The sequence below is a fragment of the Streptomyces sp. NPDC037013 genome, assembly GCF_055607265.1.
In genome coordinates this window covers 448,498-676,724 of sequence record NZ_JBVJRV010000004.1, presented here as the reverse complement: position 1 = coordinate 676,724, position 228,227 = coordinate 448,498, and the positions used below count along the sequence as shown (strand labels likewise).

General features: G+C 70.8%; 192 protein-coding genes, 1 tRNA gene, 4 pseudogenes and 1 riboswitch (2 of these 198 only partly in view). Of the genes and pseudogenes, 100 read left to right on the top strand and 97 right to left on the bottom strand.

Annotated features, from left to right (window positions below):
- Together ACZ7DY_RS17565 and ACZ7DY_RS17560 are read left to right on the top strand one after the other, a co-directional pair.
- Positions 1–2,018 carry the 3' portion of an ABC transporter transmembrane domain-containing protein gene (locus ACZ7DY_RS17565; RefSeq protein ID WP_471136024.1) on the top strand. Its footprint begins 10 nt before the window's first position, so 2,018 of the gene's 2,028 nt are visible here — the last part of the coding sequence; its start codon lies off the left edge, out of view; its stop codon occupies positions 2,016–2,018.
- Positions 2,015–4,048 (top strand): ABC transporter ATP-binding protein, encoded by a 2,034-nt coding sequence (locus ACZ7DY_RS17560; RefSeq protein ID WP_471136022.1) that lies wholly within the window; start codon positions 2,015–2,017, stop codon positions 4,046–4,048. Before ACZ7DY_RS17565 ends, ACZ7DY_RS17560 begins: the two co-directional genes overlap by 4 nt.
- 119 nt (positions 4,049–4,167) lie before the next feature.
- Here ACZ7DY_RS17560 and ACZ7DY_RS17555 read toward each other — a convergent pair whose 3' ends face one another.
- Positions 4,168–4,962, bottom strand: a complete 795-nt coding sequence (locus tag ACZ7DY_RS17555; RefSeq protein ID WP_471136020.1) for a metal-dependent hydrolase — start codon at positions 4,960–4,962, stop codon at positions 4,168–4,170.
- Between the two features lie 88 nt (positions 4,963–5,050).
- Between ACZ7DY_RS17555 and ACZ7DY_RS17550 the strand changes: the two genes are divergently transcribed.
- The 4 genes from ACZ7DY_RS17550 (at position 5,051) to ACZ7DY_RS17535 (ending at position 10,410) form a co-directional block, all read left to right on the top strand.
- Positions 5,051–7,597 (top strand): DEAD/DEAH box helicase, encoded by a 2,547-nt coding sequence (locus tag ACZ7DY_RS17550; RefSeq protein WP_471136692.1) that lies wholly within the window; start codon positions 5,051–5,053, stop codon positions 7,595–7,597.
- Positions 7,598–7,643: 46 nt separating this feature from the next.
- Positions 7,644–8,546: an acyl-CoA thioesterase gene (locus ACZ7DY_RS17545; RefSeq protein ID WP_471136018.1), complete on the top strand. Its 903-nt coding sequence runs from the start codon at positions 7,644–7,646 to the stop codon at positions 8,544–8,546.
- Positions 8,547–8,583: 37 nt separating this feature from the next.
- Complete coding sequence (locus ACZ7DY_RS17540; protein ID WP_471136015.1) at positions 8,584–9,774, top strand: winged helix DNA-binding domain-containing protein; 1,191 nt, start codon at positions 8,584–8,586, stop codon at positions 9,772–9,774.
- Positions 9,775–9,891: 117 nt separating this feature from the next.
- Positions 9,892–10,410 (top strand): tetratricopeptide repeat protein, encoded by a 519-nt coding sequence (locus ACZ7DY_RS17535; protein WP_471136013.1) that lies wholly within the window; start codon positions 9,892–9,894, stop codon positions 10,408–10,410.
- Between the two features lie 33 nt (positions 10,411–10,443).
- Here ACZ7DY_RS17535 and ACZ7DY_RS17530 read toward each other — a convergent pair whose 3' ends face one another.
- Both ACZ7DY_RS17530 and ACZ7DY_RS17525 read right to left on the bottom strand, forming a co-directional pair.
- Positions 10,444–11,367, bottom strand: a complete 924-nt coding sequence (locus ACZ7DY_RS17530; protein ID WP_471136011.1) for a DUF6397 family protein — start codon at positions 11,365–11,367, stop codon at positions 10,444–10,446.
- Positions 11,368–11,477: 110 nt separating this feature from the next.
- Complete coding sequence (locus tag ACZ7DY_RS17525; RefSeq protein ID WP_471136008.1) at positions 11,478–11,891, bottom strand: roadblock/LC7 domain-containing protein; 414 nt, start codon at positions 11,889–11,891, stop codon at positions 11,478–11,480.
- Positions 11,892–11,983: 92 nt separating this feature from the next.
- Here ACZ7DY_RS17525 and ACZ7DY_RS17520 point away from each other — a divergent pair, with 92 nt between their 5' ends.
- Positions 11,984–12,412 carry a PPOX class F420-dependent oxidoreductase gene (locus ACZ7DY_RS17520; RefSeq protein ID WP_471136006.1) on the top strand — a complete coding sequence of 143 codons (429 nt, stop codon included), beginning with the start codon at positions 11,984–11,986 and terminating at the stop codon, positions 12,410–12,412.
- A gap of 91 nt (positions 12,413–12,503) precedes the next feature.
- On the opposite strand, the gene ACZ7DY_RS17515 is transcribed toward ACZ7DY_RS17520, so the two are convergent.
- The 5 genes from ACZ7DY_RS17515 to ACZ7DY_RS17495 are packed head-to-tail and all read right to left on the bottom strand — an operon-like array spanning position 12,504 to position 17,452.
- Positions 12,504–13,109, bottom strand: coding sequence for a GTP-binding protein (locus tag ACZ7DY_RS17515; protein WP_471136004.1), 606 nt, complete (start codon positions 13,107–13,109; stop codon positions 12,504–12,506).
- Entirely contained in the window at positions 13,090–13,491 is a 402-nt protein-coding gene (locus tag ACZ7DY_RS17510) for a DUF742 domain-containing protein (RefSeq protein WP_471136002.1), read from the bottom strand. The genes ACZ7DY_RS17515 and ACZ7DY_RS17510 overlap by 20 nt, the downstream gene beginning before the upstream one ends.
- Before the next feature lie 54 nt (positions 13,492–13,545).
- Positions 13,546–13,980: a roadblock/LC7 domain-containing protein gene (locus ACZ7DY_RS17505; protein WP_471136000.1), complete on the bottom strand. Its 435-nt coding sequence runs from the start codon at positions 13,978–13,980 to the stop codon at positions 13,546–13,548.
- Positions 13,977–16,625 carry a sensor histidine kinase gene (locus tag ACZ7DY_RS17500; RefSeq protein WP_471135998.1) on the bottom strand — a complete coding sequence of 883 codons (2,649 nt, stop codon included), beginning with the start codon at positions 16,623–16,625 and terminating at the stop codon, positions 13,977–13,979. The genes ACZ7DY_RS17505 and ACZ7DY_RS17500 overlap by 4 nt, the downstream gene beginning before the upstream one ends.
- 50 nt (positions 16,626–16,675) lie before the next feature.
- A complete protein-coding gene (locus tag ACZ7DY_RS17495; RefSeq protein ID WP_471135995.1) occupies positions 16,676–17,452 on the bottom strand; it encodes an MHYT domain-containing protein in 777 nt (258 codons plus the stop codon).
- 151 nt (positions 17,453–17,603) lie between these two features.
- On the opposite strand from ACZ7DY_RS17495, the gene ACZ7DY_RS17490 reads away from it, so the two are divergent.
- Entirely contained in the window at positions 17,604–18,203 is a 600-nt protein-coding gene (locus ACZ7DY_RS17490; protein WP_471135992.1) for a class I SAM-dependent methyltransferase, read from the top strand.
- Positions 18,204–18,228: 25 nt separating this feature from the next.
- Here ACZ7DY_RS17490 and ACZ7DY_RS17485 read toward each other — a convergent pair whose 3' ends face one another.
- Entirely contained in the window at positions 18,229–18,987 is a 759-nt protein-coding gene (locus ACZ7DY_RS17485; RefSeq protein ID WP_471136690.1) for an alpha/beta fold hydrolase, read from the bottom strand.
- A gap of 145 nt (positions 18,988–19,132) precedes the next feature.
- Between ACZ7DY_RS17485 and ACZ7DY_RS17480 the strand changes: the two genes are divergently transcribed.
- Positions 19,133–19,675: a PadR family transcriptional regulator gene (locus tag ACZ7DY_RS17480; RefSeq protein WP_471135990.1), complete on the top strand. Its 543-nt coding sequence runs from the start codon at positions 19,133–19,135 to the stop codon at positions 19,673–19,675.
- Here ACZ7DY_RS17480 and ACZ7DY_RS17475 read toward each other — a convergent pair.
- Entirely contained in the window at positions 19,652–20,557 is a 906-nt protein-coding gene (locus tag ACZ7DY_RS17475; protein ID WP_471135988.1) for an oxygenase MpaB family protein, read from the bottom strand. The two genes, ACZ7DY_RS17480 and ACZ7DY_RS17475, sit on opposite strands and share 24 nt — an antisense overlap.
- Before the next feature lie 97 nt (positions 20,558–20,654).
- Between ACZ7DY_RS17475 and ACZ7DY_RS17470 the strand changes: the two genes are divergently transcribed.
- Both ACZ7DY_RS17470 and ACZ7DY_RS17465 read left to right on the top strand, forming a co-directional pair.
- The gene (locus tag ACZ7DY_RS17470) at positions 20,655–20,960 is read left to right on the top strand and encodes a hypothetical protein (RefSeq protein WP_471135985.1); all 306 of its coding nucleotides are present in this window, start codon (positions 20,655–20,657) and stop codon (positions 20,958–20,960) included.
- Positions 20,961–21,087: 127 nt separating this feature from the next.
- Entirely contained in the window at positions 21,088–21,975 is an 888-nt protein-coding gene (locus ACZ7DY_RS17465; protein ID WP_471135982.1) for a hypothetical protein, read from the top strand.
- A 115-nt stretch (positions 21,976–22,090) separates the two neighbouring features.
- Here ACZ7DY_RS17465 and ACZ7DY_RS17460 read toward each other — a convergent pair whose 3' ends face one another.
- Both ACZ7DY_RS17460 and ACZ7DY_RS17455 read right to left on the bottom strand, forming a co-directional pair.
- Positions 22,091–22,273 carry a hypothetical protein gene (locus tag ACZ7DY_RS17460; RefSeq protein ID WP_471135979.1) on the bottom strand — a complete coding sequence of 61 codons (183 nt, stop codon included), beginning with the start codon at positions 22,271–22,273 and terminating at the stop codon, positions 22,091–22,093.
- Positions 22,274–22,439: 166 nt separating this feature from the next.
- Positions 22,440–23,492 (bottom strand): fatty acid desaturase family protein, encoded by a 1,053-nt coding sequence (locus tag ACZ7DY_RS17455; protein ID WP_471135976.1) that lies wholly within the window; start codon positions 23,490–23,492, stop codon positions 22,440–22,442.
- A gap of 268 nt (positions 23,493–23,760) precedes the next feature.
- Here ACZ7DY_RS17455 and ACZ7DY_RS17450 point away from each other — a divergent pair, with 268 nt between their 5' ends.
- The 3 genes from ACZ7DY_RS17450 (at position 23,761) to ACZ7DY_RS17440 (ending at position 29,745) form a co-directional block, all read left to right on the top strand.
- The gene (locus ACZ7DY_RS17450; RefSeq protein ID WP_471135974.1) at positions 23,761–26,625 is read left to right on the top strand and encodes a DEAD/DEAH box helicase; all 2,865 of its coding nucleotides are present in this window, start codon (positions 23,761–23,763) and stop codon (positions 26,623–26,625) included.
- Positions 26,622–27,941 (top strand): SWIM zinc finger family protein, encoded by a 1,320-nt coding sequence (locus ACZ7DY_RS17445; protein WP_471135972.1) that lies wholly within the window; start codon positions 26,622–26,624, stop codon positions 27,939–27,941. Before ACZ7DY_RS17450 ends, ACZ7DY_RS17445 begins: the two co-directional genes overlap by 4 nt.
- A gap of 451 nt (positions 27,942–28,392) precedes the next feature.
- A complete protein-coding gene (locus tag ACZ7DY_RS17440; protein ID WP_471135970.1) occupies positions 28,393–29,745 on the top strand; it encodes an esterase-like activity of phytase family protein in 1,353 nt (450 codons plus the stop codon).
- Between the two features lie 85 nt (positions 29,746–29,830).
- Here the strand turns inward: ACZ7DY_RS17440 and ACZ7DY_RS17435 are convergent.
- Together ACZ7DY_RS17435 and xylA are read right to left on the bottom strand one after the other, a co-directional pair.
- Positions 29,831–30,930, bottom strand: a pseudogene (locus ACZ7DY_RS17435) (hypothetical protein).
- 138 nt (positions 30,931–31,068) lie between these two features.
- A complete protein-coding gene (xylA, locus tag ACZ7DY_RS17430) occupies positions 31,069–32,235 on the bottom strand; it encodes a xylose isomerase (RefSeq protein ID WP_471135968.1) in 1,167 nt (388 codons plus the stop codon).
- A gap of 119 nt (positions 32,236–32,354) precedes the next feature.
- Between xylA and xylB the strand changes: the two genes are divergently transcribed.
- The 6 genes from xylB (at position 32,355) to exaC (ending at position 40,460) form a co-directional block, all read left to right on the top strand.
- On the top strand, positions 32,355–33,809 hold the full coding sequence (gene xylB, locus ACZ7DY_RS17425) for a xylulokinase (protein WP_471135966.1): 1,455 nt from the start codon (positions 32,355–32,357) through the stop codon (positions 33,807–33,809).
- Between the two features lie 14 nt (positions 33,810–33,823).
- Entirely contained in the window at positions 33,824–35,134 is a 1,311-nt protein-coding gene (locus ACZ7DY_RS17420; protein ID WP_471135963.1) for an ROK family protein, read from the top strand.
- A gap of 285 nt (positions 35,135–35,419) precedes the next feature.
- On the top strand, positions 35,420–36,457 hold the full coding sequence (locus ACZ7DY_RS17415) for an acetamidase/formamidase family protein (RefSeq protein ID WP_471135960.1): 1,038 nt from the start codon (positions 35,420–35,422) through the stop codon (positions 36,455–36,457).
- Positions 36,458–36,616: 159 nt separating this feature from the next.
- The gene (locus ACZ7DY_RS17410) at positions 36,617–37,216 is read left to right on the top strand and encodes an N-acetylmuramoyl-L-alanine amidase (protein ID WP_471135957.1); all 600 of its coding nucleotides are present in this window, start codon (positions 36,617–36,619) and stop codon (positions 37,214–37,216) included.
- Between the two features lie 130 nt (positions 37,217–37,346).
- A complete protein-coding gene (locus ACZ7DY_RS17405) occupies positions 37,347–38,612 on the top strand; it encodes a GAF domain-containing protein (protein ID WP_471135954.1) in 1,266 nt (421 codons plus the stop codon).
- A 324-nt stretch (positions 38,613–38,936) separates the two neighbouring features.
- Positions 38,937–40,460, top strand: coding sequence for an acetaldehyde dehydrogenase ExaC (gene exaC / locus ACZ7DY_RS17400; protein ID WP_471135951.1), 1,524 nt, complete (start codon positions 38,937–38,939; stop codon positions 40,458–40,460).
- 324 nt (positions 40,461–40,784) lie between these two features.
- On the opposite strand, the gene ACZ7DY_RS17395 is transcribed toward exaC, so the two are convergent.
- On the bottom strand, positions 40,785–41,324 hold the full coding sequence (locus tag ACZ7DY_RS17395; RefSeq protein WP_471135948.1) for a hypothetical protein: 540 nt from the start codon (positions 41,322–41,324) through the stop codon (positions 40,785–40,787).
- Between the two features lie 965 nt (positions 41,325–42,289).
- Between ACZ7DY_RS17395 and thpR the strand changes: the two genes are divergently transcribed.
- Complete coding sequence (thpR, locus tag ACZ7DY_RS17390) at positions 42,290–42,946, top strand: RNA 2',3'-cyclic phosphodiesterase (protein ID WP_471135945.1); 657 nt, start codon at positions 42,290–42,292, stop codon at positions 42,944–42,946.
- Between the two features lie 205 nt (positions 42,947–43,151).
- Positions 43,152–44,558 carry an erythromycin esterase family protein gene (locus tag ACZ7DY_RS17385; RefSeq protein ID WP_471135943.1) on the top strand — a complete coding sequence of 469 codons (1,407 nt, stop codon included), beginning with the start codon at positions 43,152–43,154 and terminating at the stop codon, positions 44,556–44,558.
- Here the strand turns inward: ACZ7DY_RS17385 and ACZ7DY_RS17380 are convergent.
- The 3 genes from ACZ7DY_RS17380 to ACZ7DY_RS17370 form a co-directional block, all read right to left on the bottom strand.
- Positions 44,551–45,096 (bottom strand): isoprenylcysteine carboxyl methyltransferase family protein, encoded by a 546-nt coding sequence (locus tag ACZ7DY_RS17380; protein ID WP_471135940.1) that lies wholly within the window; start codon positions 45,094–45,096, stop codon positions 44,551–44,553. The genes ACZ7DY_RS17385 and ACZ7DY_RS17380 overlap by 8 nt on opposite strands.
- A gap of 320 nt (positions 45,097–45,416) precedes the next feature.
- Entirely contained in the window at positions 45,417–45,983 is a 567-nt protein-coding gene (locus ACZ7DY_RS17375) for a DoxX family protein (protein ID WP_471135937.1), read from the bottom strand.
- Between the two features lie 114 nt (positions 45,984–46,097).
- Positions 46,098–46,523 carry a hypothetical protein gene (locus ACZ7DY_RS17370; RefSeq protein ID WP_471135934.1) on the bottom strand — a complete coding sequence of 142 codons (426 nt, stop codon included), beginning with the start codon at positions 46,521–46,523 and terminating at the stop codon, positions 46,098–46,100.
- A 76-nt stretch (positions 46,524–46,599) separates the two neighbouring features.
- Between ACZ7DY_RS17370 and ACZ7DY_RS17365 the strand changes: the two genes are divergently transcribed.
- Positions 46,600–47,214 carry a class I SAM-dependent methyltransferase gene (locus ACZ7DY_RS17365; protein WP_471135931.1) on the top strand — a complete coding sequence of 205 codons (615 nt, stop codon included), beginning with the start codon at positions 46,600–46,602 and terminating at the stop codon, positions 47,212–47,214.
- Positions 47,215–47,445: 231 nt separating this feature from the next.
- On the opposite strand, the gene ACZ7DY_RS17360 is transcribed toward ACZ7DY_RS17365, so the two are convergent.
- From ACZ7DY_RS17360 to ACZ7DY_RS17350, 3 genes are all read right to left on the bottom strand, one after another.
- A complete protein-coding gene (locus ACZ7DY_RS17360) occupies positions 47,446–47,658 on the bottom strand; it encodes a DUF6243 family protein (protein WP_468084274.1) in 213 nt (70 codons plus the stop codon).
- Between the two features lie 215 nt (positions 47,659–47,873).
- A complete protein-coding gene (locus ACZ7DY_RS17355; RefSeq protein WP_471135927.1) occupies positions 47,874–49,784 on the bottom strand; it encodes a flavin monoamine oxidase family protein in 1,911 nt (636 codons plus the stop codon).
- A gap of 213 nt (positions 49,785–49,997) precedes the next feature.
- Complete coding sequence (locus tag ACZ7DY_RS17350) at positions 49,998–51,887, bottom strand: CASTOR/POLLUX-related putative ion channel (protein ID WP_471135924.1); 1,890 nt, start codon at positions 51,885–51,887, stop codon at positions 49,998–50,000.
- A gap of 1,601 nt (positions 51,888–53,488) precedes the next feature.
- Between ACZ7DY_RS17350 and ACZ7DY_RS17345 the strand changes: the two genes are divergently transcribed.
- From ACZ7DY_RS17345 to ACZ7DY_RS17330, 4 genes and pseudogenes are all read left to right on the top strand, one after another.
- Positions 53,489–53,644 carry a hypothetical protein gene (locus ACZ7DY_RS17345; protein ID WP_398303853.1) on the top strand — a complete coding sequence of 52 codons (156 nt, stop codon included), beginning with the start codon at positions 53,489–53,491 and terminating at the stop codon, positions 53,642–53,644.
- Between the two features lie 45 nt (positions 53,645–53,689).
- A complete protein-coding gene (locus ACZ7DY_RS17340; RefSeq protein ID WP_471135921.1) occupies positions 53,690–54,436 on the top strand; it encodes a bestrophin-like domain in 747 nt (248 codons plus the stop codon).
- A 15-nt stretch (positions 54,437–54,451) separates the two neighbouring features.
- Positions 54,452–54,643: pseudogene (locus ACZ7DY_RS17335) on the top strand (DNA cytosine methyltransferase); the annotation flags it as partial.
- Between the two features lie 268 nt (positions 54,644–54,911).
- A complete protein-coding gene (locus ACZ7DY_RS17330; RefSeq protein WP_471135918.1) occupies positions 54,912–55,043 on the top strand; it encodes a hypothetical protein in 132 nt (43 codons plus the stop codon).
- A 7-nt stretch (positions 55,044–55,050) separates the two neighbouring features.
- Here the strand turns inward: ACZ7DY_RS17330 and ACZ7DY_RS17325 are convergent, their stop codons facing one another.
- Both ACZ7DY_RS17325 and ACZ7DY_RS17320 read right to left on the bottom strand, forming a co-directional pair.
- Complete coding sequence (locus ACZ7DY_RS17325) at positions 55,051–55,491, bottom strand: OsmC family protein (protein ID WP_471135916.1); 441 nt, start codon at positions 55,489–55,491, stop codon at positions 55,051–55,053.
- A 49-nt stretch (positions 55,492–55,540) separates the two neighbouring features.
- Positions 55,541–56,830, bottom strand: coding sequence for a DUF6777 domain-containing protein (locus ACZ7DY_RS17320; protein WP_471135914.1), 1,290 nt, complete (start codon positions 56,828–56,830; stop codon positions 55,541–55,543).
- Between the two features lie 171 nt (positions 56,831–57,001).
- Between ACZ7DY_RS17320 and ACZ7DY_RS17315 the strand changes: the two genes are divergently transcribed.
- On the top strand, positions 57,002–58,300 hold the full coding sequence (locus tag ACZ7DY_RS17315) for a streptophobe family protein (RefSeq protein ID WP_471135912.1): 1,299 nt from the start codon (positions 57,002–57,004) through the stop codon (positions 58,298–58,300).
- Between the two features lie 53 nt (positions 58,301–58,353).
- Here ACZ7DY_RS17315 and ACZ7DY_RS17310 read toward each other — a convergent pair whose 3' ends face one another.
- From ACZ7DY_RS17310 to ACZ7DY_RS17300, 3 genes are read right to left on the bottom strand one after another with little or no spacing between them, the layout of a single operon-like run.
- On the bottom strand, positions 58,354–59,370 hold the full coding sequence (locus ACZ7DY_RS17310; RefSeq protein WP_471135910.1) for a serine/threonine-protein kinase: 1,017 nt from the start codon (positions 59,368–59,370) through the stop codon (positions 58,354–58,356).
- Positions 59,370–60,200 (bottom strand): hypothetical protein, encoded by an 831-nt coding sequence (locus ACZ7DY_RS17305; protein ID WP_471135908.1) that lies wholly within the window; start codon positions 60,198–60,200, stop codon positions 59,370–59,372. The genes ACZ7DY_RS17310 and ACZ7DY_RS17305 overlap by 1 nt, the downstream gene beginning before the upstream one ends.
- 11 nt (positions 60,201–60,211) lie before the next feature.
- The gene (locus ACZ7DY_RS17300; RefSeq protein ID WP_471135906.1) at positions 60,212–62,578 is read right to left on the bottom strand and encodes an ABC transporter ATP-binding protein/permease; all 2,367 of its coding nucleotides are present in this window, start codon (positions 62,576–62,578) and stop codon (positions 60,212–60,214) included.
- Positions 62,579–62,822: 244 nt separating this feature from the next.
- Between ACZ7DY_RS17300 and ACZ7DY_RS17295 the strand changes: the two genes are divergently transcribed.
- Complete coding sequence (locus tag ACZ7DY_RS17295) at positions 62,823–63,071, top strand: alpha/beta fold hydrolase (RefSeq protein ID WP_471135903.1); 249 nt, start codon at positions 62,823–62,825, stop codon at positions 63,069–63,071.
- Positions 63,064–63,525, top strand: a pseudogene (locus tag ACZ7DY_RS17290) (integrase core domain-containing protein); the annotation flags it as partial. The gene ACZ7DY_RS17295 and the pseudogene ACZ7DY_RS17290, both read left to right, overlap by 8 nt.
- Positions 63,526–63,753: 228 nt before the next feature.
- Here the strand turns inward: ACZ7DY_RS17290 and ACZ7DY_RS17285 are convergent.
- The gene (locus ACZ7DY_RS17285; RefSeq protein WP_471135901.1) at positions 63,754–64,335 is read right to left on the bottom strand and encodes a snapalysin family zinc-dependent metalloprotease; all 582 of its coding nucleotides are present in this window, start codon (positions 64,333–64,335) and stop codon (positions 63,754–63,756) included.
- A 321-nt stretch (positions 64,336–64,656) separates the two neighbouring features.
- Between ACZ7DY_RS17285 and ACZ7DY_RS17280 the strand changes: the two genes are divergently transcribed.
- Positions 64,657–64,872, top strand: a complete 216-nt coding sequence (locus tag ACZ7DY_RS17280; RefSeq protein WP_471135898.1) for a hypothetical protein — start codon at positions 64,657–64,659, stop codon at positions 64,870–64,872.
- Positions 64,873–64,957: 85 nt separating this feature from the next.
- Here ACZ7DY_RS17280 and ACZ7DY_RS17275 read toward each other — a convergent pair whose 3' ends face one another.
- Positions 64,958–65,662 carry a TetR/AcrR family transcriptional regulator C-terminal domain-containing protein gene (locus ACZ7DY_RS17275; RefSeq protein ID WP_471135896.1) on the bottom strand — a complete coding sequence of 235 codons (705 nt, stop codon included), beginning with the start codon at positions 65,660–65,662 and terminating at the stop codon, positions 64,958–64,960.
- Positions 65,663–65,786: 124 nt separating this feature from the next.
- On the opposite strand from ACZ7DY_RS17275, the gene ACZ7DY_RS17270 reads away from it, so the two are divergent.
- The gene (locus ACZ7DY_RS17270; protein WP_471135893.1) at positions 65,787–67,022 is read left to right on the top strand and encodes an FAD-dependent monooxygenase; all 1,236 of its coding nucleotides are present in this window, start codon (positions 65,787–65,789) and stop codon (positions 67,020–67,022) included.
- A gap of 527 nt (positions 67,023–67,549) precedes the next feature.
- Here the strand turns inward: ACZ7DY_RS17270 and ACZ7DY_RS17265 are convergent.
- Complete coding sequence (locus tag ACZ7DY_RS17265) at positions 67,550–67,990, bottom strand: hypothetical protein (protein ID WP_471135891.1); 441 nt, start codon at positions 67,988–67,990, stop codon at positions 67,550–67,552.
- 233 nt (positions 67,991–68,223) lie between these two features.
- On the opposite strand from ACZ7DY_RS17265, the gene ACZ7DY_RS17260 reads away from it, so the two are divergent.
- Genes ACZ7DY_RS17260 through ACZ7DY_RS17250 form a run of 3 tightly spaced genes read left to right on the top strand, consistent with a single transcriptional unit; the run spans position 68,224 to position 71,074 of the window.
- Entirely contained in the window at positions 68,224–69,276 is a 1,053-nt protein-coding gene (locus tag ACZ7DY_RS17260) for a type III polyketide synthase (protein WP_471135888.1), read from the top strand.
- A gap of 20 nt (positions 69,277–69,296) precedes the next feature.
- Positions 69,297–69,869 (top strand): cupin domain-containing protein, encoded by a 573-nt coding sequence (locus ACZ7DY_RS17255; protein WP_471135886.1) that lies wholly within the window; start codon positions 69,297–69,299, stop codon positions 69,867–69,869.
- Positions 69,866–71,074: a cytochrome P450 gene (locus ACZ7DY_RS17250; protein WP_471135883.1), complete on the top strand. Its 1,209-nt coding sequence runs from the start codon at positions 69,866–69,868 to the stop codon at positions 71,072–71,074. Before ACZ7DY_RS17255 ends, ACZ7DY_RS17250 begins: the two co-directional genes overlap by 4 nt.
- A gap of 66 nt (positions 71,075–71,140) precedes the next feature.
- Here the strand turns inward: ACZ7DY_RS17250 and ACZ7DY_RS17245 are convergent, their stop codons facing one another.
- Positions 71,141–71,917: a hypothetical protein gene (locus ACZ7DY_RS17245; protein ID WP_471135881.1), complete on the bottom strand. Its 777-nt coding sequence runs from the start codon at positions 71,915–71,917 to the stop codon at positions 71,141–71,143.
- Between the two features lie 61 nt (positions 71,918–71,978).
- Between ACZ7DY_RS17245 and ACZ7DY_RS17240 the strand changes: the two genes are divergently transcribed.
- Together ACZ7DY_RS17240 and ACZ7DY_RS17235 are read left to right on the top strand one after the other, a co-directional pair.
- Positions 71,979–72,395: a hypothetical protein gene (locus ACZ7DY_RS17240; protein WP_471135878.1), complete on the top strand. Its 417-nt coding sequence runs from the start codon at positions 71,979–71,981 to the stop codon at positions 72,393–72,395.
- Positions 72,373–72,774: a hypothetical protein gene (locus ACZ7DY_RS17235; RefSeq protein WP_471135876.1), complete on the top strand. Its 402-nt coding sequence runs from the start codon at positions 72,373–72,375 to the stop codon at positions 72,772–72,774. The genes ACZ7DY_RS17240 and ACZ7DY_RS17235 overlap by 23 nt, the downstream gene beginning before the upstream one ends.
- On the opposite strand, the gene ACZ7DY_RS17230 is transcribed toward ACZ7DY_RS17235, so the two are convergent.
- The 3 genes from ACZ7DY_RS17230 to ACZ7DY_RS17220 all read right to left on the bottom strand — a co-directional run bounded on the left by ACZ7DY_RS17230 (position 72,758) and on the right by ACZ7DY_RS17220 (position 74,951).
- A complete protein-coding gene (locus ACZ7DY_RS17230) occupies positions 72,758–73,207 on the bottom strand; it encodes an ATP-dependent DNA ligase (RefSeq protein ID WP_471135874.1) in 450 nt (149 codons plus the stop codon). The two genes, ACZ7DY_RS17235 and ACZ7DY_RS17230, sit on opposite strands and share 17 nt — an antisense overlap.
- A complete protein-coding gene (locus ACZ7DY_RS17225; RefSeq protein ID WP_471135872.1) occupies positions 73,179–74,054 on the bottom strand; it encodes a LysR family transcriptional regulator in 876 nt (291 codons plus the stop codon). The genes ACZ7DY_RS17230 and ACZ7DY_RS17225 overlap by 29 nt, the downstream gene beginning before the upstream one ends.
- Before the next feature lie 147 nt (positions 74,055–74,201).
- Positions 74,202–74,951 (bottom strand): SDR family oxidoreductase, encoded by a 750-nt coding sequence (locus ACZ7DY_RS17220; protein WP_471135869.1) that lies wholly within the window; start codon positions 74,949–74,951, stop codon positions 74,202–74,204.
- A 1,565-nt stretch (positions 74,952–76,516) separates the two neighbouring features.
- Here ACZ7DY_RS17220 and ACZ7DY_RS17215 point away from each other — a divergent pair.
- The 3 genes from ACZ7DY_RS17215 (at position 76,517) to ACZ7DY_RS17205 (ending at position 80,729) form a co-directional block, all read left to right on the top strand.
- Positions 76,517–77,056 carry a GNAT family N-acetyltransferase gene (locus ACZ7DY_RS17215; protein WP_471136688.1) on the top strand — a complete coding sequence of 180 codons (540 nt, stop codon included), beginning with the start codon at positions 76,517–76,519 and terminating at the stop codon, positions 77,054–77,056.
- Positions 77,057–78,559: 1,503 nt separating this feature from the next.
- Positions 78,560–79,018, top strand: a complete 459-nt coding sequence (locus tag ACZ7DY_RS17210; protein WP_471135866.1) for an SRPBCC family protein — start codon at positions 78,560–78,562, stop codon at positions 79,016–79,018.
- Positions 79,019–79,097: 79 nt separating this feature from the next.
- Positions 79,098–80,729: a phytoene desaturase family protein gene (locus ACZ7DY_RS17205; RefSeq protein ID WP_471135864.1), complete on the top strand. Its 1,632-nt coding sequence runs from the start codon at positions 79,098–79,100 to the stop codon at positions 80,727–80,729.
- 39 nt (positions 80,730–80,768) lie between these two features.
- Here ACZ7DY_RS17205 and ACZ7DY_RS17200 read toward each other — a convergent pair.
- Positions 80,769–80,999, bottom strand: a pseudogene (locus tag ACZ7DY_RS17200) (hypothetical protein); the annotation flags it as partial.
- A 96-nt stretch (positions 81,000–81,095) separates the two neighbouring features.
- Here ACZ7DY_RS17200 and ACZ7DY_RS17195 point away from each other — a divergent pair.
- The 5 genes from ACZ7DY_RS17195 (at position 81,096) to ACZ7DY_RS17175 (ending at position 86,997) form a co-directional block, all read left to right on the top strand.
- Positions 81,096–82,625, top strand: coding sequence for a GMC family oxidoreductase (locus ACZ7DY_RS17195; protein ID WP_471135861.1), 1,530 nt, complete (start codon positions 81,096–81,098; stop codon positions 82,623–82,625).
- Positions 82,626–83,017: 392 nt separating this feature from the next.
- Positions 83,018–84,352 (top strand): PucR family transcriptional regulator, encoded by a 1,335-nt coding sequence (locus ACZ7DY_RS17190; RefSeq protein ID WP_471135858.1) that lies wholly within the window; start codon positions 83,018–83,020, stop codon positions 84,350–84,352.
- 175 nt (positions 84,353–84,527) lie between these two features.
- A complete protein-coding gene (locus ACZ7DY_RS17185; RefSeq protein ID WP_471135856.1) occupies positions 84,528–85,715 on the top strand; it encodes an acyl-CoA dehydrogenase family protein in 1,188 nt (395 codons plus the stop codon).
- Between the two features lie 52 nt (positions 85,716–85,767).
- Positions 85,768–86,265 (top strand): flavin reductase, encoded by a 498-nt coding sequence (locus ACZ7DY_RS17180; protein ID WP_471135854.1) that lies wholly within the window; start codon positions 85,768–85,770, stop codon positions 86,263–86,265.
- A gap of 183 nt (positions 86,266–86,448) precedes the next feature.
- Positions 86,449–86,997, top strand: a complete 549-nt coding sequence (locus tag ACZ7DY_RS17175) for a hypothetical protein (RefSeq protein ID WP_471135851.1) — start codon at positions 86,449–86,451, stop codon at positions 86,995–86,997.
- A gap of 60 nt (positions 86,998–87,057) precedes the next feature.
- Here ACZ7DY_RS17175 and ACZ7DY_RS17170 read toward each other — a convergent pair whose 3' ends face one another.
- Both ACZ7DY_RS17170 and ACZ7DY_RS17165 read right to left on the bottom strand, forming a co-directional pair.
- Entirely contained in the window at positions 87,058–87,444 is a 387-nt protein-coding gene (locus ACZ7DY_RS17170) for a hypothetical protein (protein WP_471135849.1), read from the bottom strand.
- A 246-nt stretch (positions 87,445–87,690) separates the two neighbouring features.
- Positions 87,691–88,755 carry a cobalamin-independent methionine synthase II family protein gene (locus tag ACZ7DY_RS17165; protein WP_471135846.1) on the bottom strand — a complete coding sequence of 355 codons (1,065 nt, stop codon included), beginning with the start codon at positions 88,753–88,755 and terminating at the stop codon, positions 87,691–87,693.
- Positions 88,756–88,949: 194 nt separating this feature from the next.
- Here ACZ7DY_RS17165 and ACZ7DY_RS17160 point away from each other — a divergent pair, with 194 nt between their 5' ends.
- Entirely contained in the window at positions 88,950–90,824 is a 1,875-nt protein-coding gene (locus ACZ7DY_RS17160; protein ID WP_471135843.1) for an alkyl/aryl-sulfatase, read from the top strand.
- 33 nt (positions 90,825–90,857) lie between these two features.
- Here ACZ7DY_RS17160 and ACZ7DY_RS17155 read toward each other — a convergent pair whose 3' ends face one another.
- Positions 90,858–92,066: a PucR family transcriptional regulator gene (locus tag ACZ7DY_RS17155; RefSeq protein ID WP_471135841.1), complete on the bottom strand. Its 1,209-nt coding sequence runs from the start codon at positions 92,064–92,066 to the stop codon at positions 90,858–90,860.
- 133 nt (positions 92,067–92,199) lie between these two features.
- Here ACZ7DY_RS17155 and ACZ7DY_RS17150 point away from each other — a divergent pair, with 133 nt between their 5' ends.
- Positions 92,200–92,448 carry a hypothetical protein gene (locus ACZ7DY_RS17150; protein WP_471135839.1) on the top strand — a complete coding sequence of 83 codons (249 nt, stop codon included), beginning with the start codon at positions 92,200–92,202 and terminating at the stop codon, positions 92,446–92,448.
- On the opposite strand, the gene ACZ7DY_RS17145 is transcribed toward ACZ7DY_RS17150, so the two are convergent.
- On the bottom strand, positions 92,430–93,251 hold the full coding sequence (locus ACZ7DY_RS17145; RefSeq protein WP_471135837.1) for a DUF1963 domain-containing protein: 822 nt from the start codon (positions 93,249–93,251) through the stop codon (positions 92,430–92,432). The two genes, ACZ7DY_RS17150 and ACZ7DY_RS17145, sit on opposite strands and share 19 nt — an antisense overlap.
- A gap of 154 nt (positions 93,252–93,405) precedes the next feature.
- Positions 93,406–94,053, bottom strand: coding sequence for a dihydrofolate reductase family protein (locus tag ACZ7DY_RS17140; RefSeq protein ID WP_471135834.1), 648 nt, complete (start codon positions 94,051–94,053; stop codon positions 93,406–93,408).
- 593 nt (positions 94,054–94,646) lie between these two features.
- On the opposite strand from ACZ7DY_RS17140, the gene ACZ7DY_RS17135 reads away from it, so the two are divergent.
- Positions 94,647–96,278 carry a M4 family metallopeptidase gene (locus ACZ7DY_RS17135; protein ID WP_471135831.1) on the top strand — a complete coding sequence of 544 codons (1,632 nt, stop codon included), beginning with the start codon at positions 94,647–94,649 and terminating at the stop codon, positions 96,276–96,278.
- A gap of 15 nt (positions 96,279–96,293) precedes the next feature.
- Here the strand turns inward: ACZ7DY_RS17135 and ACZ7DY_RS17130 are convergent, their stop codons facing one another.
- The 6 genes from ACZ7DY_RS17130 to ACZ7DY_RS17105 form a co-directional block, all read right to left on the bottom strand.
- Positions 96,294–96,890, bottom strand: coding sequence for an isoprenylcysteine carboxyl methyltransferase family protein (locus ACZ7DY_RS17130; RefSeq protein WP_471135829.1), 597 nt, complete (start codon positions 96,888–96,890; stop codon positions 96,294–96,296).
- 103 nt (positions 96,891–96,993) lie between these two features.
- Entirely contained in the window at positions 96,994–97,926 is a 933-nt protein-coding gene (locus tag ACZ7DY_RS17125) for an acyl-ACP desaturase (protein WP_471135826.1), read from the bottom strand.
- A gap of 60 nt (positions 97,927–97,986) precedes the next feature.
- Positions 97,987–99,045 carry a type III polyketide synthase gene (locus tag ACZ7DY_RS17120; RefSeq protein ID WP_471135823.1) on the bottom strand — a complete coding sequence of 353 codons (1,059 nt, stop codon included), beginning with the start codon at positions 99,043–99,045 and terminating at the stop codon, positions 97,987–97,989.
- A 202-nt stretch (positions 99,046–99,247) separates the two neighbouring features.
- Entirely contained in the window at positions 99,248–100,471 is a 1,224-nt protein-coding gene (locus ACZ7DY_RS17115) for a beta-ketoacyl-[acyl-carrier-protein] synthase family protein (protein WP_471135820.1), read from the bottom strand.
- Complete coding sequence (locus ACZ7DY_RS17110; RefSeq protein WP_471135817.1) at positions 100,461–100,730, bottom strand: acyl carrier protein; 270 nt, start codon at positions 100,728–100,730, stop codon at positions 100,461–100,463. Before ACZ7DY_RS17110 ends, ACZ7DY_RS17115 begins: the two co-directional genes overlap by 11 nt.
- A 277-nt stretch (positions 100,731–101,007) precedes the next feature.
- Positions 101,008–101,811: an esterase/lipase family protein gene (locus tag ACZ7DY_RS17105; RefSeq protein WP_471135814.1), complete on the bottom strand. Its 804-nt coding sequence runs from the start codon at positions 101,809–101,811 to the stop codon at positions 101,008–101,010.
- A gap of 457 nt (positions 101,812–102,268) precedes the next feature.
- On the opposite strand from ACZ7DY_RS17105, the gene ACZ7DY_RS17100 reads away from it, so the two are divergent.
- The 6 genes from ACZ7DY_RS17100 to ACZ7DY_RS17075 all read left to right on the top strand — a co-directional run bounded on the left by ACZ7DY_RS17100 (position 102,269) and on the right by ACZ7DY_RS17075 (position 110,810).
- Complete coding sequence (locus ACZ7DY_RS17100) at positions 102,269–103,177, top strand: 3-hydroxyacyl-CoA dehydrogenase family protein (RefSeq protein ID WP_471135812.1); 909 nt, start codon at positions 102,269–102,271, stop codon at positions 103,175–103,177.
- 146 nt (positions 103,178–103,323) lie between these two features.
- Positions 103,324–105,201 (top strand): helix-turn-helix domain-containing protein, encoded by a 1,878-nt coding sequence (locus ACZ7DY_RS17095; RefSeq protein ID WP_471135809.1) that lies wholly within the window; start codon positions 103,324–103,326, stop codon positions 105,199–105,201.
- Between the two features lie 125 nt (positions 105,202–105,326).
- The gene (locus tag ACZ7DY_RS17090; protein ID WP_471135806.1) at positions 105,327–106,973 is read left to right on the top strand and encodes a tannase/feruloyl esterase family alpha/beta hydrolase; all 1,647 of its coding nucleotides are present in this window, start codon (positions 105,327–105,329) and stop codon (positions 106,971–106,973) included.
- 88 nt (positions 106,974–107,061) lie between these two features.
- Complete coding sequence (locus ACZ7DY_RS17085) at positions 107,062–108,447, top strand: MFS transporter (protein ID WP_471135803.1); 1,386 nt, start codon at positions 107,062–107,064, stop codon at positions 108,445–108,447.
- Positions 108,448–108,562: 115 nt separating this feature from the next.
- Positions 108,563–110,029: a serine hydrolase domain-containing protein gene (locus tag ACZ7DY_RS17080; protein WP_471135800.1), complete on the top strand. Its 1,467-nt coding sequence runs from the start codon at positions 108,563–108,565 to the stop codon at positions 110,027–110,029.
- Positions 110,030–110,186: 157 nt separating this feature from the next.
- Positions 110,187–110,810 (top strand): GNAT family N-acetyltransferase, encoded by a 624-nt coding sequence (locus ACZ7DY_RS17075; protein WP_471135797.1) that lies wholly within the window; start codon positions 110,187–110,189, stop codon positions 110,808–110,810.
- Positions 110,811–110,932: 122 nt separating this feature from the next.
- Here the strand turns inward: ACZ7DY_RS17075 and ACZ7DY_RS17070 are convergent, their stop codons facing one another.
- From ACZ7DY_RS17070 to ACZ7DY_RS17060, 3 genes are all read right to left on the bottom strand, one after another.
- Entirely contained in the window at positions 110,933–111,136 is a 204-nt protein-coding gene (locus ACZ7DY_RS17070) for a hypothetical protein (protein WP_471135795.1), read from the bottom strand.
- A 75-nt stretch (positions 111,137–111,211) separates the two neighbouring features.
- Positions 111,212–111,622 carry a peptidase inhibitor family I36 protein gene (locus ACZ7DY_RS17065; RefSeq protein ID WP_471135793.1) on the bottom strand — a complete coding sequence of 137 codons (411 nt, stop codon included), beginning with the start codon at positions 111,620–111,622 and terminating at the stop codon, positions 111,212–111,214.
- A 511-nt stretch (positions 111,623–112,133) separates the two neighbouring features.
- Complete coding sequence (locus ACZ7DY_RS17060; RefSeq protein ID WP_471135790.1) at positions 112,134–112,994, bottom strand: hypothetical protein; 861 nt, start codon at positions 112,992–112,994, stop codon at positions 112,134–112,136.
- Between the two features lie 157 nt (positions 112,995–113,151).
- Between ACZ7DY_RS17060 and ACZ7DY_RS17055 the strand changes: the two genes are divergently transcribed.
- Positions 113,152–114,408 carry a HEAT repeat domain-containing protein gene (locus ACZ7DY_RS17055; protein WP_471135787.1) on the top strand — a complete coding sequence of 419 codons (1,257 nt, stop codon included), beginning with the start codon at positions 113,152–113,154 and terminating at the stop codon, positions 114,406–114,408.
- 9 nt (positions 114,409–114,417) lie between these two features.
- On the opposite strand, the gene ACZ7DY_RS17050 is transcribed toward ACZ7DY_RS17055, so the two are convergent.
- Both ACZ7DY_RS17050 and sigJ read right to left on the bottom strand, forming a co-directional pair.
- A complete protein-coding gene (locus tag ACZ7DY_RS17050; protein ID WP_471135784.1) occupies positions 114,418–115,473 on the bottom strand; it encodes a DUF5954 family protein in 1,056 nt (351 codons plus the stop codon).
- Positions 115,474–115,631: 158 nt separating this feature from the next.
- On the bottom strand, positions 115,632–116,570 hold the full coding sequence (gene sigJ, locus ACZ7DY_RS17045; protein ID WP_471135781.1) for an RNA polymerase sigma factor SigJ: 939 nt from the start codon (positions 116,568–116,570) through the stop codon (positions 115,632–115,634).
- Positions 116,571–116,729: 159 nt separating this feature from the next.
- Between sigJ and ACZ7DY_RS17040 the strand changes: the two genes are divergently transcribed.
- Positions 116,730–117,362, top strand: coding sequence for an LUD domain-containing protein (locus ACZ7DY_RS17040; RefSeq protein ID WP_471135778.1), 633 nt, complete (start codon positions 116,730–116,732; stop codon positions 117,360–117,362).
- 107 nt (positions 117,363–117,469) lie between these two features.
- Complete coding sequence (locus ACZ7DY_RS17035; protein WP_471135776.1) at positions 117,470–118,261, top strand: phytanoyl-CoA dioxygenase family protein; 792 nt, start codon at positions 117,470–117,472, stop codon at positions 118,259–118,261.
- Positions 118,262–118,332: 71 nt separating this feature from the next.
- On the opposite strand, the gene ACZ7DY_RS17030 is transcribed toward ACZ7DY_RS17035, so the two are convergent.
- On the bottom strand, positions 118,333–119,007 hold the full coding sequence (locus ACZ7DY_RS17030) for a peptidoglycan recognition protein family protein (protein WP_471135773.1): 675 nt from the start codon (positions 119,005–119,007) through the stop codon (positions 118,333–118,335).
- A 366-nt stretch (positions 119,008–119,373) separates the two neighbouring features.
- Between ACZ7DY_RS17030 and ACZ7DY_RS17025 the strand changes: the two genes are divergently transcribed.
- The 7 genes from ACZ7DY_RS17025 (at position 119,374) to ACZ7DY_RS16995 (ending at position 128,177) form a co-directional block, all read left to right on the top strand.
- Positions 119,374–120,354 carry an ABC transporter permease gene (locus ACZ7DY_RS17025; RefSeq protein ID WP_471135770.1) on the top strand — a complete coding sequence of 327 codons (981 nt, stop codon included), beginning with the start codon at positions 119,374–119,376 and terminating at the stop codon, positions 120,352–120,354.
- A 1-nt stretch (position 120,355) separates the two neighbouring features.
- Positions 120,356–121,324, top strand: a complete 969-nt coding sequence (locus ACZ7DY_RS17020; RefSeq protein ID WP_471135767.1) for an ABC transporter permease — start codon at positions 120,356–120,358, stop codon at positions 121,322–121,324.
- Positions 121,321–123,504 (top strand): dipeptide ABC transporter ATP-binding protein, encoded by a 2,184-nt coding sequence (locus ACZ7DY_RS17015; protein WP_471135765.1) that lies wholly within the window; start codon positions 121,321–121,323, stop codon positions 123,502–123,504. The genes ACZ7DY_RS17020 and ACZ7DY_RS17015 overlap by 4 nt, the downstream gene beginning before the upstream one ends.
- Positions 123,505–123,544: 40 nt before the next feature.
- Positions 123,545–125,218, top strand: a complete 1,674-nt coding sequence (locus ACZ7DY_RS17010; protein WP_471135762.1) for an ABC transporter family substrate-binding protein — start codon at positions 123,545–123,547, stop codon at positions 125,216–125,218.
- Between the two features lie 372 nt (positions 125,219–125,590).
- Entirely contained in the window at positions 125,591–126,781 is a 1,191-nt protein-coding gene (locus ACZ7DY_RS17005; RefSeq protein ID WP_471135759.1) for a cytochrome P450, read from the top strand.
- 5 nt (positions 126,782–126,786) lie between these two features.
- Complete coding sequence (locus ACZ7DY_RS17000; RefSeq protein ID WP_471135757.1) at positions 126,787–126,882, top strand: hyalucidin A family RiPP precursor; 96 nt, start codon at positions 126,787–126,789, stop codon at positions 126,880–126,882.
- Positions 126,883–126,950: 68 nt separating this feature from the next.
- Positions 126,951–128,177, top strand: a complete 1,227-nt coding sequence (locus ACZ7DY_RS16995) for a cytochrome P450 (RefSeq protein ID WP_471135755.1) — start codon at positions 126,951–126,953, stop codon at positions 128,175–128,177.
- A 67-nt stretch (positions 128,178–128,244) separates the two neighbouring features.
- Here the strand turns inward: ACZ7DY_RS16995 and ACZ7DY_RS16990 are convergent, their stop codons facing one another.
- Positions 128,245–128,757: a DinB family protein gene (locus tag ACZ7DY_RS16990; RefSeq protein ID WP_471135752.1), complete on the bottom strand. Its 513-nt coding sequence runs from the start codon at positions 128,755–128,757 to the stop codon at positions 128,245–128,247.
- Between the two features lie 119 nt (positions 128,758–128,876).
- On the opposite strand from ACZ7DY_RS16990, the gene ACZ7DY_RS16985 reads away from it, so the two are divergent.
- Together ACZ7DY_RS16985 and ACZ7DY_RS16980 are read left to right on the top strand one after the other, a co-directional pair.
- Complete coding sequence (locus ACZ7DY_RS16985) at positions 128,877–129,461, top strand: suppressor of fused domain protein (RefSeq protein WP_471135750.1); 585 nt, start codon at positions 128,877–128,879, stop codon at positions 129,459–129,461.
- A 289-nt stretch (positions 129,462–129,750) separates the two neighbouring features.
- Entirely contained in the window at positions 129,751–130,779 is a 1,029-nt protein-coding gene (locus ACZ7DY_RS16980; RefSeq protein WP_471136686.1) for an NAD-dependent epimerase/dehydratase family protein, read from the top strand.
- 442 nt (positions 130,780–131,221) lie between these two features.
- Here the strand turns inward: ACZ7DY_RS16980 and ACZ7DY_RS16975 are convergent, their stop codons facing one another.
- Positions 131,222–131,725: a CGNR zinc finger domain-containing protein gene (locus ACZ7DY_RS16975; RefSeq protein ID WP_471135747.1), complete on the bottom strand. Its 504-nt coding sequence runs from the start codon at positions 131,723–131,725 to the stop codon at positions 131,222–131,224.
- A 117-nt stretch (positions 131,726–131,842) separates the two neighbouring features.
- Between ACZ7DY_RS16975 and ACZ7DY_RS16970 the strand changes: the two genes are divergently transcribed.
- Entirely contained in the window at positions 131,843–132,724 is an 882-nt protein-coding gene (locus tag ACZ7DY_RS16970) for an alpha/beta fold hydrolase (protein WP_471135745.1), read from the top strand.
- Positions 132,725–132,747: 23 nt separating this feature from the next.
- Here the strand turns inward: ACZ7DY_RS16970 and ACZ7DY_RS16965 are convergent, their stop codons facing one another.
- Entirely contained in the window at positions 132,748–133,206 is a 459-nt protein-coding gene (locus tag ACZ7DY_RS16965; protein WP_471135742.1) for a hypothetical protein, read from the bottom strand.
- 433 nt (positions 133,207–133,639) lie between these two features.
- On the opposite strand from ACZ7DY_RS16965, the gene proP reads away from it, so the two are divergent.
- Both proP and ACZ7DY_RS16955 read left to right on the top strand, forming a co-directional pair.
- Positions 133,640–135,196, top strand: a complete 1,557-nt coding sequence (gene proP / locus ACZ7DY_RS16960; RefSeq protein ID WP_471135739.1) for a glycine betaine/L-proline transporter ProP — start codon at positions 133,640–133,642, stop codon at positions 135,194–135,196.
- A gap of 63 nt (positions 135,197–135,259) precedes the next feature.
- Positions 135,260–135,763: a metallophosphoesterase family protein gene (locus ACZ7DY_RS16955; protein ID WP_471135736.1), complete on the top strand. Its 504-nt coding sequence runs from the start codon at positions 135,260–135,262 to the stop codon at positions 135,761–135,763.
- A 97-nt stretch (positions 135,764–135,860) separates the two neighbouring features.
- Here the strand turns inward: ACZ7DY_RS16955 and ACZ7DY_RS16950 are convergent, their stop codons facing one another.
- Positions 135,861–137,453 carry a S8 family peptidase gene (locus tag ACZ7DY_RS16950; protein WP_471135733.1) on the bottom strand — a complete coding sequence of 531 codons (1,593 nt, stop codon included), beginning with the start codon at positions 137,451–137,453 and terminating at the stop codon, positions 135,861–135,863.
- A gap of 1,407 nt (positions 137,454–138,860) precedes the next feature.
- Between ACZ7DY_RS16950 and ACZ7DY_RS16945 the strand changes: the two genes are divergently transcribed.
- Positions 138,861–141,626, top strand: a complete 2,766-nt coding sequence (locus ACZ7DY_RS16945) for a LuxR C-terminal-related transcriptional regulator (RefSeq protein WP_471135730.1) — start codon at positions 138,861–138,863, stop codon at positions 141,624–141,626.
- Positions 141,627–141,677: 51 nt separating this feature from the next.
- On the opposite strand, the gene ACZ7DY_RS16940 is transcribed toward ACZ7DY_RS16945, so the two are convergent.
- Positions 141,678–142,175 (bottom strand): PaaI family thioesterase, encoded by a 498-nt coding sequence (locus ACZ7DY_RS16940; protein ID WP_471135727.1) that lies wholly within the window; start codon positions 142,173–142,175, stop codon positions 141,678–141,680.
- 94 nt (positions 142,176–142,269) lie between these two features.
- Entirely contained in the window at positions 142,270–142,887 is a 618-nt protein-coding gene (locus ACZ7DY_RS16935) for a LysE family translocator (protein WP_471135724.1), read from the bottom strand.
- A 110-nt stretch (positions 142,888–142,997) separates the two neighbouring features.
- Between ACZ7DY_RS16935 and ACZ7DY_RS16930 the strand changes: the two genes are divergently transcribed.
- Positions 142,998–143,450, top strand: a complete 453-nt coding sequence (locus ACZ7DY_RS16930; protein ID WP_471135722.1) for an Lrp/AsnC family transcriptional regulator — start codon at positions 142,998–143,000, stop codon at positions 143,448–143,450.
- A 34-nt stretch (positions 143,451–143,484) separates the two neighbouring features.
- Here the strand turns inward: ACZ7DY_RS16930 and ACZ7DY_RS16925 are convergent, their stop codons facing one another.
- The 3 genes from ACZ7DY_RS16925 to ACZ7DY_RS16915 all read right to left on the bottom strand — a co-directional run bounded on the left by ACZ7DY_RS16925 (position 143,485) and on the right by ACZ7DY_RS16915 (position 145,419).
- Positions 143,485–144,147: a DUF6629 family protein gene (locus tag ACZ7DY_RS16925; protein ID WP_471135720.1), complete on the bottom strand. Its 663-nt coding sequence runs from the start codon at positions 144,145–144,147 to the stop codon at positions 143,485–143,487.
- Positions 144,148–144,275: 128 nt separating this feature from the next.
- Positions 144,276–144,539 carry a GlsB/YeaQ/YmgE family stress response membrane protein gene (locus tag ACZ7DY_RS16920; RefSeq protein ID WP_471135717.1) on the bottom strand — a complete coding sequence of 88 codons (264 nt, stop codon included), beginning with the start codon at positions 144,537–144,539 and terminating at the stop codon, positions 144,276–144,278.
- Between the two features lie 88 nt (positions 144,540–144,627).
- Positions 144,628–145,419 (bottom strand): helix-turn-helix domain-containing protein, encoded by a 792-nt coding sequence (locus ACZ7DY_RS16915; RefSeq protein WP_471135715.1) that lies wholly within the window; start codon positions 145,417–145,419, stop codon positions 144,628–144,630.
- Between the two features lie 63 nt (positions 145,420–145,482).
- Between ACZ7DY_RS16915 and ACZ7DY_RS16910 the strand changes: the two genes are divergently transcribed.
- Positions 145,483–146,289 carry an SDR family oxidoreductase gene (locus ACZ7DY_RS16910; RefSeq protein ID WP_471135712.1) on the top strand — a complete coding sequence of 269 codons (807 nt, stop codon included), beginning with the start codon at positions 145,483–145,485 and terminating at the stop codon, positions 146,287–146,289.
- A 51-nt stretch (positions 146,290–146,340) separates the two neighbouring features.
- Here the strand turns inward: ACZ7DY_RS16910 and ACZ7DY_RS16905 are convergent, their stop codons facing one another.
- Positions 146,341–147,189 carry a SigB/SigF/SigG family RNA polymerase sigma factor gene (locus ACZ7DY_RS16905; RefSeq protein ID WP_471135709.1) on the bottom strand — a complete coding sequence of 283 codons (849 nt, stop codon included), beginning with the start codon at positions 147,187–147,189 and terminating at the stop codon, positions 146,341–146,343.
- Between the two features lie 726 nt (positions 147,190–147,915).
- A riboswitch (cyclic di-AMP (ydaO/yuaA leader) is annotated at positions 147,916–148,083 on the top strand.
- Positions 148,084–148,087: 4 nt separating this feature from the next.
- Between ACZ7DY_RS16905 and ACZ7DY_RS16900 the strand changes: the two genes are divergently transcribed.
- On the top strand, positions 148,088–148,825 hold the full coding sequence (locus ACZ7DY_RS16900; protein ID WP_471135707.1) for a LysM peptidoglycan-binding domain-containing protein: 738 nt from the start codon (positions 148,088–148,090) through the stop codon (positions 148,823–148,825).
- A gap of 206 nt (positions 148,826–149,031) precedes the next feature.
- On the top strand, positions 149,032–150,012 hold the full coding sequence (locus tag ACZ7DY_RS16895; RefSeq protein ID WP_471135704.1) for a TIGR03557 family F420-dependent LLM class oxidoreductase: 981 nt from the start codon (positions 149,032–149,034) through the stop codon (positions 150,010–150,012).
- 48 nt (positions 150,013–150,060) lie between these two features.
- Here ACZ7DY_RS16895 and ACZ7DY_RS16890 read toward each other — a convergent pair whose 3' ends face one another.
- Positions 150,061–150,474, bottom strand: coding sequence for an SRPBCC family protein (locus ACZ7DY_RS16890; RefSeq protein WP_471135701.1), 414 nt, complete (start codon positions 150,472–150,474; stop codon positions 150,061–150,063).
- Positions 150,475–150,676: 202 nt separating this feature from the next.
- Positions 150,677–151,129, bottom strand: a complete 453-nt coding sequence (locus ACZ7DY_RS16885) for an SRPBCC family protein (RefSeq protein WP_471135699.1) — start codon at positions 151,127–151,129, stop codon at positions 150,677–150,679.
- Between the two features lie 225 nt (positions 151,130–151,354).
- On the opposite strand from ACZ7DY_RS16885, the gene ACZ7DY_RS16880 reads away from it, so the two are divergent.
- Positions 151,355–152,233 carry a restriction endonuclease gene (locus tag ACZ7DY_RS16880; protein WP_471135696.1) on the top strand — a complete coding sequence of 293 codons (879 nt, stop codon included), beginning with the start codon at positions 151,355–151,357 and terminating at the stop codon, positions 152,231–152,233.
- A gap of 118 nt (positions 152,234–152,351) precedes the next feature.
- On the opposite strand, the gene ACZ7DY_RS16875 is transcribed toward ACZ7DY_RS16880, so the two are convergent.
- Complete coding sequence (locus ACZ7DY_RS16875; protein WP_471135695.1) at positions 152,352–152,813, bottom strand: SPW repeat protein; 462 nt, start codon at positions 152,811–152,813, stop codon at positions 152,352–152,354.
- A 293-nt stretch (positions 152,814–153,106) separates the two neighbouring features.
- The gene (locus ACZ7DY_RS16870) at positions 153,107–153,961 is read right to left on the bottom strand and encodes a helix-turn-helix transcriptional regulator (RefSeq protein ID WP_471135693.1); all 855 of its coding nucleotides are present in this window, start codon (positions 153,959–153,961) and stop codon (positions 153,107–153,109) included.
- A gap of 49 nt (positions 153,962–154,010) precedes the next feature.
- Here ACZ7DY_RS16870 and ACZ7DY_RS16865 point away from each other — a divergent pair, with 49 nt between their 5' ends.
- Entirely contained in the window at positions 154,011–154,451 is a 441-nt protein-coding gene (locus ACZ7DY_RS16865) for a DUF2000 family protein (RefSeq protein WP_471135691.1), read from the top strand.
- Positions 154,452–154,527: 76 nt separating this feature from the next.
- Here ACZ7DY_RS16865 and ACZ7DY_RS16860 read toward each other — a convergent pair.
- Positions 154,528–154,601 (bottom strand) — tRNA-Met (locus ACZ7DY_RS16860).
- A 127-nt stretch (positions 154,602–154,728) separates the two neighbouring features.
- Between ACZ7DY_RS16860 and ACZ7DY_RS16855 the strand changes: the two genes are divergently transcribed.
- Positions 154,729–155,220 (top strand): hypothetical protein, encoded by a 492-nt coding sequence (locus tag ACZ7DY_RS16855; RefSeq protein WP_471135689.1) that lies wholly within the window; start codon positions 154,729–154,731, stop codon positions 155,218–155,220.
- Positions 155,221–155,241: 21 nt separating this feature from the next.
- Here ACZ7DY_RS16855 and ACZ7DY_RS16850 read toward each other — a convergent pair whose 3' ends face one another.
- Together ACZ7DY_RS16850 and ACZ7DY_RS16845 are read right to left on the bottom strand one after the other, a co-directional pair.
- Positions 155,242–156,456, bottom strand: coding sequence for an MFS transporter (locus ACZ7DY_RS16850; protein WP_471135686.1), 1,215 nt, complete (start codon positions 156,454–156,456; stop codon positions 155,242–155,244).
- A gap of 107 nt (positions 156,457–156,563) precedes the next feature.
- Complete coding sequence (locus tag ACZ7DY_RS16845; RefSeq protein ID WP_471135683.1) at positions 156,564–158,402, bottom strand: RiPP maturation radical SAM C-methyltransferase; 1,839 nt, start codon at positions 158,400–158,402, stop codon at positions 156,564–156,566.
- A 597-nt stretch (positions 158,403–158,999) separates the two neighbouring features.
- On the opposite strand from ACZ7DY_RS16845, the gene ACZ7DY_RS16840 reads away from it, so the two are divergent.
- The 5 genes from ACZ7DY_RS16840 (at position 159,000) to fabG (ending at position 168,181) form a co-directional block, all read left to right on the top strand.
- Entirely contained in the window at positions 159,000–159,236 is a 237-nt protein-coding gene (locus ACZ7DY_RS16840) for a phosphopantetheine-binding protein (RefSeq protein WP_471135680.1), read from the top strand.
- A gap of 78 nt (positions 159,237–159,314) precedes the next feature.
- A complete protein-coding gene (locus ACZ7DY_RS16835; protein WP_471135677.1) occupies positions 159,315–166,397 on the top strand; it encodes an amino acid adenylation domain-containing protein in 7,083 nt (2,360 codons plus the stop codon).
- A 16-nt stretch (positions 166,398–166,413) separates the two neighbouring features.
- Positions 166,414–167,238, top strand: a complete 825-nt coding sequence (locus ACZ7DY_RS16830; RefSeq protein WP_471135674.1) for a thioesterase II family protein — start codon at positions 166,414–166,416, stop codon at positions 167,236–167,238.
- On the top strand, positions 167,235–167,429 hold the full coding sequence (locus ACZ7DY_RS16825) for an MbtH family protein (RefSeq protein ID WP_471135671.1): 195 nt from the start codon (positions 167,235–167,237) through the stop codon (positions 167,427–167,429). Before ACZ7DY_RS16830 ends, ACZ7DY_RS16825 begins: the two co-directional genes overlap by 4 nt.
- Entirely contained in the window at positions 167,426–168,181 is a 756-nt protein-coding gene (gene fabG, locus ACZ7DY_RS16820; protein WP_471135668.1) for a 3-oxoacyl-ACP reductase FabG, read from the top strand. Before ACZ7DY_RS16825 ends, fabG begins: the two co-directional genes overlap by 4 nt.
- Here the strand turns inward: fabG and ACZ7DY_RS16815 are convergent.
- A complete protein-coding gene (locus ACZ7DY_RS16815) occupies positions 168,159–171,302 on the bottom strand; it encodes a non-ribosomal peptide synthetase (RefSeq protein WP_471135665.1) in 3,144 nt (1,047 codons plus the stop codon). The two genes, fabG and ACZ7DY_RS16815, sit on opposite strands and share 23 nt — an antisense overlap.
- Before the next feature lie 129 nt (positions 171,303–171,431).
- On the opposite strand from ACZ7DY_RS16815, the gene ACZ7DY_RS16810 reads away from it, so the two are divergent.
- Both ACZ7DY_RS16810 and ACZ7DY_RS16805 read left to right on the top strand, forming a co-directional pair.
- Positions 171,432–172,631 carry an acyl-CoA dehydrogenase family protein gene (locus tag ACZ7DY_RS16810; protein ID WP_471135663.1) on the top strand — a complete coding sequence of 400 codons (1,200 nt, stop codon included), beginning with the start codon at positions 171,432–171,434 and terminating at the stop codon, positions 172,629–172,631.
- A gap of 1 nt (position 172,632) precedes the next feature.
- Positions 172,633–173,712: an acyl-CoA dehydrogenase family protein gene (locus ACZ7DY_RS16805; protein WP_471135661.1), complete on the top strand. Its 1,080-nt coding sequence runs from the start codon at positions 172,633–172,635 to the stop codon at positions 173,710–173,712.
- A gap of 4 nt (positions 173,713–173,716) precedes the next feature.
- Here the strand turns inward: ACZ7DY_RS16805 and ACZ7DY_RS16800 are convergent, their stop codons facing one another.
- The 9 genes from ACZ7DY_RS16800 to ACZ7DY_RS16760 form a co-directional block, all read right to left on the bottom strand.
- Positions 173,717–174,556: a [LysW]-aminoadipate kinase gene (locus ACZ7DY_RS16800; RefSeq protein WP_471135659.1), complete on the bottom strand. Its 840-nt coding sequence runs from the start codon at positions 174,554–174,556 to the stop codon at positions 173,717–173,719.
- A 32-nt stretch (positions 174,557–174,588) separates the two neighbouring features.
- Complete coding sequence (argC, locus tag ACZ7DY_RS16795; protein WP_471136685.1) at positions 174,589–175,614, bottom strand: N-acetyl-gamma-glutamyl-phosphate reductase; 1,026 nt, start codon at positions 175,612–175,614, stop codon at positions 174,589–174,591.
- A gap of 13 nt (positions 175,615–175,627) precedes the next feature.
- Complete coding sequence (locus ACZ7DY_RS16790; RefSeq protein ID WP_471135657.1) at positions 175,628–175,798, bottom strand: lysine biosynthesis protein LysW; 171 nt, start codon at positions 175,796–175,798, stop codon at positions 175,628–175,630.
- Between the two features lies 1 nt (position 175,799).
- Positions 175,800–176,816 (bottom strand): transketolase family protein, encoded by a 1,017-nt coding sequence (locus tag ACZ7DY_RS16785; protein ID WP_471135654.1) that lies wholly within the window; start codon positions 176,814–176,816, stop codon positions 175,800–175,802.
- Entirely contained in the window at positions 176,813–177,655 is an 843-nt protein-coding gene (locus ACZ7DY_RS16780) for a transketolase (protein ID WP_471135651.1), read from the bottom strand. The genes ACZ7DY_RS16785 and ACZ7DY_RS16780 overlap by 4 nt, the downstream gene beginning before the upstream one ends.
- Entirely contained in the window at positions 177,652–178,971 is a 1,320-nt protein-coding gene (locus ACZ7DY_RS16775; RefSeq protein WP_471135650.1) for a DegT/DnrJ/EryC1/StrS family aminotransferase, read from the bottom strand. The genes ACZ7DY_RS16780 and ACZ7DY_RS16775 overlap by 4 nt, the downstream gene beginning before the upstream one ends.
- Positions 178,971–179,852 carry a lysine biosynthesis protein LysX gene (lysX, locus tag ACZ7DY_RS16770; protein WP_471135647.1) on the bottom strand — a complete coding sequence of 294 codons (882 nt, stop codon included), beginning with the start codon at positions 179,850–179,852 and terminating at the stop codon, positions 178,971–178,973. The genes ACZ7DY_RS16775 and lysX overlap by 1 nt, the downstream gene beginning before the upstream one ends.
- On the bottom strand, positions 179,849–180,949 hold the full coding sequence (locus tag ACZ7DY_RS16765; protein WP_471135646.1) for a M20/M25/M40 family metallo-hydrolase: 1,101 nt from the start codon (positions 180,947–180,949) through the stop codon (positions 179,849–179,851). Before ACZ7DY_RS16765 ends, lysX begins: the two co-directional genes overlap by 4 nt.
- A gap of 283 nt (positions 180,950–181,232) precedes the next feature.
- The gene (locus tag ACZ7DY_RS16760; RefSeq protein WP_471135644.1) at positions 181,233–182,354 is read right to left on the bottom strand and encodes a serine hydrolase domain-containing protein; all 1,122 of its coding nucleotides are present in this window, start codon (positions 182,352–182,354) and stop codon (positions 181,233–181,235) included.
- 279 nt (positions 182,355–182,633) lie between these two features.
- Here ACZ7DY_RS16760 and ACZ7DY_RS16755 point away from each other — a divergent pair, with 279 nt between their 5' ends.
- The 3 genes from ACZ7DY_RS16755 (at position 182,634) to ACZ7DY_RS16745 (ending at position 185,555) form a co-directional block, all read left to right on the top strand.
- A complete protein-coding gene (locus tag ACZ7DY_RS16755; protein WP_471135641.1) occupies positions 182,634–183,770 on the top strand; it encodes a PQQ-dependent sugar dehydrogenase in 1,137 nt (378 codons plus the stop codon).
- 314 nt (positions 183,771–184,084) lie between these two features.
- On the top strand, positions 184,085–184,603 hold the full coding sequence (locus tag ACZ7DY_RS16750) for a hypothetical protein (protein ID WP_471135638.1): 519 nt from the start codon (positions 184,085–184,087) through the stop codon (positions 184,601–184,603).
- An 85-nt stretch (positions 184,604–184,688) separates the two neighbouring features.
- The gene (locus tag ACZ7DY_RS16745) at positions 184,689–185,555 is read left to right on the top strand and encodes a GNAT family N-acetyltransferase (RefSeq protein ID WP_471135637.1); all 867 of its coding nucleotides are present in this window, start codon (positions 184,689–184,691) and stop codon (positions 185,553–185,555) included.
- Positions 185,556–185,571: 16 nt separating this feature from the next.
- Here ACZ7DY_RS16745 and ACZ7DY_RS16740 read toward each other — a convergent pair whose 3' ends face one another.
- The 8 genes from ACZ7DY_RS16740 to ACZ7DY_RS16705 all read right to left on the bottom strand — a co-directional run bounded on the left by ACZ7DY_RS16740 (position 185,572) and on the right by ACZ7DY_RS16705 (position 199,273).
- Entirely contained in the window at positions 185,572–187,038 is a 1,467-nt protein-coding gene (locus ACZ7DY_RS16740) for an APC family permease (protein ID WP_471135634.1), read from the bottom strand.
- Positions 187,035–188,603, bottom strand: coding sequence for a GMC family oxidoreductase (locus ACZ7DY_RS16735; protein WP_471135631.1), 1,569 nt, complete (start codon positions 188,601–188,603; stop codon positions 187,035–187,037). The genes ACZ7DY_RS16740 and ACZ7DY_RS16735 overlap by 4 nt, the downstream gene beginning before the upstream one ends.
- A 29-nt stretch (positions 188,604–188,632) precedes the next feature.
- Positions 188,633–190,099 carry an aldehyde dehydrogenase family protein gene (locus tag ACZ7DY_RS16730; protein WP_471135628.1) on the bottom strand — a complete coding sequence of 489 codons (1,467 nt, stop codon included), beginning with the start codon at positions 190,097–190,099 and terminating at the stop codon, positions 188,633–188,635.
- 217 nt (positions 190,100–190,316) lie between these two features.
- The gene (locus ACZ7DY_RS16725) at positions 190,317–191,336 is read right to left on the bottom strand and encodes an SDR family oxidoreductase (RefSeq protein WP_471135625.1); all 1,020 of its coding nucleotides are present in this window, start codon (positions 191,334–191,336) and stop codon (positions 190,317–190,319) included.
- A gap of 38 nt (positions 191,337–191,374) precedes the next feature.
- A complete protein-coding gene (locus ACZ7DY_RS16720) occupies positions 191,375–193,183 on the bottom strand; it encodes a glycoside hydrolase family 15 protein (protein WP_471135622.1) in 1,809 nt (602 codons plus the stop codon).
- Between the two features lie 39 nt (positions 193,184–193,222).
- Positions 193,223–194,350, bottom strand: coding sequence for an enolase C-terminal domain-like protein (locus ACZ7DY_RS16715; RefSeq protein ID WP_471135620.1), 1,128 nt, complete (start codon positions 194,348–194,350; stop codon positions 193,223–193,225).
- Positions 194,347–196,173, bottom strand: a complete 1,827-nt coding sequence (locus ACZ7DY_RS16710) for a thiamine pyrophosphate-requiring protein (protein ID WP_471135617.1) — start codon at positions 196,171–196,173, stop codon at positions 194,347–194,349. Before ACZ7DY_RS16710 ends, ACZ7DY_RS16715 begins: the two co-directional genes overlap by 4 nt.
- A 46-nt stretch (positions 196,174–196,219) precedes the next feature.
- Positions 196,220–199,273: an FAD-binding and (Fe-S)-binding domain-containing protein gene (locus ACZ7DY_RS16705; protein WP_471135614.1), complete on the bottom strand. Its 3,054-nt coding sequence runs from the start codon at positions 199,271–199,273 to the stop codon at positions 196,220–196,222.
- A gap of 294 nt (positions 199,274–199,567) precedes the next feature.
- Between ACZ7DY_RS16705 and ACZ7DY_RS16700 the strand changes: the two genes are divergently transcribed.
- Complete coding sequence (locus tag ACZ7DY_RS16700) at positions 199,568–200,269, top strand: UdgX family uracil-DNA binding protein (protein ID WP_471135612.1); 702 nt, start codon at positions 199,568–199,570, stop codon at positions 200,267–200,269.
- A gap of 1 nt (position 200,270) precedes the next feature.
- Positions 200,271–200,468, top strand: coding sequence for a hypothetical protein (locus ACZ7DY_RS16695; protein WP_471135609.1), 198 nt, complete (start codon positions 200,271–200,273; stop codon positions 200,466–200,468).
- A 20-nt stretch (positions 200,469–200,488) separates the two neighbouring features.
- On the opposite strand, the gene ACZ7DY_RS16690 is transcribed toward ACZ7DY_RS16695, so the two are convergent.
- Both ACZ7DY_RS16690 and ACZ7DY_RS16685 read right to left on the bottom strand, forming a co-directional pair.
- On the bottom strand, positions 200,489–200,761 hold the full coding sequence (locus ACZ7DY_RS16690) for an ANTAR domain-containing protein (protein ID WP_471135607.1): 273 nt from the start codon (positions 200,759–200,761) through the stop codon (positions 200,489–200,491).
- 105 nt (positions 200,762–200,866) lie between these two features.
- Entirely contained in the window at positions 200,867–202,012 is a 1,146-nt protein-coding gene (locus ACZ7DY_RS16685; protein WP_471135604.1) for a baeRF2 domain-containing protein, read from the bottom strand.
- A gap of 218 nt (positions 202,013–202,230) precedes the next feature.
- Between ACZ7DY_RS16685 and ACZ7DY_RS16680 the strand changes: the two genes are divergently transcribed.
- On the top strand, positions 202,231–202,956 hold the full coding sequence (locus ACZ7DY_RS16680) for a DUF4232 domain-containing protein (protein WP_471135601.1): 726 nt from the start codon (positions 202,231–202,233) through the stop codon (positions 202,954–202,956).
- Positions 202,957–202,972: 16 nt separating this feature from the next.
- Here the strand turns inward: ACZ7DY_RS16680 and ACZ7DY_RS16675 are convergent, their stop codons facing one another.
- The 7 genes from ACZ7DY_RS16675 to ACZ7DY_RS16645 form a co-directional block, all read right to left on the bottom strand.
- Positions 202,973–203,506: a GNAT family N-acetyltransferase gene (locus tag ACZ7DY_RS16675; protein WP_471135598.1), complete on the bottom strand. Its 534-nt coding sequence runs from the start codon at positions 203,504–203,506 to the stop codon at positions 202,973–202,975.
- A 175-nt stretch (positions 203,507–203,681) separates the two neighbouring features.
- The gene (locus ACZ7DY_RS16670; protein WP_471135595.1) at positions 203,682–204,008 is read right to left on the bottom strand and encodes a plasmid stabilization protein; all 327 of its coding nucleotides are present in this window, start codon (positions 204,006–204,008) and stop codon (positions 203,682–203,684) included.
- 45 nt (positions 204,009–204,053) lie between these two features.
- Complete coding sequence (gene glgB, locus ACZ7DY_RS16665; protein WP_471135592.1) at positions 204,054–206,570, bottom strand: 1,4-alpha-glucan branching enzyme; 2,517 nt, start codon at positions 206,568–206,570, stop codon at positions 204,054–204,056.
- Entirely contained in the window at positions 206,519–207,859 is a 1,341-nt protein-coding gene (locus ACZ7DY_RS16660; protein WP_471135589.1) for a maltokinase N-terminal cap-like domain-containing protein, read from the bottom strand. Before ACZ7DY_RS16660 ends, glgB begins: the two co-directional genes overlap by 52 nt.
- A 15-nt stretch (positions 207,860–207,874) precedes the next feature.
- Positions 207,875–209,608 carry a maltose alpha-D-glucosyltransferase gene (gene treS, locus ACZ7DY_RS16655; protein ID WP_471135588.1) on the bottom strand — a complete coding sequence of 578 codons (1,734 nt, stop codon included), beginning with the start codon at positions 209,606–209,608 and terminating at the stop codon, positions 207,875–207,877.
- Positions 209,605–211,683 carry an alpha-1,4-glucan--maltose-1-phosphate maltosyltransferase gene (locus ACZ7DY_RS16650; RefSeq protein WP_471135586.1) on the bottom strand — a complete coding sequence of 693 codons (2,079 nt, stop codon included), beginning with the start codon at positions 211,681–211,683 and terminating at the stop codon, positions 209,605–209,607. The genes treS and ACZ7DY_RS16650 overlap by 4 nt, the downstream gene beginning before the upstream one ends.
- Before the next feature lie 57 nt (positions 211,684–211,740).
- Positions 211,741–211,986 (bottom strand): DUF5133 domain-containing protein, encoded by a 246-nt coding sequence (locus ACZ7DY_RS16645; RefSeq protein WP_471135584.1) that lies wholly within the window; start codon positions 211,984–211,986, stop codon positions 211,741–211,743.
- Between the two features lie 302 nt (positions 211,987–212,288).
- Here ACZ7DY_RS16645 and ACZ7DY_RS16640 point away from each other — a divergent pair, with 302 nt between their 5' ends.
- The 5 genes from ACZ7DY_RS16640 to ACZ7DY_RS16620 all read left to right on the top strand — a co-directional run bounded on the left by ACZ7DY_RS16640 (position 212,289) and on the right by ACZ7DY_RS16620 (position 219,149).
- Positions 212,289–212,774 carry a pep a2 gene (locus tag ACZ7DY_RS16640; RefSeq protein ID WP_471135581.1) on the top strand — a complete coding sequence of 162 codons (486 nt, stop codon included), beginning with the start codon at positions 212,289–212,291 and terminating at the stop codon, positions 212,772–212,774.
- 118 nt (positions 212,775–212,892) lie between these two features.
- The gene (gene glgX / locus ACZ7DY_RS16635; protein WP_471135579.1) at positions 212,893–215,013 is read left to right on the top strand and encodes a glycogen debranching protein GlgX; all 2,121 of its coding nucleotides are present in this window, start codon (positions 212,893–212,895) and stop codon (positions 215,011–215,013) included.
- Positions 215,014–215,061: 48 nt separating this feature from the next.
- A complete protein-coding gene (locus tag ACZ7DY_RS16630; RefSeq protein WP_471135576.1) occupies positions 215,062–215,712 on the top strand; it encodes an endonuclease in 651 nt (216 codons plus the stop codon).
- 56 nt (positions 215,713–215,768) lie between these two features.
- Positions 215,769–217,367, top strand: a complete 1,599-nt coding sequence (locus ACZ7DY_RS16625) for an FMN-binding glutamate synthase family protein (RefSeq protein WP_471135573.1) — start codon at positions 215,769–215,771, stop codon at positions 217,365–217,367.
- Positions 217,368–217,625: 258 nt separating this feature from the next.
- Positions 217,626–219,149: a catalase gene (locus ACZ7DY_RS16620; RefSeq protein ID WP_471135570.1), complete on the top strand. Its 1,524-nt coding sequence runs from the start codon at positions 217,626–217,628 to the stop codon at positions 219,147–219,149.
- A gap of 97 nt (positions 219,150–219,246) precedes the next feature.
- Here ACZ7DY_RS16620 and ACZ7DY_RS16615 read toward each other — a convergent pair whose 3' ends face one another.
- The gene (locus tag ACZ7DY_RS16615) at positions 219,247–221,292 is read right to left on the bottom strand and encodes a SpoIIE family protein phosphatase (RefSeq protein ID WP_471135567.1); all 2,046 of its coding nucleotides are present in this window, start codon (positions 221,290–221,292) and stop codon (positions 219,247–219,249) included.
- Between the two features lie 237 nt (positions 221,293–221,529).
- Between ACZ7DY_RS16615 and ACZ7DY_RS16610 the strand changes: the two genes are divergently transcribed.
- Positions 221,530–221,796, top strand: coding sequence for a GlsB/YeaQ/YmgE family stress response membrane protein (locus ACZ7DY_RS16610; RefSeq protein ID WP_471135564.1), 267 nt, complete (start codon positions 221,530–221,532; stop codon positions 221,794–221,796).
- A 170-nt stretch (positions 221,797–221,966) separates the two neighbouring features.
- On the top strand, positions 221,967–222,596 hold the full coding sequence (locus ACZ7DY_RS16605) for an alpha-ketoglutarate-dependent dioxygenase AlkB (protein ID WP_471135562.1): 630 nt from the start codon (positions 221,967–221,969) through the stop codon (positions 222,594–222,596).
- A 9-nt stretch (positions 222,597–222,605) separates the two neighbouring features.
- Here the strand turns inward: ACZ7DY_RS16605 and ACZ7DY_RS16600 are convergent, their stop codons facing one another.
- Positions 222,606–223,979, bottom strand: a complete 1,374-nt coding sequence (locus ACZ7DY_RS16600) for an FAD-dependent oxidoreductase (protein ID WP_471135560.1) — start codon at positions 223,977–223,979, stop codon at positions 222,606–222,608.
- A gap of 432 nt (positions 223,980–224,411) precedes the next feature.
- On the opposite strand from ACZ7DY_RS16600, the gene ACZ7DY_RS16595 reads away from it, so the two are divergent.
- The 3 genes from ACZ7DY_RS16595 to ACZ7DY_RS16585 all read left to right on the top strand — a co-directional run.
- Positions 224,412–225,830, top strand: a complete 1,419-nt coding sequence (locus ACZ7DY_RS16595; protein ID WP_471135557.1) for a family 2B encapsulin nanocompartment shell protein — start codon at positions 224,412–224,414, stop codon at positions 225,828–225,830.
- A 104-nt stretch (positions 225,831–225,934) separates the two neighbouring features.
- On the top strand, positions 225,935–227,329 hold the full coding sequence (locus ACZ7DY_RS16590; RefSeq protein WP_471135555.1) for a family 2 encapsulin nanocompartment cargo protein terpene cyclase: 1,395 nt from the start codon (positions 225,935–225,937) through the stop codon (positions 227,327–227,329).
- A 16-nt stretch (positions 227,330–227,345) separates the two neighbouring features.
- A protein-coding gene (locus ACZ7DY_RS16585; RefSeq protein ID WP_471135552.1) for a geranyl diphosphate 2-C-methyltransferase crosses the window boundary here: on the top strand, positions 227,346–228,227 show its 5' portion. It continues 6 nt past the right edge of the window; only the first 882 of its 888 coding nucleotides appear in the window; it begins with the start codon at positions 227,346–227,348; the stop codon falls past the right edge of the window.

Below are 228,227 nucleotides of genomic sequence, written 5' to 3'. Positions count from 1 at the left end.
CGCCCACGGACCCCGGTATTCCCGACCGTCGCGGGCCTGCCCGCTACCTCTGGTGGGTGACCGTCAGCCAACGCCACCGCGTCGTTCTCGGGGGCCTGTTGGGCAGCGCGTGGATGATCTGTCTGACTCTCCCCCCGTACGTCCTGTCGCGCGTCATCGACGATGGTCTTACGCCAGGCAATCGGACCGCCCTGTGGGGTTGGACCGCTGCCCTGCTCGGCATCGGAATTCTCAACGCCTGGCTCGCGATCATGCGGCACCGCACCATGACTCGAGTCCGGCTCGACGCCTACTTCCGTACGGTGCGAGTCGTGATCGACCACGCGACCCGGCTCGGCGCCACACTGCCCCGTCGCATGTCGGCCGGTGAGGTCATCACGATCGGCCACTCCGACGTGGGCGTGATCAGCCAGACCCTCACCGTCACAGGGCCCGGCGTGGGCGCGGTGATCGCCTATTTCGTGATCGCCGCGCTCCTGCTGTCCGTCTCCGCACTGCTTGCCGTGGTGGTTCTGATCGGCGTGCCGCTGCTCGCCGTACTGATCGGCCCCTTCCTCGGGCGCCTTCAGGGAGCCGAGACCGCTTACCGGGAGCGCCAGGGCATCCTCGCCGCGATACTCGGGGACCTCGCGGGGGGCCTCCGTGTCCTCAACGGGTTCGGCGGGAAAGGTGTGTTCGCCGCCCGGTACCGCGACGCCTCGCGCAGGCTCCGGGACGAGGGGTACCGGGTCGGATCGAGCATGAGTTGGATCCAGGCCTTCGGGCTCGGGCTGCCCACCCTGTTCCTGGCCGCCGTGACGTGGCTCGCCGCCCGCATGGCCGCCCAGGGCACCATCAGTGTGGGCGACTTGGTGGCCGTGTACGGCTACGTCGCCGTGCTCGTGCTGCCCGTGACCTTCTTCATCGAGGCCGGCTACGACATCGGCAGGGGCCTGGTCGCCGCACGCCGAGTGGTGAACTTCCTGAACCTGGAGCCGGAGAGCTTCGAAGAGCCTCGGCCGGAGAAGGCGACGCCTCAGACGCCGGCGACCGCAGGGTCGAACCCCGGAACACCGATTCCCGAGCAGCCGAGCGTCGAGAAGCCGATTCCCGAGGAGTCCAGGCTCAGAGATTCGAAGGGGGTCCAGGAGCCGCAGGACGAGGAGACGAAGGGCGAGCGGTCGACGGGCGAGGAGACGAGGGGCAAGCGGTCGAAGAGCGAGGAGGCGAGGGGCGGGGAGACGAAAGGCGCTGGTCCGGTTCGCGGCCCGCGCGGGCCGTCCGTCCTGCGGGACCCACACTCCGGCGTGGAGGTCGTACCAGGGGCCCTCACCGCGCTCGTCGGTGCACACGGTTCCGACGGCACGGACATCGTCGACCGTCTCGGCCGGTTCGCTCCCTCCGCCGTCATGTGGGGTCCGGTCCGCCTCGATACCGTCGCGCTGGACGAGGTGCGTACCCGGATCCTCGTGGCGGACAACGAGGCCGATCTCTTCGCCGGTACGCTGCGCGCAGCGATCTCGGGACGTCTGGATTTGGACGACGACGCCGTCGCCCGTGCGGTCGACGCGGCCATGGCCCGGGACGTCCTTCTCGGCCTGCCGGACGGGCTCGACGCTCTCCTCGACGCGCACGGCCGCAACCTCTCCGGTGGCCAACGTCAACGGATCCGCCTCGCCCGCGCCCTCCTCGTCGATCCCGAAGTACTCCTGGCGGTCGACCCGACGTCGGCGGTCGACGCCCACACCGCCGCCAAGATGGCCGCACGTCTGCGCGCCGCCCGCGAGGGCCGTACGACGCTCGTCACCAGCACGTCTCCCCTCGTCCTCGCTCAGGCCGACACCGTGTACTTCCTGGTGGGCGGGAAGGTCGCCGCCACCGGGCGTCACACCGATCTGTGGGGCTCGTGCCCGGATTACCGGCGCCTGGTGTCGCCCGGCGACGACGAAGGCGATGAGCCAGAGGAGCAGCACACGCCAGACGGCCACAAGCAACCTCGCCGCCCGTCCACCGAGCCGAGTCACGAGGCACTCCGATGACGCCCACGAAACCGACCACCCGCAGCCGCTCCGGCAACGGCGACGAGGGCAACGGCGACGACGAGCGCCGCGACGACGGCTCGGCGGGCGCGGCCTCCGGGCAGTTGCCCATAGCCGACCGGCGCCAGGTACGTCGGGCCGCCGTCCGCCTCATCCGGCAGGACACCGCAGCCTTCGTCACCATGATCGTCTTCAACGCGCTCGCCGCGGCGGCGGGTCTGGTCGGCCCCTGGCTCCTCGGCCGCATCATCAACACGGTCAAGGCCGGCGGAGGCGTCGCCGCCGTCGACCGCCTCGCACTCGGCATCCTCGCCGGGGCCGTCGCCCAGCTCCTCCTGGCACGTCACGCCCGCTACCTCGCCCACCGCTTCGGCGAGCGAACCCTCGCCCGCATCCGGGAACAGTTCGTCGACCGGGCGCTCGCACTGCCTGCTTCCGTCGTGGAGCGCGCCGGCGCGGGGGACCTGACGGCCCGCGGCACCACGGACGTGGCGACAGCCGGGCAGACACTGCGCGACACCGGTCCGGACGTCTTCGTCGCGGCCGTGCAGGCACTGTTCATCCTCGGCGCGGTCTTCCTGCTCGACCCGCTGCTCGGAATCTGCGGCGTGCTCGGTCTCACCGGCATCTGGTTCGCCACCCGCTGGTACCTGCGCCGGGCCCGCTCCGCCTACCTCGACCAGGGCGCTGCCCACTCCGCGCTGGCGGAGGTTCTGGCCGCCACCGCGTCCGGAGCGCGCACTGTCGAGGCCTTCGGGCTGCGCGAGCGGCGCATCGCGGACAGCGAGGCGGAGATCGAACGGTGCGTCGACGCCCACCACCGCACGCTGTTCCTCCGGAGCGTCCTCTTCCCCTCCGTCGACATCTCCTACGTCGTCCCCGTCGTCGCCGTGCTGCTCATCGGCGGAGCCCTGCACGATCAGGGCTCGGTGAGCCTCGGCACGGTGGTCGCCTCCGCGCTGTATCTGCGGCAGCTTTCCCAGCCACTCGACACGATCCTTCAGCAGGTCGAGCAGTTGCAGAGCAGTGGTGCGTCCTTCGCCCGCGTCGAGGGTCTGGCCGCCGCCCCGACCAGTCCGACGGTGGCGACCGACCCGACTCAAGCCGACGTAACCGGCACAGCCCATGCAGCTGATGTAGTCGATGCAGCACATCGAGTCGAACCGGTCTCGCCAGCCGCTTCCCCTGTGCCGTCGACGCCTCGGCCCCTCTCCACCGCGGCCTCGGGAGGCTCCCGCTCCGGCTCCTCCTCGACCTGCCCCACCCCTCCCCCTACCGGGGCTTCCCAAGACGACCGCATCGAGATCCGCGGAGCGCGGTTCGCCTACGGCGGAGGCGCGGATGTTCTGCGCGACGTCACTCTGTCCGTACGTCCCGGTGAGCGCCTGGCGATCGTCGGGCCCTCGGGTGCGGGCAAGAGCACGCTGAGTCGTCTCCTGGCCGGAATCGACGCGCCGACCGCGGGAACCGTGGCCGTGGGCGGTGTGCCCATCGCCGACCTGCCGCCCGACCGTCTGCGCCGCCAGGTCGTCCTCGTCACCCAGGAACACCACGTCTTTCTCGGCTCGGTCCGGGACAACCTGCGTATCGCGGCCGAGTCCGCCACGGACACCGAGCTGGACGCGGCTCTCGCCGCGGTCGGCGCGGACTGGTTCGACGACCTCCCTCAGGGCCTGGACACCGAGCTGGGTCCCGGAGGTCACCGGCTGCACGGGGCCCAGGCGCAGCAGCTGGCACTGGCCCGCGTCGTGCTCGCCGATCCGCACACGCTGATCCTCGACGAGGCCACCGCGCTCCTGGATCCGACGGCGGCACGGCACACGGAGCGGGCCTTGACCGCCGTCCTGCGCGGCCGGACCGTCATCGCCATCGCCCACCGACTGCAGACGGCCCACGACGCGGACCGGGTGGCTGTCATGGAGGGCGGCCGGGTGACCGAGCTCGGGACCCACGACGAGCTGGTGGCGGCCGAGGGGGCTTACGCCGCCCTCTGGCACTCCTGGCACGGCGAGCACTCGCCCACGCCCTGAGTGCCGGCGGGCCGTGCGATCACCGTCCCGAGCGCGAAGGCACCCGGTCGGGTGAGGTGGAGAGAGATCCGTCGAGTCGGGAGTAGAAAGAGCCTTCAGGTGGAGGGGAGACGGAGCCTTCAGATGTAGTTGAGCGCGGCCGCGCCGCCCACTCCCCCGAGCAACATGAACACCGGCATCAGCACCTTGAGCTCGATCCAGCTCCCCGCCCGGAACCGCATCACCTTCGGTGGCCCCACCGGATACCAGCGCTTGCGGCCGATGGGGATGGGCCAGAGGATCGGGCACCCGGAAACGGTCAGCGCGTCCCCGATGTCGTGCACCAGCGCACCGAGCACGATCGGCAGGCCCAGCCACAGATACTCCTGGCCGGGCTCGGTGAACATCCAGCCCGACCCGTTGCCCGGCTTGTCCAGGACTCCGGCGAGGATCCAGGCGCTCGTCGCGGCGAGCAACCACACCAGCACATCGCTGCTCGACCCGCGGGCGGCCCGCCACAGCAAGCCTTCGATGGCGAGCACCATGTGGACGAAGAGGATGGCGAGGACCGCCCAGCGCCCGCCGAAGATCGCCAGGGCCGAGGTGCCCGCTCCGATCAGCACCGCCCACAGCCAGGTGTGCGTGAGGGTGCGGTGACCGCCCGACCGGCGCGGGTCGCCCTGCTTGCGGGTCGCCTTGTAGACGGCGTACGAGAGTTTGTCGACAATTTCGCACAAACCCCGCGAGAGCGGTCCGAATGCCCGCGAGATGGTCGCCGACTTGTGGTCGAGGTCGGGCGCCAGCGCCGCCCCCGCGCAGATCAGCGCTCCCACGAGGAGGACCGGCCAGGGCATCGTGTGCCCCGCGGCCGCCGCAGCGGCACCGACCCCCAGCCAGGCTGCCGCCCCCGACAGCGAGTGTGCCGGTCCCATCATTGCTGTTGCCCGCCCCATTTCGATTGTTCTGACGCCCCGTCGGCGACACAGCGTAGCGTTCGTGATCTTCGTGTGAACCGCCGGTTCCCTGATCGGGCGGGAAGGAAGGCAAGATGGGGGTGTGACCCTTATCGATCAGCTGCCGCCGGATGCCGACCCCGATGCCCTCTTCGAAGCCTTCTCGTCGTGGGCCGAGGACCAGGGCATCACCCTCTACCCGGCCCAGGAGGAGGCGCTGATCGAGGTGGTCTCCGGGGCGAACGTGATCTTGTCCACGCCGACCGGCTCCGGCAAGAGCCTGGTCGCGGCGGGCGCTCACTTCACGGCCCTCGCCCAGGACAAGGTCACCTTCTACACGGCGCCCATCAAGGCTCTGGTGTCGGAGAAGTTCTTCGACCTGTGCAAACTCTTCGGTACCGAGAACGTCGGCATGCTGACCGGCGACGCGTCCGTCAACGCCGACGCGCCCGTCATCTGCTGCACCGCCGAGGTCCTCGCCTCGATCGCGCTGCGGGACGGCAAGCACGCCGACATCGGCCAGGTCGTGATGGACGAGTTCCACTTCTACGCCGAGCCGGACCGCGGCTGGGCCTGGCAGATTCCGCTGCTCGAACTTCCGCAGGCGCAGTTCATCCTCATGTCGGCGACGCTCGGTGACGTCAGCATGTTCGAGAAGGACCTGACGCGCCGCACCGGCCGCCCCACCTCGGTCGTCCGTTCCGCGACGCGTCCGGTCCCGCTGTCGTACGAGTACCGTCTGACGCCGATCACCGAGACGCTGACCGAGCTCCTGGAGACCAAGCAGGCGCCCGTCTATATCGTGCACTTCACTCAGGCCCAGGCGGTCGAGCGCGCACAGTCGCTGATGAGCATCAACATGTGCACGCGCGAGGAGAAGGACAAGATCGCCGACCTGATCGGCAATTTCCGTTTCACCACCAAGTTCGGCCGCAACCTCTCGCGCTACGTGCGCCACGGGATCGGCGTGCACCACGCCGGCATGCTGCCCAAGTACCGACGTCTGGTGGAGAAGCTCGCCCAAGCGGGCCTCCTGAAGGTCATCTGCGGCACGGACACCCTGGGCGTCGGCGTCAACGTCCCGATCCGCACCGTGCTCTTCACGGCCCTCACCAAGTACGACGGCACCCGCGTCCGCACTCTCCGCGCGCGGGAGTTCCACCAGATCGCCGGGCGCGCCGGCCGTGCCGGCTTCGACACCGCGGGCCTCGTGGTCGCCCAGGCTCCCGAGCACGTCATCGAGAACGAGAAGGCGCTCGCCAAGGCCGGCGACGACGCGAAGAAGCGCCGCAAGGTGGTCCGCAAGAAGGCGCCCGAGGGCTTCGTCGCCTGGTCGGAGACCACCTTCGAGAAGCTCATCGCCTCCGAGCCGGAGCCGCTGACCTCCCGCTTCCGGGTCACCCACACCATGCTGCTGTCCGTGATCGCGCGCCCCGGCAATGCCTTCGAGGCCATGCGTCACCTCCTCGAGGACAACCACGAGCCCCGCAAGCAGCAGCTGCGCCACATCCGCAGGGCCATCGCGATCTACCGCTCGCTGCTCGCCGGCGGCGTGGTGGAGAAGCTCGACGAGCCGGATGCCACCGGGCGCATCGTGCGCCTGACGGTGGACCTGCAGCAGGATTTCGCGCTCAACCAGCCCCTGTCGACGTTCGCTCTCGCTGCCTTCGAGGTCCTCGACCCCGAGTCCCCGTCGTACGCCCTGGACATGGTCTCCGTCGTCGAGTCCACTCTGGACGACCCGCGCCAGATCCTCGCGGCCCAGCAGAACAAGGCTCGCGGCGAGGCCGTGGCGCTGATGAAGGCGGACGGCGTCGAGTACGAGGAGCGGATGGAGCGGCTCCAGGACATCACCTACCCGAAGCCGTTGGAGGAGCTCCTCTTCCACGCGTACAACACGTACCGCACCAGTCACCCGTGGGTCGGCGACCACCCGCTCTCGCCCAAGGCCGTCATCCGTGACATGTACGAACGGGCGCTGTCCTTCACGGAATTCACGTCCTTCTACGAACTCGCCCGTACCGAGGGCATCGTCCTGCGCTACCTCGCGAGCGCGTACAAGGCCCTGGAACACACCATCCCGGACGACCTGAAGTCCGAGGACCTGGAGGACCTGATCGCCTGGCTGGGCGAGATGGTGCGCCAGGTCGACTCCAGCCTCCTCGACGAGTGGGAGCAGCTGGCCAACCCCGAGGTGATGACGGCGGAGGAGGCCCAGGAGAAGGCCGATCAGGTGAAGCCGGTCACGGCCAACGCCCGAGCCTTCCGCGTCCTCGTCCGCAACGCGCTGTTCCGCAGGGTCGAGCTGGCCGCCCTCGACCACATCGAGGAGCTGGGCGAGCTGGACGCCGAGTCGGGCTGGGACGCCGACGCGTGGGGCGAGGCCATGGACAAGTACTGGGACGAGTACGAAGATCTCGGCACCGGCCCCGATGCCCGGGGCCCCAAGCTGTTGCTCATCGAGGAGGATCCCGAGCACGGTCTGTGGCGCGTCCGGCAGACGTTCGCCGACCCGAACGGCGACCATGACTGGGGCATCAGCGCGGAGGTCGATCTCGCGGCCTCCGACGAGGAGGGCCGTGCCATCGTCCGGGTCACGGACGTCGGCCAGCTCTGAAAGCCCCGATGAGCCGCGTGTCCCGGACAGGAGTCGAGGAACTGTCATGAGCAACCCTGCCGACCGGCTGGTCGACCTGCTCGACCTGGAGCGGATCGAGGTCAACATCTTCCGGGGCCGCAGCCCGAACGAGTCCCTCCAGCGGGTCTTCGGCGGGCAGGTCGCCGGACAGGCCCTGGTGGCAGCGGGCCGCACCACCGAAGGCGACCGACCGGTGCACTCGCTGCACGCGTACTTCCTGCGCCCAGGCCGCCCGGGCGTGCCCATCGTGTACCAGGTCGAACGGGTCAGGGACGGGCGCTCCTTCACCACGCGCCGCGTCACCGCCGTCCAGCAGGGCCGCACCATCTTCAACCTCACCGCCTCCTTCCACCAGCCCGAACAGAGCGCTTTCGAACACCAGCTGCCACCACGCCTCACGGCCCCGGACCCGGAGTCGCTGCCCACGGTCAGCGAGGAGATCAGGGAGCACCTCGGCGCACTCCCCGAGCAGCTGGAACGCATGGCCCGGCGCCAGCCCTTCGACATCCGCTACGTCGACCGGTTGCGCTGGAGCGCCGAGGAGATCAAGGACGCCGAGCCGCGCAGCGCGGTGTGGATGCGGGCTGTCGGCCCGCTGGGCGACGACCCTCTCGTACACACCTGCGCGCTGACGTACGCGAGCGACATGACCCTCCTCGACGCCGTCCGTATCCCGGTGGAGCCGCTCTGGGGTCCGCGCGGCTTCGACATGGCCTCGCTCGACCACGCCATGTGGTTCCACCGCCCGTTCCGCGCCGACGAGTGGTTCCTCTACGACCAGGAGTCCCCCATCGCCACGGGGGGTCGCGGCCTCGCCCGGGGCCGCATCTACGACATCGAGGGGCGCCTCCTGGTGTCAGTGGTGCAGGAAGGGCTCTTCCGCCCGTATGGGGAGCGGCACATGGACAGTCCGACAGCCGAGTCCTGAGGGCGGCCGGCGGAGATCCCGGGCAGGAGGCGACGGAGTGCGACGGATCGACGTGGTGGAGCGGCGGGCGCGGCTGGCCCTGCGCCACCGGCTGACCGCGAATTCCAGGTCGGACGATCCGGTCGAGGCGGCACGCTCGCTCCTGGCCCTGCACGGCACCGACCCCTCGTCGGTGTATGTCGGCGCCTGGGCCCGCATGCGGGACGGCGGGGTGGCGGACGTGGAGCGCGCCTTGTACGAGGACCGGTCGCTGATCCGGTTCATGGGGATGCGACGCACGGTTTTCGTCACCTCTCTGGACGTCGCTCCGGTACTGCAAGCCGCCTGTTCGCGGACGGTCGCCGCGCGCGAGCGCCGTCTGCTGCTGAGGATGCTGGCCGAGTCCGGTGTCGCCGACAGCGCGGCAGGGGTGAAGGCGTGGCTGGCGCAGGCGGAGAAGGCGGCGTTGCGCGCCCTCAAGGAGCGAGGTGAGGCGACCGCGGCCGAGTTGGCCGGCGACGACCCACGTCTGGGCACCGAACTGGTCATGTCGCGCGGCAAGAGCTACGAGGGCCGGCAGAAGTTGGCCAGTCGGCTTCTGCTGTTGCTCGCCGCCGAGGGCCAGGTGGTCCGCGGCAGACCGCGCGGGACGTGGACCTCGCACCAGTACCGTTGGGCGCCGCTGACGGACTGGTTTCCCGGCGGGTTCACCGACTGGGACACCCAGGACGCCGAAACGGAGCTCGCCCGGCGGTGGCTGCGCACGTTCGGTCCCGCCACTGCGGATGATCTGCGCTGGTGGGCAGGGTGGACCAAGACCCAGACGAAGCGCGCTCTGACCGAAGTGCGCCCCGTCGAGGTCGATTTGGACGGGACCCTCGGGCTGCTGCTCCCCGACGACATGGAGGAGACCTCCCGCCCCGAGCCGTGGGCCGCCCTGCTTCCTGCGCTCGACTCGACCCCGATGGGGTGGCAGCACCGCCAGTGGTTCCTCGGAGAACACGGCCCGCGTCTCTTCGACAGAAACGGCAACATCGGTCCGTCCGTCTGGTGGAACGGCCGCATTGTCGGCGGTTGGGCGCAGGACGGCAGCGGCGAGATCGTGTACCGGTTCCTCGAGGACGTGGGCGCCGACGCGCGAGACGCGGTGCGGGGTGAGGCCGAGCGTCTGGCAGCGCGGCTGGGTGGCGTGCGGCTCACCGCGCGCACTCGGGGACGTACCTGGCTCGAGGAAGAATTGGCCGGGTGACCGCGCCGGGACGGACCAAGGGCGGAAATCGACAAGCATTCACGGCTCCGTTCGACATAGGTTTCGATTCTTGGCACGGATGACATCGCGTGCGTCACGAGCAGGGGTGCGAAGGGGATGGGGATCTTGAGCGGGAACCCGGCTGAGGACAGGGATCAGCTGTTGTCGGAGGCCGTACGACTCCGCAAGTCAGGTCAGCCCGAGGAGGCCAGAGAGCGACTCGTCGCGCTCTCTGACCGATTCCCTCAGGACGCCGAAGTGGCGTATCAGACGGCGTGGGTCCATGACGCTCTCGGCCTCGAGGCCGAGGCGGTGCCGCATTACGAGCGCGCGCTCAGCGGATCAGGTCTCTCGGAGGCCGATCGCCGGGGAGCTCTGCTGGGTTTGGGCAGCACGTACCGGATTCTGGGGCGGTACGAAGAGGCCGTTGCCACGCTCGGTGGTGCGGCGGCGGAGTTTCCCGACGACGCAGGGCTCAAGACATTCCTGGCCATGGCTCTCTACAACACCGGCCGGACCCATGACGCCATGGAGATGCTGCTGACGCTGCTGGCCGCCACGAGCAGCGACCCGGGGATCGCCGGCTACCGGCCCGCCATCGAGGAGTACGCGAAGGACCTGGACGCGACGGTGTAGTGGCGGCTGCGTCGGGAGCGCGGTGCCCGCGCTCTATGTCCGCCTGCGGCGCAGCCACTTCATCATGCCTCGCGACTCCCGGACCAAGGGATCGATAGCGACCTCGTTCCTCGGTTTGGGTTCGCTGACGGGCATGTCTTGTTCAGGCACGATGCGCTGGTCGGGTCGGGGTGCCGGATGTTGTGCGCGGGCCTGGACGAGGCCGATCAGCAGGCTGGAGCGCAGCCATCGGATCTCGTCGGGGTCGTCCGCAGTCGTGATCTTCTCCACGATCCGTGCCGCGGGCGAGTCTGGTGCTCCGTGGGTGCGTGGTACCGGCTTGAGGCGGTTCAGGTAGGCGCGCTCATACGGGTCCTTGATGATTTCCGCGATCTGCACCGGATCGAGCAGCGACGCCACGGCTGCGGCCCATTCCCATTCGTCATCGGACTGGCGCAGCAGGAATCCCGCGTACCGCCCGCGCCAGTTGCGTGCTCGCAGATCCTGGCCTTCTTCGAGCCTGTCCCGCATCGCCTCCGGCATGCGTCCCGTGAGCAGCATGGCGTTGGTCTCTGATGCGGCGAAATGCCGCAGCTCTTCGGCGAGGTAGAGCCAGACAACAGCTCGATACCGGTTCAGGTAGAACTTGACCGGCGTCAGGACGCCTGCGCGGGCGAGACGTGTGAAGCGCGCCGTGCTGATGTGCATGAGTTCCGCGCCCTCTGTGGTGCCCACTGCTCTGACGCTCTCGCGCAACGTCTCGGGGAAACCTTCGCACCCGCGCACACGGTCGATTTCCTCGCGCGTGACGCGGCGTTGGCCGCCGACCGTATCCCCGACAGTGCGGATACGGCCGAGCATCACCGCCAGGTCGAATTCGCCGCGTTTGAGCTCCAGTTCCTTGGCCGCCCGGCTCGGCGTGACCGTCGGCGGGATGGTCGTCGCGCGACTCTGCTGAGTGATGGTGTCACCGGTCATGGTGGATCTCCCCCGTGAGATGTGATTGCTCTCGGGAAAAACCGTAGCCCGATCACCACGATCCTCGCTGAGCCTGTGGATAACTCCTGACGTGGCGCCGTCAGCGCAGGTCAGAGGTCCACGATGGGCGTGCGGTCCGGTTGGCGGGCGTCCACGCCGAGGTGCTCTCCGACGCGGTTCACGAGCAGCGTCATTTCGTAGGCGACCTGGCCTATGTCGGCCTCCGCCGAGCTCAGGACGCACAGACAACTGCCGTCTCCCGCCGCCGTGACGAACAGGACCGCGTCGTCGAACTCGACCATCGTCTGGCGAACGTTACCGGCGCGGAAATGGCGCCCCGACCCCTTGGCCAGACTGTGCAATCCCGAGGAGACCGCTGCCAGGTGTTCCGCGTCCTCCCGCTTCAGGTCCGCGCTCGCGGCGGTCACCAGTCCATCGTTGGACAGCACCAGCGCATGCCGTACGTGCTCCATCCGGTGGGTCAGGTCGTCCAGCAGCCACCCGAGCCCCATGCTCTGCCCCATGTTCCTGTCTCCCCGTCTCCGTTCCCCCTGGCCGGAGGATCTGACCTGCCAGCCTTCACCACGACCGGCCCCCCGGCAAGCATGATGGGGACATGGCACAGAAGATGACCGATGAGGAATGGCGGGCCTTCGTCTCGCACGGCACTCGAACCGGCAAGCTCTCGACCGTCAGGAAGGACGGCAGCCCGCACATCGCGCCCATCTGGTTCCTGCTCGACGGGGACGAGCTGGTCTTCAACACGGGCAAGGAAACCGTCAAGGGCCGCAACCTCGCACGGGACGGTCGCGTGTCCCTGTGCGTCGACGACGACCGGCCGCCGTTCGCCTTCGTGGTCCTGCAGGGCCGCGCGGAATTGAGCGAGGACCTCGATCAGGTTCAGCACTGGGCCGCGAGGATCGGCGCACGCTACATGGGCGAGAGTCGGGCCGAGGAGTTCGGCAAGCGAAATGGCGTGCCCGGGGAACTCCTGGTCCGCGTGCGGATCGACAAGGTTCTGGCACAGGCAGCGGTCGCGGACTGACGCATTCGCGGGGAACGCCCATGGCCGCGGCCAGTCCGCGAAAAGGTGCCTGGTGGCGTTGAAAGACTCCCTAAGCCTTTCCGTAGAGTTCTCAGCCCACTGAATCGAGCATCCGGGCGGTGTGGACCCGCCCGGCATACTCGACCAGCCGTATCAGCACCTCCTTTCCCGAGTCGCGGTCCCTGGCATCGCACAGCACCACCGGTGTCCCCCGGTCGAGATCCAGGGCCCGTGACACGTCATGTGCGCCGTACGTACGCGTGTGGGCGAAGCAGTTGACCGCCACCACGAACGGAATGTGGCGGTGCTCGAAGTAGTCCACGGCGGGGAAGCAGTCCTCGAGCCGCCGGGTGTCCGCGAGCACCACGGCTCCGAGAGCGCCCTGTGACAGCTCGTCCCAGAGGAACCAGAAGCGGTCCTGGCCGGGGGTGCCGAACAAGTACAGCGACAGCCCCGCACGGATGGTGATGCGACCGAAGTCCATGGCGACGGTCGTGGTGGTCTTCCGGTCGACGCCCTCTGTGTCGTCGACCGACTGCCCCGCCTCGCTCAACAACTCCTCGGTACGCAGGGGGCGGATCTCGCTGACGGCGCCCACCAAGGTGGTCTTGCCCACCCCGAAGCCGCCCGCGACCAGAATCTTCAGCGCCATGGGAGCGTTCTCGGCGGCCACGGCTTCAGAGTGCTCGGAGACCATCGATCACCTCTCGGAGGATCTTTTCGTCGGGAAGCTGTGCGGGCGGCACGGGTCGGCTGACCTTGACGCGGCCCATCTCAAGGAGGTCGCCGAGGAGCACCCTGACCACGCCCACGGGCAGATCGGCGCCGGCGGCGAGTTCGGCGACGGACTGTGTCTCGGCACGGCACAGTTCGATGAGTGTCCGGTGTTCGGGTCCGAGTGCGGCGGGATCATCGGGCGCGGACGTGGTGGTGTCCAGCGTCACGAGCGCGATGAGGTCGAAGCGGACACCGCGCGGTCCCGGCCTGGTCCGGCCGCCCGTCATCGCGTAGGGCCGGACCAGGGGCCCGGCTTCGTTGTCGTACCACTGACTGCCCGGTCGTCCCGGCATGTCGTTCATGTCCGGGGTCCATGGGTACCGGCCGTCCTCGGTCATGGCTTCGACCGCCCTCGGTCATCCGGCAGTCGGTGGTCGCTCGGCGATGCGGGCGGGGGTGTACAGGTGCTCGCCCACCCGCTTGACCATGCGCGCCATCTCGTACGCCACGAGACCGATGTCGGCCGTCACGGAGGTGAGCACGGCAAGGCAGGAGCCGTCACCGGCTGCCGCGACGAACAGGAAGGCGTCGTCCATTTCGACCATGGTCTGACGTACCCCGCCCGCCCCGAAGTGCCGGCCCGCCCCCTTGGCGAGGCTGTGAAAGCCCGATGCCACGGCGGCCAGGTGCTCGGCGTCCTCGCGAGCCAGACCGGTCGAGGCTCCGACGGGCAGTCCGTCGTTGGACAGCACCACCGCGTGCCGTACCTCTCCCACTCGTAACACCAAGTCGTCCAGCAGCCAGTCGAGTTCTCCGGTGCGTCCTGTGGGGATGCTCTGTTCCTGGATCATGCGGGGTCTCCTTCGCTGCTGGCTGTGCCCGGTACGGGCCCCGGGCGGGCCGGAGCGGAGCCGCCGGTTCCGGGGAGCGGGCCGCCCCCGCGTGCCCAACCGTCGCGGTAGGCGGTCATGCGGTCGCGCACCTGCTCGGGGGTGCGCTCTTCGCCGCCCCTGGTTCGTGCCGCCGTGCCGGTCGCGGCCGTGGGGGTTCGTTCGCGCAATTGGGGAGCAAGACTCGCTTGGCGTACGCGGCGCGGCAAGTCGTCCACCGTGTCCTCGACATCGGCGCCGGCGACGTCGAGAGGGGGCGTGTCGGCGGGAGAGCCAATGTCGGCCGGGGCGGAAGATGAGGGCTCCGGAGTGCCGGCGGTGGCATGGCCCCGGTGCAGACGCAGCGTGGTCACGCCTGGCGGGGTCGGCGCGCCGGCGGCTGCGGCCAGGGCCGGCCGGGATGCGGGAGCCGCAACGGAGTCCGGGGCGGTGTGGTGATGTGATGCGCCCGGCACGCGCGCGTGCTCCTCGGCAGGGACGGCTCCGGGCGGTACCCGGCGGACCTTTTCAGGGCGTGCCCCCGCGTCCCCTACCGCGTCACTGTGCAGAAGCGCGGTGGGCAGCAGTACGACCGCCGTCGTTCCACCGTAAGGGGACGTGCGCAGATGCACCTTGATCCTGTGGTGGGCGGCGAGTCTGCTGACCACGAAGAGACCCAGCTGATCACTGTCGAAGAGATCCAGCGCCTCGGACTGCTCGATGCGGCGGTTGGCCTCGGCCAGCGTCTCCGGGCCCATGCCGAGCCCGCGGTCCTCGATCTCCAGGGCGTAGCCGTTGCCCACTGGCTCCCCGCTGACCCGCACCTTTGTGTGGGGCGGCGAGAACTGGGCCGCGTTCTCGACGAGTTCGGCCAGGAGATGGGTGAGGTCGGCCACCGCTGTGCCGAGGACCGATGCGGGGGGGAGTTGTCGTACCTCCACGCGCGCGTAGTCCTCCACTTCCGACACTGCCGCACGCACCACGTTCGTCAGAGAGACGGGCATGCGCCAGGCTCGTCCCGGCGCGGCACCGGAGAGGATGATCAGGCTCTCCGCGTGGCGCCTCATCCGGGTGGTCAAGTGGTCCAGGCGGAAGAGGTCGCTGAGCTCGTTCGGATCGTCCGCCCTGCGCTCCATGGTGTCGAGCAGGTTGAGCTGCCTGTGGACGAGGACCTGGGTTCTGCGCGCGAGATTGACGAAGACTCCGGAGATGCCGCTGGCGAGCTCCGCGCGTTCGATCGCCGCGCGCAGAGCGGCCCGATGCACGGTGCCGAGCGCCTCGGAGACCTGTCCGGTCTCGTCCTCCGCAGGTGGGCCCGGAGGCGCTTCGGCCCGGATGTCGATCTCCTCTCCGGCACGCAGTCTCCGCATGGCATTGGGGAGTTTGCGGCGGGCGATCTCCAAGGCTCCGTTGCGCAGGCTCACGAGCTCGACGACGAGTCCACGGCCGATGCGTACGGAGATGACGAGTGACGCGGCGACGGCGACCAGCCCGAACAGGACCGCGGCGCCCGCGGGGGTGAGCACGCCGTGAGCGAGCGGATCGGCGCGGTTCGCGGCACGACGGCCCGCCCCTTCCTCGATCGCCCGGAGCTCGTCCCGCACGTCTGCGTAGCCCTCGTTCCAGGCACCCTCCGGGGCGGCGGTGAGTGCCTTGCGGCCTGGCTCGGCCAGCAGCACCTTGTCCTCGGCCGCGCGCACGACTCGGTAGGCACTGCTCTTCACGAGTCCGTACCAGGCGGCCCGTTCGGGGCCTTTCAGGTCCGCGACGGCCGCTTCCGTCAGTGTGCGACGGGTTTCGACAGCTCCGGTAAACAGCCGGAGCCGCTCACCGCCCAGCGAACGGTCCACTCGGGCAGCAGCCAGTACGGCGTCCTCGCGGGCCAGCATTTCGCCTGCCCTGGAGAATTCGAGCAGCACGCGCGCGTGGGCACCTTGCACCGCGTCCTGCATGCCGGTGAGCGCGCCGCCGACGGCGAAGGCCTGACCGATGGTCTTCGTATACCGGCCGTACGTCGCGTCCCACCCCGTGCGTCGAGCCAACACTCCGGTGCGCAGGGTGTGCAGGTCCTCGACTCCGGCCACGAATGTCGCCAGCCGGTAGGCCACGCCCTTGGGAAGCCCCGCCCCATCGGCGACGGTCCGGTCATCGCCCAGGCGCAGCCTTGCCACAGCGCGGTCGGTCCGCCCCGCCTGCCTGCGCAGCGCGTCACCGCGGTCGGCGTCGGGGTCGGCCGCGTAGCGTACGGCGGCGACCCGTTCGGCCTGGAGCGCGGCGACGGCCGCCTCGACCGGTGTGCGCACGACCGCGTCGACGTGCTGTACCTGGCGCAGACGCGCGACGTCTTGCGCGGTGCTGACGGTCGCGTACCCCCACAGCGCGAGCAGCGAGACGACGGGCACCATCAGGAGGCAGACGATCTTGGCGCGCACGGTGCGCGGCCGTATCCGCCACCACCCCACGCGCGCGGGTGCCCTGGCCGGCGACCGAACGGTGAACCGATTCTCTGGGTCGGCGTGTTCGTCCGCGGGCGGGCCCGCGTGAGCGCGTCGACCGCGCGCCTGCGGACCCGAAGGCGGTGGGGCCGCGCCTGTGGAGGGCTCGGGGGTGCTTCGGGGGATGTCCATGGCCTCCTCGCTCGGGTGGGTACTTGTGTGCGGCCAGGTCGGCTCGGCCGTCACCCGTGGGCCGCGTCCGTGACCGGTCGCTGAGCGGACGCGGAGGCCTCGTGCTCGCTCGTGGTCGGGGAGAGCGCGACGAACGCCGAGGTCAGGAAGAGGTAGGACCCGAGGCCCACGGCGAGGGGGAAGATGGACTGCATCGTCGTGGCCCCGGGCAGTGCCGCTTCGGAGGGGGCGACGCCCACGCTCACCGCGAACATTCCGGTGTAGTGCATGCTGCTCACCGCCCCGCCCATGACAAGTGACGCCCCGGCGACCGCGAGCGGGGACTTGATGTTGAGACCGGCCCACAGGGCGGCGGTGGCGGCGACGACGGCGATCACTACGGAGAGCCCGACCAGCACCGGGTCGTACCGCACGTCGCCGTGTAGACGGAGCGCGGCCATGCCCAGGTAGTGCATGCTCGCGACGCCCAGCCCTGTGGTGAGTCCGCCGAGTGCGAGGGCGCGGCCGCGGTCACGCCCGTATCCGACGGCGAAGACGCCGGCACCCACGACCGCCACCGCCACCAGGAGGCTGAGGATGGTGAGAGGCACGTTGTAGTGGATCTCCGTGCCGGTGACTCCGAAGCCGAGCATGGCGACGAAGTGCATGGTCCAGATGCCGGTGCCGAGAGCGGATGCGGCGGTGAGGAGCCAGTTCCTGCGCGAGCGGCCCGACGTGCCCAGCGCGCGGACGGTGCAACGCAGGCCGAGAGCGGCGCCGATGCAGGCCATCGCATACGACAGCACGGGTGTCAGCCAGCCGAAGGTGGCGTGGTCCAGGTGTCCCATGGCCCCGGGACGCTAGTCCGAGGAGGGGCGCACAAGAGGGGCGCATTTCGAAAGCTGGTGGAATATGACAGAGAGAGGGCCTGGAACGACCGCGTCACGCTCGAACGAGTGCGCCCAACGCGCGTGCGGCTCTTGCGGGATCATGGGATCCATGAGCGACGACCACACGAAGGTGCAAGAGTTCTTCACCGCCCGCGCGGCCGACTGGGACGCCCGTTTCCCCGATGACGGGCCCGCCTACGCGGCCGCTGTCGCCGAACTCGCACTCCGTCCCGGCTCCACCGTGCTCGACGCCGGCTGCGGCACGGGCCGGGCGCTGCCGGCCCTCAGAGCCGCCGTCGGGCCTTCGGGCGTGGTGCTCGGCGCCGATCTGACACCGGCCATGCTGCAGGCCGCGAGAACCGCGGGAAGGCACCACGAAGGGCAGCTGCTCCTCGCCGACGTGGCCCATTTGCCGCTGCGCACGCAGGTCCTGGACGCCGTGTTCGGCGCCGGCCTGATCGCCCATCTGCCCGACCCGGCGGAGAATCTGCGGGAGTTGAGGCGTGTGGTGCGCCCCGGAGGACTGCTCGCCCTGTTCCATCCCATTGGCAGGGCCGCGCTCGCGGCGAGGCAAGGACGGCAGATCACTCCGGATGACCTGCGGGCCGAGGCCAATCTCGGCCCGCTGCTCGCGGATTCCGGCTGGCGCATGACGTCCTACGTCGACGAGGACGCCCGCTTCCTCGCTCTGGCGGTGCGCGAGGACTGAGGAGACGGCGTCCTCGCCGACCACGTCAGGAGCGTCCGGCGACCGCGGCGACGAATGCGTCCGGGTTGTCGAACATGACGTTGTGTCCCGCTCCCGGCACGGTCACCACCTGCACTCCGGACGCCTCCAGATCCTCCTGGCCTGCTAGTTCACCGCTGGCGGCACCCTGTAGCCAGACGCGGTCGACGGTGAGCTCCGTGAGCATCCTTCGCATCGTCGGCCGGGTACCGGAGACAAGCCCCGTGGCGCTCCGATGAAGGGCGAGGGGGTCCGTGAGGCGCATGGTGGCCGCCCACGCGGGGCCGACTCGGTCGAGCACGCACGCATAGCCGCCCCCTTCGACGAAGTCCTCTTCGGTGTATGAGGCGATCTCGCTGCTGGCCGCCGTCGCGGGCGGGTTCGGGTCGAGGTTGGCCTCGGTGAGAACCAGTCTCGACACCAGGTCGGGACGACGGTGGGCGAGCACGATCGCGATGGAGCCGCCCATGCTGTGCGCGACGATCTCCGCCTTGACCGAACAGGCTTCGTCCAGAACCGCGGCCAAAGCGTCCGCGTGGTCCGCCAGCGTGTAACCGAAGTCGGCGGGACGGTCGCTGAGGCCGTGCCCGGGGAGGTCCACGAAGAGTGAACGCCGACCCGCCAGTTCGGGTCTGGCGGCTATGTGCGCGTGGTAGGCCGCGGATGCCGCGCCGAGGCCGTGGACGTACACCCGCGCCGGTTCGACGCCCTCGACCTCGGTCCACCGCACGCGGCTGCCCTGCTCATCGAACCGCACCTCGCGCATCGCCGTCCCCGCTTCCATCGCCGTCTCGTCCGTCCCGCCCGCGCCTCTCAAGGAGCAAGACTCGCGGAACTATACATCGTGACCGATGTATTACGGCGCGGAGGTACTGACGGAACGAAGGGGCGCGTGGGGCAGAATGCGGCTCATGCTCGAACTGGCCATCCTCGGATTCCTCTACGACGCCGCCCTGCACGGCTACGAGCTGCGCAAACGCATCACCGCGCTGACCGGGCACGTGCGTCCCGTCGCGGAGAGCACGCTGTACCCGGCCATCAAGCGTCTGGAGAAGGCCGGGCTTCTCGCCCGTGAGACTCAGCCCGGCGCGGTGGCGGCACCGCGCCATGTCTTGAGTCTCACGCCCGAAGGCAGGCAGGAACTGCGCAAGCGGCTGGCGGAACCGGCGCGGGCCGACATCACCGACGAGAATCGCTGGTTCACGATCCTCGCCTTCCTTCGTCATCTGGAGGACGAGACCGCGCAGGCAGCAGTGCTGCGACGACGGCTGACGTTCCTCGAGGAACCCGCCAGCTTCTTCTACGAGGGCGAACGGCCCTTGTCCGCCGAGGAGCTCGACGACCCCTTCCGGCGCGGCATCCTCACGATCGCCCGCGCGACGAGCCGGGCCGAACTCACCTGGCTCCGCGAGACCTTGGAATCCTTGGAATCACTCGTCGGGAACGAGGGCTGACTCGCCGCCGTGCACGACCGGACACCCGCGGACGCCGGGCACGGGGAACGAACCGAGTTCGGCGACTTCGTAGCCGTCGGGGTAGCCCTTGATCTCCCTGTTCTGCCGTGCGTAGTGCGGTGTGGAACGGGGTGGCATGAGTCGCACCGTGCGCCCCCGGAGCCGCACGGCACCCCGGACCAGCGAGCGAGTGAGCGTGCCCGGCGGGTCGTACCGGAACGCCCGCAGCAGCGGCTCATCGAGCAGTGCGAGCGTCGCACCGCGCAGCAAGGGCGCCAGCGGGCGCGGATACCACGAGGCCATCAGATCCAGCGTCGCGTCGGACACCGCGCGAGCCCCTTGATCCCAGCCGAAGTGGGCCTCTTCGTAGTCATCGAGGCAGTTCTCGAACTCCTCGTACGAGCCCGGGATCTCCTTGATGCCCAGGTGCCGACCGAGGGTGCGGTAGTAGGCAGCAGCGGCCGCCGCCTCGTGCCGGGAGAGCCTGCGCCAGCCGTAGGCGTCGATCCACCGCTTGGGCACCACCACGAACGTGCACAGCACGTAGCGCATGTCGTCGTTGCTGATGTCGTAGCTGCGGTGCATCTGGTTGATGCGACGGATGGCGGTGCGGCCCGTTTCGCTCGTGAAGCCGTGCTCCACGACAGCGTCGAGAAGCAGCGCCGTGTCGTCGTACCGCTTCTGCGTACGGTCTGTCAGCTCAGCCGTCTGCGCGAGGAGTCGGCCAATGCTGGGGACCGCGTACGTGCGGTACAGCGCGAGTTCAAGTGCACGTGTGTAGTCCCAGGGAAATTCGAGCGTCGTGGTGAGTCGGTAGATCTCGAGGAAGTCCCGCTCAGGGTCGAGGCGCCGAATCTGCTGGAGCCGCTCGAAGCGCTTCACCGCCGGATTTCCCTTTCTGCCGCCGAAGCACTAACTCTACGTTGGGAAACGGCAGATGGAGCCGACGGCGGCTGCATCCGGGGGGAAGGTGGGGCACATGTTTGATGCACTCCGTAAGTTCTGGCGCGGCAAGAAGCCGGCCGGGGACGAAACCGGGCGGGCCCGAACCCCCGGCAGCCCCAAGCGCACGCACAATCTCTTCGAGGCGGCCGCCGTCTATGTGGCGGCGTGTGCCGAGGACGACCAGGAGGCGATGGACGAGGCCACGGGGTGGGTCTCACCGGAGGCACTGTCGTTCGGCGTCAGCGAGCTCGCGTGCCGCGCCATCATTGCCCTCGCGCGTGAGCGTGACGAGTCGCCGGGAGAGGTGGCCCGGTCACTCATGGGGCTGCCCGCTGCGTGAGCCCGCGGTGCGCCCCGTCGGCCGAACAAGGTGACCTGTCGATGAATTTCCTGGTCATCCACCCCTCGACGATCTCTGGGACAAGTGGTTAGGGTGCGCCGACAGGTGAAGCGATGGGGAGGCTGGCATGGCCGGGACGGACGACGCTGTCGCCGCCGATGACGACGCGCTGTACGTACTGACGGCGGTGCTGCTGACACCCGCGAAGTTCCCCAGCGTGCTGGGCAACGACTATCCGGAGGCATGCGCGGCGCTCGGCCTGGCACCGCTGGCGGCGGGGTACGGCCTGGTGCTCGGCCAGGACAGCGACGGCGCCCGCTGGACGAGCGACGGCGCCCGCTGGACGGTGGTCGTCGACGACGTGTCCCTCGTGGCCGTGGCCATCGCTTCGTGGGACTGCGGCATGGAGTACGACCTGTCCCCCGACGAGCGCACGGTGGTGACAGCGCTCCCCGGCTGGCCTCTCGCGGTGGCCGTGGCGGCTCCCGGCGTGCCCGCTCCGCATGACCCCGAGCCGGGCCCCGACGATGTCGACGTGACACCGCTCGCGCCGCCGGCGTCGGACACCTGGGGCCCGGCGCAGCGCAGGCTCGGCGCCGACGAGATAGCACTGCAGTGGGCGGCTTGGCGGGCACAGATCGACGACGCCGACTTCGCGACGGACGGCACGCCGGAGGATGCTCCGACGGACGGGCTCCGAGAGAGCTCTGAGGGCGCCCCCAGAGCTGAGGGTCTCGACGCGGCGCCTCTGACCGGCGTACGACGTGTCCTGGCGGAAGCCCGTGCGTACGTGGAGGCACCACCCCCGCTGGGACGGGTGCGGTCGTCCTTCGCATCGGGGGACGCACGGACTCTGCGGGCCGACGGCCCCGGCTGGTCCATGGTCGCCAGGACCGACGACATTGCGTTCGTACTGCTGGACGAGGAGCCGGGAGAGGTGCTTCCGGTGGGGCGGGGGCAAGAGCTTCCGGCGCTACTTGAGGCCCTCGACAAGATGGCGGTCCGCCCCGCCTAAGCACCTCCCGAGTACCGCCGACGGTTCGGCCCTCTACTGGACAGGCGCGCACCACCCCAGCGCTCACGGAGGCCGCGGCCTCAGATGGACGTCGAAGGCGCGCTCCGCTGAAGCCTCAGCGGCCTATCTCCTTGCGGGTGACGCGTCGCAGCCTGCGCCGCTGACCTGAGTCGAGCGTCAGATAGGCCGCCACGGGGACTCCCAGCACGATCAGGAATGCGGCCCACCAGGGCAGCCAGATCAGCAGGATGAGTCCGGCCGCCACACCTCCTGCGGCGATCTTCGCGTTCTTCGACATGTGCGTCGCCTCCTCCGCGGCTTCTGCCGCTCTCTGTCCTGGAAAACGGGTTCTGGCCTCCCACGGTTCCTCCCGGCGACCCTGAGAGAGCCCTGAACCGCGACCCCTAATGGTCGCGGCCCGCCGGGCCACCGCCCACCGGACGACTCACGCCGGATCTCCTCGCCTACTCGACGCGGAGAGGCTCACCGACTTCGTACATGTGCCGCAGTACCTGGCGGTAGGAGTCGACGAAGCCGGCTTCCGTGTAGGACATGCCCACGGCGGCACAGTGGGCGCGCACGGCAGGCTGGACGAGCCGGAGGTTCGGGCGGGGCATGCTGGGAAAGAGATGGTGCTCGATCTGGTAGTTGAGCCCGCCGAGGAACCAGTCGGTCACCACACCGCCGCGGATGTTACGCGAGGTCAGCACCTGACGCTGCAGATGCCCCCAGCGCTCACCGTCCGGGTCCGGCATTTCCATGCCCTTGTGGTTCGGGGCGAACGCCAGGCCGAGGTGCAGGCCGAACAGCGCCTGGTGGATCGCGGCGAACGCGATCGCGTGGCCTACGGGCATGGCGGCAAGCAGCAGCGTCACATAGCCGACGAGGTGAGCGACCAGCAGCAGGCCTTCCACCACGCGCTCGCGCCGATCCTGCCGGCGCAGGTCCTGGAAGCCGTAGATCTTCATGGCGATCCCCTGGAGGAGCGTCAGGGGGAAGAAGAGCCAAGCCTGGTTGCGGGTGAGCCAACGGCGGAACCCCACACGGACCCTGGCCTGCTTGCTGGTCCACACCAGGACGTCGGCGGCGACGTCGGGGTCCTTCTCGATGTGGTTCGGGTTGGCGTGGTGCCTGTTGTGCTTGTCGTTCCACCAGGCGGAGCTCATGCCGAGCAGGAGATTGCCGTGCACGAGGCCGATGGCGCGGCTGAGGCGTCGATTCCCGGATATCTGTGAATGTCCGGCGTCGTGGCCTATGAACGCCGTCCGCGCGCACAGGACGGACAGCACGGGGGCGAGCAGCAGCACCCACCATGACGTTCCGAGGAGGAACATGCCGACGCCCACGGCTGCGAGAGCCATCGCGTTGATCGCGATGGTGCGTGCGTACCAACCAAGGCGACGGCTCAGGAGGCCCTGCTCCTTGACCGTGCGCAGCAGCGGCGCGAAATCACTTCCGGCAGGGGGCCTGCCGGTCCTGTCCGGTGAACGTTCCGCGACTGCGGCGGCCTGGGGCATGGTGGGACTCCGAGTTTCGACGGCAACGGGCTGACCTCGTAAAACGTACGGATCGGTGGCCCTGTGCAGCCATGAAGGCACCACCCGTGTACGCCCGGGGGCCAGCACCGCCCCACAGGGGGGTTGGCTACACCCCCCTCGACCCGAAGTGACCTGAATCACCAACAAATGACCCCACTCGGACCCACGAAGTGCTGTACTCTCGGCCGCTCCGGTCGCAGTAGTCAAATTTGAGGAATGCGCTATCGCCGTGCACAGGCCCCGTGTTGTGTCCGACTCCGAGATCTCCGAACTGTCCCGCTGTTCCGTGCTCTTCGTACCTGCCGACCCTCCGCGCGACGGATGCGTCGCCTTTTGGCATGACGACGAGGCCGCCCTGCCCGATATCGCCGACGGCTCCTGCGAAGAGCTGACGCTCGCGGTCAAGGGTGACGCCGACGTCGAGCTCACCACCGTGCCTGCGGTGCTGCTTTCCGTACGCTCCGCGCTGCCGGTCCTGACGCGGGCGCGTGCCACGACAGGGACGCACCCCACCGGTGCCTTCTGGGGGGCCGCAGGAGTGCTGGCCCTGCAACTGACCGCTCGCGGGCTGCTGTTGCCGGGCCTGACGTCTAGTGCTCACGACGCGTGGCGTGCCGGGCCGCTCGGCGCCGAGGATCTGCAACGGCTGCGCGAGCTGTCCGCGGCGATGCCACCGGCGGCCCATGCGCTGCCCTTGGCCGATGGTGCGCCGTTGCGGCTGCCCGAACCGGAGCGCCTGCTGCGCCAGTTCCTCGATGCCGTGGCCGACACGCTCCCCCGCTCCCCCGCCGCGTCGGCGGCGGCCGGTGGCCCCGTCTTCGCCGCGCGGGAACCTCAGCATGTCCCGGAACAGCGTGCCTGGGCCCTGGATGTGGCGGCCGGCCATGACGCCGGGGTCCGGATCTCGTTGCGTGTGGAGATTCCCGGTCTCACCTTGGTCGCCGACGACGGCACCCGTCTGCCGTTCCGCGCGGTCCTGCAACTGCACAGTGTCAGCGATCCCACGCTCGTGGCGGACGCGGCAGAGGTGTGGACCGGCGCGGGCACCCCGGAGGAGGCCTTCGGGCCACGCGCCCGCATGGATGCCCTCCTTGCGTTGCGTCGCGCCACGCGCGCGTGGCCGCCGCTCTCTCCCCTGCTCTCGGCCGGCGTGCCCGACGCCATCGAGCTGGCCGACGAGGAGGTCACCGCCCTTCTGGGCGAGGGGGCCCGGATGCTGGCCGCCGCGGGCGTCGACGTGCACTGGCCCAGGGAGCTGGCCCGCAATTTCACCGCGCGTGCGGTGATCGGTCCGCCGGACGACGAAACGGGCGGAGACCGGAGCGGCGACTCCAGCAAGCTCTCCTCCGATACGCCGTCCTTCCTCTCCGCCGACGCGTTGCTCGCCTTCAACTGGCGTTTCGCCCTGGGTGACGAGCAGTTGACGCGCGCGGAACTGGACCAGCTCGCCGAGGCCAACCGCCCGGTCGTGCGCCTTCGCGATCAGTGGGTACTGATCGATCCGGCCGAGGCGCGCCGTGCACGTGATCGCCATGACCACAAGGTCACCCCCATCGATGCGCTCAGTGCGGCGCTGACCGGCACCGCCGAGATCCAGGGCGAGCGGGTCGACGTACAGCCGACCGGATGGCTCGCGACCCTGCGTGAGCGCCTCGCCGATCCCGAGGGCATGGAGCCGGTCGGACAACCCCCGGCGCTCGCGGCCGAGTTGCGCGACTACCAGCTGCGCGGCCTGAACTGGCTGGCGCGGATGACCTCGCTCGGACTTGGCGCCTGCCTCGCCGACGACATGGGACTCGGCAAGACGATCACGCTGATCGCGCTGCACCTGCACCGACAGGCGCAGGAAGACTCGGCCGGGCCGACGCTGGTGGTCTGTCCGACGTCGTTGATGGGCAACTGGCAACGCGAGATCGAGAAGTTCGCGCCCGGCACCCCCGTCCGCCGCTTCCACGGCGCGCAGCGCAATCTGGACGGCCTGGCGGACGGCGAGTTCGTCCTGACCACCTACGGCACGATGCGACTCGACACGGACAAGCTGGGCCAGGCCACCTGGGGCATGGTCGTCGCCGACGAGGCACAGCACGTCAAGAATCCGTACTCGGCCACGGCCAAGCAGTTGCGCGCCCTCGGGGCACGCGCGCGCGTGGCGCTGACCGGTACTCCGGTGGAGAACAACCTTTCCGAGCTCTGGGCGATCCTCGACTGGACGACCCCCGGGCTGCTGGGCAGACTCGGCACCTTCCGTACCCGCTATGCCAAGGCGGTGGAGGGCGGCTCGGACCCCGCCGCCGCCGAACGGCTCGGGCAGCTCGTGCGCCCGTTCCTCCTGCGCCGTCGCAAGTCGGATCCGGGGATCGCTCCCGAACTGCCCCCGAAGACGGAGACCGACAGGGCCGTCTCCCTCAGCGCGGAACAAGCGGGCCTCTACGAAGCCGTGGTGCGGGAGACGCTTGCGGAGATCTCCGGTGCCGACGGCATGGCCCGCAGGGGCATGATCGTCAAGCTCCTCACCGGGCTCAAGCAGATCTGCAATCACCCCGCGCAGTACCTCAAGGAGGACCAGCCCAGGATCCCGGGCCGCTCCGGAAAGCTGGAGCTCCTGGACGAGTTGCTCGACACGATCCTCGCCGAGGGCGCGAGCGTGCTCGTCTTCACCCAGTACGTGCAGATGGCGCGGCTCATCGAGCAGCATCTGGCCGCGCGCGGTGTCGCCACGCAGTTCCTGCACGGTGGCACGCCCGTAGCGGCGCGCGAGGCCATGGTGCAGCGCTTCCAGGACGGCGAGGTCCCCGTCTTCCTGCTGTCCCTGAAGGCGGCGGGTACGGGATTGAACCTGACGCGCGCCGAGCACGTCGTGCACTACGACCGCTGGTGGAACCCCGCCGTCGAGGCGCAGGCCACCGACCGCGCGTACCGGATCGGGCAGACCCAGCCGGTGCAGGTGCACCGGCTGATCGCGGAAGGAACGATCGAGGACCGCATCGCCGCCATGCTCCTGCAGAAGCGGGAGCTGGCGGACGCCGTCCTCGGATCCGGCGAGTCCGCTCTCACCGAGCTGACCGACGCCGAACTGTCGGATCTGGTCGAGCTGCGAGGGGGCACCCGATGAGTGACATCCATGACGAGACGTTCGGTGCGGACGGCGACCCGCGCGCGGGCATGCACGCGCAGGAGCGCACGTTCGCGCCGCTACCGCCCGCACACGGCCGCGGGTTCGCGCAGAGCTGGTGGGGACTTGCCTGGCTGAAGGCGCTCGAGGACACGGCGCTCGACCTGCAGCAGCTCAAGACGGGGCGCCGGCTCGCGCGCGCGGGTGCCGTGGGCGCGGTCTCTGTACGCCCCGGGCGGATCACCGCGGTCGTCAAGGACCGGGACGGCACACCGCACCGTTCCGACGTCCTGCTCCAGGAACTGACTTCGGAGGAGTGGGACCGCTTCCTGGGGATGGCCGTCGAGCGGGCCGGGCACATCGCGGCTCTCCTCGACCGTGAAATGCCCCCGCATCTCGTGGAGGACTCCGCGGCTGCGGGCGTCGAACTCCTGCCGGGCATCGGCGACCTGGAGCCGGAGTGCGACTGCGACGCGTGGGACCACTGCGGGCACACGGCCGCACTCTGCTACCAGGTGGCGCGCCTGCTCGACGAGGACCCTTTCGTGCTGCTCCTGATGCGCGGACGCGGTGAGCGGATACTCCTGGACGAGCTACAGGTCCGGAGCGTCGCGACGAGCGACGCCCCCGAGCCACTGGAGGAGGCCCAGGAGCCCGCAGAAGAGGGCGTCAGCGCCGCGGAGGCCTACGCGGTCGGGGCGATCCTCCCGCCGCTGCCCGCGCCCCCTCCGCTGCCCGCGGAGCCCGGCCTGCCACCGACACTCGACACGGAGGCGGAACCTGCCTCGGGCCTCGATGTGCGCGCGATCGAGTTCGTCGCCGCGCAGGCCGCCGCCGAGGCGCACAGGCTGCTGGCCGACGCGCTCTCACCCTCGCACGGAAGCCTGCCTGTAGAGGCCGAGTTGACCAGGGGTGAGGACGCGGTGCGGTTGGCGGCCGGTCAACCCGACTCCACGGTCGAGACGCGCCTCGCGGCGGTATCCGAACGCGGCCCGGAGGGCCTTGCTCTCGCCGTGCGGGCCTGGGAGTACGGGGGCCGGGCGGCGCTCCACGTACTGGAAGAGGCGTGGACGCCGCACGAGGAGGCCCTGGCACGCGCGCGTGCCGCACTGGACGCGGCGTGGGACGAGGACGAGCGTCCTCGCCTGCGTGCGACCGACAACCGGTGGACCGTGATCGGTGCCGACGCGCAGCTGCGCTACGGGCAGGACGGCCGCTGGTGGCCCTTCCGCAAGGAACATGGCCGATGGGCTCCTGCGGGGCCGGCCGCCCACGAGCCGGCGACAGCGCTGGCAATGGCCACCGGAAGCGAGTGACAGGGCTCCGCAGCTATTGGAGAGGGACAAGGCGGGCCAGGGGCGGCGTGTGGCCGAAAGCGCACGGCGCCCCCGGCGCGTTTCCGTCAGGAGCTCGTGCGCCGGGAACACCGGCGCACGCACTCACCCTGGCCAGCGATTGAGCACGGCTATGTCATCGGCGAGCGTGGATCTGGTCGGATCAGGGAGGTCTGACCGCAAGAGCCTTACGGGGCTCATCAGCGGGGCATCGGATTCGTCAGTCCAGTCCGCGCGACCTATCTGAAGGGGGATGGCTTGGGCACCGCGCCCCTCGGGTGCTGATCGGACCGATGGTTGGCGGCGGCGCCTCCTGCCCCTCGCAGGAGGCGCCGTCGATGCGTCTCCCCCAGTTCACCTGACAGCCCCCTCGTGTTCGTGCCGACGGCCAAGTCTGGCCGCTGTCAACCGAACCCGTGCCCCAGGAGGCCCGATGTCCCCGCACACCGCCCGCAAGGGCCGCGTACGCCGCTCCATGGCGTTCGGCGTGCCCCTCGTGATCGCCGCCACCCTCACAGTGGCGGCCACCGCGAACGGCCGACAGGTGAGTGGCGGCCACGGCGAGGCGCGCGTCACCGGGACAGCGACTCTCGGGAACATCCCCCTCGGTCACTTCAGCAACGCGCTGCTCCCGGGCACTGTGAAGAACGACCGTGGAGTGGACCTCGGCGGCATCGGCAGCGACCTCTACCCGGCAGGGCGCAAGGGTGAGTTCTGGACGGTGACCGACCGGGGGCCCAACGGCCAGATCAAGGTGGACGGCAAGAAGCGGCGCACGTTCCCCGTCCCCGGTTTCGACCCGGCCATCGTGAAGATCCGGGTGCGAGGAGGGAAGGTCGGGGTCGTCTCCGCGCTGCCCCTGACGACCTCGTCCGGAAGGCCCGTCTCAGGCCTGCCCAACCAGGAGGGCCGCGACGAGGTCCCGTACACCTACGACGCGCGGGAGCGCATCTCGTACGACCCGAACGGTCTCGACACCGAAGGAATCGTGCGGGCGTCGGACGGCAGCTTCTGGCTGGTCGACGAGTACGGCCCCTCGCTCGTCCACGTCTCCGCGCGCGGGAAGGTCATCAAGCGCTACGTCCCCCGGGGGCTGAAGCTGCGGGGCGCCGACTACCCGGTGGTCGAGGCCCTCCCGGGCATCCTGCTGCATCGCAAGGCGAACCGCGGCTTCGAAGGGCTCGCCCAGCTGCCTGGCGGCGACCTCGTGATGGCCGTGCAGAGCCCTCTCTCCGTGCCGGACGAGAACGCGGGCGACGGCTCGCGCACCACCCGGTTGCTGCGCTTCTCACCGAAGAAGCAGGCTGTCACGGCCGAGTATGCCTATCGTTTCGACCCCGTCGGTGTCGTCGACCCCGGTGAGGACGACACCTCAGAGCTGAAGATCTCCTCCCTTGTCGCCATCGGGCGCGACCGGCTGCTCGTACAGGAGCGCACCGACAGAGCCGCACGGGCGCAGACGGTGACGCTCAACCGTCGCGCGGACATCCTCGGCGGCCCCTGGGACAAGGCCACGACGCGGCCCTCTCTGGAGCAGCTGGACGACCCGGCAGCCTCTGGAGTGCCCGTCCTCGCCAAGCGTCTGGTGGTGGACCTGAATTCCGTCGAGGACGTGCCCGACAAGATCGAGGGTGTGGCACGAGTCGACAACCGCACCCTTGCCCTCATCAATGACAACGACTTCGGGATGAGTGACGGGCCTGAAGCCTTCGACAAGCAGGGTCGCCTTGTCGACAGTGACATCGAGACTACGGTGACCTACGTCCGACTGCCCCGGAAGTACTGACTCGGCGGACCGACCCGGAAGCTCTGATCTGTTCGAACTGGGCTGCCGCGCGGGGCGTAGGCGGACTGCCCTTGACGCTGCCCGGCTACGACTGCGTGGCTTTCGCGCATCCGTCCCCGGAGGGCGCGCCCTCTCCGACCGGCGCACTGCGGTCGTACGGGTCGACCTCCCTGTCGGGATCGTCCGCCCGGCGGTGCGTGTCGAAGGGCGGGGTGAAGTAGCCCGTGTGGGCACCGCAACCGCCGTTGGTCATGTCGTACTTGTACGAGACGATCGAGAACGTGCCCGGCTCGGTGACCACCTTGTCGGGGTCGTCCCAGCTCAGGACCATTTCACGCCGGACGATCGTGCGTACGATCTCGTCGCCGCCCGCGCCCGCGCGGGTGACCGGGTAGACGAAGGTGACGTCGGCGGTCACCTGGAGCCCGCCTCGCTTGCCCTCCCCGTAGGTGAGCCGGCCCCGGGTCTTCACAACGTCGCCGACCAGGTGCGTACGAGAGGGCTTGAAGCGGCTGAAGAGGAGGAGGGGGTCGCTCTTCTCGCTCGGGGCCCGGAAAGCGGTTCCCAGGAAGGCTTGGACGTCCTTCTGGTGCGGGTTGATCAGTGCGATCGCCTTCTCGGGGCGCTCGCCCCGCAGCACCCCGCGGTCCAGTCCCGACGCGACGAGGAAGTCCCGGCTGCGGGCGAGGGCCCGGTCCACCTCGGCCTTGCTCATCCAGCCCACGGCCTTGGCCTTCGGCACGGTGATGCCCGCCGCGCCATTCGCCCAGGCCGCCGCCGGTGACCCGCGGAACGGCTTGTCCCTCGTGGGACGTTGGGCCGGCTCTACCGGGGGTGCCTGAGTCGGGCGGCCGCTCTCGGCCGCCAGCGGCGAGGAGTCGGAGTCGTCGCCGGAGAACAGGTCCAGCACGCGCCCCGCGGTGCGAGAGCCACCGCCAGGATCACCAGCGCGGCCAACAGCCCGGCCACGTACCGGCCCGTGCGCCGCTTGGGATGCGCGGGCGTGTAGGTGCGCCAGCCCTCCTGGCCTCGGCCGGGCTCCGCACGCAGTCGCCCGGCCACGTCGCGGGCGCGCGCAGAGGGCTCCTTGGGCGCGTCGGCGGTACCCGCCACCGACTCGCGCAGAAACCGCTCCCACTCCTCGTCGGACATGGACGAGCCACCCGGCTCCGTACCCGTACCCATCCCCAAACCCCCTGGCGATCAACAGCCCACGCCCCCACTCCCCCGGGAAGCGTCCGCATCATGACACAGAGCGCTGACACCGAGACCGGCCGGGCGCACGGTAGGCCGCCGGGGGGCAGGCCGGCGAAAGCGTGGAGGTCAGCCTCGGACGCCCAGCAGGTGCTCCATGGCCAACTGGTCGAGGTGTTCGAACGCCATTCCACGCTCTGCGGCCGCCGCCACGTCGAACGCCTCATAGGCGCTCCTGTCGGCGAGCAACCCGGAGAGCCCGTCGTCGGCGGTGGGGACGGCCAGTTCGTCCAGGCGCGCGGCGCGCAACGCCTCGCGCACTTCGGGGTCGGCACGGAAGGCGGCCGCACGCTCCCGAAGGATCAGGTAGTTGCGCATGCATCCCGCTGCCGACGCCCACACCCCTTCGTGGTCCTCCGTACGCGGCGGCTTGAAGTCGAAGTGGCGTGGCCCGTCGTAGCCTCCGCGCTCCAGGACGTCCACCAGCCAGAAGGCGCTGCGCAGGTCGCCCGCGCCGAACCGCAGGTCCTGGTCGTACTTGATGCCGGTCTGGCCGTTCAGGTCGATGTGGAAGAGCTTGCCCGCCCAGAGTGCCTGGGCGATGGAGTGCGGGAAGTTCAGGCCCGCCATCTGCTCGTGGCCCACTTCAGGGTTGACACCGAACAATTCGGGGTGCTCCAGGCGGTCGATGAAGGCGAGGGCGTGTCCGACGGTGGGCAGCAGGATGTCACCGCGCGGCTCGTTCGGCTTCGGCTCGATGGCGAACCGCAGGTCGTAACCCTGGGCGGTCACGTACTCGCCGAGCAGATCGAACGCCTCCTTCAAGCGGTCGAGGGCGGGGCCGACGTCCTTCGCGGCACCGGACTCGGCCCCTTCCCTGCCTCCCCAGGCCACGTAGGTACGCGCGCCCAGTTCCACCGCGAGGTCGATGTTGCGGATCGTCTTGCGCAGCGCGTACCGCCGGACGTCGCGGTCGTTGGCGGTGAACGCGCCGTCCTTGAAGACGGGGTGGGTGAAGAGGTTCGTGGTGGCCATCGGGACCACGAGTCCAGTGGCGTCCAGCGCCTGCCGGAATCGCTTGATGTGCCCCTCGCGCTCCGACTCGGATGCCCCGAACGGAATCAGGTCGTCGTCGTGGAACGTCACTCCGTAGGCGCCCAGTTCGGCGAGGTGCCGCACTGAGTCTGCCGGGTCGAGCGCGGCCCTGGTGGCGTCTCCGAACGGGTCCCTGCCCTGCCAACCGACGGTCCACAGGCCGAAGCTGAACTTGTCCTCCGGAGTGGGCTGGTAGTTCATGTGCGGCTCCCTCACCTATTTCGTCATGGCCGTTTACAAATTAGTATCCGAAGGCGCCGCTGGGAAGAGGAGGGACCTCCGGGGCATACCCGGAGAGAGCCGCAGGAACGGAGACCGTCATGTCATCAGCGCCCACAGCCCAGGGCCCGCTCGTCGTCGGCGTGGACACGTCCACGCAATCCACGAAAGTCCTGGTCGTCGACGCTGCCACCGGCCGGGTCGTCGCGAGCGGCCAGGCTCCCCACCGCGTCAGTACGGGCGACGGCCGCGAGAGCGACCCCCAGGACTGGTGGGACGCCCTGTGCGCGGCCCTCCGACAGTGCGGGGACGCCGCCCGGGAAGCCTCCACGGTGTCGATCGCCGGCCAGCAGCACGGGCTCGTCACGCTCGACAAGGACGGCAAGCCCGTACGGAGGGCTCTGCTCTGGAACGACGTACGGTCCGCCCCGCAGGCACGCAGCCTCGTCGAGCGTCTCGGCGGTCCCAAGGTGTGGGCCGACCGTGTCGGCAGCGTCCCCGGGCCTTCTTTCACCGTGACGAAGTGGGCCTGGCTCACGGAGAACGAACCGGCGGCCGCCCGTGCCACGGCCGCGGTGCGCCTTCCCCACGACTACCTCACGGAACGCCTCACCGGGCTGGGCACGACCGACCGAGGTGACGTCTCCGGAACGGGATGGTGGGCGTCGGGGACGGAACAGTACGACGAAGGCATCCTCGAGATGGTGGGCCTGGACCCGTCACTGCTGCCCCGTGTCGCACGGCCCGGCGAGGTCGTCGGAACCGTCCGGGACTGCGGCGAACTGCCCTTCTCCAGAGGCACACTGATCGCCCCGGGCACCGGTGACAACGCGGCGGCCGCCCTGGGGCTCGGCCTGCGCCCCGGCACACCGGTCCTGAGCCTCGGCACTTCGGGCACCGTGTACGCGGTGTCGGAGCGCCGGCCCGCGGATCCGACCGGGACCGTCGCGGGCTTCGCCGACGCACACGGCGCGTGGCTACCGCTGGCCTGCACCCTCAACTGCACCCTGGCCGTCGACCGCGTGGCAGCACTGCTCAACCTGGAACGCGAAGCGGTCGAGCCGGGCGGATCGGTCACGCTGCTGCCCTACCTGGACGGCGAGCGCACACCGAACCTCCCCCACTCCTCCGGGCTCCTGCACGGCCTGCGGCACGACACGACCGCCGGGCAGTTGCTGCAGGCCGCCTACGACGGAGCGGTGCATTCGCTGCTCAACGCACTCGATCTCGTCCTGGACCCGGACGCCGACCGCTCCTCCCCGCTGCTGCTCATCGGGGGCGGAGCGCGCGGCACGGCCTGGCAGGACACCGTGCGACGCCTCTCCGGACGCCCGGTGCAGGTCCCGCAGGCGAAGGAACTGGTGGCGCTCGGCGCCGCGGCACAGGCGGCGGGCCTGCTCACCGGCGAGGACCCGAGCGCCGTCGCGCGGCGCTGGGACACAGCTCGGGGTCCCGTGCTCGACCCCGTAACCCGTGATGAAGCGACCCTGTCCCGGATCTCCGAGGTACTCTCCGACGCGGCGCCGCTCCTGGACAGGGCGCCCCACGGGGAGTGAGGACTGACCGAGGCATGACCGCACCGCTGCACGACGAGCGCCGGGCCGCGTCCGGCCGACTGCCCGACACCCAGCAGGGGATGCGCCGCCGCAATCTCTCCCGGGTAATGCACGCGGTGGCCGCGCACGGGCCGCTGTCCAGGGCCTCGGTGGCTTCCAGAATCGGACTCACGCGTGCCGCCGTCTCCACCCTGGTGGACGAGTTGATCCGCTCGGAATTGCTGGACGAGCTCGGTCCGGGGCGGGCGGGGCGAGTCGGGCGCCCTGGGTCCGCCCTCGCGGTCAGTGCGCGAGGCCCCGCCGGCATCGGCGCCGAGGTGGGTGTCGACCACCTCGCCGCCTGTGCGGTCGATCTGCGAGGTGAGGTCCGCGCGCGTGCCGTACGGCAGGCCGGGAACCGCGGGCGCTCGCCCGTACCGGTGCTGGAGGAGCTCGCCCTCCTGGTGGAACAGGTGAGCGCCGAGGCACGGCAGACGGGCCTCTCCCCCACGGGCCTGGCGGTGGCCGTCCCCGGGCTCGTCGCCCGCGATACGCGGACGGTCGTCCGTGCGCCCAACCTCGGCTGGGCCGACATCGACCTGGGTCGCCTCTTCCCCACCGAACTGCCCCTGACCGTGGACAACGAAGCCAACTTTGGCGCCCTCGCGGAACTGTGGCTCGGCGAGGAATCCCCAGAGGACTTCCTCCACATCTCCGCGGAGATCGGCATCGGCGCCGCGCTCATCGTCGACGGGCGGTTGCTGCGCGGCACGCACGGGTTCGCCGGCGAGTTGGGGCATGTGCCGGTACAGCCGGACGGGAAGGCCTGCCCCTGCGGAGGACGTGGCTGCCTGGAGCAGTACGCGGGCCAGGAGGCCGTGCTCCGCGCCGCTGGCCTGGACCCCGGCGAAGACCGGAACGAACTTCTCGCCGAGCGTGCCGCCGCGGGTGACGAAACGGTACGGCAGGCGCTGCGCGACGCGGGAACCGCGCTGGGGATCGCCCTCACCGGCGCCGTCAACCTGTTGGATCCGCAGGCAGTGGTGCTCGGTGGTGCGCTGTCGCGTCTCGCGCCGTGGCTGCTGCCCGCACTCGAGCATGAACTGACGGGGCGCACGGCCGGCCGAGGCTGCGAAGTGACCGTGTCCGGTCTCGGGCCGGACGGCCCTCTGCTCGGCGCGGCACGCTCTGTGGCGCGGGCCGTGCTGGATGACCCCGCGAGTGTGGGCACGGGTGCCGGTGTGACGGCGGGGGCGGGTGTGACTAAGGGGGCGGGCGTGAGCCCGAGTGGTCATGCTGGTGAGGACCCGGCCTCGGGCTCCGGCGTACGTGGGTCGGGGACGTAGGAAGCCCCCCAACCTCCGCGTCCGCCCGTGATCCGCCCACGGTCCACCCCTCCCGATCCCCCGGTCGGGTGACGTGGATATCCACAATCGCATTGCTGTGCACAGATCCGAGCCACGCCCTTCCGCCTCAACCAGCGGGCGCCGTACCGTAATTCACGTGACGCGCCGCCGCTCGACGAGCGAAAACAAGGCGGTGACGTCACGGATCGGGGGATTCCAATGCGGGGAAATCCAGTCCCGGGCGCCGATCCGTCAGCCCGAACCACCAGACTGGAGCAAAGCGCCATGCGTGATCCCAAGATCCTCACCGTACGACCCGAGCCGGGCGAGTTTGCCTGGACGTTCGGCGGCGCTCCTCCGGTCGCGCGTATCACGCCGGGCACGGTCCTCGACCTCTTCACGGAAGACTGCTTCGCGGGCAACGTGCGTTCGGAGAAGGACCTGGTCTCCGAAGTCTGCGAGTTCCCGTTCCTGAATCCGCAGACAGGGCCCTTTTACGTAGAAGGGGCGGAGCCGGGCGACACCGTCGCCGTTCACTTCGTATCGATCGAACCGGCCCGCGACTGGGCGGCTTCCACGACGGTGCCCTTGTTCGGCGCCCTCACCTCCACGCACTCCACGGCGTCGCTCCAGCCGCCGCTGCCGGAAGCCGTGTGGATATGGCAGCTGGACCGGATCCGCCGTACCGCACGGTTCAGGGCACGGGACAGCGACTTCGAGATCGAACTGCCGATGGACCCCATGCGCGGCACAGTCGGGGTCGCGCCCGCCAATCTCGAGGTGCGCTCGGCACTCGTCCCCGATGCCCACGGCGGCAACATGGACACGCCCGAGATGCGCGCCGGCGTCACGTGCTATCTGGGGGTGAATGTCGAGGGCGCGCTGCTGAGCCTCGGCGACGGACACGCACGGCAGGGCGAGGGTGAGACCTGCGGGGTGGCCGTCGAATGCGCCATGAACACCGTGGTGATCGTCGAGCTCCTCAAGGGCGTGGCCACACCCTGGCCCAGGCTGGAGTCCGACACGCACATCATCTCGACGGGTTCGGCGCGACCGCTCGAGGACGCCTTCCGCATATCCCAGCTCGACCTGGTGCAGTGGCTGGTACGCGATTACGGCTTCAGTGAGCTGGACTCGTATCAGTTCGCGACGCAAACGGTCGAGTCGCCCCTCGCGAACGTCTGCGACACCAACTACACGTGCGCGGCCAAGATCCGCAAGGAATGGCTGCCCGCGCGTGAGACTCACCGTGGGCTGCACGCGCGGCTGCGTGAGACAGCAGCGTTGCTGCCGCACGGGCCAGCCCATCTCCACCTCGCATAGACCCGAGCGCCTCTCGACAGGACGGCCCCTCTCGTCCGGTTCCGGCGCTGCGGCTACTCCAATGCGGTGGTCCCACCCGCCAGGTGGGCGCCGACGCACTGGTCCTCTCCAGTACAGCGCCAGACCAGCCGTTCCCCCCCACCGAGAGGCAGGCACGTCATGGATCGAGCAAGACGCTTCCCCAGCCGGCGCCGGCTGCTGCAGGGCGCGGTCGCCGCCGCCATTCCCGCGGCACTCCTGCCCGCCACCCGCGCGACTGCCGGGGCCCTCGCAGTCGACTACCCGTCGGCCGAATCGGTCCCGGCGAGCAGCTCCAACTACACGGCGTCCAACCGCCCGACCACCTATCCCATCGACTACGTGATCATCCACGTCACGCAGGAGACGTACGCGGACACGCTCGCCATCTTCCAGAACCCGGCGAAGAAGGTGTCGGCCCACTACGTGGTGTGTTCCGCGGACGGCCACATCGCCCAATGCGTCCGCGAACGAAACGTTGCCTGGCACGCGGGGAACTGGACCTACAACACCCGCAGCATCGGCATCGAACACGAAGGGTGGGTCGACAAACCCGAGTACTTCACCAACGCACTGTATGAGCACTCCGCCGCACTGACCGCAGCCATCTGCTCCAAGTACGGCATTCCCAAGGACCGCGAGCACATCATCGGCCATCACGAAGTTCCCGGTTCAGACCACACGGACCCGGGCCCCTACTGGGACTGGTCGCGCTATCTCCGCCTCGTCAACTTCGCCTGACCTCGCGCAAGCAGACCGCGGCCTTCGCTAGGGCCGCCGGTACATACACCTTGAGGAGCCCGATCTCCTTGTCGGCTCCTCGCTCTGGGGCGACGATGGCAGCACCGCATCGCCGTCCCCGGAGGCCGAGTTGACCGATCCATGGGTGGCCCTGGAGCCGGGCGCAGATCCCACCGAGCGGGTCAGGATGCTGCGTCGGGCCCACGAAAGGTTCACCGATGCGGGGACGATTTCCCTGCCGGTGCGCTCGGTGGTGGCCGACTCATGGCGAAGGTCGGCGAGGGCGCGGGTGAGCCCGGAGGGGTTCGGCGCGGCGGTCGAGCTCACCGACGGTGATCTCGGCGCGTACCGGGCGGAGCATCCGTTGGCACGGGTGATGCCGCTGTTCCGTGAGTTGATGGGCACCTTCGCGGCGGACGGCGAGCACCTTCTCGCCGTGTGCGACGCACAGGGCAGGCTGCTGTGGGTCGAGGGCCACACGCTGACCCGGCAGCGGGCGGGACGGATGAACTTCGTGCCGGGTGCGCGGTGGGCGGAGTCCGCCATGGGGACCAACGCGCCGGGGACGGCGGTCGCCGTGGACAGGCCGGTGCAGGTTTTCGCCGCCGAGCACTTCATGCGGCGCGTCCAGCCGTGGACCTGTGCGGCGGCTCCTGTACACGATCCACGGTCGGGGCGGTTGATCGGCGCCGTCGACATCACCGGTGGTGACGGCCTTGCGCACCCGCACAGTCTCGCCTTCGTACAGGCCGTCGCTCGGGCCGCGGAGTCCCACCTGGCGCTGCTCGCCCCTCCGGTGGGAGCCGGCAAAGGGGTCGAGCTCGCCGCCCTCGGCCGGGACGAGGCGCTGCTGATCGCCGGTGGCCGCAAGGTTCGGCTCAGCCGTCGACACAGCGAGATCGTCGTGCTGCTGGCTCGCCACCCGGAGGGGCTGACGGGGGACGAGTTGCTGTACGCGCTCTACGAGGACGAGTCGGTGCCGCAGGTGACGTTGCGGGCCGAGATGGCGCGGTTGCGGCGGATTCTGGGTGCGGAGCTGCTGCGATCGCGACCGTACCGGCTGGCTGCGCCGGTCGAGTGTGACGTCGACACCGTGGAGCGGCGACTGGGGGCGGGTGCGGTGACGGCGGCTGCCGCGGCGTATGCCGGGCCGCTCCTGCCGCAGTCGCAGGCACCGGCCCTGGTCCGGCTCCGCCGCAGACTCGCGGATCAGTTGCGGGCCGCGCTGGTCGACCGCAACGACCCGGACCTGCTCGCGGACTGGGCACACGCGCCGTGGGGTGAGCAGGACTTGGTGGTGTGGAGGGCATTGGCCACGCTGCGTCCGACAGCTCCGGTCCTGGCCCGGCTGCGCGAACTCGACGCGGAGCTGACGGCGGCGGGGCCCGGGACGTGACGGGTAGTTGGGGGCCGGGGGTGGGGCGGCGAGGGGGCGGGGCCTTCGAGTAGCGGGAGGTGAGGGGCGGCGGGGGGTGGGGGCTGGGGGGCCGGGGGGGGAGGGAAGGAACCCTGGTGCAGCCAGAGACCCTGGCAGCGGCCGCGGGATCCTGAACAAGTGGCACGAGGCACGGGGGCACACGTTGGAGGATTGGTGGGGAGGGGGCAAGCGGGCAGGCCCCGTACGGCGGAAGGTTCGCAACGTCGATGCAACCTACGCGCTCCTAGCCTCCGGGCGAGAGCTGCCCGACGGCGGGCAGCCTGCTCCGGGAGGCAAGCCAAGATGACCCGTTACGCAGCGCCCGGCACCGAGGACGCGATCGTCTCCTACCAGTCGCGTTACGACCACTTCATCGGTGGCGAGTATGTGGCGCCGGCCCGTGGCCAGTACTTCGAGAACCCGAGTCCGGTAAACGGCCGGCCGTTCACAGAGATCGCCCGGGGCACCGCCGAGGACGTCGAGCGGGCGCTCGACGCCGCGCACGCGGCCGCGCCGGCGTGGGGGCGTGCGTCCGTCACCGGGCGCGCGGATGTCCTGCGCAAGATCGCGGATCGGATGGAGGCCAATCTCGAACAGCTCGCGGTCGCCGAGAGCTGGGAGAACGGCAAGCCGGTCCGGGAGACGCTCGCCGCCGACATCCCTCTGGCCATCGACCACTTCCGGTACTTCGCGGGCGTCATCCGCGCGCAGGAGGGCTCGCTGAGCGAGGTCGACGAGGACACCATCGCGTACCACTTCCATGAGCCGCTCGGCGTCGTCGCCCAGATCATTCCGTGGAACTTCCCCATTCTGATGGCGACTTGGAAGCTGGCTCCGGCGCTCGCGGCCGGTAACGCCGTCGTCCTCAAGCCCGCCGAACAGACCCCCGCCTCCATCCACTACTGGATGAGCCTCGTCGCCGATCTGTTGCCGCCGGGGGTCGTCAACATCGTCAATGGGTTCGGGGTCGAGGCGGGCAAGCCGCTGGCCTCCAGCCCGCGCATCGCCAAGGTCGCCTTTACGGGGGAGACCACGACGGGGCGGTTGATCATGCAGTACGCCTCCGAGAACATCAAGCCGGTGACGTTGGAGCTGGGCGGCAAATCGCCGAACATCTTCTTCGACGACGTGTGGTCCGCCGACGACGACTTCCGGGACAAGGCGTTGGAGGGCTTCACGATGTTCGCCCTCAACCAGGGCGAGGTGTGCACCTGTCCGTCGCGGGCGCTGGTGCAGCGCGGGCACTACAGCGAGTTCCTCGAGGCGGCGATCGCTCGTACGGAACAGATCAAGGCCGGGCATCCGCTCGACACCGACACCATGATCGGCGCGCAGGCATCCAACGACCAGTTGGAGAAGATCCTCTCCTACCTGGACATCGGCCAGCAGGAGGGCGCCAAGGTGCTGACGGGCGGCCAACGTGTGGAGTACGACGGTGAGTTGGCGGGCGGCTACTACGTCCAACCGACGATCTTCGAGGGCGACAATCGCATGCGGATCTTCCAGGAGGAGATCTTCGGCCCGGTCGTCTCGGTCGCTTCGTTCAACGACTTCGACGACGCCATCAAGACGGCCAACGACACGCTGTACGGCCTCGGGGCCGGGGTGTGGACGCGTGACATCAACACCGCGTACAGGGCGGGGCGGGCCATTCAGGCGGGCCGCGTCTGGACGAACTGCTACCACGCGTATCCGGCGCACGCGGCGTTCGGCGGCTACAAGCAGTCCGGCATCGGACGCGAGACCCACAAGATGATGCTGGAGCACTACCAGCAGACGAAGAACCTGCTCGTCTCGTACTCGCCGAAGAAGCTGGGCTTCTTCTAGAGGCACGAAAAAGGGCGCCTGACCTGGGCTTTTGCCGGTCAGGCGCCTTCTGGTCGACCCGGGTAGAGCAGGGTCCGGTTTACGTTGTAACTTCCAGTTCCTCCCACCGTCATCCCGCTCTGACCAGCTCTTCCGGACCAGTCACTGACCAAAACCCCGACTCACCCCTCTGGCGCCGAGCCCTGACTGACGCGGTCCCACTCCTGCACGGGCTGCTCAATCAGCCGGTTGGCCTGCCCCCGGACGCCATCCAGGAACTTGGCATAGTGCCGGAAGAGGACCTCGATGCTCTGGCCCGAGCGGCGAGCGCATTCGGCCGGGACCTCACCGGAGTACAACCAGAACCGAGATTCCAGCGTGCCGCAGATCGTAAGGCCGCTTGGCCAGCCCGGAGGCGAGTTCCGTGCAGGCCAGGACATGCTTCCGTGCCCACGCCCACGTAATGCCATACGCGGACGCGTCCACGTAGTTGCCGGCCTGGTTCCGGAACACCCACCCGTTCGGCGCCACGCCGAACCGATTGATGTGCGCGCGCAGGATGCGCACGAACTGCGCCGGGATGGGCACCGGCCAGGTCGCGGAAGCCGCACGGCGCTTGAGCGAGTGCACCTCGTACACCACGCCGTCGTCCGTCCACTCCTTGCCCGCGGTGACGACGCCGCCCGACAGGTTGAGCATCCCCCATCCGGTCTCGGGCAGATGGCACTGGTCGAGCCGGACGTGAATGACCTCAGCCGGCCGCATGGCCGCGTAGTACATACAGCCGAAGAACGCCTCCAGGTGAGGGCCGCGCCCGCGCTGCTGAGCAACCGCCGCAAGCAGCCGGGCGACCTGGGCCGGATTGGGGACGGCAGCCGGGTCCACCTCCTCGCTGACCGCCGGAGCGTTCCGCCTCAGCCCGTTGAGAGGATTCCCCGCGAAGACCTGTCTTCACGGCAATGTAGAGCACCTCGCTCAGCGCAGCTCGCTTGCGCCGCGCCGTCTTAGCCGCAGCCGCTTTGCCGTCCAGCTTGCGACCCAGGGCGTCCAACGCCCGCCGCAGCACGTCGGCTTCCGCGAGGGCACTAACGGGCTGGGAGTTTCGCTTCAGCCAGTCCAAGGCCTTCCGCCACTCTTCGGTCGGCTCTTGGGTCCATCCGTTCTTGTTGAACGCCCACGAGTACAAGGCGCGCCGCAGCACCCGCGGCTCCGGATGTGTTGCGCCAGGATGCACCAGGCCAGGCGTAATGGTGGCGAATGCGTCGGCCAGCGCACGACGGGTGTTCCCGGCAGCCCCGTGTGCTCATCGAAAGGCTCGCCCTCGCGCGCCGCCGTCATCAGCTTCGCGTGCCTGCTCTCGGCGAGCCCGACGGTCGTGAATGACTCTGATTTTTCGCGTCCGTTGACCGTCCACCGGACCATAAAAGCCTTGCGCCGGTCAGCGCGCTCGCGAATGTCCCAGAAACGGACGTTGCAACTCATCGCCAAGTGTCAAAATCTCTCTCGCATGCGTCCCGCCAGGCATCCAGATCTGTGCGACGGCACCGTAGTTCGCAAATTGGGCAGCTTGATCATGCGGGGGGGGGGCTTTCCCGCGGGCGCGCATGCGGTAAAGCTTCATGCCGGAAATCCAGGCGTGCATGGACACGCAGCACAGACCACCCTTTCTGAGAGAGCCATCCATCGTGGAGGGCCTATAAAACGCAGGGGGCATCGCGAATCGACACAGCGTGGGTTACGCCTCACGGCGCACAGTCGAGCGCAAAGGTGGACAACTGCAAGGAGAGCTCCCGGCTCGGATGTCCCCTATGGGCAGCACCTCAGGCTTCGGCCGCGCGGACGCATGAGGTATGAAGACGTCCGTGACCGAACCGCACCAGGCCGCCACCCAGCACGCCTTTATCGCCCTTGCGCCGCCCGACGATGCGAAGAACGAGCTGGCGCACGCGCTGAGCCCGGCCTATGCCGCCTATCCCGACCTGCGCTGGAACCGCATCGAGGACTGGCACATCACCCTCGCCTTCCTGGGCGAGCTGCCGGTGCGGGTCGTCCAGCGGCTTCGTTCGCCCCTCGCCGACCTGGCGGCCGCCCACCCCTCTCTCGAACTGGTGCTGATCGGTGGTGGACACTTCGACGAGCGCGTGCTGTGGAGCGGCATCGAGGGCGATCTCGACCAGCTGCACGAGCTGGCCGAAGCGGTACGGGCGTTGGTCAGGAGTTGCGACGTCGACTTCCCCGAACGTCCGCTGCGTCCCCACCTCACGCTGGCCCGCGCTCGCCGCAACGACAACGCGTCCGTGAAGGCAGCGGCCGCCTGCCTCGACGGCTTCACCGGACGCCCTTGGCAGGCCGGACGCCTCCACCTGGTCGGCAGCACGACAAGAGGCCACTCAGGCCCGCGGCGCTATCGCGACATCGACGCGTGGCCCCTGGCCACTGCACGCCTTGGGCAAGCAGCCACGCGCTCCGGGTCAACTGCACAACGGCTCTCGCCGGATGGGGGTTGACTACGCACGCCATATGGAACCCCACGCCTCGTTCCCGTCCAGGACCCGGGACCAGGACCCAGGACCAGGACCAGGACCAGGACCAGGACCAGGACCAGGACCAGGGTCCTGGTTTTCGTTCCTGAATGGGTGGAGCTAACTCCCGGGCGGTTCGGGGGGTGCACTGGATGGTCCGGGACATGCCCGCACGGCGAGAGTTGGGCTCATGAGAACGCACAATGCCCTGCTCGCCGCCCTCCTCGTCCCGCTCGGTGCCACCCTGGCCGTCATCCCGGCCGCCTCCGCTGCCACTCCGCCCGCCTCGGCCGCCGCACCGGTCTCCGCCGATGCCGCCGCGCCCGCCGGTCCGGAGGGGGCCGCGCCCGCCGCATTGCGCTCCCCAGAGGCGGCCCTTGGCCGGGTGGCCCACCCGCTGCGCACCACTGAGCCGCGCGGCGGCCTGGCCGATCTCGGCCCGCTGGGCCAGATGGTCCGCGATGCCCGGGTGGTGGGCCTGGGCGAGGCCACCCACGGCTCGCACGAGTTCTTCACCGTCAAGCACCGAATCTTGCGGTACCTGGTGGAGAAGAAGGGCTTCCGGGCCTTCGCCCTCGAAGCCCCCTGGAGCACCGGACTGCGGCTCGACGCCTACCTCACCCGTGGCGAGGGCGACTTGAAGCAGATCATGGACGAGGAGTTCCAGGGCACCTACCAGTTCTGGAACACCAGCGAGTACCGCGGTCTGCTCCAGTGGATGCGCGCGTACAACGTCAAGCACCCCAAGGACCCCCTCCGCTTCGTCGGCGACGACAACGGGTTCGCCGGTGCCGAGCTGTACGACAAGGTGAGCGCCTACGCGGCCGCGGCCCGGCCCGAACTCGGCCCGCGACTCACCGAGCTGTACCGGGGCCTGCGGCCCACCACCGACGCCGAGACGTACGTCAATGAATACCTGTCGAAGCCGCTGGCCGAACGCAAGGAGCTCGCCGAGCGGACCGGCCGGGCACTGGACCTGCTCGAACAGCGGCCCGGCAAGGACGCCGACGGGCACGCCTGGGCCGTCCAGCACGCCACCGCGATCCACCAGATGACCACCATGTACGCCTTTGACTGGGACGACCCCCAGGTCATCCCTGATGCCATGCGCTACCGCGACCAGGTCATGGCACAGAACGTCGCCTGGTGGCAGCGGCAGACGGGCGACAAGATCCTGCTCTCCGCCCACAACAGCCACATCGCCCTCAAGACGTACGTCCCCAATACGCACCCGAAGGCCCAAGGCGACTTCCTTCGTGAACAGTTGGGCCGCCACTACCTGAGTGTCGGCCTCACCTTCGACCGGGGCTCGTTCAACGCCTTGGGCCAGGACGGCGGCGTCCACCGGTTCACCATCGGCCCGGCCGCACCCGGCACCACCGAGCACACCCTGGACCGGGTACGCCACCGCGACTTCATGGTGGACCTGCGCAGCGCCCCCGCCCCGGCCCGCGCCTGGCTCACCGAGTCACGCACCGTCAAGAACATCGGCGCCACCTACCCCTGGAACGGCAACGCCGCACAGATCCGGCTCGCGAAGACCCACGACGTTCTGATCCACCTTCACCGGGTGAAGGCGGCCGACATGCTCAAGTAGCGTCGGACCCGTACGGCACGGATGCGGCGCGGGAAGTCGGCCGATCCGACGTCCCGCGCCGCCGGGGGTGGGTAGGACACCCGCACCGCGAACAGCAGGCGTCCGTCGGCGAAGCCGGCGAAGTCGGCGAACAGCTCCGCGAACTGGCCCGCGCCACTGGCCCCACCGCAGGCCACAGCACCGCGTCCTCCGTCCGGACGCGGACGGCGAGCCAAGGCGTGTCGGCGATGGTGGAGAGCGTGGCGGTGATCCATGCCGTGTGGACGAGGGGCAGGGCGATGCCTTCGAAGAGGACGATGAGGTAGTTGGGGTGTCGCATCCAGCGGTAGAGGCCGGTGGTGACCAGCGGTAGCCCGGGCACGACGATGACACGGGTGTTCCATCGGGGGCCGAGCGCCCTCATGCACCAGGCGCGGCCGGCCTGCACGAGGACGAGGACGTCCAGCGCCGGCCAGCCGATCAGAGGGACGAAGGCGCGGTCGGCGAGGACCACCTCCGCAGCGGTCCCGACGAGCAGGTAGACATGAAGGGTGATCATGACGGGGTGGCGTCATGTGGGCGGCGATCTCCTCCTGGGCATGCTGTCCGACCGGTGTGAGTCCGGAGGTGTCGAGAGCGCCGACCTTGCGTATCAAGCCACCCCACGTGCCGACCGAGCCGGTCCTACGCCTGCCGCCCGGCCGCACCCAGCTTGTTCTGCGCGCCACTGTGTGAACACCAGCGACGGGTGGAGGGAACGATCTGTCACTCGTTGGGCCCCGTAAGCCCGTTCCAGCCATGGCCATCCAGTACCAGCGCTTGCAGGCGGGGTCTTCCGGTGCCGGTCCGCGCCGGAAGACCCCTTACCCCACAGGGATCTCAGGCGCGGAGGGTCACCAGAACGATGCCGGCCGTCGCGGCGCCGAATGCCACGGCGGCGAGACCGTGGGAAAGCCGGTGTGCGCGCAGTACGGGGAGGAGCCGGTCGGCCGCGAACCTACCGGGTCCGGTCAGTGCCAGGCTCGCGGCGGCAACGAGGAGCAGCAGTTCGAACTCGATGCCGGCGGGACTGAAGAATCCGCCGCCCCACTTGACGGCGACGACGTTGAGCATGACGCCCACGACGCCCGCCGCGGCGAGCGGGGTGAGCAGGCCGATGACGAGCCCGAGGCCGCACAGGGTCTCGGTGAGCCCGGCGATCACGGCCATTGTGTGTGCGGCCTCGTAACCGTTGCCCTCGAAGAACCCCGCGGCGCCGTCCAGGCCACCGCCGTCGAACCAGCCGAAGAGCTTCTGGGCTCCGTGGGCGGCCATGGTCAGGCCGACCGTCCAGCGCAGCAGCAGGAGCCCGAGGTCACTGCCGGACCGGGTAGGCACGGGAAGGGATGTGGCGTCGTTCGGGGACGTGGCGCCGGCAGGTGTGCTGTTACTGGCGAAAACGGACATGGGTGTCTCTCCTGTAGGGAAGGGCGTACGTGAGGCTGCTGCTCCCGGAGGCGCAGCGAAGCGACGCCGAGCAGCGCTGTCGGGCACTGTCGGCTTGCGGGTGGAGAGACCCGTCTACGTTCTGATGATCTGGATTCCGTACAAATCGACCGACGTGACGTCCTGGTGCGAGGGTCCGGCGAGGGCCGGGACGACGTGCGGAGGACTCGGCGGCTTGGACGTCGACTTGGGGATGTGCGACCCCGGCGGGTCCGGACACGGCACCACCCCGCCCCTCGGGTCCGCCGGCTGCCCCTCGTGGCAGCCGCGGTCCTCGGCCGGGGAGTCGGCCCGAGGCGCGGCGGAAACGGCGGTCGCGCGGATTGCGGTCTCGGGCCCGACAGAAGCGGACGCCGTTGCCCCGTCGATGCCGAACAGGGGAGCCAGGAAGACGAAGAGCAGGGCGATCAGCGCCACGCGGACGGCGTGCCCCCCGGGTCGTGCCGTCCGCGTCGTCATGCCCCGGCCGGTGCGGGGACGGCGCGGGCAGCTCTGGCTCATGGCGGACACGCTACTAGCCTTGAACTTTCAAGTAAAGAAGCCTTTCAAGTCTTGCTGCTCGCCTACGCTGTCGATCATGAGTCGTTGGGAAGAGTTGACCGGTGGGACGTCCGGAGAGGACTACGCCGCCCGGTTTGCCGCCCTGGCCGGCAGCGGCAGGGACATGCACGGTGAGGCACGGCTGTGCGCCACGCTGGTGCCCACCGGTGCGAGGGTGCTGGATGCCGGGTGCGGTACCGGCCGGGTCATGATCCGGTTGGCGGAGCTCGGGTATGTCTGTGTCGGAGTCGACCTCGACGCTTCCATGCTGGCCGTGGCGCGCAAACAGGCACCCCACCTGCCCTGGATCCAGGCAGATCTGGCCGCGTTCGACCCGGCTGAACTGCATGGTGGCACGGACTTCGACCTCGTGGTGGCCGCCGGCAACATCTTCCCGCTCCTTGCCGCGGGTACGGAGGCCGCGGTGGTCAGCCGCTTGGCCCGGAGCCTGCGCCCGGGCGGCCTCATGGTCGCCGGATTCGGCCTGGACGAAGCCCACCTGCCGGTATCGCCCACCCTGACCCTGCCGGAGTACGACGCCCACTGCGCCACGGCCGGCCTCACCTTCGTCGACCGCTTCGCCACGTGGGACGCCCACCCCTACCAGGGCGGCGGCTATGCCGTCAGCGTCCATCGGGCGCATCGCGGCTGAAAGGGAACGACCGAGAAACTGTCAGCGCCCGGGCACCGGGCCCGACGAAGCCGTCGCTTCCCCCGGTGGGTGATGCGACTCACCGCACGGTTCCGGGGCTTTCGGGGTGTGCCGGGGCGGGGGCTCCGTCGAGCTGAACGGACCAGCCGGCCCGGTAGGGCAGCAGGGCCCGGACCGCGCGTCGCGATCCGGGCCCTGCCCCATGTGGTGCCGCCCCGCGGCGGCGGTGCGTCAGTTCTGTGCGGTGTCGTCGCTCGCCTGCCCGGCGTCACCCTCGGCCGCGCCGACCTTCTCGCGCATCTTGCGCACCAGCTCCGCCTTCTGGTCGGCGGCACCCTGGCGGTCGAGGTTCCGGTGCGGACCGTTGTTCTGGCGCTCGGCGCGGGACAGCCTCTTGCGCTTGCCGCCGCCCATGCCCACAGGGTTGTTGATGTTCTTGCTCACAAGTTCTCCCAAAATGGTGTGAAGTGCCTAAGTATTCTCGGAGGGGACGGGCGCGGCCCCGTCGCAGGACGTCAGCGGGAGCCCGTCACGCTCTCACTCGTAAATCGGCGTCTGGAAGAACATGGCCAAGACGTTACCTGGTTCCGTCGGCCCCGCACACCAAGTTGTTCGTGCCTAAGCGAGCCGATCCGACCCCCGTCGACACATGGCCCCTGTCATCCGGTGTGGACTTCCAGTGCTGTGCGGATCGCGGATTCGAGGGCCCCTTCGATCCATGCGGGCTTGAGGGAAGTGTGGCAGCCCGCGAAGTGCAAGGGGCCCTCGGAGGCGGGGATGCCGGGGAAGAGTTCGGTGTGCTGACCGGGAAGGAGGACGGATGCTTCCCCGTAGGCGTAGGGGTCACGCATCCATGACTGGGTGCGGCCCTTTCCCGTGTAGAAGATTTCGGTGCGCTGGCCGTATACCTCCTGAACACCGGTGAGTGCCAGGGGGTAGCGCTCCTCGTCGTCGTAGGCGTCCCACTTCAGGGCGTCGTCGGACCAGGTGTAGGAAGCAAGCAGAACACCACCCGGACTTCCGGGAACGGGGTGGGAGGGTTCATAGATGAAGCGATTGGGATTGTCGGTGATCGAGCCGCCGCCGATGACCCGCGCCGCTTCGGGCTGGTTTCGCTGGGGGGAACGGTGCGCTGCGTAGTGGATGCGCTGGCGCTCGGAGACCTGGCCCTCGGGGACGGAGGGATGGGCGCCGAGCAACGAGCCGTCCGTAGGCGCTTTCCCGGCACGGTATGCCTCGTAGAGACCGGGGCGTACGGCGTCGAGTTCGCGTTTCCAGTCCCGTTCGCTGAACTCCCACCAGCGGCGTGAGAACTCCAGGAGCACCTTGGTGGCCGCGTCGTAGTGGAGTTCGGTGATGGCGCGCCGTTTTCGGTAGGAGATGGCGGGTGTGAAGGTGACGTGACGCAGCCCGGAGAAGGGCACGGTGATGATCGCCTCATCGCCGGTGAACACTTCGGTCACGGGCTGGCTCGTGCGGCTCTCGGAGACGGTGTGCACAGTGACGCTGCCGGCCCGGTGGTCGATGCGCACGGCGCGCCGGTCCAGGTGTACGAGATCCCTCACCTGCTCGTAGAGGGCGTCGACGAGAGTGGCGGTGCCTCCGGGCAGCTCGTAGAAGGCGGTGCCCGGGCTGATCAATGCCGCGGAGAGGAAGCTGTGGAGGAAGGAGAGATGCAGGCGCGAGGTGAGGTTCTGGACGGTGCCGATCAGGTCGATGGTGTTCTCGTCGAGTCCGGCTCGTTCTTTGAGGTAGCGGTACATCGACCAGTGCCCGTACGTGTGGAGCACTCTCGCCCAGCCTTCGACGAGTTCGCGGCCGCTCTTGCCGTCGACCAGTGCCCTGGCCGGTGCCAGTGCGGCGCGCAGCAGGTCGGCCGCCGGCGTGTTCTCGTGTCGCGCGGGGACACCGAAGGAGCGGTTGATCCGCCGGGGCTTGTCCTGATAGTCGGAGCGGCGGGCCCGGATGCCGTTGACGTGGATCCATGTGCGGTTCGCGGGCTTCCCCGAGGCGTCGATGTCGATGAGGTGGAAACGGCGACGCTCGAGGCCGAGCGCTTCGATCAGCCCGGTGACCAGAGGGTGGCTGTCGGGGATCCGCATCGCTCCGGCCTCCGCGTACTGAGCGGGGTCGGCGAACGGCTGGTCGGCATTCTCATGGCCACCGGTGCGGAACGTCTTGATGCGCCCGCCGACCCGGTTGGCGTTGGCTTCGAGCACGGTGACGTCGTGCCCGGCCTCGCGCAGGAGGTGGGCGGCCACCATGCCGGCCGGGCCGGCCCCGATGACCAGAACCTTCCTTCTCCCGCCCCCACGGGGCAGGCCCTTGCCGAGCAGGATGTCGGTGTACGCGGGGGTGAGGGGCCTGTTGTCCTCGTCAAGGACGAGGATGGCCCGGGCGAGTGCCAGGCAGGTCCGCCAGTCGGCGCCCCCGGTCGGCGCGGAGGGTGCGGCCAGGGGCGCGAGAGCGGACGCGGCGGCCGCCTGCGGGGCGGAGCCGGTGAGTCCGGCAGTCAGGGTGGTGCTGCCGGCCGCGGCCATGACGGCGCGCCTGGAAGGCTGTGCGTTCATGGTCACAGCCTCGCCCGGCGACCGTGTTGTCCCGGCCGGGACACCGCGCCAGAGAGCGCAGGTCACCCGGTCGGACACACATCCTTCCCCACAGGCCTGACTTCGGGCAGGATCCTGCCCGGCACCCGGGCCGACCCGCAACGCAAGAGGCCGTGTTCCTGGCCTTCTCGCTTCTTGGGAGCCCGAGCGGCGCAGGGCACCCCCCCCCGGCGCTCAGGACTCGTCGCGTGTGCCGGCCGACAGAATGATGATCTGGTCGCCCTCGGTGTAGCTGACGCGTTCCGCCTTGTCAGGGTTGATCAGAACCCCGTAGTCGGGAGGCAGTTGGGCCCGGGCGCGGATGCGGTGACCGAGGGCGATCTCACCACACCGGGCGGCCGCGGCGGTCACCGTGAAGAAGTCGGTGTCCGCCCCGGCCCGTACATAGCAGGCCATGGGACGCAGGCTGATCTGGACGCCCCGCGGTCCGAACAGCTCGTCGAAGATCTGGCTCAGTCGGGGGTTCTCGGAGAGCTGGGCGAGGCACAGGCTCACCAGCTCGCTGCTCACGATGAAGTCGTCCGCCTTCGCCGCCCGGGCCAGGGCGCGGTTGCGGTCGTCGGCGATCTCCGTGGCCAGGGAGAAATCGTGGGAGTCCCGGGCCGCCAGATCGCGTAGCTTCAACAAGGTGGTGAGGGTACGGGCATCGGAGCCGCGGGGGTCCCGCTCGTTCGGGCAGACGACCATGACGTGGTCGTAGGCGCCGAGGCCGGCGGACTCCAGCACCTCCCGACGGGTGGTGTCGGCCTGGCGGAAGGACACTTCGGGGACGCTGTCGCCCGCGCCCGTCAGCGCTTTCTCGGCGCCGGTGAGGTCGGAATCGGCGATCACGTCCACCCGGGATCCGGCAGGCAGCTGCGTCTGAAGCTGGCGGACGATGTCGGGCGCGTGTCGACTCCAGCCCACCATCAGTACCCGCCGCCCCGGCCGCTCGGGGACATCGGGGGGTGAGATCGCCGTCTCGTCGACGACGGGCACCGTTTCGGACAACACCACTGTGCCGTCGTCCTCACTGATGGCGACGATCTGGTCCTGTGCGCGCAGCACTGTGTCGTGGCGGGGGTTGAGCCGTACGCGGCCGGACGCGTCCATCAACCCGATCACGCACGAGGTCCGGTAGGCCGCCAGCGTTTCACCGAAGGTCCGTCCGACCAGTTCGGGCTGCGGCTGCATGTAGATCTCATCGCCTTCGAAGTCCAACAGGTCGGTATAGACCGCGGACAGCCCACACTGAAGGCTCATCTGCACCATCAGCCGGGAGATGAACCCCTGAGCGCTGATGACATGACAGGTGGCACCGCCGGCCAGGCGCGCCACGGACAGGTTCTGTGCCTCCTGGACGCTGGCCACGATCACCGGTGCGGCACTGTCCCCGCCCCGCCCCCGAGGTTCCTGGCTACTCCCCACGGCCAGCAGCGACTTGACGACCGCGATGTCAGGATCGTCACCCTCTGGCGGGATCACGATGATCGAGCGTGCGGTCGAAGGATTGACGATCGCGATGTCGACCGGGTCGGTGGGGTCACCGCTGCGGCACACAACTCTGGTGGTCGCGGTATGTCCCACCCGTTCCCGGATCGCGGCTTCCATCTCCGGGCGGTCCTTCTCCGCGAGGATGGCCACACAGGCACGGCGCCGGCTGCGATTGGCCTCCACCAACTCGCCGAGCACGGTGTAGACATGGGGAGACCAGCCCAGCACGACCGTGTGCCCGTTCTCGACGACGGCCGAACGGCCGCGGCGCAGGCGGGCCAGCTGGTTCTGGAGCCCCGCGCTGATCACCGGGATGAGCGTGCTCATCAGGAAGATCCCGCCGAAAGCCATCAGCGCCGCAACGGCCAGGAACGGAGCCGGACCCCGGTCCCTGGCAATCACCGCTGGGCTGATGACCCGCAGGAAACCGGACCACAGCCACGACTCCCCACCCTGCGAAAACGCCTCCGTCGGAGCCAGCAACAACAGCAGCGCCCCATTGAGCAACACGAGTACACAGCAGGCAGTGGCCAGCACTCCGATGAGTGCCGGCGTTCCGCGCGCCATGACATTGTCGAATCTGTACTGCAACCGCTGAAGCAACGTCGCCCCTCGACCTCGGCCCCGGCCCGCGTCTCTTCCGCCACCCGAGCTCAGCCCAGCTTGCGCCCCACCCCGAGGCTTGATCATTCGGCATGGGCACGATCGCCCGCTCGGACCATGTCGTTCATCCATCCGGGCCCACACCGACGGCCGAGAGGGCCCTTGATGCGCTACCTGACGGCTCTGGAAACGTTCGACCGGCACTTTCCCACGCCGATGAGGTGAGGCCGGCACGAGGCCACAAGGGTGATTGTCACACCGCAACGGAGACAGCAGGCGCGTTCCTTTCCGTGGGAAATGCGGTCCTCGTCGAGCATGGCGGCATGCGTATCCGCTGGAGGAAGGCGTTGGTGTGGCCTTTGCACGCATCCGCACTGCTGTTTCTGGCCTGCGCTGTCGCGGTGCCCGGTGGAGGACGCGCGAAGGCCGACGGCGCGGGGAACGGCGGCCTGGCACTGCAAGTGAACGTCAACACCCGGCCGGGCACCGGGGCACTGCATCCCGGCATCCGGGTCGGTGACCCCGTTCACAAGGTCTACCGCCTGATCAATCGTACGGGGGCCGACCTGTTGAACGTGCGGGTGACCGACCCCGCCCTCCCCCGGGGCGTGGCCGTCAACTGCGGGGGACGGCACTCGGTGGCGATGCTGCGTGGTCTCAGCTCGGCCACGTGCACGGCCGAGACGCGGGCCGCCCCGGGCGTCCAGGCAACGGACGTCACCGCCGTCGGTGCTGTCCGCGCCATGAACACGGAGTCCCGGGCCCGCGCACGGGCGGGATACCGGGGGGTCGGAGGAGTCCTGGCCCTCGTCCAGACGGTCGAGGTGGCCCCGCAGCGGGGCGTCATCCATTACGCGGTGACGAATCGGGGCGACCTCACCGTTCACCAGGTCCGCGTCAGTGACGCGCTGCCGGAGGCGAGGGCCGTCGACTGCGGGGCCGGCCGCCCGGTGGTGCCACAGATCGCTCCCGGGCGCTCCGCTTCATGCCGTTCCATCGCTCATGCGGCACCGGGCATCTACGAGAGCAGGGGCTTCGCCGAGGGCAACGACCTCACCCGGACGCTGGGACGTACCGGCGCGCTGATCCCTCCCCCGCGCCTCACGGCACACTCCTCGGTGCGGTTCACCCTGTGGGCCGCTGCTGTTCGGCCCCCGCCTCCCCCTCCGCCCGAAGCCCGGACCGGGCAGCGGACCGCTCCTGTTCCTCCCGGCGCGCGACCTGTCCCCGCAGTGCCCGAGCCCGGCCCGCTCCCCGTTCCCCCGGAGGCCCGGCTCGCGCCACCGCGTCTCTCCGTCGCGCCCCCGGGGATCCCACTCACCACGCCGGGTCTCTTCCTCGCGCCACCAGCGGTGCCGCCCGCGCCGCCCGCTCCGCCGGGGCCGCCGCTCGCCCCGCCGGCTCTCTTCCCCGCTCCCCCAGGTGCGGTCCCGTTCGCACCGCCGGGTCTCTTCCCCCTGCCTCCGGGCGCGGTCCCGTTCGCGCCACCGGGTCTGACGCGACCTCCAGCGGCTGCGGTCCGGCCACCGCTGCTGCAGCCAGTGGTCCCGCCGCCTCTCCTGGACCCCGATACCTCCAGCGTGACACCGGTGCGCCCCGAACACACCGCCCAAGATGTGGAGCTCCTGGACCGCCTCTATCGTCCAGGACACGGGCCCACCGGGACCGGCCTGGTGGCCCTCCTGTTCCTGATCGTGTTTCCGGCGGTCCTGGCAGCAGTCCTGCTCGGCTCGCGCCTGAAGTGACGTACGGACGCCCCGGTAGCCGCGCCGTACCCAGAAGGAGCGCTCATGACCGAAACGATCGCGCTGGTCCTGGGTGTGTCCATGCTCGCGGCCGCGAGCGTGCTCCTGCGTCACCGCTACTGGCCGAACGACGACGCCGAGCCGCGGGAAGACGTGGCCGAGTACATCGCGATGATGGTCGGCGTCTTGTACGCGTTGCTGCTGGGACTGTCGCTGGTGTCGGTCTGGGAAGGCAGGTCCAGCGCGGAGGAGCACGTCCAGAACGAGGCGAACGCGGCCCACGAGATCTACCAGCTCGCCGAAGGCCTGCCCGGGGCCGACGCGGTGCGCCTGCGCAAGAGCGTGACGCAGTACGTACACCACGCGGTGCGCACCGAGCTCCCGGCCATGGCGGCAGGAGAACCTCCGGGGCAGGAGGGCTGGCGTCTCCTGCAGAATGTGCGCACTGCGAACCGGGCTCCCGCCGACGCGAAGGCGGTGGAGCAGGTCACCGTGCAAGAGGTGGCCAACCAGGTCTGGGTCATGGGTGACGCGCGCCGGGGCCGAGAAGCTGACGCACGTAACGGTCTGTCACCGGTCCTGTGGTTCGGCCTGCTGAGCGGCGGACTGCTCACCGTCGCCTTCATGTTCATGTTCGGGATCCAGCGCAGCGTCTCCCATGTCGTCATGGTGATGGGTCTCACCGGCCTGGTCACCCTGACTGTTCTGCTCGTCTACCAGTTGGACCAGCCTTTCACCGGCCTCATGGCGGTCGACTCCTCATCTTTCAACCGGTACTTCCCAGGGGCGTAGCAGATGCGGTGGCGCGATTCGCTGTTGGGCCCGGGCTGCGCCCGCTGGATCTCCATGGCCGAGGCCCTCGGCCGGGGCGTCACCGACCGCCGCGTACCGACCGTGTGCGCCGGAGGCGGCCCCGGCGGCGAGCCCGAGCCGTCCCCCTCCGGCTCCCGCAAGACCCGAAGCGACCCTCGCGACCATGGCACCTGGAAGCCGCATCCGCCCGCCGACTCGAGTGTCGGTGTGGTGGATGGCCGGGCGGAGAGAACCGTCCACCCCGAACACCCCGCCGCCCAGGCGACGCCCACGCAGGGTGTCCAGCGCCTCGACGAGATCAGCCTGCTGGAGCCGGGCCACTTCTCCAACCACACGCACGGCGAGCTGTTCCGTGCCATGCGCTCGGCATTGGCCCCCGCAGCCGAGCAGCACCGCACGAGCCCCGGCTGGCTGAACACCGTCCTGGCCGAGTCACGCGGCCACGTATGCCCGGATGATCCGCGCCGACCACGCCCGCCGCAGCCTGCGCCTGCGTGCTGAGCGCCTGGCCCAGAGCGGACACACCGGCCTGACCACGTACCTGGCGGCCTTCGTCGCGCACATGGCGAAGGCGCTGCGCGTCTGACGGTGTGTCAGGCGACGCCGGTGCCGTCGGAGACGGTCACGGTGACCGGGGTGCCCGCCTCGACCGTGCGGCTGACCGTGCACAGCCGGTCGTGCGACGTCTTCACGGCCCGGGGCAGGATGGTGCGGGCGCGCTCCCCAGACGGACCGTCCGGGAACGTGACGTGGAAGGCGACCCCGAGGTCCGACATCCGGTTGCCGCCCTCGTCCTCGACCTTGGTGCCGGTCACGGTGACGGTGAACGCGGCCGGTTCCTCATGACGGCTCGTGGCGACCTCCACGTCGGCCGCGCTGCAACCGCCGATCGCCGCGAGGAACAACTCGACCGGCGTGAAGTCGGCGCCCTCGCCGGTGCCGAAGGTCAGCGTGCTCCCCCGGGCGTTGGTCGCGGTGAACCGGCCGGGGCCTGCCCGCTCGATGGTGACGGAACGCAGCGCATTGTCATTCATGCGAGGAGAGTACTGTCCCGCCGTCGCCGGCCCGGCGACATCCGCTCGCTCACGGGCTCCCGTCCGCCTCGGGAGACGACGGCGGCGATGCGGGCCCGGACGCGGGCGATTCTTCCTCGACCGAGGAGGGCGGCTGCGTGGCGGGCGAGGAGGGCGGCGCCGATGAGGAGGGCGGCAGGACCGACGAGGGCGGGCACGAGCTTGCCGGGGGTGCCCCGGGGGACCGCGCGTCGCACGGCGGCGTACTGGCCGTCGAGGTCGACTCGTCTGGGGACGGGGTGTCCGGGTGCCGTGAGGGAGGCCTGGTCGCCGGAGGCTTCGTCTTCTTGTCGCCGGTGCCCGTGTCGCCCTTGCCCCGGGTGAACCAGTCACCGCTGTCCGGGTCGTACACGACGAACCGGTTCACGATCTGGGTGGCGGGCGCCACGACCACGACGTTCGAGGGCCGGTATCCGGGCCACGCGTCGCCCGTCTGCCGCGGTGTGCTCTTCTGCGCGACGGGCGGCAGCAGCGGGTTGCCGCAGGCGCAGCGCACCCGCGGCACGCCGTGGTCGTCGACCAGTACCGCGGTGCCGGTCTGCAGCACGGCCTGGTAGCCGGTGGCACGGCCGTCGCGGTAGCCGTGGTTGGTCACGCGGGTGTCCAGCCGCAGGTGCACGGGCGTGAGCGAGCGCAGGTAGCGGGGGACGCCGGACGGTTCGATGTCGAGGACGGAGGCGAACGCCTTGTTCTTCGCCGGGTCCTTCTGGAGCGCGCCGACCTGCTTCTCCACGTCGCAGCTGCCGACCTTCCGCGTCCCGCCGTAGAGACCGGGCGCCGCGCCGTCGACGCCGCGCGTCACGTTGGCCGAGGCGGACGAGCTGGGCAGCTCGCTCGGGGAGGGTGGCGTGGAGCCCTCGCGGGCCGTCGACCGGGTGAAGGGGTCGGGCCCCGACTTGCCCGCGGGCTGGAGGAGGACCTCGCCGCCCGACTCCGACGAGCCGTCGGGGCGGGTGAGGACGACGGCCAGGATCACCGCGGCCACCACCGCGGCGGAGATCGCCGCGACGCGGGGCGCCGACTTCCACCACGGGTGACCTCCTCCGCGACCGGCACCGGGGCCGCTCCCGCCCGGGCCGTCGGACTCGCCGCCGCGGCCCCCGCCACCGGCCGGACCGCTCGGCGGGCCGCCGCTCGGCGGGCCCGAGGCCCGCGCACCACCCGGAGGCGGCGTCGAACCGGCGGGGCTCGCGCCCGCCTGGGTCTCGCCCGGCCCCGAGGGGCTCGGCTGCGAAGGACCCGAGAGCGGGCCCGAAGGGGGTCCTGTGGGGCGTCCTGACGACGGCGGTTCGACGCTCACGAACACTTCCCTGTGTAGGGGGATCGGCGACGTACCTTTTATCCCGGTACGCGCCTATTGTGTGCCCCGACGTCCGGGGACCCGCAAGCCGACGCCGGTCGGCCTTCCCGTAAGCCCTCCCGAAGGCCCTCTCGAAAGGCGGACCGGTCCCGCGCTGCTTAGCGTGGCACCGTGAGCGAGCAGACACCGCCGCGACGGTCCGGGGCGCAACGTGCGGAGCAGAGCCGAAGAGCCTCTCATGGCTGGCCCCATGCCCTCGCGGCCGTGCTCGCCTCCTTGGCGGCCATGGCCGTCGTCGCCGGGCTCGGCCTGTGGGCCGCGGGAGCCGCCGACCTGCCCGGCGAGGCGTTCCCGAGTGTCGTCGCGGCCGTCGTCGTGATGGCGGTCGGCGGCTCCGTCGGGCTCTCCGGCGACGCCGGGGTGATCGCCGAGACGGACGCGGGGCTCTCCGTGCTCCCGCTCTCCGTCAGCCTCGTCGGCGCTCTGGTGGTCGCCGCCGGGTTCCTCCGGCCGCTGCGGCACCGGGCCGTGGCCGACGTGCGGGAACTCACCGGCTGGGCCGCCCGGATCGCGGTGCTGTGGGTGCTGCTGCTCACCGGCCTCGGCCTGCTGGCCCGGCACCGCTTCGCGATCGCGCTCGGCGACGGGCCCGCCGGGGAGATCGGCGATCTGCTGGACTCCTCGCCCGAGGTCGGATTCACGACGGACGTGCCGCTGACCCTCGTCTTCGGACTGCTGTGGCTCGCGGGCGTCCTCGTCGTGGCACTGTCCGTCTCGCGCGGCGCCCCGCTCCCCGCCCGCCTGCTGCGCTTCCAGGAATCGGTGCGTCCCGCGGCGTACGCCATGGTGTTCCTGCTGCTGTCGTACGCCGCCCTGGGGCTCGCCGCCGGCCTCGTCGTGGCGGCGACCCGCGGCCATGCCGCCGAGACGTTCGCGGTGCTGCTGCTCGGGTTGCCCAACCTCGTCTGGCTCGCCTTCACCCTGGGGCTCGGCGCGTCCTGGGAGGGCCGGGTCGACGGGCCGTTCGGGCTGCCCATGCCGCGGGTCCTCGACGAGGTGCTGCGTCCGCCGGCCGATTCCACGCTCAGCTTGCGGACTCTCGCCGAGCACGACGGGCGGGTGTGGTGGCTGCTGGTCGTCGCGGCGGTCCTGGTGCCGACGGCGGCGTTCCTGATGGCGGCCCGCTCCCCGGCACGGATGCGGGCCTGGCAGCACGCCGTGCACATGGCGGTGGCGCTGGCCCTCACCGTGCTCGCCGTCTGTCTCCTGGCGGGCGTGTCCGCCCACTACGGGCTCTCGCTCCTCGGCATCGGAGATCTCGGCGGGGGCCTGTCCGGCCTCGTGGAGCTGCGGCCGCACCTCTGGAAGGCGCTGCTCCTGGCCGTTGCCTGGGGTCTGGTCTCTGGATTCCTCGGCGGGGTGCCGGCGCGGCGGGTCCATCGGCGGGGCGAGGTGCGGCCCGGGGCCTGACCTGGCGCGGGCTGTGCGGTCGGCCGTCGGGAGACCGGCCGCTCTATTCGGTTCTATTCGGTCAGCCGCCCAAAGACCGGCTGGGCCCAGCGGGGTGGGTCGGGGGGCGCGTCCGGGTGGGCCGGGGCTTGCTCGACGCGGCGGTCCACCCGCGTCGGGGGGTGGCCCTCCGCACCTCTGCCCATGGCCGCGGCCCGCAGCGTGGCGGCGAATTCCAGGCACGACCCGTACCGGTCCTCCGGGCTCTTCGCCAGCGCCTTCGCGAGGACCCCGTCGAGGCCGGGGGCAACACCCGGCCGCTTCTCCGTCAGGCGGGGCGGCTGGTCGTACTGATGGGCCCAGAGGAGGGCGATGTCGTCGTCGCGCTGGAACGGCGGCCCGCCCGCCATGGTCTCGTACACGACGCAGGCGAGACTGTAGACATCGCATCGGCCGTCCACCGGGCGGCCCGATATCTGCTCCGGCGCCACGTAGTCGAGGGTCCCGACGAACTGGCCCACGGTCGTGAATCCGGTCAGCGACAAGGACTTCTTCGTAAGGCCGAAGTCCGTGAGGTAGGCGTGCTCGGGGTGGTCGCTGTCCGTGCCCTTGGCGATGAGAATGTTGCCGGGCTTGACGTCCCGGTGGACCAGACCGTGGTCGTGCGCCGCGTCGAGCGCGGACGCGATCTGGGTGGCGATGCGGAGCGCGGCCGTGACGGAGAGCGGGCCGCCGCGGTCGAGCAGGTGGCGCAGATCGCTGCCGGGGACGTACCGCATGGCGATGTAGAGCACCCCGTCCGTCTCGCCGGCCTCAAAGACGGGCACGATGTGCGGGTGTTCGATCGCGGCGGCGACGCGTGACTCGTGCGTGAAGCGCCGCCGGAAGGTGTCGTTGCGGGCGAGTTCGGGGGCGAGCAGCTTGAGGGCGACGGTCCGGTCGAGGCGCAGGTCCCTGGCGCGGTAGACCACGGCCATGCCGCCGCGGCCGATCTCGCCCTCGACCCGGTAGTCCGCGATCCGCTGCCCGATCAGCTCGGAGGGCCGCCCGGAGTGCGGGCTCGGGCCGTCCTCGCCCGGCGCGGCCGCCATCAGGCGTCACCGGATCGGAGCGGCTGATCGGGTTCGTCCCCCTCGGGCGGGAAAAACGGGGCGGCTTGTCGGCCGTGCGGGGTGTGCAGTTCATCGACCACCTGCGTCTCCCCCGGCCCTACCGCCTCGCCCGCCACCCGCGTCGGCTCAGGCCCTGCCACCTCATTCACCACCTGCGTCTCCCCCGGCCCCATCCCGGCGGTCGAACGGTCGGTTCCGTCGGTCGGTTCCTGCGCGGCGGGGACGAGGCGGGTCGGTTCCTCGTCAGGCGGAGGGGAAGCGCCGAGGTCGGCGGCGGCTGCCCGTTGCGGTTCGGCGGCCTCGTGGTCATCGCCGTGTCCCTCGGTGGCGGGCCCTTCCGTCGCCGCGTACGTACTCAGCCGCCTTCCGTCGCAGTACACCCACCGCTCGTGGTCGGCGTCGTAGAGCCACAACGATTCGCCATCCACTACCACGCCCACCCGCAGCCCGTGCGTCCCGCGCCGGAAGGACTCGCCGTCGCCGCCGCCCGCCAGTTCCTCCGCCGCACTCCGGTAGCGGCCGAGGGCGTCCTCGGTCCTGGTCAACAGCGGACGCGGGTCCGCCGTGCGGGTCAGGGGGCCGCTCGCGCCCGGTGGATCGCGCGGCACGGCGAGCAGGAGCCGGCCGTCGACCCATGCCGACCAGCCGTTGCCGCACACGATCCGGCCCCAGTCGCCGAGCCGGTCGACCAGCTGCACGGGCAGCAGCGCGTCGAGGGGGGTCGTCGGACGCTCCACGTCGGGTGCCTCCCAGGCGGGCAGACCGTCCTGGGGAACCACATGGGTGGGGCGGAAGTCCGCGGGGGTCATCGCCGGCGCTCCTACTTCCGCATCACTGCGGGTTCATGGCGGCGCAGCAGCCTGGCGACCACGTATCCGAAGACTGCCGACAGGACCACCAGCATCCCCATGTCGAGCAGCCAGACACCCGCGGAGTGCCGGAACAGCGGGTCGGTGGTCAGTTCGCCCGGGACGATCCTGCCGAGGCCGATGGTGCCCGCCATGGCGCCCAGCGCCCAGCGCGAGGGCACCAGCCACGCCAGTTGTTCGACGCCGGGCACGCCGTTCAGCTTGAGGAGTGCGCCGCAGAACACCACCTGGACGATGGCGAGGAACACGAGCAGCGGCATCGTCACCTCTTCCTTGCGCACCAGCGCCGATACGAGGAGGCCCAACATCATGGCGGTGAACGCCAGCAGGGCCACCGCGAGGGTGACTTCCACCAGCGGTGGCAGCAACACCCCGTCGCCGCCGGGCGCGTTGAGGTCGACGCCGAGGAGAGCGACGAGGGTCAGCACGACGGACTGGAGCACCGTGACCGTGCCGAGGACGACGACCTTGGACATCAGATACGCCGATCTGGAGAGCCCCACCGCCCGTTCCCGCCGGTAGATGACGCGTTCCTTGACCAGTTCGCGCACCGCGTTGGCGGCACCGGTCAGGACTCCGCCGACGCAGAGGATGAGCAGCGCGTTCATCGCCGTCTCCTGCGTGAGCCTGCTTCCGGCCAGCGCGCGGGCCATGGCGCCCATCACGAACGGCAGGGCGATCATGATGGCGAGGAACGTGCGGTCCGCGCCGAGCGCGGCCGCGTACCGCCGCACCAGCGTGCGCAGTTGGGATCCCCAGCTCTGCGGCTTCGGAGGCGGCGCGAAGGAGCCGGGCGTGGCCGTGCCGTCCTGCGGGAGGGACATCAGGTACGGCTGCGCGGAGGAGTTGACGATGTAGCGCTGGTGCAGCGGCGAGAGGTGGTAGTCCCGTGCCCAGTCCCGGTCGCGGTCGCCTTCGAAGGCCTCGAACGCCTCCGGCCACTGCGGGAAGCCGAAGAACGGGAGCGCGTCCCGCGGCGGCCCGTAATAGGCGATCTTCCCGCCCGCGGCGAGGACGAGGAGCCGGTCGCACACGTCGAGGCTGAGCACGCTGTGCGTGACGACGATGACCGTGCGGCCGTCGTCGGCGAGGCCGCGCAGCATGTGCATCACCGAGCGGTCCATGCCGGGGTCGAGCCCGGACGTGGGCTCGTCGAGGAAGAGCAGCGAGGGCTTGGTGAGCAGTTCGAGTGCGACACTCACGCGTTTGCGCTGGCCGCCGGAGAGGCTGTGGATGGGCTGGTCGGCGCGGTGTTCCAGGCCGAGTTCGCGGATGACCTCGTCGACTCTGGCCCGGCGTTCCGCCCGCTCGGTGTCCTGGGGGAAGCGGAGTTCGGCGGCGTAGCCGAGGGCGCGGCGCACGGTCAGCTGGACGTGCAGGATGTCGTCCTGCGGTACGAGGCCGATGCGCTGGCGCAGCTCCGCGTAGTCGCGGTAGAGGTCGCGGCCGTCGTAGAGGACGGTGCCGCCGTCCGCGGGGCGCAGTCCGGTGAGGGCGTTGAGCAGGGTGGACTTCCCCGCGCCGCTGGGTCCGACAACGGCCAGCAGGCACTTCTCGCCGACGGGGAACGAGACCTGGTCGAGGAGTGTCTTGCGGCCCCGGTCGACGGTGACCGTCAGGCCCTGGACGTCGAGAGACACCTCGCCCGTGTCGACGTACTCCTGCAGCTGGTCGCCGACGAGGCAGTACGCGCGGTGGCCGACGCCGACGATGTCCCCCGGCGCCAGAGGGGCGCGGTCCACCGGCTGGCCGTTGAGGTAGGTGCCGTTGTGGCTGCCGAGGTCGACGATCTCGTACGTACCGTCCGGGAGGACCCTCAGTTCGGCATGCCGGCGGGAGACGACCAGGTCGTCGATGACCACGTCGTTGTCGTCGGCTCGGCCGATGCGGATGGTGCGGGTGGGCAGCGGGCGCACGGTCGTCGGCTGCCGGAAGGTGCCGGTGGCCGAGGGCGTGCTGACGGAGGAGGGGCGTTCGGGAGCGCGGGGTTCGGGCGGAGTGCGGCCGACGACCACCGCGCGCGGGCCGTCGGTGACGCTGCCGAAGCGGATGACGCTGCCCGGCCCGATTTTCCCCTCTTCGACGCGCCGCCCGTCGGCGTACGTTCCGTTGGTGCTGTGCTCGTCCTCGATGGTCCAGTGATCGAGCTGGGCGTGGAGGACGGCGTGATGCCACGAGACGCGGACGTCGTCGATGACGATGTCGCTCAGCGGGTCGCGGCCCACGTGATAGTCCCGGGTCGGACTCATCACCGTGGAGCCGGTGTCGGTCTCCAGCAAGAGTTCGGGCGCAGTCGGCGCCACAGGCCGCTTCCCCATGCCTGAATTCTACCCATTCGCCCGAAACTCCGCCTGAGGTCGCCACCACCGGCCTCCGCCGGGCCGGTGAGCACGAGGGCGATCAGCGCATGGGTGATGAGTTCGGGCAGTGGATCGAGTCTGCCCAGGCATGACGCGAATCCTCGCGGTGGCTGCCGCGCCCGACCTCGACCGCGCGACGCGGCCGTCCTACGACGACGCACTCCCGGAGGTCCGATGACCACTGTGACCACGGTCCACGCCAATGGGGGTCGCCATCGGCATCGCGTCGTTCGGTGACGACGACGCACCCCTCGTCCTGCTCGCGGGCGGGACGACGATGCTTTCCTGGCCCGACGCGCTGTGCGAGCGCCTCGCCGCCGGCGGGCGCCGCGTGGTGCGCTACGACCTGCGCGACAGCGGGGAGTCGACCAGCGCGGACCCGCAGGCAACCACGGCCGAGAACACCGCGTACGGCAACGCCATCAAGCGTGAACTCAGCGCCCGGGGTTAGGCGGGATCCGACGGCGTCCTGGGTGGTGCAGTTGGGGCGCAGCCTCGTCATGGACCTGGAGGATGCGGGGGCGCGGGTGAAGTTCGTGATCCGCGACCGGGACTCGAAATTCACCGCCTCATTCGACGCCGTCCTCGCGGACGCGAGGATCGAGGTCGTACTCATCGGCATCCGAACTCCCAGGATGAATTCGGCCATGGAACGGTGGGTGCAGACTTGCCGACGCGAGTTGCTGGACCGGACCTTGAGCTGGAACCAGCACCATCTGCTACACGCGCTGCGTGAGTTCGAGCAGTTCTACAACGGGCACCGCCCTCACCGGACGCTCGGCCAAGCCGCGCCGCTTCGAGCTCTACCCGAACCGGTCACAGGCCCGGAGCGGATAACCTCTCTCAGTGTTCGCCGACACAACCGACTCGGTGGCATCCTTCACGAGTATCGGCATCTCGCCTGACCAGCACGGATGATGTATCGGCACCCGCAGCGTCCCGCGTGCTCGATGGTGGCGCGCCGCGCCGCTCAGAGGTGAGGGCCATCGCGGCAGGTCGGTCCGGCCGCCTCGCCGCCGCTTCAAGCTGTCGACGGAGGCATGATCGCTTACCGCCGCACACGCGCGGGTGACGATGCCTGACCGCGATATGGCTGGGGTCAGGCATCGTCACGTCGGGGTGGCCCTTGCCGACTAGGGCGCGTCCACCAGCACGCGGCCGCCGGTCCGGGCGTGTGCCGCGGCGCCGCCCGCGTACGCGTTCTCGACTCGCGAGCGCTCGGCCGCGTCGGGCACCGCGTTACGGCAGCTCGTACCGGCGCTGGAGCCCGACATCAGCTGCGAGCAGGGGCCGGGCTTGGTGTCCGGCAGGCCCAGGTTGTGGCCGAGTTCGTGGGCGACGATGCGGGTCTTGTCGTAGCCCTGGGAGACCGCCTGGCTGCCGAGTTCGACCCGTGCCCGGCCGCCCGGCCGGACCGGTCCGAGTGTGGCCTGCGGCCAGCCGGTTGTGGCCACGATCTGGATCTCCGCTCGGCCACCAGGGGCGGCGCTGACCAGCTTGACGTTGCTGACGTTGCCGTTCCATGAGGCGACCCCGGCAGAGATCGCCTGCTCCCAGCCTGCCGCTCGGCTGGCGTCGTAGCGGAGCGTGACCTGCGCGGCCACGCGCTTCGGCATGGTGGGCTCGGCCGCGGACACGGCGTGTGCCGCCGGGACCGCGGTCAAGAGCATCCCTGCCGCGGCACCGGCTATACCCAACCGTAGAAAGTGCGCCATCACTGTCCTCTCACACGTGGGGGCTCTCGGACCCTTGAGGGACCGAAAGAGGGGACCAAGACGAGTGTCGCGAACATGCCAACCGTGTCAACGGTGCCGAGCCACGGAGGCGGCGCATGCTTACCCGGGAACCCACCGGCGCAGCGAGGCGAACACCAAGCACGCCCACCTGGTCCTGGGCCGCCCCCCGTCCTGCTGCCTCTGCGGCTCACCGAGTTCCTGCGACACCTCGCTGAACAACCGCAGCTGCGACCGTAGCTTTCGCGAGCCCGCCCAGGCCCCCGGTGGCTTTTCCCGGGCAAGCCGATCTCGACCCACGGCATGACTCGGAAGCTCAACCGGCACGGCATCCCGGTTCGCACCGCGCGCGACGCGGCGCCGGCCGCCCTCGCCGCTGATCTCCCCAGCCCGATCCTCGCCGACGTGACCGGGATGCACCGCCACGCCGCACTCCGCTGGGTCGCCTACGCCCGACGCGACTGGGCCGCGTTCTTCGCCGCATGTGCCGGGGAACAAGGGCAGGGTGTTCACGGGTAGGGCTGGTCAGGGCCAGGATGCGTCGGCTGGAGGTCGACCCCGAGTAAGCGCCACTTGAAATGAGTTGCGGCTGATCTTCCTCGAGTTACCCGGCGCGGCGCGTGATCAGGGCCTCCAGACCGTCGAGGATCCGCTCCAGGCCGAAGTCCAGCGCCTCATCCCGGCCGTCCTGTGAGGCAATGGCCGCGGCGAGCGCGGGGAAGCGGTCAGCGTGCTGGTGCACCAGGGGGCCGAGGACGGCCAGGAGGTCCGCCTCGGGCGAGCCGCCCGGACGGGCCGCGCGGGCCTGCTCGGCGATGCCCCGGACGTGCCCGGCCAGCAGCACCGCGGCGTCCATCCGCTCGGGGCCGGTCAGCCCGTGGCCGTCCAGGGCCGCCACCACCCGCTCCAGCCAGCCGAGTTCCTTGGGGCCCATCACCCGCGGGCCGACGGTGGCGTCGAGCAGCCACGGGTGCTCGGTGAACGACCTCGCCAACTCTCGTGCCCAGGCCGTTAGTTGCTCACGCCAGCCGAGCCCTTCCCCGACCGGCGGCGGTCCGCCGACCGCGGCCTCCACCATGAGCGCGACCAGCTCCGCCTTGCCGGGCACATAGCGGTAGAGCGACATCTTGGTGAAGTCGAGCAGCCCGGCCACTTTCTGCATCGAGACGGCGCCGAGGCCCTCGGCGTCCGCGATCTCGACGCCCGCCGCAGCGATCCGCGCCAGGCTCAGCGTGGGCTTCGGCCCCCTGGACGGCTTGGCGGGCGGCCCCCAGAGCAGCCGCACCGCCTCGTTCGTTTCCTCACCCAATTCCCGCTCCGTCCGCATTTCCGCCCGTCCCTTGCGAGGCGCCTTAACTGCGTCTACCGTACACAGAAATAAACCGTGTCCACCAGACGCAGTTATTTGGATAGACTCAGATGGAGTGGTTCACGTGAGCACGAAGGTCCTGATCTCGGGCGCGAGCATCGCCGGCCCCGCGCTGGCCTACTGGCTGGGGCGGTACGGCTTCGAGACCACCGTTGTCGAGCTGGCCCCCGCCCTGCGCGGCGGCGGCCAGGCGGTCGACTTCCGCGGCAAGACCCACCTGACCGTGCTGGAGCGGATGGGCGTGCTCGACGAGCTGCGCGCGCTCGACACCGGCGGCAGCCCGATAACCTTCGTCGACCAGCGCGGCCGTCAGATCCTTCACCTGCCGGCCGACTTCGCGGGCGGGGACGTCGAGGTTCCGCGCGGGGAGCTCGCCCAGGTGCTGCACCAGCGAAGCCTCCCGCGCACCGAGTACCTCTTCGGCGACTCGATCACCGCCCTGGAGGAGACGCCCACCGGTGCCCGGGTGACGTTCCAGCACGGCGCGCCACGCGAGTTCGACCTGGTGATCGGCGCCGACGGGCTGCACTCCAATGTCCGACGGCTCGCCTTCGGCCCAGAGGAGCGCTACGTCCGCCACCTCGGCTACTACGCGGCCACCTGGCAGTTGCCCAACTACCTTGGCCTGCCGACCGGTTCAGTCGGCCTCAACGTCCCCGGCCGGCTTGCCGCCGTCGGCGCCGACCACCGCGACCCGACCAGGGCGGGCGCCTTCTTCGTCTTCGCCTCAACCGAACTCCATTACGACCGCGACGACGTGGCGCAGCAGAAGAAGCTGATCCGGGACGCCTTCGCAGGCCTCGGCTGGGAGGTGCCCCGGCTGCTGGAGAGCCTGGGACAGGCCCCCGAGCTGTACTTCGACTCGATCAGTCGGGCCGACGTCCCGGCCTGGTCCGCCGGTCGGGTCGCCCTGCTCGGCGACGCCGCCTGCGGGGCCACCATCGGCGGCATGGGCACCGGCACCGCCGTGGTGGCGGCGTACGTCCTGGCCGGCGAGCTGGCCCGGGCCCGCGGCGACCACCGCACCGCCTTCGCCCGCTACGAGCACACCCTGCGCGACTACGCTCAGGGCTGCCAGAAGGGCGGAGACCGCACCGGCCCGTTTCTGGCACCCGGCACCGCGACCGGGCTGCGGGTGCGCAACGGGCTGCTGAACCGGCGCTGGATCCTCAACAAGATGCTGAAGATGGGCAAGCAGATCAGCAGCGTCGATCTGCCGGACTACGCAGCCGGGCCGTCCAAGGCCGCTGGCTTCAGTCCCGTGGGCGGACAGGTCAGCCCACAGGCAGCACGCCGCTAGCGGGACCATCCGGTCGCGGACGGCTCGCAGCGCGACGGTGAAACCGTGCACGATCGAATCCTGGCCGGACAGGAAGCTCTCAACTGGCCACGCGCTACAGCGACTACCTCGTGGTACTGAGCCTCGACGCGTTCGTCGAAGAACATGCCGAGGCTCTGGAAGCCGATCTGCTGCACCACTACGGCGCGGACCTCCTCGACTGGCACCGCGGCATCCTGACGTCCCGGCGCCTCGCCATCGTGGCCAAGCACCTGCCACGCGACAGCGCGGTCAACCGCGACCTGCATGGCGAGGCAGTAGACCACTTGGCCGTGGCCAACTGGATGACGGCGACGATCAATTCGAGCGAGTCGGGCGAGGACGCGGACCCGCTGGAGTATCCGGCGCCGGTGCCGCGGCCGGGCCCCCGCAGCCGGAGGAGACGATCCGGACCGTGGAGGCCTCCGAGCCGCCCCGGTCGACCGCCGAGCTCGCTCGCTTCTTCGGCTGAGGCGAATCGCATCGGCGCTCACGACGCGAGCGGTGGATCAGATGAGGTACAGAACAGCAAAAGGCAGGATCATCACGTTGATCACCACCAACAACATGATTCCGCGCCACAGATCACGGCGAGCCTGAGACCTGCCGCCGAACAGCTCCATTTCCGTGCGCGCCCTACCGTGCGGCGCCTTGGGGTCATAAATTATTCGCACTTCTTCCCCGTCGTGCGATATGCGCCCGTCGGCCAAGGGGCTTCGGTACGACGACCGATATCCGTCCACGGTCGTGAAGGAGAAGAATTCAAGCACCCGGCCCTCGTCCCAAGAGGATCCGGTGCACGTGGCGGGAACGGTCACGCCCTTCCTTCGGAGTCGACGCTCCACCAGGAGCGGGTACGCTCCGAACGGGATCACGTAAATCACAGTCGGAATCAGAATGATGAACGCATACAAAATCCACAGAGAATTCTGATAGATCCATCCGGTCACGGAACCCCCAAGTTTTGAAGATCGCAAAGTCGACCTGCCCCGTACTGACCGGTCGCAGGTCCCTGATCGCCCTCGGGCGCCGCCACCCCGGCCTGCTCACCATCCTCACGGCCCGACCCCGACGAGGGACCGCAGGGGGTGGGCCCCACCCGGGTAACCTCCACCGGCGGTGATCGTTATAGACGCGTCGAGGTCGGTGAGGCATGCGGGGGCTGTTGGGATAGGAGTGGTGCATGGCGACCCTGTGTCGGCCGGCCGTATCGGTTCCGGAGCACGTCATCACTATGGAGGAGACGCTCGACCTCGCCCGCTCGCGCCACGAGGACCATCCTCAGCTGCCACTCGCGCTACGCCTGATCGAGAACACCGGGGTGCGGACCCGGCACCTCGTACAGCCGGTCGCGGAGACGCTCGCACACCCCGGCTTCGAGGAACGCAACAGGCGGTACACGGCCGAGGCGAAGGCCCACGTGCCGGTGGTCGTACGGCGCGCACTGGACGACGGTGAGCTGCGGCCCTCGGACATCGACCTGGTCATCTACGTGTCCTGCACCGGCTTCATGATGCCCTCGCTCACAGCCTGGCTGATCAACACGATGGGATTGCCCTCCACCACCCGCCAGTTGCCGATCGCCCAGCTGGGCTGTGCGGCCGGCGGCGCGGCGATCAACCGGGCGCACGACTTCTGCACGGCCCATCCGGGGGCGAACGCACTGATCGTGGCGTGCGAGTTCTGCTCGCTGTGCTACCAGCCCACCGACATCGGCATCGGATCGCTGCTGTCCAACGGCCTGTTCGGTGACGGGGTGGCCGCAGCCGTGGTCCGCGGGACGGGCGGCCACGGCATCCGCCTGGAGCGCAACGGCTCCTACCTCATCCCGGGGACCGAGGACTGGATCTCGTACGCCGTACGGGCCACCGGCTTCCACTTCCTGCTGGACAAGCGCGTGCCGGGCACAATGGAACCGCTCGCCCCGGCCCTGCGGAGCTTCGCCGGATCCCACGACTGGGACGCCTCGGACCTCGACTTCTACATCGTGCACGCCGGCGGCCCGCGGATCCTCACCGACCTGAGTACCTTCCTCGACGTCAAACCGGAGGCGTTCCGCCACAGCCGGGCCACGCTCACCGAATACGGGAACATCGCGAGCGCCGTCGTACTGGACGCGCTGCGCCGCCTGTTCGACGAGGGGGGCGCCACCGACCGGGCCCGCGGCCTGCTGGCGGGATTCGGCCCGGGCATCACCGCCGAGATGGCGCTGGGCCGCTGGAGCCGTACGTCATGACCGCTGTGGAAGGAGACCCGATGACCGTGTCCCCCCTGCCCTCGGAGGCCCCGCCCAGCGGCCTGGTCGTGCCGCCGGGCGAAGGCCGTACTCTGCGCGCCGCCGCCCAGCACGTGACGTTCAAGGTGACCGGCGCGCAGTCGCGTACCGCGTCGAGCTTCGAGGTGCTCGTGCCCCCGGGTTTCGACGTCGGCGCGCACGTCCACGCGCGCAGCGAGGAGCTGTTCTACGTTCTCGAAGGCGAACTCGACGTGCTCGCCTTCGAGCCCCGCGTACGCACCCGGGACGACTGGCGGGGATGGCGGTCACCGAAGGGGGAGCGCGTGGTCCGCGCCACGCCCGGCACGGTCATCCTGGTCCCGCCCGGCTGCCCGCACGCCTTCGCCAACCCCACCGAGGCCCCGGCCAGGATGTTCTTCCAGTCTTCGCCTCCACCGGACCACGAGCGGTACTTCGAGGAGCTGCTGGAGATCCTGTCCGCCACCTCAGCCGACGTGCCCGCGGACCACGAGGCCATTGCCGCGCTGCGCCGCCGCTACGACATCGAGCAGCTCACCCCGCTGCGCCACGACGGGCAGGTGGGGAGCCGATGACGCGGGATGGCACGGCCCCCCTGTACGAGGTGGAGGACCTGACGGCACTGGAATTCGACCCGTTTCTCCGCGAGGCGCTGCGGGGAGAGCCGGTCATCCGGATCCGGCTGGCCCACGGCGCCCCCGGCGAGTGCTGGCTGGCGACCCGTCACGACATCGTCCGGTTCGTCACCTCCGATCCCCGGTTCAGCCGCGACATCGTCGGCCGCCCGCTCCCCAGCATGAACAAGTACCTCGTCCCGCTGGACCGCGCGGTCAGCTTCGTCGACCCGCCCGACCACACCCGCATCCGCTCCGTGGTCTCCTCCGCGTTCAACCGTTTCGGCACGGCGGCCCTGCGCCCCCGCGCCCAGGCTGTACTCGACGAGCACATCGACGCGATGCTGGCGGCCGGACCGCCCGCCGACCTGGTTCGCCACGTCACCTCCCCCTTCCCCGTACACGTCATCGGAGAGCTGCTGGGGGTCCCGGAAACCGACCGGCCGCGCCTGTGCGCGTGGGCGAACACCATCTTGACCCGTGCGAAGGACGAGTCGGAGGTCGAACGGGCACGGCAGGCCAAGGCCGAAGTCCGCGCCTTCTTCCGTGAACTGGCCCGCGAGCGCCGGGCCCGGCCGCGGCGCGACCTCGTCAGCGACCTGGTGGCGGCGGTCGACAGCGGCAGCATCGAAGAGGAGGAACTCCTCGCCCTGGCCACACTGATGGGGATCAACGGCTGGCACGCGGTGCGCAACCACACCTCCAACATGGCCTACCTCCTGCTCACCGACGACACCCTGATGAACCGGCTACGGACCGACCTGGACGCCGTACCGGCGGCCGTGGAGGAGCTGCTGCGCTGGATCCCTCACAAGCACGGCGTGGGACAGGCCCGCATCGCCACCGAGGACGTCGAGGTGGGAGGCAACGTGATCCGGCGCGGCGAAGCCGTGTACGTGTCCTACGTGGCAGCCAACTGGGATGAGCAGCACTACCCCGAGCCGCACCGGATCGACATCGACCGCGCCGGCCCGCCCCATGTCGCCTTCGGATACGGCCCGCACCACTGCCTGGCACCCATGCTGGCCCGCATGGAGGCCGAACTGCTCCTCACCACCCTCGTCTCCCGCCTCCCCGGCCTGCGCCTGGCCGTCGGCCCCGGCGAAGTCGCCTGGCAGAAGGACGTACTCATCCGGGGGCCCGTAGCCCTCCCGGTCACCTGGTGAGGGAGAAGGGGCCCGCCCCAGAGGTCTTTTGAAGACGGACCGACCCTAGGCAGTCTCAGGCGCCTTCTACACGGGCGGAGCATCCTGAACCCCCTCCGGCGGCAGGCCAGACGGTGTGTGATCCGTCGTGGTTCGGTTGGCGCATGAGGACTCGGGTCGCGAAGACGCGGGTGCCAGGGGCTCATCGACGTCGGTGGGTCGACGCTCGCGCCGGGTTCGGAGACTCATCTCCTTCTGCAGGCCGGACAGGCGGTGGTCCGCGCCGCGAGCAGTACCGCGAGCCTCGATGGCCTCGGTCCGAAGCTGCTTGGCGGCCTCGTTGTCGTTGGCCTTGGCGCGCCGAAGCAGCTCGGCCTTCCCCTGCACCGGCATGCCCGCCGCCGTCAGCACCGCTTCGTGTTCATTGACCGGTCCGGCCTGCACGGCCACTTCTTGGAGCAGCGTCTTCATCTGCACCAGTTCTCGTCCGGTCTCGTCACGGGTACGAAGTAGTGCCTCCCGGTCCGCTTCGGCCGCAGCACGCTCGTCGCCCCGGAGCGCCGAGCGCCCGAAACGGCCCGTCGCGGTGAGCTGCTGTTCAAGGTCTTCGATACGGGCCTGCGTGCCGTTCAGTCGGACGGTGCGTTCAGCGATCGTGTAGTCCAGCGCTCGGACTTCGCGGATGGCCACGGCCCGCTCGGCGACGTCCTGATGACGGCTTTGCAGCGCGAGCGAGTACGAGCCTGATCCGGCAGCAGCCTCCCGTTCGGCACGAGCGGCGGCGCCTTCGCCTTTCTGCCGCCGTGCTGGTGGCGCGCGCGGCCCTCGTCGCCTTTCGTGCAGCGTCGCGCAGGGCTGCATCACTGAGGTCGGCGTACGGGCGGTCAGCCATCGACGCGGCTTCGGGAGGGGTGGTCAGCTCCTCGTGGCGCCCGGCTGTGGCTGGGGCAGATCGGACGTCGGGCACTACCGGCTCTCCCGGAGCGTCCGCGGGGCCGCGCTGACTCGGCAGATCCGCCGCCGCCTGGCGGACGTGGGCGGGGACCGCGTCCTTCGGGAGTTCGGCGAGGATTATGCATTCCTCAATGCCGTTCTCGATCTCGCGGATGAGGCCGGCGACGGCGCGGTCGAGCTGTTCTTGCTCGGTGAGTGCGTCGCCGTGGCGGGCGCGGTCGGCGTCGGTTTCGTAGACGGAGAGCGGCAGGAAGAGGTGGGACTCCTTCTTGCCGCGGCTCATCATCGTGTAGAGGGCGTTCGCCTGGGCGCCGGGGCCGTAGACCAGGGCCTCCTGGACGCTGAGACCCTGCGGCTTGTGGCCCGTGATCGCGTATCCATCGGCTGAGCCCGCCCTGTGCGATGTAGTCGGCATCGGCCCATTCGGCGACGTCACGGTGGCCGTCGGAGGTCTTCTCCCCGGCCGCCCGGTGGTGGTCATCGAGCCGCACCACGACGACTTCACCCTCTCCACGTCCGGGCGGTTCCTTGTCCGGCCCCGTCCGCTGACCGTCGTCACAGTCTTCACCACATCCACGACCGTCGACCCCGCGCTCCAGCCCGAATATCCGACCCCGGAAGCTGTCTCCGCCCTGCGCGCCCCAGAAGGAGCCGTCACGCTGCGCACATGCGATGCCAGGCGGCACCTCATGGGCTACACGGACGCCGCCCGCCCCTACCGCGCCTACGACAAAGCCCGCCTGGACGAGATCACCCACGCCCTGTAGGCGCGGCCGCTGCCGCCCGCGGTCCGGTCAGGCGTGCGCGCTGCTGCAGCGCAGTGAAGTCCAGACGGCCGCCCTGGAGGACCACGAGCTCCCCATCAGCCACCAAGTCCTCCTCCACCCGGGCGGCAGCGGCCACGAGATCTGGGTAGGCGCCGCTGAGATCGGCGCCACGGCGGGATTGGAGGTGGAGCTTGCCGGACCGGATGTAGGCAATGACCCGGTTTCCGTCCTTCTCCAGACTTCGACATGTCTCATGAGACACATAGCACCCCGATAGGGGCCCGTCCGTCAGGCAGGGTGAGCTCCCCCAGTGCCGGTAGCAAAGATGCCGTGAGCCCCGAATGGTCCCAGAGAAAGATTGTCCTCGGCGGCTCCAACGACGGAATCGGCCGACGGGTGTGCGGTCACAAGGTGGCGGTGGTGAGGAAGGCATCTTTGGCGGGGCTGGTGGTCCGTGGGGAGTACAGGGCGTGCAGGGGTGCGTAGAGGGGTGGGTCAAGGGCGACGATGCTTACGGCGCCGCCGGCGGCGGGGCCTGGGGGTGTGGTGACGAAGGCGAGTCGGTCGGTGCCGATGACGGCAGTGACCGGTGGGGTGCCCTGGAGTGGGGTGCGTTCGGTACGGGGTTCGAAGCCGGCCGCGCGGCAGTGGCCGATGAGCAGGTCGGTGTATCCGGAGTGGCCGGGCTGGCCCCAGACGAGGAAGTGCTGGTCGGCGAGGTTGGACAGAGCCACGGACGTGCATGCGGCAAGGGGGTGGTGCGCGGCGACCGCGATGTTGAGGGGCTGGTGGCCCAGGGTGGTGCGGGCCAGGCCGTGCGGCGGGGGCAGCGCACGGCACAGTCCGATGTCGAGGTCTCCGGCCAAAAGGGCATCGGTCAGTTCTGCCGGGTAGCGCTGGTTGACGTCGGTAGCCAGATGGGGGTGGACGGCACCTAGTTGCCGCAGCAGAGCAATGACCTCCTCCCCGGTGACGGCCGGGGTGTGGCCCAGGCGCAGCATCTCCTTCTCGCCGCGGCCGATGCGGCGGGCACGTTGGAGAGCGGACCTGGCCACGCCGCGCAGTACGCGGGCGTCCTCGACCAAGGAGCTTCCGGCGGGCAGCAGCACCACGCCATTGGCGGTGCGTTCCAACAGGGGCACGCCTACTTCGCGTTCCAGCACGCGGATGGAGGTGGACAGCGCCTGCTGCGACAGGTGCAGGCGGGCGGCGGCGCGGGTGATGTTTCCCTCCTCGGCCACTGCGATCAGGTGCTCCAGCTTGTTCAGGTCCAGCCCCACCGTCAGCTCACCTCATGGATGTGGCAGCAGTGGACGGCGAGGTTGGTAGTCATTCCTTGTCTCCCCATGTGCCGGAATCGGATACGGTTCGCTCTCGCCCGGCCGGCCGCGTCGGCAGGGGCGCGGCCGGCGTCGGCGGGCGGTGGCTTATCGGGTGGTGTAGCCGCCGTTGGCGAGCAGCGTCTGGCCGGTGATCCACCAACCCTCGGTCGCCAGGAACTTGATCAGCGGGACGATGTCCTCGATGTGGGTGAGCTGGTTGCCCATGGCCTGCGACTTGTGGAACTCCACCCGTTCCGGGGTCTCCTGCCCGTAGAAGAACGGCGTGTCCATCGGGCCCGGGGCCACCACGTTCACCGAAATCGACCGGTCGGCGAACTCCTTGGCCGCCGCCCGTGTGAAGTGCTCCAGCGGCGCCTTGCCGCCCGCGTAGGTGGAGTAGCCGTCGGTGAAGGCGGCCAGCAGGGACGTACCCAGGCTGATGATCTTCCCGTGGTCGTTCAGGCGACGCCCCGCCTCCTGGATGAAGAAGTACCCGGCCTTGGCGTTGATACCGAACATGCGGTCGTAATCTTCCTCGGTGGTCTCCAGGATCGGCTTGCGCAGCACCATCCCGGTTGTATTCACCGCCACATCGACGTCGCCGTAGGTGTCGACCGCGGTGTCGAACAGCCGCCGAACACTCGCGACGTCCGTCAGGTCCCCCTGCACGGCCACCGCCTGCCCGCCGGCGTCCTGAACGGCCTGCACAGTCTCCTTGGCCTCCTTCTCCGAGGTGTGGTAGTGCACCACGACCTTCGCCCCGGCCTCGGCGAACGTCCTGCTGAGCAACCCGCCCAGGTTCTTCTCGCCTCCGCCGATGACCGCGACCTTGTCTTTCAGCATGTGCTCGGCCATGTCCGACACCTCCTCATATCCTCGTCAGTGACCGGATTGATCACTTCCACCCACGAGGCTAGGCAGACCTACTGGACGCAGGCCAACGCAACGTATGCGTAGCCTCACAAACGTCGTCGATACCCGCTGGTCACACTGTGCTTTGCGGCATTGCGGAGGTCGGCGGATCACTGGCCCGTCCGCGTAGACAGGTGGGCCCGGTGAGCCGCATCTACGACCGCATCGTCTTGACGTCCTTGCGTTCCAGTGCCAGCGACGGAAACCACGGCAACACAGGCTCTACCGGGCGCTCGCGTCATCCAGCAGGATCGGCGTAGCCGAAGGCACCACACACCGGCCGAACGCAGCTGACAGCTCTGCCTGGCTCAATTCAGCGACCTGGCCGACCTTCCAGACCTTCCGCTGGTCCGTGAAAAAGCAGCTGCACGTGACCCCACAGTCATGCGTCACCACTCCAGGCACGTGCAGTCTTCCGGTGCCGGTCGGAGGTGTGCTGGGAGATGCTGCGGTGCCACTCGGATGAGACAGCTAAATGTCTGGAGAACCATCGACCTTCTGCTGCCAGATCGCATCACGAACGTGCCCTGCCATCGGCAGAGACTCACCGGCCCGAGCCAGCATCGGCTCGATCGTAGGCGTCAGCACACCCACCACCCTGCCGCGGGCCCGTGCTTTCCGCTTGGCAGGGCGGCCCCTCACAGGTCCCGTGACCTGCGTGGGGAGCGAAAAGTACAGGGGGATCTCCCTGGCGGTCGAGGATGCGGCGGGCACGCGATGGTGGCGGTGACCCGCGTCCGGCGACCTGGGCTGTCCACAGGAACAGCTGTCCACCGCGGCCTCGCCCTACCGCGCTGCTCCCACACAGAACGGGGAGCCTGATGCACAGGGTAGATCTCGCTCAGACCACCGCCGCCGCGCGTCGGCGATGCCGGACGACGTACACGGGGAGACGCTGGCGCTCATCGGCTCCGTGGCGACGAGCCGAGAGTCCGGCGCCGGGCAGCCAGTTGCGGCAGCCGACACCGCGTTGCGCGGCCGGTGCTGGATTATCTACATGGCGCCCGCGCGGGAGCAGCCGGCCCGCGCGGCGGACAGCCCACGCTCCGGTCCTCCGGGGGGAACTGCCTCACTTCCTGCTCCGCGCGGATTCCCCCATCCTCGGCCACCCAGAGGAGCGGCGTCCGGCCGGCATCGGCAGAATCCGTCCTAGATTTATTGCCGCTCAGTGCGTCTGCCGGGACCGACCGAAGAGGTGAAGCCGCTGTTTCGGACCGGGGAGCCCACCGTGCCTGATCTCTCCAATGACGTTGCATCGTCCACATCTGTTCCTGACCCGACCACGGCTGGTTGGACGAGGAAAGCTTCCGGAAATGCGAAAATCCCCGGCCGAGGGCCGGGGGGCTTGACTGCCCATTGGACAGGCCTCTGCCCAGAAGGGGAACTGTTCTGCAGCCTCAACTCAGCTGGCTGCACAGTCCCGTTGGTCAATAAATCTCAGGGGGATAAGAAGTCAAAAGGAGCCGCGAGTCTTGATCGCTACTGAGGCCGCTGATTGGCTGGCCGACATGAATGATCTCGGACCCGTTGCGTGGCCGCCGGCACTGATCAAGACCGAGAGGCTCGTGCTGCGTGAGCCCGAGCCCCGGGACCGTGCGGCGTTCATCGAGCTGCACGCCTCGCCGGAGGTGAACACCTACCTCGGCGGCCCCCGCCCGCGCGACCAACTTGAGCGCGAGACGCCCGAGGTGCCTGGGCGGCGGACCGGGAGTTTTGTCGTCGATCTCGACGGGACCATGATCGGCCAGATCCTGCTCAGGAGAGCAACGGAACACGCTTGCCCCGCTGCCGTAGGGAAGATCGATCTCGGCTACCTGTTCCTGCCGCGGGCGTGGGGATTTGGGTATGCCGCCGAAGCGTGCGCGGCAGCACTGGACTGGCTCGAAGGCGTCGACCCGCGTGAGCCGGTGGTGCTTGCCACCCAGACCGCCAACGTGCGCTCGATGCGCCTCGCGGCGAAGCTGGGATTCACCGAAGTGGCGCGGTTCCGGGCCTGGGACGCCGATCAGTGGCTCGGCATGCGGCCCCCGGTCACGCCCTCCGATTGAGTTCGTGCTTCGGCAGCGTGGATCTGTCGCAAGGCCTAGTTCTCGTTGACGGAGGCGGGCCGGTACGCGGGGACCGGCATACTTCGTCGCCAGGTCGCCAGCGGCTTCTGCCGGTGCCGCGCGGAAGAGGCGCCGCGGGCAATCTCCCCGAGCCAGTTCCGGTCATACGGGCTGTGGGACGACAGCTCCTCCAGGCCCACGCCCGCCTGCGTGCTTCTGGCCGTCGCCCGCGACCCCACCTCCCGCCTCCCGCCTCCCGCCTCCGTGACATTGCAGCGGCCTGCCACATCACCGAACGCACCGCCCAGGCCGTTCAAGCGCCGGGGTGTCGGCGCCGGTGCCGTGAGTGGTGGCGCCGTTCGCGCGGGCGCCCTTGTGCAGGTCGGCGTAGGGGATGCCGAAGGGCGGGGAGCTAAAGCCGCCGACGCCACCGGCCGGAGCAGGACCGACGGTGGCGAGCCCCACGCCTCGTGCGGTAGCAGTCAGCGCCGTTGGCGCATCAGGCTGCCGCCATGACGACTCCAGACGGCGTGGGGGGCGTAGCTCAGGAACGGACCCGCTCTCACCCACGACTCTTGAAGTAGGGGAAACAAGTGACAGCGAGACCAATGACGAAGGCTCCCAATACCAGCTCTGCCGGCGCATTGATGGAAGGAACAATAATGCCCGCCGTAAGCAACTCATCACCCCCTCGCTTGAAAACCCATATGGAGACCCAGCCACGTTTCCAGTGGGTCAGCTGGTGTCGTATCTCGCGCGCGGCTGCCGTCCGTCTCTCGGTCTCGTGGACCGGCACCGGGGCCGGGCCGCGGCGGCACGGTACTAGAACGATGACCATGGCGCCCCACTCGACCAGGATGCGCGACAGTTCGAGGGCGGCAGAAGGTCAGCAGGGCTCCCGCGCTGTGGGTTGAGACGTGGAACAGCTCACTCAACGGCACGGATGCCTTGTGTGTTGCGAGAGGTCCCTACCAGCCCCGTATTCAGGGCCGCCGACTTCCTTTGTTGGCCCACATTCCCCCCATGAACATGTAGCCGAAAAGAATAATGAGCATGGGTATGCCTATGGCCCACCCGGCCCCTTGCCCCAGCCCTGACATCCACACCATGATCGGCCAGAAGACAAGCCCCAGAATTATCAAGCCGCCAAGAAAAACACTGAGACGCTTTGAATGCTGGCTCATCCCCTGTCCTTTCGTTCGTCTGCGGGAGCGCCTGCACGCTCCCGCAGACGCTCAATTTCGGCGCCCATGGCATCAGTGGCCGTATCCGCCCCTACTCGGAGTACCAGGAGCATCCTGGTCCCTCCCCCGCTCCCTCTGCGAGCCCCGGCATGTCCCGGCGCCGCACACAGGGCGTCGCTGAAGGCGGGGCCCGACACCCGGTCGGGGTGCGGCAAGCGGCGGGGCAAGGTGATCGCTGGTGTGATGTAGGGGTGAGGCTGCGGCGGCCGGGCACCCGGTCGGGCACGGGTCAACCGACGATGACGGGCGGGAACGCATCATGGCTGTACGGCACCGACTGATCGAACGTCCGCCGCGCGATGTCTGGGCGGTCCTGGAGGACGGCACCCGTTATGCCGACTGGGTGGTCGGCACCCATGAGTCCAAGCCCGTCGACGATGCGTGGCCGCAGACGGGATCCCGTATCGAGTACACCGTGCGGCTGGGGCCGTGGGAGCTGTCGGGGCACACGACCGTGCGCCGGTGTGAGGCCCCCCGCCTGCTGGAGCTGGAGGTCGACAGCGGCCGGCTGGGCACCGCGCGCATCGCCATCGACGTACGGCCATGGGGTGAGCACACGCTGGTGATCCTTGACGAACACCCGCTGCGCGGGCCGGGCGGGCTGCTGCACTCCGCGGCCGTCGACGTCCTGATCCAGGTGCGCCACCGCGCCATGCTCGCCCGGCTGGCCGACGTCGTCGAGCACTCCCCGCACCAGCCGGCCCGTGCGGCGCACTGAATCCCGGCCCGCCCGTCGGCCGTCTCACCGGCCCTCCCGCACGGCGGGCTGGGCGACGCGAGGGAAGTAGGAGGCACTCATGCCGGACGCGGTAGTGATCGGCGCGGGCCCCAACGGTCTCGTCGCGGCGAATCTCCTGGCCGACGCCGGATGGAGCGTGGAGGTCCTCGAGGAGCAGCCGGAGCCCGGCGGTGCCGTGCGCAGCGACCGCGGTGTCCACCCCGACTACGTCAGCGATCTGTTCAGCGCCTTCTACCCGTTGGCCGCGGCCTCCCCCGTCCTGGCGGGCCTGCGCCTCCACGAGGAGGGGCTGCGCTGGAGTCATGCCCCCGCGGTGGTGGCGCACCCGCTCCCGGACGGGCGGTGCGCGGTCATGGAGCGTCGCGGGCAGGACACCGCGGCCGGGCTGGAGGCCTTCGCCGACGGGGACGGGGACGCCTGGCTCGAACTCCACGACATCTGGGAACGCCTGGGCCCGGACATCCTCCGCGCTCTTTTCACCCCCTTCCCGCCCGTGCGGTCCGCGGCCCGTCTCGCCGCCCGGCTGCGCGCCGCGGGCGGGCTGCGGCTGGCCCGTACTCTGCTGCTGCCCGCCCGGCGGCTGGGCGAAGAGGAGTTCCGCGGCGAGGCGGGCCGACTGCTGCTGGCGGGCAACGCGCTGCACGCGGACCTCTCCCCCGAGTCGGCGGGCAGCGGCGGCTTCGGCTGGCTGATGTCGATGCTCGGCCAGAGCCACGGCTTTCCCGTCCCCGTCGGCGGGGCCGGCGCGCTCACCGCGGCCCTGGTACGGCGCTTCCAGCGGCGCGGCGGGGTGCTGCGCTGCGGCGAGCGGGTCGAGGAGATCGTCGTACGCGGCGGGCGGGCCGTGGGCGTGCGCACAGCCCGGGGCGAGGCGGTCGCCGCCTCACGTGCCGTGCTCGCCGACGTGTCCGCTCCCGCCCTGTACGGCCGCCTGGTCGATGCCCGGCACCTGCCCGGCCGGCTGCTGCGCGATCTGGAACGGTTCCAGTGGGACTTCGCCACCTTCAAGGTCGACTGGGCACTGTCGGGGCCGGTTCCCTGGAACGCGCCGGGGGCCGGGCGGGCGGGAACGGTCCACTTGGCCGACGGCGTCGACGGCCTCACCCGTTTCGCCGCGCAGATCGCCATGGGCCAGGTGCCCGACCGGCCCTTCCTCCTGTTCGGTCAGATGACCACGGCCGACGCCTCGCGTTCCCCGGCCGGCACCGAGTCGGCCTGGGCGTACACCCACATCCCGCACCGGATCAAGGGCGATGCGGGCGAGGAGGGCCTGAGCGGGCTCTGGGACCGGCGCGAGCAGGAGGTCATGGCCGACCGGATGGAAGCGGAGGTCGAGCGGTGGGCGCCAGGCTTCCGCTCCACGATCCGCTCCCGGCGGCTGCTCGCTCCCACCACCCTTGAGGCGCTGGACGCCAACCTGCACGGCGGCGCGATCAACAACGGCACCACCGCGATGCACCAGCAACTGGTGTTCCGCCCCACCCCCGGCACCGGTCGGCCCGAGACGCCGGTGCCCGGGCTCTTCCTCGCCTCCGCCGCCGCCCACCCCGGCGGCGGTGTCCACGGCGCGCCCGGCGCCAACGCCGCGCGCGCCGCCCTGCGCGTGCGGAGCCCCTCAGACCTGCTCAGCCGCGCCCAGCGGGCCCTCGACCGGCGGGACTGGAAGGGCGGGCGCACCGGCGGGTCCTGAGGCGGGCACCGGTGCGGCCTGCGGTGTCACCTTCCTCCGTACGCGCCCGGCGATCACGGTCGCGGGCATGGCCGGCCACCGCCTGAGCTGTTCACGGATCTTCGGCTCGGCCGTGTCGACCATCGAGCCCTTCGGCGTGCGCTGGTACTTCTAGTGCTCCTGGTACTTCGGCGGCGCGTCGTTCGCCACGGTTCTGCGGACGGTGTTCCTCGCGATCCCCAGCTTCCTCGCGATCCTCAACTTCCTCGCGTCGAACAGAACAAAAAGCACGTAAACATCTCCCCGCCGTGCGACCGCGATGCTTCGATACCTGATGGCGGCCAGGTCAAGCCGTGCAGGAGTGACGACGCTCCGGAGGAGGACCGCGTGCCGGAATTCGACTTCGTCATCGTGGGCGCGGGGACGGCCGGCTGTGTGCTGGCGGCCAGGCTTTCGCAGGACGTGAACACTCGCGTCCTACTGATCGAGGCGGGTGGACCGGAGGTGCTGCCCGCGCAGACCTCACCTCCCGCATGGCCGGCCCTGCTCCAGACCCCCGCGAACTGGGGGGACTCCACCGTCGAGCAGTCGGCCACCGGCACATCCGTACATCTGCCGCGAGGACGCGGGCTCGGCGGATCCTCGGCGATCAACGGCATGGTCTTCGCCCGAGGCCACCACTCCGGCTACGACCAGTGGCCCGACCAGGGCGCCGAGGGCTGGGGCTTTGACGATCTGCTGCCGTACTTCCGGCGCAGCGAGAAGGCGGCGGGCCGCGATCCGGCACTGCGCGGGATCGACGGCCCCCTCACCGTGAGTCCCGCCGATCCGCCGCATCCGGTCATCGAGGCGTGCCTGGAAGCGGCCGCCGAGACGGGGTACGCCAGGGCCGCCGACATCAGCGGCGGCCTGGAGGAGGGCTTCGGACTGCCGGACCTCAACATCGTCGACGGCAAGAGGCAGAGCGCCGCCGACGCCTATCTCGCGCCGGCCCTGGAGCGGACCAATCTGACCGTCGTGACCAACGCCCTGGTGCAGCGGCTGCGCATCAGCGGCGGGCGCTGTGTCGGCGTGGAGTACCGCCGCACCCACACCGACGAAGTGACTCTCGCCGGCGCGGGTGAAGTCGTCCTGACTGCCGGTGCCATCGGCTCCGCGCAGCTGCTGCTTCTGTCGGGGATCGGCCCGCACGCCCAGCTGGCCGACGTGGGCGTCGAGACCGTCCTCGACCTGCCGGGCGTCGGCGCCAAGCTCCACGACCATCCGATCGTCAACATCACGTCGAGCGCGGCCCGCCCGTTGCCCCCACGGCGCAACAACCACGGCGAAGCGATCGGTCTCCTGCGCAGCGGCCCCGCCATCGAAGCCCCGGACCTCCAGGTCGTCTTCGTCGACGTCCCCTCCCACCAGACCTCGGACCCCGAGGACGGCTACACCATCGCCCTCTCCGCCGTCCGCCCGTACAGCCGCGGCACGCTGCGCCTGGCAAGCGGCGATCCTGCTGCGCCGCCCGTGCTCGATCCGGGTTACTACACCGACGAGCGTGACCTGGCTGCGGCCGTCGCCGGTGTGCGGCTCGTACGTGAGATCGGCGGGGCCCCGGCGCTCGCGCCGTGGCGTGGCCGGGAGGTGGCTCCCGGGCCGGACGCGGACGACGACGATGCCCTTCGCGAGTTCGTGCGCCGAACCCTCACCTCGTACTGCCATCCGGTGGGCACCTGCCGGATGGGGGCCGACCCTCTCTCCGTCACCGGGCCCGACCTGCGGGTCCACGGCATCGATGGGCTGAGGGTCGCCGACGCCTCGGTGATCCCGTCCATTCCGTCGGCGAACACGGTGGCCACGGTGTACGCCGTGGCCGAACGAGCCGCGGACCTGCTGCGCGGCACCGACTCCAGCGTCGGCACCCTGAGTTGACCCCTTCCCGCCGGCTGACGCCGAGCGGCTTGCGGGCTACTTGCGGGCGGCTTCGCCGAGGGGCAGGCACGAGACGGTTCTTCCCGCAGGCACGGTTCGTGGGCGGCTGTTTCCGCAGTGACGTGAGTGATGTTGCAGAAGCCGTCATCGCCGTCGTCGGCTTGCGCGGCCGCCTCGCTTTGAGCTTGTGTGCGGGCGTGTCCTCGGGCCGAAGTACCGTAAAAAGCGCCGAAGGGCGGGACGGCTTACGTGGACGCGGAGAGCGGTGAGCAGATGGGCGACGGGCGTTTCGGGCGTCGGCGTGGTGCCTCATGAGCACGGCGGGGGGTCCGACAGGGTGCCCGGGGGCGGAGGGCTCGTGGCTGGGGAGGCTGCGGCCCCAGGACGAGACGGTGATCGGCTCGGCCGTCTCCGATCCCATGCTGGTCGCCGAGGCCGTTGCCCGGGTCGGCCGGGCCGCGGCGGGCTGGGCCGTAGAGGCAGGCCGGGCCATGACCGCCCGGCGGAACAATGGCGGCCTCTCCGACGTCCGTTACATCCACTTCCGGCCGCAACGCTTCTACGAGGCCCTGGCGTTGTCGGCCGTCGTCTCCCTGACGGGCGACCACACCCTGCCCTCCGCCCTGCGCGGTGAGATCTCCGTTCTGGTCAAGGAGGCCGTGCCGCGGGGGGTGTCGGTGGACGTGGGGCTACAGGGCGTTCAACTCTTCCACGCGGATTTCCTCGGGAGGCTCTTCGACTGGTGCCGAGCCGAACTGCCCGCGGAAAGCCAGGCCGAGGTCATGCGGCAGATGTCCGCGGACCTGTTCGAGGGGATGGCCGCGCTCAGCGCTCTGATGGCCCAGGAGTTCACGGTCGTTCGGGACCGATGGCTCGCCGGCGCCGCGGCGGCCCGGCAGGAAATGGTGCGGGACATCCTCGCGGGCAGGGACGTGGGCCGGGATCGCGCCATGTCGCGGTTGTCCTACGACCTGACCGTGCACCACCTGGCGCTCATCGCCTGGTCCGACGCCGATTCGGCCAGCGCCGTCGATTCGACCGACGACGTCGATTCGACCGAGGACGCCCATCCGGCCGACGGAGCCGACGATCTCGCGGACGCCGCGACACGGTTGCTGAAGTCCGCCGGATGCTCCTCGATCCTGCTGATACCGACCGGCACGGCCAAGTTGTGGGCATGGGGCGGCCGGGTCGGCGGGCTGCCCGAGCCGGACTCCGACAGGAAGTCCTCATCCCGGAACTGGCGCCTCCCGCCTCACCTGCGGATCGCACTGGGCCGCCCGGGGACAGGTGTCGCGGGCTTCCGCCGCTCCCACCAGCAGGCGCTGGAGGCCGAACGCGCCGGAAGAGCCGAATGGGCCGGAAGAGCCAGGCAGTCCCCTGGATCCCTGCGATCCCTGTACGACTACGCGCGCCTGGAGCTGCCGATCCTCCTGAACGCTCGTCCGGACGCGGCCGGGGAGTTCGTCACCCGGGTGCTGGGACCGCTCGCGGCCGACGACCCGGCGATGGCGGAGCTGCGGATCACACTGAGGGTCTATCTCGATGAGGACCGTGCCGTCTCCGCTGTCGCCGAGCGGCTGCACATCGCCAAGAACACCGTGCTGTACCGGGTCAAAAAGGCCGAACAGTTGCGCCGGCGCTCGGTGAAGGAGGACCGGCTGGCCGTGCACGCGGCCCTCCACTTCGTCGACGTGTTCGGACCGCCGGCACCGAGGCCGGACTGACTTCTGCTCACCGTCACGAAGGCCGGACCGGGCTCTGAGCGCCGCCACAAAGACGAGCGCCATCACAAAGACCGCACTGATCTCTGGTCGCGGTCACAAGAGAGGCACCGTGCCGCTCGGCTTGACTCGCTTCCACCGGGGCGCGGCCCCGGACCCGCACACCGAGGAAGCGAGCATGTCGATGACGACTGCCACCCACCCCACCCACCACGAGTACGGCACGGTCCCCACACGCGAGGAGTTGGTGGAACGCGCCGCCGCGCTCGTACCGCTGCTCAGGAAGCACGCCGCCGAGACCGAGGAACGACGGAGCCTGAGCGAGGCGAGCATCGCCGCGATCACCGAGGCCGGGCTCGCGCGGGTGTGCGTGCCGGTCGAGTGCGGCGGCTACGGCCACGGCATCGGAACCCTCACCGCGGTGGCCGCCGAACTGGGGCGCGGATGCGCCTCCTCCGCCTGGGTGGTGGGAGTCAGCGGACAGATAGCGGTCTCTCCGAAGAGCCCCGCCATCAACTCCGTCCTGTACGGCGCGGGCCCGGACGCATGGTTGTGCGGCTCGCTGAATCCCACCGCCGGCCGGGTGGAGCCGGCCGACGGCGGGGTCCGGCTGACCGGTCGGTGGGGGTACGCCTCGGGCTGCGCACACAGCCGTTGGGCCATGGTGCTGGCGACGGGCACCGCCCCAGACGGTGGCCGGACCGTTCATGGCCTCACCGTTCCGATGACCGACCTGACCATCGACGAGGACTGGTGGGTCGCCGGCATGGAGGGCAGCGGCAGCCACACCATCGTGGCCTCGGATGTCTTCGTCCCGGCCGAACGCGTCATGACCCCCACGGGCGAAAGGACTGCACAGCAGACGATTCTGAGCGGGATCGGCGGATCGGTCATGATGGCGGGCCCGCTGCTCGGTGCCGCGCACGGGGCACTGGACCTGGTCCACGAGACGCTGGCCGCGAAGAAGAAGATCGTCTACAGCCGGTACCCGTCCGCTCCGGAGGCGGTGGTGACGCAGCTCTGGCTGGCCGAGGCGACCCAGCACCTGGACACGGCCCGGCTGCACACACGGCGTGCGGCCGACGCGATCGACGCCGCGGTCGCGTCGGGCACCGCGATGAGCCTCGTGGGGCGGGCCCGCGCCCGTATGGACGTCACCACGGCAGTGGAGAACTGCCGTCAGGCGATGACTCGGCTGCTCGACATCCACGGCGCGAGCGGTTTCGCCCGGGCCAATCCGCTGCAGCGCGCCTGGCGCGACCTGGAGACGGCGAGCCGACACGGCTTCCTCAACACGCAACTGGCCCGCGAGGCTTACGGGCGTGCGCTGCTCGGAATCGACGAGCCCATCGCCACGAACATCTGACAGGTCCGATGCGCCGGAACACGAACGAGCAGGACAGGAGCGGAAATCGAAGATGACGACGAGCACAGCGGGCCGAGCAGAATTCCGGGACGCCATGGCGCGTGTGGCGGCGGCGGTCAGCATCCTCACGACCGACGGGCCGGGCGGCCGCTGCGGAATCACACTGAGCGCCGTCTGCTCGGTCACGGACACCCCGCCGACGGTCCTGGCGTGCGTCAACCGGAGCAGCGCCATGCACGACGTCTTCGTACGCAACAGACGGGTCGCGCTGAACATCCTCGGCGGCGACCAGACAGAGCTGGCGCGGCACTTCTCCGGAGCCACGAAGGTGTCGATGGAGGAGCGCTTCACCTGGGACATCTGGACGCCGACCGCACAGGTACCCGTGCTGCGCGACGCGCCGGTGACGATGACCGGCGTGCTGCGTCAGCAAACGCCGATGGGTTCCCACAGCGTCCTCTTCATCGGTGTCGAAGAGATTTACGTACGAGGCGACGGCGGCGACGGGCTCGTGTACCGCAACCGCGACTTCCACCGGTTGGGCGCCTAGGCGTGTTGCCCCGGGACGTTGGTGACAGGTGCATGGGCTCCACAATCGGCCAGGGATCCGACCACCTGCTGAACGGGAAGCTCACCGGCCAGGGACAGCCCTTTGCCGCTTCCCTTGCCGCAGGCGACAACGCGTTGTACGGGAAGGCTGATGGAGAGGGCCGCACACGGCTACCGTCGGTACATGGACGACGCGACCACGCCTGAGCTGACGGCCAAGCCCCGGCCGGACTACCCGCCGAAAACACCGCCGCCCCCGAAGAAGCCGCCGAATCCCCCGCCGCCTGATCCGCCGACGAAGAAGGCTGTCGCGCGGCCAAGGACGAGCGTCGTCATCCGTGACCGCCGAGCCGGCAACTGGGTTCTGGAGAACGCCCCTTGGTCACCTCGGAAGGCCGCTGAGCTGGTCGTGCGCAAGGTGGGGTCATGGGGCCTTCTGGAGGACAAGTCCGACCGGGCGAAGGCGCTCGCGCACGTGGCGCGGGCGCTCACGGAGTCGGCGCTCACCGACGGGGGCAGGCGCATCACGGTGCACGTGACGGACCGGGGTGACCAGGTCCTCGTGATGACGGTCTCGCACGTCGAGAACGCCCCAGAACCGGACCAGCGTGCCCTCGTCGAGCAGCTCGTCCCCCACGGGATCGCCGAGTGCGGCACGGATGCCGACGGGGACGAACCAGGAGCACGGCGGTGGGCGATCGTGGCCCTTGACGGGCGTCGGCCAGCTTCCTGACGGCAGCTGATCGGCGTCACTGCTGAAGGCTGCGACCCACCACCATCAAGCAGCCTGACGTCAAAGCTGAACCAGCGCGGGCGGGACGATCAGGTGCCGCGCCCGGTGTTCAGCGGCGGCCGTCACCGCGTAGCGGGCGGACCCCTCCGACCAGTCGGACCGCTCCAGATCCCCTTGGCAAGTTGTGCACCGAGGGCACGCCGGATCGAAGTCGGGGAGCAGCTCTGCGTGTTCGCGCGCCATGTGCTCGCCGAGCGCAAACTGGGCGGACAGTCCCGAGTCGAACGGATCGCAATCCACCGCACCCGACGAGGTCAGCTCCGCCTCAGCGACTGCCTCCCGTACGCTGATCATCCGCCGGTAAAGGCTCGTGCACTGGTCGCAGGCCAGGAGCCATGCCGGCGGGATCGGCCACTGCTCGTTGCCGTTCAAGTCATCCGTTGCCATGGCCTGTGAGTCTAGAAGGGATGGCCGGGCGGGGCCTCGCTTCAAGTCAACTGCGGGAGATGTTGGGCGGGAAGCCGGCAAGGCCCGCGCGTCCCCAGCGCTGCCGGCGACCCGCCCACTCCCAGGCCTACACCGTTGCGGTGTCCTCCGGCGCGAGCCTGTACTCGACTTCCTGCCGACCCCATCCCTCGGCAACCTTCTTCAGCGCGGAGGCCGACAATCGGCGACCCCTCGCAGAGCCCCCGGTCAGAGCCCGAGCGCCGTTGAGGCCAAAGCGGTTCCCAGCACTCGCGCCTCGATCTTCGCGAAGGCGAGGTCTCGTGAGGTGGAGGTGTCGTCGGCGAACGGTGAGAAGCCGCAGTCGTCGCAGGTGCCCAGTTGGTCGGCCGGGATGTAACGCGCGGCGAGCAGGACCCGGTCACGTACCTGTTCCGGAGTCTCGACGGTGGCGCTGATCGGGTCGGTCACCCCGACGAAGACACTGATGTCCGGGCGGAGTTGGGACGCGACGATCTCCAGCACCCGTTCGGGATCGGTCTCGCTGGCCAGTTGCAGGTAGAACTTGCCGGCCTTCAGCTGGAAGAGGCGGGGCAGCAGCCCGGCGTAGTCGACGTCCAGGCTGTGGGTGGAGTCGTGATCGCCGCCCGGGCACGTGTGTACCCCGATGCGGGCCCGCTCCTGATCGCTGAACCGGCCGAGAACCTCGTTGTTGAGGGCGATGAAGTCGTCGAGCAGACTCCCGGACGGGTCCAGCTTCAGGGACATGCGCCCTTCCGTGAAGTCGAGCTGGACGCTGTGCGCCCCCGCCTCGAGGCAGCCGCGAATATCGGCCTCTGCTTCGTCGGCGAGATCACGCAGGAACTCCTCACGGGAGTAGCCCTTGATAGGTTCGCCCGGGTAGAGCAGGCTCAGGGCCGACGGTGCGATGACGGCCTGCTTGACCGGGCGGTCCGTGTGCCGCAACGCATCACGCACATAGGTTTCCGCGCGGACCTGGTAGCGGAACGGGCCCGAAGTGAGACAGGGCAGCTGCCGGGTGTGGCCGTCGGCGAACGGGATGACGGCGCCGTTCGGGTCGAGGGTGGTGAGGCCGGTGAGGGGGTAGGTGGCGAAGCTGGGCTTGGCCTGCTCCCCGTCGACCAGGACGGGGCAGTTCAACTGCTCCAGCCTGGTCAGGGTGTCGGCGGTCGCCTTCTCCTGCAAGGACCGTAATTCCGCCTCTGTAAGCCGCCCTTCGGCGTGCTCGGCGAGAGCCGTCTGCAGGTTGCGTGGGCGGGGGATGCTGCCGATCGGCTCGGTGGGAAGAGTCATGAACCGGACCATACGGAGCGCGGTAGGGGCTAGCAAGAAGGCACATGTGTCCAACCCCTGTGAGGCAACGTGCCTGACTTCCACGAGCGCCTTCGCCGGGTCGTCTCCCTTCGCCCAGCGGTGTGACGTGTCAGCGGTCCCTCTGTGATGTGTCCTCAGGCGCTCTCCGCCGGAGGCTGCGAGCATCGGTGAACATGAACGTCAGCAGCGAGCAAGAGCCCAGGGGCGGCGGTCCGGCCTGGGAAGACGATCAGGACTTCGCCGACGCGGACCGGGGCCTTCTCGGCAGGCTCGAGCCCGGCATGGTGCGGGACACGGACGGCAACGTGGTGTGGGACGCGGATGCCTACGGCTTCCTGGACGCGGAGTGTCCGCCCACCGCTCACCCCTCACTGTGGCGGCAGAGCCGGCTGGTGGCACGGCAGGGGCTGTACGAGGTGGTGCCGGGGATCTATCAGGTACGCGGCCTCGACCTGTCGAACATCACCTTCGTGGAGGGCGACCGCGGCGTCATCGTCGTCGACCCTCTGATCAGCGCGGAGGTCGCGGCCGCCGTGTTGGCGCTGTACCGCGAGCATCGCGGCGACCGGCCGGTGACCGCGGTGATCTACACGCACTCCCACGTGGACCACTTCGGCGGTGTGCGGGGTGTGGTGGACGCGGCCGAGGTGGCGGCCGGGCAGGTGCCGGTCATCGCGCCGGTCGGATTCCTCGAACACGCGGCGAGCGAGAACGTCTTCACCGGTACGGCAATGGCACGCCGCGCGAGCTACATGTACGGGGCCTCGCTGCCCAAGGGGCCGGCCGGGCAGATCGGCTGCGGGCTGGGGCAGACCACGTCGACCGGCAGCGTCGGTTTGATCGCGCCCACCTTGGACGTCACCCAGACCGGGCAGGAGGAGACCATCGACGGGGTACGGGTCGTCTTCCAGCTCACTCCGGGCACCGAGGCGCCGGCGGAGATGAACTTCCACTTCCCTGACCTGCGGGTCCTGTGCGTCGCCGAGAACGCCTGCCACACCCTCCACAACGTCCTCACCCTCCGCGGAGCCCTGGTCCGCGACCCGAGCGCGTGGGCCCGCTATCTGACCGAGACGATCCGGCTGTTCGCCACGGAGACCGATGTCGTCTTCGGCTCCCACCACTGGCCGACGTGGGGACAGGATCGTGCCGTCCGCTTCCTGGAGGAGCAGCGCGACGCCTACGCGTACCTGCACGACCAGTCCGTACGGCTGATCAACGCCGGGCACACGGGTGCGGAGATCGCCGAAATGCTGCGCTTCCCTCCCGGCCTGGAACGCGCCTGGCATGCACGCGGCTACTACGGCTCGCTGAGCCACAACGCGAAGGCGGTCTACCAGCGGTACATGGGCTGGTTCGACGGCAACCCCGCCCACCTGTGGCAGCACCCTCCGACGGAATCCGCCCGACGGTACGTGGAGTTCATGGGCGGCGCCGACGCGGTGGTCGCCAAGGCGCGGGCGTCGTACGAGGCCGGGGATCAGCGGTGGGTCGCGGAAGTGCTCGGTCACGTCCTGTTCGCCGAGCCCGAACACGCCGAGGCGCGCGCTTTGCAGGCCGAGACGTTCGAGCGCATCGGCCAGGGCTCCGAGTGCGGACCGTGGCGCAACTTCTACCTCATGGGCGCCGCCGAGCTGCGCGACGGGATCCTGGGCACCCCGACGCGTTCGGCGCCGGACATCCTGGCCGCGCTCACCGCCGAGCAGATCTTCCAGTCGATGGCGGTACGGATCAATGGTCCGCGCGCCGCCGAGGCCGGGCGGCTTGTGCTGCGCTGGGAGTTCACCGATACGGGTGAGGACTGGACCCTGCTGCTGTCCAACGGTGCGCTGACCCCGATGCGGGGTGAGGCCCCGCGCGGTGAACGGCCCGTCGCCACCCTCCGGTTGGCGCGTACCACTCTCGACGCGATCCTGGGCGGCCGTACGACGTTCGCCGCTGAGATCGCGGGCGGCGGGGTGACGCTCGACGGCGACGCCCAGGCGCTGTTGACCTTCGGGGGGCTACTGGACGCCCCCGATCCCGACTTCGCGATCGTCACCCCGTAGCGCCGGGCCGCGTGAAGCCACCCCCGTGGCACTTCATCCCGTGCCGCCGGCGGCTCGCACCGACAGGGCCGCGAGTGCCAGCGCCGTGTCCCGGGGTGAGCCGAGGTCGAGGCCGGTCAGTTCCTGGATCCGGGTGAGCCGGTTGTCGACGGAGTTGGGGTGGAGGCTGAGGGCGCGGGCGGTGGCCCGGCGGTCCTGGCGCTGCGCCAGATGGATGCGGAGGGTCTGGAGGAGTTCGGGGCGGCCGTCCAGCGGGGCGAGGAGGGCTGCGATCCGGTCGCTCGCATCGCTCGGCCGGGACAGGTGGTACTCAAGGAGGACGTCGTCGAGCCGGTGCAGACCGGCCGGCCGGCCACAGGAGCGGGCCACCCGGACCACCTCCGCGACCTGCCGGCCGGCCGCCGGAATGTCCTGTGCCGATTGCGCTCGGGCGCACGCCACCCGTACCCCCGGGCCCGTCGCCTCGCGGAGTGCGTCGAGCAGCCGCGGGGGTGCCTCACCGCATCCGGGGACGACGACATGGCCGCCACCGCCGTCCAGCAGAGCGAGGGCCTCGGCGCCGAACGCACGGTCAAGTGCGGTCTGCGTACGGCGGAGCAGGCGCCGCACCGCCACGGGAGAGAGCTCGCCGGACGGCTCCGGCTCCATGAAGTGCGCGTACAGCACCAGGGTGGGCCCGTCCACGACGAGGCCGCTCGGGTCCGCACCGCCCGCCAGCAAGGCGCGGGCCCGGGAACGGCGTTGCTCCTGTCGTTCCGCGACGAGAGCGGCCTGTTCATCGAGGTAGCTTTCGGTCACGGCGCCCACGACCCGGTCCTCCGCGGTGAACAGCGCCTCGGCCAACTCGGCAAGGGCATCGCGTTCTTCCGGGGCGGCGGTCTCCCGCAGGGCCCGCCACAACTCCCGTACACCCAAGCCGTACGTACGCAGCAGGAGGTGGAGCGGCATGCCTTCCTCGGCGCGCTGGGCGGCGCGCTCCTGGAAGTGTTCCAGGGCGTCCGGGGCCGCTCCCCCGTCGGCGCCGCGCAGGAACAGCCGCATCGCGTGCCGGGCGGTCGCCGCGATCTCCACGTCTTTGACGTCGGCGGGCAGGTTGGAGTAGCCGCGCAACTGCTCGAACACCTCGCGGGCCATACGCCGGGCCAGTTCGTTCACCCTCGGCTCGCAGCGGGCGGCCAGCGCCACCGCGGCCGCGGAGAGACCGGGTGACGCTCTGGGGACCCGCGGTTCTTCTTGCGTCATGATCCACCTCGCCGGCGACTGTGACCCGTCACAGTACCCGGCGCGCACGACTGTGACCCTGACGGATGTCCGCCCGGCCGTTCTGCCTGCAAGATCGGCGCCAGGCCGGTGACGCGACCCCCGAAGGAGCTCCATGTCCGCTATGACACGGCACAACCCTGCGGGGGCATCCACCGGCTCCGGCCGGCAGACCACATGGGTGCTGCTGGCCTTCATGCTGGTCAACTTCGCCGACAAGACCGTGCTGGGGCTCGCCGCGAAACCGGTCATGGACGACCTGGACCTGACCCGGCAGCAGTTCGGCACCGCCTCCGCGGCGTTCTTCGCTCTGTTCAGCGTCTCCGCTCTGGCCAGCGCGCGGGGTCAGGCCATTTCTACGTAGCGGTGGACCCGGTCGAAGCGCCGGGCCGCCAGGTCCCGGTGGCGGATCACCCAGTGGGCCACGCCGGAGTCCAGTTCCGTGACGTCGTCACCGCACCTCCAGGTGGCCAGAAGAGCCCAGTCGCCGGCGTCGTCTCCGTGCGCCACACCGTCCTGCTCGCAGTGGCCGGCCTCCTCGGGCGTACGGGCGGAGTGGACGGGGTCGTTCTGGGGCGAGACCGGATGGCCGCCGATCTGCACGACCCAGGAAGGGCGGTAGCCGCCCACGTGCGCCCAGGCGTCACTGAGTTCATCGGCGAGATCGAACTGCTCGTCCTCGGGGAAGGCACCCCATCTGTCGAGGGCGAAGCTCTCCGGCATCTGCGCGCTCGGCTGGTGCCAGACCGTGCGCAGTTCACGCGGCTGGTACGGCTCGCGCCAGCTGTGTTCGAGGACGGTCGGGGTTGTGGGCGTCCCGGCGGGGACGTACAGGACCGCATCGGCCACCTGCCCGTCGCCCTCCTGCACATCGGTGCCGGAGAAGAAGAGCAGGTGGCCGTCGGCGGGCAGGGGAAGGTGGGTCACACCCGGCGGGAGGGCCGCGAGGTCGACGGAGACCACGAAGGGGTCGGACGGCTTCGGCACGCCGTGCGGCAGCAGGGGGTTGCCGCCGACCCGGGCCACGAGCGGGCCGTCACCGCCCTCGGCCAGGTACACGGCCGGCAGGGCGCCACGTATCCATTCCTCCACCTCCTCCGATGCCAGACCCCGGGACGTCGCCTCGGCTCGGAAGCGGTGCAGTGCGTCCACGATCTCGTCGGTCACCGGGCCACCCTAACGGGACCATGGGCGGGCGGTGACAGAGCCCAACGCCCCTAGGAGTAAAGGACGTTGCGCTCATGGCCCCGCCTCCCGGCCACGGGCCGCCCTGCGTCGATCACGGTCACGCCGGGAGAGGACACGTCATGGAGTCCTCGTGTCACTTTCGCCAGAACAGGTGGTGCGCCACGCCGCTCGGGCTGGGCACGACCTCGAGGTGGAACCGGTCGAGCAGCTCATCGGGGGACTCCCACAGCCTCAGACCGGATCCGAGCTTCACCGGCGAGACCGCCACATGCAGGGTGTCGACGAGGTCGGCGTCGAGGAACTCCCGGATGATGGTGACTCCCCCGCCGAGTCGGACGTCCTTGCCCTGAGCCGCCTCCCGGGCCTGCTCAAGGACCGTGGCCGGGTCGCCGCCGACGAAGTGGAACGTGGTGTCGGAGAGCGTGAACGAAGGACGCTTGTGGTGGGTCATGACGAACACCGGGGTGTGGAACGGGGGCTCGTCACCCCACCAGCCGCGCCACTCATGGTCCTGCCAGGGCCCGCGCTGGGGACCGAACTTGTTGCGGCCCATGATCTCGGCACCGATGTTGTTCGCGTAGTCCCGCGTCAAGTAGTCGTCGAGGCCCCTGCTGCCCCCGGGCTCGGTACGCATGGGCCAGCTGGCCGTGGCGCCGGCCCACGAGACCAGCTCCCCCGGATCGACACCGTGACCGAACGGGTTCTCGAGGGTCTGGTCCTCACCGGCACCGATGCCGTCGCTCGAGACGTTGAAGTTCTGGACTTTCAGTAGCTGGGCCACGTGTTTCCTCCTGCGTTGTCTATGGCAGTGGTGTGACTCTCCCGGGCGCAAAAAATCATCGCTGCGCCATGACTGGCCAGGATCCCGTCGCCCGGCGATCCGGCCGCCCGGCCATCCGGCAGTCCAGACCGGTCCGCCTTGGTACTCGCGTAGGCGCTCGCGGAGGGCCGGGTTCCCCTCTGGGCAGTTCTGGAACCCGCAGTTCGGAGTCTGCGGACAACGTCAAGGAGGCCGTCCAGTGGCCCTATCCGGTCAACGTCCTCACCCAAGTCGCCGACGACACTTGGAAGCTGAACCGCGGGACCGGACCGCACAAGACACAGGCCGCATCAACAGTTGAAGGATGGCCCGACCGTAAACCCACCCTGGGACCACCCGCGTTCATGACTTGTTCGTATAACGTATGTCGACCATCGCTCAACGGATCATATCCGGCCAACATCCAGCCAAAATGCTGACATGTACCTGGTTGGAGTGACACTCTTCCCCGCAACACGCTGCACGTACGGCATCACGCTGCACGCCCGCATCGCGTCTTTTTTCTGCTCCGGGCGGCACTCCATGCCTCCCGGACCCCCACAGATGGAGTCCGCGTGACCTCTGACATATCCCGTAAGCGCTCGACGCTCGCGATCGCCACCGCAGTTGCCGCCGGAGCGCTGCTCACGGCCGGACTGAGCACCGGCGCCTACGCCCAGCCGGAGAAGGACGACGCGCCGTCCGGCTCTCCCGTCGCCCTCTCGGCGTCGACCCGCGCAGGCCTCCTCCAGGACGCGAGCGCCGAGAGATCCGCGACCGCCGAGCGGATCGGCCTGGGCGCCAAGGAGAAGCTCGTCGTCCGCGACGTCGTCAAGGACGCCGACGGCACCACGCACACCCGCTACGAGCGCACCTACGACGGCCTGCCCGTCCTCGGCGGCGACCTCGTCGTGCACACCGCCAAGGGCGGCGAAGTGAAGGGCGTCACCAAGGCGACCGAGGCCACCGTCAAGGTCGCCTCCACCGACGCGAAGCTCTCCAAGGGCGCCGTCGCCAAGTCCGCCGAGTCCACGGCGGCGAAGGCGAAGACCGCCGAGGCCGACGCGCAGTCGCCGCGCAAGGTGATCTGGGCCGCAACCGGCAAGCCCGTCCTCGCCTACGAGACGGTCGTCACCGGCACGCAGAAGGACGGCACGCCCAGCAAGCTCCACGTCATCACGGACGCCGCGACGGGCAAGAAGCTGTACCAGTACCAGGCCATCGAGAACGGCACCGGCAACAGCCAGTACAGCGGCAAGGTCACGGTCGGCTCCAAGAAGGGCACCAGCGGCTACGAGCTGACCGACAAGGCCCGCGGCGGCCACCGCACCTACGACCTGAAGCACGCGGAGAGCGGCTCCGGCAAGCTGTTCAAGGACGCCAACGACGTCTGGGGCAACGGCAAGCCCTCGAACGCGCAGACCGCCGCCGTCGACGCCGCCTACGGCGCCCAGCTCACCTGGGACTACTACAAGTCGGTGCACGGCCGCAGCGGCATCAACGGTGACGGCAAGGGCGCGACCTCGCGGGTCCACTTCAGCAACAACTACGTCAACGCCTTCTGGGACGACAGTTGCTTCTGCATGACGTACGGCGACGGCGAGGGCAACAAGAAGCCCCTCACCTCGATCGACGTCGCCGCCCACGAGATGACGCACGGCGTCACCTCGGCCACCGGCAACATGGAGTACAACGGCGAGTCCGGCGGCCTGAACGAGGCCACCTCGGACATCTTCGCCGCTGCCGTGGAGTTCAAGGCCAAGAACCCCAAGGACGTCGGTGACTACCTCATCGGCGAGAAGATCGACATCAACGGCGACGGCTCGCCGCTGCGTTACATGGACAAGCCGAGCAAGGACGGCGCCTCCCTGAACAACTGGAGCGCCAACGCCGGCAACGTCGACGTCCACTACTCCTCGGGCATCGCCAACCACTTCTTCTACCTGCTGTCCGAGGGCAGCGGCAAGAAGCGGATCAACGGCGTCCAGTACAACTCGCCGACCGCCGACGGCTCCAAGGTGCTGGGCATCGGACGCGCCAAGGCCGAGAAGATCTGGTTCAAGGCCCTGACGACGTACTTCACGTCGACCACCGACTACAAGGCGGCCCGCAAGGGCACGCTGAAGGCGGCGAAGGACCTGTACGGCGCGACTTCCACCGAGTACAAGCGCGTGGCCGCCGCCTGGACCGGCGTCAACGTGAAGTAACCCTCGGTCAGTGACTCAAGGGGCGGCGTCCGAACCGGACGCCGCCCCTTCCGCATTCACCGCACGGGTCGACGCAGCCGACGCGCTACGGGAATCGGGCATCGAGTCGGCGTGACCGCCGCGTGTCGCTGGCCCCGGCCCCGGCCACAGCACCGTGTTCTCCGTGCGGACGCGGACGACGAGCCACGGGGTGTTGGCGATGGTGAAGAGCGTGGCGGTGATCCATGCGGTGTGGACGAGGGGCAGGGCGATGCCTTCGAAGAGGACGATGAGGTAGTTGGGGTGTCGCATCCAGCGGTAGGGGCCGGTGGTGACCAGTGGCAGTCCAGGTACGGCGACGACACGGGTGTTCCATCGGGGGCCGAGCGCCCTCATGCACCAGGCGCGGCCTGCCTGTACCAGGATGAGGGCGGCCAGTGCCGGCCAGCCGATCGCAGGGACGAAGGCGCGGTCGGTGAGAGCGACCTCCGCGACGGTCCCGACGAGCAGGCAGACGTGAAGGGTGACCATGACGGGGTAATGGCGTTGCCCGTACTCGATGCCGCCATGGGCCATGGCCCAACGCGCGTTACGGCGCGCGCTCGTCAGTTCGACCAGGCGCACGACGGCCATGATGGTGATGAGAACGGACAGGCTTACGGGGATCGTTGCCCAGCCCAGAGACATGTCGGATCGGCCTTCTCACTCTTCGATCCCGGACCGTGGAATTCTCGTCCTATGCCGTCGCAAGTCGGTTGCGGCGTTCGGTCAGGGCGCGGTATCTGCCGGCGCGGTCCGCAGCTTCCTCCATGTGGGCGGCGATCTCCTCCTGGGCGAGCTGTCCGGCCGGGGTGACACCGGTCGCGTCCAGAACGCCGAGCATGCGGGCGAAGGGAAGGGCGATGTCCCTGTAGTAGACCTCCGGGGAGAGGATGCCCGACCTGGCCATGGAGCTGATCAGCCGCCCGAAGCCCGGTGCGGCGTGGCCAGGTGGACGAGACGTCTTGAGGACTTTGGCCACGGCCTGAAGCGTTCGGTCGGGGTGCATGCGCATACACGCCTGGAGGGCGGTCCGGTAGAAGAGCATGTGCCGGTTCTCGTCGTGGGCGATGCGCTGCATCAGGGCCTCGCATGTCGGTTCGTCGCAGAGGCGGCGGATTCCCTGGTAGCTGACGCGGGTGCCGAGTTCCTGGAGGGTGACGTAGACCAGGGAGGCGATGAGGTCGCCGCGGTAGTCGATCTCGTAGCCCTGCTGCACATGCGCGGCACGGGCGTCCTCCAGATGCACCGGATCGACATTGCGGGTGACCACGAGGTAGTCGCGGATGGCGGTGCCGTGCCTGGCCTCCTCCACGGTCCATCGGTGGACCCAGACACCCCAAGGGCCGTCGAGCGACAGCATTTCCCCGATCACCCGGTGGTAACTGGGCAGGTTTTCTTCGGTGAGCAGGTTGTAGAGGAGCCCGTCCCGGGCGGCCGCGTCGAGTTTCTGGTGGGAGGGGTCCCATGGCTCACCTTCGAGGAGGCCGTCGTAGTCACGGCCCTGGCTCCAGGGGACGTACTGGTGCGGGTACCAGTCGGCGGTGGTGCGGAAGTGGGTGTCGAGGGCGTCGGTGACCACTGGTTCGAGGTCGAGCAGAATGCGTACGTCTGCGGGGATGGCGGGCACGATCCGAGGCACCTTCTTTCTCGTGTGGTGCGGTCAGCAGCTTTCGTCGGGGGCGGCTCCCTACCAGCGGAGCAGGACCAGTTCGATGGCGAACCCCGGCCCCATGGCGGCGACCAGGCCGGGGGCTTGCGCGGGAGGCGGGTTTTCCATGGCCGCGTGCAGGATGTCCAGTACGGAGACGGACGAGAGGTTGCCCCGCTCGGCCACGGAGTGCCGGGTGAGCGCCAAGGCGCCGGACCGCAGGCCCAGGGCGCGCTGGACAGCGGTGAAGACCTTCGGTCCACCGCCGTGGATGATCCAGCTCGTGATCTGATCCGGCGTCAGCGCGTGCCGTTCGAGGAGGGGTTGGACGGCCGCGGGCAGGTGCTTCTCCGCGAGCACCGGAACCTCGGGCGACAGGAGGATCCGGAAACCGTGGGAGCCGATGTCCCAGCCGAGGACGTCCTCGGTGCCGGGCACCAGCAGGCTGTGGGTGTCCACCAGTTCAGGGCCGACGGGGTCGGCGTCCCGGTCGGCTCCGACGGCCACCACAGCGGCCGCGCCGTCCCCGAAGAGACTGCCGGCGACGACGTTCGCCACGGATCCGTCCTTGAGCTGATACGCCAGTGTGCACAGTTCTACGGCGAGCAGGACGGCCACTTGGTCGGGGTGCGCCAGCAGGTAGTCGTGCAGCCGGGCCAGACCTGCGGCGCCTCCGGCGCAGCCGTTGCCGAAGAGCGGGATACGTCTGACGTCCGGACGCAGCCCCACCCGATGGGCGAGCCGAGCCTCCAGCGACGGCACGGCAAGCCCGGTGACGGTGGTGCTGATCACCGCGTCGACCTCCTCCGGCCGGACACCCGCGGTGCGCAGCGCGCCGGTCAGCGCCTGTTCCCCCAGGTCCATGGCGGTGTCGAGCCATACGCGGTTCTGCTCGGTGAAGTCCTCGCGGCGGGCGAGATCGACGAGCTTCTCCAGCGGGAGGGACAGTGAGCGCGTCTCCACACCCGAGTTGGCCTGGATGTTGCGGAGCACCAGAGCGCCCGTCTCGGACTCCCGCAGCGTCGTGCGGGCCAAGGCGGCCAGGATCTCTTCCTGCCGGTATACGTACGGCGGGAAGGCCGTCTGGATGGACGCCACCCGTGGTGCGGCAGCAACAGTGGCAGCCGCCGGCTGCCGGGTACGGCCATGTGTCGTCCGACGCATCGACTTCAGCTTCCGCTTTCTTCACAGGTGTACCGGGTTCACGGGTGTACGGGCTTCGCGGGTGTACCGGCTTCACGGGGGTACTGATCGACAGCGTCTACGTCCAGCATCCGCCGTACGCTTCGGCCGGCTCACACTAGGAAGCCGTGAACAGGAGAACGGCGTTCTGGCCACCGAAGCCGAAGGAGCAGCTGAGCCCCGCGTCGCCGCGTGTGGGACGGGGATGTCCGGCGACGATGTCCAGCTTGTGGTCCCCGTCCTGGCCCTCGAAGTTCGCCACCGGCGGGATGGCCGCATGGCGCAGCGCGAGAACCGTGTACACCGCCTGGATCGCCGCGGCCGCTCCCAGTGCGTGCCCGATCACGCCCTTGGCCGCGGTGACCGGCGGCCCGGAGTCACCGAAGACGCGGACGAGGGAGCAGGCCTCGGCCGCGTCGTTCAGCGGGGTGGAGGTGCCGTGCGCGTTGATGTGACCGACGTCCTCGGGCCCGCACCCGGCGTCGGCGAGAGCGGTGCGGATGGCGCGGACCGCGCCATCGCCCTGTGGGTGGGGGGCGACGGCGTGGTACGCGTCGGCACCGGCACCGTAACCGCGCAGCAGCGCGAGGACGGGAGCCCGGCGGGCCCGAGCCGCGCCGGCGCGTTCGAGGACGAGGATGCCGGCGCCCTCGCCCAGGAGGAAGCCGTCACGTCGCGCGTCGAACGGCCGGCTGGCCAGTGCCGGTTCCGCCGTGCGCCGGGACAGCGCCCCCATGCGTGTGAAGCACGTGGCCGTCATGCGCGAGCGGGCCGACTCGCTGCCGCCCGCCAGCACGATGTCGCAGGTACCGGAGCGCAGCAGGTCCCGGGCCACTCCGATCGCGGTGGCGCCCGACGCGCAGGCACTGGCGGTGGTGAAGTTGGGGCCGCGCACCCCGAGGTCGATGGCGACCTCGCCCGCGGCCATGCTCGGGACACTGCGCGGGAGCGCGAGGGGCGAGACCCTCTCCGGCCGCCCGTCGCCGAGGTGGCCGAACTCGGCGACGTACGTACTCAAACTGTTCGATCCCACCCCCAGCACGACACCGACGCGGTCCGCATCCCAGGCGCCACTGCCGAGACCCGCGTCCGCGACGGCCCGCCGGGCGGCCACGAGGGCGAACTGGATGAATCGGTCCTTGCGTCGCACCGAGGCCCGGCCGACTTCGTTCTCGGCCTCGAAGTCCGTCACACGGCAGGAGAAGTCGACGGGCAGGCCCGCCAGTTCGGGATCCGGTGCGGCCAGTGAGCGCCCTCGGTTCAGGGCCGCCCAGTTCTCCTCCACCGTGTGCCCGGCCGGAGTCACCAGCCCCAACCCGGTGACCGCGATATCAGCGCGCATTCTCGAACGCCCGACCCGCCTCGCCCAGGGTCGAGGACGGGCGCAGGTCCAGAGCGTTCTCGGGCAGGACGATCCCGTACTCCTCTTCCGCCGCCACGACCAACTCCATCAGTGACAGCGAGTCCAGGTCGAGACTTGCAAAAGTCGTGCTGCCGGAGAGCTGATCAGCTTCCACCTTTACGTCAAGGTATCCGGTCAGCAGGGCCACCAACTCCTCGGGAAGGGCCGTCTCCGCCCCGCCTTCTGCGGTCCGCGTCATGCCTGGGTCTCCTGTTTCCTCGCTGCGAGAGGCCGGCGGCGCTGCCCGCATTCGTCGGTTTCTGGCTGTTCTGCCTGCCACTTGCGCGTCGCTGTGTGAACGCCGACGAGGGCTGCGAGGAACGACCTGTCACTCGTTCGCGCCAGTAAATAAGGAGAGTGGTCGGGGTCGGCCTGAAGTTGGCGGCGGCTCGCCGGAAGACGAGGGTGCCGTGCCGGGCACTGTCAGGTGCAGCGCCCGGCACGGCCGGTGTGGGCTTGCTCAATCGGGCGGGGGCTCAGTCGTTCTCGTGCGCGGTGATGAAGGAACGCATCTTCGCCAGTGCCGTGGTGTCGGAGATGATCGTGAAGTGGCTGGGTGCCATCGGCCCGCTCATGAGGTAGTTCTCGTCCGCGCCGACCAGCTTCGCGGTGTCCGTCGGGGTGGCGTTGTAATCCGCGGTCGACCTGATCGTGAGGTAGTCGATCTTGTCGTTGGACGGGACCTCGGAGGGGTTGTTGAGCGCCTTGAGGAACGGGGTGTTCGGGGAGGCGAACTGCTGGCAGGACACGTACCACTGGCAGCCGTTGTTGGCGGTGCCGTGCTGCGGTCCGGCGAAGCCGATGTACTGGGAGACCTTGTCGGCGCCGTCGAGATTCTTGATGTAGTACCGGGCGGCCAGGGTGGAGGCGGACCAGGTGGCGAGGACGACCTTGTCCGCCCCGGTCTGGCTGCGGACCTGGTCGACCTTGGCGGAGAGCTGCTGGGCGGCCTTGGCCAGGTCCTGGGTCATGGAGCTGCTGTCGGTCCAGGTGAACAGCCGGGCCGCGGGCCAGCCGTTGGTCCGGAGGTTGGACTTCATGCGGTCCATGTTCGAGGGGGAGCCGGTCATGCCCGGGATCATGATGACGGGGTCGTGTCCGGCGGCGGTGGGGGCCGGCTGGGGCGTTGCGCCGGAGGCCTGGGACGCGAGGCCCAGCAGGCTCGTGGTCAGCAGCGCCGCGATGGAGGCGCTGAACAGCCGCCGCGCGCGGGCTGATCGCCGGTCGCCTGCGGTGCGCGTCGATCCCGTCCCGGTGGACCTCAGGGGTGGAAACAGCATGGAGACGCTCCTTACCCGTCGCACGTTCACTGAGCGCCGATAGGCGGCTCGCGCTCAGCGTGACGTCGGCGGGGTCGTGGGGTGGTGTGACCCTGAGCAAGCTAGAACCACCCGCCGCGGCGGTGAGATGGGTGCGGAGCACGTCTTTTGCTCCCCGTTGTGTCCACTCCAGCCATTACGTCTCAGCCGCGCTGACCGGGATTCGCGCGACGCCGGCGTCCTGAGCTGCGTGGGCGGGCCGAGTATGCGCTGCGTACATGTCCAGTGCCCCGTAGGTGTGCGCTGCTCCTCTCGTGAGGGCCGTTGGAGGCGGCATACCGTCGGAAGCGGTTCGGGGGCTGCCCCTGGCCGGTCGCCCCGCTGTGTGCCTCCCCCGTATCTCCACTCCCTGCACCGTGAGGGTGCACGTCACCTCATATATCCGCTCATATATCCGCCCAGCTCCTGGAGGACAGAAATGACCCGGTTCGGAATCGTCGGCGGCGGGCTCATGGGGCACGGGATCGCTGTGGCCCTGGCTCAGGCCGGGCACCGTGTCGTCGTGTACGACGCGGACCCCGCGACCCTGGCCTCGCTCGACGAGCGCGTCGTGCGCGTACTCGAACGCCGCGCCATGCCGACGGGCGACATCGGGCCGGTCACCGCACGTGTCACCACGGCGAAAACCCTCTCTGACCTGGTGCTGCGCGTCGATGTGGTGATGGAGGCCGTCCCCGAGCGTCTGGACGTCAAGCATCAGGTCCTCGAGGAGCTGGAAGCGAAGATTCCGGCCGTGCTGCCGGTGTGGTCGAACACCTCGGTGCTCTCGCTCACCGAAGTGGCCAAAGGCATGCGATACCCGCAGCGGCTGGTGGGGGTGCACTGGTGGAACCCGCCCTACGTCGTCCCGCTCGTCGAGGTCGCTCCGGGCGCTGAGACGGACCACCGGTACGCGCAGGAGGCGTGCGACATGCTCAACGCGATGGGCAAGACGACGGTGCGCCTGCACCGCGACGTGCCGGGGTTCATCGGCAACCGGCTCCAGTTCGCACTGGTACGGGAGGCACTGCACCTGGTGGAGCAGGACGTCTGCGACCCGATGACGATCGACACGGTCATGCGGGCGAGTCTAGGTCTGCGCTGGTCGGCCGTGGGCCCCATGGAGAACGCGGACTTCATCGGCCTTGACCTCACCAAGAACATCCTCGACAGCCTGGCGCCCCACCTGTCGACCGAGGTCACCTTTCCCGCGCTCGGCAAGCTCCTCGCCGCCGGACAGCGAGGCCGCGCCTCCGGAGGAGGGTTGCTGACCTGGCCGCCCGGGCGGGACGAAGAAGTGGCGCAGCGCCTCGACAGCGGTATCCGCCGCAATCTCGTCGAACCGTAGAGCTCGCACACCGGCCACCGGGCTTCCCGGGAGGGAAGGAGGAACGGCGTTGAACAAGCGGCTCGTTCAGTGTCGAACCCGGTGCCTCGGCCGCCGAGCGGCACCATACTTGCCGGGCGCCGAGAGCACGGTTCGACGGAGGATCGATGGTGGGCACCTACGGCATGTCGTTCTTGAAACTGCTGCTCAATGACACCGACATCGACGCCTTCGACGAGATCCTGGCCCGGGCCCGCAGCGCGGGTGAGCCGACCGACCGGCTCGACCTGCTGGCGGAGGAGCGGGCGATCGCGCTGCGGCTGCGGGAAAGGCTCATGCGCCATCGCCGCAACGAGGCGGAGCTGCAGCTGCTCAACGACACCGCGAACGACCTGGCGTCCCTGCGGGATCTGGACTCCATCCTCCAGGCGATCGCCGACCGGGCACGGCGGCTGCTGGACTGCGATCTCGCCTACATAAGCCTCAGCGACCGCGGTCGCGGCGACAGCTACATCAAGGCGGCCGCGGGCAACATCTCCGGCCTGCTGCGCGAACTGCGGCTGCCGGTCGGGAGCGGCGTGGGCGGAATCGTGGCGCGAACCGGCGAACCCTACGCCGTCGCCGCCTACCTCACCGACCAGTCCTTCGCCCACACCACCGAGATCGACAGAACGGTCGCCGCCGAACGGATCGAGTCCCTACTGGGGGTACCGGTCAAACTCAATCAAGAGGTGATCGGGGTTCTGCTGGCCGCACACCGCAGTCAGCGCGAATTCAGCAGCCGGGACATCAGTGTGCTGATGATGCTCGGCTCGCACGCGGCGGTGGCCATCGAGAACAGCCGCCTGCTGAGCGCCGCGCAGCAGGCGGTGTCGGAGCTGCGGGTCGCCAACGACACGATCAGCTCCCACATGGCGGACCTGGAACGCACCGCGGAGGTCCATGAGCGCCTCACCCGCTTGGTCATCCAGGGCAATGGCGTCGACGAAGTCGTCCAGGCGACCGCGACCGCGGTCGCCGGCACGGTGGTCGTCCTCGACGAGGAGGGCGGCATCGTCGCGCACTCCGGCGGCCAGGAGACGGTACCGGCCGACGAAGTGGGCCGGCTCAGTGCGGACGCCTGGCAGGCCGGACACACGGTGATCCGCGGGACGCGGTGCGCGGTTCCCCTGATCACCGAGTCCGAGCCTCTGGGCACGATCGTCCTGAGCGCCGCCGCGCAGGTCGACGCCACCGACCGGCGCATCCTGGAGAGGGCCGCGCTGGTGGCCTCTCTGGTGCTCGTCACCCGCAGACGCATGGCGGAGGCCGAAGCGCGCGTGCGCGGAGAACTCCTGGGGGATCTGCTGGCCGCGCACGACAAGGACTTCGACCTCCTGCGGCACCGGGCCGCCCTGCTCGGCGTCGACCTCGCCGCCTGCCGTACCGTCGTGGTGGCCCGGGTCGACGACGAACCACGCGAGCGGGTCTACGCCGCCACCGCGGCCATCGCCCGGCGCTCCCACGGTCTGGCGACCTTCCAGCGCAACACCGTCATCCTGCTGTTGCCGGGCGACGACCCCGAGGCCGTGGCGCGGCACGCCGTCGATGAACTCTCGCGGACCTCGCGCCACCCCGTCACCGCCGGCACCGCGCGAGTCGCAGACATCACCCGCCTCGCCGCCGCCTTCCGCGAGGCGGACAACTGCCTGCGCGCCCTCATCGCCCTGGGCAGGACCGGCGAGATCGCCGACACCCGCGGACTCGGATTCGTCGGAGCCCTCTTCAGCGGCGAACCGGCCACCGCCTCCTTCATCGATTCGGTCATCGGTCCGGTCATCGCATACGACCGCACGCACCACTCCGACCTGGTCCACACCCTCGACACCTACTGCCGTACGGGTCAACACGCCCGCAACACCGCACAGTTGCTGCATCTGCACGTGAACACCGTCACCCAGCGCCTGGGCCGGATGAGTCAGCTCCTCGGTCCCACCTGGCGCGACCCGGAACGGCTCCTGGAGATCCAGGTCGCCCTGCGGCTGCTGAAAGTCAGCAAGCACTGACCTGGCCCCGCGCGTCCCACACACGTCGCGGGCGGCCCTTATGTGGGCCCAGCCCATACCGTCCGCGGCGGCACGCTTCGTAGCCTTTGCGCCTCTCGCCACGAGACACGAGCGACGGAGACGCCATGAAGAAAGCCATCGCCGCGACAGGGCTCGTCTGCGCTCTGGTCAGCGGCACGCTCCTGTTCCCGGCACACGCCGCCCGGAGACCGACCGGTTGCAGCGACCTGCGGGGCCTGCGGCTACCCGCCTCGGTGATCGGGCTGCCCACCACGGGCGGTGAGGTGAGCGCGGCGAGCACCATCGCGCCCACTGACGGCGGGACTTCGGCTGCCGGACCGTACTGCCGCGTCGAGGCCGTCATCCACCCCGTGGCCCCCCGGGCTCCCGACATCACTCTGCGCCTCGCCCTGCCGCAGCAGTGGAACAAGAAGTCGATGATGTTCGGCGGCGGTGGCTACGACGGCACCATCCCCGATGTCGCGGGCAACGTCCCCTTCGGCCCGACCGACCGGCCGCGCCCGCTCAGCCGCGGCTACGCCACCTACGCCGGCGACTCCGGCCACCGGGCCGCGCCGGACTTCGAACCGACCACCTCCCTGGACGGCTCCTTCGGCGTCAACGACGAAGCCGTGCGCAACTTCGCCGGTGACGCGCTGAAGAAGACCCATGACGCCGCCCGCTTCATCATCCGCGCCCATTACGGCGCCGACCCCGCCCACAGCTACTTCGCGGGCGGCTCCAGCGGCGGGCGCGAGGCCCTCGCCGTCGCCCAGCGGTGGCCCACCGACTTCGACGGCGTCATCGCCGCCTACCCCGCGTGGAACGCCACCGCCCTCAACCTCTTCTTCGGGTACGAGGCCCAGCTCCTCTCCCGCCCCGGGGCCTTCCTCGACCGGGCCGAACAGGACCTGCTGTACCGGGCCGTCATCAGGTCCTGCGACGGCGACGACGGCGTGCGCGACGGCGTCATCTCTCACGAATCAGGCTGCCGCTTCCAACCCCGCACACTGCGCTGCCCGGCCGGCAAGGACACCGCGGACACCTGCCTCTCGGACCGCCAGATCCACGCCGTCGAGGCTCTCTCCTCTCCCCTGCGCTGGAAGCACCACCTGGCCAGCGGCGAAACCGGATATCCCGGCTTCCCCTTCCTGTCGGGCGCCGACATGACCACCCCCCTGCTGGGCATGGGCGCCCGGGCCCCCGGCCACCCGATGCCGAAGGACAGCGGCTACGGCGTCCAGTTCTGGGACCAGTGGGTGAGGTATTTCGTCACCCGCGACCCAGCGCACGATCCCCTGACCGTGGACCCCCGCCACCCCGGCGCGTGGCAGCAACGCATCAGCCGTCTCTCCGCCCTTCAGGATGTCAACGACCCCGACCTGCGCCGCTTCGCGCAGGCAGGCGGAAAGCTCCTCGTCCTGCACGGCACCGCCGACGAACTGGTCAGCCACCGCTCCACCGTCGACTACTTCCGGCGCGTCCAAAGGCTCATGGGCCCACGCGCCACCCGCGACTTCGCCCGGCTCTACCTCATCCCCGGCGCCAACCATGCCAATGTCGACGCGTCCTTCGCGGCCGGCTACGACTCACTGAGCGCACTGGAGCGCTGGGCAGAAGAGAACAAGGCACCTTCACGGCCTGTCGTCACCGACATCGGCCCCGCCGGCAACGGCCGTACCCGGCCGCTGTGCGCCTACCCGTCCTGGCCGCGTTACCGCGGCCACGGCGACCCCGCCTCCGCACACAGCTTCACCTGTCACAGCACGTGATCAGGAACCTGATCCGCCCAGGCGACCCGGGACCGCTCAGCAACACGTCACCCGTCTTCAGCCACCCGTCACGAAAGTGGTGCTTCACATGTCGTCCCCGCCCCCGGCACGTCCCCGGCCCCCCAGAGATCTCAGGAAGATCGTGGCTGCCAGCCTCATCGGCACCACCATCGAGTGGTACGACTTCTTCCTCTACGGTGCCGCCGCCGCACTCGTCTTCAACAAGCTCTTCTTCCCCGGCTCCGACCCCCTGGTCGGCACGCTCCTGTCCTTCCTGACCTACGCCGTCGGCTTCGCCGCCCGCCCGATCGGCGCCCTCGTCTTCGGCCACTACGGAGATCGGCTCGGACGCAAGAAACTCCTGGTGTACAGCCTGCTGATGATGGGCGGCGCGACCTTCCTGATCGGCCTGCTCCCCACTCACGCCACCGTCGGCACGGCCGCCCCGATCCTGCTCACCGTGCTGCGCCTGATCCAGGGCTTCGCCCTGGGCGGTGAATGGGGCGGGGCGGTGCTGCTGGTGGCGGAGCACGGAGATGCCAAATGGCGCGGCTTCTGGGCCTCGTGGCCGCAGACCGGAGCACCGGCCGGGCAACTGCTGGCCACAGGCGTCCTCGCCACGCTGACCGCGACACTGTCGGACGCGGCGTTCGACTCCTGGGGCTGGCGGGTGCCGTTCCTGCTCTCCGGAGCACTGGTGCTCGTCGGCCTGTGGGTCCGGCTCTCCGTCGACGAATCGCCCGTGTTCAAAGCCGCCCTCGCAGCAGCCGAACGCCGCAAGACCGAGCGGGACTTCCGCGAGAAGCCACCCGTACTCGCCGTTCTGCGCGACCACTGGCGCGACGTCCTCATCGCCATGGGGACCCGCATGGCCGAGAACATCTCCTACTACGTCGTCACCGCCTTCATCCTCGTCTACGCGACCGAGCACGCCGACACGAGCAAACAGACCGCGCTCAATGCCGTCCTGATCGCCTCCGCCGTCCACTTCGTGACCATCCCCCTGTGGGGTGCCCTCTCCGACAAGCTCGGACGCCGCCCCATCTACCTCCTCGGCGCCCTCGGCATGGGCATGGGCATATGGATCTATCCGTTCTTCCATCTGGTCGACCGGGGTTCCTTTGGGGCACTCATCACGGCCGTCACCGTGGCGCTGCTCTTCCATGGCGCGATGTACGCCCCGCAAGCGGCGTTCTTCTCCGAGATGTTCGCGACCCGCATGCGCTACTCCGGAGCATCGATCGGCGCCCAGTTCTCCTCCGTGGCCGCGGGCGCCCCGGCCCCGCTCATCGCCACCGCCCTGCTCTCCGCGTACGACAGCGCCGCGCCCATCGCCCTCTACGTCATGGCCGCCGTCCTGCTCACCGTCATCGCCCTCGGCTGCGCCGAGGAGACCCGTCACCGCGATCTCTCGGATGCGGCCGACGAGACCGACGCGGCATCGGCGGGTGACCAACCCGTCCGTACCGCCTGATGATCGCTGCTCGATCGCGCGCGGCGAACACTGTACGCGCTTGCGCACAGTGTTCCGTCGTGCGTATGGTGTTCTCAACGAGAACACGCCGTACGCATCAGGTGGGGGTAATCGCATGTCGAAGCACGTGAGCCGGAACGAGAGCTGGGACGAGCAGGGCAGCTGGAAGGCCAGGGGCGAGTGGGGGACGCGGGACTCGGCGGGCCGGAAGCTGGACCTCGCCCACTGGCAGTGCCGGCTCGACGAGTTGCGCGCCAAGTACCACGTTCCGGCCGCGTCACTGGCGCTCCTCGTCGACGGAACCGTCCACGAGCTGGCCAGCGGCACGCTTCACCGCGGAACCGGCGTGGAGGCGACGACCGACTCGGTCTTCCAGATGGGTTCGATCGCCAAGATCTACACCGCCACCCTCATCATGCGGCTCGCCGATTCGGGCCAACTGGACCTGGACGCACCGGTCGTGGATTTGCTGCCGGAGTTCTCGGTCGCCGACCCCGAGGCGACCAGGGCGATCACCACACGCCGGCTCCTCAGCCACACGAGCGGCCTCACCTGCGACTTCACCCATGACAGCGGACGCGGCGACGACTGCCTCGCCAAGTACGTCGAAGCCGCGAAGGGCGTGGCGCTCGACTGCCCACCCGGCGAGGCGCTCTCCTACAGCAGCGTCGGGTACAACGTGCTCGGCCGCATCATCGAGGTGCTGACCGGCAAGGTCTGGGACGAGGCGCTCAAGGATCTGCTCCTCACCCCGCTCGGCCTCGACCACACGATGACGCTCCCCGAGGAGGCGCTGCGGTTCCGCGCGGCCATGGGCCACCTGGGCGAGCCGGGCCAGGACCCGGACCCGGCCCCCTCCTGGGACCTGATGCCGCGCTCGGCGGGCCCGTACGGCCGGGTCATCGCCACGGCCGGGGACCTCGCGCGACTCGCGCGGATGCACCTCGCGGGCGGAGTGGCGCAGGACGGCACCAGGGTGCTCTCCGAGGAGGCCGTCGCGCTGATGCAGCGCCGGGTCGTGGACTCCCCCGACAAGTGGTCGGTCAGCGCGGACGGTTGGGGCCTCGGCTGGACCCTCTACGACTGGAACGGCGTCCAGGGCTATGGCCACGACGGAGCCTCCATCGGGCAGTACGGCTATCTGCGCGTCGTCCCGTCGGCGGGCGTCGCGGTCGCGCTGCTCACCAACGGCGGCGGAGCGCGTGAGCTGTACGCGGCGCTCTACCGGGAGCTCCTCGCCGAATTGGCCGGGGTGACGATGCCGGACGCCTTCGCCCCGCCGACCGAGCCTCCGGTGGTCGACTTCGCCCCGCTCGTCGGCACGTACCGGCGCGAGGGCGTGGTCATGACCGTGACCGAGAAGGACGGTGCGGGGCATCTGGTGTACGAGTTCGTCGACGGCATGAAGGACTTCTCCGACCCTCTGGAGATCGATCTGGTGCCGGTGACGGAAACGGTCTTCGCCGGTACGGGGGTGGGCGCGGCGTTCAGCGAGGACCACATGCCGGTGATCTTCTCCACGCTGGCGGACGGCACCGGGTGCGTGTACATCGGGATGCGCTGCGGCCCCAAGGTCGCGTAGCCCGCGGCGCGTCCGCGGCGCGTTCCCCGCAGAGCAGATGCCGTGGATGCCCCGACGACGTAATGCACCCGCCTATATATTGGCCCTTACCTAACTGGCCCTTATTTAGCCGCTGAGGCGGCGGTCACAACATCAGGAGGACTTGATGGTCGCGGACATGGTCAGAATGTGGGCGGCGGGCTGGGCCGTGTCCCGGGGGACGCCCCCGCCCGTCGAGAAGCCCTGGGGTTTCTACATAGACGTGGCCGGCAACCCCGACGAAGTGGGACGCCATGTCCTGCCCGAGGCCGGGGAGTCGTGGGTTCGCGGCGCGGCTGCGTCGGTGTCCGTCCCGCGGACCTGGATGAAGATGCCCGCGGAACCGGAAGAGGTCGAGCCCTGGCTGCCCCAGGGGTGGGTGATGGCCTGGGAGGACACCGGCCATCTGATGGCCATCGACCTGACGGCCACGAACCCGGTCGCACCCGACGGATACACCGCGAGCGTGGAGACCAAGGGCGCCGTCACCCACGTCCGGGTGCTGGACGCGGCGGGTCACCAGGCGGCCACGGGGCAGATGGGGTCCCTCGGGGATGCCGTGATCATGGACCGGGTGGCGACCGAGGAGACTCATCGCCGCAGGGGGCTGGGCGGCTTCGTGATGCGCGTGCTCGCCGACCACGCGCTGGAGCAGGGCGCGGTCCTCGGCGTCCTCGGCGCGACCGACGCCGGGCGCGCCCTGTACGAGACGCTGGGCTGGAAGAAGCACGCGACGCTGGCGGAGTGCGTCTACCGGCCCTGAGTCCTGGGCACCGCCCGTGGCAGCGTCGCAGCGTGAAGGCTACGCGGGTACGCAGACGGCGGACGGTCTGATTCGGGCCGGCCTGAATCGGGCTCCATGCCCGCGGGCCGGCCCCGACGGCGTCAAGGTCGTCCTGGGTTCAGAATCTCGTCCAGCACTGACAGCACCGCCTCGTAGGCGATCGCCCGTACGCCGGCTTCATGCGCCGTCTCCGGGTCAGGCGCCTCCGCGCCCCGTGCCCGCCAGGCCCGCTCTTCGCTCTGGGCGCGGTCCCGCGCACGCTGAATGCGGCGCAGCAGTTCATCTGAGTCCACGACATCGGCCATGGCCCCCACTTACCCCGTCATCCCTCTCCGATGCCAGGTCCCACTACGCGGGCATCGATCATGGCCCGGTGCGCGCTAGCCGTCTTCCCCGGGCGGTGCGCCACAGTTCGGGCCGCCCGGTCCGTCGAACTGCACCGAGCTGAAGAAGTCCTGATAGGTCGGGAAGAAGTTGCCCTTGCCGGTCGGGCCGGCGGACGTGACAGCGGTGCACCCGGAGTAGTTCGTGTCGGACCAGAGGTAGACGGTCGAAGAGGTCCGGTTCCAGTCGGATTTGGCCCGGTCGTCCATGCCGAGTGCCGCGAGGTCCGGGGTGCTCCCCCTCAGCTTGATCATGTCCCCGGTGCCGTCGAGACCCGAGAACATGCAGTAGTAGCCGTCAGGGCAACGGTCGTACCCGTCAGCCGCGTGGGCAGGGGAGATCGGCGCCATGCTCAGCACTGCCACTGTGCCGACCAGCCCGGCAAGGATCCGCTTGATGTGCTTCATGCCCTGTCCAACGAGCACTCCCCCGTCAAGTCATTGCCGGTTTTGCGCACGGAGGAGGTTGAGGCCCAGGGGTGTGGGGCGGTGGCGCACGCTTGTGCCGGTGCGTCGGGTGGTGACGAGTCCGGCCCGAATTCGGACCGGGATGCCACGGCTCTCGGGAGGCGCTGGGGAAGACCAGCGTCATCGGCGGGGTGATGTTCACGCAGAATGCGTTGGTCGGCGTGAAAAACGACGGCACCAGGTGGAGACCCCGACCGTCGAGATGTACGTCCTCGTCGAAGAGTTGGTGGTCCACGTGCAGGACGGGCGGGGCCCAGCGGATCGAGGGGTGCAGGTTCGAGTCGATCTCCCAGAGCAGTACGGGGTACTGAGCGACCGTCACCTTCCGGAGATCGTCGCCGCCGAAGTGGATCCGTACCCCCATCGCTCCCCTGCCGTGCGGGGGCGACCCCGGGGAGCCGCCCCCGCACGTATGTGATGCGTACGGTGTGCACGTGGTGGCGTCCGTGCGTCATTCCGGAGGAAAATCGCTCCTCCAGGTATACGCCCAGTTCTCCGCCATACCTCGCCCCGTGTCGAGAATTTCGTCCAGATCGGCCGTGACGTCCGGGCACAAAGAGTGCTTCTTGAGCCAGTTGTTGATCGCGGCGACTTTGCGACTGTACGCCCACACGTACTGGAACAGGCCGCTGGGAACGGGATAGACCTCGTCGTCGAAATACAGGCCCATGGCTTCCGGCACACCGGAATAGCAAATTTCGCCGACTTGATCGTCGAATCTCCCCCAGAATTCATCTTTGGATTCCAGGTGCGTCACCGCGGCCGGGAGGTGTTGGGGGTCGTGCACGGCCACCCGGTCGGAGTTGTAGAAGATCGAGAGATCCAGGGTGAAGGAAAACTCCGCGGGCAGGTCGAGCGAGAGCAGGATCCTGTCCGTTTCACCTGGTGGAATGACCTGGGACACAGAGCAGGACGTCACTCCGTCAGGGGAGAGCGACGCCGCATAGCCGAGGGACGGCTCGGCGGCCGCCGCGCTGGGTATCCCGGTTTCCGGCGAGTCGCACGCCACCACGTACGTCTCCGGGAGCGAGAAGTCCTCGATATCGGAGACGTTGAGGTCTATACGCTTGATATAGGTGGCCTGGGCTCCGGGGTTGCGGAGTTTCAGGTCGATGACGATGCCGGACATGGGCAGACCGCTGAGCATGTCCGATGACACGGACGGGTCGGCCGAAAGGTCGCCCTGTGTCGCCCTTCGGACGTTCACGATCTCGAGGGACGCTTTTCGTGGATTCCTGGCATAAAGCGCCGCGCCGGCGCCTATTCCCGCGGATATGAGCGCTGTGGCGGCGCTCACCAAGATCTCCCACATGCGTGTGATGTTACGGGGGCGTGAACGGGAAGGAACCGTACCCGACCGAACGCGACCGCATCTGGCCGCGCCTGGCCACATCTGGCCGGCCTCGTCGGATGTGACACTGAGAGCTTGGTCGACGGTGTGGTCCCCGATGAAAGGTACGTAGACGCACATGGTGCACATGGGTGAAGAGCCGCTCATAGCTGCTGTCCGGAGCGGCGATGCCCGAGCCGTGGCGGCTCTCCTGACGGCAGGTGCTGATCCCGACACCCTCGACGAGGCGGGGACTCCGGCGCTGTGTCTGGCCGTGGAGGGGTTCGACCTTCCCGTGGTCGAGGAGTTGAAGATGGCGGGCCGGCCGGTCCGTCTGGACTGCGTCGACGCCCAGGGCCGTACGCCTCTGCTGCGGGCGGTCGACCTCGGTGCCTGCGAGATCACGTCCGTGCTCCTCAACAGCGGGGCGGATCCGCGGCTCACCGACCCGGCGGGGCGTGACGCCCTGGAGCTGGCACGGCACTGGCATCTCGTTGGTGCGGAAGTCGAGTTGCGCCGCAGGAGCGGTGTGCCGGAACCCGTGGTGCGCAGGGGGGTCCTGGACGGGTGGGGCAATGCGTGTCAGGAACTGTCGCTCGGTGGCCTGACCGTAAGGAACGGGCACAGCGCGATCCTCACCGAGTTGGAGCCCACGTACGGGATCACGCCGCCTTTCGAGGAGTTGATGGGGCGTGCGCTGGGCGAGCCCGATGTGGACCAGCCGGTGTGGGTGGCGACGACGCTCGTGCTCCAGGCGCGCCATGCACCCACCGTCTGGGCGCAGGCCGCCGGGCTGTGCGACCGTTCGGAGCCGTTGGAGCGTTACTGCGGTGCCGAGGTGCTGCGTCTGATCAATCTCTTCGACGAGACCGAATCCAGCAGTCCCTTCGACGAGCCGCTCGTCGACCTCTTCCTCCCCTGGCTGGCGCGGGAAGACGACCCGCGGGTGATGCGGGCAATCGCCGCGGGCCTGGCCGGAGCCATGGACCCCCGGGCCGAGCAGCCGCTGCCGGCGCTCACCCGGCACCCCGACCCGGGCGTCCGCCTCTGGGCTCTCTCCGGCCTCTACGGGGCGGTCACGCGGGGGAACCCCGACGCGCTGGTCACCGTCATGGCGCGTACCGAGGACACAGATGCCGGGGTGCGGGCAGAGGCCTGCCGGGTGATCGGTGACGCCCCCGACCTGTCTTCCGCCACCTCGGACGCGCTCGCCGCGTGCCTGGACGACGAGAACGAGGCCGTACGGGTCACGGCGGCGATTTCCCTGTTCGTCCACGACGATCCGCGCGGCGATCAGCTGCTGCGCGACCTCGGACCCGTCCGGCAGGGCTCCCCGTACTTCGCCGCCTTCCATGCCGTCTGGTACCACCATCGGGCGCTGAACCCCGCCGTCTGACTCAGGACATCACTCGTCAGCCCCCTCGTCGCCGAAGTGCACGATGCCGTCCTCATCGAGCGTGGGGTGGATCGGGCCGGGCTCGTGGTTGTTGATGTCGGAGGGGCGGGGGCCCTCCGGTCCGTCGGGGCCCCAGCGCAGCATCCGGCGGATGCGGCCGATCCGGGAGATGGTGCCGTGGACCTCGATCTCGTTGAGGTTGCCGGCGCGGAGCCGGTCGGCGGCCTCGGCGTAGTCGGCGAGTTCCGCGACCGCCGGATCGGTGCCCTCGGCGGTCAGGGTGCGGGCGTCCACGTCCCTGTCGGCGTCCATCGGGATCAGGCCGAGCCTGCGCGGCTCCCACCAGGCCAGGGAGAAGTCCAGCGTTCGCCGGGCGTCGTGCGCGCTGGCGTGCAGGGCGCTGCCCGGCGTCCAGCTCGCGCCGGTGCGCTCCGCGACCGCGAACGTGGCGGGCAGCAGCAGGACGTCGGGGTGGCTCGTCAAGGCCCGGTGCGAGTCGGCGCGTACGTCGTCGGGGAAGCGGGAGCCGGTGTAGGCCAGGGTGCGCAGCGCCAGCCGTTCGACGGCCTCGGCCGGGGTGACGGCGGCGTCCGGGTCCAGGACCAGTCCTTCGTCGATCTTCGGATGGCCGGCCGTGTGCTCCCAGTCGGGAGCGGTGGGCTGCGGGTCGGTGGGGCGGGGCTGCTCGATGTCGCCGCGCGCGTCCAGTCCGACGTACTCCTCGGCCCGCACGATCCGGTAGCGGGTGCCGGTCACGGTGAGTTCGTCGACGCGCTCGCTCTCCAGTCTGGCGACGGCGGCCAGCAGGGCGCGCCGTTCCGCCTTGTCCCGGGCGTCGTCCTTCGCGCGGAACCACAGGAGCGAGTTGAGTCCGTCCCTGGCCTGTTGTGGGCAGCCGTGCGTCACCTCGACGGCGACCCGCCAGCACCGGCCGTCCTCCGCCCGCTGCGCGGCCACGCCGAAGAGCGGGCCGCGCACTCCGAACGAATTGGTCCGCGACGCGGCATCGGACGCGTCGGCCTCCATCGCCGCTTCCACCGGCTCCACCGGAATCCGCACTGTCATCGGCCGCAAGCGGGCCAGCCCTGCATCCCCATGGCTCATGCCACCATCCTGGCGACCCCGCTGTGCTTCCGTCGCCGATTTCCTGAACTGTCCGATTCGCGACCCGGTTCGTGGCAAGGTTTGAGTCGGGTCCGTCCGGCCGCCGCGGCAGCCGCGTATCAGCCCGTCGTCCAGGTGCGGAGTTTCTCGGGGTTGCGCACCACCCAGATGTGCTTGATGCGGTCGCCCTCGACGTCGAACGCGAAGACCGTCACGACGCTGCCGTCCTCCTCGGCCACCAGGCCCGGCTGACCGTTGACCGTACGCTCCACGAACGCCACGTTGTCGACCTTTCGGCGGGCGAGTTCGAGCCAGGCGTGCGCGATCCGTTCGCCGCCTTCGATGGGGTGCAGGAAGGTCGTGGCGAGGCCGCCGCCGTCGGCGGTCGCCGTGGCGTCGGGGTCGAGCAGGCCGATGAGGGCGTCGATGTCCTTCGCCTCCCATGCCTGCTTGAACTCCCTGACGATGCCGGCGCGATGGGCCACCGGGGTCGTCGAGGGGCGCGCGGACCGAACGCGGCGGCGCGCCGACGAGGCCAGTTGACGGCATGCCGCCGGGGTGCGGCCGACGATCTCGGCGACTTCGGCGAAGGAGTGGCAGAAGACGTCGTGCAGGATGAACGCGACGCGCTCGGCCGGGGTCATCGACTCCAGTACGACCAGGAAGGCGAGGTTGACCGACTCGTCCAGGGTGACCCGGTCGGCCGGGTCGCCGTCCGTGCCGCCCGACCGCCCGCTGACCCAGTCCGTACGTCCTGGCAGCGGCTCGGGGATCCACTCGCCCACGTAGGTCTCCCGGCGGGCCCGCGCGGAGTTGAGCAGGTTGAGGCAGATGCGGCCGGCGACCGTCGTCAGCCAGGCGCCGGGGGACTCGATCGCGTCCTGTTGCTCGCGGGACATGGCGTACCAGCGGGTGTACGTCTCCTGTACGGCGTCCTCGGCCTCCGCCAGGGAGCCGAGGAGCCGGTACGCGAGGTTGGTGAGGTGACGCCGTTCTCGGGTGATCGCTTCCAGGGCCGGGTCGGGCCCGTCGTGTCCTGGCTCGGTTCGGGTGGTCATGGTGTCGACGGCTCCCTTGTTCGCGTCTGCCCTCCGTCCCTTCGACCACACAGGCCCCCGGAATGTGAGGTGGCGGGCCGGCCTGACGTTTCGGTCGGCTGTGTTGTCGAACCGCTGAGACCGGCACAGCAGCCGGCCGACAGGAAGCGCGGAGACATCATGACCACTACTTCACTGCCGACGACGACGTTCGCCGAACCGGCGTCCGACCTGGGCCTGGAGCGGGCCGCCGCCGCATTGACCGCACACGGTTTCACCGTGGAGATCCTCGACGACGCCGCCGCCGCGCGTGCCCGCGTCCGGGGTCTGATCCCCGAGGGTGCCACCGTGTTCACCGGGGCCAGCGAGACCCTCCGTCTCTCCGGCATCGAGGAGGACATCAACGCGGGCGAACGGTACGAGGCCGTGAAGCCACGTGTCCTCGCCATGGACCGCGCCACCGAGATGGCCGAGATCCGGCGGCTGCAGGCCGTTCCCGACGTCGTCGTGGGCAGCGTGCACGCCGTCACCGAAACCGGCTCCCTGGTGATCGCCTCGGGCAGCGGAAGCCAGCTGCCCAGCTATGCGGGCGGTGCCGCCCGCGCCATCTGGGTCGTCGGCGCGCAGAAGGTGGTCCCGGACCTTGCCACGGCGCTGCGGCGGGTCGAGGACCACTGCCTCCCGCTGGAGACCGCGCGTACGCAGCGGGTCCACGGCTGGCCCAGCGCCGTCAACCGGCTCCTCGTCCTCAACGCGGAGTACGTGCCCGGGCGGGGCACCGTCCTGCTGCTCCGCGAAACCATCGGGTTCTGAGGCAGCGGGAGTCAACCGGACGGTCCCTCGCCGCGCGGTGGACACCCGACAAAGACGGTGCGGGGAATGTCGGGTGGCCGGGCGCGGTGCCGCCGCACGATGGGGGCATGGACGACACGACCTTGACATCCCGGTTCCTCCGCGACGGCTTCGTGAAGCTGGGGGGTGCCGTGGCGCCGCGGGTGGCCGCGGACTGCGCGCGGCTGCTGTGGCGGGAGACCGGCTGCGACCCGGACGACCCCGCGACGTGGACGCGGCCCGTGCACTGGGTGCCGGGCATGGGGCAGGGCCCTTTTGCCGCCGCGCCCAACTCGCCTTCCCTGCACCACGCGTACGACGTGCTGGTCGGCCCGGGGCGGTGGGAGCCGCGCTATTCGCTGGGCACGTTCCCGCTGCGTTTCCCGCACGAGGAGGAGCCGGCCGACGCGGGCTGGCACATCGAGGGGAGCTACCTGCCGGAGGGCGAGAGCTGGTACTTCACCAACCTGCGCTCGCAGGGGCGGGCCCTGCTGATGCTGTTCCTGTTCAGCGAGGTCGGCGAGAACGATGCCCCGACCCGGATCCGGGTCGGCTCACACCTCGATGTGCCGAAGGTGCTGGAGAAGTACGGGGAGGAGGGGGCGAGCGGGCTGGCCCTTGCGCCCGATCTGGTGGCGGCCTCCGACCACCGGCCGCTCGCCCTGGCCACCGGCTCCCCGGGCGACGTCTATTTGTGCCACCCGTTCCTGGTGCACTCCGCGCAACCGCACCACGGGGAGCGGCCGCGCTTCATGGCCCAGCCGCCGCTGCTGCCGGCCGCGCCGTACGAACTGGAGCGGGCCGACGGCGCGTACTCCCCCGTGGAGATCGCGATCCGTCGCGGTCTGGGACAGGACACGCCGGCCGTCGGCCTTCACTGAGGAACGCTCGACATTCACCGCGCCCGGCTCCTGCCCGTAGGGCCGGGGGGCCGGCGGCCGACCGACACGCCTTACTCGAAGCGTCCGTTCTCGACGTACGGGTAGAGATTCCCGGGGCATTGGGTCTTGCCGGGGATGAGGTCCCTGTGGCCGACGACCTTGCGGCCGGGCAGATTGGCTCCGGCGTCGTCATTGTCGCGCACCCAGTCACAGACGGCCTTGATCTCGTCGAGCATCTCCGGCGTCGGTTCGTCGTCGGCTCCGATGAGGCCGCAGACGGCGTAGAGGTTCACGTTGGCCCAGTGGGTGCCGTTCGCGCCGGGTTGAATGCCGATTCCCCTGCCCACGAAGGTGTAACCGTGGTGGCACACCAGGTAGTTGTAGGCGATGTCCCAGTAGCGCTCCCCGCCGATCCACGGCAGGGGGTGCATGTGCTGGTGCTGGATCTGCAGCACCTGGGTGTAGCAGTTGTCCGCGAAGTCGGGAAGGTTGGGCCAGTCGAACAGCGAGTGGTGGCCCCGCTTCTTGTGGCCGCCGCCCTCATGGTGAATGGCGATGCCGCCGTTCTGCGGGAAGAACTCGTCGGTTTCCCGAACCGGCTTCTCGGCGCCCCATTCACCGCGCGAAATGAAGCGCGGAATACGCCTCTTCGCCTCCGGGTCGGGCTTGGCGAGCCCCCGCTCGATCCACACGACCTTCTGTCTTTCGACGGCCTTCGGCGACCTGTCGTCGGATAACCCAGACATGCGCGAACCTTTCCTCTCAATGACTTCGCCGGGCGACCCATGCTCATCCTGCGCTCACCGGAGGCGTCCTCTCTCGTTTGTGCAGTTTTCATGAGGTGACGCAGAACCGGCCAGGAGGCCGAACCGGCCCACCGATCATCTGCTACGGGAGTATTGCGATCTCTGCGGCAGCGTTGCGGGCTCATGGCGAAACCCGGCAAAGGCTGGCCCCGGGCCCTTAGTACGGACCAAGGTGACATTCGCCCCTTCGCGGCACCGTTCCCTACCCGTACGCCCGCAGAAAGCTCGTACCCGCATGTACTCGACCTGTCTTCCCCGCGCCGTCCCGGCGCACCTCACGCGTGTGGGGAGGAGGTGGCCGACGCCATGCGCTACGTGACGCGCAAGGCGGCCGGCTGGCTCTTGATGATCGTGGTCGCGACCAACGCGACCTACTTTCTGGCCAGTTGGTTCCTGGACCCGCGGTCGAACTTCAAGGAGGTACGGCCCGTCCGCAGCGAGGGACAGATCTCCCGGGCCCTCGCCCCGTACAACCTCGACCCCGGGGAACCGCTGGTGCAGCGGTGGTGGAACTGGCTCACCTCGGTGACCCTCCACTTCGACTGGGGCAAGTCGCCCACCGGCGTATCCGTCAACGGCGAAGTGGGCTACCGCGCCCTCGTCAGCGCCGAGTTGGTCGTCACCGCGACCATCCTGTCCGTCGTGATCGGGGTCGCGCTCGCCGTCTACACGGCGGCGCGCCAGTACGGCCCGGCCGACCGCGTCTCACAGGCCATATCCATCGCGGTCTTCAACGTCCCGACGTCCGTCGCCGCGCTCGCCGTCGTCTTCGGCGCCATCTGGCTCAAGCAGCACGCCGGACTCGACTTCCTCTACGTCGCCGGGGAGAACTCGCCCAACGTCGAGGGGCTGCTCCCGACGGTCGGCGACCGTCTCCTCCACCTGATCCTGCCGACGTTCACCCTGACGCTGATGGGTTACGTGGGCTACCACCTGACGCAGCGTTCGCTGCTGCTCGACACGGTCAACGCCGATTTCGTGCGCACGGCCCGCGCCACCGGTCTCACCCGCGGCCAGGCCGTCCGCAGGCACGCCCTGCGGGCGGCGCTGATCCCGACGGCGGCCTCCGTGGCGTTCAGCGTCCCGGCCATCTTCACCGGGGCCGTCATCACGGAGACGATCTTCGGCTGGAACGGCATGGGCCGCTACTTCATCCAGACGATCAACAAGAACGACGTGCACGGCACGGTCGCCACGGCAGCGTTCGCCGCGGTGCTCACCGCGATCGGCGCGATCCTCGCGGACATCGCCACCGTCTTCCTCGACCCGAGAGTGCGGGTGAACTGACATGGCCACAGCGTCATCCGGCACGGGTCAGCCGACGCCCCACACCGCTTCCGTCACCGGTATCGGTATCGGTCCATCGGCGGACGGGCCTCTTCCGGCGCGCGGGGACCTCGACCGCGGCCGCCTCTACCTGCGTCGTTTCCTGCGCAACCGCCCGGCCGTCGCCGGCGTCGTCGTCTTCGCGCTGCTCGTGCTGTTCAGCGTCTTCGGCGGCCTGTTCACCTCGTACACCCACACCGATCCCGACTTCACCGCGCTCACCCAGCCGCCGAGCGCACAGCACTGGTTCGGCACCAACCAGAGCGGCAACGACATCTACGCCAGCGCCGTGCACGGGCTGCGGCGCTCCCTGGTGATCGCCGTCAGCGTGTCCGTCCTGACGATCGTCGTCGCCGCGCTCATCGGTTCGAGCGCCGCGTACTTCGGAGGCCGGGTGGAGCGGCTCACACTCGCCGTCATCCACTTCCTGCTGATCGTCCCCTCGTTCCTCATCCTCGCCCTGGTCTCCAACCGGCTGGCCGGCGACTGGCGCGCCCTCATCCTCGTGCTGACCGTGTTCGGCTGGATGTCCACCGCCCGGGTCATCTGGTCCGTCTCCACGTCGCTGCGCGAGCGGGACTACGTGACGGCGGCGGAGTTCATGGGCGTCCACCCGCTGCGCATCATCCTGCGCCACATCATCCCCAACCTCGGCTCCCTGATCATCGTCAACCTGACGCTCGGGGTGGTGGCGACCGTACTCAGCGAAACCGCCCTGTCGTTCCTCGGGTTCGGCGTCCAGACCCCGGACGTCTCTCTCGGCACGATGCTCGCCGACGGGGCGACCACCGTCACCAGTGCCCCGTGGCTCTTCGCCTTTCCCGCGGGTCTCGTGGTCCTGCTCACCGTGTCGATGACCTTCATCGGCGACGGTCTGCGCGACGCCCTAGACCCCACCTCTGTGACCGGCGCGGCGGGAGGCCGACGATGACACTCACCACCACCCTGCACGACAGCCCCGTCTCCCCCGCCGACACCACCCCCGTGCTCTCCGTGCGGGACCTGCGGATCTCCTTCCCCTCCGAGGCCGGTCCCGTCGAAGCGGTGCGCGGCGTCAGCTTCGACCTGCTGCCGGGCCGGACCCTCGGCATCGTCGGCGAGTCCGGGTCGGGCAAGTCGGCCACCGCCATGGGCATCATGGGTCTGCTGCCGCCCACCGCCGACCTGCACGGACAGGTCCGGCTGGGCGGTCAGGAGCTGATCGGTCTCGACGACCGGGCGCTGTCGCGGGTACGCGGCAAGTCCATCGGCATGGTCTTCCAGGACCCCCTGTCCGCGCTCACCCCCATCTTCTCCGTGGGCCGCCTGCTCTCCGACACGATCCGCGTCCACCAGGACATCGACAAGAAGGCGGCCTGGGAGCAGGCCGTCGAACTGCTCGACCTGGTCGGCATCCCCGACCCGCGCAGGAGGGCCTCGTCCTTCCCCCACGAGTTCTCCGGCGGCATGCGCCAGCGCGTGGTCATCGCCATGGCGATCGCCAACCGGCCCAGCGTGCTGGTGGCCGACGAACCCACCACCGCGCTCGACGTCACCGTGCAGGCGCAGATCCTCGATGTGCTGCGCCTCGCGCAGAAGGAGACCGGCGCCGGGCTCGTCCTGATCACCCATGACCTCGGCGTCGTGGCCGGCCACGCGGACGACGTCGCCGTCATGTACGCGGGACGCTTCGTGGAGAGGACGGACGTCCACGCGCTGTTCCGGCGGCCGACGATGCCGTATACCGCACGGCTCCTCGCCGCGGTGCCGACCGTGGACGGCGGCGTCCGTCGCCCCCTCGTCGCGATCGGCGGAGAGCCGCCCTCCCTGTCGGGCCTGCCGGACGGCTGCCCCTTCGCGAGCCGGTGCGCCGTCGCGCTCGACGCGTGCCGCTCCGAGGAGCCGGAGCTGCGTCATGTCAGCGGGCACGGAGACGTGGCCTGCCTGCGCGCCGATGACATCGCGGCAGGCACGCTGGACCCCACCGGGCACACCGCGACCGACGACCCGGGCTCACCCGTCGCCCCGGTCCCGGCCGCCGACCGGGGGCCCGGCTCGGACGGTGCCGGGCGCGGGGAGGTGGTGCTGCGCGTCGAGGACCTCGTGAAGACCTTCCCCGTCACCAAGGGCGCCTTCATCAAACGCCGCGTCGGCACGCTCCACGCGGTCAACGGCGTCAGCTTCGAGCTCCGTGCCGGAGAGACGCTGGGCCTGGTGGGTGAGTCGGGCAGCGGCAAGACGACGACGCTGATGGAGATCCTGCGGCTGAGGCGGCCGGAGGGCGGCCGGATCGAGATCGCGGGGAGGGAGGTCGGCGCGACGACGGCCGGCGCCGGCAGGCAGGCGCTGGGCTCTTCTGCCTCCTCCGACCTCACCACGGCCGGTTCCCGTGAGCGCGGGCGCACCCTGCGGCACGACGTGCAGATCGTCATGCAGGACCCGATGGGCGCGCTGGACCCCCGGCTGCCCGTCTACCAGCTGCTCGCCGAACCGCTGCGGGCCGTGGGACGCGACCGCGAGGCCATCCGCTCGCGCGTCCACGAACTGCTGGCGCTCGTCGGCCTCGACGCCTCGGTGAGCAACCGTTTCCCCGCCGCGCTCTCGGGGGGCCAGCGCCAGCGCGTCGGCATCGCCCGCGCCCTGGCCACGGACCCGAAACTGCTCGCCCTCGACGAACCGCTCTCCGCCCTGGACGTATCCGTACAGGCCGGGGTGATCAACCTGCTCGGCCGGCTCAAGCGCGAGCTGGGGCTCGCCTACCTCATGGTCGCGCACGACCTCGCCGTGGTCCGCTACATCTGCGACCGCATCGCGGTGATGTATCTGGGGCACATCGTCGAGACCGGTGACACGGAGACGCTGTTCTCCGATCCCCAACACCCTTACACCCGCGCTCTGTTGTCCGCCATCCCGGTGCCGGATCCGGACCGCGAACGCTCCCGGGAGCGGATCGTCCTGCGGGGCGAACAGCCCAACCCCACGGATCTGCCGGTCGGTTGCGTGTTCGTCGACCGCTGCCCGCTGTACCGCCTCGCCGCCGACGACGTACGGGAACGCTGCCGCACGGAGCGTCCCGCCCCCAGGTCGACGCCGGGGCGACCGGACCACGCATACGCCTGCCACGCCGTGTGACGGGCCAGCCCTTCCCCCATCCAGTTCGAGGAAATCATTCATGCGCGCAAGACTGACCCTGCCCGTCGCTCTCATAGCAGCCATCTCCGTCACCGCCACCGCGTGCCAGTCCTCCGACGGCGGCACGGGATCGGCGGGGAACACCCCGTCCGCCGCGTCCGCGGCCGCCGACTACAACCCGACGGCGTACGACAAGCTCAAGGACGGCGGCACGTACACGACGACGGGGACCTTCGACGATCAGGGCAATCCGTTCAACGTCAACTCCACGCTGACGGCGTCCCGGGTGTGGTCCTGGTACAACGCGAACGCGATCACCTTCTCGCCGACCGGTGAAGTGCGGTACAACCCGGACTACTTCAGCGACGTGAAGGTGGCCGTCAAGGGCGGCAGCCAGAAGGTCACGCTGACGATCAACAAAAAGGCCGTCTTCAACGACGGAACGCCGATCGACTGGACCGCGATCAGGGACACGTGGAAGGCCAACAACGGCTCCGACAAGGAGTACGCGGTCTCCTCCACGGACGGCTACGACCGGATCACCGACGTCGCGCGGGGCAAGGACGACAAGCAGGCCGTCATCACCTTCAAGGGCGTCAACTCCTCTTGGCCGGCCCTGTTCACCACCTTCCTCCACCCGAAGGCGGCGAAGGTCGACAACTTCAACAAGGCCTACGTGAAGAAGGCGCACCCCGAATGGGGCGCGGGCCCGTACACGGTCGGCAAGTGGGACACCCACTCGGGCAACATCACCTTCGTCCGCAACCCGAAGTGGTGGGGCCGCAAGGGCAAGCTCGACAAGCGCGTCTACGTCAACCTCGAGTCGACCGCGGCCGTGAACGCGTTCAAGAACGGTCAGCTCGACTACGTCTCCGTGGCCGACGCCGAGAGCCTGAAGCAGGTGAAGGGGGTCGAGGGCACCGAGATCCGGAGCGGCGGCAGCCCCTTCGAGTACTCGCTCTACTTCAACACCAAGTCGCCCGTCCTCGGGGACAAGGTGGTGCGCAAGGCGATCCAGGAGAGCATCGACCGGGGACAGATCGCGAAGATCCAGTTCCAGGGCCTCGACTACCGGGAGCCGCTGCCGGGCTCAGCCGTGCTCTACAGCTTCCAGAAGGGGTACCGGGACAACGTCTCCGCCGTCCTCAAGTACGCCCCCGACCGGGCGAAGAAGGAGCTCGACGCGGCGGGCTGGAAGCCCGGGAGCGACGGGATCCGGGAGAAGGGCGGCAAGCGGCTCGAGATCGGTTACACGCTGCTGGGCGACGACCCGCTGGGCAAGGCCACCGCAGGCGCCTTCGCCGCGATGCTGAAGCAGGTCGGCGTGCGCCTCACCATCAAGAAGGCCGACCAGGCGGACTTCTCCAGCGTCCTGAACGAGCGGAAGTTCGACCTGTTCCTCTCGGGCAACCGCTCCATGGACCCCTTCGGCATCCGCTATCTGTGCGACTTCTACTGCTCGGACCGTGACTCCAACCTCACGGGCGCCGGCTCCCCCGCGCTGGACAAGGAGATCCGCGCCACCACGGACGTCACCGACCCGGACGAGCAGGCGGAGGCGGTGAACAAGGTCGAGCGGAAGGCGCTCGGGAACTACGCCCTGCTCCCGCTGTACAGCGGCCCCTCGACGTACGGCGTCAAGAAGGGCCTGGCCAACGTGGGCGCGACCATCTTCCACAACCCGCTGCCGGAGACGGTGGGCTGGGAGAAGTGACCCCCGGCAGGCGCCTGACCCGGGATCCCGCCCGACAGGCGCCTGCCGCCCGTGCGTAGGCCGTCGATGGTCGGGGGGTGTACGCAGCCCGGCCGACGGCGGGTCAGCCGGTGCAGGAGGACGTGTGGACGGCGCGGGCGGTGCGCCGGGCACCGCGTACCGGCAAGCCGTGCAGCTCACGGGCCCGGACCGGTCCCGGCGCACGATTCGCGCCGTACGCGTTTTCCGGCCGGGAGGCGAAGAGGGGGGCGCGGGGAGTGACAGGCGGCCCGCGCCGGAGCACGCTGGCCGTCCGGCATCGGGGGAACGGATGCGACGGACGGACGCGGTCCCGTCGCGCGCCACCTCCCCCTGCGCGGTGAGGGGGAGGCCATGGAGTCGCCGACCGGCGCGGTGGAGGGGCAACCGGCCCCGGAGCGCCGCGGCGCCCCCTCCCGGAGCCGTGACCCGCTGACGCGTCTGGGCGCGGAGTTCGACGGAACGCGCGACATGTGGCGCTCCGCCTCCGGACGTCTGTGTGTGGTCGGCCCGGAGGCCGCACGCGAGGTGATGGGCAACCGGCGGGGCCTGTTCGTCGAGACGTCGGACTTCTTCCACACCCGCTCCGGGGTCTTCGGGCCGCGCACCGCGCAGGTCGACATCGGCCGTGCCGCACGCGCGCTGGTGCGGCGCAGGCTCGACGCCGGCCGGGCCGAACTGCCCCGCCTCGTCAGGGAACGGCTGGCGCCGGTCAGCACCTGGCCCGACGCGGGCAACCTGCTGGTCCGCGAGCACCTGGCGGACGTGCTGCTGTGCCGGGAGGCCCCGGCGCCGCTGCGGCAGGCGGTCGACGGCGTCGTGAACCGTGCCGTGCTGGCCGGCGCGCGCGGACGCCATTCGCCGGCCTCCCGGCTCGTGTTCCGCCGCAGGGTCATGCGCGTCCTGGCCTCGGAGATCCGTGCCCGCCGGGCAACGGTGCGTGCCGGTGAGCCGCGTGACCTGCTCGACGTGGTCGTCGCCGGGGGCGGCCCCTCGGCGCGGCCCGCTGATCTCGCCGAGGTCTATCTGTCGTTCCTGTTCGCCACGGTGGGCTCGGTCGGGTTCGCGCTGGGCTGGGCGGTCTACCTCGTCGGTACGCACCCGGGCACCGAGGCGGCCGAACCCGAGTGGATCGTCCGGGAGGCGATGCGGCTGTGGCCGGTGGCCTGGCTGTTCACCCGTAAGCCCAGCGGCGCGCACGACCTGGCCGGGGTCTCCGTCGGCCCGCACGACGACGTCGACGTCTGCTCGTACCTGATGCACCGGCACCCGCTGTACTGGGAACGCCCGGACGAGTTCGTGCCGTGCCGGTGGGCGGCGCCGCCGCGCGACCCGGCGTTCATGCCCTTCGGATACGGGCCGCACAGTTGCGCCGGCGCGACGGTGACGATGGCGCTCCTCGACGACCTGGTCCGCATCGTCACCCGCACCTGGCACCTGTCGGTCACTGCCGCGGGGAGCGGTCCCCAATCGGGCCCCGCGTTGGCTCCGCCGCGGTTCACCGCGCGGCTGAGCGACCGCACCGATTCACCCGGGGGGAGGTGAACAGCATGAGGAAGCTCTACCGCTCCGCCAAGTCGGCCCTCAACATCCGGTCGGGCTACGGCGGGATCCATCACTTCTGGTACCTGTACCACCACATCTGATCCATGCGTCCGAGTGCGGGAAGCCGCCCGTCGCGGGTGGCTTCCCGTGCGCCGCGAGAGGCGGGCCGATGACCACTCCGCACCACCCCACCGACTTCCTGCACGACCTGCGGACCCGCAGCGCGGCCGAGGGCGGCGTCTTCTGGATCGACGAGGGGCTGCTCGCCGTCTTCGAGCCGGACGCGGCCCGCAGGGTCAGCGTCGCGAACTGGCGGGGCCTCCTCATGAGCGACCGCCTCGTCGACATGGTCCGGCGGCGCGGCAGCACGCAGGTGCCGTGGTCCCGGGTGCGCGCGGCGTGGCGCACGCAGCTGCACGCGCTCGCCACCGGCGAGCACCACGCGGCTCTGATCGACCGGATGGAACGGATCATCGACGCGCGGCTCGGGGAGGACGTCGATCTGGTCCTGCTCGCCCAGGACGTCGCCGTGCGGGCCCTGCTGCCCCTCGCGCTGTCGGGTCTGACCGCGCGCGAGTCCGAATGGATCGTCCAGGATCTCGACCAGCAGCTGTTGCGGCTGATCGACCGCCCCACCGGGAGCGGCCCCCTGTACCGGCTCCGCTTCGCCGCCGTGCAGTTCCGGTCGGGACTCGTCGTACGACGGGTGCTGCGGGACCGTGCCGCCGGGCGCCGTGAACGGGAGCCCGACCTCGCCGACCCGTTCGTCGACCTGCTGCCCGAACTCGGCATGGACCGCGCGCTCGACGTGGTCACCGCGGTCCTCACGGCGATCGGCGGGCCGCCCGGCGCGGCGGCCGCGGCGGTGCTGTACGAACTCGCCCGCCAGCCGCACTGGACCCGCCGGCTGACCGCCGAACTCGGCGGGGCCGATCCGGACGCGTTCCGCGCCGACCCCGTGCGAACGGCGCCCCTCACCCACCGTTTCGTCAAGGAAGTACTGCGCATGTGGAGTCCGCCGCTGCTGCTGATGCGGCATGCCCGGACCTCGTTCGACCTCGGCGACACGACACTGCGGAAGGGGCACGGCTATGTGCTGAGCCCGCACATGATCCATCGCGACCACCGGTTCTGGCGCGAGGCGGACACCTTCGACCCGGACCGCTTCCTGCCCGGCGCCCCGCACGGCCCGCACGGCAGGGGCTATTACGTGCCGTTCGGCTGGGCGCCCAAGAAGTGCATCGGCGCCGACATCGGCACCGTCCAGCTGATGGCGCTGTGCCACCTTATGTGCACGCGCTACCACCTGACGGTGCCGGCGGCCGAGCGGATCACCATGGCCTACCGCTTCGCGCCGGTCCCGCAGAACTTCTACGGCGAACTCACGCTGCGCTGAGTGGGGGGCGGAGGCGTTCACGGGGCCGGTCCTGGCGGCGCCGCGCCGTCCGTGCCGTCCGGGTATGTCAGACGCCGGTGGAGCCGTCGACGCGTTCCCGCAGCAGGTCGGCGTGGCCGTTGTGGCGGGCGTACTCCTCGATCATGTGGACGTAGACCCAGCGGAGGCTGACGTCCTGCTCCATGAAGCGGCCGGTGTCGGAGAGGGCCCGGTCGGCGCAGAGCTCGCGGGCGCGGGCGATCTCCGCCTGCCAGGTGGCGAGAGCGTCGTGCAGTGTGGCGCCCTCGGCCAGCTCGAAGCCGCCGTCGGGGCCGCCGGGGTCGGCCTGCGGGTCGTAGATGGGCGGGACCTGCTCGCCCGCGAACACCCGGCGGAACCAGTTCCGCTCCACCTCCGCCATGTGCTGGACGAGACCGGTCAACGTGAAGCCGGACGGTGGCACGGACGCGACGGCGGCCTGGGCGTCGTCCAGTCCCTCGCACTTCATGGCCAGCGTGGAGCGGTGGAAGTCGAGCCAGCTCTCGAGCGTGGTGCGCTCGTCGGCGTTCAGGGGCGGCATGGGGCGGTCAACTGTGCTCATCGGGCGATTATCGCCATCGGCCGGACGTGACCCGCGCGCGGGCCCACGGCAGCCGGTTGACCTGGGGTGACACCAGCCCCGGTGGCATCCCCGTGGGAGCCATCGTGCAGGCTGGGCGCATGGCCAGTCGCGTAGAGAAGTACTTCGCCCACCTCGATCGGCTCTCCGGTGGGGCTGAGCCCCGGTTCTTCCCCGTCGAGTCGACCAAGCCGGGCCTGCGGGGTGTCACCGAGATCGTCTACGACGGCCTGCCGGAGGGGCTCCTCACGACGCTCACCTACGGTCTGTCGCTGGCGGACCACCCGTCCTGGCGGCACGGCTCGCCGGAACTCTGCCTCAGCGTGCGGTCGACCAACGTGATCTGGGCACACGCGGTCGGCTACCTCGCCGAACAGCTCCGTGGCACCTGCCCGTTCAGCTACGGCAGCACCATCGACTTCGGCGAGCGCATCGTGCCCGAGTCGGAGATGACGGCCTTCTGCGTGTACGCGCCGCATGTGCTCGACCGGGAGGACCACCTCGGCATCGACGTCGGCGTTCCGGGACACGAGGGCCACGACGTCATCAGCATCCATGGGATGTACCCCATCCACGAGGTGGAGCGGCAGTTCATCGACGAGTACGGGCTCGAAGCCTTCTGGAAGAGTGACTGGGACGCCACCGACGTCCTGCGCCGCCCGTCCAGCGCGGTCACGCGGCCCTGACGCGCCCGGCCCGCCCCCGCCGACCGGCCGGGGCCCGGAGGTCAGCCACCCTGGTCCTGTCCCCGAGGAGGACGCGGTGGCCGCCGACACGGGTCGCCCTGCGCCGTGCTGCCGTCGTCTACACGACTCGTGAACCAAAGGGCTTGTCCACGCCCGCGGGTCTGCCCACGGCAGAAGCCCCTTGGCATGATCGGGACCGCGCTGATTGAGTTCCGTCATGGAGCAAACGGATCACGAGCACACGGAGCACGCGCCGCACCCGGAGCACGCCCCGGGTCACGCGGCACGGATGGAGGTCCTGGTCCTCGGCGGGACGGCTTGGCTGGGGCGTGAGGTGTCCCGGCAGGCCCTCGACCGCGGCCATCGCGTCACGTGCCTGGCCCGTGGCGAGAGCGGTCCCGTGGCGGAGGGCGCCCGCCTGGTGACCGCGGATCGGCGCGACCCCGCCGCGTACGACTCTCTGCTCGACCGGGAATGGGACGCCGTGATCGAGGTGTCCTGGCAACCGGGCTTCGTACGCGCGGCAGTCGAGGCCCTCGGCGCCCAGGCACGTCACTGGAGCTACGTCTCCTCGGTCAGCGCCTACGCCTCCCACGGCGAGCCCGGCGCGGACGAGTCGGCGCCCCTGCTGCCCGCGACGGAGCAGGAAGAAGCCGAGCGCGAACAGTACGGCGAGGCCAAGTCCGCCTGCGAAACGCTCACCCGCGCCGCGCTGGCCGATCGTCTCCTCGTCGCGCGCGCCGGTCTCATCGGCGGCCCCGGGGACCACAGCGGCCGCTCCGGCTACTGGGTCGCGCGCGCCGCCCGCGCCCCCCAGGAGCCGCTGCTCGTCCCCGACACTCCGCGCCTCCCGACCCAGACCATCGACGTACGGGACCTGGCGGCGTGGCTCCTGGACGCCGCTGAACGGCGCACCACCGGAACCTACAACGCGGTGGGGCCGTCCGTGCCGTTCGCCGAGTGGATCGAGCTGTCCCGCGGCGTCGGTGGCCACACCGGACCGGTCGTCACGGTGCCGTCCGAGCAGCTCATCGCGCAGGGGGTGGCCCAGTACATGGGCCCCGAATCGCTGCCCATGTGGGTGGTGGAGCCGGGGTGGGAGGGCTGGGCGGCCCGCGACGGTTCCGCCGCGGCGGCCGCGGGCCTGCGCCACCGCTCCCGCACCGACCTCCTGACCGACACACTGCGTTGGGAACGTGAGGAGGGCCTGCTCCGCGAGCGCCGCGCGGGACTCTCCCCGGAGAGGGAACGCGAACTCCTGTCGTCGCTCGGAGAAGAGCCCATCGAGCCCGTCGATCAGGTCACGGCCACGGGGTGAACTCCGGCCGCACAAAGGCCAAGTAGACCGAGCGTGCCGCATCCCGCTTCGGCGCACCGCCTCGACAGCGGTACCGCGCACGTCCGCCGGGTAGCCGCCCTCGCGCGTGTGCACCCGGCCTCTCCACTACGGTGACCGCGTATCCGCCCGGCGGTGCAGCCGGTACGCCGGCGCGGGTCCGGCGCCAAGGTGGCGACGGTGGACGTCAGTCCCAGTGGCACGACCGGCGCGGAGATCAGGCTGAAGGCGATGGCGCCGTCCCTGCTGGCCGTGCCGCCACGCTCGTGCAGGAGGTCGAACGCCTTCTGTGACTCGGTGCCGGGCCGGGTGACGTCGCCGGAAGGCCCACCGTCCGAGCCGAAGTCGCCGCCGCGCCTCGGCGTCCGGAGGAGCCGCGCACGCGTCCCGGTGCCCCGACGCCCGCCGCACGCTCCCCACTCCCTCAGGCCGTCGGATCCTGCCGGACGCGTTCCTGGTGGCGGCGGGCCTTCAAACGGTTGCCGCAGGTCTTCATCGAGCACCAGCGGGCGGTGTTGGCGCGGCTGCGGTCGAGGAGGAAGAGCCGGCACTCGTCGTTGCCGCACGGGCGCAGCCGGCCGGGCCTGCGCTCCTGAAGGTCATACCAGGCCAGCACCAGCTCCACGGCGAGCCGCCGCTCGTCCGGCACCTGGAGTCGCCACCTCAGCCCCGACGCGCCGACTTCGGGGAGCCGGCAGACGCCGTCGAGCAGGCGGCGCAGCTCCGCCTCGGGCAGAGAGCCGCGCGTAGCGGTCTGGAGCACGTCCCTCGCCCCGCGCACCCGGTCGAGCGCCGACCGGTCGGCGGGGCCGTCGTGCACCTGGACCCATCGCCGCAACTCGGCGTCGTCGGCCCACAGATCCCGTTGGCGGCCGTCCACCACCGGAGTGCTGTTCAGCGCCTCCAGCAGTGCTCGCTCGTCGATCACCGGTGCCCGCCTCTCACTCTCTCGCCCTAACCCTCTTACTCCACTTGACAGGTTACCCCGAATCCGGTCCACTGGAACGACCGAAGTAACCGCCATGATGGATTTAAGGGGTTAGTCGTGACCGAGATCCGCCATCAGTACGCCACCGTGAACGGGCACCGCGTCTTCTACCGGGAGGCCGGTCCCGGCGATGCGCCGGTCCTCCTGCTCCTGCACGGATTTCCCACCAGCTCGCGGATGTTCCGCCGGCTGATCCCGCGACTCGCCGACCGCTTCCGCGTCATAGCCCCCGACCACCTCGGCTTCGGCCACTCCGACGCCCCGGCCGCCGACGCGTTCCCGTACACGTTCGACGCGCTCACGGACCTCACGGAGGGGCTCCTGGCCCAGCTCGGGGTCTCCACGTACGCGATGTACGTCCAGGACTACGGCGCGCCCATCGGCTGGCGGCTCGCGCTGCGTGCCCCGGAGTCCGTCACCGCCGTGATCACCCAGAACGGCAACGCCTATGAAGAGGGGTTCGTCCCCGAGTTCTGGGCGCCCGTGTGGGCGTACACGAAGAACCCGGGGCCCGAGACGGAGCCGGCCGTCCGCACCGCCCTCGACCTGGACGCCATCCGCTGGCAGTACCTCCACGGCGTGGACCGGCCCGAACTGGTCGACCCCGACACCTGGACCGCCGACCACCGCGACGTCAACCGGCCCGGCAACGACCTCGTCCAGCTCGCCCTCTTCCGCGACTACGCCACCAACCCGCCCCTCTACCCGCAGGTCCACGCCTACTTCCGGGAGAGCCGGGTCCCGCTCCTGGCCGTCTGGGGAGCCGAAGACGCCATCTTCGGCCCGGACGGCGCGCGCGCCTTCGCGCGGGACCTGCCGGACGCCGAGATCCACCTGGTGCCCGGCGGCGGCCACTTCCTGCTCGAAAGCCACCTGGACAGCACGGCCGGCACCATCCGGGCCTTCCTGACCCGGAGGGTGCCGGCGGCCCGCGCCTGAAAGGGCGCGCCGCGGAACGTCGTTCAGCGCACGGCGCCGCAATCCATGACGGCGGAGCCGCGGTACTGGCACAGCTGCGCGTGAAGGTGTGCGGTCGGCACCGTCGAGTGCTTGGCGAACTTCGCCAGCTTGTACGTCCGGGACTCCTTGACCGCCACCTTCTTGCTGGCGTGGTGCCAGCGGCCGCCGCTCTTGAAGTCGTAACTGACGCGCAGGAGAATCCCCTTGCCGTTCTCCGACGTGTCGAGGACGGAACCGCGGATGCTGGTACTGGTGTTCTGCCAGTCGACGCGGATGTGCCCGGCGCCGGTGTCCAGCTGGTCCTTCAGGTAGAGGTCGCCCTCCCAGTGGTCGCGCCGGTCATAGGCGCCGTTGACCCAGTGCCCCGCCGCGCTCGCGGGCGTGGCGCCGAGCATGCCCAGGATCGCCGCGGCCACGGCGGCGACGGCGAGACCGCCGCCGCGCATCGTCCTGTACTTCATCCGTTCCTCCCGTTGTCGGCTTCCGGGACCGACTACACCGGGCGGCGCGTTGTTCAGCAGCCCGCCGTCCACGGCTGAACAAAATGAGTTCAGCGGCGCGCGGCGGCCCAGGCGCTGTGCCAGCACGTCAGCAGAGCGATCTGTAGGGAACGTCCGGCTCACCGTCACCGACGACAGCGGCGCGTACTTGCTCTACGGCTGACGGGGGAATTCGAGGCCGGGAGCCCGGGGTCGCGATATCCGATGCGGGGTGGATATCGCGGCCCGACGATTTGCCGGTCCTGCGTGCGCGGCTCAGACTTGCGGCGACACAGCTTCTCTCGGCAGGTCGGAGGAGAAAAGCTTCATGGTGAGAGGCCACCCGCGCGGAACGCCCCGCCGGCCCCGTGCCGCAGACGGTGAATCACGCGCATCGCGTACGGCGACCGACCGTATGGCGCGTACGCTGCTGCGCCGCCGGAAGAAGTCGCTCAGCGCCGAGGACGTGGTGGTCTCGGACCATCCGAAGGTGCGGCGCGCGGTGACGGCCGCCGCTCTCGGCAACACCATGGAGTGGTTCGATTTCGGCGTTTACGCCTATCTGGCGGGCACCATCGGAAAGGTTTTCTTCCCTTCCAGTTCGCCCGGGGCGCAGGTCGTCTCCACGTTTGCCACATTCGCCGCCGCCTTTCTCGTCCGGCCGCTGGGCGGGCTCGTCTTCGGGCCACTGGGCGACCGCATCGGCCGGCAGCGCGTGCTCGCCGCCACCATGATCATGATGGCGGTGAGCACGTTCGCGGTCGGTCTGCTGCCCTCGTACGCGTCGATCGGCTTCGCCGCACCGGTGCTGCTGCTCGTCTGCCGGCTCGTGCAGGGCTTCTCCACCGGTGGCGAGTACGCCGGTGCCACCACCTATATCGCCGAATACGCGCCCGACCGGCGCCGCGGCTTCCTCGGCAGCTGGCTCGACTTCGGCACCTTCGTGGGCTATTCGCTCGGCTCCGGTCTGGTCACGGTGCTCACCCTGACCCTCGGCACGGACGGCCTGGAGAGCTGGGGCTGGCGCATCCCCTTCTTCGTCGCAGGGCCGCTCGGGCTCATCGGCCTCTACATGCGGATGAAGCTGGAGGAGACCCCCGCCTTCCAGCAGGAGGCCGCCTCGTCGGCGGCCGAGCGCGAGGCGGAGAGCGAGCGCGGCGAGGGCGACCCCGTCGAGCAGGCCCGCCAGTCCGGCAAAGGCCGCCTCCGGGAGATCTTCGCCCGGCACTGGCAGGCGGTCCTCATCTGCATGGGCCTCGTGCTGCTCTACAACGTCACCAACTACATGGTGACCTCGTATCTGCCGACCTTCATGACCGTCACCCTCGGGGAGAGCGACACGACCGCGCAACTGCTGGTGCTCGGCACCATGCTGCTCGTCGTCCTCGCCATCACCACGGTGGGCCGCAGCTCGGACCGGTGGGGCAGACGGCCGATGTTCATGGCCGGCAGCATCGCCCTGATCGTCCTCGCCGTCCCCGCGTTCCTGCTGATCCGGGAGGGCGGCATCCTCCTGCCCGCGTTCGGCTGTGCGATCCTCGGCCTGCTGCTCGTCTGCTTCGCCGGTACGGCCGCCGCCACGCTGCCCGCGCTGTTCCCCACCCGGCTGCGGTACGGGGCCCTGTCGATCGCCTACAACATCTCCGTCTCCCTCTTCGGCGGCACCACCCCGCTGATCGCCTCGTATCTGGTCGACTCGACCGGCAACACGCTGGTCCCGGCCTTCTACCTGATGGTGGCCGGGGCGATCGGCCTGGTGTCGACGTTCTTCCTGCACGAGACGGCCGGCCGGCCCCTGCGCGGCTCCGGCCCCATGGTCGAGACGCACGACGAGGCGCGCGAGGTGGTGGCGCGCAGCCGCACGGAGGCGGGCCGTCACGCGCGCGACGTGTGGCTGCGGCTGTGGCATCCCCGGGGCGGGCGCCGCGGGGACAGCGGGTCCAAGAAGTCCGGTCGTTGGCGCGACGGCTGACGGGTGGCGGGTGGCCTTCCCGGGTGCGCGCCGCCCAGCCGTGGCCCGGCCTACGCTGGAGCCATGCGGCTCCTTCTGACCTCCGACACCCACGTGCCGGCGCGGGCGAAGCGCCTGCCCGACGCCCTGCTGGCGGAGATCGACCGGGCGGACGTGGTGATCCATGCCGGGGACTGGATCGACGAGGCCACGCTCGACCTGTTCGAGTCCAGATCGCGCCGGCTGATCGGCGTGTACGGCAACAACGACGGCCCTCCGTTGCGCCGCCGCCTCGCCGAGGTCGAGCGGGCAGAACTGGCCGGACTGCGGTTCGGTGTCGTCCACGAGACGGGGGCGGCCGCCGGACGCGAGCGCCGGTGCGCCGAGCGCTTCCCGGACCTGGACGTGCTCGTGTTCGGGCACAGCCACATCCCGTGGGACACCGAGGCCCCCGGTGGCCTGCGCCTGCTCAATCCGGGCTCGCCCACGGACCGCAGGCGCCAGCCGTACTGCACGTACGTCACCCTGACCGTCGCGGACGCCGCGCTGCACGACGTGACGTGGCACCGGTTGCCGCCGAGACGCTGAGGCGCTGAGGTGCTGAGGTGCTGAGGTGCTGAGGCTCTGAGCGCGGCGTCGGGCGCCGGCCCGTGTGCCGGACCGGCGCCCTGGGGCATGTCGCTGATCAGAACTGCAGGGACCAGGCGTTGATGCTGCCCGTGTCGTTGGTCCAGTTGTCGGTCACGCGCAGCTTCCACGTGCCGTCGGCGGTCTCGGCGGAGGCGTCGACGCGGTAGGTGGCCCGGACGTCGTCTGCGCTGTCGTCGCTGTCGTAGTCCTTCAGGAGATAGGCGGTGCCGTCGGGCGCGACGAGCTCGACCCTGAGGTCACCGCGGTAGGTGTGGCGGATGTCCACGGCGACGGTCAGGTCGGCCGGGGCCCTGCCGGTGACCGGCAGGGGCGATTCCACGGTGGCGTTGTCGCGGATCGGGTAGTCGTCGGTGTTCTCGAACTTCTTGCCGGTGGGCGGGGTGCTGCCGCCGGCGCCCGTGTACAGGAGCTTGTTCGGGGAGCCGGAGCGGGCGTCGGTGACCTTGTCGGGCGTGGCGTCGGCGACCAGCTTGTCCCGGACCTGGCTCGGCGACCAGGTCGGGTTGGCGGCGAGCAGCAGGGCGGCCGCGCCCGCGACGTGCGGGGAGGCCATGGAGGTGCCGCTCATCGTCTGCGACGCGCTGTCACCGGAGTTGGAGGAGGAGACGATGCTGTCGCCGGGCGCGAAGATGTCCAGGCAGGAGCCGTAGTTGGAGCCCTGGCCGTTCGACCAGCCGGTGGCGCGGGCGTCGCGGCTGTTGGTGGCGCCGACCGTGATGGCCGACGGGGTGGAGGACGGGGAGTACGAGCACGAGTCGGCGTTGTTGTTGCCGGCCGCCACGACCCAGGTCACGCCGGAGGATATGGAGGTCGCCACGGCGTCGTTGACGGACTGGGTCTTGCCGCCGCCGATGCTCATGTTGGCGACGGCGGGCTTGACCGCGTTCTTGGTCACCCAGTCGATGCCCGCGAGGACCGGAGCCCAGGTGTCGCCGGAGTTGCCCTGGCAGTTCAGCACGCGCACGCCGATCAGCTTGACGCCCTTGGCGACGCCGTACGTGCCGCCGCCGACGGTGCCGGCGACGTGGGTGCCGTGGCCCTGGCAGTCGGAGGCGTTGGAGTCGTCGTCGATGAAGTCGTAGCCGCTGACCGCGCGGCCGCCGAAGTCGCGGTGGCTCATGCGGATGCCGGTGTCGACGATGTACGCGTTCACCCCGGCGGCGGTGGTGCCGTAGCTGTAGCTCTTGTCCACCGGCAAGTCGCGCTGGTCGACGCGGTCGAGGCCCCAGGAGGGCGGGTTGGTCTGCGTGTCGACCGCGTACGCGACGGCGTCGGCCTCCACGCGGGCCACCGTCGGGTCGGCGGCCAGCTCCTTGGCCTCCCCTTCCGACATCCGCACGGCGAAGCCGCGCAGCGCGGCGGTGTAGGTGTACCGCAGGCTGCCCGCGTGCTCCTTGGCCAGCGCCTTCGCCGAGGCGGGGACATCGGCGCGGGCGACCGAGTTCTTGAAGGTGACGATGTACGAGCCTTCGACCGCTCCGGGGCGGTCCGCGCCGACGATGTGGCCTTCGCCGCCGGGTGGCACAGGAGCGGCGGCGGCGCCGGTGGCCGCGCCGACTCCTGCGAGCAGAGCGGTACTTGCGCCGACGGCGAGCATCCGCCGGACGACGCGAGCGTCGATCCTCATGGTTTCTCCCTCGAGAGCTGTACGGGTCCCGGTGCGGGTCCCGGAGGCGGCAGCGTTGCCCACCTGGTGACATGGTCATGACATGCCGACGCGTGGGGTGGCGGCCGGGTCCGCGAACACCGGTGGTCGGGGGTGGGGTGGGGTGGGGGTGTGCGCCGCACGGAGTGGGGCTCCGTGGGGCGCGGGTCTGATCGCGCCGTACGGCTGTTGGGGAACAGCCGCCCTCATGCGTCCGGACCTGCCGGCCAGGGACCGTGGCGTACGAGGGTGACGGTGTCGGACGGGCCAGAGCATCGGCCACGCCGGAGCGGCCCAGCAATCCGTAGCGCTACCCAAAGAGTGGGGAGCGGGGGGTGTGATGGCTCGTGCCCGGCACGGGATTCGGGTCGGCGGGCGGTCCGGGGAGGCGGCCTGACGCGGGGCGCAGGCATTCCGTAGGTGGCGGACCCCTATTGCGACTTCGGCCGCGGGACGAGTAGACCACCGTTCAACGAACGCCGTGCTCCGGCGAGAAGACCCGGCAGGCCCCCGGTACGCGGTGGACCTGCCGAGTGAAGGGCCTTCCCCGGGCGACGGCAGGTGAGAGGCGGAGCCGTGGACAGACGTTCCTTCGACAGAGGCTGGGACGCGGTGACGACCGACGGAAACGGCCCCGTCGGACGTGACGAGGAGGCCCGCCGGCTACGGGAAGCATTGCGCGACGGGCCGGTCGTCGCGGTCGTACGGGGGGAGACCGGGACGGGCGTGTCCCGGCTGGTGGACCAGGTACTCGCGGAGGCGGAGTTCGCGGGGTGGACGCAGTTGCGGGGGGTATGCGCGGGGGCGCCGGCGACGACGCCGGGACCGGGCGCGGAGGTGACGACTCCGGCGTGGCCCACCGTCGGCCTGGCCGAGCCGGCGGCCACGGGGCCACGGTCGGGAGTGGGCGTCGACCAGCCCGCGAACACATTGCGCGAGGCGCACCTCACCGCACCGACGACCGAGCTGCCCGCCGAGACGGGCGCCACCGCACCGGACACCGTGCCCGCGGAAGTAACGACTCCCCCACCGCCCACCATCGGCCTCACCGAGCCCCCGGACACCGAGCAACGGTCAGAAGTTGAGGTCGACCAACCCGCAGACACACCACCCGGAGCTACGTCCTACGCAGACCTCGCAGCTCCCCGGACCCAGCGCCCCGACCCGAACCGTGCAACGCCCACCGCCACCCCCCTCGCCCCCGACACCGACACCGACACCGCGAACCTGCGCCTGGCCCCGGACACTCCCCCGACCCCGCACCCCCACCCGACCCCCCTCCTCCCTCCCCTCCCCTCACCCCTAGCCGACGCACTCGCCGAACTGCCCTTCAAAGCCGACCATCCCGACCGGCCCCTGCCCCCGGTCGCCGGGGTCGTGGGAATCCTCGTGCCCGAGTTGGCCGACCGGTTGCCGGTGCCACCCGTCGCGGCCGGGGATCCCGTCGCCTGGCGGGAGCTGCTGCCGCGGGCCGTCGAGGCGCTGCTGGCCTCGCTCGGGGACGTCGTACTCGTCGTCGAGGACGTCCACCGCGCCGATGCCGCCACCCTCGCCCTGCTCCACCACCTGATGGGCGCGATGCCGCCCCGGCTGCGGCTGGTCGTCACCGAGGATGCCGCGCCCGGACTGCCGCTCTTCGGCGTCCCGCTGCGGGCGCGGGCCCGGGTCGAGGAGGTCCGCGTCCGGCCGTGGACGTGCGAGGGGACGGAGGAATACGTACGCAAGTGGCTGTACGCCCATCGGCCGCGGCACGGGGAGGAGTTGCACGACCTGGTCGTACTGGTGCATGAGTTGAGCGCGGGGCTGCCGGAGGTGGCCGAGGCGTTGCTGCGGTCCGCCGGTGAACTGCTGCGCGTGCGTGAGGGGTCCGGGCCGAGGGCGCCACGGACGGCGGCCGACCGGCGGAACGTCCGCGACATCGGGGACAGGCCTTCGCCCGCGCCGGAGGACGAGGACAGCCGCGGGGCCGGCCACGAGGATGCGGGCACCGGTGGGAAGAGCAGCCCGTGGGCCGCGGGTGCCGGTGGCCGACCGGGGGCGGACGCGATGGTCGCCGCCGTGCGGGACGTCGGCGTACCGCCGCAGGTGCACCGTGATTTCGCCCTGCGATACGCGCGGCTGGACGAGGACGCCCTGCGCGTCGTGGAGGCCGCGGCCGTACTCGACCGGGCGGTGCCCGTCACCCTGCTCGCCGAAGTGGCCGGAGTCGGGGCCGCGTGTGCCGAGGCGGCCGTGGCCGCGTGCGTACGCCACGGGGTGCTGCGGGCCGACGGGCCCTGCCCGGCCTTCCGGAACCCGCTGGACCGCCGGGCCGCGCTGGCACGGATGCCCGGCACGCTCCTGGCCCGGCTGAGCCTGCGCGCCGCCCGGGCCCTGCGCCGGGGCGGTGGCGGCCCGCCTCTGCCGGCGGAACTCGCCCGGCTGTACCGGGCGGCCGGGCGCGTGCGGGAGAGCGTGCGCTGCCTCGTCGTGGCGGCCGACCGCGCGGCCACGGCCGGCGACTACTCCACCGCCACCCGTTTCTACACGCGGGCCATCGCCGAGGACCCGCGCGCCGAGGGCCGGGTCCGCACCGCCGCGAAGCTGGCCCGCACCGCGCAACTCGCCCGCGCCGGCGAGGAGGTGGTCGCCGCGGTACGGCGGGTCCTCGACGAGGACGCCCCGCCGCCCCGACTGCGCGGCGAGATCCGGCTGCACCTGAGCGTCGTGCTCCGCAACCAGAGCGGAGGGGCGCTGGACAGCCTGACCGAGGTCGCCCGTGCCATACCCGACCTGGAACTCACCGACCCGCAGACCGCCGCACGCGCCATGGCGGTCGCCGCCATTCCGTCCATCAAGGGCTGGCCCGTCGACCGCCATCTGCACTGGCTCGAACGGGCCGAGACGCTCGCCGGCCAGGTCACGGACCCGGGCGCCCGGGCCGCCATCACCGCCAACCGCGCCACCGCGCTGATGCTCCTCGGCGACCCCCGGGCCTGGGCGGCCGCCGAGGCGCTGCGCGGCCCCGCCGCCACCGCCATGGCGGCCGCGCACCACGCACGCGGGTGGACCAACCTGGCTCACGCCGCCACCGCCCTCGGGTACGACGTGCGGGCCCGGGAGTTCCTCGAACGCGCGGCCCACGGCCTCGCCGAGACCAGTAGCCCGTACCTGGAGGGGCTCACCAGGACGGCGGACCTGGTGCTCTCCTGGCACGAGGGCCGCTGGCAGGGGCTGCACGCCGCCGCGGACCGCACCACCCGGCACTACGAGGAGATCCCCGACCTCACCGCCGAGGCCATGCTGATCCGCGGCCTGACGGCGCTGCACGTGCTCGGCGACGTCCCCCGGGCCCGCCGAGACCTGGCGGAGGCCGCCCGCGTCACCCGCTACGACACCGGCGTCATCCTCACCGCCTCCGCCTCCGCCACCGCCCGCGTCCACCTGGAGGCGGGGCGCCCCGGCCAGGCGTGCGAGGCGGTGGAGGAAGCCCTGCACCGCCTGGAGCGCACCGGCGGCTGGGTGTGGGCGGGCGAGGTGGCCCCGACCGCCGTCGAGGCCCTGCACGGCAGCGGGCAGACCGGCCGGGCCCGGCGCCTCGTCGCCGACTTCGCCGCGGGCACCGAGCGCCGGGACGCACCCGCCGCGCGCGCCGCGCTGACCGTGTGCCGGGCTCTGCTCGCCGAGGCCGATGCCCGGCCCGACGAGGCCGTCACCCTGCTGGGCGACGCGGAGGCGCAGTGGCGTGAGCTCGGCCGCCCCTTCGACGCCGCCCGGGCGGCGGAGGCCCGCGGGCGCTGTCTGCTCGACCTGCACGGCGAAGCGGCGGCCGGCGTCATCCGGGACGTCGTCGAGGCCTACCGGGAACTGGACGCACGCTGGGACGTGGCCCGCTGCCAACGTCTGCTGCGCCGCCACGACATCGTCACCACCCACCGGCGCGGCCGTCTCGGCTACGGCGACCAGCTCTCCCCGCGCGAGCAGGAAGTGGCCCGGCTCGTCGTCCAAGGTCTTGCGAACCGCGAGATCGCCGAGAGCCTGGTCCTGTCGACCCGCACCGTCGAGCACCATGTGGCGCGCGTGATGCGGAAGTTGAACGTGACGTCCAGGACCGACATCGCCCTGGCCGGCCGGGCCGACGACGGGCCGGGAGCCGAGCGGCAGTTCTCCGGCTGACGCTCTCGGCGACGGCCGTCGGCCCCCGCCTCGACGTGATCACTGCGCAGGTCACGTCTCCGGGCGGTCACTGCTCGGGCCTGTCGACCTGTCGACACGGATGAGGGTCTGCTGACCGTTGGCGATGAGCTTGCGCTCCCCGCCGTTCCGCTCCCCGCCGTTCCACACCCCGTACGCCTCCAGTCGGCAGACCGTGAGGGTGCGGCCGGCCTTCAGGACGGTGCCGATCGCCTCGATGTGGTCGCCGACCGCGGGGGCGAGCAGGTTGATCTTGTACTCGACGGTGAGGACGTCGCTGTCCGCCGGGAACAGCGTGAGGGCCGCGTACCCGCCGGCGCTGTCCGCGATCGTGCTGGTCGCGCCGGCGTGGACGTAACCGTGCTGCTGAGTGACCTCGGGCCGGGCGGCGAGCACGATGTGCACGCGGCCCGGTTCTATCCGCGTGATCCGCGCCCCGAGGTGGCTCATCAGTCCCTGCCGGTCGAAGCTTTCCCGGATCCGTGCCTGTACCTCGGGGCCGGCCTGCTGGGACTGCGTCTGCTCGGACACATGCTCTCCTTCGTGGTCACGGATCCCGCGTCACGAGCCACGCGTCACAGATCCCGCGTCACGCGTCACGGGCCGCGCGGGTGGCCCGGCCGCCTCAGCTCATCAGGCTCTCGGCGAGCAGGAAGGCGCCGATCGCGATCATCATGACACCGGAGACCCGGGTGACGGCACGGGCCGCCGAAGGACGGGCCTTCAGGACGGTGCGGGCCAGGACGCCGACCCCGAGGTAGACCACCGCGCAGGCGCTCAGGTGGATGAGGCTGAGCAGCCCGGTCTGCGCGGCGACGGGCCACCCCGTCGCGGGGTGGAGGAACTGCGGGAACAGCGAGAAGTACAGCAGCAGCGCCTTGGGGTTCAGGCCGCTGATCCCCACCCCCTTGAGCATGACCTGGAGGTGCGAGGTGCCGGCCGACCGCTCGTCGGCCGCGACCTCGGCCGGCTGCCTCAGGACGTTCCAGCCCAGCCACAGCAGGTAGCCCGCGCCCGCGGCGGTCAGCACGGTGAGCACCGCCGGGGAGCTCGCCACGAGCACCGCGAGACCCGCGACCGCCAGGAGCGCGTACGCCGCGTGGCCGGCTATGAGCCCGGTGACCGCGGGGACGACCGTGCGTTCCCGTAGGCCCGCCGAGATCGCATACGCCCAGTCCGCACCCGGGGTGAACACCAGCAGCAGGTCTACCACCAGGAATGCCGCCAGCGTGGCCGTGTCCATCAACCGCTCCTTACTCACGTTCCCTTACGCGAGGAAGGCTAGGACGAAGTGGGCCAAAAGTGTTCCCTCATTTACCCCACATCCGCGGATCATGAGGGAAGATCTTCTCCATGGACGCCATGGACCGGAAAATCCTTGCCGAGCTACAACAGGACGGCCGTCTGACGGTCACGGAGCTCGCCGCCCGCGTGCGGCTGAGCGTCTCCCCCTGCCACCGCCGGCTGCGCGATCTGGAGCGCGCGGGCGCGATCCGCGGCTACCGCGCCGTCGTCGACCCGAGGGCCGTGGGCCTGGACTTCGAGGCCATCGTCTTCGCCACGCTGCGCTGGGAGGACTCCGACACCGTGACCGCCTTCGAGGAGGCCGTGGCCGCCATCCCGCATGTGCTCAAGGCCCAGCGGCTCTTCGGCGAACCGGACTATCTCCTGCGGGTCGCCACCGCCGACCTGTCGGCCTTTCAGCAGCTCTACGACCAGCAGCTCGCCCGGCTGCCCGGGGTGCAACGCCTCACGTCCACCCTCGTCATGAAGAACGTCGTCGACGACCGCCCGCTGCCCGGATAGCCGAGGGACCGGGAACCGGGCCGAACGCCTACCTCTAGGACGAGGCGTGGTCCTCCCGCCGATGTGCCGGCTGCGGTACGAGGAGGAGGCGGCGCCGCCTGACCCAGAGCAGCAGGACCACCGAGCTCACCGCGGCGAACGCGCACCACGTGGAGATGTACTCCTGCCGCCACAGCGCGAAGGTCACCGCGGCGCCGGCCGCGACCAGGACTCCGAAGAGGACGAGGCCCCGGTCGCCCGAGAGGAGCAGCGAACCGATGGTGGCGAACAGGTAGCCGACGACGACCAGTTCCGCCTGGGGCAGCCCCAGCGCGTATCCGACGGTGTGCCCGCGGATCTCGGCCGTCACGGTCCGCGTCGCCAGCGCCCAGGCGAGCGCCGCGGCCGTCGCGGCCCCCGCCGCCAGGGGGACGAGCAGCCGGCGACGGGCATCCGGCGACGCGGCGCACAGCACGGCCAGCGGTACCCACAGCGCGAGCAGCGGGAGCGCGACGACGGCCCAGGCGACCGTGGCGGGCCCGGAGCCCCCGTCGTGGTGCCAGACCGCGGCCTCGATGATCTGGTGGACGCCCAGGAGGAGCGGGAGGGCGGCCAGCGGCAGATCGCGGGGGCGCCGGGCCGCGGAGGCCATCGAGGCGACCCCCACGGCCGCGATGCCCGTACCCGCGACGAGGTCGGCCGTTGCACTCCAGCACATGACGGCAACGCTACGGCGACTCGCGCGCGGGAGCGCGCCGGCGGCTCGTTCGGGGGTACGCCCGGCCGCGTCCGCGAGGCGGGACGCGGCCTCTCCGTGGTCCGGGCGCGATCAGGAGAACTGCGGGCTCAGCGACGGCCCTTGAGGCGTTCCACGCCCGCGACGCCGACCGCGGCGAGCCCGATCTGGATGGCCAGTTCGATCCAGTCGATGCCCTTGGTGTCCGCGACGTCGAGGGCGCCCGCGATGGCCGTACCGACGAGGGCGGCGAGGATGCCGACCAGGATGGTCCACAGCACACCGATCCGCTGACGGCCCGGCAGGACGAGCCGGCCCAGAATGCCGATCACGATGCCGATCACGATCGCGGTGATGATCCCTGAGATCTCCATGTCGAGCGCCTCTCTCTGCAACTCCTCTACAAGACTGTCGATGTGTCAGGTGCCCCGGCCTCGCCGGGACAGTCCTGCCGCGTCGCACTCACAGAAGACGTGCCAGGGCCGCCTCGGACGGGCTCCCTGCCGTCGCCTGGTACACGATGATCACTTGGTGCTCGGCGCCGCCGACGGTGAGCGCCTGCCTGCGCAGGGCGAGGTCGCCGACGACCGGGTGCGCGAAGCGCTTGAGTTCGTCGCGGGCGGGCCGGGTCTCGTGCCGCAGCCACATGCGGCGGAACTCCTCGTCCGTCTCCAGCTCGGCGACCAGGCGGACGGTCCTGGGGTCGCGTGGATCGGCTTCGGCGCGCAGGGCGGCCGCGGTCTGCGCTGCCACCTCCGCCCAGTCGGGGAAGAGCCGGCGGGACGCCGGGTCGAGGAACACCGACCGGGCGAGGTTGCGCCCGGGCTCGTACATCGGGGCGAGCGCGCGGGCCCGCTTGTTCGCCGCCAGCACGTCGAAGCTCCGGTCGCGCACGTACGCGGGACGGTCCGCCCATGCGTCGAGCAGCCGGTGCACCTCCTCGGAGACCTCGGTCCGCGACGGCGGCACAGGGGCGGGGGCGGAACGGGCGAGGGCGTGCAGGTGGGCGGCGGCGTCGGCGTCCAACTCCAGCGCCCGTGCGAGGGAGTGCAGCACCTGGGAGGAGGGGTGCCGGTCGATGCCCTGTTCCAGCCGGACCAGGTAGGGCTCGCTGATTCCGGCGAGCCGGGCCAGTTCCTCCCGGCGCAGTCCGGCCACCCGGCGACGTCCGCCGGCGGGCACCGCCACGTCCGCCGGAGCGACCCGTCCACGCCGGGCCTTGAGGAAGTCTCCCAGAAGATTCTCGGCCGCCATGGTGCGAGGGTAACCCTGTGGGGGTGCTGGCTGCCGGGGTGCGAACGGCGCAGGCTCGACGCCATGAAGACATGGTTCATCACCGGCGCGTCCCGCGGCTTCGGCCGCATCTGGGCCGAGGCCGCTCTCGACCGCGGCGACCGCGTCGCCGCCACCGCACGCAATCCCGAGACCCTGCGGTCCCTCGTGGACACCCACGGGGACGCCGTGCTCCCGCTCCGCCTCGACGTGACCGACCGCACCGCCGCGACCGCCGCGGTGCGGCGGGCCGCCGAGACCTTCGGCCGCCTGGACGTAGTCGTCAACAACGCGGGCTACGGCCTGTTCGGCATGGTCGAGGAGACCACCGAGGAGCAGGCTCGCGCCCAGCTCGACACCAACCTGTTCGGCCCGCTGTGGGTGACGCAGGCGGCCCTGCCGTATCTGCGGGCCCAGGGCAGCGGGCACATCCTGCAGGTCTCCAGCCTCGGCGGCCTCGCCGCCTTCCCCACGCTCGGGCTGTACAACGCCTCGAAGTGGGCCCTGGAGGGGATGAGCGAGGCCCTGGCCCAGGAGGTGGCCGGGTTCGGCATCCACGTGACCCTGGTCGAACCCGGCCCGTACGGCACCGACTGGTCGGGCGCCTCCGCGGTGCACACCGAACCGCTTCCCGCCTACGAACCCGTCCGTGCCGCGCGCCGGGCCGGCGCGTCGGCGCGCGCGCCCCAGGACGCGCGAACCACCGCCCCCGTCATCCTCGAACTCGTGGACGGCGACGCGCCGCCCCTGCGGCTCTTCCTCGGCACCTACCCCTATCCGGTGGTCGAGGCGGCCTATCAGAAGCGGCTCGACACGTGGAGCGACTGGCGCCACCTGGCGGCTCGGGCGTAACAGGCACGGAGTGGTGCGCGGCGTCCCGGATCGCCGCGCACCGCCTGCCGTTCAGGCCGCGATCGCCGCGGTACGCCCGTTCCTCCGGGGGGAGTTGCCGTCGACCTGGACCCGAACGCGGCGGCATGCGCGGGCGAGCAGGCGCGACACGTGCATCTGGGAGATGCCGAGTTCCTCGCCGATCCGCGCCTGCGACATGTCGTGGAAGAAGCGCAGGTTCAGGATGCGGCGCTCGCGCTCGGGAAGCCGGGCCAGGCAGGGCTTGACCGCTTCCCGCGCGACGACGACGTCGAAGCGGGGCTCGTCCTCACCGAGGACGTCTCCCAGCGCGGCGGATTCGCCCTCCGGGCTGTGGGGGCTCAACTGGGCGTCCAGGGAGACCGGCCGGAAGCTGTCCATGGCCTCCATCCCGGTGAGTACGTCCTCCTCGCTCATCCGCGCGTGCTCAGCGATCTGAGCCACCGTCGGGAACCGCCCTCCGTTGGCGAGCGAGAGCTCCCGGGCGCTGCGGCGCACCCGGTTGCGCAACTCCTGCACACGCCGGGGCACATGGACGCTCCAGGCGTGGTCGCGGAAGTGCCGCTTGACCTCTCCGACGATGGTGGGCAGCGCGTACGGGAGGAACGGGCCCTGCGCCGGGTCGTAGCGGTCGACGGCCTTGACCAGACCGAGGGCCGCGACCTGCTCCAGGTCGTCCAGGGGCTCGCCCCGGTCACGGAACTTGCCCGCCAGACGGTGGGCCACCGGGAGCCATGCCTCCACGATGTGCTCCACCAGCCGCTGCCGCTCGGGGCCGGCAGGCAGGACGGCCAGGCGCTCGAAGTCGGCGGTCGTGTCCGGGGTGTCCCGCCCGGTCCGGGTGTCTGCCACTCGGTGCGTCTGCCCTGTCTCGCTCAGCATGTGTGCCTCCCGTCGAACTGCTGGTATCGGCAGCACGGGAGCGCGACGAGACACACCTCGAGGCGGCCGGGTCGGCACCGCTCCCGTGAATGTGCCTGTCTGCCCAAGCACGTCGAAGTACCGCCTGTCCGAGATCAGCGGAGCCAAACCCGCCTGTTGCGGCCAAGAGTTGAGAGCGCGTCGGACGGCGGTCCGCAAACCTGCCGAGGAGGCCTCTCTCGTAATACCGCTTGCCCGCAACGGTGTTGCGATCGGCGGCGCGATAAGGCACGTCTCCGGCACACGCCGATATTCACTCCCGCGGTGAAGCGGTGAAGAATCTGACGGGGTGGAGAATTCTGACGGGATAAAGGGTTCTGGGTTTTCAGGAACGAAGGCCTCGTGCCCGTTTTGACTGAAACGCACCCTTCACACCGAAGCGCATGTGCCCGATTTAATGCCGATTGACCGGTATAACGCGGTCCGCCCCCGGGTATCGCACCTCAGCCCCTCCCCTCATTCCGTGAAATGAGTCACAGGGGCGGCAGCGGAGAGCCTTTGGATCCGCCGAGAGCACTTCCTTCTGCGCATGGAGAGTTGAGTCATTTTGATCTACGGATGCGGAGGACAGCCGGACGCCAGGAAAGCGCCGGACGCATTCACCGATCGAATTCCCGCCTTGTTCCCCCCGGGCTTTCTCGCTTAACGTCACCGTCAATCCGGATGGAACGCCGAATCCTGCCGCTGTCCGGAAACTCGCCCACCCACTCACTTACGCACGGCAGGAGCGGGGGACCCAGGTAAGCCGCCGACCCGGAATCCCGGGCCGGCTCGGGGTTAAGTCGTACGCCCGTTACGACCGGACACCTCCAGTCCGAACCCGACAGCTCACCTCGTAGGCGACGGAGAGGAATTCGTCATGCCTGCAAAGGGTAAGCACCGCCGCCCCAAGTCCAGCTCGCTCGGCCGGGGCATCGCCGCCACAGGAGCGGGCGGGGCCGTGCTCGTGCTCCCCGTGCTCGGTGCCACCACGGCCGCCGCGCAGCCCGCAGTGGCCGCCCGGCCCGCCGCCGCCCCGAACACGTACGTCGTGGTCTCCGGCGACTCCCTCGCCAAGATCGCGCAGGAGCACCACCTCAGCGGCGGCTGGAAGAGGCTGTACCAGGACAACCGCGGCGCCCTCGGTGACAACCCGGCGCTGATACGCCCGGGCATCGAGCTCACCCTGGGCAAGGAGGGCCAGGACGCCTCCGAGGCATCCACCGAGCGGGCGGACCGGTCCGAGCGCGACACGGCCGCCGCCGAGCCCGCCGTCGCCCCGGCCCCGAAGTCCTACACGAACGACCTCGACGGCTGGATCAAGGAGTCGCTCGACATCATGGCTCAGCAGGGCATCCCCGGCACCTACGAGGGCATCCACCGCAACATCATGCGCGAGTCCTCCGGCAACCCCCTGGCCATCAACAACTGGGACTCCAACGCGGTCGCCGGCACCCCGTCCAAGGGACTGCTCCAGGTCATCGGCCCCACGTTCTCCGCGTACCACGTGGCTGGCACGGCGATGGACAGCTTCGACCCGGTCGCCAACATCACCGCCGCCTGCAACTACGCGGCCGACCGCTACGGCTCGATCGACAACGTCAACGGCCCGTACTAGACCGCACCCCCCTCGATCACCGCGAGCCCCGGCACCCGTGTCCGGGGCTCGCGGCGTGTCCTCGTTCCGGGCCGCCGACCCGTTCGACGTGCGGGGGAAACGGGCGGGTGAAAAGAATGGGGACGTCGGTGGGCGTTATGCCCGAATGTCGGCGGGTACCTCTGTGCGGACGAAACGACGCCGACGCGCGAGGAGACGAGGAGCACATGGAGATCGGCTACAAGCTGGCCGCCGAGGCGTTCGGCCCGGCGGAACTCGTACGGCAGGCGGTACTCGCGGAAGAGGCGGGCTTCGACTTCGTCGAGATCAGCGACCACTACCACCCCTGGCTCGACAATCAGGGACATTCCCCGTTCGCCTGGACGGTGCTCGGCAGCATCGCGGCCAAGACCGAACGGATCGGGCTCGCTACCGGCGTGACCTGCCCGACGGTGCGCTATCACCCGGCGATCATCGCTCAGGCCGCCGCCACCCTGGCCCTGCTGTCGGAGGGCCGCTTCGTGCTCGGCCTCGGGTCGGGCGAGCGGCTCAACGAGCACGTCACCGGGGTCGGCTTCCCGGATGCCGTCTCCACCCGGCACGAGATGTTCAAGGAAGCCCTGGAGATCATCCGGCTGCTGTGGAAGGGCGGCTACCGCTCCTATGAGGGCAAGCACCTGCGGCTGTCGGACGCCCGGGTGTTCGACCTGCCCGAGCAGCTGCCCCTGATCGCGGTGGCCGCCAGCGGCAAGGCGTCGACGCGGCTCGCCGCGGAGCTGGGCGACGGTTTGTTCGTCACGGAGGACAAGCCCGAGATCGTCGAGCAGTACCGTGCCGCCGGCGGCGACGGCCCGTGTTACGCGGAGGTGCCGATGGCGTGGGCACCCGACGAGCACACCGGCGCCAAGGCCGCCCTCGAGACGTCGCGGTGGGCGCTGACCGGGTGGAAGGTCATGAGCGAGCTGCCCAACCCGGTCAACTTCGACGCCGCGACCGCGACCGTGCGCGAGGAGGACATCCTGGAGAAGTTCGCCTGCGGCACGGACCCCGCCCGCTTCGTCGAGGTGGCGCAGAAGTTCGTGGACGCCGGCCACGACAGGCTGGTCATGCAGAACGCCGGGCCGGACCCGGACGGCTTCATCGACTTCTACCGGAGTGAACTCGACGGGCGCATGCGGCAGCTGCGGCCCGGCGGCGGGCAGGCCTGACACGGCGGCAGGACCTGACCGGGCGGCCGGGCCGACCCGGCCGCCCGGTCAGCCGGCGGCGTTGTCGACGCGCAGCCGCACCTGGTCCTCCAGCCGACGCAGGCTGCTGTCGAGCGCGGTGTGCACGGCCTGCTCCCCCGGGTCGTGCCCCTCCTCGAAGAACGACAGGTGCACCGTCACCTCGCTGGTCCCGCTGTCCATGCCGGCGACCTGCAGCCAGCCCGTGTAACCGCCCTGCTCGCGGGTGCCCCATTCGAGCCTCATCTGCTCGGGCCGGGCGCGCAGCAGGGCGGACACGTCCTGGTCGGTGCGGTCCTCGTGGACGGTGACCGCGGGCGGTTCCCCGGCGTTCACGTGCAGGTCCTGCGGGAGCCAGGCGTCCATCTGGCCGACGTCTGAGGCCTGATCCCAGACGTGCTCGGGCAGCGCGGGCATCGTGCGGGAACGTTCGTACTCGGTCATCGGGGCACCCTTCCTCGGTGTGGCGGAGACAGCGGGGATACGAGACAACGCATGCCCGGTGCGGTGGACGGGAAGCCGTGCCGTGCCGAATCCACCCGTTCGCGCCACCACGCGCCGGAGGGCGGGGGTGCGAGCGCGGGGAAGGCCCGGACCGGGCGGTCCGGGCCTTCGCCATGCCTGGCGTGCCTGTCTCCCGTGGGGGTCAGACCTCACCGCGCCAGGCGCCGGTCTCCACGCCGCCGCGCTCCTCGATGTACTTCTTGAAGCGCTTCAGGTCGCCGGTGACCTGCCGCTTGACGAAGCCGAGCTTGTCGCCGACGGTCTCGGCGAGGCCGTCGGGGTCGTACTCCATCTGCAGCATGACCTTGGTGCGCGCGGCGTCCAGGCGGTGGAAGGTGACGACGCCGGCCTGCTTGGCCTGGCCCTCCACCGTGGTCCACGCCACGCGCTCGTCCGGAATCTGCTCGGTGATCGCGGCGTCGAACTCCCGCTCCACACCGTCGATCTTGGTGACCCAGTGGGTGAGCGTGTCGGTGCGCTGTTCGATCCGCTGCACCCCTTCCATGAACTCGGGGAACGTCTCGAACTGGGTCCATTGGTTGTACGCCGTGCTGACCGGGACGTTGACTTCGATGGACTCTTCGACTTGCGACACGGATGACACCTTTCCTCGTGAACTCGCCCGCCCCTCCTCCGTGGGGAGGGCCGGGCAGTGCACTGCTGTACTCCACCGCGAGTGCCCGGAGGTCCCGCTTTCACTCCCGCCCCGCACGATCCGGCCCCGGCGCCCCCGCTCCTTTGAGCCACGTCGATTTAGCCATGTCGATCTTGGGCATCCGGGGACGAGTGATCTTCGTTGTCGTGCACCGTAGGGAGTGGCATGTCCGTACCCTCGCGCCCGGTCCGTCGCGCGGACCGTGAGCGGCGCTTCGATCTGCGCGCCACCGCCCTGTTCTTCGTTCTCGCCGCCATCGCCCTGTGCGGCACGGCGTTCCTGGTGCGCGCCGCGGCCCATGTGGCCGAGGCCCGTCCGCTGTGGGTCGGCTCCCTGGCCGCCGTGGGTCTCGCGGCCGCCTTCCTCTGCCGGTCCAGGTGGCGCAGGTTCTCCGCGGCGCGGTACGCGCGGCGTGCCGCCGAGGTGCTCGAGGAGGCGGCCGAGCGGGCGTCGGAGAGCCTGGACGCCCCGGCGGCCTACGCGGGGGTGCCCGCCACGCCCGCCGGCACACCGGACCCGCGCGGCCCGGAGGCCGTGCCGACGGTGCCGGCACAGGAGTGGGGCCTCGTCGCCGACCCCGCCCAGGAGGTGCCGGGCACCCTCGTGGCGGACGGTGAGGAGGCGACGGTCGTGCTCGACGCCCCGCTCGACTACACCGAACTCGACGCCGACGCCTTCGAGCAGGCCATAGCCGATCTGTGCGCACGCGACCGGTGCCAGGAGGTGGAAGTGGTGGGCGGCGCCTGCGACTTGGGCGCGGACGTCCTCGCGGTCGCCCCCGACGGGCGCCGCGTCGTCATCCAGTGCAAGCGTTACGGGGCGGACAACAAGGTCGGCTCACAGGACCTGCAGCGCTTCGGCGGCACGTGCTTCACCGTCCACGAGGCCGAGGTGGCGGCGCTCGTCACGACCAGTGACTTCACCGCTCCCGCCCTCGAATACGCCGAACAGTGCGGCATAGTCTGCGTCAACGGCGAGGATCTGCGGGCCTGGTGCGACGGCGCCGGGCCGAGCCCCTGGGAGCTGGTGCTCGCCGAAGGCTGACCCGCCGCGGGGCTCGTGCAGTACGCCGACGCGCCGTGGCCCGCGAGGTCAGGGGACGCCGCGCGACAGCGGGCACCACGGCGCCGCAGCGCCGTGGTGCCCGTTCCTGTCCGGCCGGTCAGCGGGGACCTGCCCGGTACATGCCCCGCTTGGCACGGCCGCCGCCGAGCTCACCCTGCTTGGCGGCCGCGCTGGCGGCCAGGGCGAGCAGCAGCATGACGCAGCCGGTGATGACGTTGCTGACCACGGTCCTCGTGGTGCTGACGTCACCCGCCACCACCCACGGGGCGACGATCGTCCAGACGCCCAGTGCGCAGGCGGCCCACGCCATGCTGTGCGTGCGGTCGTAGGCGCGGCCGAAGCCACCGCTCATGAGCAGGGCGTAGGCGATGCCGACGATCAGGTTGGTGACCGTCAACCGCGTCAGGCCGTCGAACCCCGCGATCCAGGGCGAGGCGGCCAGGTACATACCCGTGAGGAAGGCCAGCGTGTCGATGGCCTGCACTTTCGGCGAGCTCGCCGCGCGCTCGGCGCTCTCGTGGCGGGCGCGTATGTCGGCGATGTCCGGGTGCGTTTCCATCGAGGACGGGGTCATGGGAGACGTTGACACTGCGTCCACCTCCAGCTGGGTGGTTCTCGGGGTGCGGACAGGGCCGCGAGCACCGACGTCACGCGTCGCGCGGCCGAACCAGGACTCGAAGTGGTGGCAGCAGAGGAGTGGCTGCCGGGTGTCCGGGGCGGGCCGGGCGCAGATGGCCCGGCCCGACCGGGAGGGCACGCGTCGTCTGTTCGAAGCGACGGGTCTTGAGATGGAGTTGCTCGTAGGAGCCCGCTGCGGCGTCGGCTCCCACCTACTCCTGAGAATACCCGCCATCACCCGTCTTGTCGTATGGCGACCCTTTTGTCGCCCGCCGGGCTTCCCGGGGCCCTGCGGGCGCACTTGCCCGCGTAGCGGCCGGGGGGAATGCCCACGATCCGTTTGAAGTGCCGGGTCAGGTGTGCCTGGTCGTAGAAGCCGACCGCGGTCGCGACCTGTGCGGGCGGGCTGCCGTCGAGGAGCAGGCGCCGGGCCCGCTCGACCCTGCGGGCCATCAGGTACTGGTGCGGGGCGATGCCGAAGGCCGCGCTGAAGGCCCGCACCAGGTGGGCCGGGTGGGCGTGCACCTGCGTGGCCGCCTCCCCCAGCGTCACACCGCTCAGCAGCCGTTCGTCGAGGAGTTCCCGCAGGCTGTCCGCGACCGTGCGGCCCGGTGCCGGGCCGCCGGTGACGAACCGGGGCCGCAGATGTCGGCGGAGCCGCTCACCGACCAGGGCCAGGCGGCTCTCGGCCTCCAGCTCGTCGCCGCGCCGCGCGAGGGCCGTGTGCAGTTGCCCGATGCGCCGGCGCAGCAGCGGATCGGCGATGTCGGGGTCGTCCACCGCCGGGCCGATGAGGCTCTCGTCGAGCAGCGGCCCGTCCAGGTACAGCACCCGCTTGCGGAAGCCGTGCGCGGTGGCCGGTGAGCCGTTGTGCGGGACCTGCGGCGGCAGCAGCGACACGGTGTCGCGCGGTGTGCCGCGCTCGCGGCGGTCCAAGTCGTAGCGGACGGCGCCGTCGTCGACGATCAGCAGCGTCCACACGTCGTGGACGTGCATGGGGTACGCGTGCTCGGTGAAGTGCGCGTGGAAGACCTCCACGACGCCCGGGACCTGCGGGCGCCACGCGGAGACCACCTGCGGGGACGGCATGCAAAGAACGTACAAGACGCGCCGATGAGGTGATCGGCAGCCTGGGGGCATGACGACAGAGACCACACAGAGCGCGCCCGTCCGTTTCGACACCAAGATCGCGGTGGTGCTGCGGGAGGACCTGGCGACCTGGCAGCGGCTGAACGTCACCGCCTTCCTGGTCAGCGGCCTCGGTACGCAGCTCCCCGAGGTGATCGGCGAGCCGTACGCCGACGCCGACGGCACCCCGTACCTGCCGATGTTCCGCCAGCCGGTGATGGTCTTCGAGGGGACGAAGGAGGTGGTGACGGCGGCGCACGGCCGGGCGGTCGGCCGCGGTCTGCCGCGGGCGGTCTTCACCTCCGACCTCTTCGCGACCGGCAACGACCGCGACAACCGGGCCGCGGTCGGGGCCGTGCCGGGTGACCGGCTCGACCTGGTCGGGGTGGCCGTCCACGGTCCGCGCAACGCGGTCGACAAGGTGCTCAAGGGCGCGCGCATGCACCCCTGAGCCGACGCCCCCGGGGGCCGCGCGCAAAACGAGGAGAGGGCCCGGATCCACTCGGATCCGGACCCTCCACACGCAGTAGCGGGGACAGGATTTGAACCTGCGACCTCTGGGTTATGAGCCCAGCGAGCTACCGAGCTGCTCCACCCCGCGTCGGTGAACCCAACAGTACGCCATCACGGCGGCGCCGGAGACCACTCGGGGAAGCGGGGTGCGGGTTCCCGGCTCTCGCCCGAAGCCGTTCGACAGTCCATCGCCGCGGATGGCAGGCTCACACCCCATGGAACTACTCGACGTCCTGGCGGACTTCGCCCGGTCGGGGCAGCTGGGTCCGGTCACGAACGGCGCCGCCTGGGGCACGGTCACCGAAACGCTCGGCGAGCCCTTCGAGGTGCTCGTCGGGGAGCGTCGGTCCTGGCCGCGTCTGTTCGCCTACGACGACCTCGAGCTGAGCGTCTGCCGCTGCCAGAAGGTCATCCTGATCTGCCTCCAGACCTGGCGGGACACCGTGGAACTCCCCGCGGGGCCGATGGGGAAGCGGTCGTTCCCCGGCCATCCGAAGTACGCCGAGGTGATCGAAGCTCTCGGCCGCGCCGGGTGCGCCTGGCAGCCGTACACGCCCCTGACCTTCGACGGCCAGTGCGCCATCCAGGCCACCTCCTCCGGCGTCGTCTTCGTCTTCGAGATCCCGGAAGGAGAAGACCCCATCCTCGACGTGGCCGGCCCCCAGCCCCACCGCCACGACTGTCCGCCCGAGACCCCCGGCAGTTGAGGGCCTCTTCGCCGACCCGTCCTACTGGCCGGGCTGAGCGGCGCCCATCCGCAGCAGGGATCTCCCGCTGATCGCCGTGAGGGCGAGGATGCCGACGCCGGAGACGAGGATCGGGACGTTGATCTCCGTGTACTCGGCGACCACACCGGCCGTGATGGCGCCGAAGGGCGAGATGCACACCGAAAGGAGCCGGAAGACGCCGTTCACCCGGCCCAGGATGTCGATCGGAATGGTGGCCTGCCGGAACGCGGTGATGAGTGTCTGCCAGGTGGCGATGGCGAAGCCGACCGCGCCGAACGAGACCGCGGCGACGGCCGGCATCCGGGTCCCGCCGAGCAGCAGGCACGCCACCCCCATCAGGGCGAGGGCCGCCACCGCGCCGTGCAGCACCCCCATCTTCCGTCGCACCAGGTCGCTGCAGAGCCCCCCGATGACACCGCCGATCGCGTTGGCGGCGAGGAAGAAGCCGTACGCGCCCTCCGGCAGGTCCAGCCAGTCCACGACGTAGAGGACCATCAGCACGCCGAGGCTCATGGTGAAGAAGTTCAGGACGCCGAGGACCACGGCGAGGCGGATCAGCAGCTGGTCGGCGCGGAGGTAGCGCATCCCTTCGCGGATCATCTGCCACCAGCTGGTCCGTGGCCCCGTCGACTCCGTACGGACCGTCCGCATCACCGGGAACAGCAGCAGCATGACCCCGAGCAGGAACGAGGCGCCGTCGAGGATGAACGGGGCCGCCGCGGCGAACGCGAACAGGACGCCGCCCAGGGGCTGCCCGATGCTGTCGCGCAGGACCACCTGGACGGCGTGCAGGCGGCCGTTGGCCGTCGTCAGCCGGTCAGGGGTGACGACCTTGGGCAGAAAGGCCTGGGCCGTGACGAGGAAGACCGACTCCCCCATGCCGAGGACCGCCGCTGCGATGTAGACGAAGACGAGGCCGAGGGTGTCGGTCAGCACACCGACGGCGATCACGGTGACGACGACGAACCGGCACAGGTCGATCGCGATCAGCAGGGCCCGGCGGTTGAACAGGTCCGCCCAGACCCCGCCGAGCGGCGCCATCATCATGCCGAGCGCGGTGACGATGGTGGTCAGCGACAGAAGGACGGCGTTGTCTGTGAAGGAGAAGGCGAGCAGGGGGAGCGCGGAGTTGCGCACCCCGTCGCCCAGGGCGGAGACGGCACTCGCCAGCCAGAGCCTGCCGAAGTGCGGCCAGGCCTCCGTATCCTGCGGCACGGCGGATGGAGCCTCTTTCTCGCGGGCACTCTCGGGACCGCCCGTACTGCTCGCTTCCATCAACCTCGCCTTGTCGCCGTGCCAACGTGGTGCCGCGTGGACCTGTTCTAGCCCTCGGCGTCGACGCCCGTGACCAGGCTGAGCAGCCGCCCGTCCTCCTCGAACAGGATCCGGTGGCTCTGGAACAGTTCCAGGGTCTCGGTGATCTTCTCCTGCGACAGGTCGTCCGTGGCGGTCAACTGGTCCGGCCGTCGTGGCGCGTTCAGCGTCCGGAGCAGGGCGAGCGTGGGCCCGTCGACGGGTATCCGCCGCTCCGCACCGAACCTGGTGTCCACGATGTCGTACGCGTCGCCGTCCCGCACCAGTTCCAGGCGGGGCCGCTCGTCGCCGCCCCACTGGGTCTGCCACTCGCTCACCACGCGCTGGAGGGTGGGGTACCACTTGAGCGCGGGCAGCGCGTAGGGCGCGGCGCCGTGGTCGGTGAAGAAGTAGGCGAGCTGGTCGAGCTGCTGCGGCTCGAAGGGGAAGACCAGCGGATAGAAGTCCATCGGGCGCAGGTCGAGGCCGTACTTCAGGCGCTCGTTGAAGTAGGGGCTGAACCGGTCGAAGCGGATGAAGAAGGCGCCGGTCGGCGGCGTGAGGTGCGCCAGGGTCGGGAAGTCCCGCTCGTACTTGGCGTACATCTCCTCCGGCTCCTGGGGCGCGCCGACCAGGAGGTTCCATTCCGGGTGGATGCCGTACTGGAGGCAGAGCTTCATGAACTGCAGGCTCTGGAAGGCGGTGGTGCCCTTGCCCAGCAGCTTGAGCATCTCGCTGTTGACGGCTTCGACGCCTGCCTGGACGCGGTTGACCCGGGCGTCCGCGAGGGCCTTCACCTTGGAGACGCTCATCGGGAGCTTGATCTCGTAGAAGATGGAGGCGTCGTCGGGGGCGTTCACCCGCGGGAAGACCTCGGCGGGGTAGTTCTTCGGCAGGATGTAGTCGGTGCACATGTAGTTCTTGAACTGCGGGTGGAAGCCGAAGAGCCAGTCGAACTGCCGGACCGCGAGGTCGGGGTCCATCTGCCTGAACCCGATGGTCTCGTCGTTCAGGCCGCAGAACGTGCAGTGGCTGCGCGCGCCCCACCAGCAGCCGCGCGAGGTCTCGAAGAACAGGGTGGGTTCGAGCGTGCCGTCCGCCACGACCTCCTCCGCCTCGCGCATGGCGACCGCGAAGTCGTCGTAGTCGAGCGGCACGTAGTCGTTGATGTCCCGGTCCTTGCCGACGCTCAGCCGGACCTGCGGGCGCATGCAGTTGTCGCGGCTGATGACGCCCTTGATCGAGGAGATCTGCTCGGTCGTGCCGGCCAGCGTGTGGTCGAGGAACTCCGAGAAGCTCACCAGGCTGGGGCCGGAGAACACGTAGTCCAGGTAGGGGATCTCACCGGCGAGGACGGCGCCCATCGAGGTCTCGCAGTTCGAGCCGCCGAGGAGGATCACCGCCTCGGGGTTCCTGTCCTTGATCATCTTGGCGAGCGCGAGGGCCGGCACCGTCTGGGCGAACATCGAGGTGAGACCGACGACATCCGCGGTCGCCAGGTCGTAGCGGTCGATCAGGCCTTCCAGGAACGCCTCGATGCCGTCACGGCGCCGCACCAGGTCCTCGCGGAACGGTGCCGCCGAGGGTTCGCGGTAGTAACGGCTGAAGTACGTCTCGGAGTTGTCCGGTTCGTCGGGGAACGCGATGTGCCGGAACAGCCACTCCCCCACCCCGCTGTACAGGTGGGTCATGTCTCCGGATATCTCCTCGTAGAGGCCGACACCGAAGTATTTGGTGAAATCGACGTTCAGGTAGTGCACCTCGCCGGTGACCCGGTCCGCGTACTCCTGGCCGATCAGGCCGGAGAGCTGACTGAGGGCGAACGAGGGCCGATTCCAGTCGGCGAAAGGCATGTTGACGAAAGCCACGCGAAGCACAGGGAAACCTCTCGGAAGGGGGGCGGCTCTAGAGGGACGCTCCACATGAGGTGCCGGAAGTCTCCAGAATCGGCAGGCCGCCGCACCGCTCCGGGAGCCGGGCGTTTCACACCGGGTCGAACCCGGTCAGAGCGATGGCAAAATGCCGGAAAACCAAACCCTGTCCATCAAGTGACCCTTCCCCCGTGCAGCCGAATGCCTGCCTGAGGCTAAGCACAGCGACTCTGGGGGGTCAAGCCCTCTATTCATCGGGGCAGTTGACGGCGGCGGACCGGCGCCACGGGTCCGGGCGGGGGACGCCCCCATACCCTCCCGGACGCCCGCGCACCACAACCGCGCCCGCGCGCACACCGGGCACCACCGGCACGAACGCACCTCACAGGGCCCGGTTAACTCGCGCCTCGCGGGCTCGACTTGGCACCCACCAGGAATCGACCGCTGTTCGTACGCGTTTCGACTTCGTGACGTACGATGTGCCTTCGATGCCAGGCCGTCACACATGGCCGCCGAGTTCGAGTGGGCCAACTCATGGGGGAGAACTTCGTGTTGAACGCTGATACCAACGAGCCGACACCGACGGAAACCCGCGTGAAGGAAGTCTGGGCCGAGGTACTGAAGCACGAGGACTTCGGACTCGACGACAATTTCTTCGCCGTCGGCGGGCACTCCATGACGGCCACGCTGGTGACCTATCAGCTGCGCGACGTCTGGGGCACCGAGTTCCCCCTCACGCTCATCTTCGAGCATTCCACCGTCCGTGAACTCGCGTCGATGATCGACCGCTCCAAGGCCGACGCCGTCGACTCGGACTCCGTCACCGGCTGATCCCCCGGAGGCCTCGTCGGGTCCGCGCCCCGTCCAGGCGCGCACCCGCGCTGACCCCTGCGCGAAGGAAGTGGCCAGATGCACCCGGACCTCACCCTCGAAGACCGGCGCGCGCTTTTCCTCGAACGGATCCACCGGTGGGCGGCCGCGTCCGACCGTCCCTGGCAGCCCGCCGGGCAGCCGACGACGCCCACGGCGCTGCCCCGCGCGGTGGCCACCGGCCCCGCGGGCCCCGCCGTCCGCCGGCAGGCCGTGCACGAGCTGGGCGACGTCGCCGGGAAGGCGCTCCACGACGTCGCCGCGCGGTGCCATGTCCCGCCGGGGACCGCCCTGTTGGCGGCGGTGCTGACCTCCGTGGCCCGGTACTGCGCGACACCCGAGCTGCTGGTCACCGTGCGCGACGGCGCGGGTCGTGTACGGCGGCTCGCGGTGACGGCCGCGGCGGAGGAGCGGTTCACCGACGTCGTGCGCGCCACGGACCGCGCGCTCACCGAGGCCCTCACGGCAGGGACGCGGCCGTCGGCGGGCTCGGTCCCGCCCCTGCTCATCCAGCTCCCGCGCGACGAACGGCCGGGCATCGGCACCCACGGCGACACCACCCTCATCGGGGACGTCACCGTGGAACTGTCCGCGACCGGCGCCCTGACCGCCGGATACGACCCCGACCGCCATGAACATCTGCTGGTCGAGGGCGTCCTGCGGGGTGCCGGGGCGCTCCTCGAAGCGCTCCTCTCCGCTCCCGACGCGCCCCTGTCCGCGCTGCGTCCGCTCTCCGACGACGAGCGGCGCACGGTGACGGTGGAGCCCAACCGCACCGCTCGCCCGCGCAGCCCCGGCACCCTCACCGCCGCCTTCGACCTCGCCCGGCGGCGCTTCGCCGACCGGACCGCGCTGGCGGACGCGGCGGGCACCCTCACCTACCGGGCCACCGCGGCGGCCGCCGCCCGCCTCGGACACCGGCTGCGCGCGACCGCCGGGGCCGGCCCCGAGGACCTGGTCGCCGTGTATGTGTCCCGCGACGACAAGCGCTGGGTCGTCGCGTGCCTCGCGGCGCTGCACGCCGGCGCCGGCTGGCTGCCGATCGATCCGGCGGTGCCACCCGCGCGCCTCGCCACACTGCTGAGCGACGCCGGCGTCACCGCGGTCGTCACCGACACCGTGCTGCGGGAGCGCATACCGTCCGGCGACTGGCACGTCGTGGACCTCGACGACGTCACCGCCGAGGACAGCTCCGCCGAAGCGGCCGACGCCCCCTGGGCCGACGCCGACCCGCGGGGCCTCGCCTACGCGATGTACACCTCGGGCAGCACCGGCGCGCCCCGCGCCGTCCTCGTGGAACACGACAGCGCCCTCAACTTCGTCGCCTCCCTCCAGCACCTCTTCGAGCTGGGCCCCGACGACCGCATGCTGCAGTACGCGTCGCCCGGCTTCGACGTATCGGTGTTCGAGATCTTCTGCGCGCTGCTCAGCGGCGCCTCCCTCCACATGATCGGCGACGACGACCGGCGCTCGGTGGAGGGGCTGACCCGGGTGCTCACCGAGAGCGGCATCACCGTCGCCGAACTCCCCCCGGCCCTCCTGGAGTTGCTCGACCCGGACCGTGTGCCGCTCCTGCGGCTCGTCTCGGTCGGCGGCGAGCCGTTCTCGGGGCGGCTGACCACGCGCTGGTCCCGCGACCGCCGGTTCGTCAACGGATACGGCACGACCGAGACCACGATCGGCGTCATATACAAGGAGTGCACCGGCGTGTGGCGGTCCCCGCCGCCCATCGGGCTCCCGGTCGACAACCACCAGGCGTACATCCTCGACGACGACCTGCGCCCCGTGCCGCCCGGCGCGGTGGGCGAGCTGTTCGTCGGCGGCACCGGTGTGGCCCGCGGATATCTGGGGCACGCCGCGCGCACGGCGGAGCGCTTCCTGCCCGATCCGTTCACGCCCGGCGGCCGTCTCTACCGCACCGGCGATCTCGCCCGCTGGTCGGCCGACGGCGACATCGTCTTCCTCGGCCGCCGCGACCGGCAGGTCAAGGTCCGGGGGCAGCGCGTCGAGCTCGGGGAGATCGAGGCGGCGCTCAGCGCCCTGCCCGAGGTGACCGCCGCCGTCGTGGCCGACATCGACGGGACGCTCGTCGGTTTCGTGGTGCCCGCCTCGGGGGTCCGCCCCGACCTCGACGGCGTCCGCCGGCACCTCGCCGACCGGCTGCCCGCGTACATGGTGCCCAGTCTGCTCGTCGCGGTGCCGCACATCCCGATCACCGCCTCCGGCAAGGTCGACCTCGCCGCGCTCGACGCCCACCGGCACGCCGCGGGCGCCCCGGCCCCGCTGCCCTCGGCGGACGACGACGGCCCCGCCACGGCGGACGGCATGACGGGTCTGGTGCGCCGGATCGCCGTGGAGGGCTGCGCTCCGCTGCTGCCGGGCGCGCGTCTCACCGCCACCACCAACTTCTTCGCCACGGGCGGCGACAGCATCCGGGCCATCCGGCTCCTCTCCTGGGTGCGCGAGGCCTTCGGGGCGGAGATCCCGATGAGCTGGTTCTTCCGCAACCCCACGCCCAAGGCGCTCGCCGAGGCGGTCGAGCGCCACCGCGCGACCCGCGACGGAGAGGCCACCACCTCCGCGCGAGGCGGCCCCTCCCCCGTCGCCACCCCCGACGACCGGGACGACGCGCCCCTGGCGTCCTCACAGAAACGCATCTGGTTCCTCGACCAGTTGCGGCCCGCGGACGCCTCCTACAACGTCATCGAGGCGTTCCTGCTGCGCGGGGAGCTCGACGCGGACGCGCTGAGCCGCGCCCTGGACCAGCTCGTGGTCCGGCACGAGATCCTCCGCACCCGCTACGTGGCGACCGCCGGCGTGCCCCGCCAGGTGGTGGATCCCGAGCCGACGGTGCGGCTCGTCCGGCACGATCTGACCGGGGCGCCCGCGGCGGAGCTGGACGCGCTGCTCGCCGAGGAGGCGGCCCGGCCCTTCGACCTGGCCGTAGGGCCTCTGCTCCGGCTCACCCTCGTACGCCGCGGACCCCGCGAGCACGTCCTGCTCTGGGCCGTCCACCACATGGTCGCCGACGGTCACTCCACGGAGGTGCTCTTCGGCGAACTCAGCCGCCTGTACGGCTCGTTCCGCCGTGGCCTGCCGTCCGACCTGGCTCCGGTCACGCTTTCGTTCCGGGACTACGCGCGCTGGCAGAACGCGGAGCTCGACGGCGACGCCCACCGGGCGGGGCTCGCCTACTGGCGCGAGCAGCTCGCCGGCGCGCCCGCCCAGCTCGAACTGCCCATGGACCGGTCGCGGCCCGCCCGCCCCACCACCCGTGGCGGCACCCTGTACTTCGATCTTCCGTCCGAACTCGGCGCGGAACTCGGCACGTTCGGCAACCGCGCCGGCGTCACCCCGTTCATGACGCTCCTGACGGCCTTCTTCGCGCTGCTCTCCCGGTACGGGCGCGACAAGGACGTGGTCGTCGGCACGCCGTTCGCCAACCGCACCCGGCGCGAGGTCGAGGGCCTGGTCGGCTTCCTGGTCAACACGGTGCCGCTGCGCGCCGACTGCTCCGGCGACCCGACCTTCGCCGACCTGCTCCGGCAGGTCACCGGGACGACGCTCGCCGCAGGCGACCACTCCGAGGTGCCCTTCGAGGAGGTGGTGGACGCCCTCGGTGTCACCCGTGACGCCGGGGTCAACCCGCTGGTGCAGGTGATGTTCCAGGTGATCGACGCGCCGGAGGACCAGCTGTCCCTGGACGGCGTCGAGGCGACGAAGATCGCGCTGGAGGAGCAGACCGCCGCCTTCGACCTCGTCCTGGAAGTACGCACCGGCCGCGACGGGCGCCTCACCGGCCGCGTCAACTACAGCAGCGACCTGTTCGACCGCACGACCGCGGAACGGATCGCCGGGCACTACCAGCAGCTCCTGCGCTCGGCCCTCGCCCGCCCCGAACAGCGCCTGTCCGAACTGGAGATGCTCACACCCGACGAGCGCCGACAGCTCCTCGACGACTTCAACGAGACCGCCTCCACGCCGGTGGAGACCGTCACCGCGGTGGTCGAGCGGCAGGCCGCCGCGGCGGGCACGGCCATCGCCGTGACGGCGCCCGACGGCGAGCTGAGCTACGCCGAGCTGAACGCGGCGGCCAACCGGCTCGCCCACCACCTCACCGAGCGCGGGGTGGGCCCGGACGTTCTGGTCGGCCTCTGCCTGCCGCCGAGCGCCGGCCTGATCGTCGCCATGCTCGCGGTGCTGAAGGCGGGCGGAGCGTACGTGCCGCTGGACCCGACGCACCCCGCCGAGCGCATCGGGCAGCTGCTCGCCGACTGCGGCGTGGACATCGCCGTCGGACGCCCCGACGTCCGGCACAAACTCCCCGATGCCCTGCGGCACTTCGTCGACCTGGACGGCGACCGTGCGGGCATCGAGCCCCGCCCCTCGGACGACTTGCCCGGCGTCGACCCGTACCACCTCGCCTACGTCCTGCACACCTCAGGATCGACCGGGCGGCCCAAGGGCGTCGCCGTCCCGCACCACGCGCTGGTCCGCCTCGTACTCGGCTGCGACCAGGCGCCGACCCGGCCCGACGACACGTTCCTCATGGTGCATCCGACGACGTTCGACGCGTCGCACCTGGAGACGTGGCTGCCGCTGGCCCACGGCGCGCGGATCGTGGTGCCCGAAGAACGGCTCATCGACCCCGTCGAGCTCGGCGCCACCATCAGCCGCCACGGCGTGACCGTGCTCTGGCTCTCCGCCACGCTGGCCCAGATGACCATCGACACGGACATCCGGCTGCTCTCCGGCATACGCCAGCTGGGGATCGGCGGCCAGGCGCCGTCCGTGCCCCATCTGCGCCGGCTCATGCGCGAGCTGCCCGGTCTGCGTCTGCTGAACTGTTACGGGCCGACCGAGTCCGCGACCAACACGACCCTGCACCACCTCGCCTCCGTACCGGCCCCGGACACCACGTCCGTGCCGCTCGGCCGGCCGGTCGCCGACACCCGTCTCTACGTCGTCGGCGTCCACGGCGAACTGCTGCCCGTCGGCGTGCCCGGCGAGCTGTGGATCGGTGGCCGCGGCCTGGCCCGCGGCTACCTCGCCGCCCCGGCCCTGACCGCACGGGCCTTCGTGCCCGATCCGTTCGGGCCCCCCGGGGAGCGCGTCTACCGCACCGGTGACATCGTGCGCCGGCTTCCCGACGGCACCCTCGACTTCCTGGGCCGCGACGACGACCAGGTCAAGATCCGCGGCTACCGCATCGAGCTCGGCGAGGTCGCCACGGTGCTCCGCGGCCACCCCGCGGTGCGCGACACGCACGTGTTGCGGCACGGCAGCGCCGGCGCGGCGGAACTCGCGGCGTACGTCGTCCCCGACGCGGGCGAGGGTGTCGACGTCGAGGACCTCTTCCGTCATCTGCGGCAGCGCCTGCCCGAGTACATGGTCCCGGCGACCATCACCCCGCTGCCCGAGCTCCCGGTGACCGCCAACGGCAAGGTGGACCCGGCCCGTCTCCCCGAGCCCCGAAGGAGCAGGGTCGACGGGGATACCGGCCGGCCTCCCGGCACCGATCTGGAGAAGGCCGTCCACGCCGTGTGGGCCGAGATCCTCGGGCGGGACGCCTTCGGCGTCGACGACGACTTCTTCACCATCGGCGGCAACTCGTACCAGGCCACCCAGGTCGTCGCACGGCTGCGCACCGCCCTGAACGCGGACGTCACGGTCCGGACGCTCTTCGAGCACCGGCGGGTCAGCGAGCTGGCGGCCGTCGTGGCGCGGGCCCCCGCCCCGGCCGGCGACGGCGCTCCGGTGCGCCCTCGTCCCGGCGGCGGGCCGGCGCCGCTCTCCGTCGACCAGCAGCGCCTGTGGTTCCTGGACCAGCTGCACCCGGGCGGCGCCGACTACAACGTGCCGATGAACCTGTGGCTGCGGGGCGCCCTGGACACCGAGGCGCTCTGTGCGGCACTCACCGAGGTCGTCGAACGGCACGAGGTGCTGCGGACCAGGTTCGTCCTCGGCGACGACCGCCTGCCCGTACAAGTTGCCGATCCGGCAACGGTGTTCGCGCCGGTCGAGACCGATCTTTCGGGGCGGCCGGTAGACGAGGCGCGGGCGGCGGCCGAGGAGGCGGCATCAGCGGCGGCACGCCGTCCGTTCCGGCTCGACCAAGGGCCGCTGATCCGGGCGGAGTTGATGCGCGTCGCGCCGGACGAATGGCTGCTGTCGCTCGTGGTGCACCACGCGGCCGTGGACGCCGAGTCGTTCCGCCTCCTCCTGTCCGAGGTGGCGGAGGTGTACACGGCGCGCACCTGCGGGCGACCGCACACCTTGCCCGCGCTGCCCGTCCAGTACGCGGACTACGCGCTCTGGCAGCGGCAGCACGCTGCGGACGTCGAGCGGGCCGACCTCGGCTACTGGCGCGAACAGCTGCGCGACCTGCCCACCCTGGAGCTGCCCACCGACCGGCCGCGCCCGCGGCGGCGTTCCGGCAAGGGGGCGAGGCACCACGCAGGCCTACTCGACGCGGCCGGCACGGCCCGCCTCGCCGAGGTGGCACGTGAGCACGGCGTCACGCAGTTCATGGTGCTCCTCGCCGTGGCCCAGGCCGCGCTCGGCCGGCTCGGCGGGCAGCAGGACTTCGGAGTCGGCACCCCCGTCTCACGACGCTCGCGCCCCGAACTGGCTCCGCTGATCGGGTTCTTCGTCAACACCCTGGTCCTGCGCGCCGATCTGTCGGGCGATCCGTCCTTCGCCGAACTCCTGGCCCGTACCCGCGACACCGCCGTGGCCGGATACGCCCACCAGGAGCTGCCGTTCGACCGGCTCGTGGAGGAACTCCTGCCGGCCCGCACACTGGACCGCACCCCCCTCGTCGACGTGGTCTTCTACGTCGACGACACCGCGGACGCCGCGCCCGAACTGCCCGGCCTCGCGGCCCGGGTGACCGACGTGGACACCGGCACCGCCAAGTTCGACCTGGACATCGCGGTGACACGCAGGGGCACGGCACTGACCTGCACGGTCGAGTTCAGTACCGACGTGTTCACCGCGTCGACCGCGAAGCGGGTCACGGACGTCTACGCGAGCCTGCTGCGGGCGGCACTCGCCGATCCGCTCCAACCCCTTTCCCGGCTCGGCACGACCGGCCGCGACGACGCAGAGGAGACGTGTTGATCATGGAGGTGGTGGGATGAGAAGCGACGTGGAACCGGGCGGCCTCTCCGGCGACTTGGACCGCTGGTTCCTCGGCGGCCTCGACCGTCCCTGGCGCGACACCCAGCTGTTGTGCCTACCGCACAGCGGCGGCAACGCGTCGAGCTACCGCGCCTGGCTGGCCGCGGTCGACGCCGACGTGGACGTGGTTCCCGTACAGCTGCCGGGAAGGGAGACCCGCCTGGCCGAGCCCCCCTTCACCGACCATCCGGCGCTCGTCGCCGCGCTCGCCGACGTCGTCGACCGGGCCGGGTTCAAAAGGATCGCGCTCTTCGGCCACAGCATGGGCGCGGTGCTCGCGGTCAACCTGTGCCGCGCCCTGGAGAAGGCCGGGATCCCGGTGGCCCACGTCTTCGCCTCCGGACACGGCGGGCCGGCCCAGCGGCCGACGGCCACCTTCCCGCGGGACGCCTCCGACGAGACCATCCTGGACGCGCTCGGCTCGACGGGAGCGCCCAACTACGAGGCGCTGCTGCGCCACCCCGAACTGCGGGACATGGTGCTGCGGGTGATCCGGGCGGACCTGGGGATCGTGCTGACCGGCCTGGTCGCGGGCGAGCCGGTCCAGGCCCCGATCACCGTCCTGAACGGCAGGGACGACCCGACGCCCGGCGGCTGGGAACAGACCGAGTGGGCCACCGTCACGCAGAGCCGGTGCGTCTCGCACCGGCTCCCCGGCGGCCACTTCTACCTCGTCGAGCAGGGTGACGAGGTGGCCCGCATCATCCGCACGGCCCTCGCCGGGCCGCAGCCACCGCACACGTCCGGTGCCGCCACGAGAGACGAGGATGCAGCCAGGTGACGTCCTACACCGTCGTCGTCAACGACGAGGAACAGTACTCGATCTGGCCGGAGGGCCGGAGCGTCCCCGCCGGCTGGCGGGAGAGCGGGATGCGCGGCACCAAGGAGGAGTGCCTGGCGCACATCGAGGAGACCTGGACCGACATGCGGCCGCTGAGCCTGCGCCGCCGGATGGAGTCGACCTCCGCATGACGTCCTCACACATCGCAGTCGTCACGGGCGCCGGACACGGCATCGGCGCCGCCACCGCGCTCCGCCTCGCCGCCGACGGTGCCGCCGTCGGCGTGCTCGATATCGACGGCGGGGCGGCCGCCGAGACGGTGGAGCGGGTGCGCGCCGCCGGTGGCACCGCGCATGCCGTCGTCGCCGACGTCGGCGACCCCGAGCAGGCCCACGGCGCGCTCGCGGACGTGGCGGCGGCGCTCGGGCCGCCGGACATCCTGGTCAACAACGCCGGCATCGTCAGGGACCGGCCGGTCCAGGACCTCTCCCTCGAGGACTGGGACACCGTTCTCGACGTGAATCTGCGCGGCCCGTTCCTGATGTGCCAGGCGATCCGTCCTTACCTGCTCGAACGGAAGTGGGGGCGCATCGTCAACTTCTCCAGCTCCTCCGCCCTCGGCAACCGCGACCAGGCCAACTACGCCGCCGCGAAGGCCGGGATCGACGGCCTGACGCGCACGCTCGCCATCGAACTCGGCCCGTACGGCGTGACGGTGAACGCGGTGGCGCCGGGTTACATCGTGACCGACATGACGGCGCGGACGGCCGAACGCATGGGCATGGACTTCGGCAAGCTCCAGCAGATGGTGGCCTCGCAGACGCCGGTACGGCGGGTGGGCAGGCCGGAGGACGTGGCACACGCCGTCGCGTTCCTCGTGAGCGAGGACGCCGGTTACGTCTCGGGGCACCTGCTGTACGTCACGGGAGGACCGATGCGCTGAGCCGCTCCCCCGCCAGCGCCGCGGCGAGTTCCGCCACCGTGCGGAGGCGGAACAGGGTGGGGGGCGGCACGGTGACGCCGTGGCGTTCCGTCAGCTCGGCGGCGACCCGCAGCAGGTCCAGGGAGGTCCCGCCGAGTGCGAAGAAGTCTTCGCCCACATCCTCGGGGGTCCGGCCGATGACCGTGTGCCACACGTCGGCGATCGTCCTCTCCCACGGTGTCCCGGGAGCCCGGTGGCGCGGGGCGGAGCCGGTGCGGCGGGCGGGCGCCGGAGCGGGCAGTGCGCCGCGGTCCACCTTGCCGTTGGCGGTCAGCGGCAGCCGTTCCAAGGGCACGAACCACGCGGGGACGAGCGCCGCGGGCAGGCGTTCACTCAGGTAGGCCCGTAGTTCCCGGACGTCCGTCGCGCCCGGCTCCGCGGGCACCACGTAGGCGGCCAGCTCGGCGGCGAGCCCGCTGCCGCGCACGGTGACGAAGGCGTCGCGCACCGCCGGGTGGCCCGTGAGCACCGCCCGGATCTCCCCGGGTTCGATGCGGAAGCCGCGCAGCTTGACCTGGTCGTCGATGCGTCCCGCGAACTCGATGACGCCGTCGGCCCGCCGCCGCGCCAGGTCCCCGGTGCGGTAGAGGCGGCCGCCCGGCGGGCCGAACGGGTCGGGGACGAAGCGTTCGGCGGTGAGGGCGGGGCGCCCCAGGTAGCCGCGGGCCAATCCGTCGCCGCCGATGAGGAGTTCGCCGACGATTCCCGTGGGCACCGGTCGTCCGGTGTCGTCGACGACGTAGCAGCGGGTGCCGCCGATGGGCCGGCCGATCGGCACCTCGGCGTCCTCGTCGAGCCCGTCGGCGTCGACCGGGTGGGTCGTGGCGAAGGTGGTGGTCTCGGTGGGGCCGTAGCCGTTGACGACGCGCAGGGCCGGGTGGGCGGCCAGCAGCGTGCGCAGGTGGGGCGCGGAGAGTGCCTCGCCCCCGGCGACCAGGGTCCGCAGCGGTCGCAGGGCCTGCGGGTGCGCCTCGGCCACGAGGTTGGCCAGCTGTGCGGTGAGCCAGAGTACGGTGACGCCCAACCGGTTCAGTTCCGCGCCCAGTTCGCGCGGGCCGACGGGGCCGGGCGGATGGACGGCGAGCCGGGCGCCGTTGCACAGTGCGCCCCACACCTCGAAGGTCGAGGCGTCGAAGGCGGTGGGGGCGAGCATCAGCAGGGTGTCGTCGGGGCGCACCGCCACGTCGTCGAGCCCGCGCACCAGGCGTACGACGCAGCGGTGGGTGACGGCGACCCCCTTGGGCACACCCGTGGAGCCCGACGTGTAGATGAGGTAGGCGAGGCTGTCGGGTGCGACGGGGGCTGCCGGTCGGGGTGCCAAAGGCTCCGTGGGCGGCGGGCCGTCGATGGTGAGCACATGAGGGCGCTCGGCGTCGGCGGGGAGCTTCGCCGCGAGCCGTTCGGCGGTCAGGACGAGCCGTGCCGCGCTGTCGCGCAGGACGAACGCGGTCCGCTCGCGCGGGTGGTCGGGGTCGAGCGGTACGTAGGCCCCGCCCGCCTTGAGCACGGCCAGCATCGCGACGACCTGCTCGGGGCCGCGCGGCAGCATGATGGCGATCCGGTCGTCGGGGCGGATGCCGAGGGCGGCCACCCGAGCAGCCAACTGGGCGGCCTCTTCGTCCAGTTCGGCGTAGGTACGGTGGTACGGCGGGCTCCACAAGGCCGTACTGCCGCCTGCCTCGGCGACCTGCCGGTCGAACAGGTCGAGCACGGTCACGTCGGGTGTGGCGCGGACGGGGTGCGGCGGCACGCCGAGGTCGCGTTCGTCCGGAACGAGCAGGTTCAGTTCGGACAGGGGCCGGTCGGGGTGCGCGAGCCCGTCCGTGAGCAGTTCCCGGAAGTGGCCCGCCATGCGCCGCGCGGCCGCCGCGCTGAACAGGTCGGCGTTGCAGGTGAAGGCGACGGAGTACGCGGCACCGCCCGTGTCGGCGACGGTGACGGCCACGTCGAACGGGGAGCGCGGCTGCGCCATGAGCCGCGGGCGCGGGTCCGGGGCCGCCCGGGACTCCTCGCGGGGCAGCGGCCACACGTCGAGCGCCACTTGGGCGATGGGGTGCCGACTCGGCTCGCGGTCGACGGCGAGGGCCGAGACGATTTCCTGAAAGGGCACGGCGACGTGATCGAGCGCCTCGGCCGTGGCCTGCTCGACGCGCGCGGCGAGCGTGCGCAGCGAAGGGTCGCCGGATCCGTCGATCCGCAGGGGCAGCAGGGGTGCGAGGCAGCCGACGGCCGACTCGTCCCCCGGCTCCCTGGCACCCGGTGTCCGGGTGGCGACCACGGCGTCGTGGGAGCGCGCGTACCGGGCCAGGAGCCCGGCGAGGGCGGCACAGAAGACCGTGAAGACCGCGTCGGCCGGGTCCTTGGTCGTGGCCGGAGAGCACACGCCGTCACGGGGTATGTCGAGGAAGACGGTCCTCCCCCGCTGAGTGTGCACCGGCTGCCGGGGCAGGTCGGTCGGCAGCTCGGCGGAGGCCGGGATGTCGGCCAACCTCTCGGTCCAGTAGGCGAGGTGGGGATCGTCCGGCGTCCTCTGTCCGCCGGGCCGTCCCGATGCGACCTGCTGGGCCGGAATCCACGGCGTCCGCACGTCGGGCCGCGCCGTGCCGTCGCGTGCGGCACGGTAGAGGTCCACGACGTCGGCGGAGAGCACCCCGGCGGCGTGCGGGTCGCATACAATGCGGGGCACGATCAGGGTCAGTGAGGCACCGCCGCCGTCCGGGCACATGACGGCCCGCACCAGCGGCCCGCGCACCAGGTCGAAGGGCCGCCGGATCTCGGCTTCGTCGGCCGACTCCCCCTGCGGGACGAACTGTTGGTCGATGACCGTCAGCTCGTACTCCGTGGACGCGGACACCGTCTGCCGTGGAACGGCCTCGTGGGCGCCGAAGCGGGTGCGCAGCGCGGGATGGCGATCCAGGAGCGCGGCCAGTGCGGAGCGCAGCGCGGGAAGGTCGACGGAGCCGGGGATGTGCCAGCCGACGACCACGTGGTCCGGGGGGTCGGTGAGTGACCGGTCGGCGACCCACTGGCGTTCCTGGGCGCTGGACAGGGGGCGCGCATCCATCCTGTCAGGTCTCGACATCCGGTCACGGTACCACCTTGATCGAACAGAGGGACGTACCTCAACTGGGTGCACTAATCTCGGCGTTGGCCGCGGCACCGCGCGGCACGGCATGCGTCAGCACACGCCGGTGCGCACACGGGGGGACAGATGGACTTTGCCCACACCGCCGACGAGTCGAGCTTCCGCGAGCGGGTCCGCGCGGAGCTCCGGTCCGCGGACATCGTGGCCGCGCTCGCCGCGCTGCGCGCGGACGGCGGGCGCGAGCCCGACGAGCGGGGCCTCTACCGCCTCCTGGGCGACCACGGGATGCTCGGCGTCGACTGGCCCCGGCGCTACGGCGGCCAGGGGCGCGGCGCCGCCCACGCGGCCATCGCCGTCGAGGAGATGATGCGGGCGGGCGTCCCCGACACCCTGTTCGTCAACGGCATCCAGACCGTGGGGAAGCTCGTGCTGCTCGCCGGCACCGAGGAGCAGAAGCAGCGGGTGCTGCCGGGGCTCGCGGCCGGGCGGTCCTTCGCGAGCGTGCTGTACACCGAGCCCGGTGTCGGCTCCGATCTGAGCGCGCTGACGACCCGCGCGGTGCCGGCCGAGGGCGGCCATCGGATCGACGGGGTCAAGACGTACAACCTCAAGAGCGGCATCACGGATTTCGGCCTGTGTGCCGCACGGACATCGGCCGAGTCCTCCCGCTACGAGGGCCTCACCCTGTTCCTCGTCGACCTGCGCGCACCCGGCGTACGCGTGGAGCGCCTTGACACCATGGCCGACGAGCAGTTCCACCGCGTCGAGTTGGAGAATGTCCTCGTCACCGACGCCGATGTCGTGGGTGGCGTCGGCGAGGGGTGGGCGGTGCTCGCCGAGGCCCTCCCCCTCGAACGCACGGGCTTCGACTTCGCGCTGCGCGCGGAGCGTTGGTACGAGGCCGGCTGCTCGGGGCTCACCGCGCAGGACGGCACCACGGAGACCGGAGCGGCCGCACCTTGGCTGGCCGACATCGGCCGGCACGGTGCCGCCACCGACGCGGCCCGCCTGCTGGCCTGGCGCTGCGTCGCCTCGGCCGACAGCGGGCAGCTCGACGAGCTCCGGACCTCCACCGCCAAGTGGTACGCGAGTGAGCAGGCGTCCGCCGTGGCGCGCTGGGCCACGGTGCGCCACGGCCTGGACGCGCCGCCGGAGCTGGCCGCGCTCCTGGACAGCGCCTACCGGGAGGCGCCCGGCCTGACGCTCTCGGGCGGCACGTCGGAGATGATGCTGAAGACCATCGCCGGTTTCCTGCTCGCCGCCGAGTCGGTCGACCCGGCCGCTCCGGCCACGCCGGCCGGGACGGCCCCCGCGGAGGTGGGATGACATGCGGCTCGAACAGGACAAGGCACAGCGTGACATGGGGCGGGCGCTGCGGGCCGGCCTCGCTCCCATGGCGGCGTCGGACGGGCGGCTCGACCCGGCGGAGGTCCACGCGCACCTCACGGATCTGGAGCTGTACGCCCTGGAACTGCCCGACCCCGTTGGAGGGTTGGCGTTCGGCATGTCTCTCGCCGTTCCGGTGTGCGAGGAGTTGGGGTTCTGGGCCGTCCCGGACGCCTACCGGTCCGGGGCGCTGCTCGCCGACCTCGTACAGGGCCAGGAGGCCGACTCCGGCGGCCTGCCGCCCGAAGCGGCCGAGCTGCTGGCGGGCATCGCCGCGGGCACGATCACGGTCGGAGCGGCCGCCGGCGCGGGCGTCGTGGCGGAGCCGGGCGGCACGGGCCGGCGGCTGACCGGCGAGTGCGTCCTGCCGGAGCCGCCGCCCCGGGCCGCGTACCACCTCGTGCCCGCCCGCATCGAGGACGGGACCGTGCTCGCGGCGGTGCCCGTCGGCGCGCCCGGGTCGGCCGCTGCCGCGACCCGCCGCGACGGCGTACGGGCCCTGAGCCTGAAGGGCGTCACGCCGCTCGCCCTCTCCGCGCCCCTGCACGACGCCGAGGGTGTGCCCTCCCGGCTGCTGGTGCGCGCCCGTATCCGGCAGGCGGCGTATCTGCTGGGCCTCGCGGCCGGTGCGCACCGGCTCGCGGTCGGCCGGGCCGCGCACCGCCGCCAGTTCGACCGCAGCATCGGCGAGAACCAGGCCGTCGCCTTCCCGCTGGCCGAGCAGTTCGCCCGCCTGGAAGCCGGACGGCTGCTCGTCGCCGAGGCGGCGTGGGAGTGCGACGAGGGCCGTCCGGCGGCCGTCGCCGCCACCCAGTCGCTCGCCTGCGCCGCGGAGCTGGCCCTGGAGGTCACCGCGCACGCCGTGCACGTCCACGGCGCCGCCGGCATCACCACCGAGTGCGCCGTCCAGCGGCACTACCGGCTGGCCGCCGTGGAGGCGACCCGGTGGGGGGCGCCGACCGTGCTCTGGCAGGAGGCGGGGGCACTGCGCCTGCGGAACAGGCCGCCCGCCCTGCCGTGACGGCTCAGCGCCCGCCCGTGTCCGGCGGCGGTTCAGGGAGGACGACCCGGGTGCCCGGGCCGTCGCCCTCCACCGCCTTCAGGGGGTGCGCGGCGCCGCCGTCGGTGATCCACACCTTCCCCACCCCGGCGAGCAGGGCCTCACGGGCCGCGACCAGCTTGATGCCCATGCCGCCCGACACCCACTTGGGCGCCGGCTCGCCCGCCGGTTGGAGTCGGTGGGTGGCCAGCGCAGTGGCCGGGTCGGCGGGGTCCGTGAGTACGCCGGGCGCGCCCGTGAGGAAGACGAGCGTGCTCGCCCCCAGCGCCGCCGCGACGGCCGCGGCGGCCCGGTCCGCGTTGGTGTTGACCGGTTCGCCGTCCTCGGCCAGGGCGGGCGGTGACACCACCGGTACGAGGCCTTCGGCGAGCAGCCCGCGGAGCAGCCCGGCGTTCACGTCGACGATCCGGCCGCTGCGGTCGTCGCGCACGATGGTGAGCCGCTCCTCCACGACCGCGCGGACGGCCTTTTTACGGCGCGCCCTGAGCAGCCCCGCGTCCAGGCCGGTGAGTCCGACCGCGCGGACGTCGTGCCGGGCGAGGGCGGCGACCAGGGCCGGTTTGACACGGCCCGCGAGGGCCAGGGTCAGGACGTCCAGGGTGTCCTCGTCGGTGTACCGGGTCACCACGCCGTCGGGTGCGGTGAGGTAGCGCATCCGTACGCCGAGCCGTTCCGCGAGACGGGCCATCTCGGCGGATCCGCCGTGCACCAGGACCACCCGCCGGCCCGCGGCGGTCAGCGCGGCGACGTCCCCGCAGAGCCGGTCGACGTCAAGTGCCCCGCTGCCGCCGCACTTGACGACCACGGTCTCAGCCGGAGTGCCGGCCCGGGCCCCGCTCACAGCGGGTGCAGCCCGGGGAACTCGAGCCCCAGACGCTCCGGCCAGCCCTGTCTGATGTTGACGCACTGCACGGCGTTGCCCGCGGCTCCCTTGACGAGGTTGTCGAGCGCCGCGACGGCCACCACCTGCCCGTGGTCCGCGTCGAGCGCGAAACCCACGTCGCAGAAGTTGGAGCCGCTGAGGATCTTCGGCTCGGGCAGCCGGTACAGGCCGCGCCGCTGGGCGACCACCCGTACGAAGGGTTCCTCGCCGTAGCAGTCGCGGTAGACGCGGCGCAGTTCCGGCTCGCGGAGCTCGGTGCGGAGCGTGGCCCGGCACAGCACCTGGGCGCCGCGCACCGCCTCCACACCGGTCGCGCTCATGCTGACGGTGAGCCCGGTCGCCTGCGCCACCTCCGCCTCGTGCCGGTGGCCGGCGGGCGCGAACACCCGCATGGCGCCGCTCCGTTCGGCGTGCAGGTTCATCGGCCCGGCCCCCGAGCCCGAGCCGCTGGACCCGATCCGGCCGTCGACGCTCACCCGGTCCTCGACGAGGCCGGCCGCCGCCAGCGGATACAGGGCCAGCATCGCGGCGGTCGCCATGCAGCCGGGGACGCTGATCAGGTCGGCGCCGGCGATCTCCTTGCGGTACCGCTCGGGCCAGCCGGTGACGAACTGCTCGAGCAGGCCGGGGGCCGAGTGCGCGGCGCCGTAGTAGCGCTCGTACTGGGCCGGGTCGCGCAGCCGGAAGTCCGCGCTGAGGTCGACCAGGCATTCGGTCCGGTCCACCCAGTGCGGCACCATCTCCATCGTCTTGCGGTGCGGTGTCGCAAGGAACAGCACGTCGCAGTCGGGTGCGTCGTCCGGGGCGGTGAAGGTGAGGTCGGTGAGGCCGCGCAGGTTGGGGTGGGCCCCGTCCACCCGCTTGCCCGCGAGGCTCCGCGAGACCGGCGCCACCAGCTCGATGTGGGGGTGGCCGAGCAGGATGCGGCACAGCTCACCGCCGATGTAGCCGCTCGCGCCGACGATGCCCGCCCGGATCACGCGGCCCCGTCCCTCATTCACCCCAGTCCTCTTCGACCTCGGGGGCGAGCGCCAGCAGGACCGGGTCGACGCCGAGGACCTCGAGCTCGCTGCGGCACTCCGCACACTCGATGATCTCGTTCTGCCGGGGTGCCGTGTCGAGCTTGACGTCGCTCTCACAGCTCGGGCAGGTGGGTGCACTCATGTCACACTCTCCTTGTGTTGTGCTTGTCCGTCCGTGCGGGGCGCGGCAGGGACAGCGCCTCCTTCACGATGTGATCCACCGTCACGCCACCGTCCTCCAGCAGGTCGCGTTCGTTTCCCACGCTGTCGAGGTAGCGGTCCTCGATCCCCACCCGCCGTACTCTGCACGGGTGTTCGTCGGTCACCACCTCGCTAACCGCCCCGCCGAGGCCGCCCACGACGAGGTGGTCCTCGACGGTGACGATGCCGGCGGTCTCCCGCGCGGCGCGCAGCACCGCGGCGCGGTCGAGGGGCTTGATGGTGTGCATGTTCACCACGCGGGCCGAGACCCCCTGGGCCGCGAGGGTCTCCCGCGCGCTGAGCGCGTAGTGGACGGGCAGCGGGCCGGTCGCGATCAGCGTCACGTCGTCGCCGTCCGCCAGCTGTGCCGCCTTCCCGATGGTGAACTCGTACGGCTCGGGGTGGATCTGCGGTGTGGCGTTGCGGCCGAGACGGAGGTAGACGGGTCCCGGGTGATGGGCGGCGGCCCGCATCGCCAGGGCGGCTTCCCCGGCGTCGGCCGGCACCAGGACCGTCAGGTTGGGCAGCGACCGGGCGATGGCGAGGTCCTGGACGGCGTGGTGCGAGGGGCCGTAGTGCCCGGCGGAGAGGCCGCCGTGGGTGGCGACCACCCTCACCGGCAGGTTGTTGCCCGCCACGTCGAGTTTGAGCTGCTCGCAGGCGCGGGTGGTGGCGAAGGCGCTCATGGTGTGGGCGAACGGGATGAGCCCGGCGGCGGCGAGTCCGGCGGAGGTGCCGAACAGGTTGGCCTCGGCGATGCCCACGTTGACGTACTGCCGGGGCAGTTCGGCGGCGAAGCCGTCCTCGAAGCCGCCCGTGTCGGAGTCGACGCAGAAGACGCGTTCGTCGGCTCGGGCCAGTTCGAGCAGCGTACGGCGGCAGACCTCCCTGGCCGCGCCGGTGTACAGCGACGCCCACGACTCGTCGGCAGCGGTGGGCCGTTCCTCGGCGGTCGTCATGTCTGGTTCCTCCGCCGCGCGTTCAGTCCGGCGAGTGCCCGTTCGTGCAGCCGCGGGGTGAGACGGACGTAGTGGCTCTTCTTGCGGTCCTCGAAGATCGGCACACCGCGGCCTTTCGTGGTTTTCGCGATGACGACGGTGGGGCGGCCCGGTGCGGCGGGCAACGCCCCGAATACGGTCCGCAGGGCCGCGAGGTCGTGTCCGTCCGCCTCGACGACGGACCAGCCGAAGCTGCGCCAGCGGTCGGCGAGCGGTTCCAGGCCCACGGATTCCTCGGTGCGGCCGCTGATCTGCCAGCCGTTGCGGTCGACGACGGCGGTGAGGTTGTCGAGGCCGAGGTGGGCGGCGGACATGATGGCCTCCCAGTTGGAGCCTTCCTGTAGCTCGCCGTCGCCGAGCAGGACGTACGCCCGGCTGCGCCGTCCGGTGCGGGCCGCGGCGAGCGCGGCTCCCGCGGCGAGGGAAAGACCGTGGCCGAGCGACCCGGTCGGGAACTCCACGCCCGGTACTCGGCGCAGCGGGTGTCCCGCGAGGCGGCTGCCCCGCTGCCCGTAGGTGCGGCACTCCTCCGGCGGGAAGAAGCCGTGCTCGGCGAGTACGGCGTAGAGCGCGGCGCTGCCGTGGCCCTTGCTGAGCACGAACCAGTCCCGGTCGGCCCATTCGGGTTCGTCGGGCCGCACCCGCAGTACCGTCCCGTAGAGCACGGTGAGGATGTCGACGGCCGAAAGGCTGCCGCCGACGTGGGTGCCGTGCTCGCCGGCGCCCATGGCGAGGACGTTCTGGCGTGCGCGGTGGGCGCGTTCGGCGAGTTCCGCGGTGGTCACGTCCGGGGCGCTCATGCCTGGGCCGCCGTCTTCTCGGCGGCGTGCCACCGCGGCCGGTACGTCATCGACCTGGCCGCGGTGACCAGGGGTTCCCGCTGTTCCCACACCTTCTCGAAGGCGTCGGCGCAGCGGTCGAGGAGGGGGCCCGCGGCCGGGTTGAGGTGCCAGCGCTGCATGGTGACGGAGTCCTCGATGACGGCGAGGGTGGTGGGGTGGTCCTCCGGCCGGTAGGTCCGGCCGTCGCCGGAGAGGGCGGCGCGCAGGGCGGGCTGGGCGGGCAGCGGCAGCGACTGGTACGGCCTGACGGGTACGCCCTCGGCGCGGAGCGCGCGCTGCAGCATCGTCCGCAGCGCCCCGGGGACGACATCGGGGCAGCCGGCCTTGGCCGGGTCGAAGCGCAGCCGCAGCTGGAACCAGGCGTGCGTGCGGTCGTCGGGGCAGTGCGGCGTGACGATGCCGTCGAGGGCGGCGAGCCGGTCGAGGAAGCGGCGGATGTTGCGGTCGCGCTGCTCGTGCCGTTCGGTGAGGCGGGCCAGCTGGCAGCGGGTGAAGGCGGCCTGGACGCTGCTGAGTTTGGCGTTGCCCGCCACCACCTGGGAGATGTAGGCGCGCTCGCCGCGTCCGGTGAGTTCCTCGCCGAACTGGCGGCGCAGCACGACGCGTTCGTGGATGTCCGGGTCGTCGGTGGTGAGGAGGCCGCCCTCGCCGCTGGTGGGCAGGTTCTTGGAGGCGTTGAGGCTGAACGCCGCCACGTCGCCGAGGGCGCCCGCCTGCCGGCCGCGGTAGGTCGCGCCGTGCGCCTGGGCGGCGTCCTCGACGAGGACGAGTCCGTGCCGGTCGGCGAGGGCGCGCAGCGCGTCCATGTCACAGGGCAGTCCGTGCAGGTGCACGGCGAGGATCGCCTGGGTGCGCGGGGTGATCGCGGCCGCCGCGGCCAGCGGGTCCATGGTGTACGTGACGGGGTCGACGTCGACGAAGACCGGGACGAGTCCGCGCATGACGGGGGCGGATGCGGTGGCGATGAACGAGAAGGCGGGGACGAGGACTTCGGCGCCCGGTTCGAGGCCGGTGGCGGTCAGTGCGAGCTCGATGGCCGCCGTTCCGGAGGAGAGGGCGGCGCAGTGGCGTACGCCGGTGTAGTCGGCCCACTCCTGTTCCAGGAGCTGCACTTCGCCGCGTTCCACGGAGGTGAAGCTGCCGCTGTCGAGTACGCCGAGCACCGCGGCGCGCTCGGCGTCGGTGACGATCGGCCAGGCGGTGTCGGGCGAGGCACCGGCTTTGGCGTCCACCGTACGGGCTCCGCCGAACATGGCCAGCCGTGATATGCCCATCAAAACCTCACCAGTTGCTCTGTCAGGTAGTCCACGTAGCGGCCCGCGAGGTCCACGTCGAGGGCCTCGGCGGCGCCGCGGAACTGGGGTGTGTGGTTGACCTCGTTGACGAGGAGCCGTCCGTCGGCGTCCTCCAGGATGTCGACGCCGTACACGCCGGGCCCGATGGCGGCGGCTGTGGCCGTGACGAGGCTCTCCAGGTCGGTGGTGAGCGGGCACGGTGATGTGCGGGCGTCGCGGGCGGTGTTGGTGCGCCAGGAGGTGGCGCTGCGGTAGACCGCGCCGACCACTTCGGTGCCGAAGACCAGGGCCCGGATGTCGCGGCCGGGTTTGTCGACGTACTCCTGTACGTAGGTGATGCGCTGGTGCGGGTCGGGGAGCGCCTCGCGGAGTTCGAGCACGGCCTCCGCGGCGTCCCGGTCGGTGAGGCGGGCGACCTGTCTGCCCAGGGAGCCGGTGAGGGGTTTGACGACGGCCGGGTAGCCGAAGTCGTCGAGTGCGTCGACGGCGGCCTGCGGGGTGGGGGTGACCATGCAGCGCGGGACGGGCAGGCCGGCCGCCCGCAGGGTGAGCGTGGTGAGCAGCTTGTCGCCGCACAGCGCGATGGCGGCGGCGCTGTTGACCACGTGCACGCCCGCGTGTTCGAGGATGCGGGCGGTCGTCAGGCTCCGGTGGTGCGAGACCTCGCGGGCGACCGCGACGGCCCAGGGCGCTTTGACCTGGTCGAGGCGGAAGACCGCGGTCCGTGGGTCGAGCACGTGGTACGGGACGCGTCGGCGGTCGAGTTCGTCGAGGATGCGCTTCTCCTCGACCGCGATCCGGGACGCGATCACGGCCAGCCGCGGTGGCAGCTCGCGGCTGCCGTCGTGGGGAGAGTTCACCGTCCGGCCTCGCGGTCGGGGCGTGCCGCTGCGTGGCGGGTCTCGGCACCCCGGGCCGTAAGAGCCGCGGCGAGTTCCTCGACGGCCGTGGTCAGGACGTCGATGGCGGTCATGTACTCGGTGAGGTCCAGATGTTCCTCGTCCGTGTGGTCGAGGCGGGAGTCCCCGGGGCCGTAGGCGGCGATGGGCACGTTCCACTCGGGGCCGACGACGTTCATGTCGGCGGTGCCGAGCTTCACCTTGGCGGTCGGCGCCCCGACGTGCCGGCGGATGCCCTCGCGCAGGGCGGCCACCACGGGGTCGGTGCGCGGCGAGCGGACGGCGGGAAGGCTCTCGGCCACGGTGAGGTGGTCGGGTCCGGCCAGCTCCCGCAGCCAGGCGAGGAACGCGTCACGGTCGAAGCCGACCGGGATGCGGCAGGAGATGTCGACCCTGGCGTGCGACAGGTCGCCGTCGAGTCCGACCAGTGCGGGGATCGCGCGGTCGAAGGCGGGCCGGGCGGCGTCGGCGGAGTCCAGGTGGCGGCGGACGGCCTGCCAGTGGTCGACGGCGACTTCCACGGCGCGGGGGCCCGGGGAGCTCGTGTGCGAGCCGGGGCGGGAGATGTCGATGGCGAAGCGGACGATGCCCTTGTAGCCGAGCACTACGTTGTCCACGCCGCTCGGTTCGCCGATGACGACCGCGTCGGGGCGCATCGTCCGGCGCAGGTGGTGGGCGCCCGGGGAGCAGCCCTCCTCGCCGACGGCGCCGACGACCATGAGGTGCGCGTCGCACCGGGTGGCAGCCCGCAGTGCCGCCCACACCATGGCCGCGAGGGGTCCTTTGGCGTCGACGGTGCCCCGGCCGTAGAGCTTGCCGTCCTGTTCGTGCACGGGCAGGTCGCCGGGGACCGTGTCGAGGTGGCCGAGGAGCAGGATGAGCGGTTTGTCGGGGTCGCCGAGCTCGCCGACGGCGTTGCCGACCGCGTCGAGGTGGGAGCGGAATCCCAACGCGTTCATGTCGTCGACGAGTTGGGCGGCGAGCTTGTCCTCGCTGCCGGTGACCGACGGGGTCCGCACCAGTCGTCGGAGCAGTTCCGTCTCTTCGTGTCCGTCCACGCCTCAGCCCTGAACCGCGGTGGCCCGGCACACGTCGCGGTCGCGGCGGGGCACGGACCTTCCGGCGACCGGCCGATACCGCCCCGGAAGGTCCTTCATCGCGATTCTTCCCCCGTGTCATCCGCGCCGGGGGGAGCCTCCATGCCCTCGCGGAGTCCCCCATGACGCCACTGTCTGCCGCGACGCTAGATGCGGACCACCGAATCGGTCAAGACATGATCGCTCGGGGCGCGCGTCCAACTCGTCCTTTTTTTCCGTTACTTCGGGGCTCGGCGACGGGCCCCTAACCCTTGCCGCAGAATTCCGCTTCGAAGACGTTCTCGTAGAGCCCGCCGTCCTCGAGCCAGTCGCCGTTGAGGTGGAAGGTCAGGCTGTGCTTGCCGTCCGCCGTGGTCGCCGTGCTGGTCAGCGAGCCCCAGACGATGCCGTCGTGGCCGTAGACCTTCACTCCGCACGAGAGGCTGCGCACGATCAGGCCGGCGCCGTAGTCGAAGAAGGTTCCGGTCTTCACCGTGTCCAGCAACTCCCGCTGCTGGGCGGGCGGCAGGAGCTTTCCGCCGAGCAGGGCGCTGTAGTAGCGGTTGAGGTCCCCTGTAGTGCTGATGACCTCACCGGTCGCGCCGGACCAGGCCGGGTTGTACTCCGTGGCGTCGTAGACCTCCGGGCCGGGATCGGGCGCGTACAGCTTGGAGTAGCCGATCGCGTGCGGGGCGGGCATCGTCGGGTCGGTGCCGGGGAACGTCGTCTCGCGGAGCTTCAGCCGCTTGATGATGCGCCGCTCGGCCTCGTGCGCGTAGCTGTGGCCGGTGACCTTCTCGATGATCATGCCGGCGAGCACGTAGTTGGTGTTGGAGTAGGACCAGCTTGTGCCGGGCTCGAAGTCGGGCTTGTACGTGAGCGCCAGGTCGACGATCTGCCGGGGCGTCCACGCGTCGTAGCGGTGGGCCAGGAAGCCCGGTCCGTTCATGTGCTTCTGCCACTCGGGCGTGGACACCATGTCGTGCACGCCGCTGGTGTGGTTGAGGAGTTGACGGATCGTCACCTTGGTGCCGTCGTAGCCGTTGCCGCGCAGCACGCCGGGCAGGCGGCGCTCCACGGTGTCGTCCAGGCTGAGCCTGCCCTCGGCCTCCAGTTGCAGCAGGACGACGGCGATGAGGGACTTCGTGTTGCTGCCCGCGCGCAGATGGTCCGCCGCGGTGCGTTCGCGGCCGGTCGCGGTGTCGGCGAAGCCCGCGGATCCGAACCAGGTGCCGCCCGGCCCGTTCACCTCGGCGGCGACGCCCGGCATGCCGGCTCGCTCCAGCGCGTCGAGGGCGCGCTGGGTGGCCGCGTGCCGGTCGGTCGTCTCGGCCGCGGCTGCGGTGCCGGTGGCTCCCGTCAGGGCCACCGCGACACCGAGCGCCACGGCAAGTCCCCTGAGGAGTCCGCGGTTTGTGCGCGTCGCACGTATGGACATGTGTATCCCATCCCCCCGGTGAAACATGATCATTTGACGCCGGGAAGTGTACGGGCGGAAGCGCGGCCCGTCTTGGTATATACCAGCTACGCGCTCCCCAGTACTCTCATACGTGGCCAGTAGCACATCCCCCACCCAGGTTGCCTGTTGGCCCGGGCGATGCCCCACCCCCTCTCCCCCGAGCAGCCGGGCGACCTCCCCCCACTCGCCGCCTCCAGGAGGATCACGGTGAAAGTTCACGCCAGAAGCTCGGCGATCGCCGCCGCCATCTGCCTCGTCGCCTCCCTCGCCCTGACCACGGCCTCCGCCGACGAGCACACCGCCCCGCACCGGACGGCGAAGGCCGTGCTGACCAAGGTGGCCACGGCCGAGAACCCCACCGCAGGGACCGCGGGCCCCGGCGGCACGCTCTGGATAGCCGAACGGGCGGGCAGAGTACGGATCCTGGACGGCCGGGGACTCGGCGAGCCCGTCCTCGACATCTCCCGCGAGACCACCACCGACGGCGAACGTGGCCTGCTGGGCATCGCGTTCGACAAGAAGTACGCGCACTTCTACATCTCGTACACGGACCTCCAGGGCACCAGCACCGTGGACGAGTTCGCCGTACGGGGCGGCAGGATCGCGCCGGAGACCCGGCGCACGGTCCTCACCCAGACCCAGCCCTACTCCAACCACAACGGCGGCGACATCAAGTTCGGCCCCGACGGCTACCTCTACATCGCGCTCGGCGACGGCGGTTCGGGCGGCGACCCCCACGGCAACGGCCAGAACCTCGGCACGCTCCTCGGCAAACTGCTGCGGATCGACCCGCACGGCGGCAAACCGTACGCGATCCCGCCGGACAACCCCTTCGTCGGCGACCCGAAGGCGAAGCCCGAGATCTGGGCGTACGGGCTGCGCAATCCGTGGCGGTTCTCCTTCGACGCGGTCCGGGGCGACCTGCTCATCGGCGACGTCGGCCAGAGCGCCTGGGAGGAGATCGACTGGGCGCCGGCGCGCAGCGAGGGCGGCGAGAACTTCGGCTGGTCGCGGATGGAGGGCAACCACCCCTTCCGCGACGGCACCGAACCCGCCGACCACGTCCGGCCGGTCCACGAGTACGACCGCACCGGGCTCGGCTGCTCCGTGACCGGCGGATTCGTCTACCGGGGCCGGGCCATCCCGGAGCTCAGGGGCCAGTACGTGTACAGCGACTACTGCGACGGCACCATCCGCACGCTGCGGATGAAGGCCGGCAAGGTGACCGGGGTGGGCGATCTCGGGGTCAGCGGCGGTGAGGTCGTCTCGTTCGCACAGGCCCGCTCCGGGGAGCTGTACGTGCTCGACATCGGCGGCACCGTCTTCCGCATCGACCCGGCCTAGCGTCTTCGGCCGATCCGCGGGACCGGAGGCATGAAACCCCCCGAGTCTGGTTACCCCCAGAGCAGCGGGTTGGGAACACAGCCCGCCCCAGCCCCTTCGGGCCGCTGCGGCCCGAAGGGGCAGCACCAACCGCGCCAGTACTTTGCCTCCCTTTCACTTTTCCCCGTACAACCATTTCGCGATTCCCCCTTTCGGCGGCCTCCCGGAAATTGGTGGGGGAATTCGGGAACTGACTTCCCGGCCAGGCTGTCTTACACCGCGACATTGCCCGCACCGTCCGTGCGGAACCGAATAACGGGGAAGGTTCCTTTCACATGCACGCTCGTACCACGCGCAAGCGCACCATGCTGTTCGCCGCCACCGCCGCCGCGGCCGCCCTGTCCGTCGCCGCCGTCACCCCGGCCCTGGCCGGCACCGTGAAGCACCAGGCCGCCGGGGCCCACAGCACCGCCTCCGTCCCCACCACGACGGGGGACGCGCGCAGCGCCACCCAGCACGTCGCCGACTTCTACGGCGCCTACATCGACTCCGTGTGGGCGAACGAGGACCCGGCGGCGTCTGCCAATGCCAAGGCGCTCCGCGCCTTTTATCTCAGCGCCGCCACCCAGAAGAAAGTCGCCGCCTACGAGACGAGGGAACACGCCGACGGCATTCTCTTCGCCCAGAACGTGCCGGTGAAGTGGAAGGTCGCCTACACCGGATCCGGAGCCGGGCACGCCACTTCCCTGGTCACGCTCACGTGGAGCGACGGCCCGAACGCCGAGGTCACCAAGATCAAGGTTCAGTCGGACCTCAGGACACTCAAGATCACCGACCTCGCCCCGGTGAACTAGGAACCCTGGTCGGGCCCCGCCGCTCCGCCCCACCGCGGGAAAACCGGGTGCGGGCGGTCGTCGCGGTGGTGTGGGATGCGGGGCCATGACGATCGTTTTGAACCAGCCCGGCGTCGCCGGGCTGACCGGCGCCGTGGCCGCGCTCCGCGCCTGGCAGGACGACCGGACGCCGTTGCAGCTCCATCCGGGAGACCTCGGCTGGGCCTGGGCGCTGGGCGCGGAGAGGCTGGCCGCCGACGTCCGCACCTGGAGCGCGGACGGGCGGATCGTCGCCGTCGGCTATCTGGACGGCCCCGATGTGCTGCGCCTGACGACCGCGCCGGAGCTGCGGCAGGACGGGGCTCTGGCGCGGCGGCTCCTTGCGGACCTCGACGATCCGGGGCGCGGGGTCCTGCCGGCCGGGCGGGTCGGTGTCGAGATCCCCGACGGCGCCCTGCTCCGCGAGGTGCTCCTGGCGGCGGGCTGGCGTCTGGACGAGCCGTGGACGCCGCTGCGCCGCGACCTCACCGAGCCGGTGGAGGACTCCGGCCTGCGGATCGAGGTGGCCGGTCCACGGGCGGCCGGGACACGGGCCGCCGTGCACCGCTCGGCGTTCGGCAGCGCGAAGTTCACCGAGGAGGTCTGGCACGTCCTTGCGGCCGGGCCGGTCTACGCCGACGCCCGCTGCCTGATCGGCTACGACGACCGGGGCCAGGCCGTCGCCGCGGTGACGGTCTGGTCGGCCGGGCCCGGCAAGCCCGGCCTGCTGGAGCCGCTGGGTGTCCACGCCGACCACCGTGGTCGCGGCCACGGGAGGGCGATCAGCGTGGCCGCCGCGGCGGCGCTGCGCGCGATGGGCGCGTCAAGTGCGCTCGTCTCCACCCCGAGTTCGAACGCCGCCGCCGTCGCCACGTACAAGGCCGCCGGCTTCGAGCCGTCGCCGGAACGGCTGGACATCAGCCGGGCAGCCTGAATGCGACTCGGCCCGCCTAGTCGGGCTCGGGCACCGCGTTCCCCGACGGGGCGTCGCCGCGTCCGTAGTGGTGGGTGGTGAACATGTACACCAGCCCCGCCCCGATCACCACGCCGCCGCTGAGCAGCACGATCCAGTTGTCGTACCAGGGCGCCTCGGGGGTCCTGGGCCAGGCGATGTTGACGATGGCGAAGATCCCGTAGGCGAGCGCACCGAGGTTGACGGCCAGGCCCCAGCGGCCAAGCCGGTACTCGCCGCTCGGCTTCCACCCCTTGAGGCGGGCCCGCAGCGCGGCCAGGACGACCATCTGGAAGGCCGCGTAGATGCCGAGGATCGCAAAGGAGACGATCTTGGTCAGGGCGTCCGTGGAGATCAGTGAGCCGAAGGCGATCAGCGCGGGCACGACCGCGGCGACCAGCAGCGCGTACTCGGGCACAGCACGGGACGGCGAGAACTTCCGCAGCAGCCGGTGGCCGATGATCATCTCGTCGCGCGCGTACGAGTAGATCAGCCGGCCCGCGGCGGCCTGGAGGCTGATCGTGCAGGAGAGGAAGGAGATCAGGACGACGGCCATCACAGTCCGCGCCCCCGCCTCGCCGAGGGCGTCGAAGAGGACGTTGACCACCGGGTCGGTGTCCTTTCCCGCGATCACCGCCTTGTAGTCGACGACGGCGAGGAGCAGCGTCAGACAGGTGAACGTCGCCGCGATGCCGCCCACGTAGATGGTGCGGCGCATCGCCTTGGGGATCACCTTGCCCGGGTGTTTGACCTCTTCGGCGACGTCTCCGCAGGCCTCGAAGCCGTAGTACTGGTAGAAGCCGATGATCGCCGCGCCGAGGAAGACGGGCAGGTAGGAGCTGTCGCCGGCCGCGCCGTAGTCGTCGAAGAGGACGCCGAGGCCGTGGAAGCGGTGGGTGGTCAGCAGGATGATGCCGACGACGACCGCGCCGAGCAGCTCCGCGCTGAATCCGATCAGGGCCGCCCACGAAAGTGCCTTCGTGCCCGCATAGTTGATGAGCACGCCGATGACGATCAGCGCGACCGTGCACAGGACGGTGGTGTGCACGGTGGGCCGGAACCCGAGCAGGATCGCGATGTAGGGGCCCGCGCCGTACGCGACGCTGGTGATCGTGACGAGCAGCGCCCACATGTAGACCCAGCCGGTCATCCACGCCCAGCGCTTGCCCCACAGCCGCCGCGCCCACGGGTAGACGCCGCCCGCGACCGGGTACTGCGCGACGACCTCGCCGAAGACCAGCGCGACGAGGAACTGCCCGCACCCCGCCATGACGAAGGCCCAGATCATCGGGGGGCCACCGTCGGCGAGGGCGGTGCCGAAGAGGGTGTACGTGCTCACCACCGGCGAGAGGTAGGTGAAGCCGAGGGCGAAGTTCGCCCAGGGCCCCATCTCCTTGCGGAACTCCGATTCCTGTTCGCCCGGCGCGGCGTCCGCGGTGCCGTCCGGTGTTCCGGGAACGGTCACTGGGTGCCCCCTTCGGTGCCCACGGGGCCGGGGCCCGGCCGGGCGGTGATGAGATCGGCCGCGCGCTCGGCGGCGAGCAGGACCGTGACCATCGGGTTGATGGACGGCATGGTCGGGAAGATGGACGCGTCCACGATGCGCAGCCCGTCGTGGCCGCGCAGCCGCAGCTGCGGGTCGACCACCGCCATCGGGTCGTCCTCCGCGCCCATCCGGCAGGTCCCCGCCGGGTGGTAGACGGTGTGCGCGGCGCGGCGCCCGTACTCCGAGAGGTCCTCGTCGGACTGCACGTCCGGGCCGGGTGCCACCTCGCGCAGCAGCCAGTCGCTGAGGGGCGCGGTGGCGGCCACCTCACGGGCGATGCGCAGGCCGTCGACGATGGTGCGCTCGTCGTGGCCCTCCGGATCGGTGAAGTACCGGAAGTCCAGGGCGGGTTTGACGGACGGGTCGGAGCTGCGCAGCCACATGCGGCCGGTGGAGCGGGCGCGCGGCACGTTGGGGGTCATGCAGACGCCGTGTTCGGGGACCGGGTAGCCGAGGCGCTCGGTGTTGACGGTGAACGGCACCTGGTAGAAGTGGAACATCAGGTCCGGGCGGGGGCCGCCGGCGGTGTCGCGGCGCAGGAAGAGCCCGGCGTCGGAGTCCATGGCGGAGTTGGGCGGCAGCGGGCCGCGGGTCTCCCAGACGATCACCGACTCGGGGTGGTCGAGGAGGTTCTCGCCGACGCCGGGCAGGTCGGCGCGGGGTTCGATGCCCAGATCGCGCAGCTGGTCGGCGGGGCCGATGCCGGAGAGCATGAGCAGCCGCGGCGTGTCGATGGCGCCGGCGCAGAGCAGCACCTCAGCCTCCGCCTCCAGCGTCGACACCGACCCGTCGGGGTTGCGGACCTGCACGCGGGTGAAGCGGCCCTCGGCGTCGGGCAGCAGCCGGTACGCCCAGGTCTCCAGACGCAGCGTCAGGTTCGGGCGGTCCATGATGGGGTGGAGGTATGCCACCGACGCGGAGGAGCGCTTGTTGGTCTCCGGGTCGTAGGCGAGGGAGAAGAATCCGGCGCCGTCGGTGAAGGGGCGGGCGTTGAAGTCCTCGATGACGGGGACGCCGAGCCGGCTGGTGGCCGCGGTGACGAAGTCCTGGGCGATGGCGTTACGGTCGGCGGTGCCCACGGGCACGATGTTGTTCTGCAACCGTGTCCGGTACGGCAGGATCGTTTCGGGACCCCAGCCGTCGCAGCCCTTCTGCACCCACTCGTCGAGGTCCTCGGGGAACGGCAGGAAGCTGATCAGGGTGTTGTGCGAGGAGCAGCCGCCGAGGACGCGGGCCCGGGAGTGCAGGATGTGCGAGTTGCCGCGCGGCTGCTCCTCGGTCGTGTAGCCGTAGTCGAACTCGGAGCCGAGCAGGTTGATCCAGTTGCGCAGGCGCAGGATGCGGTCATCGCCGACGTCGCTGGGCCCGCCCTCCACCACGCAGACGCGGCAGGCCGGGTCCTCGCTCAGCCGTGCGGCCAGTACGGAACCGGCCGTGCCGCCGCCGATGATCAGGTAGTCGTAGGTCGTCGTCTCGTCGTCCATGCGGTCGCCCTCTCTCTCGCCCTGCCCGCTCAGCCCTTGAACCAGCCGCCGGGAGCCGGCTTCAGGTTCTGGTAGATGTGTTTGGCCTCCTGGTACTCGCGCAGGCCGGTGGGCCCGAGCTCCCGGCCGAAGCCGGAGCGGCCGAAGCCGCCCCACTCGGCCTGCGGCACGTAGGGGTGGAAGTCGTTGATCCAGACCGTGCCGTGGCGCAGCGCCGCGGCCACCCGCTGGGCGCGGCTCGCGTCGCTCGTCCAGACGCCGCCGGCCAGGCCGTACCGCGTGTCGTTGGCCAGCCGGACCGCCTCGTCCTCGGCACGGAAACGTTCCACCGTGACGACCGGTCCGAAGACCTCCTCCTGCACGATGCGCATGGAGCGGTCGCAGTCGGCGTAGATGGTCGGCAGCAGGAAGAAGCCGCGCGACAGTTCGGGGTCGTCCGGGCGGCGGCCGCCGCAGACGAGGCGGGCGCCGTCGTCGCGGGCGATCTCCAGGTAGCCCTCGACCTTCTCGCGGTGCTCGGCGGAGCTGAGGGGCCCGCTCTCCGTCCGCGGGTCGAGCCCGTTGCCGAGCCGGATGGCGCCCGCCCGCTCGGCGAGGCGCTCCACGAACCGGTCGTGCAGGGAGTCCTCCACGATGAGCCGCGACCCGGCCGAGCAGACCTGGCCCGAGTGCAGGAAGGAGGCCTCGAGGGCGTGGTCGACGGCGGCCTCGAAGTCGCAGTCGGCGAAGACCACGTTGGGGTTCTTGCCGCCCAGTTCCAGTGCGAGGTTCTTCACGCCCGGCGCGCAGGCCTCCATGATCCGGCGTCCGGTGGCGAGGCCGCCGGTGAAGGAGACGAGGTCCACGTCGGAGTGGGCGGACATGGCCGCGCCCACGGTGGCGCCCGGGCCGAGGACGAGGTTGGCGACGCCCGCGGGCGCGCCCGCCTCGGCGATGAGCCGCATCATTTGGATCGTCGAGAGCGGTGTCGTCTCGCTGGGCTTGAGGACGAAGGTGTTGCCCGCGGCCAGGGCCGGGGCGACCTTCCACGAGGCCTGCAGCAGCGGGTAGTTCCAGGGCGCGATGAGCGCGCAGACGCCGATCGGGTGGTACGTGACGCGGCTGAGCACGTCGGGGCCGACGTCCACGACGCGGCCGCCGTCCTTGTCGGCGATCTCGCCGAAGTACCGGAAGGCGTTGGAGACGTCCTCGACGTCGATCCGCGCCTCGGCGAGCGTCTTGCCGGTGTCGAGCGACTCGACGTGGGCGATCTCCTCCTGGTCCCGCAGGAGGAACCGCGCCACCCTGAGCAGCACGTCGGCGCGCTCCCGGGTGGGTGAGCCGGACCAGTCGCCGCGGTCGAAGGCGCGTCGGGCGGCCCGGACGGCGAGGTCGACGTCCGCCTCGTCGGCGTCGTCGACCTGCTGGATGACGGAGGCGTCGAACGGATTGACCACATCCCGCCGTGCGCCTCGTACGGCCCCGGTCCACTCTCCGTCGACGAACAGTTCCGGCATCGTGGGCTCCCTCGCTCTCGTACCTGTCCGGTGCCGAGGTCACCCACCGGCACGCACGCCGGTCACCAACATCGTCCGGACGGGGCGCACCTGCGGTGGGGACGCACCGGCCGGGCGAGGGTTGGGCGCAGATTGGACCTGGTTGGGCTAGGGCCCGCCGCCCGGTCCGGGCCGGCGTGCGGGACCGGCCGCGGGCCCGGGGACCGAGGGTGTGCCGTTACCCCTTGGCGCGGCCTGCGAGCGCCCCGCCGACCCCGACGGCGAGGGCCGCGCCGAGGGCGGAGAGCAGGCCCGCGTGGTGGGAGGCCCAGAGCTGTGGGCTGCGCGTGTGCGCGCGCCCGTCGAAGGCGCCGTGGGCGCCGTGGTCCTCGGCCCCGGACCTGTCGACGGGCTCCCACAGGTTGCCCGGTCGCTCGGGGACGTGCTCGTCGGTCTGCTGGGAGTCGTAGCCGGTGCGGGCGAGGTAGCGGTCGAGGAGGGGGGCCGCGAACTTCTGCGCGAGGATCGTGGCGGCGGTGCTCGCGCCCGCCCAGTACTGCTTGCGGCGGGGGTGGTCGGCGGCGAACGCGAGGGCGCGGGCGGCCACTTCGGGCTGGTAGATCGGGGGTACGGGCTGCGGGTGGCGCGGGAGCCGGGACAGCACCCAGGAGAACTGGGGCGTGTTGAGGGCGGGCAGCTGCACGACGGTGATGTGGACGTTGCTGCCCTGGTGCAGGAGTTCGCAGCGCACCGATTCCGTGAAGCCGTTGATGGCGTGTTTGGCGCCGCAGTAGGCGGACTGCAGGGGGATGCTCCTCGACCCGAGCGCGGAGCCGGCCTGCACGATCGTGCCGCGGTCCCGGGCCTTCATCCGTTCCAGGGCCGCCATCGTGCCGTGCACGTAGCCCAGGTAGGACACCTCGGTGACCCGGCGGAACTCGTCCGCCCCGATCTCGTCGAAGGGCGCGAACACCGACGTGAACGCCACGTTGATCCAGACGTCGATGGGCCCGAACCGCTGCTCCGCCCGGTCGGCGGCGGCCTCCACGGCGGCGTGGTCGGCCATGTCGGTGGGGATGGCGAGGGCCGTACCGCCCAGCTCCTCGACGTCGCGGGCGGCGCCCCGGAGGCCCGCGTCGCCCCGCGCGAGGAGGACGACGTTCGCGCCGCGCCGGGCGAAGTGCTGGGCGGTGGCGCGGCCGACGCCGGCGCTCGCGCCGGTGATCACTACGTTCTGGGGCCTCACGTTCTGGGGCATCGCGTGACGTTCCTTTCTAGGAAGTGCTGCCTGTCCGGCTACCGGCGGCTGCGCCCGGCCCCGGCCTCGGTCCAGGGGTCATCGGTGAGGCGTCCGGCGCACTCCAGGAGCAGGGCGTGGACGAAGGCCTGCGGGAGGTTGCCGCGCAGCTGGCGCTGGATGATGTCGTACTCCTCGGAGAAGAGCCCGGGGGGTCCGCAGGCCGCCCGGTTGCGTTCGAAGAAGCGCAGGGCGCGCGCCGTGTTGCCCTGCTGGTGTTCGGCCAGCGCCATCATGAAGCCGCACAGCAGGAACGCGCCCTCGGCCTCGCCGAGGGACCGCCGGTCGTGGCGGAAGCGGTAGACGTACTCGTCGCGGGCGAGTTCCGCCCGTACGGCACGGAGTGTGGCGCGCGTGCGGGGGTCGGAGCCGGGCAGGGCGCCGCGGACCGGTGGCAGCAGCAGCGCGGCGTCGACGCCGGGGCTGTCCGGCGCCCGCTGCCAGTGGCCGTCGGGGTGCAGGCAGGTGCGGGCGGTCTCGGCGAGGACGGTGTCGGCGAGCGAGGTGAGGCGCGCGACGTCCCGGCCGGCGTCCGGCAGCGCGGCGACCGCGCGCAGTCCGGCGACGCAGCTGAGCCGGGAGTGGGTCCAGCGCCGGTCGTCGATCTCCCAGATGCCGGCGTCGGGCCGGTCCCACAGCTGTGCGATCGCGGCGACGGCGGTCTGCGCGGCGCGCCGGCCGTCGGGGTCCAGCCGGTCGGCGCGTCCGGCGGCGGCGAGCAGTTGCAGGGCCTCGCCGAACGCGTCGAGCTGGAACTGCTGGTTGACCCAGTTGCCGATCTTGTCGGTCCCTCCCGGGTATCCGGGCAGGTCCAGCGTCTGTTCGGCGGGCACCGGGCCGCCGGTGACGGTGTAGGCGGGCTTGAGGTCGGGGCCGTCCTGCAGGAGTCTGGCCGAGACGAAGCCGACCGCGGAGTCGAGGAGGCCGGTGGCGCCGACGCCGGCCGCCGCGATGCCCGCGTAGCACTGGTCGCGGATCCACGCGTAGCGGTAGTCGTAGTTGCGGCCGGCGCCCGAGCGTTCCGGCAGGCACATCGTGGCGGCCGCGACCATGCCGCCCCCGCTGCTGGTCAGGCCGCGCAGGACGGCGAGGGCGTGGTGGGCGTCGCGGGTCGCGAGGGTGTCCCGGGGTTCGGGGCAGGCGCGTGCCCAGGACGCCTCGGTGGCGGCCCACGCCGTGTCGGGTGCCACGCGCTCGTCGGGCAGCGTGCCGGGCGAGAGTTCCAGTACGAGGTCGTGGTGGCCGCCGGGCGGGACGGTGAGTTCGAAGGCGAGCATGTCGCCGCCGTCCGCGGAGCGGGTGGCGCGGGCCGCCACGGCGCCGGTCCAGCGCCAGTTCAGCGGTCCTGTCTTGCCCGTCCACACGCCGTCGTGCAGCCGCGCGTCGTGGCTGGTGTCGCCGCCGAACGCGCCGCGCGGTTCGAGCGCGATCCGTACCCGCGCCGGGCAGTCCGTGGCCAGGACGCGGCGGAGCAGGACCACGCGGTCGGGCTCGCCGGGGAAGGCGAGTGCGTCCCGGCACTCGACGGGTCCTTCGCCGGTGATGAAGCGGCCGCGCCAGATCAGGGTGCCCGTCTCGTAGAAGCCGCCCCACACGTGCCGGGGGTCGAGCGGTGTGACGGCGTAGGTCCCTCCGCCGCCGACCAGCGCGGAGAAGACGGCGTCGGAGTCCCACCGGGGCGCGCACATCCAGGCGATGTCCCCGTGCGGGCCGACCAGGGCGCCGCGTTCCCCGTCGGCGAGCAGCGCGTACTCCCGCAGCACGTGCGGAGGGAACGCGGGGCCGGTGTCGCTGGTGTCCGTCGGCATGAGGTGGCGTCCTCTCCGGGCGCATCAGGATGGGGGTGGTCAGGAGATCCGGTAGGGCTCGGCCGCCGTGTGCCGGAAGGTCAGGCCGAGTCCGGGTTCGCCGGTGGCGCCGGGCCCGATCGAGCCGCCCGCGGGGTCGAGCACGCCGTCGAAGAGCAGCTGTTCGACGCGGGTGTGGTCGTGGAACCACTCCAGGTGGCGCAGGTTGGGCACGGCGGCCGCCGCGTGGGCGTGCAGGTGCGGGGCGCAGTGTCCGGAGATCTCCACTCCGGCGGCCTCGGCGAGTGCCGCGACGCGCAGCCACACGGTGATGCCGCCGCAGCGGGTGACGTCGGCCTGCAGACAGTCCACGGCTCCCGCGCCGAGCATGTGCCCGAAGTAGGGGAGGGTGTAGCCGTACTCCCCCGCGGTGACCTCGGGTGTCACCGCGTCCCGGATCCGGGCGAGGCTCTTCGGGTCGTCGGAGGAGACCGGTTCCTCGAACCAGGTGACGCCGTGTCCGTCGAGGTGGCGGGCGATCCGGACGGCCTGTTTGACGGAGTACCCGCCGTTGGCGTCGACGTACAGCGCGGCGTCGTCGCCGACGCTGCGCCGCGCGCGGGCGACGCGGTCGCGGTCCCGCCGCTCCTCGCCGCCCCACGACTCCCCGATCTTGATCTTGACGCGGGGGATGCCCCGCTCCGCCACCCAGGTGCGCAACTGGCGTTGCTGGCGCTCGTCGTCGTAGGTGGTGAAGCCGCCGCTGCCGTACACCGGCACCGTCGGCCGCATCGCCCCGAGCAGCCGCACCAGGGGCAGGCCGAGGAGGCGGGCCTTGAGGTCCCACAGGGCGACGTCGACGGCGGAGAGCGCCCCGGCGGCGATGCCGGGGCGGCCGACGTTGCGCAGGGCGCGGTGCATGGCCTCGTTGGCCGCGGGCACGTCCCACGCACACCGGCCGGTCACCACGGGCGCCAGCTGGTCCGTGACGACCTGGGCGGTGGCCGGCGCGCCGTAGGTGTAGCCGAGGCCCTCCGTGTCGCCGCAACGCGCCCGGACGAGCACCAGGGTGGTGGAGTCCCAGGTCAGGGTGGCGTCGCCCTCGGGCGCGTCGGTGGGGACGGTGTAGACGCGGACGTCCACACCGTCCACCGACGGGCCGTCACCGGGGCGGGCGCCAGGGCTCATGTGCGGTCAGGGCCCCCGTGCGAACCCGAGTCGCCGGAGCCGCGTCCCGGCAGCATCTCCTGCACCTTGGCCTTCAGCCCCTGCCGGATCATGCCGACCCGGTCGCTGTCGCCCTTGACGATGGCCGAGGCCGCGGCCTCGATCTGGTCGAGGCTGGCGTGCGGCGGGATCGGCGGGACCGCGGGGTCGGTGCGGAAGTCGATGACGAACGGCCGGTCGGCGCCGAGCGCCCGGTGCCAGGCGGCTTCCACGTCGGCCGGCTTCTCCACGCGGACGCCGTCGAGCCCGATGGACCTGGCGAAGTCGGCGTAGGGCACGTCGGGCAGCGACTGCGAGGGCAGGAACTGCGGGGCGCCGGACATGGCCCGCATCTCCCAGGTGACCTGGTTGAGGTCCTGGTTGTTGAGGACGGCCACGATGAGGCGCGGGTCCTGCCACTCCTGCCAGTACTTGGCGACCGTGACGAGTTCGCCGAGGCCGTTCATCTGCATGGCGCCGTCACCCACGATGGCGATGGCGGGGCGGTCGGGGTGGGCGAACTTGGCGCCGATCACGTAGGGCACGCCGGGCCCCATGGTGGCGAGGGTGCCGGAGAGGGAGCCGCGCATGGTGCCGCGCATCCGCAGGTGCCGGGCGTACCAGTTCGCGGCGGAGCCGGAGTCGGCGGCGAGGATCGCGTCGTCGGGGAGCAGGGCGTCGAGGGCGTGCACGACGTACTCGGGGTTGATGGGGTCGGCCTCCACGGCGGCGCGCCGCTCCATCACCTCCCACCAGCGGGCCGTGTCCTTCTCGATCTTCTTCCGCCAGGAGCCGTGCTTTTTCTTCTTCAGCTGCGGCAGCAGGGCCTTGAGCGTCTCCTTGGCGTCGCCGACCAGATTGACCTCGAAGGGGTACCGCAGCCCGATCATGTGCGGGTCGATGTCGATCTGCACGGCCCGCGCCTGGTCGAGTTCGGGCAGGAACTGGCTGTACGGGAAGCTGGAGCCGATGACCAGCAGGGTGTCGCAGCCCTGCATGAGCTCGTACGAGGGGCGGGTGCCCAGCAGGCCGATGGACCCGGTCACGTACGGCAGGTCGTCGGGGAGCGCGTCCTTGCCGAGGAGCGCCTTGGCGACACCGGCGCCCAGGGTCTCGGCGAGCAGTTCGACCTCGGTGCGCGCGTTGCGGGCGCCCTGGCCGATGAGGACGGCGACCTTCTCGCCCGCGTTCAGCACCTCGGCGGCCCGGGTGATCTCCTCGGCCGCGGGGACGGGCGCGTACGAGGCCATGCCGAGGCTGGAGGGGACCATCTTGAACTCGTGGCCGGGTGGGGTGTAGTCGAGCTCCTGCACGTCGGCGGGGACGATGATGGCGGTCACCGTGCGGCGTGCGTAGGCGGTGCGCATGGCCCGGTCGATGACGTTGGGCAGCTGCTCGGGGACGGTCACCATCTCGCAGAAGTCGGACGCGACGTCCTTGTAGAGGCTGAGCAGGTCGACTTCCTGCTGGTAGGAGCCGCCCATGGCGGTGCGGTTGGTCTGGCCGACGATCGCGACGACGGGGACGTGGTCGAGCTTGGCGTCGTAGAGGCCGTTCAGCAGGTGGATGGCGCCCGGGCCCGAAGTGGCCGCGCACACGCCGACCTTGCCGGAGAACTTGGCGTATCCGACCGCTTCGAAGGCGGACATCTCCTCGTGCCTCGACTGGATGAACTGCGGCTTGTTGTCCGCTCGCCCCCAGGCGGCGAGGAGTCCGTTGATGCCGTCTCCGGCGTAGGCGAAGACGCGCTCGACATCCCATTCCCGCAGTCGCTGGAGGATGTAATCGGAGACTTTGGTGGACACAGGATCGGCCTTCCTATCGGGGCTCGGGTGGAACGGGGCAGGGCGGTCAGCGGCGGTACCGGCGGACCAGGGCGGTCGCGCCGGCCGCCGCTGCCGCCCCGATGACGGACACCGCCGAGGCGGTGACCAGGCGCGGGGCCCAGGGCGGGACGGTCGGGCGACAGCTGAGCTTCTCGGGGCAGTCGGCGGGCAGCGGTCCTTCCAGGGCGAGGGCGAGCACCTCAGCCAGGTGCATGGCCCGGCGTCCGGTGCCGCCCTGTTCGATCTGGGTCCGGCAGCTGAAGCCGTCCGCGATCACGAGGGCGCCGGGCGCCGCCTCGCGCACGGCGGGCAGGACGCCGAGTTCGCCGACCGCCATCGAGGTGTCGTGGTGGGCGCGTTCGAAGCCGAAGTTGCCGGCGAGGCCGCAGCATCCGGCGTCCAGCACGTCGGCCTCGATGCCGGCGCGGCGCAGCAGTTCGCGGTCCGCGTCGTACTTCATCACGGCGTGCTGGTGGCAGTGGGTCTGCACGGTGGCGGTACGGGCGAGGCGCGGCGGCCGCCAGCCGCTCGGGGCGTCGTTGACCAGCAGTTCGGAGAAGGTCCTGAACTGGCGGGCGACGCGGTGCGCGTCCTCGTTCCCCGGCATCAGCTCGGGGGCGTCGGAGCGGAAGACGGCGGTGCAGGATGGTTCCAGGCCCACGATGGGGGTGCCGGCCTCGATCCAGGGGCGCAGTACGTCGAAGGTGCGCCGCAACGCCCGCTGGGCGGTGGCGAGTTGGCCGGTGGAGATCCAGGTGAGGCCGCAGCAGACGGCCCGGGCCGGCACGGTGACGCGGAAGCCGGCGTCCTCGAGGACCCGGACCGCGGCCTTGGCGATGGCGGGGTGGAAGTGGGCCGAGAAGGTGTCCGGCCACAGGACGACGGTGCGCGGGTCGTGCGGATCGGGCTCGGGGCGGCCCTGGTCCTTCCACCACTGGACGAAGTTCTCCTCGGCGAAGACGGGCGCCGGGCGCTCGGCGGTGACGCCCGCGAGCCGTTTGCCCGCCCGGGCCAGGCCGGGGGCGCGCAGGGCGGCGTTGACCAGCCGCGGGGCGGCGGTCGAGAGCCTGGCCCACAGCGGCAGCCAGCCCAGGGAGTAGTGGGCGGCGGGCCGCAGCCGTCCCTCGTAGTGGTGGGAGAGGAACTCCGCTTTGTACGTGGCCATGTCGACGCCGGTGGGGCAGTCCGACTTGCAGCCCTTGCAGGCCAGGCAGAGGTCGAGGGCGTCGCGCACCTCGGTGGAGCGCCAGCCGGCGGTGACCGGTGAGTCGGCGTGGCCGCCGAGCATCTCGAAGAGGAGCCGTGCCCGGCCCCGGGTGGAGTGTTCCTCCTCGCCGGTCGCGCGGTAGGAGGGGCACATCACGCCGCCTTCGCGGGAGCGGCAGTTGCCGATGCCGACGCAGCGTTTCACCGCCTGGGTGAAGGAGTGGTCGTCGTCGGGGTAGCCGAAGTGCGTGCGAAGGGCGGCGGGCCGCCAGTCGCTGCCGAGCCTGAGGTTGTCGTCCGCCCGGTACGGCGAGACGACCTTGCCGGGGTTCATGCGGTTCCCGGGGTCGAAGAGCGCCTTGACCCGGCCGAACGCCTCGATGACCGGCGGGCCGAACATCCGCGGGAGAAGTTCGCCGCGCGCCTGCCCGTCGCCGTGTTCCCCGGAGAGCGAACCCCCGTGGGAGGAGACGAGGTCGGCCGCGCGGAAGAGGAATTGCCTGAAGGTCGTGACGCCGTCGGCGGTGGTGAGGTCGAAGGGGACGCGGGTGTGCACGCACCCCTGGCCGAAGTGCCCGTAGACGGACGGGTGGTCGTAGCCGAACTCCTCGAAGAGCGCCTTGAGGTCGCGCAGGTAGTCGCCGAGGCGTTCGGGGGGTACGGCGGAGTCCTCCCAGCCCTCCCACGTCTCCCGTTCGTCGGGCGGCCGCGCGGTGACGCCGAGGCCGGCCTCACGGGCCTTCAGCATCTGCTGTTCGCGGTCGTGGTCGTCCGAGAACGCCACGGTGTCGTCCTTCTCGTCCCGCCCCAGCGCGGCGAGGAGCGCCTTGGCCTGACCGTCGACATCGTCCTGGTCGGCGCCGCTGAACTGCAGCAGCAGCCAGCTCCGCCCGGCCGGGAAGTTGTCGAGCGAGTCGAGGTAGGCGCCCTCCTCGCGCATGAGCTGGGCCATGCGGTCGTCCAGCGCCTCCAGCTGGGTCGGCCTGCTGTGCTCCAGGAGCCGCGGCACGTCGTCGGCGGCGGCGCAGATGTCGGGGTAGCCCAGGACGAGCATGGCCTCCGCGGCGGGGACCGGCACCAGGTCCAGTTCGGCGTGGAGGACGGTGACGAGGGTCCCCTCGCTGCCGACCAGGGCCCGGGCGAGGTCGAAGCCGCTCTCGGGGAGCAGGGAGTCCAGGTTGTAGCCGGAGACCCGCCGGGGGATGCGGGGGAAACCGCGGCGCACCTCGCCCAGGCAGCCGTCGATGATCTCGCGCAGCCCCCGGTACAGTTCCGCGCGCCGGCCGCCGGCGGCGACGATCTCCTCGTACTCCTCGTCCGTGGTGGGCCCCACCCACATCCGAATGCCGTCGTACGTCAGGACTTCGAGGCGCCGTACGTTGTCGACGGTCTTGCCGTACGCCTGGGCCGAGGCGCCGCAGGAGTTGTTGCCGATCATCCCGCCGAGCGAGCAGTGGCTGTGCGTCGAGGGCTTCGGGCCGAACTTTAGGCCGTATCCGGCGAGCTGATGGTTGAGGTCGTCGAGGACAAGGCCGGGCTCGACCACGCAGGTCCGCCGCTCGGCGTCGACCGAAAGGATCCGGTTGCAGTGCTTGGTCCAGTCGATGACGACCGCGGTGTTGGTGCACTGGCCGCCGAGGCTGGTGCCGCCGCCGCGGGAGAGGACCGGCGCGCCGAACCGCGCGCAGACGGCGACCGCTGCCGCACCCGCCTCGACCGTGCGGGGCACCACCACGCCGATCGGCACCTGGCGGTAGTTGGAGCCGTCCGTGACATAGGCGCCGCGGCTGCCCGCGTTGAAGCGCACCTCGCCGTCGACCCGCTCCCGCAGCGCTCGTTCCAGAGCCGCGGCATCCACGGTTGCGTCCGTCACCGCGCGCCTCCCGCGCCGGTGCCCGGTCCTGCCGACATACCCATGGATTCATTCACTCCTCTGTCACGCCGTCCGACAACCGGAACCCGGGGCGGCGGCACGGTGTCCCCGTATCCCGGGAAGTGCCGATCCCGACTCCGGCCCGCAGTCGGCTCCCCAGCCGGGTAACCGCCCGAACGGATGAGGAAACTCAGAGATCGTCCGGTTTTGCCTGGGCTTGAAGGGCCCCGTCGGCAGGCCCGTGCCCGCTGGCCGGACGGTGGGCGCGATGAGAAAATTCTGACGGGAGGCACCATGCCGGACTCGGACGAGCACGCATCCGACGGCGCGCGGCCCTACGTGCCCACACGCGGCGGCATCTCCGCCCTGCGCCGGGCGGCCGCCGACTGCCGGGGGTGCCCGTTGTACCGGGACGCCACCCAGACCGTCTTCGGCGCGGGTCCCTCCCATGCGCGGGTCCTGCTCGTGGGCGAGCAGCCCGGCGATCAGGAGGACCGCGCCGGGGAACCCTTCGTGGGTCCGGCCGGGCATCTGCTCCGCAAGGCGCTCGGCGAGGCCGGGATCGACGAGGAGCAGGCCTACTTCACCAACGCGGTCAAGCACTTCAAGTTCGCGCCGGTCACCGAGGGCCGCAAGCGCCGCATCCACAAGGCGCCGAACCTCTCCGAGATGACCGCCTGCCGTCCCTGGCTCGAGGCCGAGGTACGGCGCGTGGACCCGGAGCTGATCGTGGCTCTCGGCGCGACCGCCGGCAAGTCCCTGCTCGGCACGGCGTTCAAGGTCACCGAGTCACGGGGAACCCTGCTGACCCTGGAGCCGGAGACGGACCTGCCCCTGGTGACGGAGGAGAAGGCCGCCGACGGGGACCACCGGCATCTGCTGCCGACGGTGCACCCCTCGGCGGTGCTCCGGGCCAAGGACCGGGATGACGCGTACAAGGGGCTCGTGTCCGACCTTCGGGTGGCCGCGCGCTTCCTCGGCGAGGAAAGGAGCTGACATGTCGAATCCACAGCAGCCGGAGGTGCGGCGCAGCGAGAAGGGGGCGGCGACTCCGCAGGAGAGCAGATCCACCAAGGCGTCCCAGGCTCGCGGCGCGCAAGGCGGGGGCGGCGCGGCACACGGGACCGACCGCGGCACCAAGGGCGGGGGCAAGGGCGGCGGGCGGCCCCCGGAGCAGGCGCCCGACCACCCGTAGAAGGACCGGCCCCGGGCAGGTCAGCCCGGACCGGCGGCCTCGGCGCGTTGCCGCAGCTGCCGCTCCAGTTCATGGCGGACGTCGGCGCAGAGGACGCCGGTGCGGCCCCACTCGACGATCAGCTGCGCGACGTGCGGGGGCTTGATGTTCGTGCGCAGGGAGATCTCCCGCAGGATCTCCCCCGCCTCCCGGGCGGTGCACCGTCCGACGGCGACGACGACCCCGGTGGCCCGATCGAACGTGGCCCGGTCCACCGTGGCCTGGTCAGAAGGTGCTGCGGCATCTGATGACACGGGTATCTCCGCTCGTGGCGACGCCCCCAGCTCATGGTCGGGCCCCGGACGGCGGCGGGCAACCGGACGGCCTCCCGCCGCCGTACCGAGGGTTTCTCGGCCGTCTCAGGCCGCCGTCGCGGGTGGGTACGTCCACCGCAGCAGCGCGCCGAGGCCGCCCGCCGGGACGTCGGCGGCGGGGTCGTCCGGGTGCGGCAGGATCAGTACGTCGGCTCCGGTGACGGCTGCTGACCGCAGCAGCGCGTCGTCCGCGCGTACGGAGACGGGCTCGCCGTCGCCCAGCGCCTGCGCGTCGTTCCGCCGGACCGCGATCTGGTCGGGTTCGGTGCCGGCCCATGTCTCGCGGCCCAGGTCCGGTCCGCCGGGCCGGATCAGCAGGGTGCCGATGCGGTGCTCGCGGGCGGCGGCCAGGACGGCCGGGACGCCTTCGACGGCGTCCGTCGGCCGGTCGGTGCCCACGCGTCCGGCGCGGAAGCGGTCGAGGGCCTGCTCGACGCGGCGGCCGGAGCGCCGACGGCGGGCGTGCGCCACGGCCTCCTCCAGGGCCGGGGAGGCGGAGCCCGCGGCGCGGCCGCCGTGCTCGGTCTCCACGGTGACCTCGCGGACGGCGTCGGGGAGCTTGGCGTGCACCGCCGGGCGTTCGCGGGGGTCGCCGACGAGGACCACGAGTTCGGCGCCGGACTCCTCGTACGCCGTGGTCAGCGCTTCGGCGATCTCGGCGGCGTTCTGCTCCCAGGTGTTCTCGACCTTGAGCTGGAAGTGCCGTTCGGACCAGTCCGCCGAGGACGTGCGGTGGAGGGGCCGCTGCTGTCCCTCCACGCCTCCGGCGTCGTGCGGCCCCGCGGCGTCCCGGAGTTCGAAGTCCGCCCCGGTCCTGTCGATGTACGCCACGAGGCAGACGGGGTCCTGTCCGGCCAGTTCGAGGAGGGGCGTCAGGCGGGGCAGCGGGGCCCAGCACGCGATCTGCCCCTGCGGCGGCCGGGAGAGCCGGTGGCTGAGCACCACCTCTCCTTCGGTGGCGAAGACGACCCGGCCGGCCGGGTACTCCGCGGCGGCCGTGCCGGCCAGGGCCTCGCCGACCGCCTTGACGGTCGCCGTGTCGGCGCCCTGCTCCTCGAGCGACCGGCAGATCTCCCGCACGGACAGCTCGCGCCGTTTGGCACCCGCCTCGTCACTGTGTCCAGGATCGAGGTAGGCAGTGGCCCACGGGCCGGGGCGGTCGAAGAGCGGCCCCAGGAACGACAACTGCATGTTTCCTCCTTGTTTCTCCTGGTCGACCCGGGTTCACCCCGGTTCGGGGGCCGCGTACCCGAACGACCACGAGGAACACGCACCGCGCCCCCTCTGATCCGCCTCCCAGTCGAGGACGCGTGAGGTGGGCGCGATGGTGACGCGAAATGCGGGAGTCGGAGGCGCGGGGCGGGGTAGCCGAGAGGATGGCGACGGGGGTGACCAGATGAGGGGTGACCATGAGCCAGATCTCCGGCCGAGGACCTTCTGACGGAGTCGTGCGCCTCGCGCTCGTGCTCACGGCCGTCACGGCCCTGGCGGCCGCGGGGTGCGGCAGCGAGAACGGCGACGGCGGGCGCTCCACGGGTACGTCCGCGAGCAGTGCGTCAGCCGCCGAGGACACCCCGTCCGCCGGACAGAAGCCCCCACCGGCCAAGACGCCGCGGGCGACGCACACGGCCCCGGCCACCCCCGCGACCCCCGTCTCCCCCACTGCCTCCAGGCCTCCCGCCGAACGGACGGGCACACCGTCGAAGCCCGCGTTCGCGCGGTTCTCGCGCTGCGCCGGTGACCGGCTGCGCCTGGAGCTCGGGCGCGTCGAACCGGGGGCAGGAAGCCGGTACGCGCCGCTCGTCTTCACCAACACCGGTTCCGCCCCGTGCGTACTCAAGGGCTACCCGGGCGTCAGCCTGCTCGACAGCGCAGGCCACCGGGTCGGCGACCCTGCCGCGCGGCAGGGCGCCCGGCTGCCCGCCGTGACGCTCGCGCCCGGCGGGAGCGCCTTCGCGAGCCTGCACACGATCGCCGACGGCCTCTCCGACAAGCCCTGCTGGCGCGCGGCCGACCGCGTCCAGGCGTACCCGCCGGACTCCACGACGGCGCTGCGCACGACGGCCCGCTCGTTCAAGGTGTGCGGCGGGGTCTTCGAGGTGGGCGCCCTCCAGCCGGGCAGGGCACCTCACTGATCACGGTCGCCCGCCCTCACCCGGCGTACTCGGTGAGGTCGATGGCGTGGATGCGCAGCAGGTGGCCGTAGTCAGGGTCGACCGTGTCCCGCACCGGCGTCATGCCGAGCTTGCGGATGACGTTCTCGGAGGCCTGGTTCCCCAGGCGGTCGATGCTGATGACGCGGTCGAGGCCGCGGTCCTGCAGGGCGAACTCCAGCGTGGCCTGGGCGGCCTCCGAGGCGTACCCCTGCCCCCAGAACGGTGTGCCGAGCCGCCAGCTGATCGCCACCGCGGGCATTACCTCCGGCAGATTCTCGGGCACGGAAAGACCGGTGAAGCCGGCCAGCTCGCCGGAGGCCAGGAGCTCGACGGCGAAGAGGCCGAACCCCTCGTCGTCCCACTCCTCCTCCCAGCGCTCGATGTCCTCGGCCGTGCGCTCCAGGTCGTGCACGGAACCGTCCTCGATCCAGCGCATGACCCGTGGGTCCGCGTTGATCTCCGCCATGGGCGCGAGGTCGTCGTCGTGCCAGCGACGCAGGAGGAGGCGGGGCGTGCGGATCTCGGTCATGCGCACATCCTGCCCAAGGCGGGCGGGTCAGCGTTAATCAGCCCGGGGGCGGGCCGCGCCCAGGGGCCTCACGGGCGCACCGAAGGGCCGGAGTCCCTCGCCGGTCTCCGGCCTTTCGCCGCGGTGACCCGTGGCCCGCGCCGCTGCGACGCGTCGGGGGCCGTCGGTACGCCGGTCAGCGGCCGAGCGCCTGCTTGAGTTCCTTCTTGTTCATCGAGGAGCGGCCCTCGATGTTCTTCTTCTTGGCCTCCTCGTACAGCTGGTCGCGGGTCGGGCCCTCGGCCCCGCTGTGCGAGCGCTCGCCGCCGCGCTGGGACGCGGACTTCCGGTCGTGGGTCGAGGTCTTGCTCGCCGTCTTGGACTCGCCGGAACGCGCCCGCTCCTTGTTCACCGTCCGGGCGGCGATCTCCTTGGCGCGCTTGCCGGAGGCCCCGCGGTCCTCGGCGCTCTCCTTGATGTGCTCGTACTGGCGTTCACGCTTCTTGCTGGATCCAGCAGGCATGGGACAAACCCTTCCGGTGGTTCTGTCGTCCTGTCGTTCTTTCGATCAGTGGTTCGGTTGGTCGGTGGTGGTCTCCGGTGGCACGGGTCGCAGCCACAAGGTGCCCAGGGGCGGCAACGTCACACATAGGCGGCCGGACCCGTTTCCGCCCGCTTCGCTCCCGTCCGGCACGGCCCGCAGCGGACCCGGATTGCGGATGTCTGCGCCGCCGTACCGGGCCGCGTCGGTGTTGAGCGTCTCCCGCCAGACGGTGGCCGCGTCCGGCACGGCCAGCCGGTAGTCGTGGCGGACCACCGGCGAGAAGTTGGAGACGGCCAGCAGCGGGGTGCCGTCCTTGGCGTGGCGCAGGAAGGCCACGACGTTGTCCTGCGCGGCGTCCACCGCGACCCACGAGAAGCCGGCCGGCATCGTGTCCTGCTCCCAGAGGGCGGGAGTGCCGCGGTACTGGTCGTTGAGGTCCCGCACCAGTTCCCGTACGCCTTCGTGGTCAGCCCGCGCGGGCCAGGACTCGTCCAGGAGCCCCCAGTCGAGCCCGTGCTCCTGCGACCACTCGGCGCCCTGGGCGAACTCCTGCCCCATGAAGAGGAGTTGCTTGCCCGGGTGGGCCCACATGTAGGCCAGATAGGCGCGGTGGTTGGCGCGCTGCTGCCACCAGTCGCCCGGCATCTTTGAGACCAGCGAGCGCTTGCCGTGCACGACCTCGTCGTGGGAGAGCGGCAGGAGGTAGTTCTCGCTGTACGCGTAGACCATGGCGAAGGTCAGGTCCGAATGGTGGTACTGGCGGTGCACGGGTTCGTGCGCGACGTACTCCAGGGAATCGTGCGACCAGCCCATGTTCCACTTCAGGCCGAAGCCGAGGCCGCCGAAGCCGCCGGCCCCCGTGTGGTGGGTGGCCCGGGTCACGCCGTCCCACGCGGTGGACTCCTCGGCGATGGTGACGACGCCGGGGCAGCGGCGGTAGACGGTGGCGTTCATCTCCTGGAGGAAGGCGACGGCGTCCTCGTTCTCCCGGCCGCCGTGCGCGTTCGGCGCCCACCGACCCTCCTCGCGCGAGTAGTCGAGGTAGAGCATCGAGGCGACGGCATCCACCCGCAGACCGTCGACGTGGAACTCCTCGCACCAGTACGTCGCGTTGGCGACGAGAAAGTTCCGGACCTCCTTGCGGCCGTAGTCGAAGGTGAGGGTCCCCCAGTCGGGGTGTTCCGCGCGCCGGGGGTCCGCCGGTTCGTAGAGGTGCTCCCCGTCGAAGGCGGCGAGCGCCCAGTCGTCGCGCGGGAAGTGGGCGGGCACCCAGTCCATGAGGACGCCGATGCCGGCCTGGTGGAGTGCGTCGACGAGGTGTTTGAAGTCGTCGGGGGTGCCGAGGCGGGCGGTGGGGGCGTAGAAGCCGGTGACCTGGTAGCCCCAGGAGCCGCCGAAGGGGTGTTCGGCGACCGGCATCAGCTCGACGTGGGTGAAGCCCAGGTCGGCGACGTAGGCGGGCAGTTGCTCGGCGAGCTGGCGGTAGGTGAGGCCGGGACGCCAGGAGGCCAGGTGCACCTCGTACACCGAGAACGGCGCCTCGTGGACGGGCACGTCGCCCCGCCTGCGCATCCACTCCTCGTCCCGCCACTCGTACCGCGAGACGTCGATGACCGATGCGGTGGCCGGCGGCGCCTCGGTACGGCGGGCCATCGGGTCCGCGCGCAGGGAGTGCGTGCCGTCGGGGCGCGTGATGTCGAACTTGTACAGGGCGCCCTCGCCGAGGCCGGGCACGAACAGCTCCCACACACCGGTCGAGCCAAGCGAGCGCATGGGATAGGCGGCTCCGTCCCAGTGACAGAAGTCGCCGCAGACCCGCACTCCCCTGGCGTTCGGCGCCCACACCGTGAACCGGGTGCCGGTCACGCCCTGGTGGGTCATCGGGTGCGCCCCGAGCGCCCGCCACAGCTCCTCGTGCCGGCCCTCGCCGATCAGGTGCAGATCGAGCTCGCCCAGGGCGGGCAGGAACCGGTACGGGTCCTGGAGGGCGACCTCGCCGCCCTCGTAGGTCACCCGGAGTTCGTACGCGGGCATCGGGGCGTCCGGCGGCGCCGGGGTGAGCGGCAGGACACCCGTGAAGAAGCCGTCTCCCACGTCGTTCAGGGGGATGCTCCGCCCGTCGACGACGAGCCGCACCGCCTGGGCGTGCGGGCGCAGGACCACGAAGGCGATGCCGCCGGGGACCGGATGCGCGCCGAGCACGGAGTGCGGATCGTGGTGCGTCCCCGAGAGCAGCCGCTGCCGGTCACCGGCGTCGAGCGGCGCCTTCGCCGGCGCTCCGCCGTCGGCGGAGCGCCGCTCTGTGCCGCGTGCGGGCCTCTTGGCGCGGGTACGGGGGCGCTCCAGGAGTGCGGCCGCCGGATCGGGAGCGGACGTGTCGGTGGGGGCCACGGATTCAGCTCTCCTCTGGTGGGTGGAGGGGACGGCGCCGACGGGTCGGCACGGTGTCCTCACGGCACAGCAGGAACGTTTCTCCGATGGTGTGTGCTTTACGGTTCGTCGGCGAGTCGGGAGAGCGCCGCCATCGGCACGGGCAGCCATTCGGGGCGGTGCCTGGCCTCGTACAGCGCCTCGTACACGGCGCGGTCCGTCTCGTGGGCCCGCAGCAGCGCGGCCTCCGTCCGTGGATCCCACGCCGCCTCGGCGGCGTAACCCGCGCAGTAGGCCTCCCGGCACCTGCGCGCCCAATCGGGTTGCCAGGGGCGCTCCGAGTGCGCCGCGTAGTCGAACGAGCGGAGCATCCCCGCGACGTCGCGTACGGGGGCCTGGAGCTGTCTGCGCTCGGTGAGCGGGCGGGCCGGCTCGCCCTCGAAGTCGATGACGAACCACTGCTCACCGGCCCTGAGCACCTGCCCCAGGTGCAGGTCACCGTGGATCCGCTGGTCCGGCCGGTGCCCGCCGCCCGCGGCGACGGCATCGTAGGCGGTGCGCAGCCGGGCCACGTACGGCGCGAGGCTCGGCACCTGGCTCGCGGCGGCCTCAAGCCGTTCCGTCATCGCGGCGGCGAGCTCCCCGCCCGCGCGGCGGTCCGGCGGCCGGGGCTCGAAGACCTGGGCCAGCGCCAGGTGCACCTCGGCGGTGGCGCGCCCGAGTTCGTACGACTCGTCGGTGAAGTCCTCGCCGGCCGCCAGGGACTGCAGCGCCAGCGTCCAGCCGTCCGTCGCGTCGCGCAGGAACGGCTGGAGCACGCCGAGCGTCGTCCTGCGCGGCTGCGTGGTCCAGAACCACGCCACCGGGGCTGGCACGCGCGCGCAGCCCTCGCCGGCCAGCGCCCACGGCACCTCCAGGTCGGGGTTGGTGCCGTACTGGATGCGGCGGAAGAGCTTCAGGATGAAGCGATTGCCGTACACCAGCGAGGTGTTGGACTGCTCGCCGTCGAGGAGCCGCGGGGTGAGCCCGGGCGGTACGTCGGTGCGTGTGTCGCGCTCGAAGCGCAGGGGCCCCGCCTCGCCGGGCGTCCGCAGGCGCTCGATGAGCAGCCCGGCCGCCCGAGGGTCGAGCAGGGCGTCGTACACGCTGAGTCCCGCGAGAGGGCCGACGGTGGGCCGGCCGATGACGGCGTGGTGGAGCCGGGGCGGCAGCTCCTCGCGGATGCCGAGCACGAGTTGGTAGCAGTGCGGGGAGGTGCCGGTGTGCCGGGTGCTGATCAGCAGGTGCAGGCAGCCCGGGTGCAGCGTGGTCATCGAGACCACGGAGAGGTCCGTGATGGGCCAGCCCTTGGCCGCGAACCACCGCTGCTTGGGCAGCCATTCCCGGAGCAGTCCGGCCAGCGACCTCAGCACCAGGGGCGGGCTGAGGCTGTCCTGTGAGAGCGGTGCGGTCTTGAGCATGCGACACATATCCCTTCAGAGGCGCACGGCGGGGGTCACCGGACGGGGCAGGAGGAGGTGGTCGCGCAATCGGAACCAGTAGAAGCCGTGTCCTGCGAGGGTGAGGAGGTAGGGGAGTTCTCCGATGGCCGGAAAGCGTACGCCGCCGATGAGTTCGACGGGGTGGCGTCCGTTGAAGGCCTGAAGGTCGAGTTCGGTGGGCTGGGCGAAGCGGGAGAAGTTGTGGACGCACAGGACCAGGTCGTCCTTGTATTCGCGCAGGAAGGCGATGACGGCCGGGTTGGTGGAGGGCAGTTCGGTGTAGGAGCCGAGTCCGAAGGCGGGGTTCTGCTTGCGGATCTCGATCATGCGGCGGGTCCAGTGGAGCAGGCTGGAGGGTGAGGACATGGACGCCTCGACGTTGGTGACCTGGTAGCCGTAGACGGGGTCCATGATGGTGGGCAGGTACAGGCGGCCCGGGTCGCAGGAGGAGAAGCCGGCGTTGCGGTCGGGGGTCCACTGCATGGGGGTGCGCACCGCGTCGCGGTCGCCGAGCCAGATGTTGTCGCCCATGCCGATCTCGTCGCCGTAGTAGAGGATCGGCGAGCCGGGCAGGGACAGCAGCAGGGCGGTGAACAGCTCGATCTGGTTGCGGTCGTTGTCCAGCAGGGGGGCCAGGCGGCGGCGGATGCCGATGTTGGCGCGCATGCGGGGGTCTTTGGCGTATTCCGCGTACATGTAGTCGCGTTCTTCGTCGGTGACCATTTCCAGGGTCAGCTCGTCGTGGTTGCGCAGGAAGATGCCCCACTGGCAGCCGGAGGGGATGGCGGGGGTCTTGGCCAGGATCTCGGAGACGGGGTAGCGCGATTCGCGGCGCACGGCCATGAAGATGCGGGGCATGACGGGGAAGTGGAAGGCCATGTGGCATTCGTCGCCGCCGCCCTGGAAGTCGCCGAAGTAGTCGACCACGTCTTCGGGCCACTGGTTGGCCTCGGCGAGCAGGACGGTGTCGGGGTAGTGCGCGTCGATCTCGGCGCGGACGCGTTTGAGGAGGTGGTGGGTGCGCGGCAGGTTCTCGCAGTTGGTGCCTTCCTCGGCGTAGAGGTAGGGCACCGCGTCCAGGCGGAAGCCGTCGATGCCCAGGTCCAGCCAGAAGCGCAGGGCGGAGATGATTTCTTCCTGGACGGCGGGGTTCTCGAAGTTCAGGTCGGGCTGGTGGGAGAAGAAGCGGTGCCAGTAGTACTGCTTGCGTACCGGGTCGAAGGTCCAGTTGGAGGCTTCGGTGTCGACGAAGATGATGCGGGCGTCGCTGTAGGCCTTGTCGTCATCGGCCCACACGTAGTAGTCGCCGTAGGGGCCGGTGGGGTCGGTGCGTGAGGCCTGGAACCACGGGTGCTGGTCGCTGGTGTGGTTCATGACGAAGTCGATGATGACGCGCATGCCGCGCTGGTGGGCGGAGTCGACGAACTCCACGAAGTCCGCCAGGTCGCCGAATTCCGGGAGTACGGCGGTGTAGTCGGAGACGTCGTAACCGCCGTCGCGCAGCGGGGACTTGAAGAACGGCGGCAGCCACAGGCAGTCCACCCCCAGCCACTGCAGATAATCCAGCTTCGCGGTGATCCCCTTCAGATCCCCGATGCCATCGCCGTTGCTGTCCTGAAAGGAACGGACCAGCACCTCATAGAAGACGGCACGCTTGAACCACTCCGGATCGCGGTCCTTCTCCGGAGTGTCCTCGAAGGTGTCCTGGACGGGCTCATTGATCATCATGGCGTGGGTGACCCTCCGGTGAGTGGTGGAGACGGTCGCAGGACGAGTACGTGCGCGGGCGCGCGGCCCGGTTCCAGGCGCACGTAGTTGGTCCTGCCCCAGTGGTAGGTGTCGCCGGTGAGCTCGTCGCGCACCGGTACGGTCTCGTGCCAGTCGAGGCCGAGCCGCGGCATGTCCAGTGAGACCGTGGTCTCGCGGGCGTGGTGCGGGTCCAGGTTGACGACCACCAGGACCGTGTCGTCGCCCTCGCGCTTGCTGTAGACGAGGATCTCGTCGTTGTCGGCCTCGTGGAAATGCAGGTCGCGCAGTTGCTGCAGGGCGGGGTGGCGTCGGCGGATGTCGTTCAGCGCGGTGATCAGGGGCGTGATGGTGGTCCCCGCGCGCTCGGCCGCCGCCCAGTCGCGCGGCCGGAGCTCGTACTTCTCCGAGTGCAGGTACTCCTCCCCGCCTGCCGTGGCCGGGGTGTTCTCGCACAGCTCGAACCCGGCGTACACGCCCCAGGCGGGCGACAGCGTGGCGGCCAGCACCGCTCTGATCTCGAAGGCGGGCCGCCCGCCCCGCTGGAGGAACTCGGAGAGAATGTCGGGGGTGTTCACAAAGAAGTTGGGCCGCAGGAAGTGCGCGGTCTCGCGCGACAACTCGGTGAGGTAGTCGGTGAGCTCCTGCTTGGTGTTCTTCCAGGTGAAGTACGTGTACGACTGCTGGAAGCCGGCCTGCGCCAGCGCCCGCATCACCGGCGGCCTGGTGAACGCCTCGGCCAGGAAGAGCACATCGGGGTCGGTGCGGCGGATGTCGGCGAGCACCAGCTCCCAGAACGCCACGGGCTTGGTGTGCGGATTGTCGACACGGAAGATCCGCACGCCGTGCGCCATCCAGAAGCGCAGCAGCCGGGCCGATTCGGCGACCAGTCCCGGCAGGTCGCGGTCGAAGGAGATCGGGTAGATGTCCTGGTACTTCTTCGGCGGGTTCTCGGCGTAGGCGATGGAGCCGTCCGTGCGGTGGGTGAACCATTCGGGGTGCTTCTCCACCCAGGGGTGGTCCGGCGAGCACTGCAGCGCGAAGTCCAGCGCCACCTCCAGGCCGAGCCGCCCGGCCTCCCGCACGAACGCGTCGAAGTCCTCCAGCGTGCCCAGGTCGGGGTGGACGGCGTCGTGCCCGCCCTCGGGTGAACCGATCGCCCACGGCACACCGACATCGTGCGGGCCCGCTGACAGGGAGTTGTTCGGGCCCTTGCGGAAGGTGGTGCCGATCGGGTGGATCGGCGGAAGGTAGACGACGTCGAAACCCATCTCCGCGATGGCCGGCAGCCGCTCGGCCGCCGTGCGGAAGGTCCCCGACACCGGCGGGGCGCCCTCGCGGACCTCGGCGCCCTCCGAGCGCGGGAAGAACTCGTACCAGGAACCGAACAGGGCCCTGCGCGGCTCGACGCGGAGGGGAAGGGCGTCCGAGCGGGTGACGCGCTCGCGCAAGGGGTGGCGGGCGAGGACCTCCCGTACCGGCGGGGCCAGCGCGGCGTCGAGGCGCGCGGACGGGGGGCGCAGCTCGTCCTGGAGGGCCTGCGCCGCCGCCAGCAACGTCTGCCGTGCCGCGCCTCGGGGCGCCGCGGCGGCGGCCCGCTCGTACAGCTGCGCGCCCTCTTCCAGGACCAGTCCGACGTCGATGCCCGCGGGCACCTTGACCTCGGCCGCGCGGCGCCACTCGGCCACCGGATCCGTCCAGGCCTCCACCGCGAACGTCCAGTTCCCCTCCGCGTCCGGCGTGACGTCGGCGCCCCACCGGTCGGTGCCGGGGGCCAGTTCCCGCATCGGGGTCCAGGGCCCGCACCGGCCGTCGGGGCCGTGCAGCACGACGTTGGCGCCGACCGCTCCGTGGCCCTCGCCGAAGAGCGTCGCCGTGACGCGGAAGGTCTCGCCGGGCACCGCCTTCGCCGGGCGGCGGCCACCGTCGACGACCGGCCCGACGTCCCGCACCGGGACGGGCGGCGGCGCCGGCGCGCGGACGGAACCGGGCGCCACGGGAACGGAGTTCGTCCCCGCGGCCACGGGGACAGGGTGTGTCTGGGGAACTGAGGTCATCGGTCTCTCCTCCGCCGCGCTCGAGGGGGCCACGGCCCCGGCGGGAGCCGCGTGGATCTACCGCCCCAGATGCTCGGGCGCCGGCCGCGGCCGGCACGTGGCGCGCGGACGCAGGTACTCCTCGGCCGCTTCGGCGGCCACCCGCGCCGTGCACTCACCCATCAGCACGCAGAGGGTGTACGCGGTGTTCTCGAACTGCCTGCGCACGTCACGGTCGGCGGGATGGACGAACAACAGCCGTTCCCATGACCGGTACCGGTCGAGCTGCAGCTCGACCACATCTCTGGCGGGCAACAGCACCATGCTGCTCACCTTCTCGTTCTGCGACGGTGCGACCGACGCGCCGGGCCGACGCAGAACCGCACCGCACGGAGAGGGCCGGGCGGCTGGTGCCGACCGAGTTTCCAGACTCATGGTGCACGCTCGGCCACGCAGCGTCTTGTTGGGTTTTCAACGACCCGGGCCGCGGTGCTCCTGTTGCGCGAATGGAGTAGTGCTCCCACTCTGATACTGACTCAGGAGCGATCAGCGCTCACGCTTCGTGTTCGGGGTCCGGCCCGCGGGGCCGGGAGGAGCGGGAGCTTCGCCGAGAGGAGCCAAGCACAATGAAGTCGGCCACCCCCCGCTACTACCACCTCGACGTGGAGATCAGCCCGGAGAAGATCGAGCAGGTCAGCCGCATTCTGGCCGCCCATCTCCGGCACTGGGGCCTGGAGATGCTCGTCGAACCCGTCTGCCGCTGCACCCGTGTGCTGCTCCGGGCCATCGAGGAGCACGGCACGGAGAAGGAGACGGCCGTCGAGATGTGGTGGACGGGGCACCACCTCATCACCGGCGTCTCGGACAAGGACCGCGACCTGCCCGTCCCGCACTACGGACCGCAGGGCTTCCTCGCGCAGATCGCCGCGCTGAGCGACGGCTGGGGCAGCTGCCCGGCGGCCGACGGAAAGATCATCTGGTTCGCGTGCCGCGACCGGACGCCCGACCACGTGCCGCTGGCACCCGTCGCGCCCGAACCCTGCGTGCCCGAGTCGCTGGAGGTACCGCGGGAGGAGAGCATGGCAGTCCTGGCGGGTTCGCCCGAGACGTGACCGCCCGCCGGCCACGGCCCCCTGCGTTCCCGCACGGGCCGTGCGACCCCACCCCGCACCCTCGGCGGAGGCCCTGTTCCCCACAGGACCTCCGCCGACCCGTACGGAAGGCAGACGTGTGCGCACCTGGACCGGATCCCCTTTTCCCCTGGGCGCCACCTATGACGGGGAAGGCACCAACTTCGCCCTCTTCAGCGAAGTGGCCGAACGCGTCGTCCTGGTCCTCTTCCACGACGACGGCACCCACGACGACATCACCCTCTCCGAGGTCGACGGCTTCGTCTGGCACTGCTACCTGCCGGGCATCGGCCCCGGCCAGCGTTACGGCTACCGCGTGCACGGCCCCTGGGACCCCGCGGCGGGCCACCGCTGCAACCCCGCCAAACTGCTGCTCGATCCCTACGCCCGGGCGATCGAGGGGCAGATGGACAACGACGCGTCGCTGTACGAGCGCGCGGCGCAGGGCCCCGAACCGGCGGACAGCGCCGGGCACACCCCCCTCTCCGTGGTCACCGACCCGTCCTTCGACTGGGGGGACGACCGGCCGCCCCGGCGGCCGTACGCGGAGACGGTCGTCTACGAGGCGCACGTACGCGGTCTGACGCACCGGCACCCGGGGGTGCCCCCCGAGCTGCGGGGCACCTACGCGGGGCTGGCCAGCGACGCCGTCATCGACCATCTCACCTCCCTTGGCGTGACCGCCGTCGAGCTGATGCCCGTGCACCAGTACGTACAGGACGGCTTCCTGCGCGACCGGGGCCTGTCCAACTACTGGGGTTACGCCTCCATCGGCTTCTTCGCCCCGCACAACGGCTACGCGGCGCACGGCGACCGCGGCGAGCAGGTCACCGAGTTCAAGTCGATGGTCAAGGCGCTGCACGCGGCCGGTCTCGAGGTGATCCTCGACGTGGTCTACAACCACACCGCGGAGGGCAACGAGAACGGCCCCACGCTCGCCTTCCGCGGCATCGACAACGCCTCGTACTACCGCCTTCCGGAAGGCGACCTCGCCCACTACTTCGACACCACGGGCACCGGCAACAGCCTGCTGATGCGGCACCCGAACGTCCTCCAACTGGTCATGGACTCTTTGCGGTACTGGGTCACCGAGATGCACGTCGACGGGTTCCGCTTCGACCTGGCGGCCACCCTCGCCCGGCAGTTCCACGACGTGGACCGGCTCTCCGCCTTCTTCGACCTGGTCCAGCAGGACCCGGTGGTCAGCCGCGTCAAGCTCATCGCGGAGCCGTGGGACGTGGGCGACGGGGGCTACCAGGTGGGCAACTTCCCGCCCCTGTGGTCGGAGTGGAACGGCAAGTACCGGGACGCGGTACGGGACTTCTGGCGCTGCGAGGACCACACGCTCGCCGAGTTCGCCTCCCGGCTCACCGGCTCCTCCGACCTCTACCAGCACGACCGCCGCCGGCCGCGGGCCAGCGTCAACTTCGTCACCGCCCACGACGGCTTCACCCTGCGCGACCTGGTCTCGTACAACGACAAGCACAACGAGGCCAACGCCGAGGAGAACCAGGACGGCGAGAGCGCCAACCGGTCGTGGAACTGCGGGGCGGAGGGCCCCACCACCGACGAACGCGTCCTGGAGCTGCGGGCCCGCCAGCAGCGCAACTTCCTCGCCACCCTGATGGTCTCGCAGGGCATCCCGATGCTCGCGCACGGCGACGAACTGGGCCGCACGCAGCAGGGCAACAACAACGCCTACTGCCAGGACAACGAGATCTCCTGGGTCGACTGGGACCTCGACGACGAGCAGCGCGAACTCATCGGCTTCACCCGGCGCGCCATCGAACTGCGGGCCGCGCACCCGGTGCTGCGCAGACGCCGCTTCTTCCGGGGCGAGACGCCCGCCCACCGTCCGCAGCCCCTGCCCGACCTGGTGTGGCTGCGTCCCGACGCCCACGAGATGACCGACGAGGACTGGCAGCGCCCCGACGCCCACGCCGTCGGCGTCTTCCTCAACGGCGACGCCATCGCGGAGCCCGACTCCCAGGGCAGGCCCGTGGTGGACGACTCCTTCCTGCTCCTGCTGAACAGCTGCGGGGACCCGGTCGTCTTCCGGCTGCCGGACGCCACGTACGGCGAACGCTGGGAGACCCGGCTCGACACGACGGATCCGCAGGGGCTCTCGGACGAGACGGAGCACAAGGCGGGCGGCGAGGTCACCCTGGCGCCGCACAGTCTGCTCGTACTGTCGCGGCCGCCGGTGGGCACCCGACGGTAGCCGGGCGGCGCGGGCCCGGCAGGCCGAACCACGCTCAGGAGGTGCGCCATGGCAGACCAGAAGAAGGTGCTGCGGGAACTGCTCAGGACCGCGGGCCGGACGTACGCGGCGGAGGCGGGCATCCGGTTGACCGACACCCCGCAGCCGCTCTACCGGACGCTCGTCCTCTCCTGTCTGCTGAGCGCCCGCATCCGGGCCAGCGTCGCGGTGGCGAGCGCACGGGCGCTGTACGACGCCGGGATGCGCGGGCCCCGGCAGATGGCCGCCGCCACCTGGCAGCAGCGCGTCGACGCGCTGGGCGCCGGCGGCTACCGGCGCTACGACGAACGGACCGCGACCCAGCTCGGTGACGGTGCCCGGCTGGTCCTGGACGAGTGGCACGGCGATCTGCGCACGGTCCGTGCGGAGGCCGACGGCGACGTGGCCGCCGCGCGGAGGCTGCTCCGGCAGGTACCGGGGCTCGGCCCGACCGGTGCGGACATCTTCCTGCGCGAGGTGCAGGACGTGTGGCCCGAATACCGGCCGCGCCTGGACGCCAAGGTGCTGCAGGGCGCCGAGCGCCTCGGTCTGCCGCGCGACGCCGCCGGGCTGCTGCGGCTCGCGGACGGCGAACGGCCGGGCGTCGTGGCCGCCGCGCTCGTCCGCGCCGCACTCGACAAGAAGCTCGCGGACGACTGCCTGGAGCGGGCGGCCGGCTGAGCCCCCGTGGCCCGGGCCGCACGTGTGAGCGGGCGGATCCGGGTCAAGCGGGGATCATGACGCGATTCGCAACGGTGGGCCTGCTGACGGTCTGCGCGGCGGCAGGTGTGCTCCTGGCCGTGCTGGTCTCCCCGTGGTGGTGGGCGGCGGCCCTGCCGCTGGCGGCCGTGGCGCTGACCGGGGCGTACGACCTCGTCCAGCGGCGCCACTCCGTGCTGCGGAACTATCCCGTCCTCGGCCATCTGCGGTTCCTGATGGAAGCGGTGCGCCCGGAGCTCCAGCAGTACTTCGTGGAGCGCAACTACGACGGCAGGCCGTACGACCGCGACACCCGCAGCATCGTCTACGAACGGGCCAAGGGGGTCGACGCCGAGGAGCCGTTCGGCAGCGAGCGCGACATGTACGAGCGCGGCTACGAGCTGCTCGTGCCGTCCATGGCTCCGGTGGACATGCCCGACGAGCCGCCCCGGGTCCGCGTCGGCGGCCCCGACTGCGCGAAGCCGTACGACATGGCGCTGCTCAATGTGTCGGCGATGAGTTTCGGCTCGCTCTCCGCCAACGCCGTTCTGGCCCTGAACACGGGCGCCGCCCGCGGCGGCTTCGCCCAGGACACCGGCGAGGGCGGCCTGTCCGAGTACCACCTGCGGCCCGGCGGCGACCTCGTCTGGGAGATCGGGACCGGTTACTTCGGATGCCGCACCCGCGACGGAGGCTTCGACGAGCGCCAGTTCGCCGAGAAGGCCGCCCACCCCGCCGTCCGCTGTGTGTCGCTGAAGCTCTCCCAGGGCGCGAAGCCGGGGATCGGCGGCGTCCTGCCCGGCGGCAAGGTCAACGCCGAGATCGCCTCCGTGCGCGGCGTGCCGGAGGGCGAGACGGTCATCTCGCCGCCCTACCACCGCGTCTTCTCCACCCCGCGCGAGCTCGTCCTCTTCCTCGCCCGGATGCGGGAGCTCGCGGGCGGCAAGCCGGTGGGCTTCAAGCTGTGCCCCGGCTCCCGGACGCAGTTCCTCGCGGTGTGCAAGGCCATGACGGCGGAAGGGATCACGCCGGACTTCATCGTCGTGGACGGCGCGGAGGGCGGCACGGGCGCGGCGCCGCTGGAATTCGCCGACCACCTCGGCATGCCGCTCACCGACGGCCTGATCACCGTGCACTCCGCCCTGACCGGCGCGGGGCTGCGGGACCGGGTGCGCGTCGGCGCCGCCGGGAAGGTGGCGACGGGCTCCGACATCGTCAAGCGCCTCGCCATGGGGGCCGATTACACGAACGCCGCCCGCGCGATGATGTTCGCGGTCGGCTGCATCCAGGCCCAGCGCTGTCACACCAACCGCTGCCCGACGGGCGTCACCACCCAGGACCCGCACCGGGCCCGCGCCCTGGACGTCGTCGACAAGTCGGCGCGCGTCGAGCGCTACCAGCGGGCCACCGTGCGCAGCGCCCTGGAGATCATGGCGGCGATGGGGGTGCGCGACACCTCCGGGCTTGGCCCGCATCTGCTCCGGCGCCGTGAGGACCACGGCAGGTTCCGCTCGTACGCCGATCTGTACGAGTGGCTCTCCCCCGGTGAGCTGCTCGCCGGGCCGCCGGAGAGCTGGGCCGCGGAGTGGCGCGCGGCCGACCCGGACAGTTTCGCCGTCCGGCACACGGGACCGTGAGCCGGACGCAGGGGCGGGCGGAGAAACAAATGGCCGCCACAGGTATTTCCGGCGCCAGGTCGGGCACCCGAAGGCTGTCCGATCGACGAACAAATAGCCGCAAAGCCGAAAACGCCGCAAGATGGACTCAACGCTCATGCCAGTACGCAGCCACATTCGCCGGGCCCGAGAGAACAGCTCCTCGCTCGGCCCTCCATAGCGGCAGGACCGAACCCTTGTGGCGCACGTGACCCATCCAGCGAAAGGCATACGCAGCCCATGAACGACGTCACAGGCAAGGCGACCACCACTGATGCCGGCGTGCCGGTCGAGAGCGACGAACACTCGCTCACCGTGGGCGCCGGTGGCCCGATCCTCCTGCAGGACTCGTATCTGATCGAGCAGATGGCGCAGTTCAACCGGGAGCGGATCCCCGAACGCCAGCCGCACGCCAAGGGCAGCGGCGCCTTCGGGCACTTCGAGGTCACCTCGGACGTCAGTGCCTACACCAAGGCCGCCCTGTTCCAGCCGGGTACCCGCACCGAGCTTGTGGCCCGGTTCTCCACCGTCGCCGGTGAGCGCGGGAGCCCGGACACCTGGCGCGACCCGCGCGGATTCGCGGTGAAGTTCTACACCACCGAGGGCAACTACGACATGGTGGGGAACAACACCCCGGTCTTCTTCGTGAAGGACCCGATGAAATTCCAGCACTTCATCCGGTCCCAGAAGCGCCGCGCGGACAACAACCTCCGCGACCACGACATGCAGTGGGACTTCTGGACGCTCTCGCCCGAATCCGCCCACCAGGTCACCTGGCTGATGGGCGACCGCGGCATCCCGCGCACCTGGCGCCACATGAACGGCTACACCTCGCACACGTACATGTGGATCAACGCCCAGGGCGAGCGGTTCTGGGTGAAGTACCACTTCAAGACCGACCAGGGCGTCGAGTGCTTCACGCAGCACGAGGCCGACCAGATGGCCGCCGCCGACACGGACTACCACACCCGGGACCTCTTCGAGCACATCCGGGACGGCGACTACCCCAGCTGGACGCTGTACGTGCAGGTCATGCCGTACGACGACGCGGCCACCTACCGCTTCAACCCGTTCGACCTGACCAAGGTGTGGCCGCACGGCGACTACCCGCTGATCGAGGTCGGCCGGATGACCCTGGACCGCAACCCCACGGACAACCATGCCGAGATCGAGCAGGCGGCCTTCCAGCCGAACAACCTTGTCCCGGGCATCGGTCCCAGCCCCGACCGCATGCTGCTGGCCCGGCTGTTCTCGTACGCCGACGCCCACCGCCACCGCATCGGCGGCAACTACCAGCAGCTGCCGGTCAACGCCCCCATCGTGCCGGTCAACTCGTACTCCAAGGACGGGGCGATGGCGTACCGGAAGGTGACGGATCCCGTCTACGCGCCGAACTCCAAGGGCGGTCCCGCGGCCGACACGGCGCGGTACGGGACGCCGCCCAGCTGGTACGCGGACGGCCACATCACCCGGGCCGCCTACGTCGACCACGCCGAGGACGACGACTGGGGCCAGCCGGGCACCATGGTGCGCGAGGTCTTCGACGACGCGGCGCGCGACCGCCTCGTCGACAACGTCGTGGGGCACCTGCTCAACGGCGTGACCGAGCCGGTGCTCCAGCGGGCCTTCGAGTACTGGAAGAAGATCGACAAGTCGGTCGGCGAGCGCATCGAGCAGGGCGTGCGCGCCAAGGCGCACGAGAAGGACCCGAAGGCCGCCCAGCAGGCCAACCCGGCCAGGAGCAGCATGCAGGACAAGGCCTGACCTGCCCCTGAGCCGGCCGGTTCGCGGCCGGGCCGTCCGCGTCCGCCGCTGTCCGTGGGACAGCGGCGGACGCGTGCGTGGGGCGCGGTGACGGCGGTCAGGCGTCCGGCAGCGCGAAGTCGCACCAGACGGCCTTGCCCTCGCCCCGCGGCTCGACGCCCCAGTCCGATGCGACCGCCTCCACCAGGAGCATCCCGCGTCCCGACGTGGCGGTCTCCGCGGGGGACCTCCTGCGGGGCCGGGCGCTGGAGCGGTCCTTCACCCAGAGACGCACGCGGCGCGGCGGCCCGGTGAGCACCTCCAGGGTGAGGATGGCGCCTCCTTCGGTGTGGACGAGGGCGTTGACGAGGAGTTCGCCCGCCGCCAGTTCCACGTCGTCGGCGACCTCCCCGAGCCCCCAGGACGCGAGGTGTTCGCGCAGCGCCGCGCGTGCGTCGGCGAGCCCCTCGGGGTCGGCCTGGTGGACGTAACGGTGGACGCGGGGCTCCTGGAGGGTGCCGGGGTCGGGCAGCCGGCGCAGGACGAGGAGCGCCACGTCGTCTCCGGTGCCCCACCTCTCCCAGAGGGCGTGCGAGAGGTGGTCCGCCAGGTCCTCCGCCTTCTCGGGGCCGACCCGCAGCACGTCGGCGAGGTTGCGCATCCCGGTGTCGAGGTCGAGTCCGGCGTCCTCCACGAGGCCGTCGGTGCAGAGCACCATCGTCTCGCCCGGCACCAGGTCGATGCGCACCTCCGGGTAGTCCTCCATGCCGAACTCCGTGGCCAGACCGAGGGGCAGCCCGCCGGGGACGCGCGGCACGCCGACCCTGCCGTCCCCGTGGCGCACGAGGGGCGGCAGGTGTCCGGCCCGGACGGCGCGCACGATGCCCGTCGTGGGGTCGAACTGGGCGTAGGTGCAGGTGGCGAACCGCTCGGTGTCCAGCTCGGCCAGGAACCGGGAGGTGCGGGAGAGCACCGTCGCGGGCGGGTGGCCCTCGCCGGCGAAGGCGCGCAGGGCGATGCGGAGCTGCCCCATGATGGCCGCGGCGTGCGTGTCGTGTCCCTGTACGTCGCCGACGACGACGCCGATGCGGCCGCGGGGCAGCGTGATGACGTCGTAGAAGTCCCCGCCGACGTCACGGCCGCCCCAGGCGGCGTGGTAGCGCACGGCGACCTCGGTGTCGGGGACCTCGGGGATCCCCCGGGGCAGCATGGTGGCCTGGAGGCTCTTGGCGAGGTCGCGCTCCTCGTCGAACAGCATGGCGCGCTGCAGGGACTGGGCGACGATGCCGGCGAGACCGATGCAGAGGTTGCGGTCGGCGTCGCTGAACTCCCTGCGGCCCCGGTAGAAGAGCGCGAGTCCGCCGATGGCCCGGTCCTGGGCTACCAGTGGCAGGAATGCAGCCGAGTCGAGTTTCATGCTCTCGATGTAGGGCCTGAGCCGGGTGAAGCGGCGGGCGAGGCCGGGGAGCGACCCGACGAAGCGGGGCTGGCGGGTCATGACGGCCTCGGCGAGCGGCAGCGACTCGTCTACCTTGTAGAGCTTGAGTTCGTCGAGGGCCTGCATCGACTGGCCCACCAGGGCGATCAGCTTGAGGTTCTCGCCCTCGACGAGTCCGAGGACCAGCCCGTCCGCGGCGAACCGGTCGAGGCCGCTTGCGCCGGAGAGCACGGCCACCACGTCGTCGACGGTGACGGCCCGCGAGAGGGCCTCCGTCGTGCCCTGCACCATCAGGGCGATGCCCTGGCGGCGCTCTTCCCTGGTGTCGGTGGCCGAGAGTTCCACCCCGTCGTTGGCGGCCGTCCGCAGGATGCCGACGACGCGTACGGCCCGGGCGTGTTCGTCGCGCAGGATGCGTCCGCGGGCGTGGCCGAGGCCCAGTGAGCCGTCGCGGCGGCGGACCCGGAAGTACACGCCGTAGTGGTCCTCGCCCGTGGTGATGGCCTGGGTGACCGCGTAGTTGATGCGGACGGCCTCCTCGGGGGGCAGTCGCCCCTGGAGGGAGCCGACCTGGCCGTCGAACTCGCCGGGCAGCAGGTCGAGCAGGTCGAGCGCCCCGGGGCCGAGGCTGAGCTCGCCGCTCCGCAGATCCCAGTCGAAGCAGCCCACGCCGGTCAGGAGCAGGCACTGTTCCAGGTCGAGGGGTGGCTTCTTGGCTGACGTCATGGCTGTCTCCGGTATGCCGCTTCGCCACCATAAGCTCCAGCCGCCCGACGCGCGCGGCCGGGCGGATCGGGTGACGATGTGACTGCGGGCCCGCCCGCGGACGCTGCCGGGAACAGACTTTCGTCCCCGTGATCCATGACCTTGGTCCTTGTGTAAGACCCCGGGGACCGGACATTCGTCACGGTGTCGGACGGCAGCTCAAGTGCCGTCATGTACGCAAGGGAAAGGAACGTACTCGTGGGCATCATCGCCTGGATCCTGATCGGTCTCATCGCGGGAGCCATCGCCAAGGCCCTCACCCCCGGCAAGGACCCCGGCGGCTGCCTGGTGACGATGCTCATCGGCATCGTGGGAGGGCTGCTCGGCGGCTGGCTGGGCAAGGTGATCTTCGGAGTTCACTCGATCAACGGGTTCTTCCACCTGTCGACCTGGATCGCCGCCGTCATCGGCTCGGTGATCGTGCTGCTCATCTACCGCCTGGTCACCGGCAAGCGGACGCACTGACCCGACGCGGTGCGGCGCCCGCCCGGTGTCGACGGCCCGGAGGTCTTCTCCTCCGCCGTCGGCACCGGGCGGGCGCTTTCGCGTGCACGGTCCCGCCGACGGGCCTCCGGACCGAATCACCTCACGTGCCGAATTAGCTCACGTGTTCGAGTCGGGCGTACACTGGCCGCATGTCCACGCACCAGCTCCAGGGATCGCTCTTCGACCAGGGCGACGACGTGCGCCTCGGCCCGCTGGACGGCCTGCGCAGGACGGTCCTCGGCGACGGGGCGTGGGTGGACCTCCTGCCGGGCTGGCTCCAGGGCGCCGACCTGCTGTTCGAACAGCTCGCCGCCGAGGTGCCCTGGAAGGCGGAGCGCCGGCAGATGTACGAGCGGGTCGTGGACGTGCCGCGGCTGCTCGCCTTCTACGGCTCCGGCGACCCGCTCCCCCACCCCGTGCTCACCGAGGCCCGGCAGGCGCTCTCCGTGCACTACGCCGAGGAGCTGGGCGAGCCCTTCACGACGGCGGGTCTGTGCCACTACCGCGACGGGCGCGACAGCGTGGCCTGGCACGGCGACCGCATAGGCCGGGGCGCCCGCGAGAACACCATGGTCGCCATCGTCTCGGTGGGGGCACCCCGCGACCTGCTGCTCCGGCCGCGCCGCGGCGGCGAGACCGTCCGGCGCCCGCTCGGACACGGCGACCTGATCGTGATGGGCGGTTCCTGCCAGCGCACCTGGGAGCACGCGATCCCCAAATCGGCCCGGGCCACCGGCGGACGCATCAGCGTCCAGTTCCGGCCGCACGGGGTGCGGTGACCGGCCTTCTCACTCCGCGCGGCGCCCGAGCGCCCGCCGCACCACCTTGCCGAGCACGGCGGGACGGAACAGCAGCGACGGCGGGGCCGCCATGTTCAGCACCCGCACGAACCGCGCCCACACGTCCGGGTCGTGCACGGCCAGCGCGAAGACGTGCTGGTTGTACCAGTGGGCGAAGCGCGCAGGCAGGGGCTGCCCGGCGGGCGACCACATCAGGTCCGAGCTGGTGGCCAGGGTCCAGGGCACCTGGATGATCCGGGCCGCGGCGCGCTGGTAGGCGCGGCTGAGGCCGTCGAGCCCCGACGCCCTGGCCCGGCCGGCGCGCAGCAGGCGGCCGAGGAGCTCCGCTTCGAGCGCGGCGACCGTCAGCCCCTGTCCGTACACGGGGTTGAACACGCAGAGCGAGTCGCCGACGGCGACCAGCCGTTCGGGCCAGCGGGGGTTCTTGTGGTGCAGCCGCCATTCGTTGCCGGGGTTGGTGTAGCGGTGGATCTGCCCCTGCCGGGTGCCGCGCTTGATCTGCTCGGCGAGGCGGGGGTTGCCGAGACTGTGGGCGAAGTCGAGGTACCCCGCGTCGTCGGTGGGCGGGACGTGCTCGTCGACGCCGAGCAGTGAGCACATCCAGCGGTGGTGCTCCACGGCCAGCACCACCCCGCCGCGCGGCACATCGGGCGCGAAGGCCATCTGGTACGCGACGTCGAAGTCCTGCTGGTCCCCGGGCGGTCGTTCGTAGCACGCCGAGGTGTAGGTGATCTTCGCCTTGATGACGGTCTTGGCGGAGACCGGCAGCCGCGCGTCGGAGAGCCAGCGGTCGACGGAGGTGGAGCGGCCGGAGGCGTCGACGACCAGATCGGCGGTGACCTCGACCGGCTCGTCGGCGTCCTGGCCGCGGTAGCGGACGCGGTCCAGGCGGCCCGGGGCGCCGGCGGTCACCGTCTCGCAGCGGGTGCCCGCGAGCAGCCGCACCGCCGGAAGGGCCGACACCCGTCGGCGCAGGCGCCGTTCGAGCTCGTCGCGGGTGAAGGTCTGCACGGGAACGCCGACCCGGGCCGACGGCGCGTAGCCGGTCGGCAGCAGGAAGCTGATCCGCTCCCCGTAGTCGAAGACGGGCGCGCCGAGGTCCGCGAGCTCCGCCCGCAGCCCCGGGAAGAGGTTCTCCAGGGCCCGGCCGCCCCGGGCGAGCATCGCGTGCGCGTGGTAGCCCTGCGGTACGTGCGGGTGGACACCGGTCTCCGTGTCCACCGGGTCGTGTTCGAGGACGAGCACCTCGGCGAAGTGGTCGCTCAGGACGCGTGCGGTCACGAGTCCGGCGTATCCGCCCCCGACGACGACGGCCCGCCGCCAACCGGTGCCGGATGACGCGCTCTGCTGGTGGTCGGCCATGGCAGGTCCCGTTCCTCTCGGCTGTGCGCTCCGCTTCCCGGGCCCGTGGCCACCGGGATGCCCACCGCAGTGTGACCGCACTCCTACCCAGGGCCATTCCCACTCTGTCGTGATTCGGACGGCGCGCGGGGTGATCCACCGCGGCACATGCGGCAGGCATGGGCAGCGTGCGGGCGCCCCGGACCGGCTCGGGCGCCGCCGAGGGCCCCTGCGAAGCACGGCTGAATCCTGCCGGTATCCGGGCAAACATCGCACGGCCGCGATCATCGTATCGAGTTAATGTCGCCGACTTTCCTGGGCCAAGGGGGCGGTTCGGCCCCTAGTGTTCCCCTGGATCTGGACGGATTCCCGTTCCTCTACCCCTTTTCCCTCCTGTTGCCCGGTTGCGCCCGCATGGGCGCGCCACTGCCCTGACCAAGGAGAGCCCGCCCTATGACCGTTGACACCAGCCCGGAGGCCCAGCCGGAGACAGAGACGCGCCGGCAGTCCGCCCTGGGCACGGCGGCCGCCCGCAACCTCGCCACCACCACCAAGTCCGCCCCGCAGATGCAGGAGATCACCTCTCGGTGGCTGCTGCGGATGCTCCCCTGGGTGGAGACGAAGGGCGGCGCCTACCGCGTCAACCGCCGGCTGAGTTTCACCGTCGGCGACGGGCGCGTGGACTTCATCCAGGACGGCGCCGACGTCCGGGTGATCCCGCGGGAACTCGGCGAACTGGCGCTGCTGCGCGGCTTCGACGACGTGGAGGTGCTCAACGCCCTCGCCGACCGGTGCGTCCAGCGCGACTTCCGCGCCGGCGAGACACTGGTCGAACGCGGGGCGCCCGCGGACCAGCTCCACCTGATCGCCCACGGCCGCATCGGGCAGACCACCGTCGGCAGGTACGGCGACGAGGTCGCGCTCGACGTGCTCGCGGACGGCGACCGGTTCGGGGACGACGCCCTCCTTGACGAGGACGCCCGCTGGGAACAGACCGCGACCGCCGAGACCTCCGGAACCCTGCTCACCCTCTCCCGCTCCGACTTCGCGTCCGTCCTGTCCAATTCCCCCGGCCTGCGGGAGCACATCGAGGAGTTCAGGTCGCGCGCGGGACGCCGGCAGAACCACCGCGGCGAGGCGGAGATCGCGATGTCGGCCGGCCACACCGGCGAACAGGAGCTGCCGGGCGCCTTCGTCGACTACGAGTCGAAACCGCGCGAGTACGAACTCTCGGTCGCGCAGACCATCCTGCGGGTCCACACGAGGGTCGCCGACCTCTACAACGGCCCGATGAACCAGACCAAGGAGCAACTGCGGCTCACCATCGAGGCGTTGCGCGAGCGCCAGGAGCACGAGCTGATCAACAACCGGGAGTTCGGCCTGCTCCACAACGCCGACTTCAAGCAGCGCATCCAGACCCACTCCGGCCCGCCCACCCCGGACGACATGGACGAACTGCTCTGCCGCCGCCGCGGATCAAAGTTCTTCCTCGCCCACCCCAGGACCATCGCGGCCATCGGACGCGAGTTCAACGCCCGCGGGCTCTACCCGGACCACGTCGACCTCGGCGGCCAGCAGGTCCCCGCCTGGCGCGGCGTCCCCATCCTGCCCTGCAACAAGATCCCCATCACCGAGGAGAAGACCAGCTCGATCCTGGTCATGCGTACGGGCGAGGAGAACCAGGGCGTCATCGGGCTGCACCAGACCGGTCTGCCGGACGAGTACGAACCGGGTCTCTCGGTCCGCTTCATGGGCCTCAACGAACAGGCGATCACCTCCTATCTCGTCAGCACCTACTACTCGGCGGCCATCCTCGTGCCGGACGCGGTCGGCGTCCTGGAGAACGTGCAGATCGCCCGCTGGCCCAGGTAGCGGGCCGGCCCGTGCGCAGGCAGCGACCTCCCCGGCCCTCCGGGGCGGGCCGCGCCTGCCCAGGAGGCCCCCGGAGAACCGACCACCCCCGCAAGGAGCCATGGATGCCCGCGCCTGAGCCGACACCTCCCCGGCCGAGCCCGCCGGAGGCCGCCGCACACTTCGGGGCGCACGTCCTCGCGGACGCCGCGACCCGCGCCTGCGACATCACGGCCGTGACCGGCGGCCCGCCCGCCACGACCGCCCTGCCCGATCCCCCTGCCCCGACCCCGCCCGACCCGCCCGCTCCTCGCCCGGCCGCCCTGGCCGGCCCGCCCGTCCTCACCGCCCTCCCCTCCCCCACGGCCGCACCCGCCCCCGTTGCTCCCGCCGCCCCCGCGGCAGAAGTACCCGCGCCGCGCACCGGCCTGGAGCAGGTGCTGCGCGGCCCGAGCGGGCTGGGCACAGCGGGCCTGCACCTGGTCCCGCGCGAGGAAGTGCCGTCACCCGCGCAGGCGGCGGCAGCGGCGGCCCCGGCGGACGGCACCCCGATCCCCGGCCTCTACTTCCATCCCGTGCCGGAGCCCGACCCGGTGCGCGTCGAGGAGGTCAGCCGCCGGATCAAGGCCTGGGCCCTGGACGAGGTCAGCCTCTATCCCGACGACTGGGAGGAGGAGTTCGACGGCTTCTCCGTGGGGCGGTACATGGTGGGCTGCCATCCCGACGCCCCCACCATCGACCACCTGATGATCGCCACCCGGCTGATGGTGGCCGAGAACGCGGTGGACGACTGCTACTGCGAGGACCACGGCGGCTCCCCCGTCGGGCTCGGCGAACGGCTGCTGCTCGCGCACACCGCCCTCGACCCCCTCCACACCACCCGGGAGTACCAGCCGCAGTGGGCGAAGTCTCTCCACGCGGACGCGCCCCGGCGCGCCTACCGCTCGGCCATGGAGTACTTCGTCGAGGCGGCCGGCGCCTCCCAGGCCGACCGTTTCCGGCACGACATGGCCCGGCTGCACATGGGGTACCTCGCCGAAGCGGCCTGGGCCCAGCTGGACCACGTCCCCGAAGTGTGGGAGTACCTGGCGATGCGCCAGTTCAACAACTTCCGCCCCTGCCCCACCATCACGGACACCGTCGGCGGCTACGAACTCCCCGCGGACCTGCACGCGCAGCCCGCCATGCAGAGGGTCATCGCGCTCGCGGGCAACGCGACGACGATCGTGAACGACCTGTACTCGTACACGAAGGAACTCGACGCTCCCGGGCGGCACCTGAACCTGCCCGTCGTGATCGCCGAACGCGAGGGCCTCTCCGACCGGGAGGCCTACCTGAAGTCGGTCGACGTCCACAACGACCTCATGCACGACTTCGAGACCGAGGCCGCGGCCCTGGCCGCCGCCTGCCCCGTACCGACCGTCCAGCGCTTCCTGCGGGGCGTGGCCGCTTGGGTGGACGGCAACCACCACTGGCACCGGACCAATACCTACCGCTACACCCTGCCCGACTTCTGGTAAGAGAATGGAATCACCTGTGACCAGCACCGAACTCACCGCACCCGTCACCGGCACCCCGCTGCGCATCCCCGGCCCCTCGACGCCCTACCAGGGGGACATCGCCCGCTACTGGGACGGCGAGGCCCGCCCCGTGAACCTGCGTCTCGGCGACGTCGACGGTCTCTACCACCACCATTACGGCATCGGTGAGGTCGACCGGTCCGCGCTCGGCGAGCCCGGCGACAGCGAGGGCGAGAAGAAGCTGATCGCCGAGTTGCACCGGCTGGAGTCGGCGCAGGCCGACTTCCTCCTAGGGCACCTCGGTGACATCGGACGCGACGACACCCTGGTGGACGCGGGCTGCGGGCGCGGCGGCTCGATGGTGATGGCGCACCAGCGCTTCGGCTGCACGGTCGAGGGCGTCACCCTCTCGGCGAAGCAGGCCGACTTCGCCAACGGGCGCGCCAAGGAACTGCGGATCCAGGACCACGTCCGCGCCCGCGTCTGCAACATGCTCGCCATGCCCTTCGAGACCGGGCGGGCCGCCGCGTCGTGGAACAACGAGTCGAGCATGTACGTCGACCTGCACGACCTCTTCGCCGAGCACTCCCGCATCCTGCGGGTCGGCGGGCGTTACGTGACCATCACCGGCTGCTGGAACCCGCGGTACGGCCAGCCCTCGAAGTGGGTCTCGCAGATCAACGCGCACTTCGAGTGCAACATCCACTCGCGCCGGGAGTATCTGCGCGCCATGGCCGACAACCGTCTCGTGCCGCAGGCCGTCGTCGACCTCACGCCCGACACGCTGCCCTACTGGGAACTGCGGGCGACGTCGTCACTGGTCACGGGGATCGAGGAGGCGTTCATCAACTCCTACCGGGACGGGTCCTTCCAGTACGTGCTCATCGCGGCGGACCGC

Bases quoted from the DNA above. Each gene is read 5' to 3' on its own strand.
- ACZ7DY_RS17505 (WP_471136000.1), bottom strand. From the start codon at position 13,980: ATGATCCAGGAACAGAGCATCCCCACAGGACGCACCGGAGAACTCGAC.
- fabG (WP_471135668.1), top strand. From the start codon at position 167,426: ATGACGTCCTCACACATCGCAGTCGTCACGGGCGCCGGACACGGCATC.
- ACZ7DY_RS16880 (WP_471135696.1), top strand. From the start codon at position 151,355: ATGTCCGTACCCTCGCGCCCGGTCCGTCGCGCGGACCGTGAGCGGCGC.
- ACZ7DY_RS17105 (WP_471135814.1), bottom strand. From the start codon at position 101,811: ATGCTGTTTCCACCCCTGAGGTCCACCGGGACGGGATCGACGCGCACC.
- ACZ7DY_RS17025 (WP_471135770.1), top strand. From the start codon at position 119,374: ATGCGCTACGTGACGCGCAAGGCGGCCGGCTGGCTCTTGATGATCGTG.
- ACZ7DY_RS17500 (WP_471135998.1), bottom strand. From the start codon at position 16,625: ATGGACATCCCCCGAAGCACCCCCGAGCCCTCCACAGGCGCGGCCCCA.
- ACZ7DY_RS17115 (WP_471135820.1), bottom strand. From the start codon at position 100,471: ATGCGCGCTGATATCGCGGTCACCGGGTTGGGGCTGGTGACTCCGGCC.
- proP (WP_471135739.1), top strand. From the start codon at position 133,640: ATGGCGCGTACGCTGCTGCGCCGCCGGAAGAAGTCGCTCAGCGCCGAG.
- ACZ7DY_RS17415 (WP_471135960.1), top strand. From the start codon at position 35,420: ATGCGTGATCCCAAGATCCTCACCGTACGACCCGAGCCGGGCGAGTTT.
- ACZ7DY_RS16910 (WP_471135712.1), top strand. From the start codon at position 145,483: ATGAAGACATGGTTCATCACCGGCGCGTCCCGCGGCTTCGGCCGCATC.
- ACZ7DY_RS16595 (WP_471135557.1), top strand. From the start codon at position 224,412: ATGACCGTTGACACCAGCCCGGAGGCCCAGCCGGAGACAGAGACGCGC.
- ACZ7DY_RS16915 (WP_471135715.1), bottom strand. From the start codon at position 145,419: ATGGCGGCCGAGAATCTTCTGGGAGACTTCCTCAAGGCCCGGCGTGGA.
- exaC (WP_471135951.1), top strand. From the start codon at position 38,937: ATGACCCGTTACGCAGCGCCCGGCACCGAGGACGCGATCGTCTCCTAC.
- ACZ7DY_RS17180 (WP_471135854.1), top strand. From the start codon at position 85,768: ATGACGACGAGCACAGCGGGCCGAGCAGAATTCCGGGACGCCATGGCG.
- ACZ7DY_RS17465 (WP_471135982.1), top strand. From the start codon at position 21,088: ATGGCCGGGACGGACGACGCTGTCGCCGCCGATGACGACGCGCTGTAC.
- ACZ7DY_RS17100 (WP_471135812.1), top strand. From the start codon at position 102,269: ATGACCCGGTTCGGAATCGTCGGCGGCGGGCTCATGGGGCACGGGATC.
- ACZ7DY_RS17205 (WP_471135864.1), top strand. From the start codon at position 79,098: ATGCCGGACGCGGTAGTGATCGGCGCGGGCCCCAACGGTCTCGTCGCG.
- ACZ7DY_RS17510 (WP_471136002.1), bottom strand. From the start codon at position 13,491: ATGAACGACATGCCGGGACGACCGGGCAGTCAGTGGTACGACAACGAA.
- ACZ7DY_RS17490 (WP_471135992.1), top strand. From the start codon at position 17,604: ATGAGCGACGACCACACGAAGGTGCAAGAGTTCTTCACCGCCCGCGCG.
- ACZ7DY_RS16715 (WP_471135620.1), bottom strand. From the start codon at position 194,350: ATGAGCCCTGGCGCCCGCCCCGGTGACGGCCCGTCGGTGGACGGTGTG.
- ACZ7DY_RS16965 (WP_471135742.1), bottom strand. From the start codon at position 133,206: ATGAAGTACAGGACGATGCGCGGCGGCGGTCTCGCCGTCGCCGCCGTG.
- ACZ7DY_RS17460 (WP_471135979.1), bottom strand. From the start codon at position 22,273: ATGTCGAAGAACGCGAAGATCGCCGCAGGAGGTGTGGCGGCCGGACTC.
- ACZ7DY_RS17520 (WP_471136006.1), top strand. From the start codon at position 11,984: ATGGCACAGAAGATGACCGATGAGGAATGGCGGGCCTTCGTCTCGCAC.
- ACZ7DY_RS16905 (WP_471135709.1), bottom strand. From the start codon at position 147,189: ATGCTGAGCGAGACAGGGCAGACGCACCGAGTGGCAGACACCCGGACC.
- ACZ7DY_RS17075 (WP_471135797.1), top strand. From the start codon at position 110,187: ATGGTCAGAATGTGGGCGGCGGGCTGGGCCGTGTCCCGGGGGACGCCC.
- ACZ7DY_RS16785 (WP_471135654.1), bottom strand. From the start codon at position 176,816: ATGACGACCGCCGAGGAACGGCCCACCGCTGCCGACGAGTCGTGGGCG.
- ACZ7DY_RS16685 (WP_471135604.1), bottom strand. From the start codon at position 202,012: ATGCAGTTGTCGTTCCTGGGGCCGCTCTTCGACCGCCCCGGCCCGTGG.
- ACZ7DY_RS16980 (WP_471136686.1), top strand. From the start codon at position 129,751: ATGGAGGTCCTGGTCCTCGGCGGGACGGCTTGGCTGGGGCGTGAGGTG.
- ACZ7DY_RS17095 (WP_471135809.1), top strand. From the start codon at position 103,324: ATGGTGGGCACCTACGGCATGTCGTTCTTGAAACTGCTGCTCAATGAC.
- ACZ7DY_RS17030 (WP_471135773.1), bottom strand. From the start codon at position 119,007: ATGTCTGGGTTATCCGACGACAGGTCGCCGAAGGCCGTCGAAAGACAG.
- ACZ7DY_RS17545 (WP_471136018.1), top strand. From the start codon at position 7,644: ATGAGCAACCCTGCCGACCGGCTGGTCGACCTGCTCGACCTGGAGCGG.
- ACZ7DY_RS17310 (WP_471135910.1), bottom strand. From the start codon at position 59,370: ATGGCGGCCGCGCCGGGCGAGGACGGCCCGAGCCCGCACTCCGGGCGG.
- ACZ7DY_RS17085 (WP_471135803.1), top strand. From the start codon at position 107,062: ATGTCGTCCCCGCCCCCGGCACGTCCCCGGCCCCCCAGAGATCTCAGG.
- ACZ7DY_RS16680 (WP_471135601.1), top strand. From the start codon at position 202,231: ATGAGCCAGATCTCCGGCCGAGGACCTTCTGACGGAGTCGTGCGCCTC.
- ACZ7DY_RS16630 (WP_471135576.1), top strand. From the start codon at position 215,062: ATGGCAGACCAGAAGAAGGTGCTGCGGGAACTGCTCAGGACCGCGGGC.
- ACZ7DY_RS17160 (WP_471135843.1), top strand. From the start codon at position 88,950: ATGAACGTCAGCAGCGAGCAAGAGCCCAGGGGCGGCGGTCCGGCCTGG.
- ACZ7DY_RS17215 (WP_471136688.1), top strand. From the start codon at position 76,517: ATGAATGATCTCGGACCCGTTGCGTGGCCGCCGGCACTGATCAAGACC.
- ACZ7DY_RS17525 (WP_471136008.1), bottom strand. From the start codon at position 11,891: ATGGGGCAGAGCATGGGGCTCGGGTGGCTGCTGGACGACCTGACCCAC.
- ACZ7DY_RS16895 (WP_471135704.1), top strand. From the start codon at position 149,032: ATGGAGATCGGCTACAAGCTGGCCGCCGAGGCGTTCGGCCCGGCGGAA.
- ACZ7DY_RS17325 (WP_471135916.1), bottom strand. From the start codon at position 55,491: ATGAATGACAATGCGCTGCGTTCCGTCACCATCGAGCGGGCAGGCCCC.
- ACZ7DY_RS16660 (WP_471135589.1), bottom strand. From the start codon at position 207,859: ATGCTCAAGACCGCACCGCTCTCACAGGACAGCCTCAGCCCGCCCCTG.
- ACZ7DY_RS17535 (WP_471136013.1), top strand. From the start codon at position 9,892: ATGGGGATCTTGAGCGGGAACCCGGCTGAGGACAGGGATCAGCTGTTG.
- ACZ7DY_RS17000 (WP_471135757.1), top strand. From the start codon at position 126,787: ATGAGGAAGCTCTACCGCTCCGCCAAGTCGGCCCTCAACATCCGGTCG.
- ACZ7DY_RS16600 (WP_471135560.1), bottom strand. From the start codon at position 223,979: ATGGCCGACCACCAGCAGAGCGCGTCATCCGGCACCGGTTGGCGGCGG.
- ACZ7DY_RS17035 (WP_471135776.1), top strand. From the start codon at position 117,470: ATGGACGACACGACCTTGACATCCCGGTTCCTCCGCGACGGCTTCGTG.
- ACZ7DY_RS16720 (WP_471135622.1), bottom strand. From the start codon at position 193,183: ATGCCGACGGACACCAGCGACACCGGCCCCGCGTTCCCTCCGCACGTG.
- ACZ7DY_RS17155 (WP_471135841.1), bottom strand. From the start codon at position 92,066: ATGACGCAAGAAGAACCGCGGGTCCCCAGAGCGTCACCCGGTCTCTCC.
- ACZ7DY_RS17330 (WP_471135918.1), top strand. From the start codon at position 54,912: ATGATCCGCGCCGACCACGCCCGCCGCAGCCTGCGCCTGCGTGCTGAG.
- ACZ7DY_RS16950 (WP_471135733.1), bottom strand. From the start codon at position 137,453: ATGAGGATCGACGCTCGCGTCGTCCGGCGGATGCTCGCCGTCGGCGCA.
- ACZ7DY_RS16725 (WP_471135625.1), bottom strand. From the start codon at position 191,336: ATGCCCCAGAACGTGAGGCCCCAGAACGTAGTGATCACCGGCGCGAGC.
- thpR (WP_471135945.1), top strand. From the start codon at position 42,290: ATGAAGACGTCCGTGACCGAACCGCACCAGGCCGCCACCCAGCACGCC.
- xylB (WP_471135966.1), top strand. From the start codon at position 32,355: ATGTCATCAGCGCCCACAGCCCAGGGCCCGCTCGTCGTCGGCGTGGAC.
- ACZ7DY_RS16990 (WP_471135752.1), bottom strand. From the start codon at position 128,757: ATGAGCACAGTTGACCGCCCCATGCCGCCCCTGAACGCCGACGAGCGC.
- ACZ7DY_RS16750 (WP_471135638.1), top strand. From the start codon at position 184,085: ATGCACGCTCGTACCACGCGCAAGCGCACCATGCTGTTCGCCGCCACC.
- ACZ7DY_RS17210 (WP_471135866.1), top strand. From the start codon at position 78,560: ATGGCTGTACGGCACCGACTGATCGAACGTCCGCCGCGCGATGTCTGG.
- ACZ7DY_RS17080 (WP_471135800.1), top strand. From the start codon at position 108,563: ATGTCGAAGCACGTGAGCCGGAACGAGAGCTGGGACGAGCAGGGCAGC.
- ACZ7DY_RS17385 (WP_471135943.1), top strand. From the start codon at position 43,152: ATGAGAACGCACAATGCCCTGCTCGCCGCCCTCCTCGTCCCGCTCGGT.
- ACZ7DY_RS16645 (WP_471135584.1), bottom strand. From the start codon at position 211,986: ATGGTGCTGTTGCCCGCCAGAGATGTGGTCGAGCTGCAGCTCGACCGG.
- ACZ7DY_RS16745 (WP_471135637.1), top strand. From the start codon at position 184,689: ATGACGATCGTTTTGAACCAGCCCGGCGTCGCCGGGCTGACCGGCGCC.
- ACZ7DY_RS16890 (WP_471135701.1), bottom strand. From the start codon at position 150,474: ATGACCGAGTACGAACGTTCCCGCACGATGCCCGCGCTGCCCGAGCAC.
- ACZ7DY_RS17340 (WP_471135921.1), top strand. From the start codon at position 53,690: ATGACCGAAACGATCGCGCTGGTCCTGGGTGTGTCCATGCTCGCGGCC.
- ACZ7DY_RS17170 (WP_471135849.1), bottom strand. From the start codon at position 87,444: ATGGCAACGGATGACTTGAACGGCAACGAGCAGTGGCCGATCCCGCCG.
- ACZ7DY_RS17150 (WP_471135839.1), top strand. From the start codon at position 92,200: ATGTCCGCTATGACACGGCACAACCCTGCGGGGGCATCCACCGGCTCC.
- ACZ7DY_RS16925 (WP_471135720.1), bottom strand. From the start codon at position 144,147: ATGTGCTGGAGTGCAACGGCCGACCTCGTCGCGGGTACGGGCATCGCG.
- ACZ7DY_RS17470 (WP_471135985.1), top strand. From the start codon at position 20,655: ATGTTTGATGCACTCCGTAAGTTCTGGCGCGGCAAGAAGCCGGCCGGG.
- ACZ7DY_RS17445 (WP_471135972.1), top strand. From the start codon at position 26,622: ATGAGTGACATCCATGACGAGACGTTCGGTGCGGACGGCGACCCGCGC.
- ACZ7DY_RS17260 (WP_471135888.1), top strand. From the start codon at position 68,224: ATGGCGACCCTGTGTCGGCCGGCCGTATCGGTTCCGGAGCACGTCATC.
- ACZ7DY_RS17555 (WP_471136020.1), bottom strand. From the start codon at position 4,962: ATGATGGGACCGGCACACTCGCTGTCGGGGGCGGCAGCCTGGCTGGGG.
- ACZ7DY_RS17220 (WP_471135869.1), bottom strand. From the start codon at position 74,951: ATGGCCGAGCACATGCTGAAAGACAAGGTCGCGGTCATCGGCGGAGGC.
- ACZ7DY_RS16640 (WP_471135581.1), top strand. From the start codon at position 212,289: ATGAAGTCGGCCACCCCCCGCTACTACCACCTCGACGTGGAGATCAGC.
- ACZ7DY_RS17175 (WP_471135851.1), top strand. From the start codon at position 86,449: ATGGACGACGCGACCACGCCTGAGCTGACGGCCAAGCCCCGGCCGGAC.
- ACZ7DY_RS17005 (WP_471135759.1), top strand. From the start codon at position 125,591: ATGGAGTCGCCGACCGGCGCGGTGGAGGGGCAACCGGCCCCGGAGCGC.
- ACZ7DY_RS17255 (WP_471135886.1), top strand. From the start codon at position 69,297: ATGACCGTGTCCCCCCTGCCCTCGGAGGCCCCGCCCAGCGGCCTGGTC.
- ACZ7DY_RS17420 (WP_471135963.1), top strand. From the start codon at position 33,824: ATGACCGCACCGCTGCACGACGAGCGCCGGGCCGCGTCCGGCCGACTG.
- ACZ7DY_RS16865 (WP_471135691.1), top strand. From the start codon at position 154,011: ATGACGACAGAGACCACACAGAGCGCGCCCGTCCGTTTCGACACCAAG.
- xylA (WP_471135968.1), bottom strand. From the start codon at position 32,235: ATGAACTACCAGCCCACTCCGGAGGACAAGTTCAGCTTCGGCCTGTGG.
- ACZ7DY_RS17015 (WP_471135765.1), top strand. From the start codon at position 121,321: ATGACACTCACCACCACCCTGCACGACAGCCCCGTCTCCCCCGCCGAC.
- ACZ7DY_RS16670 (WP_471135595.1), bottom strand. From the start codon at position 204,008: ATGCCTGCTGGATCCAGCAAGAAGCGTGAACGCCAGTACGAGCACATC.
- glgB (WP_471135592.1), bottom strand. From the start codon at position 206,570: ATGGCTGCCCGTGCCGATGGCGGCGCTCTCCCGACTCGCCGACGAACC.
- ACZ7DY_RS16805 (WP_471135661.1), top strand. From the start codon at position 172,633: ATGCGGCTCGAACAGGACAAGGCACAGCGTGACATGGGGCGGGCGCTG.
- ACZ7DY_RS16605 (WP_471135562.1), top strand. From the start codon at position 221,967: ATGTCCACGCACCAGCTCCAGGGATCGCTCTTCGACCAGGGCGACGAC.
- ACZ7DY_RS16855 (WP_471135689.1), top strand. From the start codon at position 154,729: ATGGAACTACTCGACGTCCTGGCGGACTTCGCCCGGTCGGGGCAGCTG.
- ACZ7DY_RS17065 (WP_471135793.1), bottom strand. From the start codon at position 111,622: ATGAAGCACATCAAGCGGATCCTTGCCGGGCTGGTCGGCACAGTGGCA.
- ACZ7DY_RS16675 (WP_471135598.1), bottom strand. From the start codon at position 203,506: ATGACCGAGATCCGCACGCCCCGCCTCCTCCTGCGTCGCTGGCACGAC.
- ACZ7DY_RS16995 (WP_471135755.1), top strand. From the start codon at position 126,951: ATGACCACTCCGCACCACCCCACCGACTTCCTGCACGACCTGCGGACC.
- ACZ7DY_RS17305 (WP_471135908.1), bottom strand. From the start codon at position 60,200: ATGACCCCCGCGGACTTCCGCCCCACCCATGTGGTTCCCCAGGACGGT.
- ACZ7DY_RS16620 (WP_471135570.1), top strand. From the start codon at position 217,626: ATGAACGACGTCACAGGCAAGGCGACCACCACTGATGCCGGCGTGCCG.
- ACZ7DY_RS16780 (WP_471135651.1), bottom strand. From the start codon at position 177,655: ATGAGCGCCCCGGACGTGACCACCGCGGAACTCGCCGAACGCGCCCAC.
- ACZ7DY_RS17285 (WP_471135901.1), bottom strand. From the start codon at position 64,335: ATGGCGCACTTTCTACGGTTGGGTATAGCCGGTGCCGCGGCAGGGATG.
- ACZ7DY_RS16590 (WP_471135555.1), top strand. From the start codon at position 225,935: ATGCCCGCGCCTGAGCCGACACCTCCCCGGCCGAGCCCGCCGGAGGCC.
- ACZ7DY_RS17380 (WP_471135940.1), bottom strand. From the start codon at position 45,096: ATGATCACCCTTCATGTCTACCTGCTCGTCGGGACCGCTGCGGAGGTG.
- ACZ7DY_RS16830 (WP_471135674.1), top strand. From the start codon at position 166,414: ATGAGAAGCGACGTGGAACCGGGCGGCCTCTCCGGCGACTTGGACCGC.
- ACZ7DY_RS16615 (WP_471135567.1), bottom strand. From the start codon at position 221,292: ATGACGTCAGCCAAGAAGCCACCCCTCGACCTGGAACAGTGCCTGCTC.
- ACZ7DY_RS17480 (WP_471135990.1), top strand. From the start codon at position 19,133: ATGCTCGAACTGGCCATCCTCGGATTCCTCTACGACGCCGCCCTGCAC.
- ACZ7DY_RS17440 (WP_471135970.1), top strand. From the start codon at position 28,393: ATGTCCCCGCACACCGCCCGCAAGGGCCGCGTACGCCGCTCCATGGCG.
- ACZ7DY_RS17110 (WP_471135817.1), bottom strand. From the start codon at position 100,730: ATGACGCGGACCGCAGAAGGCGGGGCGGAGACGGCCCTTCCCGAGGAG.
- ACZ7DY_RS16700 (WP_471135612.1), top strand. From the start codon at position 199,568: ATGCCGGACTCGGACGAGCACGCATCCGACGGCGCGCGGCCCTACGTG.
- ACZ7DY_RS17515 (WP_471136004.1), bottom strand. From the start codon at position 13,109: ATGGTCTCCGAGCACTCTGAAGCCGTGGCCGCCGAGAACGCTCCCATG.
- ACZ7DY_RS17055 (WP_471135787.1), top strand. From the start codon at position 113,152: ATGGTGCACATGGGTGAAGAGCCGCTCATAGCTGCTGTCCGGAGCGGC.
- ACZ7DY_RS17130 (WP_471135829.1), bottom strand. From the start codon at position 96,890: ATGGCCGTCGTGCGCCTGGTCGAACTGACGAGCGCGCGCCGTAACGCG.
- ACZ7DY_RS17185 (WP_471135856.1), top strand. From the start codon at position 84,528: ATGTCGATGACGACTGCCACCCACCCCACCCACCACGAGTACGGCACG.
- ACZ7DY_RS16930 (WP_471135722.1), top strand. From the start codon at position 142,998: ATGGACGCCATGGACCGGAAAATCCTTGCCGAGCTACAACAGGACGGC.
- ACZ7DY_RS17365 (WP_471135931.1), top strand. From the start codon at position 46,600: ATGAGTCGTTGGGAAGAGTTGACCGGTGGGACGTCCGGAGAGGACTAC.
- ACZ7DY_RS17295 (WP_471135903.1), top strand. From the start codon at position 62,823: ATGGGGGTCGCCATCGGCATCGCGTCGTTCGGTGACGACGACGCACCC.
- ACZ7DY_RS16735 (WP_471135631.1), bottom strand. From the start codon at position 188,603: ATGGACGACGAGACGACGACCTACGACTACCTGATCATCGGCGGCGGC.
- ACZ7DY_RS17560 (WP_471136022.1), top strand. From the start codon at position 2,015: ATGACGCCCACGAAACCGACCACCCGCAGCCGCTCCGGCAACGGCGAC.
- ACZ7DY_RS16775 (WP_471135650.1), bottom strand. From the start codon at position 178,971: ATGGGCATATCACGGCTGGCCATGTTCGGCGGAGCCCGTACGGTGGAC.
- ACZ7DY_RS17410 (WP_471135957.1), top strand. From the start codon at position 36,617: ATGGATCGAGCAAGACGCTTCCCCAGCCGGCGCCGGCTGCTGCAGGGC.
- ACZ7DY_RS17530 (WP_471136011.1), bottom strand. From the start codon at position 11,367: ATGACCGGTGACACCATCACTCAGCAGAGTCGCGCGACGACCATCCCG.
- ACZ7DY_RS17455 (WP_471135976.1), bottom strand. From the start codon at position 23,492: ATGCCCCAGGCCGCCGCAGTCGCGGAACGTTCACCGGACAGGACCGGC.
- ACZ7DY_RS17040 (WP_471135778.1), top strand. From the start codon at position 116,730: ATGACCACTACTTCACTGCCGACGACGACGTTCGCCGAACCGGCGTCC.
- ACZ7DY_RS17370 (WP_471135934.1), bottom strand. From the start codon at position 46,523: ATGAGCCAGAGCTGCCCGCGCCGTCCCCGCACCGGCCGGGGCATGACG.
- ACZ7DY_RS17355 (WP_471135927.1), bottom strand. From the start codon at position 49,784: ATGAACGCACAGCCTTCCAGGCGCGCCGTCATGGCCGCGGCCGGCAGC.
- ACZ7DY_RS16695 (WP_471135609.1), top strand. From the start codon at position 200,271: ATGTCGAATCCACAGCAGCCGGAGGTGCGGCGCAGCGAGAAGGGGGCG.
- ACZ7DY_RS16900 (WP_471135707.1), top strand. From the start codon at position 148,088: ATGCCTGCAAAGGGTAAGCACCGCCGCCCCAAGTCCAGCTCGCTCGGC.
- ACZ7DY_RS17020 (WP_471135767.1), top strand. From the start codon at position 120,356: ATGGCCACAGCGTCATCCGGCACGGGTCAGCCGACGCCCCACACCGCT.
- ACZ7DY_RS16625 (WP_471135573.1), top strand. From the start codon at position 215,769: ATGACGCGATTCGCAACGGTGGGCCTGCTGACGGTCTGCGCGGCGGCA.
- ACZ7DY_RS16810 (WP_471135663.1), top strand. From the start codon at position 171,432: ATGGACTTTGCCCACACCGCCGACGAGTCGAGCTTCCGCGAGCGGGTC.
- ACZ7DY_RS16955 (WP_471135736.1), top strand. From the start codon at position 135,260: ATGCGGCTCCTTCTGACCTCCGACACCCACGTGCCGGCGCGGGCGAAG.
- ACZ7DY_RS16920 (WP_471135717.1), bottom strand. From the start codon at position 144,539: ATGGAGATCTCAGGGATCATCACCGCGATCGTGATCGGCATCGTGATC.
- ACZ7DY_RS17300 (WP_471135906.1), bottom strand. From the start codon at position 62,578: ATGGGGAAGCGGCCTGTGGCGCCGACTGCGCCCGAACTCTTGCTGGAG.
- ACZ7DY_RS17495 (WP_471135995.1), bottom strand. From the start codon at position 17,452: ATGGGACACCTGGACCACGCCACCTTCGGCTGGCTGACACCCGTGCTG.
- ACZ7DY_RS16935 (WP_471135724.1), bottom strand. From the start codon at position 142,887: ATGGACACGGCCACGCTGGCGGCATTCCTGGTGGTAGACCTGCTGCTG.
- ACZ7DY_RS16835 (WP_471135677.1), top strand. From the start codon at position 159,315: ATGCACCCGGACCTCACCCTCGAAGACCGGCGCGCGCTTTTCCTCGAA.
- ACZ7DY_RS17165 (WP_471135846.1), bottom strand. From the start codon at position 88,755: ATGACTCTTCCCACCGAGCCGATCGGCAGCATCCCCCGCCCACGCAAC.
- ACZ7DY_RS17280 (WP_471135898.1), top strand. From the start codon at position 64,657: ATGACTCGGAAGCTCAACCGGCACGGCATCCCGGTTCGCACCGCGCGC.
- ACZ7DY_RS17010 (WP_471135762.1), top strand. From the start codon at position 123,545: ATGCGCGCAAGACTGACCCTGCCCGTCGCTCTCATAGCAGCCATCTCC.
- sigJ (WP_471135781.1), bottom strand. From the start codon at position 116,570: ATGACCACCCGAACCGAGCCAGGACACGACGGGCCCGACCCGGCCCTG.
- ACZ7DY_RS16815 (WP_471135665.1), bottom strand. From the start codon at position 171,302: ATGTCGAGACCTGACAGGATGGATGCGCGCCCCCTGTCCAGCGCCCAG.
- ACZ7DY_RS16790 (WP_471135657.1), bottom strand. From the start codon at position 175,798: ATGAGTGCACCCACCTGCCCGAGCTGTGAGAGCGACGTCAAGCTCGAC.
- ACZ7DY_RS16650 (WP_471135586.1), bottom strand. From the start codon at position 211,683: ATGACCTCAGTTCCCCAGACACACCCTGTCCCCGTGGCCGCGGGGACG.
- ACZ7DY_RS17070 (WP_471135795.1), bottom strand. From the start codon at position 111,136: ATGGCCGATGTCGTGGACTCAGATGAACTGCTGCGCCGCATTCAGCGT.
- ACZ7DY_RS17230 (WP_471135874.1), bottom strand. From the start codon at position 73,207: ATGCCTTCCTCACCACCGCCACCTTGTGACCGCACACCCGTCGGCCGA.
- ACZ7DY_RS17375 (WP_471135937.1), bottom strand. From the start codon at position 45,983: ATGTCCGTTTTCGCCAGTAACAGCACACCTGCCGGCGCCACGTCCCCG.
- ACZ7DY_RS17060 (WP_471135790.1), bottom strand. From the start codon at position 112,994: ATGTGGGAGATCTTGGTGAGCGCCGCCACAGCGCTCATATCCGCGGGA.
- ACZ7DY_RS17090 (WP_471135806.1), top strand. From the start codon at position 105,327: ATGAAGAAAGCCATCGCCGCGACAGGGCTCGTCTGCGCTCTGGTCAGC.
- ACZ7DY_RS16730 (WP_471135628.1), bottom strand. From the start codon at position 190,099: ATGCCGGAACTGTTCGTCGACGGAGAGTGGACCGGGGCCGTACGAGGC.
- ACZ7DY_RS16875 (WP_471135695.1), bottom strand. From the start codon at position 152,813: ATGGAAACGCACCCGGACATCGCCGACATACGCGCCCGCCACGAGAGC.
- treS (WP_471135588.1), bottom strand. From the start codon at position 209,608: ATGATGATCAATGAGCCCGTCCAGGACACCTTCGAGGACACTCCGGAG.
- ACZ7DY_RS16870 (WP_471135693.1), bottom strand. From the start codon at position 153,961: ATGCCGTCCCCGCAGGTGGTCTCCGCGTGGCGCCCGCAGGTCCCGGGC.
- ACZ7DY_RS16985 (WP_471135750.1), top strand. From the start codon at position 128,877: ATGGCCAGTCGCGTAGAGAAGTACTTCGCCCACCTCGATCGGCTCTCC.
- ACZ7DY_RS17485 (WP_471136690.1), bottom strand. From the start codon at position 18,987: ATGCGCGAGGTGCGGTTCGATGAGCAGGGCAGCCGCGTGCGGTGGACC.
- ACZ7DY_RS17250 (WP_471135883.1), top strand. From the start codon at position 69,866: ATGACGCGGGATGGCACGGCCCCCCTGTACGAGGTGGAGGACCTGACG.
- ACZ7DY_RS17050 (WP_471135784.1), bottom strand. From the start codon at position 115,473: ATGACAGTGCGGATTCCGGTGGAGCCGGTGGAAGCGGCGATGGAGGCC.